Genomic DNA, 229,908 nt, shown 5'->3' with positions numbered 1-229,908 from the left:
GGCGCGCCGGCGCTGACCATCTGCGGCATGACCGACAAGAGCGTGCCGCTGGCCCGGGCGCTGGGACAGCCGGAGACGCTGCTGGTCGACACCGGCCATGCGGCGGGGCTGCGGATGATCGACCGCGGCAGCTTCTCGGATCCGCGGAGTCCGCGGCAGGCGGTGCTGGTCGAGTGCGGCGCGCACTGGGAGCCGGCAAGCGCCACGATGGCGACCGACGTGACGCTGCGCTTCCTGCGGCATCTGGGGATGATCGACGACGCGTGGATGGCGGCATCGCCGCGCCTGCCCACGCCGGCGCGGCAGCGGCTGGTGCGCGTCGGCGAGGGCGTGACCGCGGCATCGCCCGACTTCCGCTTCCTGCTGCCGACGCATCACCTGAAGCTCATTCCCGCGGCCGGCACACCGCTGGCCGAGGACGGCGCGCGGCGCTGGGTCACGCCGCACGACGACTGCGTGCTGATCATGCCGTCGCGGCGGGCCGGCGTGGCCGGGCAGACGATGGTGCGGCTGGGACGCTACGAGGACTGATCCCCGCCGTCACACGCGAGCGCCTGTCCTCAATCCCGGTCGAACTTGAACACCGCCATGCTGGCCATCAGGTTGGGCAGCACGCGGACCTGGCGGCCGTCCTGGACGCCGAAGCTGTCCAGCACCCGCAGGCCGCACTTGCGCGCCAGCACATGGAAGTCGGCGTAGGTGCCGACGCGGATGTTGGGCGTGTCGTACCACTGGTAGGGCAGCACGCGGGTCACCGGCATGCGGCCCGACAGCACCTGCAGCCGGTTGGGCCAGTGCGCGAAGTTGGGGAAGCTGACGATGCCGATGCGGCCCACCCGGGCGGTCTCGCGCAGCATCGCCTCGGTGTTGCGCAGGTTCTGCAGCGTCTCCAGCTGCAGCACGACGTCGAAGCTCTGGTCCTCGAAGATCGCCAGCCCTTCCTCCAGGTTGAGCTGGATCACGTTCACGCCGCGCTGCGCGCAGGCCAGCACGTTCGCGTCGTCCAACTCCACGCCGTAGCCGGTGCAGCCCTTGGTGGCCTGCAGGTGCGCCAGCAGCTCGCCGGTGCCGCAGCCCAGGTCCAGCACCCGCGACCCCGCCGGCACCAGCTCGGCAATCATGTCCATCACGGCCCGGTCGCTCATACCGCCACCCCCTGCAGGCGATGCGAGACCGCCGCCGTGCCACCGGGCACCGGCCGTTCATGCTCTCCGGCGATGCGGTCGAAATAGGCGCGCAGCACGCCGTGATAGCGCGGATCCTCGAGCAGGAAGGCGTCGTGGCCGTGCGGCGCGTCGATCTCGGCATAGGAGACGTCGCGCTTGTTGTCGAGCAGGGCCTTGACGATCTCGCGCGAGCGCGCCGGCGAGAAACGCCAGTCCGTCGTGAAGCTCACCACCAGGTACTTGCACAGCGCGCTGGCGAAGGTACGGCTCAGGTCGCCGCCGTGCTCGCGCGCCGGGTCGAAGTAGTCCAGCGCCCGCGTGATCAGCAGGTAGGTGTTGGCGTCGAAGTACTCGCTGAACTTGTCGCCCTGGTAGCGCAGGTAGCTCTCGATCTGGAACTCGATGTCCGAGGTCGAGTAGCCCAGCTCCGCGGCGCGCATCTGGCGGCCGAACTTCTCTTCCATCACGTCGTCGCTGAGGTAGGTGATGTGGCCAATCATCCGCGCCACCCGCAGGCCGCGACGCGGCACGACACCGTGTTCGTAGAAGAAGCCGTCGTGGAATTCGGGGTCGGTGATGATCGCGCGCCGCGCGACCTCGTTGAAGGCGATGTTCTGCGCCGACAGGTTGGGCGCCGTCGCCACCGCGATGCAGTGCCGCATGCGCTGCGGGTAACGCAGCGACCAGTCCAGCGCCTGCATGCCGCCCAGCGAGCCGCCCAGCACCGCCGCCAGCTGCTGGATGCCGAAGCGGTCCAGCACCCGGGCCTGGGCGTCCACCCAGTCCTGCACGGTGACGACGGGGAAGTCCTTGCCGTAGACGCGGTCGGTGGCCGGATTCAGGTGCATCGGTCCCGTGGAGCCGAAACACGAGCCCAGGTTGTTGATGCCGATGACGAAGAAGCGGTCGGTGTCCAGCGGCTTGCCCGGTCCGACCAGGTTGTCCCACCAGCCCTCGCTCTTCTCGATGCCGGCATGCGTGCCGGCCACGTGGTGGCTGGCGTTCAGCGCGTGGCAGACCAGCACCGCGTTGGACTTGTCCTCGTTCAGGCGGCCGTAGGTCTCGACCATCAATTCGTAGCCCGCGATGCGGGCGCCGCTGCGCAGGGTCAGCGGCTCGTCGAACAACAAGCGCTGCGGTGTGACGTCACCGACAGATCCCATGAAACACCCCAAAAAAGCAAAACCCGGCGCCGCGCTTGAAGCGGAACACCGGGTCTCGATCCGTGGATCGGGTGTCCCTCTTTAGCTGCATTTCTTGGGCGCCCGCAAGCCGGACAAATCGGCGCCATGGGGCGGGAGTATAGCCACGCCTCCGGAGCCCGCCGCCCCGGAGGCGCACCGCGCCGCGCTCAGGGCGCCGTGCAGAGGCAGTGCACGATCGCGCGCACCGGCGGCTTCGACCCGGCCGGCCCCGCCTGGGCCTGCTCGGCCAGCCAGGTCATGTCGACCTGGGCCTCACGCAGCGCGGCCGGCATCGCCGGAACGCCGCCCAGCGCGTGCATCACCATGCCGCGCAGCGAGGGCGCGGCCGCGTCGCCGACGCTGGTCAGCAGGCGGTCGAGCGTGCTGCGCTCGGGCTCCACGTAGCGCACCGTCGGGTCGTCGCCGAGCTTGGCGCGCTTGGCGGCGCTGGCGATCGCGTCCTGCAGCAGGCCGTTGCGGTCCACCAGGCCGCGCTCCAGCGCCTGCGCGCCCGTCCACACGCGGCCCTGGCCGACGGCGTCGATCTGGGGCTGCGTCTTCTTGCGGGCCTGGGCGGCCTTGCCGGTGAAGTCGGCATAGATGTGCTCGATCGACGACTGCACCACCTGCGCCAGGCGCGGATCCAGCGGACGCCGCGGGTCATACCCATTGGCCAGCCAGGTGGTCGTGTAGCCGCCGGTGTGGATGGACAGCTTGTCCATCAGCTTCTCGGCGGTCGGCAGCATGCCGAAGACGCCGATCGAGCCGGTGATCGTGGAGGGGTCCGCGATGACCTCGTCCGAGGACATGGAGATCCAGTAGCCGCCCGACGCGGCCACGCCGCCCATCGACACCACGACCGGCTTGCCGACGGCGCGCGTCAGCTCCAGCTCGCGGCGCACCAGTTCGGAGGCGAAGGCACTGCCGCCCGGCGAGTTCACACGCAGCACGATGGCCTTGACCTTGTCGTCCTCCCGCGCCTGACGGATCAGCTTGGACATCGAGTCGCCGCCGATGCGGCCCGGGCCGGCGTTGCCGTCCACGATCTCGCCTTCCGCCACGATCACGCCGACCTGGCCTTCCGGCTTGGGCAGCGTCGGCGACAGCTGGGCGACATAGGCGCCCAGGCCGATGCGGCGCAGCTGCTTCTCGTCCTTGGCGCCGCGCTTCTCCAGCAGCGCCTCGACCTGGTCCTGCGTCTTCAGGCCGTCGACCAGCTTCTCGGCCAGCACGAACTTGCCGGGATCGCCGCCGACCGCCTGCAGGCGCTGCGGCAGCTCGTCGATCGCGCGCTGGATCGCGCCCTTGGGCAGCTTGCGCGCGGCCTCGACGCTGGTCTGGTAGCGGGTCCAGAGCTCGTCGTACAGATAGCCCTCGGCTTCCAGCGTCGCCTTGGACGGCCCGTTCGCGAAGTAGGGCTCCACCGCATTCTTGTAGGTGCCCACCCGCATCACGTTGGGCGCGATGCCCAGGCGGTCCAGCGCGTCCTTGTAGTAGTTGCGGTAGCGCCCGTAGCCCTCGATCATCACGCCGCCCATCGGGTGGACGTAGACCTCGGTGGCCTGCGCGGCCAGGTAGTAGGCGCGCTGGTCGAAGGCCTGGCCGAAGGCGACGACCGGCTTCTTGCTGGCCTTGAAGCGGGTCAGCGCCGCTTCGATCTCATGCAGCGCGGCCGGCGTGGCCGAGCCCATCTGGTCGAGCTCCAGCAGCACCTGGACGATCTTGTCGTCCTTGGCCGCGGCGTCGATCGCGCGCAGGATGTCGCGCAGCCGCGTCTGGGCGCGGTCCTCGCCCTTGATCTGGGCAAGCGCCTGGTCGCGTGGCGAGCCCGAGAACTGCTCGACGACATCGCCGCGGATGTCCAGCACCAGGGTCGTCTTCTCCTGCAGCGGCTTGCCGCCGCGCGTGGCGGCCCAGACCAGGCCGATCACGATCAGCCAGAACAGCAGCGTGAACACCACGCGCCGCGTGCCGTCCAGGAACCACCACAGCCGGCCGAACAAGCGCCCGATCGGCGCCAACGCTCGCTTCACACCCATCCAATCCTCCCGGGATCTGTCAAAGGAATGCGCCGGCCGGGGTCGGGATCGGACCCGGGCCGGATCGGGCGATTGTGGGCCCAGTCAGGCGAATCGGCGGGAAGTCAGCGGCGCCCTCGCCCGTAGGGGGGAGAGCGTGGAAACGACGACGCCCGGCTGGGCCGGGCGTTCGTGGGGTCGCGGGATGGGTGGCGGACCGGCGGGCCCGCGGGGCTCAGGCGTTGGCCGGCGGCACCGTGTCCTGGAAGCTCTGGCGCGTCATCAGCTTGTCGAAGTGGCGGGCCAGGTTGGGATAGGCCGCGCGCCAGTCGATCTGCGGGAAGCGGAAATCCAGGTAGCCGAGCGCGCAGCCCAGCGAGACGTCGGCCAGCGTGAAGTGGTTGCCGGAGCACCAGGTCTTCTCGCCCAGGCCATGCGCCATCGCCTGCAGCGAGGCATGGACCTTGTTCATCTGGCGCGTCACCCAGGCCTCGCTGCGCTCGCCCGGGGCGCGACCGGACCAGGTGTGTTCCAGGCGCGCGGCGACGCAGGCGTCGATCAGACCATCGGCCAGCGCTTCCCAGGTCCGCACCTCGCAGCGCTCGCGGCCGCGGTCGGGGATCAGGCGGCCGACCGGCGACAGGGTGTCGACGTACTCGACGATGACGCGCGAGTCGAACACGGCGCCGGTGATCGAATCCTGCCCCTCCATGACCAGGCACGGCACCTTGCCGAGCGGGTTCACCTTGAGGATGTTGTCGCTGCCCCAGACGTCTTCCAGCTCGAACTGGTAGTCGAGCTTCTTTTCCGCCATGACGACGCGGACCTTGCGGACGTAGGGGCTGGTGAGGGATCCGATGAGCTTCATGGTGTCGCGGGATTCTAGCCAGTCGCTTCCCCGCGCTGACTCCCGCAAGCGACAGGTCGGTTGCCCTCATTTGGGTGTATTGCCGTCCCCTGCGCCGGTGACGCACACTCTCGCCCGCCCGCCGCTGAGCGGGCCGCGGCCGACACGGCCGACGATCGCGCTGCGAACCATCGCCGCGCGGACAACAACGGAGGGCCCCCCAATCCGGGGTCATCGAGAAGAGGGAAACATGCAACAGCACGAAGAAGCCGCGGCGACCGGCGGCCTGACCGGATGGCCGCTGTCGGAGTTCCGCAAGCGCAAGCTCGACATCCAGTTCACCGGATCGGGCAGCGAGTATTTCCGGATCTGGATCGTCAACCTGCTGCTGACGATCGTCACCGCCAGCCTGTACTGGCCCTTCGCCAAGGCGCGGCGCATCCGCTACTTCTACGCCAACACGCTGATCGACGGCCACGCGCTGTCCTTCCACGGCGACCCCTGGAAGATGTTCCGCGGCCACCTGCTGCTGCTGGTGCTGATGGGGACCTACTCGGCGGCGGGCCACTTCTCGCCGATGGCCGGCTTGATCGCCTTCGGCGTGATGGCCGCGATCTGGCCGGCGCTGTGGCGCGCGGGCATGCAGTTCCGGCTCGGCAACACCGGCTGGCGCGGCCTGCGCTTCGGCTTCGCCGGCACGCTCAAGGGCGCCTACGGCCCGGCGCTGCCGATCTGGATCTGCTCCGCCGTGATCCTGCTGGTGCAGGTGGTCGGTGGCCCGGCGGGGCTGCCGGTGGACGGCAAGCCGCGCTTCGGCATGGTCGAGAAGGTGGTCCTGCTGGTCGCCGGCGCCATCCTGCTGCTGACGCCCTGGGTGATCGCCGCGGCCAAGCGCTACCAGCACAACGGCTACCGGATCGCCGCCCAGCACGGCGAGCTGCGACTGGGCGCCGGCCCGGTCTACTGGCTGAGCCTGAAGACCCTGGGCGTCACGCTGCTCATCACCATCCTCATGCTGGTGCTGGCGGGCGCCGGCTTCGCGATCGGCATGTTCGTCCTGCACTCGCCGAAAGCCGCCAGCGCCGCGGCGGTCGTGGGCGCGATGGTCGGCTACCTGCTGTACTTCGCGCTGCTCGGACCGTTCTTCACCGCCCGCTTCCAGAACCTGGTCTGGAACGGCACCACCACCGAGGACCTGTCCTTCACCAGCCAGTTGAAGGTCGGCGCGCTGACCTGGCTGACGCTGAAGAACTGGGTGCTGACGCTGGTCACCCTGGGCCTGTACCGGCCCTTCGCCGTCGTGCACACCACGCGCCTGCGGCTGGAGGCCGTCAGCGTGACGATGGACGGCGACCCCGAGACCTGGGTGGCCGGCCAGGGCAGCGCCCCGCAGGACGCCGCGGGCGAACTCGCCGGCGACTTCTTCGGCATCGACATGGGCCTGTGATGACGGGCCAGGCCTCGGGCGCGCCGACGCTGCTGGCGGACTACTTCGACGGCCGCAGCGCCCGCGCGCGGCCGGTGCGCCTGTGGCTGGAGCATGAGCAGCTCATCATCCACGACCAGGACCTGGACGGCGTCGAGCGGCGCTACCCGATCCGGCAGGTGCAGTGGCCGGAACGCACGCGCCACGGCCAGCGCCAGGCCCAGCTGCCCGACGGCGGCGTGCTGAGCACGCGGGACGCCGTCGGCTGGGACGACTGGGCCGCGGCCGCGACGCAGGGCCGCGGGCTCGGTGGCGGGCTGGCGGTGCGCTGGTTCTCCAGCTGGCGGCATTCGGTCGTCGCGCTCGGCGTGGTCGTCGCCGTCGGCGCGGTGGTCTGGCAGTGGGGCGTGCCGGCGGCCGCCGACACCATCGCGTGGCACCTGCCGGCCTCGGTCGGCGAGTCGATCGGCGACGAGTCGATGGACCAGCTCGACGGCTACCTCCTCAAGCCCAGCCGGCTGGACGCGCAGGCGCAGCAGCAATGGCGCGCGCGCTTCGCGGCGATGGTCGCGAGCCAGCCCGGCGAGTCGACGCCCTACGAGCTGCACTTCCGCGATGCCGGCGACACGATCGGTCCCAACGCGTTCGCGCTGCCGGGCGGGCACATCGTCGTCACCGACGCCCTGCTGAAGCTGCTGGGCGACCAGCCCGACGCGGTGCTCGGCGTGCTGGCCCACGAACTGGGCCATGTGCGCGAGCAGCATGGCCTGCGGCTGACGATGCGCGCCAGCCTGACCGGCGCGCTGCTGGGTTTCGCGATCGGCGACTTCTCCAGCCTGCTGGCGGCGGCGCCGGCGGCGCTGACGCATGCCAGCTATTCGCGCGACTTCGAGCGCGAGGCCGATGCGCAGGCCAAGCGCCTGCTGATCGACAGCGGCCGCTCGCCGCGCGCGATGCTGCTGCTGTTCGAGCGCATCGGAGCGTGGCGCGCGGCCAGGACCGCGCAGGCCAAGGCCGAGCGCGCCTCCGAGCCGAAGACGCTGGGCCGCGAGGTCGGCGAGCAGGCCAAGGCGGGCGCCGGCGAATTGCTGCGCATCGCCTTCAACACCCATCCGGCCGACGAGGAACGGATGAAGTTTTTCGAGCGCTAACCGGCCGGGCCCACCGCCCTGCCCGGCACGCGGGCTTCCGTCGCGCGGCGCGAGCGGCTCCTACACTCGCCGCTCCCCATTCCCGTGGAGTTCGACATGAGCGTCTCCAGTCCGGCGTCGGACGCCGGCTACGTCCTGTACGGCACCCAGGGCTCCGGCTCGTCGATCGTGGAGATCGGCCTGCGCTGGTGCGGACAGGCCTACCGCACGGTACACGCCTCGTCGTGGGAGGACGCCTCGGCGCAGGAGGCGCTGCGCGCGCTCAATCCGCTGATGCAGATTCCGACGCTGCGCACGCCCGAGGGCGAGGTGCTGACGGAAAGCGGCGCGATCCTGATGCACCTGGGCCTGCGCTTCCCGGCGGCCGGGCTGCTCGGCGACGACGAACGCCAGCGTGACCGCGTGCTGCGCGGCCTGGTCTACATCGCGGCCAACTGCTACAGCTGCATCAGCGTCATCGACTACCCGGGCCGCTACACCACCCGCAGCGACAAGGCCGATCACGACGCCATCGTCGCCGGCACGAAGGCCCGGCTGCATCACCACTGGGCGCTGTTCGCGGACATGTTCCCCGGCGATCCGTGGCTCAGCGGCGCCCGGCCGGGCGCGCTCGACGTGATGGCGGTGATCGTGTCGAAGTGGTCGGGGTCACGGAAGTTCCTCGAGGAACAGCGTCCGGCCTTCTTCGCGCTGCTGCAGCGCATCGAGGCCCTGCCCCACGTCGCCGAAGTCTGCGCGAAGCACTGGCCGCCAAAGCCGGTGTGAAGCGGCCTGAAGCGATCTGAAGCGGCCCGAGGCGACCCGAGCCTTCGCGGCCGCCCGTTCAGGCCGCCTGGTAGCGCGGGAGCAGCCGCACGTGGGTGTAGCGGGCCGGGCGCTCGATCGGCTCGCGCTGCGCGCCGATCGGGGCGAAGCCGCAGCGGCTCCAGAAGGACGCGGACTCGGGGCTCTCGCAATTCACATGCAGGCGGCTGAAGTGGCCTTGCGCGCTGGCCAGCACCGCGTTGACCAGCCGCCGCGCCAGGCCGTGGCCTCGCCAGGCCGGGTGCACGTAGAAGCGCCGCATGCGGCCGGTGCCGGGACGTCCCGGCGCGGGCTCGACATTCAGGCCGCCGACCGCGATCGCCTGGCCGTTGGCATCGAACCAGGCCCACAGCGATTCGCCGGGTTGCTCGTAGCGATTGGCGCCGCTGCGCCATTCGTCCATCAGCCGGCCCAGCATCTGCCAGCCCTCGCCCTGGCTGGCCGCGAGCAGCGGCGCCCACGCGAGGGGATCGATCTGATGCACACGGATCAGGCGCGGTGCGACGCCATCGGAAGCCAGCGAAACCATGGGACGAAGCGGTAACCAGACGTCAACCGAGCGGGAAAGGCCGGATTAAGCAGCAAGCCCACGCCCCTCACATCAGGGACAACCCGCCTGGCGTCGGACCTGCCCAACGCCAGGGGCAATGCCGTGATCGATGTCCCGATCACCGCTGCGATCGAGCCGCAATGGACGCGGCAGTGGCGCCCCAGTCGACGCCGCCGACGGGTCCGCGCGCGGCTCCTGCCGCGCGGCGGACCCTCGATCAACGCGGCGGTTCCGGCTTGGGCGCGCTGTCCGGGTGCTCGATCCAGGCTTTCAGCCCCGCAGCGCGCGCATGCTGGGGCGAGAGCTCGATGAATGCGCGGTACGCCACCTGCGCCCCCGCCTCGTCGCCCGCGCGCAGCAGTGCATCGCCGAGGTTCAGGTGGGCCAGCGCGCGGCTGCCGTCCATCTCGATGGCCTTGCGGTACCAGCGCGCGGCCTCGGCCGGCTTGTCGCGCTTGTAGTAGATGAAGCCCAGGTTGTTGGCGGCCAGCGCGAACTTGGGCTGCAGCTTGAGCGCCTCGGTGAAGGCGGCCTCGGCCTCGTCGTAGCGGCGCTCCTTGTAGAGCTGCAGGCCGCGGTCGTTGGCGCGCTGCGCCGCGACGCGCGCGCTGATCGGCGCGGGGGCGGCGCTGGTCGCGATCGCCGTGTCCGTGCCGTCCAGGCCCTTGAGCGTGACCTGCACCGCGGTCGCGCTCGCCGCGGCCGCTCCCGGCGCGGCGCCCGCGGGCGCGGTGGCCTGGGCGACCGGCTGCAGCTGCGCATTGCGGGCGTCATCGGCCTGCTTGGCCATCGCGCTGGCCTTGGCGTCGAGCTGGTTGCTGTCGCCGCTCAGCGCCTGCTCCTGCGCGGACGCCAGCTCGAAGATGAACTCGCCGCCCTCGCTGCCGGGCAGGCTGCCGAAGGCTGGCGTCTGGTGCGCGATCGCCGACACCGCCGGCGCGACGTAGGCCGCCAGCTCGGTCGCGGTGATCAGGCCGTCGCCATTGAGGTCAGCCTTGCCCGACAGCGCCTGCAGCAGCGTCCAGGTGAACACCGAATGACCACCGGGGCCGTCGTCGGCCACCTGCTGGTCGGCGCCGCCGGCCGTCATCATCTGGCGGCCCAGCCGGCGCGCGTTGTCGCGCACGAAGTTGGCGCTGCTGCCCGCCGCACCGCCGCGCGTCAGGCCCAGGCCCGAGTAGCAGGCATCGATGACGAAGAACGCATGCTTGGCGGGCAGCGCCTCGCTGAGCTCCTGCAGCTGCGGCATCGCGATGGCGTCGGTCTGCAGGTCGTCGGTGCCGGCGTCGACCGGGATGATGTAGCCGACGTCGCGCCCGCTGGGCAGCTTGCGCGTGCTGCCATGGCCGGCGAAGAAGACGAACACGCGGTCATCGCGCTTGAGCCGGCCATCGCCGCCCTTGCGCGCCATCGCGTTGAGCGCGCGCAGGATGTTGGCGCGTGTGGCGTCGCCGTCGGTCAGCGTGGTGATGTTCTCGGGCCGGAAGCCGAATTGCGTGCGCAGCGTTTCCTGGATGGCCTGGGCATCGCGCACCGCATGCTGCAGGCGCGGCCAGCTCTTGTACTGGTCGATGCCGATCACCAGCGCGACGCTGTCGCGGTAGAGGTTGGCGCCCGCCAGGTCCGGCGCGGCCTCCGCGGCGGGCGCGTCGACGGCGACGATCCGGCCGTCCTTCCAGGCCGCGAACTTGTAGCCCTCGGCCTTGAGCTGGTCCAGCACCAGCGGCAGCGCCTCGACGGTGCGGGCGTGGATGTCGTGGAAGAGCACGATGCCGCGCTGCTGCTTGCCGAGCTCGCCCAGCACGCGCGCGGCGATCGATTTCGGGATCGGATCGGACCAGTCCAGCGAGTCGACGTTCCACATCATCGAGCGCAGCTTGAGCGCCTCGATGGCGCCGAGCGCCGCGTCGTTGCGCGCGCCGTAGGGGAAGCGGAACAGCGCCTGGCCGTCGCGGCCGGCGGCGTCGAGCAGCGCCTCGGTCGAGCTCGCTTCCTGGCGGACCTTGTCGAGCTCGAACTTGGACATCACGCCGTGGCTGAAGCTGTGGTTCGCGATCGGGTGGCCGGCGGCGAGCACGCGCTTGGCGACCTCGCTGCCCGGCCCCGGCTTGACCTTGCCGCTGGCGTCGACGCTGCCCAGGTTGCGACCCAGCTCGAAGAACACGGCTGGCGCCTGGTAGCGCTTGAGGATCTCCAGGATCTCGTCGGTGTAGCGCGGATGCGGGCCGTCGTCGAAGGTCAGCAGCACCGTCTTGGGCGGCAGCTGGCGGCCGAAGAACTCGCGCTCCTCCTTGCCGGGGCCGCGCGTGGCGGCCGACGCCGCGGTCGCCGCCGTGGCCGCGGTCCCTGCCGGCGTCTCGGCGACGACGCTCGGGCGCGCCTGCAGGTCGGGCAGGATGGTCGCGTAGTCCTTCAGGATGCGCTCGCGTGCGTAGAGCGCCTTGAGCTTGGCGACGTAATCGGTCCACTTCTCGCGCTTGGGCACGATGCCGCGCTGCGCGAAGCGGCCGAAGGTGTCGCGCAGTTCCTGCTCGTAGGCGTCCTCGATCTCGGCCAGCACGCCCAGGTCCTCGCTGGCGCGCTTGGCCAGCTTCAGGCCGGCGATGCTCTGCGAGGTCGAGAACTGCTGCGAGAGCTGCGTCAGGAACTCCTTGAACGCGAGCCGGTCGGCGTCGAACCACGACGGCTCCTGCTCGATCCGGTCCAGCAGCTGCGACAGCGCGGCCAGGCCGGCGGGATCGGTGCTGCGGGCCGCCGTCTCGCCGAGCGCGCGGATGCTCTCCTGCATGTCGTGGAACAGCATCAGGCCGACAGCGCGCACCGCCTCGCGTTCGGCGGGCTTGAGCGCGGCCTCGCCGTCCATCAGCACGATCATCTGGCGATGACGCGCGAGCAGCTCGTCGCTCTGGCGCAGCAGCGTGGCGCTGACCGCCGGATTGGCGGACGCCGCCTCCAGCGGGGCCAGCGGCTTGGGCGCGTCGCCGGTCGGCTTGCAGCCGCTCGTCAGGGTCATCGTGGCGGCGCACGCCGCGGTCGTGAGGGCGCTCATCCAGACGGCGCCCTTGCGTTGACTTCTCTCTTGCATGCCTTCCCTCGAAGCTTCACGCGAGGCGGGTCGTGCCGCCTCGTCGGCGCCGCGCTGGCGCCTGCCGGAGGCCGCGCCTCGGGGGGCGGGGCGGGTCCGGAGCGGGGGCTATTGTGACCCCCTCTGTAGAATCCGCGGGTTTGTCCCACCCCCTGAACGGCCGGTCCGGCCGGCGCGCGCCATGAATCTCTCCGCCCTCACCGCCCTGTCGCCCCTGGATGGCCGCTATGCGTCGCGCATGGCCGCGCTGCGCCCGCTGCTGTCGGAGTTCGGCCTGATGCACCGCCGCGTGCAGGTCGAGATCGAATGGTTCATCGCGCTGTCGGATGCGGGCCTGGCCGAGTTCAAGCCGCTGCCGGCCGCGACGCGCGAGTTCCTGCGCGCGCTGGTGACCCACTTCTCGGAGCGCGACGCGCAGGCGATCAAGGACATCGAGAAGACCACGAACCACGACGTCAAGGCGGTCGAGTACTGGATCAAGCAGCAGTTCGCCGGCAAGCCGGAGCTGGAGGGCGCCGGGGAGTTCGTGCACTTCGCCTGCACCAGCGAGGACATCAACAACACCAGCCACGGCCTGATGCTCAAGGCCGCGCGCGAGCAGGTGATCCTGCCGGCGCTGGACCGCGTGATCGCCAAGATGACCGAGATGGCGCAGGCGCATGCCGCGGCGCCGATGCTCAGCCGCACGCACGGCCAGACGGCCAGCCCGACGACGGTGGGCAAGGAGATCGCCAACGTGGTGGCGCGCCTGCGCCGCGCCCGCGCGGTGATCGCCGAGGTCAAGCTGCTGGCCAAGATGAATGGCGCGGTGGGCAACTACAACGCGCACCTGTCGGCCTATCCGGAGAAGGACTGGGAGTCGTTCAGCCGCTCGGTCATCGAGCAGCAGCTGGGCCTGAGCTTCAACCCGTACACCATCCAGATCGAGCCGCACGACTACATGGCCGAGCTGTTCGACGCCGTGACGCGCGCCAACACCATCCTGGTGGACTGGTCGCGCGACGTGTGGGGCTACGTGTCGCTGGGCTACTTCAAGCAGAAGACCAAGGCGGGCGAGATCGGCTCGTCGACGATGCCGCACAAGGTCAACCCGATCGACTTCGAGAATGCCGAGGGCAACTTCGGCCTGGCCAACGCGGTGCTGACGCACCTGAGCCAGAAGCTGCCGATCTCGCGCTGGCAGCGCGACCTGACGGACTCGACGGTGCTGCGCAACATGGGCGTGGCGCTGGGTTACGCGCTGCTGGGCTATGACTCGCTGAGCAAGGGCCTGGACAAGCTGGAGCTCAACCAGGCGGCACTGGACGCGGACCTCGATGCGTCGTGGGAAGTGCTGGCGGAGCCGATCCAGACGGTGATGCGCCGCTACGCGCTGCCCAACCCGTATGAGCGGCTGAAGGAACTGACGCGCGGCAAGTCGATCACTCGCGAATCGATCCAGCAGTTCATCCAGGGCCTGGAACTGCCCGAGGCCGAGAAGCAGCGCCTGCTGGCGATGACGCCGGGCAACTACATCGGCACGGCCGAGGCGCTGGCGAAGCGGATCTGAAGACCCCTTGGCGCCTGAGCGGCGTCGCCCATCGGCAGCCCGCATGAAAAAGAGGGCAGCGCATCACTGCACTGCCCTCGCGCCTTCCGGGAATCAGGGGGTTTCGGGTGTCGCTCAGGAGCAGCCCGGAAGGCGCCGGTGCCGGGGGGAATCGGCACCGGTCAACCGTGTCGGTCGATCAGAACTGGTAGGCCAGGCCCATGCTCAGTCGATCGTCCTTCTTGTTGAAGCCGTTGGCCTGCGGCATGTCGTTGTAGCGGGTCGCCTCGGCGCGCAGCGAGACGTTCTTCGTCAGCGCGTAGTCGACGCCCACGCCCAGCTTCAGGCCCGTCTTGTCCTTGTCGCCCAGGCCGTTGTTGAAGTCGCGCTGGGCGTAGGCCAGGCCCACCTTGCCGTAGACGCCGAAACCGGCACCCAGCGGCGCGCGGGCGATGCCGTCGAGCGCGTAGACCTTGTTCTTCGCGGTCACGCCGTCGAAGCTGACCTTGCCCAGGTCGGTGTAGGAGATCTCGGCCGCGAAGTTCTCGTTGAACTTGTAGCCGCCGAAGATGCTGTAGCTGTCCGAGGTGCGCTTCTGCGAGTTGCCATCCACGCGCTGCGTCGTCTTGCCGACGTCACCACCGATGTAGTACGGGGTCACCGGGTCGGCGTGCGCCACGCCAACGCCCAGGGTCAGCGCCGCGGCGGCGACCGCCAGCAGGCCGGCCTTCTTGCCGTTGATCGAGGTGCGGGCGTTGTTGTTGTTGCGGTTCATTCGAAACTCCTTCAGAGCTGTTGATCGATGTCGTCCGGGGGTGCCTTGGACAACCGCCAGGCTCGTTCGACATGGAGCTCATTCTGGGAATTCGACCCGCCGGTGTCTGTGGACCGAGTTGGGCGCTTGTGTGACCGTCGATGACAGCGGCGCGCGCGGCGCAACACGAAGCTTCACAGGGCGGCTTGCGCACGCGGCGCGAGGTCTTCAGCCTTGCGCCGACCAGTGCAGCAGCAGCCGCGCGCCGCCCAGGCGCGGCGCCTCGCCCAGGCGCGCGTGACCGCCGTGCGCATGCGCGACGTGCCGCACGATCGCCAGCCCCAGGCCGAAGCCGCGCGTGCCGCGACCCTTGCGCTCGAGCCGCTTGAAGGGCTCGAACGCCGCCTCGCGCAGCGACGGCGGCACGCCCTCGCCGTCGTCATCGATCGCGAGCCAGAGTTGCCCCGCCTCCACCCAGGCCGACAGCAGGATGCGGGCCTTCGCGTAACGCGCCGCGTTGCGCAGGCCGTTGCGCACCGCATAGGGCAGCAGGCGCTCGTCGAAGGGCAGCGCGGCGGGCAGGCGCAGGTCGGTGTCGAGCGCCTTGCCGTCGAGCAGCGGCGCCAGGGACGCGGCCTCCCGCACCAGCATGTCGCCCAGGTCGCCCTGCACCACGTTCGGTTGCAGTGCGCCCATGTCCAGCCGCGCCAGCGTCAGGCTCGCGTCGATCAACTCGTCGAGCTCGTCGATGTCGCGCTCGCAGGCCATCACCGCCTGCTCGCGCCGATCGCGGTCGTCCTCGTCGACCAGCGCGTCGACCGCGAAGCGCAGCCGCGCCAGCGGCGTGCGCAGCTCATGCGAGACCGCACCGGTCAGCTCGCGCTGCGTCGCCATCGCGGCCGCCAGCCGCTCCAGCATCGCGCGCGTCGCGGCGGCCACCGGCGCGAACAGCCGGCTCTTGAGCGGCGGCAACTCGGTGTCCAGGCGTCCCGCGCTCAGCCGTTCCGCCGCGCGCTGCAGGCCGCGCAGGTCGCGCCACAGCGGCCGCAGCTGCCACCACGCGATCAGCGCGACCGCCAGCGCGATCACCACCGCCACGCCCAGCTGCGCCGCGAGCTCCTTCGGCAGCTCGCCCGCGCGCTTGGAGTCCAGCGGCCCGAGCAGCAGCAGCTGGTCGGGTTCGCCGGGCAAGGCGGCGTAGATGCGGCGGTTGAAGCCGGTGACCAGCACCTCGCCGCGGCCCAGCCGGCGGCGCTGCTCGGCGCTGAGCGGCGTGAGGTCCGTGCGCACGAGCCGGACCGGATAGTCGAACTGCGCATCGAGCTCGCGCACGCGCTCGCGCCGCGCCGGCGGATCGAGCGGGGCGAGGTCGCGCACCAGCAGGTCGACCGTGCCGCGCATGAAGTTGCGCACGTAGTCGTTGGTGACCTCGGACGCGCCGATCAGCACCAGGCCTTCGACAAGCAGGATCAGCGCCAGCACCGCCAGCCCCAGTCCCAGCGCCATCCGCAGCAGCGAGGCGCGCAGCGTCATCGCGGCCATCAGTCGATCGCGAAGAGGTAGCCCTGCCCGCGCACCGTCTTGATCCGCACCGGCGCCTGCGCGTCGTCGCCGATCTTCTTGCGCAGCCGCGAGATGCGCGCGTCGATCGCGCGATCCAGGCCGTCGAACTCCAGGCCGCGCAGGCCCTGCATGATGTCGTCGCGGCTGACCACCTGGCCGGCGCGCTGCGCCAGGAAGTTCAGCAGCTCGTATTCGGCGGTGGTGAGCGCCACCGGCTCGCCATGCAGGCGCAGCTCGCGCGACTGCGGCAGCAACGTCAGCGGCCCGAAGTGCAGCGCCTCGCCGACCGGATGCGCGGCGGGCAGCGCGTCCCGGCGCAGCAGCGCCTTGAGGCGGGCCAGCAGCACGCGTGGCGCCACCGGCTTGGCGATGTAGTCGTCCGCGCCGCCTTCCAGGCCGAGCACCTGGTCGATGTCGTCGTCGCGGGCGGTCAGCATGACGATGCGGCCGGCGAAATCGCGCCGGGTGTCGCGCAGCACGTCGAAACCGTCCTTGCCCGGCAGGTGCCCGTCCAGCAGCACGAGCTCGAAGGGCTCCTGGCGCATCAGCGCTTCGCCGGCCAGGCCGTCGCCGCAGACGGTGACGGCGTAGTTGGCCTTGTGCAGCGCATCGGCGACCAGTTGCGCCAGGCGCTCGTCGTCCTCGATCAGCAGGATGCGCGCGGCGCTCTGAGCAGAAATGTCCATGGCCGCGAGCATAGGCGAGGCCCCCTGCCGTCGACTTCAGCCACGCTTAAGCGCGCGCGCCACCGCGCATACGCGCGCGCAGCGATCGCCGACCGGCCGTCAGCGGTCGACGGGCACGTCCAGGCGCCAGCCGGCGGGCGTGCGCACGGCCCGCAGCGTGGGATCGTCCGCCAGCGGCGCCCAGCGCTGCGCCAGGTGATCCAGCGCCTGCGGCGAGAGGTCGGTGCGGCTGGCCATCACGCGGTCGACGGCCTCCGGCGTCAGGCAGGCGGTCAGCGCCGCGCGCGCCGGTCCGGTCAGCGCCGCGCGCCAGCGCAGGCGCAGCGCGGCGATCTCCTCGGCGTCGCTGCGCTCGACCGGGTCGTGCCAGGTGTAGACGCGCGAGAGCCCCTCATGCGCCTCGGTCTGCTGCTCGCCTTCGTCGGTCATGCCGATGGCCACCAGCACGCGGCCCGAGGGATGGTTCTCCGGCGCCGTGGTGCCCATCAGGTGCCGCATGCCCAGCACCTGGCGGCAGTAGTCGAAGGTCGCCGACGCCGCCTCGCGCGCGTAGCCGTGGCCCCAGAAACGCGCCGGGAAACCGTAGCCGATGTCCGGATGCGGCAGCCCCTCGCGCTGGATCACGCCGGCCAGGCCGAGCAGTTCCCCGTCCTCGAGCCGCTCGACGGCCCAGAAGCCGAAGCCCAGCAGCCAGTAGCGCGCCTCCAGGCGCTCGCGGATCCAGGCGGCGGCCTGCTCGTCGGTGCGCACCTGCGCGTCGTAGATGTGCTCGATCCACGCCGGCTCGTTGAGCAGCCCGCGGACGAAGGCCGCATCCGATTGGCGAAACCACCGCAGCCGCAGCCGCGCCGTCCTCAAGACTTCCATCCGCGCCTCCCAGCGCCCGTGAGCGTCGTCCGGCACCGGCGGGTCCGATCGGGGCCCGCCAGGCAAAAGCGGGACAATACCGCACCCCGCCGGCCCCGGTCAGCGCCGACACGCCCGGCCCCCCGAACGACTTTCTCCCGGACACCTCATGAAATTCATGCAGAAGCTGCAGGCCGCCGAGCGCCTGAACGACTCCCTGCTGTGCGTCGGCCTGGATCCCGATCCCGCCAAGTTCCCCGCCCACTGGAAGGGCGACGCCGGCAGGATCTACGACTTCTGCGCCGCCATCGTCGACGCGACCAAGGACCTGGTCAGCGCGTTCAAGCCGCAGATCGCCTACTTCGCCGCGCACCGCGCCGAGGACCAGCTCGAGCAGCTGATGGCCCACATCAAGCGCAACGCGCCGCACGTGCCGGTGATCCTGGACGCCAAGCGCGGCGACATCGGCGCCACCGCCGAGCAGTACGCCCGCGAGGCCTTCGAGCGCTACCAGGCCGACGCGGTGACGCTGTCCCCGTTCATGGGCCGCGACTCGGTGGAGCCCTACCTGCGTTATCCCGACAAGGGCGCCTTCCTGCTGTGCCGCACCTCCAACCCCGGCGGCGACGATTGGCAAATGCAGCGCCTGGCCGACGTGCCGGGCCAGCCGCGGCTGTTCGAGCACCTGGCCGCGATCGCGCAGGGCGACTGGAACACGAACGGCCAGCTCGGCCTGGTGGTCGGCGCGACCTATCCGAAGGAGATCGAGCGCGTGCGCGAACTCGCGCCGACGCTGCCGCTGCTGATCCCCGGCGTGGGCGCCCAGGGCGGCGATGCCGCGGCCACCGTCGCCGCCGGCTGGCGCCGGGACGCCGGCACGGTGATCGTGAATTCCTCCCGGGCGGTGCTCTACGCGTCCGCTGGCGAGGACTTCGCCGCCGCCGCCCGCCGTGTGGCGCTGGCGACACGCGACAGCCTGCGCCCCGCCACCACCGCCTGACCGGGGCCTCACGGCGCTCGCCAACTAATTGGCAGAAACCCCGGGCGCGAGCCGGCAGGCACGCGTTTCGGGATTTCTCGACGCTTCAGATCGGCCCCCGCTCGCCGAGACTCCGTTACCGGACGTTGCACTCCGAGGCCGCCGCGCGCCGAACCGGCTGACGCGGCCCTCGTCCCCCGTCGCCGCGAGAGCGACCGCGCAAGGTCCCCGGACACAACGAGTTGGGCAAGGTCGAGTGAGCAAGGATTCCCAGGACGATCTGAGCAGTCTGGTGGGGCAGGAGCTGTCGCGCGGCGACCGCCTGCCCGCGACGCTGCAATGGCGCGCCGCGCGGCTGTTCATGGCCGCGTGCGTGCTGCTGTCCGGGTTGGCGGGCCTGCTGCTGCTGGCCAGCGCCGGCGCGGCCGAGCCGCTGCGCGGCCTCGTGCCGCCGTCGCTCGCGCTGGTGACCACCTTCGCCGCGCTGGCCATGCTCTGGAAGCTGCCCGCCGACCGCGGTCCGGCCGCCACCCTCCTGCTGATGGGCCTGGCGATGGCGACGGCGCTGTCGCTCGCCGTCTCGCGCCAGCTCGGGCTGAACGCCGCCAGCCTCGGGATCATGGGGCTGATGGTCGCGCTGGGCACCAGCATGATCGGCCTGGGCGCGGGGCTGTCGCTGTTCGGCCTGGGCCTGGCGGCGCTGGGCGGACTGGCATCGGCGGAGCTCGGCGGCTGGATCCACGTCGGCACCGCGCCGGTCGGCCTGACTGCGAGGCTGATCACGCAGCTGCTGCTGCTCAGCGCCGGCCTGGTCGTCGGCCTGGGCACCGCCAAGCTGATCCGGCGCGCGATGCAGGAGGTCAACGAGCGCCACTCGCGCTTCCGCCACCTGCTCAACATGGCGGCGGACTGGTACTGGGAGATGGATCGCCAGTTCCGCTTCACCCACCTGGCCGAGCACCACGCCGGCGCGTCCGGCCTGTCCATCGCCGAGCGGCTGGGCCGCGCACCCTGGGAGATCGAGCACCTGGGCCTGTCCGACGAGGAGCTCGACGCGCACCGTGCCGACCTCGAATCGCACCGCCCCTTCCGCGGCCTGGTGATGCGCCGCACGGCCGAGGACGGCACGCTGCGCTACGTCTCGATCAGCGGCGAGCCGCGCTTCGACGCCAAGGGCAACTTCCGCGGCTACTGGGGCGTGGGCCGCGACGTCACCGACGAGGTCCAGACCGAGCAGGCCATGGTGGCCACCGAGACCCGCTACCGCGAGCTGTTCCGCCGCTCGCCCTCGCCGCTGGTGCTGCACCGCTGGGGCCGGGTGATGGACGCCAATCCGGCGGCGATGGCGATGTTCGGCTACACCCAGCGCTCGTCGATGATCGGCCAGGACCTGTTCTCGCATTACGAGCCCGGCGACGAGGAACGCGCCCGCCAGCGCGCCGCCAAGATCGAGGCGCTGCCGGTGGGGGCGATGCTGCCGATGACGGAATTCCGGCTGCGCACGCTGTCGCGCCGACGCCGCCTGGTGCAGGCCACCAGCGTGCGCGTGGACGCGGCCACCGGTCCGGCGACGCTGTCCTTCTTCATCGACCAGACCGAGACCTCGCGCGCGCAGGAGGCGCTGCGGCGCTCGGAGGCGCTGCTGTCGCACCTGTTCGCGACCAGCCCGGACGTCGTCACCCTGACCGAGACCGTCAGCGGCCGCTACGTGATGGTCAACAAGACCTACGAGTCGATGAGCGGCTACAGCGCCGACGAGGTGCTGGGCCGCACCGCCGAGGAAGTCGGCATCTGGCAGGACATGGAGGACCGCGAGCGGCTGATCGAGGCGCTGCGCCAGCAGGGCCGCGTCAGCGACATGTCGGCCACCTTCGTGAACCGGCGCGGCCAGGCGATCCCGATGCTGCTGTCGGCGGCGCCGTTCGTGCTGGACGGCGTGTCCTACCTGGTGGTCAACGGGCGTGACGTCAGCGACACCGAGCGCACCCGGCTGGTCCACGCGGCGATCCTGGAGAACGCCTCGATCGGCATCGCGTTGACGCGCGACCAGCGTTTCGTCCAAGCCAACCGCCTGGTGGAGGAGATGTTCGGCTGGCCCGCCGGCGGGCTGATCGGCCAGCCGGGCAGCGTGGTGTGGCCGGGCATGGACGACTATGACGCGGTCGGCCGCGAACTTGGTCCGCGCCTGGCCGCGGGCGAGCAGGTCGAGGCCGAGCGCCTGATGCGGCGCCGCGACGGCAGCCGCTTCCTGTGCCGGATCCTGGCCCGCGCGGTGGACCCCAACCACCCCAGCCGCGGCGGCACGATCTGGATCATGGAGGACGTCACCGAGCGCCGGCGCGTCGAGGCGGCGCTCGCGCAGGCCAAGGACGAGGCGCAGGCGGCCAACCGCGCCAAGAGCGCCTTCCTGGCCAACATCAGCCACGAGATCCGCACGCCGCTCAACGGCCTGGTGGGGCTGGCGCGGCTGCTGCAGCAGCCGGACCTGGCCGGCGACACCCGCAGCCACTACCTGGACCAGATGGTGGACAGCGCGGAAAGCCTGTCGGGCTTGATGTCGGACATCCTGGACCTGTCCAAGATCGAGGCCGGCCGGCTGACGCTGGAGACGGTGCCCTTCGCGCTGCGCGACATGCTCGCCACCATGCGCATGGGCTACCTGACGCTGGCGCAGGCGCGCGGGCTGGGTTTCAGCATCGACGTGGAGGACGCGGTGCCCGGCTGGGTGATCGGCGATCCGGTGCGCACGCGCCAGATCCTGAGCAACTACCTGAGCAACGCGCTGAAGTTCACCGAGCAGGGCAGCGTCGCCGTGCGGGTGCGCCGGCTGGACGAGCGGCGGCTGCGCATCGAGGTCAGCGACACCGGCCCCGGCATCGCCGAGGCGATGCACGAGCGGCTGTTCCAGCCCTTCACCCAGGCCGACGAATCGACCACGCGCCGCTACGGCGGCACGGGGCTGGGGCTGTCGATCTGCCGGGAGCTGGCCACGCTGATGGGCGGCCAGGTCGGCGTGGAGAGCCAGCCGGGTGCCGGCGCGACCTTCTGGGCCGAGTTGCCGCTGCCCGCCGCGCCCGCGCCGATGAGCGCCCAGCGCCGCGCGCCGGCGGACGATGCGGAGCTCGCGGGGCGCCGCATCCTGATGGTCGAGGACAACCCGGTGAACATGATGATCGCCGTGGCGATGCTGGAGCAGTGGGGCGCGGAGGTCTCGCAGGCCAGCGACGGCAGCCAGGCGGTGGAAGCGGTGACGGCGGCGGCCAGCATGGGCAAGCCCTTCGACGCGGTGCTGATGGACGTGCAGATGCCGGTCATGAGCGGCCACGAGGCCACGCGCCAGCTGCGCCAGCGCTACGACCCCACGCAGCTGCCCATCGTCGCGCTGACCGCCGCGGCACTGGTGCAGGAGCGCGACGAGGCCCTCGGCGCCGGGATGAACGAGTTCCTCACCAAGCCCATCGACGCGCAGCGGCTGCGGCAGGTGCTGGTGAGGCTGACGGCGGGGTGATGGCGGCGACGTGGTTTTCTCGCATTTCAAGTGCGCGAAAACCACGATATCCGCTCCGGAATCGCCTAAATCTTGAGACAGAACGGCCAGTCTGGTAATTTTCGCGCACTTGAAGTGCGAGAAAATCACATGAGCCTCTACCTCGTCGGCGAGAACCTGGACGCCAACCGCGGCTACCGCAGAGCGGAAACAGGCGAACTGATCCAGCTGATGCGCGGCATCTACGTGGACGCCGGCGATGACGCGGACGACCTCGTCCTGCGGCATGCGGTGCGCATCGCGCGCTATCTCTACCCCCGCGCCTTTCTCTCGGCCGCGAGCGCCGTGCTGCTCGCGCCGACCCGTGATGGTCGCCTCTACATCTCGGGGCAGCGCAGTCAACGCACACGGCTGCGCGGCCTGGAGATCGTCCAGAACCGCGCCCCGGCGCGCCCATCCACGATCGACGCCGTGGTCGCCGATGGATGGGGCGAGCTGCCGATCCCGGTGTCCTCCCTGCGCCAGCGCTTCCTCGAGGCGTTTCGCCTGCGCAGCGAGCACGCCCAGTCGATGGACCTGGCGATGCGCGAGGCCCTGGCCGCGCGACTCGTGCAGGAGTACGGCGACGCGCAACGCGCTGCCGATGCGCTGTGGACGCTGGCGCGCGACAACGAGTGGTACCGCGAGGGCGAAGGCGCCGAACGCTTCCTGAAGCAGCAGTCGGACGGCCCGATGCGCAACGAGGCCGCGTTCGACCTGACCGTCGCCTGGCATGGCCTTGCGCTGGGAGACCTGGCCCATGACGGCACCGAATGGCGCTGGAACGCCAGCAGCGCCGGCCCGGTCCTGCCGCCGCTGATCCGCCAGACCACGCCGGGACGGCTGCCGCCGTTCATCGTGTCGCTGCTGCCGGAAGGCTGGCTGGAGTCCGTCCTGCACGACGCGAGCGACCGTGACGTCCTGCGGCGCGGCAAGCGCTACATGTCCAACATCACGATTTCGGAGCGACGCGCGGAACTGGCCGCCTTGCCGCAGGACACGCTGACGACGCGACTGGCCGACTTCACGCGGGACGGCATGTTCAGCGGCCACTACGCCGGGCCACGGCGCGACGCGATGGACGCCGACTTCGCCCACCGCCTGGCGCAGCTCTTCGCGAACCAGCAGACGCCGCGGCTGTCAGGCGTGCAGGTCAAGGCCCCCATGCACCTGGCGGCTGACGGCACGCTGCTGATCGCCACGCATCTGCCCTTCACCCACATCCTCAAGCCGGCAGGTGCCGCCGGCTTCGAAGGACTTCCGGTGGCGGAATGGATCGGGCTGACGCTGGCCCGCGGCGTGGGCTTCGAGGTCCCTGATCACGCGCTTGTCGCGATGCCCGACGACCTGCCGGCGGCGCTGATCGTGGAGCGCTTCGACATCCGCCTTCAGCTGGACGACACCCGTCTCCTGGCGATGGAGGACCTGTGCTCGGTGCTCGCGCTCGACCCCAGGGACAAGTACACCGGCACGATGGAGCGCGTGGCCCGTGCGGTGCGCGCGCTGTCGACGTCGCCCGACGAGGACGTCATGACGTTGCTGCGCCGGGCGCTCTTCGCCTGGCTGATCGGCGACGGCGACATGCACCTCAAGAACATGGCGATGCTCAAGACCGCCCAGGAAGGCGCTGCCACGTTCCGGCACGTGCGGCTCGCGCCGGTCTACGACACCTTGACGACCCGCGTGTTCCCGGGGCTCCAGCATGACGCCATGGCGCTGAAGGTGAACGGCAAGGCCCAGCGCCTGCGCCGCGCCGATTTCCTGGCCCTGGCGGCGATCGCCGACCTGCGGGCGGGCGACGCGAAAGTCGCCATCGATGAGATGCTGGCGTCGATGACGGCGGCGCTGGACCAGTTCGCTTTGCCCCCGTCCCTCCAGGCTGATGCGGCGGCTCTCGCGCTGAGCGAGCGGGTGCTCCAGGTGGCGCGGGAGCGGGTGCGGGATTTCGATTGATCGGCTCCCCATCCGTCCACCGTCCACCGTCCACCGTCCACCGTTCATCCGTTCACCAGGAACGCGGCCGCGACGCAGTGGCGCGGCGGCGCGCAGCGGACCTCCTCATCTGGCGCTCAGGCTGGCCCCCTTCCAATCCGCCGCCTGCCATCGCTGGAACGCGCCCAGCATCGCGACATCGCCGGCCTGGCGCTTCGTCTCCAGCGTGTCGAGGTCGACCTGCTCGTAGCTGCGCTTGTAGCGGCCTTCGGCACGCGATTCGCGCGCGACCAGCAGCTCCTTGCCGCCCGGCACCCAGCCGGCGAATTCCGCGTAGCCCAGGCCCGGCTGCGCCGCCACCGGCGGCAGCGCCGTCATCCGCCAGCCCTGCGCCGTGCGGCGCAGCAGCCAGAGCTCGCGCCAGCCATCGGCCGGCACCGACGCGATCGCGATCGCATTGCCCTCGCGGTTGATCCGCGCCGAGGCCGTCATCACCAGCCCCCACGCGCAGTGGCGCAGCAGCGGCGGACTGCCCTCCTTGGCGCCGTTCATGGCGAGCGTCAGGCAGCTTTCGCCCGGCTGGCCCGGCAGCACCGTCAACGTGAAGCCGCCCAGCGTCTGCGTCGACGGCCCCGCGGGCAGCGCCGCCCAGCGCATCGCGTTGCCGCGCATCGCCGCGTCGTTGTAGTCGCGCTGGTCGTCGTCCGACAGCTCGGCCGGCACGATGCGCGCGAACGCCTCGAGCGCTCGCCGCGACGCGGCCGACGATGCATCCACCTGCAGGCTCGCGACCGGCACGCCTTCGCCTGCGCCCGCGCCAGCACCAGCACGCCGTGCGCGGATGAAGGCCAGGCTGCTCCACACGCCCGACTGGCGCATCAGCACGCGATTGCGCCAGTGCGTCGCGAGCGCCGGATCGCGCAGCTCGACCTTGTCCAGCACGTCCGCGCGCCACTGGTCCATCTGCTCCCGCTTCGGCGGCGTCGCGGCCGGATCCAGGCAGTCGACACGCGTCAGCGCGAGCGCCGCGCGCGCCTTCTGCTCGGGCGTTGACGCCGGCATCGCCAGCACGCGCCGGAACGCCTCGCCGTCGTAGCAGAGCTGCATCGCCCCGGCCTCGCGCTCCAGCGAGCGGAAGCGCAGGCCGTAGCGCGCGGCCACGTCGAGCTGCGCGGCCACCTGCGTCTCCGCCGCCGTCGTCGAGCCATCCGCCTTGGGCTGCACACGCGAAGCGCGATCCGCCAGCCGCTCGGCCAGCGTGCCCATCGCGTCGAGCGCCTCGGCACCGTCCGCGCCGTTGATCTCTTCCGCACTCGCCGCCTGCACGTAGGCGGCGGCCAGGCCCAGCCCGAGCGACTCCGCGCCCGGCTGCTGACGCACGACGCGCAGCGCGGCCAGCAGCGCCTCCGGCTGCGCGGCCGGGCCGGCCAGCGGCAGCAGCGCGGCCTTGCGCACGAAGCCGCCGCGCTCGCGTCGGTAGTCGTAGACCTGGAAATGATCCGGCCGCTCGCCGCGGATCTCCAACGCCTCGCCGCGCCACAGCTGCGCTTGAGCCGGCGAGCCGTCCTTCGCCGCGGCGCGCAGCGCGACGTTGTCCTGCACCACCAGCGCCGTGCGCACCGGTGCGACGCCGTCAGCGGCGCCGGTGCGCTTGATCGGCGGCTTCGGCGCGACCTCGTCCGTCGCCGCGTCGGCGGCGTGGACGCACAGCAGTTGCACGGCGACAGCGGCGATGGCGGCGGCCATCACGAGCTTCATGCGGCCCATGGCATTCCCCTTCCCGACGGCATCGGCCGCCGGGGTGTTCAAGGTCGTCAAGGTGTTCCTGGCGTTCATCGCGTTCATGGCATTCATGGCCTTCACTGGGCACCCTGTTCCTGGGCGGGCTCCTGCTTCGTCCCCAGCAGCGTCTTGCCGATGAAGCCGCCATCGGCCGGCGGCGGCGCGATGATCACCTGCACCTTGTCGGACAGCTTGTCGGCCATGGCCTTCTGGATCAGCAGCGGATGGCGGCTCAGCAGCGCGCCCTCTGCGGCCATCTGGTCGACGGCGACTTTCCCGATGCGCGTCTGGCGATACGCCTCGGCATCGGCGAGCTTCTCGCGCGCCTTAGCCTCGCCGTCGGCCTCGATGCCACGCGCCTGCGCGTTGCCCTCGGCCATGCGGACCCGCGCGACGCGCTCCGCCTCCGCTTCCAGCTGGCGCTGCTCGACCTGGCGCTGCTTGAAGGGCAGCACATGCTTCATCGCCTCCTCCTGGCCCTTGGCGGCGATGACCTGCTCGCGCGCCGAGGCCTCGGCGGCCGTCTCGCGGCGCACCTTCTCGGCCGCAGCCTCGAGCTCGGTCTGCTTGACCTGCTTCTCCTTGAGCGCCAGCGTGTAGCGCATCTTCTCGCTCGCCAGGCCCTCGGCCAGCAGGTTCTCCAGCCCTTCGCGGTACTCGTGGGGCAGGTCGACGTTGCCGATCTCCAGGCCGCGCAGCACGATGCCGTCCAGCGCCAGCTTGCGGCGCAGCTCGCCTTCGAGCGCCGCCTGGATGGGGCCGCGCTGCGTCGAGAAGATCTCGCGCACGGTGTGCGTGGCGATCTGGCGATAGACGATGCCCTGCAGTGCCGGGGCGATCACGTCGCCCTCGATGTCGTCGGGCAGCGAGGCGGCCAGCTGCGGCAGGCGGCTCGGGTCGACGGTCCAGCGCACCGTCAGGTCCAGGCCCAGCGACAGGCCTTCGAGCGACTGCAGCGGCGCCTCGCCATCGGCGCGGGCGAAGCGGGTCGGGTGGTAGCTGCGGTCGCGCACCGGAAGGTCGCGGACCTCATGCAGGCCGGGCAGCTTCAGCACCGAGCCCGAGCGCGCCTCGGTGACGCCGCCCGTCAGCGTGTTGGTGCGCAGCGTGACGGCGCCGCGCGGCACCTCGTGCACCGGCGGGTGCGTCACCAGCAAGGCCACCGCGCCGGCCACGGCCGTCAGGCCAGCCAGCCAGGGCAGCGCGCGCACCAGGCCCGCGCCGGCGCGCCGGCCGAAGCCGTCGGCGCCGGCGCTCGTGCGCTCGAGGCCGGCGCCTTCGTCGCCGAGGTCGGTGCCAAGGCCGGCATCGGCGCGGCGGGAGAAGCCGGGCAGTCGAGCCTTCAGCCGGGCAGCGGCGTTGCGGATCGATTGCAGGCGGTCGTTCATGAGGTCCTCCGGGGTGCCCGCTCACGGGCTGTTGGGATGTCGCTCATGGTCCGGAGACGGCGCGGAAGCCTCAATGCGGGCGGGTGGCGCCTCCCTTCACGGTCCGGAAGAAACCTTCACGGGGCGGCGGCGCGCGGGCGGCCGGGGCTGTCCATAATCCGGCGCCATGGTCATCCCCAGGAACAAGGTCGCCGTCATCGAGGACGACCGCCCCACCAGCGAGCAACTGGCCGGCTGGATCCGCGCCGCGCGACCCGAGCTGCAGGTCGATCAATGGTTCGACCGCGACGCCGCCGAGGCCGCCCTGGCCCGCGAGCGCTACGAGATGGTCGTGCTCGACATCGAGCTCGGCCGCGAGCGCAATGCCGGCATCGCGCTGATCAACGAGATCAACAAGCTGGGCGCCGGCACGCCGGTGCTGGTGGTGTCGGCGATGCCGGCGGCGATCTACCGCGGGATCATGAAGGCGCTCGACGCCTGGGACTACCTGCAGAAGACCAGCTTCGACGAGGCCGAGTTCATCGACACCTTCCTCGACATCCTGCGCGCCGCGAGGGCCCGCGCGAGCGCCGAGCCGGCCGCGGCCGCGCCGCATGCGCTGCAGCTGGACCCGCTCTGGCAGCGCAGCCCGCTGTGGAAGGGACAGCGCATCAACCTGCCGCTGACCGCGCAGCGCATCCTCGCGACGCTGCATCAGCGCGCGCCGGAGGTGGTGTCGTACGAGGAGCTCTATGACGTGGTGAAGAGCGGCCGCACCCGCGACAACGTGCGCAAGCATGTGTCCACGCTGCGCGAGGCGCTGAAGGAAGTCGATCCCGACTTCGACGCGATCGAGAACGTGCCGATGCGGGGATTCAGGTGGCACGGTCCGCGATGAAGGCGTCCGCATGAAGCTCGGACCGGTCGAGCTGCCGGCGCTGGCCGTGCCGCGCCTGGGGCTGGCGGCGTTCCGGCGTCGCGCGGTGGTGCACCTGGCCTTCCTGCTGCTGGCGCTGGCGACGGTGGGCCTCGTGCTGACGGTGCTGATCGACCAGAAACAGCGCGCCTACCAGCGCTACGCGCAGGGCTTCCGGCAGTCGCTGGCGGAGATCGTGCTGCAGCTGCGCCATCCGAGCGGCCAGCTCGCGCTGCTCAATCCGACGATGAGCGCCGGCGGCCGCGACGGCCAGGCGCCGGTGCTGCTGCCGTTCTCGGCGATCGACTTCGACGACCAGAACAAGGCCCAGCGCGCCGTGGAGATGGCCGGCTGCGGCCTGCGCTGGCCCGACGGCGCGAGCCTGTGCGCCGCCGTCGGCGCGAACGCCTATGCGGGCGGCTTTCTTTATCTCGTCGGCAGCTTGGAGAGCGGCCCGCTGACGGGGCGCCAGCATGGCGCGCTCGACCTGGCCGGCGTCCATCGCGCCCGCGTCACGCTGACGCTGCGCGGCGAGACGCAGACCTGGATCGCGCCGTTCGAAGGCGCAGCCGCGGCCGACGGCACCCAGCGCGGGCGGCTGACCGGCTTCATCGGCGCCGGGCCGCAGTTGCCCGGCAAGGCCCGGCCGGTGCGCGAGTTCCGCGGCTGGCTCTGGCGCGAGGGCCCCTGCGCCCAAGGCAGCAGCGGTCCGGACTGCGTGCGGCGGACCTTCTATTCGATCCGGCTGCCGGTGGAGGCTTTCCAGGCGGCGCTGTTCGATGGCGACGGCCATCGCGCGCGGCCGGTGTGGCCGCCGGCGGACCTCGACCAGGCGCGCGTGCGGGTGGAACTGCTCGGTCCCGCCGAGCCGGCGAGGTCGGCCCCGGGCGCGTCGACGGCCGCGGCGGCGGCTGACCCGCCCGCGAGCGACGCTGCGCATGGCGACGGCCCGGTGCTCTTCGACAGCGCACGGCCGGGCGCGTCGCTGGCGCAGTCGCTGGACCGCATCGGCGCCTCGCTGCAGCCCGGCGAGACGCTGCGCATCGAGCGCCAGGGCCGGCAGCCGCAGACCATCGCCGAGCGGCGCGGGCCGGACCTGTCCGAGCGCGCGCTGCCGTGGCTGATCCACGTGATGCGCCGGCTGCCGGTGCGGGGCGAGGTGCTGGGCGTGGGCGCCGGCACCGATGCCGCCGAGGTGCGCTGGCTGACCGCCTCCGACGAGGTCGCCACACCGAGCGGCCGCTACCGGCTCGAGCTGCGCGGCGACCTGCGCAGCCTGGACCGCCAGCTCGCGCTCGAGGCTCGGCCGCTGGCCTGGCTGGCCGCGGCGATGCTGGCCGCGGTCGCGCTGGCCTGGCTGATGGTGGAGCTGGGCCTGATCCGCGGCATCGCCGTGCTGACCAAGCGCGCGGCGGCGGTGTCCTACAACATGCAGGACGCACGCGCGGACCAGCGCATCGGCGAGCTGGACGTGGCTGACCTGCGCGGTCGCGATGAGCTCGGCATCCTGGCCGGCAGCCTGGCCGACGCGCTCAGCCGCGTGAAGGACGGCCTGCGTCGCGAGCAGCTGCGCGCCGAGCGCGAGCGCGAGATGTGGCATGCGGTGGGCCACGAGATCATGTCGCCGCTGCAATCGCTGATGGTGCTGCACGGCGCGCCGGACGATGCCAGCCATCGCTACGTGCAGCGGATGCAGCAGGCGGTGAAGGTGCTCTACGGCAGCGCGCCGCCGAGCGAGGCGCTGGCCTCGGCCGACCTGCATCCGCAGGCGCTCGACCTGGTCGCCTTCTGCCGGGAGATCGCCGCCAACGCGCATTACGCCGGCATCGACGGCGTCAGCTTCTCGACGGCGCTGCCCGAGCCGCTGCCAGTGCGGGCCGAGGCCTATGCGCTGGAGGACGCCGTCACCCACGTGCTGCGCAACGCGGACCGCTACCGGCCCGAGGGCACGCCCATTGCCCTCACGCTGGAGGCCGGCGAGCCCGGCGTGGTGCTGCTGCGCATCCACAACCAGGGGCCGCCGATCGACGCGGCGATGCTGGAGACGATCTTCGAATACGGCGTCTCCGACACCGCGCCGCAAGCCGCCGGGGAACGTCGCGGGCAGGGTCTGTTCGTCGCCAGGACCTATCTGGCGAAGATGGATGGCAGCATCCGGGCATTCAATGTGCCGGAAGGCGTGGTGTTCGAGATGAGCCTGCGCCGCGCCGCGGCCTGAGGCTTGAAACCCGCCGGAGCGGCCCGACGTGGCCTCGCGTTGCGCGCCCTTCCGGCCCGACCCAGCAGGAGTTCCCCATGCCGATGAATGCCCATTACGCGCTGACCGAGCCGATCCGCGACGCCGTCGACACGCTGTCCAAGGAGCATCCGCTGCTGGTGGAGTTCGGCGCCTCGTGGTGCCCGATCTGCGAGGCCGCGCAGCCCTTGCTGGTGGAGGCCTTCGGCGGCGGCCACGAGCGCATCCAGCACATCAAGGTCGAGGACGGGAAGGGGCAGCCGCTCGGGCGTTCCTTCAAGGTCAAGCTGTGGCCGACGCTGATCTTCATGCGCGACGGCCAGGAGGTGGAGCGGCTGGTCAGGCCCACGAACGCCGCGGACATTCGGGCCGCGCTGGAACGCATCGACGGCCCCTGACGGACAATCGCGCCCCATGACCCAAGCCCATGTGCTGATCCCCAAGGACGGATCGCCCGACCTGCTGTTCGTGCTGCTGCACGGTGCCGGCGCCGACGCCGAGCAGATGCGCCCGCTGGCCGAGGCGCTGCATCGCCAGTACCCGCGTGCGGCCCTGGTGCTGCCCGAGGGCTTCGAGCCGTTCGACGCCATCCCGGGCGGCGGGGCGGGGTTCCAGTGGTATTCCGAGCAGGGCGATGACGCGGCCAAGGCGGCGCGCCTGACGGCGGCGGTGCCCGAGCTGATCGCGCTGGTGCGCCGCTGGGCGGCGAAGCTGGAAATGAGCTGGGAGCGCGTGGCGCTGGGCGGGTTCTCGCAGGGCGCCATCCTGGCGCTGGAGGCGCTGCAGCAGGAGGAGCAACTGGCGGGGCGCGTGCTGGCCTTCGGCGGCGCGTATGCCTACTGGCCGCAGCATGCGCCAAAGGATGTGTCGATCCACCTGCTGCATGGCAAGGACGATGCGGAGCTGCCGTATCCCGCGTTGCTGAACGCGGCGCGCGAGCTGATGGCGCTGGGCGCCGACATCACCGCCGACGTGCTGCCCAAGGTGGGCCATGAGCTGCATCCGGAGCTCATCGAGCGCGCGATGGAGCAGCTGCGGACCTTCATCCCCGCGCGGCTGTGGCGCGAGGCCGTGCTCGCGGCCGCCGAGCAGGACAAGAGCGAGTCGAGGCATTGAACGCCTGAGCGCTTCTTTCTCCCTCTCCCGCTTGCGGGAGAGGGCAGGGGTGAGGGCTGCGGTCGCCGCAGTGCGGCCAACCTCAATCGAGCGTGACTTCAGTCCTCACCGTGCCGGCCCGATCGGCCCACGCGACCAGGCTCAACCGCGTGCCCTGCGGCGCTCTGACCACCCATTCACCGTAGGCACGATCGCCGGTGATGTCCCGCTCCGGCAGGAACGCCAGCTGCGTCTGCTTCGGCGCATGCCCCTCCAGCTGCGGCCCTTCCATCCGCGGCTTGCCGCTGATGAGCCCCACTTCGGGATCCACCGGCAGGAAGATCTCGAACATCACCCCGCGGGTCTGCTTGCGCGCCAGCGCCTGCTTGGTCACGTAGGCCGGCAGCCAGCCGCTGTTGCCCACCGCCATCCGCAGCCGCCACGTATCCGGCCCGAGCGCGCGGACCTCCGTCCTCAGCAGCTCCAGCTTCGGCAGGCTGAGCGCGATCTGGTTCATCCACGCCGGGAACCGCGCCGCCTCGCGCTCGCGCAGGTGCGGCGGCGGGTTGCGCCAGAAGTTCATCTTGTCCCAGCCGCCGATCTCCACCGGCCCCAGCTGCGGATGCATGAACGCGGTCCACTCGACATGCGCCTGCCCGCCGCAGTGCTCGTCGCTCCACTTCAGCAGCTTGAGGTCGTCCTCGACCGGATGGTCGCGGAACCAGTCGATCCACTTGTAGCCGGTGATGCCCGCCTCCTTGTTGGGCGACCACAGCTCCACCACCCAGAACAGCGCCCCCAGGTGCTCGTACACCCAGTCCTGCGTGCCGGTGATGACCTCCTTGGGGTGGTACTTGAACTCGTGCCAGATGCTCACCGCCGGATAACCGGTGTGCTGCTCGCCCAGCCTGGAGAAGCGCTGGTAGGCCCACAGGTCCTCGGGCGCCATCTCCTCGTCGCTGCGAGTGCCGCAGGGCCGCAGGATCACGCCGCTGTGCGTGTGGAAGCTGATGGCCGCGCCGATGTTGGGATGGCCGACCATGAAGTCGACCATCGCGCGCACCTCGGGCTCGCTGGTCGGGTAAGGGCCGGCACCGACCTGCTCGAACTCCTGGCGCCAGCCGGCGGGGAAGTTCCGGTTCAGGTCCAGGCCCTCGCTGTCGCGGTTGACCTTGATGGTCAGGCCGTCGTGGTTGATGACCAGGCCCTCGGGCATCAGGCGGTAGTACTCGCCGCCGAATTCGCCGGGCTGGCGCGCGACCATCAGGCGCGGGTCGTCGGGATGCTTCTTGTAGCCGCCGTGCGGGTCGGGGACCCGCATCGTGAGGATGCGGCCGTCGCCATCGATGTCCTCGACGCTCAGGCCCTCGACGGCCTCTTCGTCGAACGGATACGGGCGCGTGGACGAGCGGATGTGGCGCGGCCGGTCGGCCAGCGCCAGCTCGGCGCCATCGGGGTTCAGGCGCGGGACCATGTAGATCGTGCGCGTGTCCAGCAGGTGGGTGACCTGCGCGTCGGTGCCGTACTTGCTCAGCAGGTCGTGCAGGTAGTACAGGCAGGTGGTGCAGGCGGTCAGCTCGGCGGCGTGGATGTTGCCGTCGAGCCAGAAGGCGGGCTTCTCGACGTCGATGCCGGTGGCGGTGTTGGTCAGGATGAGGACCCAGATCTCCCGCCCCTCGAAGCTCTTGCCGATCGACCGCACCGACACCAGGTTGGGACAGGCCTCCGCGTAGCTGAACAGCAGCCGGGTGAGCGCCTCGTAGCGGGGGAACTCGTCGAAGCGCGGGCTCGGCAGCGTGGCGGTCGACGCGGGCGCGGCGGCGGGCGGGAGAGCGGTCATGGGCGTCCCAGGGGCGGTGGCGGTGCGGCCGATTTTGCATGCCCAGGCCCCTGCGACCGAGAGGCCTCTCCAGCCCGCGACAGCGCGTTTACCCTGAGAACGGTTAAATTGCGGCCCTTGGGCGCGCAGGTCGACGACGACGGGCGCGCACCGCACGACATGAACGACGAGGCCGTCCGAGAGGGCGCCGAGGTGACTGCTGGAGAGATGGCTGTGAATCACTGCGAGAAGATCCCGTTGGGCACGCAAGGGGCGACCGAGTGGGAGGTGGTGCATCTGCCGTCGTCGCTGGGCGATTTCCAGGCGCGGGCCTTCCGCAGCCCGGTCACCGGCTCGGAGCACCTGGTGCTGTCGGTCGGTCCGCTGCAGGAGCGCGGTGGCCTGCTGCGCGTGCACAGCGAATGCCTGACCGGCGACGTGTTCCAGTCGCTGCGCTGCGACTGCGGCCCGCAACTGCAAGGCGCGCTGGACCTGCTGAAGGACGAGGGCGGCATCGTCATCTACATGCGAGGCCATGAGGGCCGCGGCATCGGCCTGGTCGAGAAGCTGCGCGCCTACGCGCTGCAGGAGGCGGGCGTCGACACCATCGACGCCAACCTGCGCCTGGGCCATGCCGAGGACGAGCGCGACTACGCCGACGCCATCGACATCCTGTGCCTGCTGGGCGTGAAGAGCGTCCGGCTGATTACCAACAACCCGCAGAAGCGCGACGCGCTGGTGGCCGGCGGCGTCGAGGTCGAGGCGCTGGTGCCGCTGCGCATCGCGGCCAATCCGCACAACGAGCGCTACCTCGAGACCAAGCGCAAGCGGATGGGCCACTACCTGGAGTGATCCCGGCGTGAGTCCGCTGCACGCCGCGCCGGCCGCCGGCTTCGACGCGCCGTTCGAGCTGATGGGCGCGTGCCACGAGCGCATGGCGCGGACGCTGGCGCTGCTGGCGCGCCTGGGCACCCACGTCGCGGCGCACGGCTGCGACGGTCAGGCGCGGGACGCGGCCGGCGACGTGCTGCGCTACTTCACCCTGGCAGCGCCGCTGCACCACGAAGACGAGGAACGGCATGTGCTGCCGCGGCTGCGCGAACGCGGCCAGGGCGCGCTCGCCGACCGGCTGGGCGCCGAGCATCGCGAGATGGAAGCGCAGTGGGCCGCGATCGCGCCCACGCTCGAGGCGATCCGCGATGGCCGCCTGCGCGACGACGAGCTGCCCGGCGCGCGCGAGCGCTGGGACCGCTTCGCGACGCTGTACCGCGGGCACATCGAGGTCGAGGACCACGCGGCCTATCCGGCAGCGCTCGAAGCGCTGACCGGGCCGGAGCTTCAGGCCATGGGCGCTGAGATGGCGGGCCGACGGAAGACGCCGTGGCCCGTTACGCCCAGGGACGAGGCGGCGCCTCCATCCAGGTGACGGTTCACGCCGCGGCGCGTAGGCCGCGGGCCCCGGATCCGGCCGTCGTCGGGTTCCTGATCCAGGTGGCGCAGATCCTCGGCGCAATGACGGCGCCAAGGATCTGCGAGGTCAGAAGCGAAAGTCAGAAGCGGCGCTGCGGCCGACTACGCCGCCATGCGGCGGCACTCGTCCGCGCAACGCTTGCAAGCGACCGCGCAATCCTGGCAATGGGGATGCTCGTGCCGGGCGCACTCCTCGCCGCAGGCATCGCACACGGCGGCGCACAGCTGGCAGAGCTGGCGGTCGAACTGACTGCCTCGCGCCATGTAGCTCGCCGCGAGTCGGCAGATGGCGGCGCAGTCCATGTCGAGGGCAATGCACTTCGCCATCATCTTGACGTCCTGCTCTCGCAGGCAGGCGGTGGCGCAGTGGTCGCAGGCATCGGCACAGGCGTTGCAAGCCTCGACGCAGGCTTGGTTGACTTGATGGGACATGTCGGTCTCCGGTAGGCCGGCCGCTTCAAGGCCGGCAAAAAGGGATGGAGGCCGCTTCGCGGGCGAAGCGGCCGCTTGCGGAGACGCTCAGGCTTTGGGCGGTGGGTCGGGCGGCGGCCGTACATGGGACGCCATCCCGAACGGCGGCTTGCGCGCCCACTCGAAGGTGAGCTTGAGCAGCACCGCCGACGCGGCGCCGGAGGGCGCGGTCGGGACGGCAGTGAGCTGGCAGGGGCCGTGAAAGAGGCCGTGCGTGCCGGTGTCGGCAGCCGGCGCGTCGGCCACGGGGTGGTCGGGGGAATCGCCGTGCGCATGGCTCTCGCCGTGATCTGCCGACACCGCGCACAGCATCTGGCAGATCACCGATGCCGTCGCCACCGGCACCATCGTGCCGAGCATGAACGCCACCAGCAGGCGCCGCAGCAGCGGCGACCGCAGTCGCATCAACAGCGCAGCCACTTGGACCTCGCCATCGCGCTCGACCTTGATACCAGCAACATGCCTGCTCCCGGGAAGAGCCCTGCTGCGGGCAAGTGCCGTTCCCCGCCCGACAACGACGCGGTGCCTTCGGCGCGCCCCGCCCGCCCCTCGCCAGCGTGGCGACGACCCGCGTGGCGAACCTCCGTGATGCGGCAAAAACGTCTGCTTCGGCCGCGTCGGCGCCACCAGGGGACAGCCCCAGCCGCTTGACCTTCCCACTGGGGCAAGGTCCAGACTCCTCGAGTCGCGGGCCCCTTGGCCCGACGCCGACACCCCTCGACGTTCGCCAACCCCGTGGCCATGCCGGTCACCCAAGGAGTCCCCATGAAAACGCTGCACGCCTGTGCCTTCGCCGTGCTGTCCCTCGCCTCGGTCGCCGTTATCGCCCATGGCGACGAGGACCCCGCCAAGCCTCGCCGCCATGACGACGGAAAGGTCGAGGCGACCGCCTTCGGCCAAGAGGGCCGACCGGGGCAGGTGGTTCGAACCATCCAGGTCAACATGGCCGACAACATGCGGTTCACGCCGTCCGACGTGACGGTCAGGAAGGGAGAGACGATCCGGTTCGTCGTCCACAACAGCGGCCAGGTGCTGCACGAGATGGTGCTGGGCACCACGGACTCCATCGCCCAGCACGCCGCGCTGATGAAGCGGTTTCCCAAGATGGAACATGACGACGCCAACATGGCGCATGTCAAACCGAGCCAGACCGGGGACATCGTCTGGCAGTTCACCCAGCCCGGCGAGTTCCAGTTCGCGTGCCTGCAGCCGGGGCATTTCGAGGCCGGCATGGTCGGCAAGGTGATCGTGAAGTGATGGCCGCTCACGACCGCTTGTCACGCGCCCGCTGGCTGCCCGCCTTGCCGATCGCCTTCCACTTGCCTCGCAGCGCGATGCGCTCCAGCGCCGTCATCTCGCCGCGCTGCGCGTCGCGCATCAGCTTCTTGTAGTTGTCGAGCCGGTCGGGGTCGACCTGCGCCGCCACGGCGCACCCGGGCTCACCCTCATGGTGGCAATCCCGGAAGCGGCAATGCTGCGCGAGCGACTGGATGTCGTCGAAGGACGACGCCAGCGTGCGCGCGTCCGCATCGGGCCGGAAGGTGCGCAGCCCGGGCGTGTCGATGATGCAGGCGCCTAGCGCAGTGCGATGCAGCGAACGGGCCGTCGTCGTGTGCCGTCCGCGGCCGTCGCCCTTGCGCACGCCGCCCGTGTCCTGGGCGGCGCCAGCCAGCGTGTTGATCAAGGTCGACTTGCCGACGCCCGAGGAACCGAGCACCACGAGCGTCTGTCCGGCCTGCATCCAGGGATCGAGCTCGGCACAGGTCGCCGGCGAAAGGCCGTTGACCGGCAGCACCGGCACGGTCGGGGGCAGGCGGCTGCGCATCTCCGCGATGCGGTCCGGCGCGTCGGGCGCGAGGTCGCGCTTGGTCAGCACGACGACCGGCGTGACCTCGCAGGCCGTCACCATGGCGATGTAGCGTTCCATCCGGCGCGCGTTGAAGTCGGCGTCCAGTCCCATCACGAGCAGCGCCGTGTCGACGTTGCTCGCCAGCGGCTGGCGACGCCCGTCATTCGCGCGCCGCGCGATCTGCGTGACGGGGTCGACGCGATCGGTGATCCAGGCCTGGCCGTGGATGTCCACCTGCATGCCGACCCAGTCGCCGATCGTCAGCGCTTGCGCGCTGGCTTGCAGCTGTTGCACCAGCCGGGGCAGCGCGCGCGCGAGCCGCTCGCCGCGGTCGTCGTGCAGCGTGAAGCAGTCGCGTTGGGATTCGATCACTCGCGCCAGGCGCGAATTCGGTTCATGGGCGCCGAGCTGCGCGGCGCGGGAGGCGATCAAGGGGGTGAGACCGAGCGCTTGCAGCGTCTCGAAGTCGATGTCGATCATGGGAGTCCATTGAATTTGGCTTCGTTCGCGCAGGCGCGAACCCGACCACGCGCGATGGCGCATGGCGTGAGCTGAGTGGGAAGCCGGCCGCGACTGGCGCGACGATCAATGGACCCGCGTTGAGCGCGGAGTCAGGAGCGCTGGGCGCTCAGGCAGCCGGACACGAGAAGGTCGACACGATCTGCTTGTTCCATGGTCTTCTCCTGTCGGGGTGGGTGGATGAAGGCCGCAAGTCTGCAGCGGACGGGGAGCGACGTCAATTTCGGCAAGATGTCGAATTCGGATGCGCCGGTTCGTCGTCCCTGCATCACCCCTCTCAAGGACTGCCCATGAAATACCTCGGCCTCGCCTACTACACCCCCGAAGCCTTCGCCGCGATGGCGCCCGAAGACGTCAAGGCCCTGGTCAGCCAGTGCCCGGCGCTGGACGAGAAGATGCGCGCCACCGGCAAGGTGCTGGTCTCCGCCTCGCTGGGCGACCTGGAAGGATGGAAGACGCTGCGCCCGCGCGGCGGCAGGACGCAGGTCACCGACGGACCCTATGTCGAGACGAAGGAAATGGTCGGCGGCCTGTTCATCATCGAGGCGGACAGCCAGGAGGAAGCGCTGCGCATCGCGTCCATGCACCCGGCCGCCACGCTGGGCGAGGAAGGCGGATGGGCGGTCGAGCTGATTCCGATGGACTTCTATCTGGGCCGCTGAGGACGGGGCGGAATCACGGATACGCCGCGGGTCGCCGCGTCGCGGCATTGCCTTGGCGCGCGAGCGGGTCGCGAGTCCGATACATTGCCGTCGACGCCGCCTCCGCGCGGCCACCCCTGCCGCGACCCCATGCCCCTGCGCCACCACACCGTCCCCGTCACCCCGTTCCTCCAGAACGCCTCCCTCGTCTGGTGCGACCTCACCCATGAGGCCGCCGTCATCGATCCGGGCGGCGAGGTGCCTCGGCTGCTCGCCGAGGTCGAGCGGCTCGGCCTGACGCTGAAGGCCATCTGGCTGACCCACGCCCACATCGACCACGCCGGCGGCACCGGCGAGCTCGCCCGCCTGCGCGGCCTGCCCATCATCGGCCCGCACCAGGGCGACCAGTTCTGGATCACCGCGCTGCCGCAGCAGTCCGCGATGTTCGGCTTCCCGCCGGCGGAGATGTTCACGCCGACCCGCTGGCTCGAGGACGGCGACACCGTCCAGATCGGCCAGGAAACGCTGACCGTGCGGCACTGCCCCGGCCACACGCCCGGCCACGTCGTGTTCCACTCGGCGTCCGCGCGGCGCTGCTTCGTCGGCGACGTGCTCTTCGCCGGCAGCATCGGCCGCACCGACTTCCCCGGCGGCGACCACGACACGCTGATCCGCTCCATCACCGAGCGCCTCTGGCCGATGGGCGACGACACCGTCTTCATCCCCGGTCACGGTCCCGAAAGCAGCTTCGGCGAGGAACGACGCACCAACCCGTTCGTCGGCGGCCGCTGGGGCTGAGCGGCGCCGCGCAGGCAACCCCGCGCCCGCGCTCACAGCGGCGACAGGCCGGTGTCCAGGAAGCGCGATTCCGGAAAGCCGCGCAGCGCCAGCGCCGCCAGTTCGACGAGTTCCTCGAAGCTGCGTTCCTTCTGCAGCACCGCCACGCCGCCCATGCGGTCAGCCGCGTCGGTCAGCTCTTCGCCGATGTAGCCGGTGGTGATGATCACCGGCACCCACGGCAGCGTCGCGCGCACGGCCGCGGCCAGTTCCAGCCCGTTCATGCCCGGCATGTTGAAGTCGGTGATCAGCAGCTGCATCGGCGTTCGCCCCTGCTCGATGTCCTTCAGGCAGTCGTCGGGCGACGCGTAGGTCCGGATGTCGTAGCCCGCCTTCTTGAGCAGCGCCTCCACCATCAGCAGCACGATCGGGTCGTCGTCCACGTAGACGACATGCTCGCCCTCGCCCGGATCGGCCACGCGGCTGAGCGCCGCCGTATCGAGCGGCGCCGCCTCGTCGCCGACCACCGGCAGGTAGACGCAGAACTGCGTGCCCCGCCCCGGCGCCGATTGCACATCGATGGCCCCGCCGTGCGCATGCACGATGCCATGCACGATGTGCAGGCCCAGGCCGGTGCCCTGCCCCCGCGGCTTGGTGGTGAAGAACGGCTCGAACAGCCGCTTCGTGACGTCCTCGCTCATGCCGTGGCCGTCGTCGCGCACGCTCAGCGCCGCATAACGCGTCGGCGCCACGCGGCCGATCGCGAAGGCGCGCGGCGCGTCGAAGTGCACCGCGCGCAGTCCCACATGCAGATGCCCGTGGCCGCCCGGCATCGCCTGCCACGCGTTGGTGCACAGGTTCAGCACCACCTGCTGCACCTCCGCCGGATCCACCGTCGCCACGCAGTCGTCGCCATGCAGGTCCACCGTCAGCCGCACCGTGGCCGGCAGGGTCGAGCGCAGCAGGCCGATGCTGTCCTCCACCAGCGGGCGCAGGCGATGCTTGGCCAGTTCCTGGCCGCTGCCCCGGGCGTAGGCGAGGATGCGCTGCACGATGTCCCGCGCGCGGTCGCCGGCGCGCTTGATCTGCTGCATGTGGCCGCGCAGCGGCGAGTTGGCCGGCAGCTCGTCCAGCATCATGCCCGCATGGCCGAGGATCGCCGCCAGGATGTTGTTGAAGTCATGCGCCACGCCACCCGCCAGCGTGCCCAGCGACTCCATGCGCTGGATGCGCACCAGCTTCTCCTCCAGGTCCACCCGCGTCAGCTCGTCGGCCTTGCGCATCGTGATGTCGATGAACAGCACCACCAGCCCGAGCTCGCAGGGAAACGCGCGGCACTCGAACCACTTGCTCAGGCGCGCATTGAATTCCTCGTAGAGATGGGCCGTGCGCGACTGCATCGCGGCACGCGCCTCGACATCGAAGCGCGCGCCCATGACGCCGGGCAGCGACTGCCAGTAGTTGCGGCCGATCAGGGCTTCCCGCTGCCGGCCGGTGGCGCGCTCGAAGGCGACGTTGACGAACTCGATGGTCCAGTCGTGCCGCAGCAGGATCACCGCGTCGGTGACGTAGTCGAGCGCCGCGCCGACATGCGCGGCGCCATCTTCAGGTGCGGCGGATGCACCCGATCCGTGCGACGGCTCTTGACGCGGCATGAACGCCCCCCGGTGGACGAGGCGCCAGTGTGGACCTCATTCGCCGGCCCGGCAATCACCGTGCCGCCCCCTGATTCGGGAGAGGGCCGATGGCATCGGGCTTTGCGCGCGCCGCGACGGCGCGCCGAGGGTCAGGATTTCGCCGGTGCGGGCGGCTGGAAGCGCTGCTCGGGCTTGGGCGCGCGGGCATACAGCCCCTGCACGCGCGGCAGTGTGCGCTCGATGTCGCGGATGCGGGTCGGGCCGGCCGGGTGCGTGGAGAGGAACTGGGGCGGCGCGCCCTTGCTCGCCTGTCCCATCTTCTGCCACAGCGTCACGCCGGCCTGGGGGTTGTAACCGGCGCGCGCGGCCAGCTCCATGCCGACCAGGTCGGCCTCGCTCTCGTCCTCACGACTGAAGGTCAGCGACAGCAGCTGGCCGCCGATGTTGGCGATGCCGCGGCCCATGTTGCCCAGGCCCAGCAGCGCCGCGCCGATCTCGATCGCACCGTTGGTGGCCATGTTCTTGCCCATGCGCTCGCGGGCATGCTCGCGCAGCGCGTGCGCCATCTCGTGGCCCATGATCATCGCGACCTCGTCGTCGCTGAGCTGCAGCTGCTGCAGGATGCCGAAGTAGAAGGCGATCTTTCCGCCCGGCATGCAGAACGCGTTGAGCTCGCGGCTGCCGATGAGGTTGACCTCCCAGCGCCACTGCTGCGCGCGCGGGTTCCAGGTCGCGGCGAACGGGATGATGCGCTGCGCGATCGCGCGCAGGCGCAGCACCTGCGGATGATTGGCCGGCGCGAGCGCCTTCTGCGCCTGCGCCTGCCGCATCATCTGCGCGTACTGCTGCTGCGCGGCGGCCTCGACCTGCTCGGCCGAGACCAGCTTGGTGAAGCGGCTCTGCTTGCCGACGTCCACGCCCTCCTGCGCCCAGGCCGGCGTCAGCGCCGACACGCCGCCGGCGGCGAGCAGTCCGGTGAACAGGCGGCGGGCGGGGTGCGCGGGCGCGCGGTCCACGCCGCAGCGGCGGCAATCGCAATGGCCGAATCCGGCGGGAGCATCCGGCAGCTGCGGGTCGGCATCGGGGAGGAAGTCAGCGTCAACCATGGCGGCATTCTAGGGAGGCGACAATGCCCCTCATCATGTCCCAGCCGCCCTTGATCACGCCGTCCCCGGCCTGTGCCACCTCGCCGCTCGACCCGCAGCAGTTCCGCGCCGCGCTGGGCATGTTCGCCACCGGCGTCACGATCGTGACCGCGCGGGCGGAGGACGGGACGCTGGTGGGCCTGACGGCCAACTCCTTCAACTCGGTCTCGCTGTCGCCGCCATTGGTGCTGTGGAGCCTAGCCCGCCGCGCGGGCTCGATGCCGGTCTTCAGCCGCGGCTCGCATTACGCGATCAACATCCTGGCCGCGGACCAGAAGGCGCTCGCGCAGCGCTTCGCCACGCGCGACATCGACCGCTTCGCCGGCGTGGCCTTCCGCGAGGGCTGCGGCGGCGCGCCGGTGCTCGAGGGTTGCGCCGCGGTCTTCGAATGCGCCAACCGCAGCCAGTACGAGGAAGGCGACCACGTCATCTTCGTCGGCGAGGTCGAGGCCTGCAGCCGCGCCGACCTGGCGCAGCCGCTGATCTTCCACGGCGGCCGCTACTACACCGAGCTGCCGATCTGAGGCCTGGGCCTCACTCGCCCGCGTGACGGCCGACCGGCCAGAAGGGCGCCATCCGTTGCAGCGCGCGCCAGCGCCAGGCGCCCAGCGCGACGGTCACCAGGACCGACGCGGCCACCTGCCACAAGGCCGGGATGTGCCAGCGATGGGTCGCCGCGATGCTGAGGCCCACCAGCGCGACCATCAGCATCGTCAGCACCGCCGCCCGCGCGCCCTTGGGAAGGCCCTGGCGTGACCAGTCGCGCCAGACCAGCAGGGTGCCGGGCAGCGCCACCGCGGCGAAGTTCAAGCCCAGCAGCGGGCTGCCCCAGCCGTCGTCATGCCCGGGCGCCAGCGCCTGCAGCGCCATCATCATCGCCACGCCGGTGCCCCACAGCACCAGGTGATGCCGCAACAGCCGCAGCCCGACCACGCGGTTCATCTCGATGCCACGCGGCATGCCGGGCACCAGCGACAGCAGCGCCTGCTCGCGGCGCGTCTGGTGCAGCGTCGCGTCCAGCCCGAAGAGCGGACCGATCATCGCGCTCATCAGGCCGATCGACAGGCCCGGCAGGGCCGCCCGGATCACCCGCCCGGCGCGGTCCGGCAGGAAGACCAGCAGCACCACTTCGGCGATCAGGAAGACGACGAAAAGCAGCAGCGTCGTCGAGGCCGTGGCCGACCAGTGCAGCCCGCGCAAGGCGACGAATTCGGCGCGCGCGGTCACGCTCGCCGTGGTCGGCCGCGCCGTGCGCAGCAGGTGTTCCCGCCACAGCGGATGCGCCCATTGGAAGCAACGGCCGAGCCAGGCCAGCGGTCCGCGCGACCAGACCGTGGTCGCCGGCACCGCGCTGCCCTGCATCGTCATCAGGTGCTGGACGCGCTGGCGCTGAGCCCAGGATTGGGCATGCGCGGCGCCGCCGGCCTGGAACAGATGCCACAGGCCCGCGCCCAGCAACAGCAGCACCGCGCCGGTCTGGGTGAAGGGCTGGCGCGCATGCCACTCGCGCGCGATGTCCATCACCTGCAGCGCCAACGGCAGCTCGCGCAGCGGCGGCAACGCGATCCACGGCAATACCCAGATCACCAGCCACATCACCGGCCAGCGCAGGCAGATGGCGAAGGACAGCATCAACGCCGCGGCGCCCATCGTGAACGCCAGCCCATGGTCGAAGACCAGGCCCAGCAGTCCGCCGCAGGCCGCGGCCACGCCGAGGAACACGCCCAGCGCCGACTCGCGCAGCCGCCGCAACTGACCCGGCATCAGGTGCGCCGACAGCGGATCGTTCAAGCCCAGCAGTGCATTCGCCGCCGCCCACCAGGCCAGGTGCAGCGCGATGGCCAACGTCACGCAGAAGGTCCCGGCGACGGCCAGCGGCTGTTTGCTCATCGTCGCCAGCGCGGTCGCACCCAGCACCGGCAGGAGCAGCCACCAGACGCGCCCGACCTTGCGCCCCATCGCCCGCAGCACCGCGGCATGGCCGCCCAGGCCGGGCAGCGGCAGCGCGGCGCTCATTGCGTCAGCTCCAGGAACAGGTCCTCGAGGTTGAGCGCCTCGCAGCGCAGCACGGCATCGGGCGCGGGGGCGTTCCCCTCGGCGAATCGCACCAGCCAGCGCGGCTGCTCGCCCAGGTCGCGCCGGCTCAGCACTTGGCCGCCATGGGCGTCGACCGCCGCCTGCAGCCGTCCCACCGGACCGGCCAGCAGCCGGACCTCGTCGGCCAGTACGTCCTGCGGCGCCTGCAGCGCGATGCGACCGCGGCTGAGGAAGGCGATGTTGAAGGCCACGCGCTCGAGGTCGGAGAGGATGTGCGTCGAGAACAGCACCGTGGTGCCGCGGTCGAGCACCTGGTCGACCAGCTCGCGCAGGAAGTCGCGCCGACCGACGGGATCGAGGCTCGCGACGGGCTCGTCCAGCACCAGCAGGTCGGGCTCATGCGCGAGCGCGCGGATGATGGACAGCCGCTGCTGCTGCCCCTGCGACAGCTGGCCCACGCGCCGGTCGCGCGGGATGTCCCAGCGCGACATCAGGCCGTCCACCTTCGCGTCGTTCCAGCGCGGATAGAAGCTGCGGAAATAGCGCAGCAGGTCCCCGGCCTGGAAGTCCTCGAACAGCGCGGCCTGCTGCGGCACGTAGCCCAGCCGGGCGCGCAGCGCGTCGTCGGGCAGCAGCGCGGGCTGGCCGAACAGCCGCACCTCGCCGGCCTGCGGCTCGCGAAGCCCGAGCAGCGTCTCCAGCAGCGTGGTCTTGCCCGCGCCGTTGCGGCCCAGCAGGCCCACGACCTGACCCGGCGCGAGCGCCCAGTCCAGCCCGGCGATCACGCCCGGCTGCCCCTTGAAGTCGACCCGCAGGCCGCTCGCGCGCACCGGCGGCGCGCCGAGCGCGTCATCCGCCAGGGCCTGCGCCGAGGCACGGTCGCCCACCGCCAGCGCGTGGGTCATCGCCGATTCCATCGCTTGAGTCATCGCGTCTCTCCCTTGTCTTCCAGCAGCGTCTTGAACAGCGCCAGCACCTGCTCGGGCGGCAGCTCGAGCTGCCGCGCCTCGGCGGCGGCCTGGGCGAGCACCGGCCGCAGCAGCTCGACGCGACCCCGCGTCTTCATCGCCTTCTGGTGCTGCGCCGCCACCACCATCGGCAGCCCGCGGCGACGCTCCACCAGCCCCTCCGCCTCCATCAGCCCGAAGGCCTTGGAGACCGTCATCGGATTCACCGCCAGCGCCTGCGCCAGCTCGCGCACCGACGGGATCTCCTGCCCGGCCACGAGCTGGCCGCTGGCGACGCGGCGGCGCAGTTGCTCCACCAACTGGCGGTAGATCGGCTCGGAAGAGCCGGGGTTGATGCTGAAGAGCAGGTCGGTGTCCATCGGCGGATCGTTGGCGACGTCGACCGGTGTCGTCGACGTGTATCGCTACAGTAATACAGCAGGGAGCGGGACGTCAACCCCGCGCTTGCGGCGCCTGCGGGGCGCTCACTCGATGGCGGCGGGCTCGTCCTCGGTGTGCCGGTCCGGCTCCGAGGCGCGGAGGATTTCGCTCAGGACGGACGTGGCGTAGTTGCCAGCGGGCAGCGAGAAGGTGAGCACCAGTTGATCGGCTTGCGGCCATTCCCACGACATCTCCGCGGGGCTCGCCACCAGGGCGCGGCGCTCCTGGTCCAGGCCAGCGTGCTCCATGCCGTCGCACAGGGTGGCGTGACGCTCGGCCACGCCGTTCTCCAGGGCCTGCGCCTGGTCGGTGGTGCTGACGCGACCCCGTCCCCAGAGCGGCCCGGTGGGCCGGCCCGCTTCGTCCATCACGTCGCCGGGCAGGGTCTGGCCCCAGAGCCCCTGCTGGATGCGCAGCGCCAGCACTTCATTGAAGACGAAGGAGCGCACCGCCGACAGGTAGATGCCCTTCTTCTTCGGGTTGCGCACGCGGATCTCGCGCGCCAGCATGGCGCGGCCCTGCTCGACGTTGCCGCCGTCATGGCCGAAGCGCTGGGCGCCGAAGTAGTTGGGCACGCCCTGGGACGCCACGGCCTGGAGGTTGGCCTCGATGGCGTCGCGGTCGCCGCTCACTTCCCGCAGCACGATGCGGAACCGGTTGCCCCGCAGATCCCCGGGGCGCAGCTTCTTCACGTGACGGCTCTGGTTCAGCACCTTGAACTCCGGATGTTGAAGCAGCGTCAGGTCGGGCGTCTCGCCCTTGGGTAGATAGATGCTGAACCACTGGCGCGTGACGGCGTAGCGGTCCTTGAGGCCGGCATAACCGACGTCCCTGTCCTGCACGCCGGCGGCCGCGGCCAGTTGCTGGGCGACGAAGGCGGTGTTGGCGCCGTTCTTCTCGATGTCCAGCCAGAGGTGTTCGCCCTCACCGGAGGGCAGCTGCAGCGGCAGTTCGGTCACGATGAAGTCCTCGTTGAGGCGTTTCAGCGTGGCGCTGGCACCGGTGGCCGGATAGGCGTTGGGCCAGGGCGGCAAGGTCGTGTATTGAGGGTCGGTCATGAGCGGTCTGGCGGCACCCGGCGTGAAGGAGGAAAGGCGGTCGAGCCGGCCCGGGGCCGTCGAGGCGGCGATTGTCCCTCGCTGTCCGGATGCCTCGGCGGCCGTCGACGGAAGCGACGGCCATCGCAGCCGCGCGCGGAGAAGCCGCCACTGGCAATCGACCCGGGCGCGCGGCTTGCTGAGGCCGGCTGCGCATCCTCCGCGTTCAATGTCCGTTCTCCATGCCGCGTCGTCGTCCTCCCTCGCAACGCACCCTCGAACGTCAGCTGCGCAGCTTTGGTTTGCGCACGTGGCGGCCCGGCCAGCGCGAGGTCATCGACCGCGTGCTGCGCGGCCTGAACACGCTGGCGGTGATGCCCACCGGCGCAGGCAAGTCGCTGTGCTATCAACTGCCGGCGGCCCTGCTGCCCGGGCGCACGGTGGTCGTGTCGCCGCTGATCGCCTTGATGAAGGACCAGTGCGAACGACTGGCCGCGTTGGGCATCGCTTGCGCGCAGGTCCACAGCGGCCTGCCGGCCGCGGCGCTGTCGGAGCAGGAGACCGCCGCGCTGGACGGCACCGCGCAGGTGGTGCTGCTCACGCCCGAGCGTCTGGAGGACAGCGACTGGGTCGCGCGCCTGGCCGAGCGGCCCACCGACCTGCTGGTCGTCGACGAGGCCCATTGCATTTCCGAATGGGGACACGACTTCCGCCCCGCCTTCCTGCGTCTGGGCGCCGCGCGCAAGGCGCTGGGCGCGCCGACAGTGCTGGCGCTGACCGCGACGGCCACCGGGGAGGTGATCGATGACATCGCCCGTCAGCTCGACATCCCGGCCGCCGGATGCCTGATCGGCGGCAGCTATCGCGCCAACCTGCATTACCGGGTGGAGCCCCTGGCCAACGACGCGGACAAGCTGCGGCGCCTGATCGAGATCGTCGCGCAGTCACCCGAGAGCGATGCGATCGACACCGCGGATGCTGCGCCGAATCCCGAGGCCCATGCCGATCCGGATGCCGGCCCCTCCACCATCGTCTACACCGCGACGGTGAAGTCAGCGCAGGCAGTCCACGAGGCGCTGCTCGCCGCGGGCGTGGCCTCGACGCTCTATCACGGCCGCCTGCGCGCGGCGGCGAGGCACGAGGCGCAGGATCGCTTCATGCGCGGGGAAGTCCGCGTGATGGTCGCGACCAATGCATTCGGCCTGGGCATCGACAAGCCGGACATCCGCCGCATCGTCCATTACCAGTTGCCGGCGGGGCTGGACGTCTATTACCAGGAGTCCGGCCGGGCGGGCCGCGACGGCGAACGCGCGGACTGCACGCTGCTGTTCGTGTCGGGTGACCGGTCGGTGCAGCAGTTCTTCCTGAATGGCCGCTACCCGGTGCCGGCGGATGCGCAGGCCTTGATCGAGGCGCTGCGCGAGACGCCGCCCGACGAAGCGGGATGGACGCTGGAGGCGCTGCATCGCCGTCTCCGGCGGCCGCTCACCAAGCTGCGCGCGCTGGCGGCGCTGCTGGCGGAGGAGGGTTGGCTGTCGACCTCGGACGACAGCCTGCGGCTGGTCGATCCACCGCCGGGCGACGCCCAGGCCCTGCGCGCCTTGATGGGCCGTTATGAAGCGAAAGGCGAGCAGGACCGGCGGCGCCTGGAGCAGATGGTGTCGTATGCGCAGTCGGGGCGCTGCCGGTGGCGGGACATCCTGGAGGCGCTGGACGAGGCGGCGGTCTTCGATCGCTGCCACGGCTGCGACAGCTGCGAGCGGATGGATGCGCATGAGCGCGAGATGACGACCACCTCCGCCTGACAGCGCACCCGCCGTCGCAACCGCCCAAGTTCTTCTCAGCGCCCGTCCAGGTAGGGCGCCTTCCACGCGTCGAACTGCGCTTGCCACTGCGCACGTGCGCGCTCGACCACCGGATCGGGATCGGTGAGCGGGTCCAGCTGAGCGACCTCGCTCAGCCACTCGCGGTAGTCCTCGATCGCGTCGCTCGCGTACTCGTCCCCGTCCTCTTCGTCCTCGTCGATGAAGAAATACGCGCTCTCGTGGTCGACATACGGCTCGACGTCCAGGCCGCTGAGTTGCAGCAACTCGCGCACGTTGCGCGCGATCACCCACTCGCCGCCTTCGTCGCCGAACACGACCACCGGCCACGCTGCCGGCTCGCTGCCGTCATCCGGGTTCCACAGCGCGTAGAACGAGCCCGAGCCGTTGGCCACGCCGATGGCCACCAGCCGCTCCAGGAACGCGGCCTCCTTGGACCAGCCGGCCTCCAGGCCGCGCTTCTCATGGTCGGTGAGCCACAGGCTCTGCGTGTACTGCGTCTTGACGACGTTCTGGAAGCCGCCGAGGCGGATGAGGTCCTCGGGCACCGGACGGCCCTGGAAAAGCGCGATGAACTGATGCAGGTCGAGCATGACGGCCCTTCAACATGGAGTCAGCGGGCGACGATAGCGAATCGCCGAGGGCCGTCGGCATGACCTAGGTCGTGGTGCTGCCTGCCACCGGCATCAACCTCGCTCGACGGACGGCTCGCCAAACCACCGCCGAACAGCCTGCTCCAACTCCGCGTCATCGCCGCCGCTGCCAACCCACGCGACGACGCCGTCGGGTCGTACGAGCAATGCGCGCATGCCGAGGTCCTCCTTCACGCCGCTGGCGACATAGGCGATGCGGTCCGTCCAGCCCCGTGACCACTCGCGCAGCGGTGCCGCGGCGTCCATGTCCAACAGCAACCCCTGGCCCGTTTGCAGATGCGTCGCCAGCTTGGTCCCGTCATCCAGCGCCAAGTCCGGCGCGCTTCGGCCGACCAACGGGTGGGCGTCGCCGAGGTCGTGGCGCAGCGTCGCGCCCCAGACGCGTTCGGCGAAATACGTCGCCCCGTCGCGGGTCTCGATGAGGTCGCGCATGATCGCGGCCAGCGCCCGCGTCGCCGGGCTCGGCCGCATCAGCGCCACTTGCGCGCGCGACCAGTCCAGCACCTGCGCGCCGACGGGATGGCGCTCGGCGGTGTAGCTGTCGAGCAGGCCTTCGGGGGCGTCGCCGCGGATCGTCGCCGCCAGCTTCCATCCCAGGTTCATGGCGTCGCCGATCCCAAGGTTGAGTCCCTGCCCGCCCAGCGGCGAATGAATGTGGGCGGCATCGCCGGCCAGCAGGATGCGACCGCGGCGATAGGACGTGACCTGGCGGGCCCGGTCGGTCCAGGTCGTGGCGAGGTGGAGCGCCTTGACGCGGACCCCCGTGCCGCTGACGCGGCGAAGCACCGTCTGCACATGCTCAGCGGTGATCGGCGCGGTGCCGTGGAAATGACCGCCATCGAAGTCGACCATCGCGATGACGCCGGGCGGCTGGTAGGTGTACATGCCGGTTGCCGTGTAGTGACGGCCCGGAGCGAGCGCCGCGCCATCGGCCAGTTCCACGTCCACGGAGTAGCCGGTGAACTCCGGCTCGGTGCCGGCGAACTCGAAGCCAGCGGCCTTGCGCACCCGGCTGCGACCGCCGTCGCAGCCCACCAGCCATCGCGCGTGCATCGCCTGGCCGCCAGCCCGCACGCAGACGCTGTCGTCCGACTGCGTCAGGTCCTCCACGCGCACCCCGCGATGGATCTCCACGCCCAGCGCCGTAGCGCGCGCCGCAAGCGCCGATTCGATACGGGCCATGGTGCTGGGCTGGCTCTCGCTGAACGGGCCTGGTAGGCGCCAGGGCCAGCGCGCGGTGTCGATCCTGTCGTGGAAGAACTGGATCCCCGCGAAGTGGCCACCAGGTCGTCGAGGTTGCTGCGCCCATGGTGGCGGCGGCACGGTATCGCCGCTGCCCGCGGTCCCGACGACGGCGTCGAGCAATCCGCGGCGGTGCAGCGCCTCGAGCGTGGGGATGGACAGGCCGCGGACGCCGAAAGGCGGCTGCTTGAGCGGTGAATCGTGGCTGGTGGCCTGCTCGAGCACCAGCACCGAGCAACGGGCGAGCCGGAGCTCGCAGGCCAGCATCAGGCCGACAGGGCCTGCGCCCGCAATGATGACGTCGTGTGGGGGGATCGCGCGCATGGACGTTTCCTCTCTCGATGACCGTTCGGCCGGAGCGATTCTTCGTCTTGAGAACCCCACCGACGAACCCGGCGATGCAGGACTGCATCGGACGTTCGTCGTGGGGACCCATGCGCGGGCAGAGTCAGAGCTTCCGTGAGGAAGGACCTGGGCTTACCAGACCAGATCTGCCTTTTTCGACGGGCGCAGTGTAGCGCCCCTCCCCGCATTCAACGCATTCAGGGCATCACCGTCCACCCGGACGGCGACCAGCGCAGCAGCACGTCCGTCAGCGGATTGGCGGACTTGCCCATGATCTCGCGCACCTGCGCGCGCAGCGCGTCGATCGTCGCGGCATCGTCGTCGCCGACGTAGAGCACCGTGTCATTGGACGGCGCGGCGACGATCAGTTTGCCCTTCTGCGCGTCGGCCAGCGGCTTCCAGTCGTCGATGAAGACCAGGCGGCTGGGTTGCGGCACCGGACCGTCGAGCTTGCCCACCTCGCCGGCCGCCGCGGGCTTGGCGGTCTGCAGTACCTGCGGCATCGCGTCGTAGGTGTTCTTGCGCGCGGTCTCGCGCACCTGGTCCACCGACAGGTTCAAGGTCTTGTAGTCCTTCTCGCTGATCAGCCGCGAGGCGCGCAGCGTGTCGAAGACCGGCACCGTCACCAGCGGACCGACGAAGGGCCGCGGACGGAAGGTGGTCGCGTCGCCGCCGACCTCGCGCTGCGCCTGCTGCACCGACGCGGCCGTGCGCACCGCCAGCCGCAGCGTCTCGCGCGTGGCGGGGATGGTCGCCGCGCGGAAGGCCTGCGTCCGCGTCTTCACGAAGGCGTTGACGTCGTCGGCGCAATGGCTGCGGTTGCCCTGGCACGCCGCGTAGAGCTTGTCGAGCGGCGTGCGCTCGCTGGCGATGCCCAGCGTCAGCGGCTCGCGGACGACCACGGTCGCATCGCCCAGCTGCAGGCGCAGTTGGCTCGCGACGTATTCGGTGAAGCCGGGCGCATCCGGCGGCACGACCGTCGATTGGGCCTGGGCGCCCATGGCCGCAACACCGAGCCATGCCAGCGCCGCGCAGGCGGCACGCAGGGCAGCGGCGCGCCGGCCAGGGGCGCGGGAAGGACGAAGACGCATGACGGGCATGAGGACCTCCGTGTTTTCATGGGGAGGCCCGGGCTGGGCAAGAGACGCTCCCGCGCCCCTGCCCGCCGGTCGGTCAGGCGCCCTGCACGCGGTACTGGTCCGCCTTCGCGAGGCCCTCCATCGCCGGATCGCTGACCGACGGCGCGCCGGTCTCGATGTGGCCGGCGAAACGGCGCAGGAAGTCGGGCTGGCCGCCGACTCGCACCGACACGTCGTACCAATGCGCGGCAACGGCGACGCCCAGGCGCAGCTCGCTGCGACTGCGCGCCGGCACGTTGACGCTGCGCGGCGCGCCCGTCTGGTACTTGTTGTGGGCGACGCTGAAGGTCGCCGCCACCGGACCGGTGTTGACCAGCGTCAGCACCAGTTCGCCGGTGGCCGGCGCGGCCTGGGCGATCACCTCCGGATTGGGCTGGCCGGCCGCCGCCGCGCGACGCGCGTTGCCGGCGATGTGGCGATGGAAACCGTTCGGGCCGAGGATCCACAGGTCGTAGGCGCCTGTCGTCTGCGGCACGAAGCTGCCGGTGAGCTGCTTGCCCGCCTCGACGGTGTAGCGGCGCGGGATCTCGTTCAGGCGTGTGCGGTCGTAGACGTGGAAGACCGCCGCGGCGGTGCCGGTGTTCTGGAAGGTGACCGCGATCGTCGTCGCATTGGGGCCGGCGCCGGTGCTCAGCGCCGCGGTCGCCTGCAGGTCATAGGGCAGTGGCCGCGCGGGGCGCACGCCGGCGTTCTGCGACGGCAGCTGCAGCGCGCCGGGCACCGGCGGTGTCGTCGTGCCGGGCAGCGCTCGGGCCCGGTTGGCGAGCGCCACGGTGCCGGGCAGCTTCGAGAAGAACTCGCTGTCCTCCGGATCGGCGAAGTTGAAGCACGAGGTCAGGTCGCCCGCGACCGCGCGACGCCACGCGCCGATGTTGGTCTCCTTGACGCCGAAGCGCGCCTCGATGAAGCGCAGCACCGAGGTGTGGTCGGACACCTGCGAATTGACCCAGCCGCCCTTGCTCCACGGCGACACGATGTAGAGCGGCACGCGCGGGCCCATGCCATAGGGACGGTGCAGGTAGGTCGGCGAGGCGCCGTTGAGGATCTCGCAGTACTCGCCGGTGGTGTCCACCGTCGATCCGCCAGCGAGCACCGCCTGCGCCGGGTTGGCGTTCCAGCTCACATAGGACGGCGCGGCCGGCGGCGGCACGTGATCGAAGAAGCCGTCGTTCTCGTCGAAGTTGATGAACAGGACGGTCCTGGCCCACACGTCCGGATTGGCGGTGAGCGCGTCCAGCACCTTGGCGGTGTAGTCCGCGCCCTGCGCCGGGCTGGACGGGCCGGGATGCTCGGAGCCCTCGGCGGTGGCCACGATCCAAGACACCTGCGGCAGGCGGTTGTTGAGCACGTCCTCGCGCAGCAGGTCCAGGTCGCGGGTGGAAATGCCGCGGTCCTTCAGCACCTGTGAGTAGCCCGGGCGGTTGTACCAGCCGTCGCGGAACACCTTGAAGCCGGCCAGCGAGTTGTCGGTGAAGTTGTCCGCCATGTTCTGGTAGACCTGCCAGCTGATGCCGGCCGACTGCAGGCGCTCGGGGTAGGTGGTCCAGGTGTAGTCGTCCAGCGGGTTCGGGTTGAACCAGTCGTGGCTGTTGTCGGTGGACGGGCCGTTGCCCAGGCGCAGCGGGTCGTTGGTGCCGGTCCAGAGGAACAGCCGGTTGGTGTTGGTGCCGGTCTGCGTCGAGCAGTGGTAGGCATCGCAGAGCGTGAACGCGTTGGCGAGGGCGAACTGGAACGGCAGGTCCTGCGCCGTGAAGTGGCCCATCGAGTGGTTCTGCTTGGCCTTGGGCCAGTTGTTCATGCGGCCGTGGTCCCAGGCGGCCTGCGCGTCGGTCCACGAGTGCGGCGTGCCGCTGACGCGCATGAAGGCGAAGTTCTGCGCGGTGTTCAGGTGGAAGGGCGCGATCGCGCGGGGCGCGGCGTTGTTGGCGGTGGGCTGGACCCAGATCGAGCGGCCCTTGACGTTGGCCGAGTCGGCCACTGGCGCGGGGAAGGGATCGCCGAAGCCGCGCACGCCGTTGAGCGTGCCGAAGTAGTGGTCGAAGGAGCGGTTCTCCTGCGTCAGGATGACGATGTGCTCGACGTCCCGGATCGTGCCGGTGCGCACGGCCGCCGGAATGGACAACGCGCGGGCGATGGCCGGCGGGAAGCTGGTCATCGCGGCGGTGGCGCCGGCGGCCGTGGCGACCGCGCGGAGGAACTGGCGGCGGGGGGCTTGCTGCTGCGCCATGGCGGGCTCCTCAGGCGGCGGATTGGGACGCCTGGCGGCGGCGGATCACCAGCGCGGCGACGGCCAGGCCGCCCAGCGCGAGCGCGCCGGAGGCCGGCTCGGGGACGGCGGCGGCGAAGCTCAGGTCGTCCATGACGAAGAAGGCGGGGTCGTTGCTGCGGAACACCAGGCGGTCGACGAGGCCGGTGTAGCCGCTGGCCAGGAAGGCGGGCGTCTCGCCCAGATTCAGCGTCGACGTCGAGGCGACCAGCAGGCCGCCGCGGTACAGGTCGATCGCGATGTTGACGCCGTCGAAGCCGGCGAACCAGGCGCCCTGGAAGGTGCTGGGGGTCAGGAAGCCGATGGCGCTGGTGGCGCTGCTGCCGTCGAAGCCGAGCGTGGCGCGGCGGTCGCCCGAATGCGGCGTGTACGGGGCTTGCTCACCGGCGTACTGGAACCAGGAGCTGGCGGACCAGTCGAGGCCGGCGTAGTTGGCGGGGACGATGCCGTCGGTGGCGAGGTCGTCGAAGGTGACGACGGTGGCGGACGCGAACGAGGCGGCCAGGGCCAGCGTCAGCGGCAGGCAGACGCGGGCGAGGCGGCGGGCAAGGGGCTTGCGCATGGGGACTCCAGGGAGGTCGGCGGATGGGGATTGCCACCGCGGCGCGGCACGCGCGGGCCCGACTGGAGGGTCAGGCCTTGACGGCGCAGGGGCGGTGGAACGCGGCGGATGTTCAGAGGCCGAGGTGACAGACCGGTGAACGGTCGATGTCATCGACAGGCTTGGCACCCACCCCGGGCGGCGCTGTCGCCCGAAGCGGGGGCGCGTCCCCGAACCGACGCGCGGCTGTCATGTAACCCTGGGTGTTGCGCGTCTGCGAGCAAGGGTGTCGACGGTGACGCGATGCATCGCCGGGTCACCTGTCGCGGGCCTGACGGACACCCCCATGATCAGGATGCGCAGGGGGACCCGCCTCCCTCGATCAGTTCCCCCATCGATCCCGCAACTTGGAGGAGAGACACGCGGCCGGCGGCTGCCGACACTGCAGGCCTTCGGGTCATGGGACCCGCACGAAGGAGCCGCTCATGAGCGCCATGACCCGATTGCTTCCAGCCACGCCCTCGAGCGCCTGCCAGACGGCCCCTGCCGCCGCGGACTCGTTCGAGCACCTGATCCACGCGCTTCGCCATCCGCAGGCCCTGTTCGACGACATGGCCGATCCCCAGCTCTTCACGCGATGCGAGATGGCCGATTGGGATGCGACCACTGCGGCCATGAGGCAGATCCTCGATCGCTACGGCGTCACGCCGGCACAGGTCCTGGCGAAGCTGCGCCTGGCCGCGGAGTTCATGCGGCACCACGAGATTCCGCTCGAAGGGTCGCCGTGGTTATGCACCCACCACGATGAATGCGACATCTGGGCACGATTCGACATTCATACGGCGCTGATCGGGCCAGACATCGCGGTCTGGCAAGACCGCTTCGATGATGTAGTCGCGAATCGCGACCTCCGCGTCGAGTGCTTCCAGATCTGGCTGCTTTCGCGCGGCCCGCATTGACGTCAATCGCCGCGTGAGGCCTCCATGTCTGTCAGCAGCCGCAATCTCTTTACCCTGGCACGCAGCTTATCCACCAGCACGGACGAAGCGACCTTGCGAGCGGCCATCAGCCGCGCCTACTACGCGGCCTATCACCGGTGCCTGGACTGGGAGCGGCAGTTGCCGCGGCGCGGCAGCGATACCGGGGTGCATGGCGTTCACGCCTGCCTCATCAGCCGCCTGGAGAGCCCACATCGGCATTGCAGTCCCTTGCAGGCCCAGCGCTCGAAGGCGATCGGCAAGCAGCTTCGCGAGCAAAGGGACCGACGCACGTTCGCGGACTACAGCATTCACGGCCACCTCCCGCGCCAGTTCGTAAGTGCTCAACTGACTTCGACCGCCGATCTCCTCAAGCAATGTGACCAGTCCAACGGGTTGCCAAGGAGCGGCAAAAGCAGGACACGATGACACGCCTTCGCCGATGCCATGACGGCCCGCTACGGCGCTGCCACTCCATTGGCCACCGCTGCGCCGCTATGCCCGGCTCCGTGCGAACGCCTGGTACCAAGCCACCGCATCGGCATTCGCCATCGCATCGCGCTTCATGACCTGTTCCGCCGCCGCGCCGAGCAGCAGCTTCTTGATCGGCAACTCCATCTTCTTGCCCGACAGCGTCCGCGGAATCGCGGTCACCTGGTGGATCTCGTCCGGCACATGCCGCGCCGACAGCGCCTTCTTGATCGACGCCCGCAGCCGCTGCTCCAGGTCCGCCTCCAGCGCCACCCCGTCCCGCAACTGCACGAACAGCAGCAGGCAGCTCGGCCGTCCGAGGTACTCCAGGTCCACCACCAGGCTGTCCAGCACCTCCGGGTGCGCCTCCACGGCGCGGTACAGCTCGGCCGTCCCCATGCGGATGCCATGCCGGTTGATCGTCGCGTCCGAGCGGCCGTAGATGATCCCGCCCCCCGACGGCGTGATCCGCAGCCAGTCGCCATGCCGCCAGATCCCCTCGCCGTTCGGGCCGCGGTACATGTCGAAGTAGCTCGACAGGTAGCGCTCGTTGTCCTGGTCGCCCCAGAAGTACAAGGGCATCGACGGCATCGGCCGCGTGCAGACCAGCTCGCCGACCTCGTCGATCAGCGCGCGGCCCTGGCCCTGCGCGTCGGCCTCCGAGAACGCATGCACCGCCGCGCCCAGGCTCCGCACCTGCATCTGGCCGCGCACCAGCGGCTCGGTGATCAGACCGGTCAGGAAGGCGCCGGCGAAGTCGGTGCCGCCGCTGATGATGCAGATCCAGATCGGCTGCCCGTCCGGCTTGGGGCAGTGCGCCCAGATCCAGTCGTAGCTTTCGTCCGCCAGCGGACTGCCGGTGCTGCCGACCGCGCGCAGGCGGCTCAGGTCGCCATGGCGCAGGGGCTCGACGCCCGCCTTCAGGCAGCTCGCGTAGAACGCCGCCCCCGCACCGAAGAAGGTCGCGCCCGACAAGGCCACGAAGCGCCACAGCGTGCTCCAGTCCGGCGCGTCCTTCGGGCCGGCGGGACTGCCGTCGAACAGGCAGATCGTCGTGCCGCCCATCAGCGCGCCGACCTGGCAGTTCCACATGATCCAGCCCGTCGAGCTGTACCAGTGGAAGCGGTCGCCGGTCTCCACCGTCGCGCCGACGTTGTTGTGGATGGACCCCTTGAGCATCTCCAGCAGTACGCCGCCGTGCCCGTGCACGATGGGCTTGGGCAAGCCGGTCGTGCCGCTGGAGTAGACGATCCACAACGGATGGTCGAAGGGCACCGGCTCTGGCGCGCGCGACACCGGATGGGCGACCAGGTCGTCCCAGCGATGCGCACGCCGCGCCGGGCCGCCCGAGCCGGCCTCCCGAGCCAGCGGCGCGGGATCCGCCCGCGGGTCGAGGTTGGCCAGCAGCACGACATCGCCCACCGTGGGCAGCTCGTCGAGCAGCTGCGCCAGCATGCCCATGCGGTCGATCTCCTGGCCGGCGTAGCGCACGCCGTCGGCGGCAATCAGCACGCGGGGCTCGATCTGACGGAAACGGTCCAGCACCGCCACCGGTCCCATGTCCGGCGAGCACACCGACCAGACCGCGCCCAGGCTGGCCACCGCGAGGAAGGCCACCGCCGTCGCCGGCACGTTGGGCAGGTAGGCGACGACTCGATCGCCGCGGCGCACGCCGAGTTCGTGCAGCGCGGCCGCCAGCGCGCCGACCTGGCGCTGGAGCGCGGGCCAGCTCAGTTCGCCGAGCTCGCCCCGGGCCAGCATCGCCTCGTCGGCATGCACGATGGCCGGGTGGCCGGCGGCGTCGGCCGCGTCGACGTGGCGCAGCGCCTGCGCCGCGACATTCAGCGTGGCGCCGCGGAACCACACCGCGCCCGGCATGCGCTCCTCGCAGAGCGCCGCTTCGAACGGCGTGCAAGAGCGCAGGTCGAAGTGGTCCCAGATGCTGCGCCAGAACGCGTCCAGCTCCGTCACCGACCAGGCCCACAGCGAGGCGTAGTCATCGAAGACCAGGCCGCACTGCTCGCGCAGGAAGCGGCGGTAGTGGTCGATCTGCGGCGTCGGGACCATGGGAGTCTCCTTGTCGAGGTCGAGAAGGTAGCCCAGATCCGGTGGGGAGCGCGTCACGCGTGTGACCGGGAGTGAGAGTCAGCGCGGGGGCAGCTTCGCCGTGTCGATGTCGACGTAGGGCCAGAAGATCTGGTTGAAGTACGGGCGGCGGAAGCCGATCAGCCAGGGCTGGGCCAGGTCGTTGACGATCCGGTGCACGCGGAACTTCTGCGGCATGTAGGCGGTCAGCAGCTTCTGCGCATCGCGCAGCAGCGCGGCGCGCTCGGGGCCATCGGGCAGGACCATCATGCGGCGATAGATCTCGTCATAGCGCGCCAGCTTGAAGCGGCCCAGGTTCTGCCCGCCCGAGGCCGGCCCGTACATCAGCTCCAGCCCGAGCTGCGCATCCGGCGTCGAGCTGTTGAAACCCAGCTGCCAGATCATCAGCTGCCCGGCGCGCGCCGACTTCAGGTTCTCCGGCCACTGCGCGGTCCGGATGCGGATCTGCACGCCCAGCTTGTCCATGTCGCGCTTCCACAGCTCGTCGTAGGGCTTGGAGCGCGAGTCCGGCGAGGACGCGATCTCCAGCACCAGTGGGCGGCCGTCGGGCTGGTCGCGCCAGCCGTCGCCATCCTTGTCGACATAACCGTAGGTGTCGAGCAGCGCCTTGGCGCGCGCCAGGTCGAAGTCGCCGTTCTCGCTCTTGTAGTCGGGGTCGTAACCCCAGGTCATCGGCGCCACGACCGACTGCGCCGGCACCGCCTGGTGGCGGCGCGTGCGCGTGATCTCGGTGGCGATGTCCGTCGCCAGGCCGATCGCGCGCCGCAGCGCGACCTTGTCCGGCGTGTAGCCGCCGACCGTCGGGTCTTCCATGTTGAAGTAGTACATCGTGCGGTCGCTGGCCAGCACGCTGTAGAGCTGGATGCCCTGCTTCTGCAGGTTGGGCGCGATCCTGCCGTGCGGCGCGGCCACCTCCGCGTACTCCTCGGGCAGCAGGTAGAGCAGGTCGAACTCGCGGTTCAGGAAGGACAGCCAGCGCGGCTGGCCCTCCTCGATGATGCTGATCTCGACCGCATCGATCATCGGCAGCTTGCGGCCCTTGAAGCGCGCCAGCAGCGCCTGGCCCTCGGCATCGCCGGGATTGGGCTGGGCGTCGTAGAACACGTCGCGGTAGCCGGGGTTGCGCACCAGGCGGATCAGCGAACTGCGCCGCCAGCGGTCCAGCATGAAGGGCCCGGTGCCCACCGGATGCTCCATCGTCTTGCCGGCATAGGCCTCGATGACCTCGCGCGCGACCGCGCCGTAGGTGTCGCCGCCGGCCAGGTTGTAGAGGAAGCGCGGACGCGGCTCGGCGAGTCGGAACTGCAGCGTGTAGCGGTCCAGCGCGCGCACGCCCTCGACCGGCCGGTCGTAATCGAAGGGGCGCTTGCTCTTCAGCGCCTCGACCCGCAACTCCTCCAGCCCGAGGATCCCTTCCTGCTTGAAGGTCGAGTACAGCGGCGCCTTGGTCGCCGGATCGTAGAAGCGCTTGAGGCTGTAGACGTAGTCCTCGGCGGTCAGCTCGCGGCGCCGGCCCTTGAAGGCCGGGTCGTCGGCGAAGTAGATGCCGGGCCGCAGCCGGATCGTCCAGGTGCGGAAATCGTCGGACACCTCCGGCATCGCCGCGGCCGTGTTGGGCTTGAGCTTGAATGGCCGCGCCAGATAGTCGTAGTTGTAGAGCGACTCGAAGATGTGGGCGGTGACGATGCGCGAGTACAGGTCGCTCAGCTGCGCCGGATCGAAGCCGGTTTCGGCCACCAGGAAGGCGTAGCGCAGCACTTTCTCCGGCTGTGCCGTGGGCGCCTGGACCGAGGGCGTGCCGCCTGCCGGCGGCGGGGACGCCGCGGCGCCGGCGCCCGTCGCGACGGCCAGCGAGGCCGCCATCAGCACCAGCGTCCAGGCCCCGCGGCGCATGGCGCCGGTGATCCGATCGAGGAAGACGCCGTGCGGGACGGCATTCGGAGCGGGGCGGCGTGCGCGCATGGACGTCGGGACCTCGGAGGCTAGTGCTTGAACTTCGCGGCGGCGTCGGGATCGATGTCCACGTACTCCCACCAGTTCTGCCAGAACTGCGGCCGGCGGTAGCCGATCAGCTGCGGCTGGGCGATGTCGGTGATGAAGCGGTGGCCGCGGTACTTGTAGGGCATGTAGGCGGTGGCGTAGCGCTTGGTCTCGTCGAAGATCTTGAGCCGCTCCGGCCCGTCGGGCAGGTGCGAGGCCTCGTCGTAGAGCTTGTCGACGGCCGGCAGCCGGAAGCGCGCGTAGTTCTGCGCGCCGATCTGGCCGCTGTACATGCGCGCCAGCGAGTCCTGCCCATCGGGCTTGGCCGCCGAGGTCGCCAGCGACCAGATCTGATAGCGGCCGGCCCGCAGCGCCTTGAGGTTCTCGGGCCACTTGGCCGGCTTGAACGCGATGCGCAGCCCCACCGCGTTGAGGTTCTTCTGGACGATCTCGTCGATCTGGCGCTGGAACTGTTCGGGCGTGGTCAGGCTTTCCAGCACCAGCGGCGTGCCGTCGGGCCGGTCGCGCCAGCCGTCGCCGTCCTTGTCGACATAGCCGTACAGGTCCAGCAGCGCCTTGGCGCGCGCCGGGTCGAAGCTGCTCATGTCGCTCTTGAACGCCGGGTCGTAGCCGGTCGTGCCCGGCATGTAGAGCGACTGGGCCGGGATCGCCTGGCCGCGGCGCACCAGGCGCAGTTCGCGCTCGACATCGATGGCCAGCGCGATCGCCCGGCGCAGCGCGATCTTGTCCGGCGTGTAGCCGCCCACCAGCGGGTCCTCCATGTTGAACACGGTGAACAGCACGTCCGAGGCCACGGTCCGGTAGGCATGCTTGCCCTGCTTGGCGAGGTTGGGCGCCAGCTTGCCGTTGGGCATCGCCTGGTTGATGAAGTCCTCCGGCGTGCGCTCGATGAAGTCGTACTCGCCATTGAGGAAGGACAGCCAGCGCGGCTGGTTCTCCTCGATGACGCCGATCTCGACGCGATCGATCATCGGCAGGCGGCGGCCCTTGAAGCGCGCCTTGAGCGCCTGGCCCTCGGCATCGTCCGGCGCCGGATCGACCTCCTGGTCGTAGAAGCGCTCGCGGTAATGCGGGTTGCGCTCCAGCACCATCAACGAGCTGCGCCGCCACTGCTTGAGCACGAAGGGCCCGGTGCCCACCGGATGCGCCATCGAGTCGCCCGGATAGGCCTCGATCACCTCGCGCGCGACCGCGCCGTACAGGTCGCCCTGCGCGAAGACCTCCATCAGCCGCGGCCGCGTCTCCTTCGTCCGGAACTGCAGCGTGTAGCGGTCCAGCGCGCGCAGGCCCTCGATGGGCTTGTCGTAGTCGAAGGGCTTGCCGGACTTGCGCACCTGCGCGTGGTATTCGTTGAGGCCAACCAGCTCAAGCTCCTCCACCTCGCTCCACGACGGCGAAGCCACGGCCGGGTCGGCGAAGCGCTTGAAGGTGTAGACGTAGTCCTCGGCCGTCAGCTCCCGCCGCCTGCCCTTGAAGGCGGGATCGTCCGAGAAATAGATGCCCGGCCGCAGTTTGACCGTCCACAGCTTGTAGTCGTCGGCGCTCTCCGGCAGCGCCGCCGCGGTCAGCGGTTTCATCTTCGCGGGACGCGCCAGCTGGTCGTAGGTGTAGAGCCCCTCGAACATGTGGGGCGTGACCATGCGCGAATAGAGGTCGCTGACCTTGGCCGGATCGAAGCCGGTCTCGGCGACGCGGAACGCGTAGCGCAGCACCTTGGGGGTCGAGGCCGAGGCCGGGGACGCCGCGGATGCCGGGGACGTCGCGGGCGCGCTCGCGCCGTCCGCCGCCTGCGCGGCGCTCAGGCCGGCCAGCGCCAGCAGGGACGCGAGGACGGCCCCGCGCAGGTTCGAGGACAGGCGGCGGGCGCGGATCGTCGTCATGGCGGGGCGGTCGTCGAAGCGCTCAGGGCTTCTTGTTCACATGGGCCTTGGCCAGCGCGTCGGTGTCGATGTCGACGAAGGTGTAGAAGTCGCGCTGGTAGAGGTTCTTGTCGTAGCCCAGCACCCAGGGCTGGGTGATGTCGGTGTAGATGCGGTGCACCTCGACCTTGTAGGGCATGTAGGCCGTCAGCAGCCGCTGCGCATCCTGCATCACCGCGACGCGCTCGGGACCATCCGCCATCGAATGCTGCTTACGGTACAGCGCGTTGAACTCGGGCAGGTCGAAGCGGGCCTTGTTCGACTGCCCCTTGCTGCCGCCGTAGGCCAGGCCCAGGAAGTTCTCGCCGTCGGGGATGTCGGCGCTCCAGCCCATGCCCCACATCTGCAGCTTGCCGGCGTTGGCGGCCTTCAGGTTCTCCGGCCACTTGGCGATCTTGAACTTGATGCGCACCTTCAGCGCATCCATGTCCTTCTGCCAGAGCTCGACGAGCTGGCGGTTGCGGCCATCGGGCTGGGTCGCGTACTCGAGCACCAGCGGGCTGCCGTCGGGCAGGTCGCGCCAGCCGTCGCCGTCCTTGTCGACGTAGCCATACAGGTCCAGCAGCGCCTTGGCGCGGGCCGGGTCGTACTGGCTCATCTCGGTCTTGAAGGCCTTGTCGTAGCCGGTCACGCCCGGCGAGATGATGCCCTGCGCCGGGATCGCCTGGCCCTTGCGGGGCAGCCGCACCTGGCGCTCGACGTCCACGCCCAGCGCGATCGCGCGGCGCAGCGCGATCTTCTCCGGCGTGTAGCCGCCGACGATCGGGTCCTCCATGTTGAAGTAGGACGCCGAGATGTCCGCGCGTTCGTAGCGGATTGCCCGCATGCCGTCCTTGGCGAGGTTGGGCGCGAGCTTGTTCTGCGGGATCGCCACCGGCGCGAAGTCCTCCGGCAGCTCGTCCATGAAGTCGAATTCCTTGCGCAGGAAGGCGAGCCAGCGCGGCTGGGATTCCTCGATCACCGAGATCTCGACCCGGTCCACCATCGGCAGCTTGCGGCCCTGCAGCTTCTTGACCGCCTCGACCAGCGCGGCCGGGCGGTCCGGGCCGACCTCCTCGTGATAGCGCACGTCGCGGAAGTTGGGGTTCTTCTCCAGCACCATGCGCGAGGAGCGGCGCCACTCGGCCAGGCGCCAGGCGCCGGTGCCCACGGGGTGTTCCATGATGCGGTCGCCGTAGGCCTCGACGACCTCGCGCGCGACGATGCCCACCATCGGATCGGCGAAGTGGTACAGGAAGCGCGGATCGCTGTTGGCGACGCGGATCTCGACCGTGTAGCGGTCCAGCGCGCGCACGCCGTCGACGGGGCGCGCGTAGTCGAACGGCGTCTTGTTCTTCAGCGCCTCGGCGCGCACCTCGGACAGGCCCAGGATCTTCGCGCCCTCCAGGCGGTAGAGGTGGCCGCTCTTGTTGCGCGGGTCGTAGTGGCGCTTGACGGTGTAGACCAGGTCCTCGGCCACCAGTTCGCGCTTGTGGCCCTTGAACGCCGGATCGTCGGCGAAGTAGATGCCGGGCTTGATCTTGAAGACGAAGCGCTTGTGGTCGTCGAAGACCTCGGGCAGCCCGTCGGTGATGTTGGGCTCGAGCCGGTAGGGCCGCCCCAGGAAGCTGTAGCGCAGCGGCGCGTCGAAGATCGCCGAGGTCACGTTGCGCGAGTACAGGTCGGTGACCTGCACCGGATCGAAACCGGTCTCCGCCACGCGGATCGCGTAGCGCAGCACCTTGGGCGCGGGGGTAGCGGCCTCGTCGGCGGCGCGGGCGGTCGACGGGATCACCGTGAACATCGCCAAGGCCGCGAGGGATGCCGAAAGTAAGAGCGCCTGGGATTGTGTCCCGGCCATGCCGCGTCGCATCTGGAAGCCGTCCTTGAATTCGAAAGCGCGCCAGTCTAGTGGGCGATGTCCGCGCCCGCCATGCCAACAACCCCGAGAGCGGGACCCGCCCCGTCGCCAGGGCGCACTGCGGATGGATGCGCCTGCTTCCACGAGCGTGCTTCATCAGTTTTCTTCGATGGATTCAGGGCAAATGCCGGTGCGGCGGTGAGAGGCGCTCACGTAGACTCGCGCGTGATTTTTCGACCCGCAGGCCCCGGCCGTCACAAGCGTCCGGGGTTTGTCTTTATCGGTCGCCGGACGCTCGCGCGATCCCGGCGGCGCTTGCTTGGAGTCCCGCGGTCATGGCGGCATATCTCATCAGGCGCCTGTGGCAAATGATCCCCACGCTGTTGGGCGTCGTGCTGCTGGTGTTCTTCCTCTTCAAATGGTTTGGCGGCGATCCCGCCGAGGTGCTGGGCGGCCTGAACGCCAGCCAGGACCAGATCGAAGCCATCCGCGAGCAGCTCGGCCTGAACAAGCCGGTGTGGGAACAGCTGCTGATCTTCCTGCAGCAGATCGTGACCTTCGACTGGGGCAAGAGCTGGGCGACCAACGAGTCGGTGGCCAACCTCTTCGCCACGCGCATGCCGGCCACGCTGACGGTGATGCTGCCCATCCTGGTGCTGGAGGTGATCCTGGCGATCCCCTTCGCGCTGGCCGTGGCCTACATGCGGGGCAGCCTGACCGACCGCGCGGTGATGATCCTGACGACGGTGGCGGTGTCGATCTCGCTGCTGGTCTACGTGATCGTGGCGCAGTACGTCTTCGCCTTCCGGCTGGGCTGGTTCCCGGTGCAGGGCTGGAGCGACTCGCTGTGGACCAACCTGACGACCTACGCGCCGCTGCCGGTGTTCGTCGCGGTGGCGGTGGCGCTGTCGCCGTACACGCGGCTGTACCGCACCTTCTTCCTCGACGAGATCGGCCACGAGTACGTCCGCACCGCGCGTGCCAAGGGCCTGACCGAGAAGACCATCCTGCTCAAGCATGTGCTGCGCAACGCGATGATCCCGATCATGACCAACATCTCGGTGGCGCTGCCCGGCGTGTTCGTCGGCTCCTTCCTGCTGGAGGTCTTCTTCTCGATCCCGGGCCTGGGCCGCGAGATCCTGCTGGCGGTCAACCGCAACGACTATCCGGTGATCCAGGCCTTCGCGATCTATATCGCGGCGCTGACGATGGTGGTGAACCTCGTCACCGACCTCCTCTACAAGCTGGTTGACCCCCGGGTGGTCCTCAAATGAGCGCAGTGCTGTCCAACCAGGCCGCGGTCGCGGCGCCGAAGCGCTCGCAGGGCGTGTGGGCCGCTTCGTGGCGACGTCTGAAGTCCGACAAGGTCGGCGTGTTCTCGATGGTGGTGGTGGCGCTGTCGCTGCTGCTGGTGCTGGCCGCCGGCCTGGGCCTGGTGGCCCGCGACTGGCAGAAGGAGACCGGCGTGCCCAACGCGCCGCCGACCTTCATGGGCCCCGCGCCCGCCGAGGCGGCCGGCGCGATCGCCCAGCCCAAGGGGCCGAACGTCGACCTCAGCGACATCGACCCGCTCGCGCCCAAGTACGCCGAGTGGACCGAACGGGCCAAGCAGTACAAGACCGACGAGGCGCCGCGCGCGCAGACGCTGGCCTTCGGCGCCGACCGGCTGGGCCGCGACGTGCTGGCCAAGGCGATCAAGGGCGCGGAGATCTCCATCATGGTGGGCGTGCTGGCCGCGCTGGTGGCCACCCTCATCGGCACGGTGCTGGGCGCGCTGTCGGGCTTCTACGGCGGCAAGGTCGGCGACTTCCTGGAGTGGGTCTACAACGTCTTCACGGCGATGCCCAACATCCTGCTGATCTTCGCGTTCGCCGTCGTCTTCGGCCGCGGCGTGCTGCCGGTGGTGATGATCCTGGGCTTGGCGGGCTGGACCGGCATCTACCGCCTGGTGCGCGCCGAGTTCATGAAGCATTCGGTGCGCGAGTACGTGCGCAGCGCCGAGGCCATCGGCGCGAGCAAGGCCTCGCGCATGTTCAAGCACATCCTGCCCAACGTGTCGCACGTGGCGCTGGTGCAGCTGTCGCTGCACGTCGTGGGCTTCATCAAGAGCGAGGTCATCCTGTCCTACCTGGGCCTTGGCGTGAGCGTGGACCAGGTGTCCTGGGGCACGATGCTGGCGGAAGCCCAGAGCGAGCTGATCCTGGGCTACTGGTGGCAGCTGGCCGCGGTGACCGGTTTCATGGCGGTGTTCGTCACCGCGTTCGCCCTCTTCACGGATGCGCTGCGCGACGCGCTCGATCCCAAACTGCGCGGTCTGGAGTAACGCCATGCTGTTGAGCATTCAAGACCTGAAGGTCGCCTTCCGCATGGGCAGGACCGGCGGCGTGATGCAGCGCCAGCTGGCCGTCAAGGGCGTGAGCTTCGACATCCCCGAGAACCGCACCGTCGCGCTGGTGGGCGAGTCCGGCTCCGGCAAGAGCGTGACGGCGATGTCCATCCTCAACCTGCTGCCCGACAACGCCGAGCGCAGCGGCGCGATCCTGTTCCAGGGGCGCGACCTGCTCAAGACCTCGCTGCGGGAGCTGCAGTCGGTGCGCGGGCGCGAGATCGCCTGCGTGTTCCAGGACCCGATGAGCTCGCTGAACCCGGTGTTCCCGGTCGCGGACCAGATCATGGAGCCGCTGATCAAGCACCTGGGCATGAGCCGGCGCCAGGCGCTGGTGCGCGCCGAGGAGCTGCTCAACGAGGTCGGCATCCCCGACCCGAAGCGGCGGCTCAAGAGCTACCCGCACGAGATGTCCGGCGGCCAGCAGCAGCGCGTGATGATCGCGGTGGCGCTGGCCTGCAATCCCAAGCTGCTGATCGCCGACGAGCCCACCACCGCGCTGGATGTGACCATCCAGCGCCAGGTGATGGAGCTGATGGCCAGGCTCAAGGACACGCACAAGATGAGCATGCTGTTCATCTCGCACGACCTGGGCGTGGTGGGCGAGATCGCCGACCAGGTCGTGGTCATGCGCCATGGCGAGGTCCGCGAGCAGGCCCCGGTGGCCGACATCTTCCACCACCCGCAGGACGCCTACACGAAGGCGCTGCTGGCCTGCCGGCCCTCGCTGACGGAGAACCCGGCGCGGCTGATGGTCATCGACGACCACATCGCCGGGCGCGCGGCGCAGAGCGCGGGCAAGGCCAAGGATCCGGCCGCGCCGGTGATCCTGGAGGTCAAGGGACTGCGCAAGAGCTTCTTCTTCAAGTCAGGCCTGTTCGGCAAGACCGAGTTCAAGGCCGTCAAGGGCGTGGACTTCCAGCTGCGCAAGGGCCACACGCTGGGCGTGGTGGGCGAGTCGGGCTCCGGCAAGACCACGATGGGCCTGACCCTGCTGCGCCTGCACGAGCCCACCGGCGGCGAGGTGCTCTTCGAGGGCCGGGACCTGCTGAAGATGACGGGTCCGGACTGGCAGAAGATGCGCCGCCGGATCCAGGTGGTGTTCCAGAACCCGTATGCGTCGCTGAACCCACGCTTCACCATCTCGCAGACGCTGCTGGAGCCGATGGAGATCCATGGCATCGGCGCCAGCCACGAGGAGCGCCTGGCCACCGCCAGCGCGCTGCTGCGCAAGGTCGGCCTGGACGAGAGCGCGCTGCACAAGTACCCGCACGAGTTTTCCGGCGGCCAGCGCCAGCGCATCGCGATCGCGCGCTGCCTGACGCTCAAGCCCGAGGTGCTGGTGCTGGACGAGGCGGTGTCGGCGCTGGACGTCTCGGTCCAGGCGCAGGTGCTGAACCTGCTCAAGGACCTGCAGGACGAGTTCGGCCTGAGCTACATCTTCATCAGCCACGACCTGGCGGTGGTGAAGTTCATCTCCGACGAGGTGCTGGTGATGCAGCACGGCGACGTGGTCGAGCAGAACGACGCCCGCGCGCTGCTCCTGGCGCCCCAGCAGGAATACACGAAGCGCCTGCTCGGCGCCGTGCCGCGCGGCTATCAGGGCGCGGAGCCCGCCGCCAGCGTGGCCTGAGCCCATCCGACGCCGACCGGACGGGGAACGCCGCCCCGCCCCCTGCACCATCCCTGCACCAAAAGGGAACTTTGCACAATCGCGAAGTCCAGGTCCCTCGCTCGCGCGGGGGACCTCCTGCTCCGTCGCGAAGCGGTGGCTAGAATGGCCAGCAAGTTTTGTGCCGTCAGGATTCCCCCATGTCGCTTCGTCGCCCCTTGCTGTTGTCGAGCGCGCTCGCGCTGGCCCTCGCCGCGCCCTGGGCGCAGGCCTCCAAGGACGACCGCACGAAGCCGCTGAACCTGGTTTTCGACCGCGAAGGCGCGATCGACAAGGTCCGGCAGCGGTCCGAGTTCAACGGCAACGTGATCATGACCAAGGGCTCCATGGAGCTGCGCGCCGAGCGCATGGACGTCCAGGAGACCAGCGACGGCTACTACCAGGCCTACGCCAACGGCACCTCCGCCAAGCAGGTCCACTTCCGTCAGGACCGTGACACCCCGGGCGAGCGCATCGAGGGCCGCGCCGACCAGATCGAATACGACACCCGCACCGAGACCATCCGCCTGGTCGGCAACGCCGAGGCGCGGGTGATGCAGGGCGACCAGCTCAAGCAGGCGCTGTCCGGCGCCACGCTGAACTACGACAACCGCACCGAGCGCCTGGTCGTCGAGACCGGCGCCGCCTCGCCGCATCCCAGCGGCCGCGGTCGCGTCGTGCTGATGCCGCGCAATGCCGCGAGCGAACCGCCGCCGGCCAGCAGCGCCCCGCTGCCGCTGCGTCCCAGCATCAACCTGACGCCCCGCCAGTCGCCCCAGCAATGACCCAAGCCCGCACGAACACCTCCCGGAGCCGCCTGCAGGCCTGGGGGCTGCAGAAGTCTTACGGCGTCAGGAAGGTGGTCAAGGACGTCCACCTCGACCTGCACAGCGGCGAGGTCATCGGTCTGCTGGGCCCCAACGGCGCCGGCAAGACGACCAGCTTCTACATGATCGTCGGCCTGGTCCGCGCCGATGCCGGCGAGATCCAGATCGACGGCCGCCCGGTGCAGACCCTGCCCATCCACCAGCGCTCGCGCATGGGGCTGAGCTACCTGCCGCAGGAAGCCTCGATCTTCCGCAAGCTCAATGTCGAGGAGAACATCCGCGCGGTGCTCGAGCTGCAGCTCGACGACAAGGGCAAGGCCTGGTCGTCCGCGCGCATCGACGCGGAGCTGGACAAGCTGCTCAACGAGCTCTCGATCGAGAAGCTGCGCGACACGCCCGCGCCGGCGCTGTCCGGCGGCGAGCGCCGGCGCGTCGAGATCGCCCGCGCGCTGGCCACGCAGCCGCGTTTCATCCTGCTGGACGAGCCCTTCGCCGGCGTGGACCCGATCGCCGTGCTGGAGATCCAGCGGATCATCCGCTTCCTCAAGCAGCGCGGCATCGGCGTGCTGATCACCGACCACAACGTGCGCGAGACGCTGGGCATCTGCGATCGCGCCTACATCATCAGCGAGGGGGCGGTGCTCGCCGAAGGCACGCCCCAGCACATCGTCGAGCACCAGGACGTGCGCAGGGTCTACCTCGGCGAACACTTCAAGATGTAGGGCCGGAGCCGGACATGAGGCCGACGCTACAGGTTCGCCTGTCCCAGCATCTCGCGCTGACGCCTCAGCTGCAGCAGTCCATCCGTCTGCTGCAGCTGTCGACGCTGGAGCTCCACCAGGAGGTGGAGCAGATGCTCGCCAGCAATCCGCTGCTGGAGACCGACGAGGAATTCGACGCCCCGCTGCCCACCGCCACGCAGGAGCGTCTGACCGAGCGCGAGGAACGCGAGGAGCGCGTCGCGCAGACCGAGTCCGAGGCGCCGTCCGGCGACGCGCCCGCGGGGGAGGAGATGCGCGCCGAGGAATTCGGCACCACCGAGCGCGACGACTGGGAGAACGGCACCGAGGGCGACGACTTCGACGGCATCCGCGAGACGCCGGGCAGCGCGGCCTCGTCCTCGGGCGACGACGACGAGCGGCCAGAGACGGAGGCGCCGTCGGAATCGCTGCAGGACGTGCTGCGGGCGCAGATCCCCGGCATGAACCTGAGCGCGGTGGACCGCGCGGCGTTGCTGGCGCTGATCGAATCGCTGAACGAGGACGGCTACCTCGAGGATCCGCTCGAGGAGCTGGTCGCCGCGATCCTGGGCGAGGAGGCCGACGCGGAGCAGCGCGAGGAGCTGCTGGACCGCTTCAAGGTGGCGCTCAAGTGGCTGCAGTCGATGGAGCCGTCCGGCGTCGGCGCGCGCGATCTGTCCGAATGCCTGGAGCTGCAGCTGCGCACGCTGCCGCGCTCGCCGGAGCAGGCGCTGGCGGTCGTCGTCTGCCGCCGCCATCTGGACCTGCTGGCCAAGCGCGACTGGCGCCGGCTGATGTCGCTGACCGGCGCCGACGAGGAACTGCTGCGCGACGCGCAATCGCTGATCGCCGGCCTGGAGCCCAAGCCCGGCCGCCGCTACGCGCAGAGCGACAACCGGCCGGTCATCCCGGACGTGATCGTGCAGAAGGCCGGTCGCAACTTCCGCGTCTCGATCAACCCGGACGTGCTGCCCAAGCTGCGCATCAACGAGCTGTACGCGCAGGCGCTGCGCGCCACGCGCGGCGGCGTCAGCAATTCGCCGCTGGGCGGGCAGCTGCAGGAGGCGCGCTGGTTCATCAAGAACATCCAGCAGCGCTTCGACACCATCCAGCGCGTCAGCGAGGCGATCGTCGAACGCCAGCGCGGCTTCTTCACCCATGGCGAGCTGGCGATGAAGCCACTGGTGCTGCGGGAGATCGCCGATGAACTCGGGCTGCATGAGTCGACCATCTCGCGCGTCACGACGGCCAAGTACATGGCCACGCCCTGGGGCACCTTCGAGCTGAAGTACTTCTTCGGCTCCAGCCTGTCGACCGAGGCGGGCGGGAATGCCTCGAGCACGGCGGTGCGGGCGCTGATCAAGCAGTTCATCGCCGCCGAGGATGCCACCAGCCCGCTGTCGGACAGCCAGCTCTCGACGATGCTCGGCGAGCAGGGCATCACCGTGGCGCGCCGCACCGTCGCCAAGTACCGCGAGGCGCTCAAGCTCGCGCCAGCCAACCTGCGCAAGTCGCGCTGAGCGCCGGCCCCGATCGCCTGTCGGTGGGACAATCCGCCGCTTGATCCCCGGGCGCCGCGGCGCCCGCTTCCTCACGCCGCCCCACGATGTCCGATACCGCCTACCACCTGTTCCTGCCCTGCGCCGCCGGCGTCGAAGACTGGCTGGAGGCGGAGGTCCGCGACATCCTCGGCCCGGACGAATGCCTGGACGGGCCCAAGGCTTTCCGCGGCGGCGTGGGCCTGTACGGCACGCTGGCCGCGGTGATGCGGCTGAACCTGCACAGCCGGCTCGCGCAGCGGGTGCTGATCGAAGTGGCCCGCGAGGAATACCGCCACGAGGACGACATCTACGCGATCGCGCGCACCGTCGACTGGACGCGCTGGATCACCCCGCGCCAGACGCTGCGGGTGGACACGACGGCGCAGCGCTCGCCGCTGCACAGCCTGAACTTCGCGACGCTGCGGGTGAAGGACGCCGTCTGCGACGTGCTGCGCGAGGCCAGCGGCGAGCGCCCCAGCGTCGACACGCGCTGGCCGGACCTGCCGCTGCAGCTGCACCTCACGGAATACCTGGCGACGGTCTACGTCGACAGCTCCGGCGAATCGCTGTTCAAGCGCGGCTGGCGCGAGGACAAGGGCGATGCGCCGCTGAAGGAGACGCTGGCCGCGGCGATGCTGGCCGCGGCGGGCTGGAAGGGCACGCGCGAGGCGGGCGGCGCGCTGAGCGATCCGTGCTGCGGCTCGGGCACCATCCCGGTCGAGGCGGCGACCATCGCCTGCAACATCGCGCCGGGCATCCAGCGCCGCTTCGCCTTCGAGAAGCTCGCGCCGTTCCAGCCGCTGCTGCCGGCCTGGCGCGCGATGAAGGACCAGGCGCGCGCCGCGGAGCATCCGCCCGAGGTCCCGATCTTCGCCAGCGACGTGTCGTTCCGGATGGTCGACTTCGCGCGCCGCAATGCCGAGCGCGCGGGCGTGGCGCAGTACATCCAGTTCAACGGCGGCGATGCGCTGGAGCGTCCCGCGCCGAAGCTGCCGGCGGACATGCCCGGCACGCTGATGCTGAACCCGCCGTATGGCGAGCGGATCGAGGTCCGCGGCAAGGCCGGTGCGCACCGGATGGACGGTGGCGCGCTGTCCGAGGAACGCGACGCTGGGGACGACTTCTTCCCGCGCCTGTCCGCGCACTGGAAGCGCGCCTACACGCAGCACGAGGCGGGATGGACGGCCTGGCTGCTGTGTCCGGAGATGAAGCTGCCGAGCAAGATGCGGCTGAAGGAGTCGCGCCGCATCCCGATGTGGAACGGCCCGATCGAATGCCGGCTGTTCAAGTTCGACCTGGTGGCCGGCTCGGCGCGCCGGCAGAACGCCGAGACCACTGACTCCGACGAATAACTTCGCCGGCTGGGGGCCTCCTTGTTGGGGATGCGGTCACCCCCTACGATGCGATTTCTTTCCGAGGAAATGACCGAGATGATTCACGCCGAACTTGGACCCGACCTGGAGGCCATCGTGCTGGATCTGATCGAGAGCGGAAAGTATTCGTCGCGCACGCAGGTGCTGCGCGACAGCGAGGAGTTGAAGGACTGGCGGGAGGCGCAGGCCCTGGCGTTCACCGAACTGCTCGACAGTCGCCTGGCGACACCTTCCTCCGAGTACATCCCGGCGGAAGAGGCGTTCGACAGCCTCTTTCGCGAGCTCGGCATCACGGACGACGGCAACGAATGAAGGTCAGCCTCCACCCGGAGGCGCGGGCAGACTTGCGGTCGATACACCAGTACATCGCGGCGGCGAATCGGCGACGCGCGGACTCATTCCTCAAGGAACTGCGCGAGAAGATTGCCAGCCTTGGCCGCATGGCTGACTCGTATCCGCTGGTGCACGGCTACGAAGGCCGCGGCTTTCGCCGACGCACTCACGGGAATTACCGAATCTTCTATCGCATCCTCGATGTTGGTGTCATCGAGGTGACGCACGTAATGCACATGTCGCGTGACCACACACCGTTGCTGAACACCTGGCGTGGAAACAAGGAGCAAGGATGAATCAGCGGTCCACGACCAGCCTGCCTGAGACGCCGGTCACGCCGGCGCAGTGGCGCGACTTCGACGCGAGCATTGAGCGGGGGCTGCGGGAGATCAGCGAAGGCGGAGGCATCCCTGCGCAGGAAGCGTTCGAAACGCTCTATCGCAAGTTCCGGGACCTCCGCCCCATCAAGCCTCGCTGAGGGATAGCCAACCCAACACCGCCAGCGGCGCCGTATCCGCCCGCAGGATCCGAGGACCCAGTTTCGCGGCGCTGAAGCCTCGCGCGCGGGCCGATTGCTCCTCGGCCTCGCTGAGGCCGCCTTCGGGGCCGCTGAGGACCACGATGCGTCCCGCATCGCCCGCCTCCGGCGCCAGTGCCGACAAGGGCTGCGCCGCCACCGGGCTCAGCAGCCAGCGCTGTTCATCGGCATCGTCGGGCAGGTCCGCCAGCCACTGCGCCAGCGTCTTCACCGGCGCCACCTGCAGCGGCTTCGACCGCCCGCATTGCTCGGCCGCCGCGATCGCGACGCCCTGCCAGTGCGCCCGCTTCTTCTCCGCCCGATCGCCCTGCAGCCGCAGCACCGAGCGCTCGCTCATCAGCGGCTGGATCGCCACCGCGCCCAGCTCGCAGGCCTTCTCGACGATGCCGTCCATGCGGTCGTTGGCCGGCATCACGACCGCCAGCGTCACCGCGCGCTTCATTTCGCGATCGACCGGCTGCCGGGACTTGAGCGCCACACGGACCTCGCTGCGGCCCATGGCCGTCACCGCGGCGGTCCACTCGTCCCCGCTGCCGTCGAACAAGGTGACCTCATCGCCGGGCTGCAGCCGCAGCACCTGCACATGGCGCGCCGCGCCGGGCGGCAGCGCCAGTTCAGCCTCGAGCGCAAGCGCGCCCAGCGGCTGCTCGACAAACAACCTCGCCGCCAAGCCTCACCCCTTGAGCTTCTGCACCCAGGCGGCGAAGGCGGTCATGACCTTGCGCAGGAAGGCTTCCGTCTCCGGCTTGGCCAGGCTGCCATCGTCCTTGAACATCTCGTTCGCGCCGCCGAGGTAGACCTCCGGCGAGGGCAGCAGCGGCGCGTTCAGGCAGGCCAGCACCTGACGCAGGTGGTGATGGGCGCCGAAGCCGCCCAGCGCGCCCGGCGACAGCGTGATCACCGCCGACGGCTTGCCGTCGAAGGCGTTGTGGCCGTAGGGCCGCGAGCCCACGTCCAGCGCATTCTTCAGCGCGCCCGGGATCGAGCGGTTGTATTCGGGGCTGACGAACAGCACGGCGTCCGCCGCCTTGATGGCATTGCGGAATTCGACCCAGGACGCCGGCGGCTCGGCCGCCTCGTCCTCGTTGTAGAAGGGCAGCTGGCCAATCTCGACGATCTCCAGCTTCAGCTCGGCCGGGGCCAGCTGCGCCAGCGCGAGGGCCAGCTTGCGGTTGAACGAAGCCTTGCGCAGGCTGCCGACGAGTACCGCGACGCGATAGGGCGAGGACATGGATGAGCTCCCAACAAAGGAAGGACCGCCCCAGGGCGGTCCGGTTCAGTTGAAGCCCAGTGTCGCACGCAGTTCGTGGGCCGCGGCGTCGCCCTTGGTGGCGCGCACGCGGTCGATGATGTCCAGCGCCAGCGTCTGCAGCTGGTTCATGTCGCTGCACTGCTCGACCTCGAGCGCCAGCTTGTAACCCTTGAGCAGCCCCTGCTGCTTGGCGAAGGTGCTCAGCGCGGTGTAGAGCTGCGCGTAGTCGAGCGACGAGGTCGGCACGCCGGCCAGACGCGAGGGCGCCGGCCGCGACGGCGAGGCGCCGCTCATGCGCGAGGACGGCCCCGCGCCCATCGGCGTCGCGATCGACGCCGGCCCCATGGGCCGCGACAGCGGCGCGCCGGCGGTCGCCTTCACCAACTGGTGCTGGATCAGCAGTTCCAGGTCTGCCGGCGCGGCGCCCTGCACCATCGCCACCCAGTCGGCACCGGTCTTGCTGGCGTCGATCACCAGCAGCAGATTGCGGGCCACGCGCGCCTGCACCAGCGCGCGCGACTTGATTTCCGCTCTCCCGGCCTCGGTCTTTTCGTAACGTTCTTCGAGCACGGCCTTGTCTCCTCCACAGGAGGGCGAACTTTAGGCGGACACGGGCGGGTTTCGCCCGCGAGCATTCCCGAAAACTGCTACCGACTGCTACTTTTTGTCGCGCAATTCACGGCGCAACACCTTGCCCACTGGCGTCTTGGGCAGCTCGGTGCGGAATTCGATGATCCGCGGCCGCTTGTAGCCGGTCAGGTTGGCCTCGCAGAAGGCCTTCACGTCGGCTTCGGTCAGCGCCGGGTTGCGGCGCACGATCACGACCTTCACCGCCTCGCCCGCCTTCTCGTCGGGCACGCCCACGGCCGCGCATTCCAGCACGCCCGGCATCTGCGTCAGCACATCCTCGATCTCGTTGGGATAGACGTTGAAACCGCTGACCAGGATCATGTCCTTCTTGCGGTCGACGATGCGGAAGAAGCCGCGCTCGTCCACGGTGCCGATGTCGCCGGTGCGGAAGTAGCCGTCGGCGGTCATGACCTTGGCGGTCTCGTCCGGCCGCTGCCAGTAGCCGGCCATCACCTGCGGACCGCGGATCGCGATCTCGCCGGTGCCGCCGGGCGGCACCTCGTCGCCGTCATCGTCCAGCAGCGTCACCTCGGTGCCGGACAGCGGCAGGCCGATCGAGCCGGTGTAGGCGGTGCTGTCGGTCGGGTTGCAGCAGGCGACCGGCGAGGTCTCCGACAAGCCGTAGCCCTCGACGATCGGGCAGCCGGTCTTCTCCAGCCACAGTCGCGCGGTGGCCTGCTGCACGGCCATGCCGCCGCCGACCGAGATCACCAGCCCGCTCCAGTCCACCGTGTTGAACTGCGCATGGTTGGCCATCGCCATGAAGAGCGTGTTGACCGCCGGCAGGCTGTGGATCTTGTGGTGGCTCAGTTCCTTGAACACGGCCGGCAGGTCCCGCGGATTGGGGATCAGCACATTGCAGCCGCCCACCCGCATCGACAGCATCAGGTTGGTCGTGAATCCGAAGATGTGATACAGCGGCAGCGCGCAGACGCTCATCAGCTGCTCGTCGGCGGGTTTCTTCTTCAGCGCCGGCTGGTACCAGGCCTCGCACTGCAGCGTGTTGGCCACCAGATTGCGATGCAGCAGCACCGCGCCCTTGGACACGCCGGTCGTGCCGCCGGTGTACTGCAGCACCGCGATGTCATTGGGGCCCACCGTCGGGCGCTTGTAGGTCTGGCCGCGGCCCTTGGCGACGGCGTCGTTGAAGCGCACCGCCGACGGCAGCTCGAAGGCCGGCACCAGCTTCTTGACCTTGCGCACCACGTAGTTGACGACCATGCCCTTGGCGAAGCCCAGCATGTCGCCCATCGCCGCCAGCACGATGTGCTTGGTGGGCACGCTCGCGAGCACCTGCTGCAGCGTGGCGGCGAAGTTCTCGATGATGACGATGGCCTTGGCGCCGGCGTCCTTGAGCTGGTGCTCCAGCTCGCGCGGCGTGTAGAGCGGATTGACGTTGACGACGACGAAGCCGGCCCGCAGCACGGCCGCGACGGCGACCGGGTACTGCGGCACGTTGGGCATCATGATCGCGACGCGGTCGCCCTTCTCCAGGCCCAGGCCCTGCAGGTACGCGGCCAGCGCGCGCGAGGCCTCGTCGATCTGCGCGAAGCTGATCGAGCGCCCCAGCATCTTGTAGGCGGCGCGCTCGGGAAACTGCTTGAACGCGGCCTCCATCAGCTCCACCAGCGAGGGATAGACATCCGCATCGATCTCGGCGGGCACCCCGGCCGGATAGTGCTTCAGCCAGTTCTTCTCCATTGTTCTGTCTCCAAGGTACGGCGCGGATTCTCGCTGATCGTCATGCGCCCCCCATCAGGGGATTCGATAGAGCGCACAAAGTGGAGAGATGACTCCAGAACGCACCGGGAACGACCGCGATCGGTGTCGATCGCGCGTTGACGTTCAGTCATCGGCGTGCAGCGGCAGGCGCAGCAGCAGCTCGGTGCCGCCCTCGACGGCGGCATCCTCGGGCGGGCGCCAGTCGATGGCGGCGCGGATCCGCTCGGCACGCCGGCGCATGCCGCGCAGGCCATTGCCCTGGCGCAGGCCGACGGCCATGCCGCGGCCGTTGTCGACGATCGACAGCAGGACCTGTCCGCGGGCCGCGTCCACGCGCGTCGAGAACCGGACCCGCGTGGCCCCGGCGTGGTGAATGATGTTGCTCAGCGCCTCCTGCACGATCCGAATCAGCTCGCGGCCGCCGGTGCCGCGCAAGGTGGGCAGCAGCGGCACGTCGGTCAGCTGCCAGTCGAGCTCCAGGCCCGCGTCCTGCAGGCGCGGCGCCATCCGGTGCCGCAGGTTGGCCAGCAGCAGCGTCAGGTCGCCGTCGGTGACGGCCAGCGCATCGACGGTCAGGCGCATCTCGCGGATGCATTCGTCGAGCTGGCCCACCAGCGCCTGCGACGGCACGCCACGCTCCGCGCACAGGCGCGCGGTCACGAGCTGCGAGCCCAGGCCATCGTGCATCTCCTGCAGCAGGCGCTCACGCTCCTGCGCCGCGGAACGCTGCCGCTCGCTGTCCTGCAGGTCTTCCCAGCGGTCCTGCAGCTCGCGGGTGCGCGCGTCCAGCGCCTGCTCCAGCCGCACCCGCGCCATCGCCTGGTCGCGCAGCGAGCCGACGAAGCGCCGCTGCAGCGCCACGCCGGCCATTGCGATCAGCACCGCATGGCCGACGACGTTGATGTCCACGACGCTCATCTGGCGCGACATGACCAGCGCGAAGGCGCTCACGTAGAGCCACACCCAGCCCGACAGCGCGACGGCGCAGGCGGCGGCGAGGTGGGCACGACGGCCGGACGCCAGCGCGGCGCGCGCGGCGAGCGCCGCCGCGGCCACCAGCACGACGAGGCGGCTGCCCAGTGCCCACCAGGGCCAGGGATGGTGGAAGTCGGTCCAGCTCCAGCCGAGCATCGCCGCCGCGGCGTCGATCACCAGCCCGAGGCCCAGGTAGGCGGCGGCCATCCGCTCCGCCCAGCCCGCGGCCAGGCCGGACAGCCGCGCCACCAGGAACAGCAGCAGCGCTTTGGACAGCACGTCGGCGACATCGAGCGCCACGCGCCACCACGGCGCAGGGAACAGCGCGCCGTTGAGCAGGTAGGGCGAGAGCAGCAGCGCGGTGCAGAGGCAGAAGACGCCGGTGACGCCGTAGAGCCATTCCTGCCGCAGTGCCAGCCACACCATCAGCATGAAGGTGCCGATGACCAGGCCCGCGAGGGCGGTCGTCACGCGCGCCACCTGCCAGAAGCGCCTCCCCTCCTGAAGCGCGCGGATCTGGGACGCCGGCCCCAGCAGCGGTGCCGACAGCCCCGCGCCCTCGAAGCCCGGCCGCGCCAGGCGCAGGCTCAGCCGATGCTCACCGGCGGGCAGCAGCGCCGGCGGGATGCTGACCTGCAGGCGCCGGCCGGCCAGCAGCAGGCCACGCTGGGCGAGATCGTCCTCATCCTCGGACACGTAGCCGACACCCGGCCCGGAGGTGGCGATCAACTGGCCGTCGAGGTAGATCGAGGCCGCGGGCCGGTGCTGGATCACGAGCCAGTACGGCACCTGCGCCGCCCGATCGAGGTGGAAATCGAGCGCGAACCAGAGCGGGCCCGGCGCATCCGTGTCGTGGATCTGGACCGGCAGCGCCACGACGTGGCCTGGCGCGAGGGAGGTCATCGGCGTCGTCGGCGCCGTCGCGGGCATCGGTGTCGGCGTGGCCGTCGCCTCGAGCGGGCGGGACACGATGGCCGACGCGGCGGGGGCCGGCACCTGTGGATCGAGCAAGGCGCCGGGGATCTGCGCGGGGTCCAGGGCGTCGCCGGGCAGCAGGCGCGCCTCGGCCAGCCGCAGCACCTGGGGCGGCATCGCCGTCCCGTACTGCTGCGAGAACAGGTGGACGGCGCCCAGCAGCAGCAGCGGCAGCACCACCAGCAGCGCGAGCCGGCGGATCGAGATCGCCGACGTCGCCGGCCGCGCCTCCATCGCGCGAGTCCATACCGCCAAGTGGCCCCCCACGGCATCGCCAAAAGGAACGCCGGCCCGAGATGGAACCGGCGCGGCCGATGCTAGGTCAAGCGGCGGGGCGGGACAACCTTGGACCTAGGGGCGGCGTCGTCCCGTCCGTTTCAGATCACGGCGGTCTGGGCGTAGAGCTCGAAGTCGAAGCGGGTCATGGCACTCTGGTTCGTCGCCTGGTCAACCTGCCAGAGGAACACGGAGACCTTGCCCACCTCGCCCGCCGGCAACCCCAAGTCCGCCGTCGTGATCGTGTCGCCACTCCCTCCCTGGTAGTAGTCCTTGCCGTTGACGACGGTCTTCAGCCACCACTTCGCGTTCGGCTCCAGGTTGGTCACGCGCAGGGTCCCGTCGGAAGTGATCTTGTCGACATTCGACCACCCGGTGTCGTTGACCAATCGCAGCGTCGGCGCGGCCGGCCTGACGTTGTCCAGCGTGAACGAGCGCTCGTTGATCGTCACATTGCCGGCCTGGTCCTGCTGGCGGACGTACAGCGTGTGAAAGCCGTCGATCAACCCCTGCGTGCGGACGACGGCGCCGTATTCCGCGTCGGTGCGCCAGGACTGGCCGTCCCAGCTGTAGGCCCAGCCGGCATCGGCGGCCACGGTGATGGGCCCGTGCGTCATGTGCGGCTGGGTGGTGAACGGGCCATCGATCGCGGGATCGACGTGGAGCCGGATCGCCGCGTCGGTCGGCGCGGTCAGGTCCACGTTCACGGTGATGCGGCTCGCCTCGCTCGTGTTGCCCGCCAGGTCGACCTGGCGCAGCCAGACCTGTTGCTCGCCTTCCTTGCCGACCTCGGCGCCGCGCAGCCCGCCGCCAGTGCCGGCCCGCCAGGTCGTGCCGTCGAGGCTGTACTGCCAGTGCGCGTCGCGGTCCAACTTGCCGACGTGGATGTCGCCGTCCCGTCCCAGCCAGCCGTTCGCTGGCGCGGTGGGCGTCAACGCCGCCGGCGCCAGCGTGTCGAGCTCGAACGACAGCCGGCTCGAGACGCTGCGATGGCCCTGCGCATCGAACTGCTCGACGATCAGGTCCTTGCGGCCGTCCGCGCCGAAGGCGGCGGCCGCGATGCGATCGCCGCTGCCCGCGACCCAGGACTCGCCGCCGTCGAGGCTGTAGCGCCACCGGCCGCTGCCCAGCAGGGCGTCGACCTGGACGTCCGCGCGCGAGGTGATGCCGTCGCGGTCCGACACGCCGGTGTCCATCACCAGGCGCGGGCGCGGCGCGGGGACGTCGGGGGTCGGCTCAGGGTCGGTGCCACCGGGTTGTTCCGGTTTCGGTTGCTCGGGCTTGGGCTCTTCGGGCTTCGGTTGCTCAGGCTTTGGCTCTTCGGGCTTCGGCTGCTCCGGCTTGGGCTCCTCCGGCTTGGGCTCCTCCGGCTTCGGTCGCTCGGGCTGGGGCTCTTCCGGTTTTGGCTGTTCGGGCTTGGGTTGCTCAGGCTTGGGTTGCTCGGGCTTCGGGGACTCCGATTCGGGCTTCTCCGGCTTCGGCCCTTCGGGTTTCGGCTGCTCGGGCCCAGGGGCTTCGGGCTTCGGCTGCTCCGGTCCGGGCTGCTCCTGCTCGGGGCGTTCCGGCTTGGGCGTCTCGGGCTTCGGTCGCTCCACCTCGGCCACGGGCGGCTTGCTGCTCGAGCCGCCCGCGGCGGCCACCGCGACGCTGGCCGCGCCGCCCACGCCGAGCAGGCCGAGTCCCGAGGCCAGCAGCGCGCTGGAGCGATCGGCGCGCGACGCGTCGGCGCCATCGGCATCCGCCTTCACGGGCGCGCCGGCGTCCGAAGCCGGCGGCTCCGTGGGCTCTGCCGGCGTGGCGGGTGGCGGCGGCGCGCCATCGCGCGCGGGCGCATCCGGGTCAGCGGGCGGCGCTGCGTCGAGGTCGTCCTCGTCGCGACGACGGCGCGATGGCGCATCGCCCCCTGGCGCCGGCGACATCACGGCACGGACACGGGACAACGGATCGGAGGGAGTGGTCATGGCAAACAGACGGCGATGGAAAGCCTCGCAGTCTGTTCAAGCGCACTCGGATGCGCATCGACCTTCAGCGGTGGTGCGCTTGGACGCCTTCCCCTTCAGTCGGTAGGTGTCCTACTGAAACTAGCCGGGGAGGACGGCCACGCGCCGATCGCGCGGATCGCACCACACCGCCTCACACCCCTCGGTCACTCCACCGCCTTGACCATGTCCTCGACCACCTTCTTCGCGTCACCGAAGACCATCATGGTCTTGTCCATGTAGAAGAGTTCGTTGTCCAGGCCCGCATACCCGGCCGCCATCGACCGCTTGTTGACGATGACGGTGCGCGCCTTGTAGGCCTCCAGGATCGGCATGCCGTAGATCGCGCTGCCCTTCTGCAGCGCGGCCGGGTTCACCACATCGTTCGCGCCGAGGATGATGGCCACGTCGGTCTGGCCGAACTCGGCGTTGATGTCCTCCATCTCATGGACCTGGTCGTAGGGCACCTCGGCCTCGGCGAGCAGCACGTTCATGTGGCCGGGCATGCGACCCGCCACCGGATGGATCGCATAGCGGACGGTGACGCCCTTCTCGATCAGCTTCTGCGCGAGCTCCTTGACCGCATGCTGCGCGCGCGCGACCGCCAGGCCGTAGCCGGGGACGATGATCACGCTCTCCGCGTTGCCGAGGATGAAGGCCGCATCGTCGGCGCTGCCGCTCTTCACATTGCGCTGCTGCGCGGCCCCGGCGGCGGCGGTGCCCTCGGCGCCGAAGCCGCCCAGGATCACGTTGAAGAACGAGCGGTTCATCGCCTTGCACATGATGTAGCTCAGGATCGCGCCCGAGCTGCCCACCAGCGAGCCCGCGATGATCAGCATGCTGTTGTTGAGCGAGAAGCCGATGCCCGCCGCGGCCCAGCCGGAGTAGCTGTTGAGCATCGACACGACGACCGGCATGTCGGCGCCGCCGATCGGGATGATCAGCAGCACGCCCAGCACGAAGCCCAGCGCCGCGACCAGCAGGAAGTCCATCGCGCTCTGCGAATGCCAGAAGCCGAAGATGAAGAACACCGCCGCCAGACCCAGGACCAGGTTGAGCCAGTGCTGCCCGGGAAAGGTGACCGGCGCGCCCTGGAACAGACGGAACTTGTACTTGCCGCTGAGCTTGCCGAAGGCGATGACCGAGCCGGAGAAGGTCACCGCGCCGATGAAGCAGCCCAGGGCCAGCTCGATGCGGTTGCCGCCGGGGATGGGTGCGTAGCGGGGCGCGATGCCGAAGGCATGCGGCTCGACGACCGCGGCCACCGCGATGCACACCGCCGCCAGGCCGATCATGCTGTGCATGAAGGCCACCAGCTCCGGCATCTTGGTCATCTCGACGCGCTGCGCCATGACGGTGCCGATGCCGCCGCCGACCACCAGGCCGCCCAGGACATAGGCCAGCCCCAGCGTCTGTCCGCCGGCCAGCTTCAGGATCAGCGCGCCCGTGGTGAGCACGGCGATGGTCATGCCGACCATGCCGAAGACGTTGCCGCGGATGGAGGTCGTCGGGTGGGAGAGGCCCTTGAGCGCCTGGATGAAGCAGACGCTCGCGATCAGGTAAAGCAGGGTGACGAGATTCATCGACATCGGTCAGCCCTTCGCGTTGCCGTGGCCATCGGCGGGAGTCTTGCGCTCCTTCTTCTTGAACATCTCCAGCATCCGCCGCGTGACGAGGAAGCCGCCGAAGACGTTGACCGCCGCGAGCGCGACGGCGAAGGTGCCCATGAACTTGCCCAGCGAGGTCTCGGTGAGCGCGGCGGCGAGCATCGCGCCGACGATGACGATGGCCGAGATCGCGTTGGTCACGGCCATCAGCGGCGTGTGCAGCGCCGGCGTCACGGTCCAGACGACGTGGTAGCCGACGTAGATCGCCAGCACGAAGATCGTCAGGTTGATGAGGGTGGGAGAAACGGCATCCATCCGGGACTCTCCTTGCGGGCGCGCGGCCCGGTCGTCATGCGGCCTCGCGGCCTCCAGCAGGGTGGCCGCTCAGGCCTGGCGCAGCACCTGGCCCTCGTGCGCGACGAGGCAGGCGGTCACGATGTCGTCGTCGGCCGGCAGCGCGAAGCCGCCTTCCTTCGTCAGCACCAGCTTCAGGAAATCCAGCACGTTGCGCGCGTAGAGCGCGGACGCGTCCGCCGCCACCAGCGACGGCAGGTTGGTCTCGCCCACCAGCGTCACGCCGTGCTTGCGCACCGTCCGGCCCGGCTCGGTGAGCGGGCAGTTGCCGCCCGCCGGCGCCGCGATGTCGACGATGACGGAGCCCGGCTTCATCGCGCGGACCATCTCCTCGGTGACCAGCACCGGCGCCGGCCGCCCCGGGATCAGCGCGGTGGTGACGACGACATCGGCCTGGGCGACGCGCTTGGCGACCTCGACCTGCTGGCGCTGCAGCCAACTGGGGGGCATCGGGCGGGCGTAGCCGCCGACGCCCTCGGCGGCCTGGCGCTCCTCGTCGGTCTCGTAGGGCACGTCGATGAATTTGGCGCCGAGGGACTCGACCTGCTCCTTCACCGCGGGGCGCACGTCGGAGGCCTCGATGACCGCGCCCAGCCGCTTGGCGGTGGCGATCGCCTGCAGGCCGGCGACCCCGACGCCCAGCACGACGACCCGCGCGGCCTTGATCGTGCCGGCGGCGGTCATCAGCATCGGGAACAGGCGCTGGTAATGGAAGGCGGCCAGCATCACCGCCTTGTAGCCGGCCAGGTTGGCCTGGCTGGAGAGCACGTCCATGCTCTGCGCGCGGGTGGTGCGGGGCGCGGCCTCGAGCGCGAAGGCGGTGAGCCGCGCCTCGGCCAGGCGCTGCAGGCCGTCGCGGTCGAAGGGATTGAGCATGCCGGCGAGCACCGCGCCGGGCTTGAAGAGCGCCATCTCGCCGGGCTCCGGCGCACGGACCTTCAGGACGAGGTCGCAGGCGAAGGCCGCCTCGCGCCCGACCAGTTCCGCGCCGGCGGCGGCGTAGGCCTCGTCGGTCACGCTGGCGTTCAGGCCGGCACCATGCTGAACGCGCAGCGTGTGGCCCTGCGCGACCAGCTTCTTGACGGTTTCCGGCGTCGCGGCGACGCGCGCTTCCCCCGCCGCGGTTTCCTGCGGCACACCGATCAGCATCTGGAATCCCTCCATCCTGAATCAGGGTCCGGGCGAGCTTAACCGGGGGACCGCCTCGGGCGGGACGCGCCCGCGACTGGGGTTTTCACCAACCAAACCCATGAGCAATGTGAGGCAAAGCTGTTTCGAATGGTGAACTAGAGTCGTCGAAGGGAGTCAAAGCGGCGTTAAATGACGACCGAAAGGAGTCAGACCATGACAAAGAAAATTCTCCTCAGCAGTGCGTTGGCCTTGGTGGCCCTGATGCCGATGGCATCCCGGGCCGCCGATGTGGGGGTCTCGGTGAGCATTGGCGAACCGGGCTTTTATGGACAGATCGACATCGGCAATGTGCGCCCGCAGGTGGTGTACGAGCGGCCGGTGCTGGTGACCCGGGTGCCGGCGCCCGCGCCGGCGGTCTATCTCCGCGTGCCGCCGGGCCATGAGAAGAACTGGGCCAAGCACTGCGCGCGCTACAACGCGTGCGGCCGGCCGGTGTATTTCGTCCGGGACAACTGGTACCGCGAGGTGTACGCCCCGCAATACCGCCGGGAACACACCGAATATCGCTGGCGCGACGATGGCCGCCGCGATTACCGCGATGACGATCGCGGTCCCGGCAAGGGTCACGGCCGCGGACACGGTCACGACAAGGACCGCGACGATGACCGCGGCCACGGACACGGCCGGGGCAACTGAGCCTCTCGCTGAAGAATGAAGAAAACCCCGGCAAGCCGGGGTTTTGCTTTTGGGCGATGTCGGACGGGTGCGCCGACGGGTTCAGGGGACACGCCTTCGCCGGCGTGGTCGCTGTTCGCCGCCGCTGTCACCAGGCCCCCTCACAATGCGGCCCCGTTCCCACATCGAGGTGGCGCTCCCCCGGCATCCCCTGCCGCCGGACCAGCCGCTCCCCAGGAAGGACCATGACCGAACGATTCAAGCCCAGCGTCACCGTCGCCGCCGTGATCGAGCAGGACGGCCGCTACCTGCTGGTCGAGGAGCTCACCCGCGACGGCCTGCTGCTCAACAATCCCGCCGGCCATCTGGAGCAGGCCGAGTCCGCGATCGACGCGGTCAAGCGCGAAGTCCTCGAGGAAACCGCCCGGCCGTTCACGCCGGACGCCTTCCTCGGCGTCTACATGTCGCGTTTCCTGCGCCCGGACCGCGGCGACGACGTGACCTACGTGCGACTGGCCTTCACCGGCCGGGTCGGCGACCAGATCCCCGGCCGCCCCTTCGACGAGCCGATCCAGCGCACCCTCTGGCTGACGCTGGACGAGATCCGCGCCAGCCGCGACCGCCATCGCAGCCCGCTGATCCTGCAGTGCATCGAGGACCACGCCGCCGGCCGCCGGCTGCCGCTGGAGGCCGTCGCGGCCCACCCGTCGCTGTACGCGCCGCGCGCCTGGCCGCATTGAGCGGCCGAGGCGCGATCGCGCTCAGAGCGTCATCGCGGCGCTGATCGCCTGGTCGATGTGGCGCGGCTCGCGCCGGCGGGCCTCGAGCTCATTGATCGCGCAGCGCGACAGCGTCACCAGCGACTCGCGCTGGCGCTCGCGCAGGCGCCGCGGCAGGCGGTCCATCACGCACAGGCTGCCGACGACCTCGCCGGTGGACAGCGACAGCGGCACCGACGCATAGAAGCGCACATACGGCGCGCCCTGCACCAGCGGGTGGTCGAGGAAGCGGCTGTCGTGCCAGGTGTCCGGCACCTCCTGCAGTCCGCCGTGATGCATCACGTGCGAGCACAGGCCACGTGCGCGCGGCATCGTCCGCAGCGGCAGGCCGGAGGTGCCGATCAGCCGCAGCTGCTCGCCATCCACCAGGCCGACCGCGGCCATCGCGCCGCCGCTGATGTCGCAAGCCAGGTCGGCCAGTTCGTCGAAGGCGGAGTGGCCGCGCGGCGGCAGGTCCAGCCCGTCGACGGCCGCCTGCCGCGCCGGCTCGTCCGCCCGCAGCGGCGGCAGCCAGCCCTGCAGCAGCGCCAGCACCTCCTCGGCCTGCGTGCCCTTGTCGAAGAAGCCGGAAATGCCGTGCTCGGCGCAGGCGCGCCGCATGTCCTCGTAATAGCTGTTGCTCAGCACGATCGCCCGCGCGCCGATGCCCAGCTGCCGGATCGCCCTCAGCACCCGCAGCCCGCTGCCGGGTTGCAGCGCCAGGTCCATCACCACCACGTCGGGCTGGGTCCGGGTGATCGTCTCGATCGCGGAGGCCTCGCAAGCCGCCTCGCCCACCACCTGGATCCGGCGTTCTCGCGCCAGCAGCGCCTGCAGTTGCGCCCGGATGGTGATGGACCCTTCGACGATGACGACGTTCATGATCGGTCTCCCTGTTTCATTCAGTTTCTTCGGACGCCGCGCGCCGGAGGAGTCGGCGACCACCGGCCCCGCTGTGCGTCGAATCGCGCAGCGCGTGTCAGCCATTCCTGACACGCCTCCCCCCGGGCGCCGTGGGTCGTGAACGGCGTCACGAAATCGGGGTGGAGGCGGTGGGTGAAGGGGCGCTGAGGCGCGTCGGGCGGCGGCCGGCCCCGCGCCGGACAGGTCTTGCGGACCTTTGGGACAATCGCGCCCCATGAATCCCAAGAAGCAACGCATCGTCGTCGGGCTGTCCGGCGGCGTTGATTCCGCCGTGTCCGCCTGGCTGCTCAAGCAGGCGGGCCATGAGGTCGTCGGCATCTTCATGAAGAACTGGGAAGACGACGACGACAGCGAGTACTGCTCCTCCAACATCGACTTCGTCGACGCGGCGGCGGTGGCCGACGTGATCGGCATCGAGATCGAGCATGTGAACTTCGCCGCCGAGTACAAGGACCGCGTCTTCGCCGAGTTCCTGCGCGAGTACGAGGCCGGCCGCACGCCCAACCCGGACGTGCTGTGCAACGCCGAGATCAAGTTCAAGGCCTTCCTAGACCACGCGATGCGGCTGGGCGCCGAGAAGATCGCCACCGGCCATTACGCCCGGGTGCGCGAGCAGGACGGCCAGGTGCAGCTGCTCAAGGGCCTGGATCCGCTCAAGGACCAGAGCTACTTCCTGCACCGGCTCAACCAGGCGCAGCTGCGCAAGACGATGTTCCCGGTCGGCGAGCTGCCCAAGACCGAGGTGCGCCGGCTGGCCGAGGAGATCGGGCTGCCCAATGCGAAGAAGAAGGACTCGACCGGCATCTGCTTCATCGGCGAGCGGCCCTTCCGCGAGTTCCTCAACCGCTACCTCTCCCACAAGCCCGGCCCGATCAAGGACGAGCGCGGCCGCAAGCTGGGCGAGCACGTCGGCTTGTCCTTCTACACGCTGGGCCAGCGCCAGGGGCTGGGCATCGGCGGCGTGAAGGAGAAGGGCGCGCCGCGCGGCGGCGGCGAGCACGAGCCCTGGTTCGTCGCCCGCAAGGACCTGGCGAGCAACACGCTGGTGGTCGTCCAGGGCCACGACCACCCGCTGCTGCAGAGCCGCGGTCTGGTGGCGCAGGACCTGAGCTGGACCGGCCAGGCGCCGGCCTTCGGCGGCTTCGGCGCCAAGACCCGCTACCGGCAGGCCGACGCGCCCTGCGCGCTGACCCCCGGCGAGGGCAGCATCCGCCTGGACTTCCCGCAGCCGCAATGGGCGGTCACGCCCGGCCAGAGCGCGGTGCTCTACGACGGCGACGTCTGCCTGGGCGGCGGCGTCATCGCGGAAGCGATCGCGTAGTCCGAAGGCCGCGTCCGCTGGCGGGCCGTCCCGCGTGCCCAGCCGACCGGGGCCGGCGCGGCGGCGGTCCGCTGCCCGTCGCACGCCCGCCGGCAGCTCATCCAGCGATTCGGGGCACTCGTCGCATGGCCGGAACCGCCGCGGCCGGTGTCCCATGACAATGCGCACCTTCCCTGCCGGACGTCGCCTGTGGCACGCTGGCGTGTTGCCGCCTCGCCTGGATGGACCCCTTGGATCGTCTGCTCGCCCGCATCGCCCAGCCCGCCTTCGTGCTGCGCATTGCCGCCCTGGCGATCTGTCTGCTGGAGCTGGGCTCGGCGGTCTGGGGCCTGATGGGCAACGCGACCGAGCCCTACGACGGCGTCCTGGCCAGCCTCTACCGCCGCACCGGCGGCGACACCCACGACGCGCCCTTCGTGCTCACCTGCCTGGCGCTGGTGATGCTGTTCGCGTGGCACTTCTGGCGGCTGGCGCGCCAGCAACACCTGGACCTGCCGCCGGCCGACGCGCTCGCCCGCGTGCTGCTGCTGGACGTGCTGGCGCTGCTGGTCACGCCGGGTCTGCCCTTCCTCGTGACCGTGCTGGCGGCGCTGCTGCTGAACGTGCGGCGCGCCTTCAATTTCGCGCTCGCGCAGGTCGTGATCAGCGTGGCGCTGTACTGGCTGCTGCCCAGCGAGGCCCAGCGGCTCGAGCAGCTCCAGCCCGACCTGCCCTGGTGGCTGAACAGCCTGGGGCTGTCGATGTCGATGGTGGCGCTGCACGGCATGGCCTTCGGGCTGGGCCGGCTGGCCGCGGCGGAGGCCGAGCGCAGACGCTGGTTCCAGGCCATGCTGGCCGAGAAGGAATCGGGCGAGCGGCTGCAGATCGAGCAGCTGCGTTATGCCGAGCGCCTGCACATGGCGCGCGAGCTGCACGACGTGATGGGGCATCACCTGACCGCGCTCAACCTGCACCTGCAGCTGAGCGAGGCGCTGCTGCGCCGCCACGACGAGCCCGGCGCCGCGCAGGCGGTCGAGAAGGCCAAGCTGGGCGCGGCGGGGCTGCTGGCGGAGGTCCGCGCGGCGGTATCGCGCGAACGGGAGAGCCAGCGCATCAACCTCGAGGCCGCGCTGCGCACGCTGGCCGACGGCATCGCCAGCACGCAGATCGAGCTGGCGCTGGACCCGGTCGCGCAGGACCTGACGCCGCGCTGCGCGCACGCGCTGCTGCGCTGCGTGCAGGAGGCGGTGACCAACGCGGTGCGCCATGCCGGCGCGACGCGGGTGCGCGTCAGCCTGGAGGCGGTGGACGAATCCGGTCCGCAGGTCCGGGTGCGGGTTGACGACAATGGCCGCGGCACGCGCAAGCTGCGCGAGGGCAACGGCCTCAAGGGCATGCAGGAACGCATGGCCGAACTGGGCGGGACGATGCAGGTGCTGCGGCATCACCCCGGATTCCTGATCGAACTGAACTGCCCGCGGCGCGCCTGAACCGGGATTGCGCCATCCAGCAAGGAGACGACATGAGCGACAACACGATCAAGCTGCTGCTGGTGGAAGACCAGCAACTGGTGCGCGAGGGGCTGAAGGGCCTGCTGGCGCTGCACGACGACATCCGCCTGGTGGGCGAGGCGTCGGACGGCGCGGAGGCGCTGGAGTTGCTGGCGCGCGAGCAGCCGGACGTGATCCTGTCGGACATGCGGATGCCGCGGCTGGACGGGATCGGGCTGATCCGGGCGCTGGCGGCGCGGGCGCTGAAGATCCCGGTGGTGCTGCTGACCACCTTCGACGACACGGCGGCTTTCGACGAGGCGGTGCGCGCGGGGGCGCGCGGGTTCCTGCTGAAGGCGATCAGCCCGGACACGCTGGTGCAGGCGCTGCGCGACGTGGTGGGTGGCTCGACGGCGCTGCGTCCGCTGCTGACCGAGCGCATGGAGCGCGCGCCGGTGGAGCGCGCCTTCGCGGCGACGGCGGAGCCCGAGCCGCTCAGCCCCAAGGAGCTGCAGGTGCTGCGCCTGGTGGCCAGCGGCCGCAGCAACACCGAGATCGCCGCGCTGCTGGGCAACAGCGAAGGCGTCATCAAGAACCACTGCTCCGCGGTGTTCGCGAAGATGGGCGTCCGCGACCGCACGCAGGCCGTGCTGCGCGCGATCGATCTGGGCTGGATCTGAGCACCGCCTCTCCCGCTCCCCACCCCCTCTCTCACCTTCTTACTCCCTCTCCCACGACGTGGGAGAGGGTAGGGGTGAGGGTCTTCGCAGGTTCCCACCCTCACCCCTCCCTCTCCCGCCCCGCGGGAGAGGGTGAAAGAAGGGAGAGAAGGGAGAGGCTGAAAGCCTTAGATCCAGAGGTCGTAGTCTTGGAGCGCGCGGATGCGCCGCTCGACCGACAGGAATCGGGCGGCGCCGACTTCGCCGATGGCCCGGACCACGCGCGGGTGGTACTTCTTGTAGAGCTTCTGCTCAGCGTCGACGTACCCCAGATAGCCCTTGGAGAAGTACTTCGACTGCGCATTGGTCGGCTTCTCGCCGATCTGCACGAATTCCACCGACATGCGGGTGAACTGGCGGTTCAGCGTGGCCAGTTCGCGCTCATACGCCTCGTAGACGGGCACGAACTTCTTGGTCTGCGCCTCGTCGAGCTGCAGCGCCTTGAGGACGACGCCCTTGCGGTCGGCCCGCACGGCGTCGCGCAGCGATTGCGCCTGGGTGGCATCGGGCACCGGCGCCGGATCGGCGAAGGCGGGGAGCGCGGCGGCCAAGGACAGGCACAGCGCGGACAGCGCGGCAAACTTCTTCATCACTCTTCCCTCGTGAAAACGTCGGAACTTCGACGTCGCGCGGATTCTAGGAAGCCGGGTATGCCCTGACCCTCGGGGACTTCACGGGGAGACGACCGCGCGCTGCTGCCGCCAGCGCGCCCGCCAGCCGGCGCGTGGCGCATCGGCCAGTTGCAGCACCAGCTCGGTGCCGGCGCCCGGCGCGCTGCGCACCGACAGGCACGCCGCCATGAGGCGCGCCCGCTCGCGCATGCCGCACATGCCGTAGCGCCCGTCGCGCGGCTGCCGGGCCTCCCAGTCCGGCGGCAGGCCGATGCCGTTGTCGCGCACCGTCAGCGTCAGCCCGTCGGCGCGGTACTCCAGCTCCAGGCTCACCTCGCTCGCCCGCGCATGGCGGTCGGCATTGGTCAGGGCCTCGCGCGCGATCAGCAGCATTTCATCCTCGATCGAGGCCGCCAGCGCCCGCGGCGTGCCGGTCACCCGGATCCGGAACCGGCCCGGCGGCCGGACCAGGTCCTGGCCGGCGCGCGCCAGCCGCTCGGCCAACCGACGGTCCGAGCCCCGGCCCTCGCCGCCGTTTGCGTCGTCGTCGCCCTCGTCGTCATCACCCCAGCCGCCGCGCTCGGCGGCGTCTTCGTCGTCGATGCGCTGACGCAGCTGGCCGACGCGATCGCGCCCTTCGGCCAGCAGCCCCTCGGCCCGCGTCAGGTCGCGCTCCATCTTGTGCCGCAGCGCCTGGTCGGTCACGCGTCGCACGCTCGCATCCAGCCCCAGCAGCAGCCCCTGGAAGCCCTGCAGCAGCGTGTCGTGCAGGTCTCGCGCGATGCGCTCCCGCTCGCGATGGCGCACCTCCAGCCGCATCCGCAGCCGCGCCTGCAGCGCCCGCACCCGCAGGCGATACCCGCCCCAGATGGCCCCCACCAGCGCCAACGCCAGTCCCCAGCGGAAGGCGGCGTACTCGTGCAGCGCCGGCGCGATGCGGAAAGCCAGCACCGACGGCCGGCGGCTCCACAGCCCGTCGGGATTGGAGGCCAGCACCTCGAAGCGGTAGTCGCCCGGACCGAGGTTGGCGTAGGTCGCCTCGCGCTGCGTGCCGGCATCGCGCCAGTCCGCGTCGACGCCCACCAGCCGGAAGCGGTAGCGCACCTGCTCCGCCTTGCTCAGCACGCGGGCGGCGTAGCGCAGCGTCAGCGCATTGGTGCCCTGCGGCAGCTGCTGGCCCTGCGCGGCCGGATAGCTCTGCCCGCCGGCCATCAGCGCCTGCACATCGACGCCGACCTCGCGCGAGTTGCGCGGCGTGCGCGCCGGGTCCAGCCAGACCACCCCAAGGTTGGTCACGAACCACAACCGGCCGCGGGCGTCGCGCACCGCGGTCGGCGTCGCCGAGGCCTGACGGGCGATGCCGGGCAGGCCGTCCGCCGCGTCCAGCAGCTGGTAGCTCAGCGGACTGGCCGAGGCCTCGAACAGCGCGGGCACTTCCGCCGCGGCCAGGCGCACCAGGCCGCGGCCGCCGTTGAGCCAGAGGTCACCGTCGAAGGACTCGACGATGCCCGACACCCGGCCGAAGGCCGGATCGCGCTCGATGGGGATGGTGGTGAAACGGCCGTCCCGGCCCAGCGCGACGCCGTTCTCGCCGGCGACGACCAGGCCGTGGCGGGTGTTGCGCACCGTCAGGATCCGGCCGGTGCGCAGGCCCTGCTCCGGTCCGAAGCGCAGGCGCCGGCCCAGGTCGTCGATGGCGGTGAGCACGCCGTCGTGGCCGAACCACACGGCCCCGTCCGCGTCCACCGCCAGCGAGCCCGGCGGCTGGCCATCGAGCTCGCCTTCCCTGACGCGGGCGATGCCGGCGCGCGTGGCGTGGAACACGCCGACCTCGTGCAGCGACAGCCACAGCCCGCCGGTCGGATCGGCGGCCATGCCGCTGGCGGCGGCCCGCGTCCCGGCGGGCAGCGGCTGGGCCCAGCGCTCCCAGCGCCCGCCCGGCGGCGAGCGCCACAGCGTCTCGTTGTCCCACAGCCAGAGCGAGCCGTCGGTCGCCCGCACCGCCTGCGTGGCCGGCCGGCGCGAGCTCGGCCGCGGATCGATGCCGGTCTCGCGCACCGGACCGCCGGGCGGATCGACCCGCCAGCTCGCCGAGGAACTCGACAGCAGCACGCCGCTGCCGTCCGGCTGCACGTTGAAGCCGGTCGAGGCGGCATCCTCCAGCCGCGTGACGCTCCGGATGCGGTGCTGGCGCAGGCTGCTGACGCCGACGTTGGTGCCGACCCAGATCTCGCCGTCGTCGCTTTCCACCAGCGGCACGGTGATGGACGAGCCCAGGCCGTCGGCGACGGTGAACCACTGCCCGCGCGACCAGTCCAGCTGCTCGCCCGCCATCAGGCGGGCCGCGTCCGCGGCCTCGGTGCGGAACACGCCGCGGCCGTTGACGGTCACCCACAGCCCGCCGTCGCTGGCGAACAGCATCTGCTTGACCAGCGTCGCCGGCCGGCCGTCGCGCTCGGACACCACGCTGGGGGAGAAGGGCGCCGCGGCCAGGTCGTCCATCCTCACCGGCGCGGGCGCCGGCGCGGTGTCCGGCAGTTGCGCCCACGAGCGCCAGGATCCCGGCACGCCCAGCGGCCGCACGCCGCCGCGGCCGTCGGCGATCCAGAGCCGGTCCTGGCCGTCCTGCGTCATCACCGCGCTGCGGCCCAGCGGCACGCCGGTGTCCTCGAAGCGCTCGGCATTGGCGGCCAGCCGGTACAGGCGCTCGCCGGAGCTGACCCACAAGGTGCCCTGGCGGTCGCGGAACAGGTACTCGGCGCCGGCCGCGGGATAACCCTGCGCCTCGCCCACGCGTTGCCAGCGCTGCCCGTCGAAACGCGCCAGGCCCTTGCCCGCCGCGGCCCAGAGCGCCCCGCCGGCGCGCACCAGGCGCAGCACGCGGCCGCCGGGCAGCCCCTGCGCCGCGCCGTAGCGGGTCACACCGTCGTCGCGCAGGCGCAGCACGCCGCCTTCGAACAGGCCGATCCACAGCGTGCGGTCTTCGTCGACCAGCAAGGCGTTGATGTTGAACGCCGGCAGCGGCTGGTCGCCGGGCCGGTAACGCTCGAAGCGCAGGCCGTCGAAGCGGTACAGCCCCATGCCGGTGCCGAGCCACAGCACGCCCTCGCGCCCGCCGCCCAGCGTCCAGACATCCGCCGGCGCGCCGTCGCGGACGTTCCAGGAACGGTGGGAGAAATCGGGCAGGCCCTCGGCGGCGGCCCCCGCCGCAGGGTGGGCGGTCGCGGCCGCAAGCGCGACCACCAGCATCCATCCGATCCACCACCTCGCCACTTGACCTCCCTCTGTCCGGCGCCATGCCGGCCGGCGACTGTGCCGACCCGGGCCCCTGGCGGTCAAGCGCGCGTCGTCCCGGTCATGCGGCCGGCAGCGGCTGGAGCCGGTAGAGCCCTTGCGCGGCGCCGCGCGACGGGCGCGCCGGCAGCGGCACCGGATCGTCGGCCACGGGCTCGTCGTCCAGCAGCCCGCGGCGCAGCGCCTCGGTGGCGGCCTGGGTGCGGCTGCGCGCGCCCAGCTTCTGCAGCAGCGTCTTCACATGCGTCTTGACGGTGCCCGCCGCGACGCCCAGCCGCAGGCCGATCGACTTGTTGTCCAGGCCCAGGCAGAGCATGCGCAGCACGTCGCGCTCGCGCGGCGTGAGCTCGTCCCCGAGCCAGCCCTCGGCCACGGCACCAGCGGCCGTGCGGCAGAGATAACGCCGTCCGGCCGCGACGGCGCGGGCGGCGTCGCGCAATTCCTCGAGCGCGCAGGCCGCATGCACATAGCCGAGCACGCCCGCCGCCATCGCGTGACGGACGCGGCCGCCGTGCGTGACCGGACTCACCACCAGCCACTGCGGCGCAGGCACGCCGCCCGAGGCCGTGCCGGCGCCGCCGCGGCGCGGCGCGCCGGCCAGCGACTGCAGCGCGCCCTCGTGATCCGCGATCACCAACCGCACCGACGTGCTCCGGCTGCCCGGCCCCGCCGCGCCCAGCGACGGGAAGCCGGACGGCAGCCCGTCGTCGCCGGTGTCGTGCGCGCGGAAGAAGGGCGACAGCGCGGCGGCGATGCCGGCGCGCAGCAGCGGATTGCGATGCACGACGATCGCGTCGAGGACGGCGGGGGGACGCTCGATCAGGGACATGGACAGCTCCCGGGGGGCGGTGAAGGGCGGTGGCGCGGGGGCGCCGGAGGACTGCGCCGATCATCGGAAGCCATGCTGCACCGCGATAGCCCCGGTCGAGTCGATGCCCGCTACCCGAAAGGGTAGTGGCCCCCTGGAAGAGGGACGCCCCGAAGGGGGTCGCCCTATGATCGCCGCCATGCTGCCCGCGCCCGAACCCATCCGCGTCCTGACGGTCGACGACCACCCGCTGATGCGCGAGGGCATCGCCGCGGTGCTGGGCGAGCAGCCCGACATGGCGCCGGTGGGCGAGGCGGCCGACGGCTGGCAGGGCCTGCAGGCCTTCGAGCGGCTGCGCCCCGACGTCACGCTGATGGACATCCAGATGCCGGGCATGGACGGCCTGGAGGCGCTGTCGCGGCTGCGCACGCTGAGCCCTGGTGCGCGGGTCATCGTGCTGACCACCTTCAAGGCCGATGCCCAGGCCTGGCAGGCGCTCAAGCTGGGCGCCTCGGGCTACCTGCTCAAGACGCAGCTGCGCACCGAGCTGCTGGACGCGATCCGCGCGGTGCATCGCGGCCACCGCTGGATCCCCAACGAGGTCGCCCAGGAGATCGCCGCGCACGCCGGCCAGGAGCAGCTCTCGGGGCGCGAGATCGACGTGCTCGAGCACATCGCGCAGGGCCTGAGCAACCGCGAGATCGGCGGCCTGCTCTCGCTGTCCGAGGACACGATCAAGGCGCGCGTGAAGATGATCCTGGCCAAGCTCGACGCCCGCGACCGCACCCACGCCGTCGTGCTGGCGCTCAAGCGCGGCCTGCTGCGCCTCTGAGCTCCCCCGAGCGTCCCCGCTCATTCCCTCTCCCCCGCGGGGGAGAGGGCGAGGGTGAGGGGTCGCCCGCCACCTGCCTCTGACGGGAGAGCGCTGGCTGCGCCATCGGCGGCTGTCGCGCCGGACATCGGTTTCCTAGGATGCCTTCATCCCTCGGAGACCCTCGATGACGATTCCTTCGACCCCCTCGGACCTCACCCGCCGCGACCTGCTCGCGCTGGGCGGCCAGCTCGCGCTCGCCGCGGCGCTGCCGCTGGCGCTGGCCGACGGCGCCGAGGCCGCGGCCTCTTCCTCCCCCTCCACCCCCTCCCAACACCCCCTACCAGGAGCCCCCATGAGCTACGTCACCACCAAGGACGGCACCCAGATCTTTTACAAGGACTGGGGCAGCGGCAAGCCCGTCGTCTTCTCCCACGGCTGGCCGCTGAGCAGCGACGCCTGGGAAGACCAGATGCTCTTCCTCGGCCAGAACGGCTTCCGCGTGATCGCCCATGACCGCCGCGGCCACGGCCGCTCCAGCCAGAGCTGGAACGGCAACGACATGGACACCTACGCCGACGACCTGGCCGCGGTGCTCGACAAGCTCGACATCAAGGACGCGATGCTGGTCGGCCACTCCACCGGCGGTGGCGAGGTCACCCGCTACGTCGGCCGCCACGGCGTCAAGCGCGTGTCCAAGGTCGTGCTGGTCGGCGCCGTGCCGCCGACGATGATGAAGTCCGCCGCCTACCCGAACGGCCTGCCCAAAGACGTCTTCGACGGCATCCGCGCCGGCGTGCAGAAGGACCGCTCGCAGTTCTACAAGGACCTGACGACGCCCTTCTTCGGCGCCAACCGCCCGAACGCGCAGGTCTCGCAAGGCATGCGCGACAGCTTCTGGCTGCAGGGCATGCAAGGCTCGCTGAAGTCGCAGTTCGACTGCATCAAGCAGTTCTCCGAGACCGACTTCACCGAGGACCTGAAGAAGATCACCGTGCCGACGCTGATCATCCACGGCGACGACGACCAGATCGTGCCGATCGGCAACTCCGCCGAGCTGTCGGTGAAGCTGGCCCCCAAGGCGACGCTCAAGGTCTACAAGGGCGGCAGCCATGGCCTGGCCGCCACCAGCAAGGACCAGCTGAACGCCGACCTGCTGGCCTTCGCGAAGTCCTGATCCCGCCGGTCGCGGCCCGCCGCGCCCACGCGGGCGGGCCGCGACGCCGTCCGCTTCAACGATTCCCTCGAGGGTCCGCGCCGTCCTTCACCGCCGCGCGGACCGTCGTTTCCTCGTCCCTCCAGGAGACCCTCATGAGCAAGCTCGCCAAGGCCGTTCCCGGCGCCAAGTTGCTGAACCCCACCGACCACACGCTGGTCATGATCGACTTCCAATCGCAGATGGCCTTCGCCACGCACTCGATCGATGCCAACAACCTGCGCACCCACGCTTCGCTGGTGGCGCAGGCGGCCGCCGGCTTCGGCGTGTCCACCATCCTGACCACGGTCGCCGAGAAGAGCTTCTCCGGCCCGATGTTCGACGAGGTCACCGCGCCCTTCCCCGGCAAGAAGATGCTGGACCGCACCTCGATGAACACCTGGGAGGACGTGGCGGTGATCGAGGAGATCAACCGCATCGGCAAGGACCGCATCGTGCTGGCCGGCCTGTGGACCAGCGTCTGCATCGTCGGTCCGGCGCTGTCGGCGATCGACCAGGGCTTCGAGGTCTACGTCATCACCGACGCCTGCGGCGACGTCTCGCTGGAAGCGCACAACCGCGCCGTCGAGCGCATGGTGCAGGCCGGCGCGCAGCCGATCACCTCGCTGCAGTACCTGCTGGAGCTGCAGCGCGACTGGGCTCGTGGCGAAACCTACGACATGACCACCGGCATCGCGAAGAAGGTCGGCGGCGCCTACGGCATCGGCATCAACTACGCCAAGACGATGTTCAACGCCCACGAGGGCTGAGCTTCGACGGCAGCGCAAAGGCGGTCCTCATGAATGCATATGTGTTGTCGGCCGCCGTGGGCCTGCTCGTCGGCGTGATCTACGGCCTGCTCAACGTGAGGTCGCCGGCGCCGCCGGTGATCGCGCTGGTGGGCCTGCTGGGCATCCTCGCCGGCGAGCAGATCCCGCCGCTGGTGCGCCAGTGGCTGCAGCGCGATCCGGCGCAGGTCAGCTGGGTCGACCAGAAATTGCGCCCGCACATGTTCGGGCACATGCCCGGATGCGAGAAGACGAAGACCGCGGCGGCCCCCGGCGCGGCGCCCGAGGCGACCACCGCCCGGCGCGCGAGCACGGCCCCGGCGGCGAACGCGGAGTCCCACGATGCCTGACACCTCCTTCTCCCGCACCGCGGGCATGACGCCCGACCTGGTGCTGTTCAACGGCCGCTTCACGACGCTGGACCGCACGCGGCCGAGCGCCGAGGCGGTGGCCATCCAGGACGGACGTTTCCTCAGCGTCGGCGGCAACCAGGAGATCCTGGCGCTGGCCGGCGCGACGACGCGCCGCATCGACCTGAAAGGCCGCGGCGTGCTGCCGGGCCTGATCGACAACCACCTGCACATCATCCGCGGCGGCCTGAACTTCAACATGGAGTTGCGCTGGGACGGCGTGCGCAGCCTCGCCGACGCGATGGCGATGCTGAAGGCGCAGGTCGACATCACGCCCGCGCCGCAATGGGTGCGGGTGGTGGGTGGCTTCACCGAGCACCAATTCCATGAGAAGCGGCTGCCGACCATCGACGAGCTCAATGCCGTCGCGCCGGACACGCCGGTCTTCATCCTGCACCTCTACGACCGCGCGCTGCTGAACGGCGCGGCGCTGCGCGCCGTCGGCTACACCCGCGAGACGCCCGAGCCGCCCGGCGGCCAGATCCTGCGCGACAGCGCCGGCAATCCCACCGGCCTGCTGCTGGCCAAGCCCAACGCGTCCATCCTGTACGCGACGCTGGCCAAGGGGCCGAAGCTCCCGCCGGAGTACCAGCTCAACAGCACGCGCCACTTCATGCGCGAGCTCAACCGGCTGGGCGTCACCGGCGCGATCGACGCGGGCGGTGGCTTCCAGAACTATCCCGAGGACTACCAGGTCATCCAGCAGCTGTCCGACGCCGGCCAGCTGACGATCCGCCTGGCCTACAACCTGTTCACCCAGAAGGCGGGACAGGAGAAGGAAGACTTCCTCAACTGGGCGAAGTCGGTCCCCTACAAGCAGGGCAACGACTACTTCCGCCACAACGGCGCCGGCGAGATGCTGGTGTTCTCCGCCGCGGACTTCGAGGACTTCCGCCAGCCGCGGCCCGACATGGCGCCGCAGATGGAAGGCGAGCTCGAGGAGGTGGTGCGCATCCTGGTGCAGAACCGCTGGCCGTGGCGCATGCATGCGACCTACGACGAGACGATCTCGCGTGCGCTGGACGTGTTCGAGAAGGTCCATCGCGACACGCCGATCGACGGGCTGAACTGGTTCTTCGATCACGCGGAGACGATCTCGACGCGCTCGATGGACCGGATCGCCGCGCTGGGCGGTGGCGTGGCGGTGCAGCACCGCATGGCCTATCAGGGCGAGTACTTCGTCGAGCGCTACGGCGCACGAGCCGCCGAGGCGACGCCGCCGGTGGCCGAGATGCTGCGCCGGGGCATGAAGGTCTCGGCCGGCACCGACGCGACGCGGGTGGCCTCGTACAACCCGTGGGTGTCGCTGTCCTGGCTGGTCACCGGCCGCACCGTCGGCGGCCTGCAGATCACGCCGCAGCGCAACTGCCTGGACCGCGAGGCGGCGCTGCGCATGTGGACGGAGAACGTCACCTGGTTCTCGAACGAGCAGGGCAACAAGGGGCAGATCGCGGCGGGCCAGCTGGCCGACCTGGTCGTGCCGGACCGCGACTTCTTCGGCTGCGCCGAATCGGACATCGCCGACACCAGCGCGCTGCTGACGATGGTCGGCGGCAAGGTGGTGTGGGGCGCCGGCGATTTCGCGTCGCTGGATGAATCGGCCCCGCCGCCGGCGATGCCGGACTGGTCGCCGGTGCGGCGCTACGGCGGCTACGGCGCCTGGGGCGCGGAAGGCAAGCCGCTGCAGGCGGCGATGCGGCGCACCGCGTGCTGCGACACCGCCTGCGGCGTCCATGGTCATGCGCATGCGAATGCCTGGGCGTCGGAGGTGCCCGCCTCCGACCTGAAGAGCTTCTGGGGCGCGCTGGGATGCGCGTGCTGGGCGGTCTGAGGATGGACTTGAAGACACGAGCCGCCCCGATGCGGCGCGCCGAAGCCGGGCGCAACCGGCGGCACCTGGAGGCCCCACGATGAGCGAGTACCGATCCACCCGTCTGTTCTCCCCCGCCGCACCGCGCTGGGTGGAGGCGGTGCTGCAGTGGCCCACCTTCGGGGTGATGCTGCGCCTGTGCCTGGCGTCGGCCTACCTGATCGGTGGGATCGACAAGGCGATGGACTTTCCCGGCGCGGTGGCGGAGCAGGCGCATTTCGGCCTGCAGCCCGCGGTGCTGTGGGCGGTGCTGGCGATCGTGGTGGAACTGATCGGCGCGTTGCTGCTGATCCTGAACCGCTGGGTCTGGCTGGCGGCCGGCGCGCTGGGCGTGCTGACGCTGGTGGCGATGCTGGTGGCCAACGACTTCTGGCACCTGAGCGGCCAGGCGCGCTTCATGGCCAAGAACGCCTTCTTCGAGCACCTGGGCCTGATCGCCGGGCTGGCCTGCGCGGCGCGGATCGCGGTGCTGGAAAGGAAGGTGCTGGCATGACGGGCGTGAAGCGCTTGCTGGTGGCCAGCCTGACGCTGGGTTTCATCGGCGGCTATGTGGACACGGTGGGCTTCGTGGCGCTGTTCGGGCTGTTCACGGCGCACGTGACGGGGAACTTCGTGCTGATCGGCGCGGAGCTGAGCCGCGCCAGCGGCGGCAGCGTGCTGCTGAAGCTGCTGGTGTTCCCGACCTTCGTGGTGTCGGTGGCGCTGGCGCGGATGGTGGCCCTGCGCTGCGAGCGGACGAAGACGGTGGCAAGCCGGCCCTTGCTGGTGATGCAGGCGGCGCTGCTGGTGGTGGCGCTGATCTGCAGCGTGCCGGCGGGTGCGGCGCTGGCGCCCGACGCGCCGTGGGCGATGGCCACGGGCCTGTTCATCACCGCGGCGATGGGCGTGCAGAACGCGGCCGGCCGCCTGGCCTGGCCGGCGCTGACGCCGACGACGGTGATGACGGGCAACGTGACGCAGGTGGTGATCGACGGCGTGGACCTGCTGCGGGGCGCGGCCGGTCCCGATGTGCGGGAGCGGCTGGGTCGCTTCATCTGGCCGGTGGCGGCCTTCGCGGTGGGCGCGTTGACGGGCGCATTCGCGTATGTGGCGTGGAAGTTCTGGGCGCTGCTGCTGCCGCTGGTGATGCTGGCCGGGCTGGTGGTGATGGATGTGAAGGCGGATAAGAAGGGCTGAGCCGGCCGGCGGCCTGTCGTCTGTGCCGCGTGCGCCACGGGCATGCGCCCAGGCCGCCGCTCAGTCTTCGGCGTAACGCGTCCGCAAGAAGTCGACGAAGGCCCGCAAGGGCGCGGGCACGTGGCGCCGGCCGGGGTAGTACAGGAACGGCCCGGTGAACGGGCGCCACCATGTCTGCAGCAATGGCTCCAGCGCGCCGCTGGCCAGATGGGGCTGGAGCCAGTCCTCGAACAGGTGGATGACCCCGCTGCCGGCCAGCGCCGCATCGATGGCGAGGTCCACGCCGCCGCCGGCCCGCACGACCAGCGGTCCGGCCGGATCGACCGTCACGACCTCCGACTTGCGCTGGAACTCCCAGGGCGGCATGGCACCGCTGGCGAAGCGCACCCGCAGGCAGGCGTGCTGCAGCAGGTCGCGGGGATGCAGCGGCCGGCCGCTGCGCGCGAGATAGCCCGGCGCGGCGGCCGTCGCCATGCGTTGGTGACGCGGGCCGATGGGCAGGGCGATCATGTCCTGCTCCAGGCGTTCCTCGTAGCGGATGCCGGCGTCGCAGCCCGCCGCCACGACGTCCACGAAGCCTTCGTCGACGATCACTTCCAGTCGGATGTCCGGATAGGCGGCGAGGAAAGGCGGCACCAGGGCCGGCAGCACCAGGCGCGCCGCGTTGACGGGAACGTTCAGCCGCAGCGTGCCCGCCGGACGGTCACGGAATCCGTTGATCTCGTCGAGCGCCGCTTCCACCTCGCCCAACGCAGGCCCCAGCCGATGAAGCAGTCGCGCGCCGGCTTCGGTGGGCACGACGCTGCGCGTGCTGCGGTGGAGCAGCCGAACCCCCAGGCGGGCTTCCAGCCTGCGCAAGGCCTCGCTGAGGCTGGACGCGCTGACGCCCTCGCCGCGCGCCGCCTGCCGGAAGCCTCCGGCGCGCGCCACCGCCACGAAAACCGCCAGATCGGCCATGTGATCCGCCATCGCACCCGCCACTGTTCTGATTTCCGCACGACCCGTGCGGATTGGAGCCACTTATCGTACGCCGCGGCGCTGCCTAGAGTGAGCCACCTTCGAAAGGACATGCTCATGAACTCACTCGACAAGGCCGGCACCTTCCGCATCGGCAACCGCAACGTGAAGCGCCTCGGGTACGGCGCGATGCAGCTCGCCGGACCCGGCGTCTTCGGCCCTCCCAAGGACCGGGCCGCCGCCGTGGCGGTGCTGCGGGCGGCCGTGGAGCGCGGTGTCGACCACATCGACACCGCTGACTTCTATGGCCCGCACATCACCAACCAGATCATTCGCGAGGCGCTGCACCCCTATCGCCAGGATCTGCTCATCGCCACCAAGGTGGGCGCCAAGCGGGGGGCCGATGGGTCGTGGCTGCCTGCCCTGTCCGCCGACGAGCTGACGAGGGCGGTGCACGACAACCTGCGCCACCTCGGTCTGGAGTCGCTGGAGCTGGTCAACCTGCGCAGCATGCTGGACGTCCACGGGCCTGCCGAGGGCTCGCTGGAGGAGCCGCTCACCGCTTTGGCCGAACTGCAACGGCAGGGCCTGATCCAGCACATCGGGCTGAGCAACGTGACCGCGCGGCAGGTCGAGGATGCGCGTCGCCTCTGCGCCATCGTCTGCGTGCAGAACCATTACAACCTCGTCCATCGGAACGACGACGCGCTGGTGCGGCAATTGGCCGGGGACGGCATTGCCTATGTCCCGTTCTTTCCGCTCGGTGGCTTCACGCCCTTGCAGTCGAGCGCCTTGTCGGAGGTCGCCAGCCAACTCGGCGCCACGCCGATGCAGGTGGCACTGGCCTGGCTGCTGCAGCGCTCGCCCAACCTGGTGCTGATTCCGGGCACCTCATCGGTCCAGCATCTGCGGGAGAACCTCGTGGCCGCTGAACTGCGGTTGCCCGAGGAAGCGGTGGGGCGTCTGGACCTGATGGACAAGGTCACTCCGCACGCGTGACTGGACAACCGCGCCATCGGCAATGGCGTGGCGTTCAGGACCGCGCGTCGCGGCTGGTGACGCTGCGCGCCGGGAGAATGCGGGCGCACCAGCATTCATGACAGGCCCGGAGCAGAGTCGATGCGCAAGCTCAGAAGTGGAATGATGAAGATCGCCAGCGCCGCCGCCATGGCGATCGCTGCCGCCGTCCCGGTCTCGGCCAAGACCTACGTCTATGTCTCCGCGGCGCAGGACGGCGTCATCGACGCGTTCGAGATGGACGCCGCCGGCGCGCTCACGCCGCTGGGCAAGACGGCGGCCGGCAAGCTCGTGATGCCGATGGCGGTGGATCCCGCCAAGCGGCATCTGTACGCGGTCGTGCGCTCCGAGCCATTCCGCGTGCTGACCTACGACATCGATGCCGCGAGCGGCGCCTTGCGCCAGAAGGCCGACGCGCCACTTCCGGACAGCATGGCCTACGCGTCCACCGACCGGACCGGACGCTTCCTGTTCACGGCCTCCTATGACGGAAGCCGGATCGCGATCAGCGCGATCAAGGACGGCCTGGTCGAGCAGGGCGCCATCCAGGTCCTGCCCACCGGAGAGAAGGCGCACAGCATCCGGATCGACTCCGGCAATCGCTTCCTGTACGTCACCAACCTCGGCAGCGATCAGATCCTGCAGTTCGGATTCGACGCCGCCAGCGGCAAGCTGACGCCGCTCGATCCGCCGCTCGTCAAGACCAAGCCGGGCAACGGCCCGCGGCACATCGAGTTCTCCCCCGACGGTCGATTCCTCTACGTGATCAGCGAGCTGAGCGGCAACGTCATCCAGTTCGGGAGGGATCGCGATCGGGGGACGCTCACCGAGCTCTCGAGCACGCTCACGGTGCCGGCGAGCGACGAGCAGCGACGCATCTGGTCCTCCGACATCGCCATCACGCCGGACGGCCGGTTCATGTACACGTCCGAACGGACGAGCAGCACGATCTCGTTGCTGACGCTTGCCGCGGCGTCCGGCAAACCGAGCCTGGTGGACGCCTATCCGACGGAAACGCAGCCGCGTGGCATCCGCTTCGATCCGACCGGGAAGTTCCTGCTCGTGGCCGGAGAGAGATCGGAGCGGCTGTCGGTGTACCGCATCGATCCGGACAAGGGCGCGCTCCGGCTGATCGGCCGGCAACCGGTGGGACGGGCCGCGAACTGGATCGAGATCGTGGACCTGCCCTGAGGGGCGGCCATTTCGGCTGAAGGTGGGCGTCCGGCTCGAAAAGGAAAAAAAGCCCGCGGCGTGAACGCCAACGGGCTTCCTTCATCTTGATCATCCGACCCCGGCATAGCCGGGATCGCTATCGATCAGAACGGAATATCGTCATCCATGTCATCGAAGCCGGTCGCCGGCTTCGGCGCGGGGGCCGGGGCGCGAGGCGCCGCGGCGCGCGGGGCCGGCGCGCGCGGTGCGTCGAAGTCGCCGCTGTCGCGGCCGCTTCCGCCACTGCCGCGCTCCGACGAGCGCTCACGGCTGTAGCCACCACCACCGCCGCCGCCCATGTCGTCGCCGCCGCCTTCACGGCCGCCCAGCAGCTGCATCTGCTCGGCGATGATTTCCGTCGTGTAGTTGTCCTTGCCTTCCTTGTCCTGCCACTTGCGGGTCTTCAGGCGACCCTCGACATAGACCGGACGGCCCTTCTTCAGGTACTCGCCCGCGATCTCGGCCAGGCGGTCGTAGAACACCACGCGGTGCCATTCGGTCTCCTCCTGGCGCTCACCGCCTTCACGGCTCTTCCAGTTGCGCGTCGTCGCGATGCTGACGTTGCACACCGCGCTGCCGCTGGGCGTGTAGCGGAGTTCGGGATCACGGCCCAGGTTGCCGAGGATGATGACTTTGTTGACCGAGGCCATGAGGGTTGCCTTCGCTTGCGTGTCGTTGAATGTTCGGAATGGGAAACTCGGCGCCGCCCATCGCCCGGGACATCGGGTCGGAAACAGCGGCGCAGGGGGCGGATTATGCCGCCCGCCCATTCCGCCGACGATCCCCGGGAAACGCCGATCCGCTGCCCGCTTCGCGTCAGCCGATCACCTGATTCAGGGCCGCCGTTGCCGCCGCGCCCGCCCGGACCGGCCGTCAGCCCATGCGGCGCCGGCTCTGCTTGTGCGCGTACATCGCCGCGTCGGCCTGCTGCATCAGCTCCTCCAGCGTCAGCGGTCGGTCGGCGGCCATCGCGGCGTCGCCGACGCTGAAATCCAGCGCATAGCCCCGCTGCGCCCTCAGGTTGAGCGCCCCGACCTGCGTGCGCACCCGCTCCAGCGCGGGCGACATCTGCTCGGTCGCCGTGCCGCTGAGCAGCACCACGAACTCGTCGCCGCCGGTGCGCGCGATCACGTCCGAGGCCCGCAGGCAGAAACGCAGGATGTCCGCAAAGGACTTCAGCGCCCAGTCGCCCTCCGCATGGCCATAGCGGTCGTTGACATGCTTGAAGTGGTCGAGGTCGAAGTACAGCATCGTCGCCGGCCACTGCTTGCGCCGGCACAGCGCCAGCACATGCCCGGCCTGCGATTCGAAGCCGCGACGGTTCGCCAGCCCGGTCAGTTCGTCCACCATCGCCATGTACATCGCCGCGAACTGCTGCTCGACCATGAAGGCCAGGTCGCGCAGCGTCGCCTGGTCGTCGGCGTCGAAGCCGCGCGGCACCCGGTCGATCAGGCACAGCGTGCCGAGCCGGTGACCGCTGGGCGCCCGCACCGGGCAGCCGGCGTAGAAGCGGATGTGCGGCGCCCCGGTCACCAGCGGGTTGTCGACGAAGCGCGGATCGGCATGGGGGTCGGGGATCAGCAGGATGTCGTCCGACAGGATGGCGTGGCCGCAGAAGCTGACGTCGCGCGGGGTCTCCGGCACGTCCAGGCCCTGCGCCGACTTGAACCACTGCCGGTCCGCGTCGACCAGGCTGACCAGCGCGATCGGCACCTCGAACAGGCGCCGCGCCATGCGCGTCAGGCGGTCGAAGCGTTCCTCGGGATCGGTGTCCAGCACCTGCAGCACGCGCAGCGTGGCCAGCCGGGCATTCTCGTCGTCAGGCAACGGCGCAGCGATCATGAGCAGGTCTGTGCGGTGCGGAGGAGCAAGGCGCTCGGAAAGCGCCGTCCACGACGGATCGGGACCGGGTGAACGGCGGACCCGTCGATGTGCAGGACAATCGAGGGCTCCATGAGTTCGTCCAAGCATCATCCCGTCCCGCTAGCCATCCTGCAAGAGGTGTTCGGTTACAGCGCCTTTCGCGGCCAGCAGGCGGCGATCGTCGACCACGTGACCGCCGGCGGCGACGCGCTGGTGCTGATGCCCACCGGCGGCGGCAAGTCGCTCTGTTACCAGATCCCCGCCATCGCCCGGCAGCGCGCCGGCCATGGCGTCACCGTGGTCGTCAGTCCGCTGATCGCCCTGATGCATGACCAGGTCGGCGCGCTCGAGGAAGCGGGCGTCGAGGCCGCCTTCCTGAACTCCACGCAGACGCTCGAGGAAACCCAGCGCATCGAGCGCGAGATGCTCGCCGGGCGCCTGACGCTGCTGTACGCGGCACCGGAGCGGGTCAACACGCCGCGCTTCATCGCGCAGATGCAGTCGCTGTACGAGCGCGGCCTGCTCGCGCTGTTCGCGATCGACGAGGCGCACTGCGTGAGCCAGTGGGGCCACGACTTCCGCAGCGAATACCTGTCGCTGAGCCTGCTCCACGAGCGCTTCCCCGACATCCCGCGCATCGCGCTGACCGCGACCGCCGACGACATCACCCGCGCCGACATCATCGAGCGGCTGCAGCTCGACAGCGCGCGGATCTTCGTCGCCTCGTTCGACCGGCCCAACATCCGCTACCTGATCGTCGAGAAGGACAGCCCGCGCGAGCAGCTGCTGCGCTTCATCCAGGACGAGCACGAGGACGAGGCGGGCGTCGTTTATTGCCAGAGCCGCAAGAAGGTCGACGAGACGGCGGAGTGGCTGCGCGCCAAGGGCATCAACGCGCTGCCGTACCACGCCGGCATGGAACAGGAGCAGCGCAAGCGCCATCAGGACCGCTTCCTGCGCGAGGACGGCATCGTGATGGTCGCCACCATCGCCTTCGGCATGGGCATCGACAAACCCGACGTGCGTTTCGTCGCCCACCTGGACCTGCCCAAGAACATCGAGGGCTACTACCAGGAGACCGGTCGCGCCGGCCGCGACGGCGAACCGGCCCAGGCCTGGATGGCCTACGGCCTGGCGGACGTGGTGCAGCAGCGCCGCATGATCGACGAGAGCCCGTCGTCCGACGAATTCAAGCAGGTGCAGCGCGGCAAGCTCGACGCGCTGCTCGCGCTGGCCGAGGCCATCGACTGCCGCCGCGTGCGGCTGCTGGCCTACTTCGGCGAGGACAGCCAGCCCTGCGGCAACTGCGACAACTGCCTGAATCCGCCCGCGACCTGGGACGCGACCGAGGCGGCGCGCATGGCGCTGTCGTGCATCTACCGCTTCCACCAGGTCACCGGCTTCAGCTTCGGTTCCGGCCACCTGATCGACGTGCTGCGCGGCAAGGAGACCGACAAGGTCGCCCAGTACCGGCATCACGAACTGTCGACCTGGGGCGTCGGCGCCGCGCTCAGCGAGCAGCAGTGGCGCGCGGTGATCCGCCAGCTGATCGCGCTGGGCTATGCGGTGACCGAGGGCGAATACAACACGCTGTCGCTGGGCGGCGATGCCAAGGCCGTGCTGCGTGGCGAGGTGCGCATGCTGCTGCGCCAGCCCGCGGTGCCGACGCGCAAGAGCAAGTCGAGCCGCGGCGGGTCGTCGTCCAGCCGGCGCTCGGAGGCCGAGGCCGACCTGGACGCCGCGGCGCAGGCGCGCTTCGATGCGCTCAAGGCCTGGCGCGCCGAGGTGGCGCGCGAGCACGGCCTGCCGGCCTACGTGATCTTCCAGAACGTCACCCTGGCCGAACTGGCGCGGGCGCAGCCGCGCTCGCTCGACGAGATGTCCGGCATCAGCGGCATAGGCGCGAAGAAGCTCGAGGCCTATGGCGAGGCGCTGCTGCGGGTCCTGGCCGAGGACTGAGCCGCTTGGGCCCTCGATCGCGTCACGCGATCGTCACCAGGAAAACTCACCGACAAAAAGAAGAACGCCCGGCAACTGCCGGGCGTTCTCGTGGGCGATCGCTACAGCTGGACCGTCGCGGTCGCCGCCTTGACAGCGCAACCGCCGGAGCTCAGCAGAGCTGGGTCGTGCAGCCGGCCGGCGCGGCCGAAGCCAGCTGCTGGCCGTCGGCCGCGGTGTCGCGGCGGCCGGTGATGTAGACGGTGGGCAGTTGCTCGCGCTTGGCGGTGATGACCACCGGATCCAGCGTGATGACGGCCGCGCGTTGCTCGCGCTGGTCCTGCACGTGCAGCAGGCTGACGGCGATCGCCAGCGCGGCGCCGATGCCGAAGGCAAAGGCCTTGAAGCTGGTGCGGGCGGTCTTGAAAGAGGGGGTGCTCATGTCGATCTCCTTGATGGGGTTGCGTGTGTCAGTGAAGTCAGTGTCGTCATCGCGCCCCCGTTCCGCGAGCCGCAAGCGACGAATGCGCGCGGCGACGGAGTGAACTGCGCGGAACCGCGACGAATGGATGAGCCCGGACCGTCGATCGCCGGGATGCCCCATTCCATCGATGTTCCCGACGATCGAGCCGAAAAAAAAGAAGCCCGCTGGTCAGGCGGGCTTCGAAATGCCGGGGGAAGCGTGGCGTCTATCGGAGCGCAGGCCGCGGGGTCATCCGCGCGGCTTGCTGGCCTGGTCGGCCTGAGGTCCCGGCATGGTCTGCTCGGCCCAGTGCAGGGGCAGGGGATGGGACGGACGCGCGGCCTCGTTCGTGTCCGCCAGCCACAAGGCGATGACGGCGGCGCTGGCCACGGCGGCCAGGGCGGTGAGGAAAGTCTTGGCGGCGTCGTTCATGGTGGTCCCCTGCGGTGCGATCCCTGTCCTGGCATTTCAACGAGGATGCACTGTGCGCCGACACCGGCGGCAAGACCACGACGACGCGACGAATTGCCGCTATCGCGCGCCGAAATGCCGGTCGGCCGGGCGAATGGGTCCTGGGGGGCGATCCTGGCGGGGCTTCAGCCGCGCGCGGCCCGCGCCGCCCCAGCCTGGGGCGGCCAGACGGCCAGGCGCGCCGCCAGCGCGGCGGCCGGCTGCGGCCGGCAATAGAAATAGCCCTGCTGCTGCCAGCAGCCCAGCGCCAGCAGCGCGTCGCGCTGCGCCTCGGTCTCGACGCCCTCCGCCACCACGTCGATGCCCAGCGCCTCGGCCATGCCCATCATGGCGCGCACCAGCGCCCGGTCGTCGGCGCTGCTGGGCAGGTCCCGGACGAAGGCCCGGTCGATCTTCAGCCGGGCCGGGCGCAGCAGCTTCAGGTAGGCGAGCGAGGAATACCCGGTCCCGAAGTCGTCCACCGACAGGCTCAGCCCCAGCTCGGACAGGCGCGCCAGGGTCTGGAGCACCGTGTCGGTGTCGGTCAGCAGCGAGCTTTCGGTCAGCTCGATCGCCAGTTCGCCGGGCGCGACCGCGTGGCGGCCCATTGCCTCGGCGATCCGCTCGGCCAGCCGGGGCTCGCGGAACTGCAGGGCCGACAGGTTGATCGAGATCGGCCCCGGATGCCGCCCCGAGGCCTTCCAGCGCGCCAACTGCGCGCAGGCCTGCTCGATGGTGCTCCAGCCCAGGTCCAGGATCTGCCCGGTCTCCTCGGCCAGCTCGATGAACTGACCTGGCATCACCAGCCCTCGCTGCGGATGCTGCCAGCGCATCAGCGCCTCCAGCCCCGACCAGGCGCCGGTGCGGGCATCCACGACGGCCTGGTAATGGAGCAGCAGTTCGTCGCGTTCCAGCGCCAGCTTCAATTCGCGCTCGAGCTCCATCCGCTGCACCGCCGCCGCGTCCATGTCCTGCTGGAAGAAGCTGTAGCGCGAGCGCCCCAGCTGCTTGGCGCGGTACATCGCCAGGTCGGCATGGCGGACCAGGGTGTCGAAGTCGTCGCCATCGCGCGGGAACAGCGCGATGCCGACGCTGGCCGACACGCTGGCCACGCCGCCCTCGAGCTGCAGCGGCGCGTTCAGCGCCTCGATCAGGCGCTGCGCCGCGGAGGCGACGTGCTCGCTGGAATCGCGCATCAGCAGCAGGAACTCGTCGCCGCTGACGCGGCAGGCCAGGTCGGACTCCCGCACCGCCTGGCGCAACCGCTCGCTGGCCTGCAGCAGCATGCGGTCGCCGGCGGCATGCCCTAGCGAATCGTTGATCGCCTTGAACCGGTCCAGGTCGACGAACAGCAGCGCCAGGTGGCTCTGCTCGCGCCGAGCGACCGCCGCCTCGTGCAGGAACACTTCCCGGAACAGCGTCCGGTTGGGCAGGCCGGTGAGGTGGTCGTACATCGCGAGCTGATGCAGCTGCGCGTTCTTGCTCTCCATGTCCGCCAGCAGGCCGGCGATCTGCTGCCCCATCTGGTCCAGGTGCACGCCCAGCTGGCCCAGCTCGTCCTTGCGGTTCCAGCGCAGCCGCGGCACCGGCTGGCGCTCGGCGATCGCGTTGGCCAGGCGCTTGAGCCGGTCGATCGGGCGGACCATCCGCAGATAGAAGACCATCAGCACGATGCCCACGCCCACCGCCACCTGCGCGGCCACGATCAGCGCCGTCTGCCGGCGCCCCTCCTCGAGCATGCGTTCCTGCGCGGCATCGTCGAACTGCACCCGCAGGCTGCCCAGCACCTGGCCCTCGCGCTGGATGGTCGCGGCGAGCGTGACCGTCGGCCAGCCGGGGCTGCACTTGGCGCGCACGATGTCGCGGGTGTCGACGCGCTCCTCGTTGAGCTCCACCGCGCAGACGTTGACGTCAGACAGCAGCTGGTCGAGCGCCCGCTGCACCGCCGGGCTGTCCACCGTCCACAGCGGCTCGACCAGGCCATTGGCGGCCAGCGTCAGCACGGCCGCGCGCTGGCCCTCCAGCACCGGCTCGAGGCTGCGGCGGATGAACGCATCGCTGTAGGCGAGCAGCGCCAGGGCCGGCGCCGCGATCCCGACCACCACCGCGAGCAGGATCACACTGCGCAGCGACAGCGACGGCGCTTTGAACTTCATCGAGGGGGGAAGGGGCAGGAGGGGATGCGGCGATTCTGCACCCCCATGTGGCCAGAGAGCCCCCGCAAAGGCGGGGTCGCGGGGAAGGATTTCGGCATTCCTCCCGCTGCCATGCGGTGTCAGCAGGGATCGGCGCGGGAACGGGGCTGGCCCTATCATGGCGAGTTCGCCTCCAGCTGTGTCCGGCCCCATGTCCACGAAAGTTCCGCCCGCCGTCCCCGCCCCGTCCGAGCCCACGGCCGCGCCGCAGCCGGGCCCGGGCGGCCGGTATCTGGGCCAGGTGCTGGGGCGGATGGGGGACGAGCCGCCGATGATCCGCGTCCGCGGCGCCCGCACCCACAACCTCAAGAACATCGACGTCGACCTGCCGCGCAACCAGCTGGTCGTCATCACCGGGCTGTCGGGCTCGGGCAAGTCCTCGCTCGCCTTCGACACGCTGTACGCCGAGGGCCAGCGCCGCTACGTCGAGAGCCTGTCGGCCTACGCGCGCCAGTTCCTGCAGCTGATGGACAAGCCCGAGGTCGACGTGATCGAGGGCCTGTCGCCGGCGATCTCGATCGAGCAGAAGGCCACCAGCCACAACCCGCGCTCGACGGTGGGCACGGTCACCGAGATCCACGACTACCTGCGCCTGCTCTACGCGCGCGCCGGCACGCCCTTCTGCCCCGACCACCACCTGCCGCTGGAGGCCTCGAGCGTCGGCCAGATGGTCGACGCGGTGCTGGCCATGCCGGACGACTCGCGCCTGATGGTGCTGGCGCCGGTCGTGCGCGACCGCAAGGGCGAGTTCATCGAGCTCTTCCAGGACCTGCAGGCGCAGGGGTATGTGCGCTTCCGCGTCGACGGCCAGACCGTCGAGGTGCCGGACCTGCCGGCGCTGAAGAAGGCGGAGAAGCACGACATCGATGTCGTCGTCGACCGCATCAAGCTGCGCCACGACAGCGCCGACCAGCTGCGCCAGCGTCTGGCGGAAAGCTTCGAGGCGGCGCTGCGCCTGGCCGACGGCCGCGCGCTGGTGCTCGACATGGACCGCGGCACCGAGTCGATCTACTCCAGCAAGTTCGCGTGCCCGATCTGCAGCTATTCGCTGCCGGAACTCGAGCCCCGGCTGTTCTCGTTCAATTCACCGGTGGGCGCCTGCCCCTCCTGCGAGGGCCTGGGCCTGGTGACCGTCTTCGATCCGGAACGCGTCGTCGCCTTCCCGACGCTGAGCCTGGCCAGCGGCGCGGTCAAGGGCTGGGACCGGCGCAACGCCTACACCTTCTCGATGCTGGAATCGGTCGCGAAGCATTACGGCTTCGACATCGAACAGCCCTTCGAGGAACTGCCCGAGCTGGCGCGCCAGGTCCTGCTGCAGGGCTCCGGCGAGGACGAGATCACCTTCACCTACCAGGCCGAAGGCGCCAACGGCCGCAAGCGCAGCGTCAGGCGCTCCCACCCGTTCGAGGGCATCCTCCCCACCCTGCAGCGGCGCTTCCGCGAGACCGATTCCGCCGCGGTGCGCGAGGAACTCGCGCGCTACCAGAGCGCCAAGCCCTGCCCCCATTGCGAGGGCTCGCGCCTGAGACGCGAGGCGCGCCACGTGCTGCTGCAGCCGGCCGACGCCGCCGAGGGCGAGCGCGGCAAGCCGATCTACGAGGTCGAGCACGCGACGCTGCGCGAGGCGCTGGCCTATTTCGAATCGCTCAAGCTCAAGGGCGCGAAGGCGGAGATCGCCGACAAGGTGATCCGGGAGATCGCCTCGCGGCTGCACTTCCTCAACGACGTGGGGCTGAACTACCTGAGCCTGGACCGCAGCGCCGACACGCTGTCCGGCGGCGAGGCGCAGCGCATCCGGCTGGCGTCGCAGATCGGCTCCGGGCTGACCGGCGTGATGTACGTGCTGGACGAGCCCAGCATCGGCCTGCACCAGCGCGACAACGACCGGCTGATCGCGACGCTGCGGCGCTTGCGCGACCTGGGCAACTCGGTGCTGGTGGTCGAGCATGACGAGGACGCGATCCGCGCCGCGGACCATGTGCTGGACCTGGGCCCGGGCGCCGGCGTGCATGGCGGCCGGATCATGGCGCAGGGCACGCCGGAGGAAGTGGCAGCCAACCTGAATTCCTCGACCGGCCGCTATCTGAGCGGCGTGGAGCGCATCGAGGTGCCCAAGCAGCGTCACGCGCTCAGCGACAGCGCCGATCCGCGCACGCTGAAGATCGTCAACGCGCGCGGCAACAACCTCAAGGGCGTGACCGCCGAATTCCCGGTCGGCCTGCTGACCTGCGTGACCGGCGTGTCCGGCTCGGGCAAGAGCACGCTGGTCAACGACACGCTGTATGCCGCCGTCTCGCGCAAGCTCTACCAGAGCCATGCCGAACCGGCCGAGCATGACGAGATCGAAGGCATGGACGCCTTCGACAAGGTGATCAACGTCGACCAGTCGCCGATCGGCCGCACGCCGCGCTCCAACCCGGCGACCTACACCGGCCTGTTCACCCCGATCCGCGAGCTCTTCGCCGAGATGCCGACCGCGCGCGAGCGCGGCTACGGCGCGGGCCGCTTCAGCTTCAACGTGGCCGGCGGCCGCTGCGAGTCCTGCCAGGGCGACGGCGTGCTGAAGGTGGAGATGCACTTCCTGCCCGACGTCTACGTCCCCTGCGACACCTGCGGCGGCAAGCGCTACAACCGCGAGACGCTGGAGGTGCTCTACAAGGGCAAGAACATCTCCGAGGTGCTGGGGCTGACGGTGGAAGACGCGCTCGCCTTCTTCAGCGCGGTGCCGACGCTGGCGCGCAAGCTGCAGACGCTGATGGACGTGGGCCTGGGCTACGTGAAGCTCGGCCAGAGCGCGACGACGCTGTCAGGCGGCGAGGCGCAGCGCGTCAAGCTGGCGCTGGAGCTCTCCAAGCGCGACACCGGGCGGACGCTGTACATCCTCGACGAGCCGACCACCGGCCTGCACTTCGCCGACATCGCGCTGCTGCTCAAGGTCGTGCACCAGCTGCGCGACGCGGGCAACACGATCGTGATCATCGAGCACAACCTCGACGTCATCAAAACCGCGGACTGGCTGATCGACATGGGTCCGGAGGGCGGCTCCGGTGGCGGGCGGCTGCTGGTCGCGGGCACGCCCGAGGACGTCGCCGCCTGCGAGGCGAGCCACACCGGCCGCTATCTCAAGCCGCTGCTCGCGCGAGGCTGAAGCGCGCGGCTCAGGGGCGCAGTTGCGGGGGCGCGGCTGAGGCGCGCGCCAGTTCAGGCGGCGCGGCGCTTCGCCGCGATGACCAGGGCGCCGAGTCCCAGCGCGAAGAGCAGCCAGGTCTGCGGTTCCGGCACTCCCGGCACGACGGGCAGGTTGCCACCGCCGCCGCTGTTGCCCGTCGGCAGCTGCGGCAACGTGATGACGCCCGGTCCGCCGACGCCGGTGGGCGGCGGCGCCACGGGCGCCCCGCCGCCGCTGCCGCCCGGCGTGGGCGCGATCAGGCTGGTGTCCGAGGTGGCCGTGGGTGGCAGCGCGGCGGTGCGCGCGAAACTGCCCGGATCGCCGGCACCGCCGTCGGCGGCCGCACCGGCCGCCGGGGGCTCGAACATCAGCGGTTCGTCCTCGGCCTTGGCGGTCGGGCCACCGGCCGCGGCCGGCTTCAGCGGTCCGCGCGCGATGCGGCTGACATTGCGGCACACGGTCGGGACGAGGATGCATTGGCCGTCCTCGCAATAGACCAGGCCGCGCTCCAGCGTCTGCGCGGTCCACTTCGTCCGCGTGACCGTGCGGCAGACCGAGCCGGCGCCGAAATGCATGTCGCGGATCTCGCTGCCGTACTCGTAGCGGCCGACGATGCTGTCGCGGTGGATGTCGACGATCTCGTCGTACTGGCGCGCGGCCATGCGCGCCTTGAGCTTGGCGCGGGTCGCCGCCGGGATGTCCTTGTAACGGTCCACGGCCGCGACGAGGTCGCCCATGAAGGGATTGACGCCCGGCTTGTCCCAGGAACAGTTGGGCAGCGTCACGGTAGACGCGGCCAACGCGAATGCGGCCACCAACGACATGACAGTTCTCTTTTTCGGCGGCCGCCTCCGCGAGACATCTCGTCGGGGTCAAGCCTTGCCGTTTGTGGCTCCTGTTTCCATCCGTCGCTTTGCATCACCGGATGTGACAGGAGTTGCGGCGAGTGTAGGGAGCGAAGGCCCGTCGCATCGGGCCGTCCCCCTCAGCCGGGGGTATGGCCACGCGTGGTTTTTGTCACGGTGCTCCCGCAGATCGCACGGGCGGTGAAGAAGCGGTGACGGCATGGACAAGACGGGCCGTCCAGCCAATCGCTGGTATCGTGCGTTGTCCCCTGCCTGTCCTCGCCATGTCCTCCCCCACCGCCGCCCGCCACGTCCTCTACGTCGAGGACGACCGCATCAACATCGTGCTGATGGAGGAGGTGTTCCGCCTGATGCCCGGCTGGACGCTGGACGTGGCCGAGACCGGCGCCCAGGCGATGGAGATGCTGCCGCGCGTCATGCCCTCGCTGGTGCTGATGGACATGAACCTGCCGGACATGAATGGCCTGGAACTGATGGCGCTGGTGCGCGCGGACGCGCGCCTGGCTCAGTTGCGCTGCATCGCGCTGTCGGCGGACGTGATGGACGACCAGCGCCAGCGCGCTCGCGCCGCGGGCTTCCAGGATTACTGGCTCAAGCCGATCGACGTGCGCCAGCTGCGCGCCGCGCTCGAGCGGCTCTGAGGCGATCGCGCCGCGCCTGCCCACGGACCGGCGCGGACGCAAAAAAGCCCGCGCGAGGCGGGCCTTGTCCTGAACGCGGAAGAGGCCTTGCGGCCTCGGCGCTCAATCCTTCAGGTGGCTGTTGATCAGGCGGGTCATCTCGAACATGTCGGCCTTGGCCTTGCCGAAGATTTCCTTCAGCTTGGCGTCGGCGTTGATGACGCGCTTCTGCGCAGCGTCCTGCAGGTTGTGCTTCTTGATGTATTCCCAGACCTTCTTCACCACGTCGGTGCGCGGCAGCGGCTTGTCGCCGACGATCGCGGCCAGCGCGGGGCTGGGGGTCAGGGCCTTCATGAAGGCGGCGTTGGGGGTGCGCTTCTTGGCGGGAGCGGCAGCCTTCTTCGCGGGAGCTGCCTTCTTCGCGGGCGCGGCCTTCTTCGCAGGTGCCGCCTTCTTCGCGGGCGCGGCGGCCTTCTTCGCCGGTGCCGCCTTCTTGGCCGGTGCCGCCTTCTTGGCGGGCGCGGCCTTCTTCGCAGTTGCCATTTCGATTCTCTCCATCAAGGGTTGTTGATGTGCCGGGCCCTGGTGAAGGTCTGACGCCTTCGGTACTCGTTGGCACCCTGCGCGGGCAATGGTACTGCGCACCTCCTGCATTGAGAAGGCTCTGGCAGGGGGAAAACGGCCTCGAAGTCAACGCCGTCCCCCGTGTTTGTCGCGGGCGCGCATCAATCTCCGCATGTCCGACACGCGCGATGCCTGCGCGCCTACGGGGTTCCCCGTGGTGCGCGGACCGCTCAGTACACGTCGCGCCGGTAGCGCCCTTCGCGGATGAGCGCGTCGACATCGGCCTCGCCGAGCGTCTCGCGCAGCACCGCGTCGACGGCGCCGGCCATGCCTTGCAGGCTGCCGCAGACGTAGATCGCCGCGCCGTCCGCGATCCATTCGCGCAGACGCGGCGCCTCGCGAGCGAGCAGGTGCTGCACATGGACGCGTTCCGCCTGGTCGCGCGAGAAGGCCCAGTCCACGCGGGCCAGCACGCCGTCGCGCTGCCAGGCCTCGATCTCGTCGCGGTAATGCGCGTCGTGCGCCGATTGCCGTTCACCAAAGAGCAACCAAGCCCTCACGGCGCCGTTCCCCGTGTTCATGCGGGCTTGCGCGCGGACCTTCAAGTGCGCCCGCAACCCCGCCAGCCCGGTGCCGTTGCCGACGAGGATCAGCGGCCGGTCGGCGTTGGCGCCGATGCGGAAGCTCGCATGCGGTCGCAGGCGCAGCGCGACGCCCCCACCGACGGCCAGGCGCTCCGTCAACCATCCCGACGCCAGGCCCGGCGAGCCGTCCTCGCGCGCGGTGCGGCGCACCATCAGCTCGACGCGGCCGTCCGCGGGCAGCGAGGCGATCGTGTACTCGCGCGGTCGCCGCGCGTCGTCATCGATCGCATCGGCCGCGCCGGCCGCACGGGCCGCTTCCCCGGCCACGCTCACTTGCACGAGATCGCCGGCCTCCCAGGCGGGCAGCGGCGATCCGCCCGCGGGCACCAGCTCGAGGTGGAACACCGGTCCGCCCTGGCTCCCTGGATTCAGATGGCGGCGCGCCGCCAGCCGCCAGTCGGTGAACACCGGCGCCTCCCACTCGGCCAGGTCGGCGGTGCCGGCCAGGTGGCTCAAGCGCTGCCGCCACTGCGACAGCGCGTGTTCATCGGTGCGGTCGGCCTCGATGCGATCGAACATCGACCGCGCGCCGCGCTCGCGCAACCAGGCGTCGAGCGCGCGGCCGAAGCCGCAGAAGTGGGTGTAGGTCGCATCGCCCAGCGCCAGCACGCCCACCTGCAGCGACGACAGGTCCAGGCCGGTGGCCGCGTCCGAGGCCTGCGCCGCCATCAGGTCGCGCGCGAACGGTGCCGCGCTGTCGGGGGCGTCGCCCTCGCCGTAGGTGCTGGCGATGAAGAGCGCATGCCGCGCGCCGCGCAGCGCCTCGCGGTCCACCTCGCCGAGCGCGGCGACGCGCACCGGCATGCCGGCCAGGTGCAGCGCCCTGGCGGTCTGCCAGGCGATCTCCTCGGCCTGGCCGGTCTGGCTCGCATGCAGCACCAGCACCGGCGGGCCGGCGTCGGCGGCCGGCAGCAGCGCGGCCGATTCCGCGGCCGCCTGGCGTTGCCGGCGGCGATGCCGCCACCACACCGCGGCGCACATCAGCAGGTAGAGCACGAGCAGCAGCAGCGCCGCCGCGGGACGGGACAGGATCGCAGTCATCAGAGCATCAGCGCGCGCATCGCCGCGGAGAAGCGCTCCTCGAAACCACCGCCTTCGGCCGGCGGGCGGCGCCGCACGAGCCGCGCGGCCAGGCCGAGCCGGTCGGCCAGCGCGAGGCCCTCGTCGGGCCCGAGCACCATCAGCGCGGTCGACCAGCCATCGGCCGCCATCGCGCTGTCATGCACCACGGTGACCGACGCCAGACCGTGCTCGACCGGCCGCCGCGTGCGGGGGTCGATGGTGTGGGAGCGCCACTGGCCGGCGGTATCGACGAAGCACTTGCGGTAGTCGCCGGAGGTCGCGACCGACAGGCCGTGGAGTGCGATGCGCAGCGGCGCCAGGCCGCAGTCGGCGGCGGGCGGCTCGAGGTCCACCCACCAGGGTTGCCCGTCGGGCTTCAAGCCGGCGCCCCGCAGCTCCCCGCCGATCTCGACGAGGTGATCGCGCAGGCCGAGCGTGCCCAGCAGCTCCGACACACGGTCGACGGCGAACCCCTTGGCGATCGCCGACAGATCCAGCGCAACCCCGCCGGCCTGCGTCAGCGTGCGACGCGCGCCGTCCCACGGCAGCGCGTCCCAGCCGCAGTGGACGCGGGCGCAGTCCTGCGGCGACGGGGCGCGGAAGGCGGGGTCGTCGTGGCGCGGCGCGAGCGCCGTCTCGCCCGACGGACCGAAGCCCCACAGCGCCACCAGCGCGCCAGCGCTGGGGTCGTAAGCGCCGCCGCTCGCGGCGGCGATCTTCAGCGCCGCATCGAGCACCGTCGCGAAGTCGTCCGGCAAGGGACACACCGTGCCGGCGGGCGCGCGGTTGAAGCGGCTCAGTTCGGACGCGGCGTCCCAGCCGCTCATCTGCGCGATGACCTCATCGCAGGCGCGCACGATGGCTGCCTCGATCGCGGTGAGCCGCAGCCCGTCCGGCCCGATGAAGCGCACCGACCACGTCGTGCCCATCGTCTCGCCGTCCAGCGCGTGCGGCACCTGCCCCAGCGCCGGCGGCTCGCCGTCGATGCGCAGCGGGACCAGCACGCGCGGCTCGGGCGCGAGGCCCGGCGTCCGCGCGTGAGTCGTCCCGCTCGTCGGGCTCACTTGGGCAGCACCTCGAAGGTGGCGCTGACGCCGGCGCGCTGCACCGGCGCCTGGCGCGTGCCGGCCGGCGCATTGGGGCCGCGCGCCGGGCCGGTGCTCGCGCCGAGGAAGTAGCGGCCCGGCTCGGTCCACTCGACGGTGAACTCGCCCTGGGCGTCGGTCTTGAGCTCGACCTCGCCGAACTTGTAGCGGTAGCGGTTGCCTTCACGCACCAGCTTCAGCTGCACGTCGGCGGCCGGCTTGCCGTCCAGCAGGAGACGGAAGCGCGTCTTGTCGCCATGGCTCAGGTCGGTGACCGGGCCCAGCGGCAGCAGCTCCAGGCCGTCGCCCTCGGGCTTGAAGTCGACCTTGCCGGCCTCCTCCCTGCTGACGAAGGTCTGCTGGCGGTTGGTCATCACCGTCAGCGCGGTGATCTCGGCGTCGGCCGGCACGTCCTTGGCGAAGCTCGCCGGCGTGCCGCGGAAGCGCTTGGTCTCGCCGCCCTGCTTGTAGCTGCCCATCATGGACTGGCTGACGTTGCTGATGCGCCAGGTGCCGTCCTGCGTCAGCTTCACGTCGAAGCTCTCGCGGTGGCGGGCGGTGCTGCGGTTCTCGGCCTCGACGGTCTTGCCGTCCGGCGCGGTGATGCGCAGCGTGTCGAGCTTGAGCGCCCGCTCGAAGTTGAAGAGGTCTTCCGAGACTGCCGCGTCGAAGGAGGCCACCGGCTCCTTGCCGTCGAAGGCGGACTTGTTGGGCAGCAGCCAGGTCATGTGGGCGTGCGCGGCCAGCGGCAACAGCGCGGCGACGGCCAGGGCGACGGGGGCGAGGCGGGAAGCGATCGAAGTCTTCGTCATGGTGGAGTGCTCCGTGTCGTGTCGGGGGACGGGATGCCGCTCAGGGCTTGACGTTCAGTTCCAGCGCGCCGAGCTCGTGCTCGCCCTGCGCCTTGACGGTGGCCGCGGCCTTGACGGGCCAGGTCAGCGGCAGGCGCTGTACCTCGCGGCCGCCGGCCTCGCGGCTGGACTCCACGACGATGTCGTACTTGCCCGGGGGCAGCGCGGCCAGCGCCGGATGCGTGTCCAGCGAGATCGCATGCTCGCCGGGCGCGCGCGTGGCGGCGCTTACGCCGTCAGCGGGCACCGTCAGGTTGCGGCCGCCCTGGCGCCACCACTGGCGCATGTCCTTGAGCCACTTGGTGCCGGCGTTGTTCTGCTTCTTGATGTCGTACCAGACCGCCAACTGCGCGACGGCCGGGCCGGACTCGCCGGCCTTCTCGACCCAGACGGCGATGTAGGGGCGGTGGTACTCGGCCACGTTCAGGCGCGGCAGCTCGAGCTTGAGCTGGACGGTGGCGGCCCAGGCGGACGAGCCCGTGGCCAGGGTGCCCAGGGCACCGATCGTGAGGAGGGTACGACTTGCGGAGCGATTCATGGTCGATGTCTCGGTGGAAGGTCGGGAGGATCCTGGCGGCGGCTCGGAACGGGAAGGTCGGCGGAAAGAAGGACGGGACCGGCGCCGCGGCGGGCGCCGATCGTGGTCGTGTCGGGGATCAGGTCAGCTCAGGTCAGTGGATCAGCAGCAGCGCCAGCAGCGCGGGAATGACGAGGCCCAGGCCGACCAGCGGCCAGGTGCTGGGCCGGCTGACCGCATGGAACTTCAGGATCAGCAGGCCGGTGACGGAGAACAGCAGGCAGGCGACGGCGAAGAGGTCGATGAACCAGCTCCAGGCCACGCCGGCATGGCGGCCCTTGTGCAGGTCGTTGAAGTAGGAGATCCAGCCGCGGTCGGTGTCCTCGTACTCGACCTCGCCGCTGTCCCGCGCGATGCGGACCCAGGCGTCGCCGCCGGGGCGCGGCATCGCGAGGTAGACCTCGTCGCGGTTCCATTCGGCCTCGCGGGCATCGATGGGCCGGCCGAGTTCCTTCGCCAGCCAGGCGCGCACGGGCGCGGGTACGGCGGCCTTGCGGTCGGCCTCGCTGGCCTCGTCGACCGAGCGCGGCTTGAGCGTCGCGGCGAGCTCGGCGGGCAGCTGCGCCGTCTTGCCGACGATCGCGGGCTTGGACTCGATGTCGGCGGCGTGGTTCAGCGTGATGCCGGTGACGGCGAACAGGATCATGCCGATCAGGCAGATCGCCGAGCTGATCCAGTGCCACTGGTGCAGCTGCTTGAGCCAGGCCGCGCGCGCGGCGGGGCCCTTGCCGGGCTTGGCGGCGGAAGAGGGGGAAGTGTCGGCCGGCGTCATCGGAACGGTCTCGCGCGCTCAGGTCTCGGCCCAGAGCCGCAGCAGGTTGTGATAGTGGCCGGTGAGGGCGGTCGTCTCGGCGTCGTCGCCGAGCCGGGCGCGCAGCTTCTGGACGGTCTGGTCGAGCTCGAACAGCATCGCCCGCTGCCAGTCCTGGCGGACCAGGCTCTGCGTCCAGAAGAAGGAGCACACGCGCGCGCCGCGCGTCACCGGCGTGACGCGATGCAGGCTGGTGCTGGCATAGACGATCAGGTCGCCCGCGGGCAGCTTGACCTCGTGGGTGCCATAGGTGTCGACGACCTCCAGCTCGCCGCCCTCGTACTCGTCGGGCTCGCTGAGGAAGAGCGTCGAGGACACGTCGCTGCGCAGCGGCTGGTCGGTGCCCTGCTGGCGCATGATCGCGCCGTCGATGTGGAAGCCGTACTGCTCGCCGCCCTCGTAGCGGTTGAACAGCGGCGCCAGGGTGCGCAGCGGCAGCGCGGCCGAGATGAACAGCGGATGCCGCGCCAGCACCTGGCGGATGTGGGCGCCGATCTCGCGCGCGGCCGGATGGTCCACCGGCAGCTGGCGGTTCTGCTTGACCTTCGCGCCCTGCTCGCCCACGGTCGCGCGGCCGTCGGTCCAGTCGGCGGCGTCCAGGAGCTTGCGCATCTCGCGCACGTCCTGCTTGCTGAGCACTTCGGGGATGTGAAGCAACATGTCCGGATCGATTCGGTTCGGGGGCGGGACGGACGAACGGCCCGCCCCCGCCAGAACGGGAACGGGCCGCGCGTACGCTACCTCAATCGGCTCAGAAGCCGATGTTGGCCATCAACGTCACCGCACGCGGAGCGCCCAGCACCAGACGGCTGCCGCCGTTGTTCAGCGAGGACATGTATTCCTTGTCGAACAGGTTGGTGACGTTCAGCTGCAGGCTGAGGTTCTTGTTGACGCGGTAGGCGCCCATCACGTCCACGACGGTGAAGGCCGGCAGCGCCGCCAGGCCGTTGGCCGGCGCGGCATTGACGGTGACGATGCGCTTCTGCTCGGCCGTGTGGCGCACGCCGCCACCGATGGTGAAGTCGTTCCACTGGTACGAGTTCCACAGCGTGGCCGACCACTTCGGCGTCCAGCGCACGCCATCGGTGGTGGTCTGCACGCCGGTGGTCGAGTTGAAGCTGCGCAGGCTCAGCGCCTTGGCGTCCATGGTCTGGAAGCCGGCGGTGATCTGCCAGAAGTTGGTGATCTGGCCGACGGCCGCCAGCTCGATGCCCTGGACGCGGGTCTTGCCGCTCTGCGTGGCGACGTTGGTCACCGCGTCGACGCTGACCTGGCCGTCGTTCTCGCTGCGGTACAGCGCGGCCGTCAGGTTCAGGCGCTTGTGCAGCAGGTCCCACTTCGTGCCGACCTCGTAGTTCTTGGTCTCCTGCGCGTCGGCGGCGGTGGCGTTCTGGCCCGAGGCGGCCAGCGTCGAATTGGCGCCCCCCGGCGGCGTCAGCGAGTTGGCGGCGGCGGCGTAGACCGTGCCGTTCTCGGACAGCTTGTACAGCGCGGCGACGTTCCAGCTGGTCACCCACTTGCCGGTGTCCAGCGCGCCGGTGGCGGCGCTGCTGTACTTGACCTTGTAGTGCTCGGTGCGCAGGCCGGCGGTGAGCTTCAGCGCGTCGGTGACCGAGATCGTGTCCAGCGCGTAGATCGCGGTGGTGGTCGTGCTGCCCGAGGTGTCGGCCGCGGCATTGCGCACCGACCCGCCCAGGTCGACGTTGGGGTTCGGGTTGTACAGGTTGGCGACGTTGGTGCCGGCCGGGACCACGGCGGTGTAGCCGCGGTTGTCCTGGCTCTCGTACATCAGCTCGATGCCGGTGGACAGGTCATGCTTGAGACCACCGGTGGCCAGCGTGGTGTTGAGGCTGGTCTGGTTGGCCAGGATCTCGTTGGTCTGGTTGACGCGCTGACGCGAGCGGCTGATCGTCCAGGTGCTGCGGTCGGCCGGGTCGACCGCGACGATCGAGTTGATGCCGGTGACCAGGCGGTCCATGTAGGTGCGGCCGTAGCGCGAGACGTTACGCACCGTCATCTGGTTGCCGATGTCCATCTCGAGCTTGGCGGTGACCATGTCGGCCTTGACGTCCTCGTAGTCGTGGACGCTGCCGTAGAAATTCTTGCGGTCGACCTTGGGCGCGGCCATCAGCGCGGCGGCCTGGGCCGGCGTCACCGTCGCGGACGACACCGCCGTGTAGCCGGGCCAGCCGATGGTCGGCACGCCGCCGTCCGGGCGGTTGTTCTGGCGCAGGTGCTGCGAGTACAGGAAGAAGCGGGTCGGCGTGTTCAGGCCGAACGCGATCGAGGGCGCGATGCCGTAGTTCTTGCGCTTGACCTCGTCGCGGCCGGGGACGCCGTAGTCCTGCCACACCGCGTTCAGGCGCACGGCGCTGTTGTCGAAGATCTTCTGGTTGACGTCGACCGAGGCGCGCTTGCGGCTGGCGTCGCCGATCGTCACCGAGCCGTCGATGAAGTCGTCGATCTGCGGCAGCTTGGTGATCAGGTTGATGTAGCCGGCGCTGGCGGCGCGGCCGGTGTCGGCACCGGCCGGGCCCTTCACCACTTCGATCTGCTCGACGTTGAACACGTCGCGGGTCACCGCGCCCAGGTCACGGATGCCGTCGACGAAGGTCGAGGTGCTGGCGCTGAAACCGCGCATCTGGAAGGTGTCGCCGGCGGAGGTGTTGCCGTTCTCGCCCAGCTGCATCGTGATGCCGGGGGTGTTCTGCAGCGCTTCGATCAGCGAGACGGCGCCCTGCTCGCGCAGCACTTCCTTCTTGATCACCGAGATCGTCTTGGGCGTCTCCAGCAGCGGCTGGGTCAGCTTGGAGGAGGCGCTCTTGTCGGCCTTGTAGGCGGACTGGGCGGTGCCTTCGATCTTCACCTGGGGCAGGTAGGGCGCGGCGGAGGAGGACGCGGCGGTCGAGCCGGCGTCGGCGGGGGCAGTGGCTTCGGCGGCGTGGGCCAGCGGGAGGGTCAGGGAGGCGGCCAGTGCGGCCAGCGGGGCCACCGCGTGCTTGCGGCTCTTGATGTAGCGGGACATGGGGATCGAGCTCCGGGGGGAGAAGTTCTTATGGAAATCGGCTCGGCTGGCTGCGCGCTGGCGGCGTCGTCCCGACGCTTCACGGCGCACGGTGGCGGGCCCCTCCCTGATCGCGACTGGCTGGCGGTGGCGGGTGATTGAGGCCGGTTCTGGACTCAAAGGCCGCAAATGCTAAGCATTCTCATTTGTACATGTCAAAGATTTGCTGGTGAATAGCGCTTCCGCGTGGCGAACGCGCGACGCCTGGGCCTGCTCGGAATCTGCTCGGAAATGCAAAAACCCGCGGGACGCTGGCGCGTCACGCGGGTCGGAGGGGGATGGCGGGGCGGGGAAGCGCCCTGCCCGTCAGCGGGCCGTCAGTTCAGCGCGTCCGGCGACTCGTTCGAGCGATGCTCGGGCAGCTTGGGCGCGGTGCGCAGGCTCCAGATCATCGTGATCGCGAGGATCGCCACCACCACGCCCAGCGACAGCAGCACCGGGATCTTGATGACGTCGATCAGCATCATCTTGGCGCCGATGAACACCAGCACGACGGCCAGGCCATAGCTCAGGAGGTGGAACTTGGACGCCATCGCCGCAAGCAGGAAGTACATCGCGCGCAAGCCGAGGATCGCGAAGATGTTGGAGCTCAGCACGATGAAGGGATCGCTGGTGATCGCGAAGATCGCCGGGATCGAGTCCACCGCGAAGATCACATCGGTCATGCCCACCAGCGCGATCACCAGCAGCATCGGCGTGGCGATGCGCTTGCCGTTCTCGACGGTGAAGAAGCGTTCGCCGTCGAAGTTCTTGCTGACCGGCAGCACACGACGCAGCAGCTTCAGCGCGGGGTTGTCCTCGAGGTCCGGTTCCTTGCCGGCCGCCCACCACATCTTGATGCCGGTGATCAGCAGGAAGGCGCCGAAGAGATAGAGGATCCAGTGGAATTGCGCGATCAGCCAGCCGCCGACCAGGATCATCACCGTGCGCAGCACGATGGCGCCGATGATGCCCATCATCAGCACCCGCTTCTGGTAGGCCGACGGCACCGCGAAGTAGGTGAAGATCATCAGGAAGACAAAGATGTTGTCGACCGCCAGCGATTTCTCGATGAGATAGCCGGTGATGAACTCCAGCGCCTTGGTGTTGGCGAGCGCCGTGTCGCCGGTGCCGTCCTTGACGGCCCACCACAGCAGGCCCATGAAGGCGACGCTCAACGCCACCCACACCAGCGACCAGTTGATCGCTTCCTTGACGCCCACCTCGTGCGCGCCCTGCTTGCGCAGGACAACGAAGTCGAGGAACAGCGACACCACGACGATGCCGACGAAAACCACCCACAACCAGGTGGGCACGATCGTGCTCATGAAGACTCCTTGCAAGAACGGGGCGGACTGTACCGATCCCCAAGACACTCGCGGCGATCGAGCGACCGCCGTCCGGCCAAAAGGTCTTGCAAGACTGACGCCACGCCGCGTCGGTGACGGCGGTCCGGTGTCAGGTGCAGAGCCCGGCTGCCAACAAGGCAACGTACTGACGGGCGTCTGCCGCGGCCTGGGCCGCGTGGCTACTCCCCTTTCGGAAGGTTCGGATTATCTTGTGTTGTTGGCGATTTCAAGTTCGTATTTTTCTGATGATGCCTGCCGGTATGCTGAGCGGCATGAAAACGCTGACCCGTTGGCTGCTTCTGGCGGCCGCGCTGCTGCTGGTGGCGCATCTCTACCCTGGCGTCCAGGTGAAGGGCTTCGGCACGGCGCTGATCGCGGCCTTCGTGCTGGGCTTGTTCAACACGATCCTGCGACCGGTGCTGGTGCTGCTGACGCTGCCAGTCACGCTGTTGACGCTGGGCCTGTTCCTCTTCGTCATCAACGCGCTGCTCTTCTGGGCCACGGCCACCGTGCTGGACGGCTTCACCGTCGCGGGATTCGGCGCGGCGCTGATCGGCTCGCTGATCTACTCGCTGTGCGGCATGGCCATCGACGTGCTGATCGAACGGCTGTTCCCCGACAGCGAATGAGCCCCCCTCGCTGGCCAGGGCACCTCCCGCCATGAAAAAGGCCGCTCTCATCGAGCGGCCTTCGTTCTGGCGCCTGCGAGGCGCATTCACGGTTCGGCGCCAGGCGGCACCCCGCGGGGATACATCTCCATCAGCATCTGGCGGCGCTCATAACGAAGATCGCGCAGCCGGGAGTCGATCACCGACGCTTCGAACTGGTCGGCCGAGCGAGCGCGGCCCTGGCGTTCCGCCGACGCGAGGCGGTCGATCGCGCCGGTGATGTCGCCGAGTGCCGCGCGGTTCTCGCCCTGAGCCCGCAGCGAGCGCAGCGGTTGGCCGAGCTGCTGCCACAAGGTGCCGCTTTCCTGCCAGGCCAGCGCGTCCTGCGCATGCAGCGCCAGGTGGGTCTGCAGCGCCTCGGCGGCTTCCCGCTTCACTTCCGGCCGCGGGTCCGCCTGCGCCAGATCCGCGCGGATCATCAGCATCGGGCGCGAGCGCTCGTTCTTGAGCGGCTCCAGCGCCGCGAAACCAGCGTCCGGCCTGCCGCGGGCGACCTCCAGTTCAGCATGCGCGTAGACGAGCAGCCGCTTCGCGCCCGGGTCGGCGCCGAGCAGGCCCGCCAGCGCGTCGGCCGTCTTCAGCGTGGCCTCGGCGCGGGAGAAGTCCCTCAGCTTGATCGACGCCAGCGCGCTGGTGTAGCGCGCGGCGAGCTGATCGATGTTCTTCTCGCCGGCTCTCGAGCCAGCGTCTAGGCCCTGGAGCACGCGCCAGGGATCGGTGCGCTGGTCCATCAGCACACGGGCGCGCGCGGCCATCAAGACATGCTCCGAGGTGCCGACCAGCTTGGTCTGCGCGGCCGTGCCCAGTCGCGCGCGCGCCTCGCCGATGCGCTCGCTGGTCAGCGGGTGACTGCGCAGGTAGGGATAAGCCCCCGAATCCATCAGGTGATAAGCCTGCTCCATGCGCTCGAACATGCTGGCCATGCCGGCGGGCTGGTAGCCCGCCTGCGTCATGACCTGGAAGCCCACCCGGTCCGCCTCGCGCTCCATGTCGCGCGAGAAGTTCAGTTGCGCTTGCGCCGCTGCCGCCTGGCTGGTGACGATCGCGGCCTGGGCGCCGTCGACGCTGCGGCTCTTCGCGGCGGCGAGGATGCCCAGCAAGAGCCCCACCGTCGCGAGCGCACTGGTCCGGGCATCGCCGACGATGCTCCGCGCGATGTGCCGCTGCGTGACGTGCGACAACTCGTGCCCCAGCACCGAGGCCAATTCGTCACGCGCCCCCGTCATGGCGATCAGCCCGAGGTGTACGCCCACGTAGCCGCCGGGCAGCGCGAACGCGTTCACCGAGCGGTCGCGCACCAGGAAGAGTTCCCAGGCGAAACGGTCGCTGGTGTCGTCGCTGATGTTGCCGAGCCGGCGCGCCGCGTTCACCAGCGGCTGCCAGGTGTTCTGCGCGTACTCGAGCAGCAGCGGATCGTCGATGTAGTCGGGGTCCGGCCGGATCTGCCGCATGACCTGGTCGCCGAGCTTCTTCTCGGCGCCGATGCTGACGTCCGCGGACACCGAGTCGCCCAGGGCGGGCAGGTTCACCTGCGCAGCGGCGCCCTGGCCGAGCAGCATCGCGCTGAGCAGCACCGCCAGGCAACGACGGCTGAAGGGAATGGGGTTCGGTCGCTTCAAGGGATCTCCAGGGCGGGAACTATGATGACGCCTCTTCGGTTTCGCGATTGTTGCCGCGCCCATGAGCTCGCCTCTGACCCATTTTGACGCCGACGGACAAGCCCACATGGTGGACGTCTCCGGCAAGGATGTCACGCACCGCGTGGCGCGCGCGGCGGGGCGCATCCGGATGAAGCCGGCGACGCTGGCTCTGATCCGCGATGGGAACGCAAAGAAGGGCGATGTGATCGGCGTCGCGCGCATTGCCGCGATCCAGGCCGCGAAGCGGACGTCGGATCTGATTCCGCTGTGCCATCCGCTGCCGATCACGCGGGTGGCTGTCGAGTTCGAACTCGATGAGGCGGCGAACGCGGTGGTCTGCACCGCGCAGGTCGAGACGCTGGGGCGCACCGGCGTCGAGATGGAGGCGCTGACCGCCGTGCAGGTGGGACTGCTGACCGTCTACGACATGTGCAAAGCCGCTGATCGGGGCATGGTCATGGAGCAGATCCGCGTGCTGGAGAAGCACGGCGGGAAGTCGGGCGACTGGACCGCCGAGGTCTGACTCCCCAGCCCCTATCCGCTTGGCTCGCCCGATCAGCGTAGTTCGCGGAAGCTGTACTCGCGCTTCGGCGCTTCGCATTGGAAGGGCTTGGCTGCGGCGCCCAGTTGCGCGACCTCGTCGCATTCGTTGAGCCACTCCTCGCTGGCGACGTTGCGGAACTCGCGCAGGCGCTGGACCAGGTAGCGCGCCTTGTCGGTCTCGCCGACCGCGTTGAGCGATTTCGCCCAGGCCATCAGCAGGCGCGTGTCGATCAGGTGATGCCCGGTCTGCCGGGCTGCGGCGAGAGCCACGGCTCCCGGCGGTTGCACCGTGGCTTCGGCGTAATCGGCTTGGAGCGCGAACAGCGGCGAACGCTGGCCAGCGGCGATGCGGTCGTCGAGCGAAGCCGCACCGGCCGGCGGCGCGTAGATGTGCACGATGCGCAGGTAGTCGATCACGACCAGCGGCACGGCGGCCGCAACCACAAGCCCGAGCGCCGCCAGCCATGGTCGGCGCTGACCGGTCGCCGGCGTCGACTCGGCGACATCCCCCCCCGCCAGACAGAGCCCATAGGCGAATGCAGCCGGAAGGAGGAAATAGGCATACCAGAGGGGGTACTCGAACTGGCTGTGGAGGCCGATCATCGCGACCAGCATGGCCGCGCAACGCGTGGCCGCGCTTCCGCGCACGGCGCGGGCGAAGCCCTTCCACAGACCCAAGGCGAGCAGGGCTAGCGTGAGCAGGCCCAGGGGCAGCCCCATCTCGACGAGCAATTGCAGTTCGAGGTTGTGGGTGTGATCGAAGAACGCGACCGGGCGGTCCGGGAACGGCGTCATCGTCCAAGCGAAGTTGAAGTCTCCCCAACCGGAGCCGGTCAGCGGGTAGCGCTGCAACAGGCCGATCGCGTTTTTCATGATCGCGATGCGCGACGGAGAACCCGCGCCTTCCTCAGACACGCGGGACTGGGCGCCGAAGGCGTGATGGCTCAGGGCGGTGTAAGCCTCGAGCAGCCCCCAGCCGATGGCGAACATGATCAGCGTCGATCCCAGCGCGATGCGCACGCGCGGGGCGAGTCGGGCATCGACCGCGCCCCAGAGGGCGAGCATCGCCACGCCGATCATGCCGGTGCGGGAGGCGCTGAGCAGCACGCAGAAGACGAAGAGAAAGAGCAGCACGTGCAGTGCGACGGTGCCTCTCAGCGCTCCGCCCAGACGGCGAGCGAGCCAGCCGCCTTGCGCCAGCCACACGGACGCGACGCAGGCCCACATCAGCAGGCTCGCAAGGTGATTGGGCTGGCGCATGTTGCCGACCGCGCGACCCACGAGCCCTGAGCGTGCGATGACGTTGCCGTCGGCCAGCGACGGGAAGAACATCTGGATGAGGCTGACGACGACGCTCAGCACACCGGCGCCGACGAGGGCGACGCAGAAGAGCGTCAGCACTTGGTCTCTCTGGTTGGCCACCACGGCGCGACCGGTTTGCACGGCGAGCAACGCGCCGAGCAGCATCGCAATGCTGGTCAACGACATGGACCAGGGGAGTCCATGGGTGAACGGCGCCGCCAAGGCGACGGCGGTCATCAGCAGCAGGGAGAGGGACACGCCGTCGTTGCGCCAGCCTGCGCGCAGGGAGCGTCCCCACGCCAGACCGGCGACCAGCAGCCCGAGACCTGCAAAGGCCATCAGCTGGTTGTAAAGCGTGGCCGACGGCGTCTGGTTGAAGGCGATCAGCGGGGCGAGCGTGACGCCAACGAGCAGGCCCAGGAGGATAAGCGGCCGGCGGGGCGGTACGACCGACTGCCCCGGATCAAAGGTGGACATATCGGCGGTACGAGTCGTCGCGGCGGGCGTCATGGGCAATTTGCGTCTTGCGGACTGACTACTTTACTGTCCTGGCGCATCAACGCCGCCGACGCCTCACTCATCAGCGGGTAGCGGCGGAAGCCGGAGCCGTCGGTATCGAAGGTGACGCGCTGAAGCGTTGCAGCACCGCCAGATTCTGTTGTTGTGAGGCCAGCGGGTCACGAACATTGGCTCGTGGCGTGCTGTACTCGAGTCGCACATTGTCGTCGGTGCTAACCCACACGGCGGGCGCTACGCCTGAACTGGCCACAAAGCGATCCACCCCATCGGGTGCGAGCAACCGGTCTCCGATCAGCGCTCGGAGTGGCCGGCCAAGGATTGTCCGAACCTCCTCAAGCTCCGCAAAGGACTCCAGCGTCTGCACCGCTTGCAGTCGAGGCATCGCGCGAGCGGGATCGTTGGTGGCGACCAAGACGCCCTGCCCACCCAACACATACAGGCTCACGAAGTGGAACGAGCTGCGCAGGCTGGCCACGACGGTTAGGATGTCCTCAGGCGTCAACCGGTGCAATTGCACCCACTGCTGTAGCACACCGTCCTCCGTCATCCTGCGCTTTGCCAGTTCATAGAACTCATGGTTGTAGAGCGAGGCGGCGCCCGCGAACCAGATAGAAGTCAGCTCGATGCTGACTACATCGTATTGATCTCGCGACAGCAACAGTAGATTGCGGCCGTCGGTCACACTGAGGTGCACGCCTGGCTGCGACGAGACCTGACGGTTGATCGCCGGAAAATGCTGGTCAGCGAGCCGCACGATATCGGCGCTGAGTTCCGCAATATCCACTCGCTTGAAACCCGCCTCGTGAAAAACGCGGCTGGTTGCCCCGGTTCCGTAGCCGATCACAAGCGCCCGCTCCCGACGCTCCTGATGCATTAGCGGCGCCATCGCGAAGCCGATCTGTGCCTGCATCTCTCCGGTGAGCCAGTCATTGCCTTGGAATTTTCCGTTGGTCAGCAGCGTCTTCAGAGGCCGGCCTTGAAGGTCGCCTTGCGCCACTGCGGTTAGGCCACCGTCAATGCTTTCTGCGTGGTCCACCACACGCCCCCAGTCCTGCGCCGCGAAATACACATTGGCACCTGAACTGAGAGTGCGGTAATCCAGCGTGGCGTCGCGGTGTTGCCAAAGGAGCCCGAGTGTTGCGACGGCGAATAGAGCGACCCAGCGTCGCGATCGTCCAGCAATGGAGGTTGTGAGCAGGATGAGTCCGAGCGCTATCGCGCAGAAAGCGATCAACAGAGCCGCATCCAAGCCGCCCCAGCGCGGCAACACAACGAATCCAAACAGCAGCACACCGACGATATTGCCCAGGGTATTGATTGCCGCCGCGGCACCGAGTCGCTTGACAGTAGCGCCAGAGGTCGCGATTTCCATCGCGAAAACGTAGGCCGCGCCGATGCACAGGGTCGGTGGCACCATGATCAGCATGCATACCATGCCGCGGATCGCTTCGCGGCTGCCGAAGCTTCGTACCGCCCCGTACTGTTGAAAACTGGCGAAATAGTCTGGGATAGCGTTCCATCCGCCAGCAGTGAGAACAATCGACGCGGCAAGGCACAGCAGGGCTGCGGCCAGGCCGGCCACAGGGGACAGTCGTCCGAGGAGTCGGCGCGCGCCTTCGCCCCCGAGCGATAGGCCCATGAGGAACGCGGCCAGCATCAACCCAAATGCATAGACGCTGTTGCCCGCCACGATCGACAGCAGGTGCACGTAGGTGACCTCCAGGCCAAGCGACAGCATGCCACCGATGCCCAGCGCCGCCATGGCCAACGTCACCTGCCGGCTGCCGAACGGCGTCTGGCTGGAGCCGGCCAGAGCGGCCGGCACGGCAGCACGGTCTGCGGCCGGCTGCTTGAGCAATTCAAGCGCGCCGAGCGCCACCATGAGGTTGAGCAAAGCGGCGATAAGCACAGTGCGCTGGATACCCACCGCCGGAATCACGAAGTAGGCCGTCAGGAGTGCGCCGAGCGCCGCGCCAATGGTGTTGCAGAAGTAGAGCCAAGCCACCCGATTGCCCAGCGAGCCGGCGGTGGCACCGAGCGCCTGAGCGAGCAACGGCAGCGTCATACCCATCAGTACCGTCGGCACGGAGAGTACTGCAGCGCCGAGCGCGATCCGCAGCACCAGCAGCTGTGGCGCGTCGGGTGGCACGCCCGCAGCCAAGGCCACGTATGCGGCCTGCGCGAGATCGAACAAGAAGGGCGATAGCACGCAGTAGCCTGCGATCGCAAGTTCGACGATGGCGTAATCGCGCAGCGGTCGATGCGAGCGTGTCGCTAGTACGCCGCCAATCAGTGCGCCGATCGACATGCCGCCGAGGAATGTCGCCAACACCGTGAAGGTCGCAGTGGCCGTGCTGCCGAAAACCAGAGCCAGCTTTTTCGCGAAGACGACCTGATACACCAATGCCGCAGCACCGGAAGTTACGAACATCAGACCGAAGCGATGCAGCCATCGACGCTGCACTTCAAGCTCCGCGGTGGCTTGGGGGCTTGGCGCTGGTTCGATGGGGGTGATCGCGTGCGCCTCGAATTGGCGTCGCCACGAGATCTGCAAGACCACGACCGCGATCGTGACGAGTAGCATACCGAAGGCGATCCATTGATGCTCCTGCAAGAAGGGCATCGCAAAGCGCATGCACAGCACCCAGACCAGCCACTGGCCAAAGCCGGCGATAACGACCCGCCGCTTGGCTGCCGACGTCCACGGAACTCCAGTCGTGACCATTGCCATTGCGCCAAGCACGAATGGGATGGCCACTATCAAGTCAATCAGATAGTGCTCGCCCAGGGCGATTGTTGCCGAGGCAACGCCCAAGGTCGCCAAGGCGCCAACAAGGCGCGGCAGCCAATGCCGCACGGTCTGCCATAACACGATGCACGCCGCCAAGGCCCAGCCGAAGTGCATCGACGGCATGCCGTTACGGGGGTAAGGGGCAAGTACAAGGACCTGCTGAAGAGTAACGGGCTTGGCGATTGCAGTCGCGAAACCCACGTCACCAAAGACGTAGCGCGGGCCTGTGATGGGAAACAGGTGATAAGCGACGCAGGCGGACATCGTCATCAACAGCCATATCAGCGTCACGCTCGGCACATGGGCCCGCTTGCCTGCGAGTTGCAAAGCCACCGCGCCAAGTAGGAACGCAGGCGTATAGGTGTAGAGAAACTCATGTAGTTCAAGCAACCCAGGAGATCCGCGGACAGCCTGCACAACCGACGCCGCGAAGCCAAAGTTCAGCAATTGATCCATGGCCAGCGCGTGGGTGTCCATGACCTCGGGATGAGCCGCCGCGGTCAATTGAAGCGCGGCGTTCGCAAGAACAATATTGAGCAACAGAAGAACCAAGACGCCGCGCATTCGGTAACCGATCAAGTCGGCAGGAATGGAACGACCAGCGAGCACAGCACGATGAATAACCAGCGCGATACATGGCACGCCGTATGCCAACAAGATGTGTTCGGGGTTGGAGGGGCGAAACACATCGGGTAGCAGCAAGGCAAGCAAAGCGTAGACCGCTGAGCCACCCATGAGCGACACGGCCATTGCGGTACGGCTAGGCAATGTTCCCCAAAACAGGATCACGAACAACACCGCAACGCTATCCACGACATTGAAGCGCTGAATGGCCGTGCCGAAGAACAAACTCGGAATGATTGAGGCTCCAGGCCAACTGCAGAGGCCAAGGCTGGCCGCTAACGCAAGAATCAGCAATGCAACCAACGCTGCCTTGATGGCTAGCTTGGTGTCTCGTACGCATGCGTCACTTGTGGACGTCGCAGGGTGAAGAGTCAGCGACGACGGCACTGCAGGCAAATATTCAGTCATGTAGGGAATGCGTGGTCCGCAGATGTGTGTCAGGCAATGAAGCGGAGCTTCAGAATGACTCGACGGGCGCAAATCCGACCGGATCGCCCGTGGTCTTGTCGATCAGCACGGACCAATCCAGACGACGCGCAATCACGGGAATCACCAGCAGCTGATCTGCGGGGCGGCCTGTGCGAGCAATGGCCGCGTCCACCTCCACGCGATTCGCCAACGACGTCAGGAGTGGCTCGAGTGGCTTGCCCACCTTTAGGGTTTCGCGGCGGGCGTCGGGCCCCCAAGTCCGCCAGAACAACGGTCGTGCGCCGAGGTCCGCCCCCGCCATGGCCATGAAGATGGCATCACCTTGTTCTTGCGCCGATGGCTCGGCCGTTGCCACCAACCATGGTCCGTTCAGTGGTAAAGACCTAAAGCCTTCCTGCGCACGCGGCAATTCCTCCGACACGACCTGAACCGCCGTGGTGACACGGAAACGCGACCCCTCCAGCGCCAGCGCGATCGGGCGTGCGACATAAACCGTATGCAAGCCATAGAAGAGCGCAGCAATTTGCAGGGCGACAATGACAATCAGGTCCCGCTTGAGCACCCGCATCGGCTTGCGGGGGTCGAAGATCGCAAGAGTAATCAGCGGGCCCATGACGATATCAACGCCCATCACAAGAAAAAGTAGGTGTTCGCCGCCCGAGATCACCCGATATGGCCAGGGATACCAAACCAGCAATACCAACGCTGCGACAGCCGTCGCTACCGCGATGCAACTGACCAGGTGGATGGCACTAGCACGGACACGAGTTCGCCATGCGAAGCGCGCGTCAGGGGGCGGTGTCAGCGGAAGCATGAATAAACCCGTGGGTGGGGAGAACGGCAGGTGTGGCCACTCGGTGTCGGCAGCCTTCCGTGAAATTGGAGTATTCGGGGCGGCGGTATGGTAACGCGGCAGTCCGAGGCAAAACTTCGGTTGAATACCTCCAAACGACGAAAGGAGCCCGTAGGCTCCTTCTTCATGGCGCTCCAGGCGCCTTTCAGTTCACAAGGCTAGATTACTTGCAGCTGGCCGGCAGATACTGCTTGGCAACCGTGCCGCCGGAGCAAGTCCAAACCACGACTTCGGTGTTGGCAGGCAGCGAGCTCTTGATGACCACGGTCTGGCCCGACAGCTTGGGTTCGACACTGCTGCCGGTAACCGTGATGTTGGTGCCATCGAAGGCCGTCGAGGCGACGACGCTGCCCGACGGAGCGGTCGGCATGGCGATGTCAGCGGTAGCGGGCATCGTGCCCTTGACCGTGACCCATTCCTGAATGTTGGCCTTCGGTTGAGCGGTGAACGCGTACATTTCCGACGCCTTGGCGCGGATGATGTAGTCACGATACGCCGGCAGAGCCACGGCGGCCAGGATGCCGATGATCGCCACGACGATCATCAGCTCGATCAGGGTGAAACCTTGTTGAACGCGCTTCATAAACACTCCAAAGAGAGATTAGGGGTAGAGACGACCTCCATGAACGCAGGGGCCGTGCCAGCCGCATTCCTTCTCCGTTCCGTGACCCACTTCACAGCCTGTCGGCGGCGACCTGACTTCAAGTGACCATTTTTGTCAGCCGCCCTGCCACGATTTGTCAGTCGCCGAGGTGCTGCCAAAGTTTGTCGGCCAAGGTACGCGACCACCCGAAACGAAGCCGCCCACAGCGAAGATCGGTGCGGGCGGCAAGTGTGGCGGCAGCGAACGTTAGGCCAGTGCGAACTCCTGGAAGTTCTCCAGGGCAGACAAGCGATGCGTCGTACGAAGCGCCATGACTGCCTCCATCACCGCCTCCCGTTCACCGGGTTTGATGTGGGTGATGTGTACATCAATCGAACCGTCTAGCTTCGCCAGTTCATCCCGCAATGTTGTCGGGCATAGGTGCTTGCTGATGCCGGCGAGCCCGCATTCGTCGTCGCCAAACGCGCATTCGATGACCAGATGCGCGACCTTGATCTCCGACAGCCGCTGCCAGAGCGCCGGATTCGGGCCGGTGTCTCCGGTGAAGACCCAGTGACCAAGCGCTCCGCCATCCACGGCAAAACCCACCGCGGGAACCGTATGCGCAGCGCTCAGCACCTCGATGCGGCGACCATCGCCGAGATCCAACCGATCGCCCACGGCGAACTCATGGAAGGTCAACGCGGGCCGATCCGTTGACGGCAAACGGGTGAAGTCCGGCCAGATGACGCCGTTGAATACGTGGGCCCGGAGGGCTTCCAGCGTTTCTCGAAGCGCATGGACCTTCACCGGCGGGCGGCCTGCCTGGGCGCGTCGGCGTTGGACGGTGTCAGCCAGCAGGCCGATCGCCAGGACGTGGTCGAGATGCGAATGCGTGACCAGGATATGGTCGACCTTGGCCATCGCCTCCACAGTGAGCTCGGCCACGCCGCTGCCGGCGTCGATGAGCACATCGTCGTCCAGCAGGAAGGAGGTGGTCCTGTAGCCGGCCGCCAGGGCGCCGGCGCAACCGAGCACGCGAATCTTCATGCCGGGGACTGTAGAGGCAGCCTTGCGCGGCGCTAAGCGCCGAATCCGCGAATCGGGGACTTATTGCCGTCGCTTACGCGACGCCGCCGGTGTGCCGTGAAAACCTGCACGCGTGTCAGTCATCGACCGACAGTGCTGAATCATCTGGATACAGGATTGGCGGCGATCCAACGCCTGATTTGGCCGAAACGCACGTGAAAAAGGGGCTCGCGAGCCCCTTTGACCGGATCTGCGGAGCGAAGCGTCAGACCTGCACGAATTGCATCTGCGTGCCGGCCAACTCGATCACGTCACCGTTTTTCAGCGGGACCGACTCGGCGGTCAGAGGCGCGCCGTTGACCACCGGTCTGGCGCCGCCCTCGACGTGTGCGAAGACATAACCGCTGGGCCGCTTGGTGATCGACGCCACCTGCACGCCGGGCTTGCCGACCGTCGTGACCACCTTGGTCAGCGTGACCTCACGGCCGGCTGCCGGCCCGTTGAGCACCTTGATGGCGGCGGGCGCGGTCGACACCGGCGCCGGGCCCAGGCCACCGAACGAGGACGGCAATCCAAAACCGCTGCTCGGGGCCGTGCCCGGGCGCAGGATCATCGTCTTCTCGTAGTCGGCGTTGTCCTCGACCAGATACTTGATCTTGTACTTCCCGACTTCGATCACGTCGCTGTGCGAGAGCAGCTGCTTCTTGATCGCCTTGCCGTTGATGTACGTGCCGTTGGTCGAGTTCAGATCCTCGATGAAGACATCCGCGCCAACCATCTGCAGCACGGCGTGCTCGCCGCTGACCGCCAGGTTGTCGATGACGATGTCGTTGTACGGCCGACGGCCGAGCGTGGTCTTGTCCTTGGTGACCTGCACTTCCTTGATCACCACGCCGTCGAGCGACACCACCAGCTTGCCCATGCTTGACCTCGAGTCCTGTCTTATTTGTAGCGGGCCGCCTCAACGGCGCCCATTGTTACGACTGAATGGCCACCACGCCCATGGCTTGGTGCGACTTTCCGCGCGAACCAGAACGATCGCAATATTATCCTTGCCGCCCATGTCATTGGCCGCGTCGACCAACGCCTGCGCCGCCTCAGGCAGGTCTTCGTGGCTTTGCAACACCTGTGCCACGCTGGCGTCATCGACCATGTCGGACAGTCCATCGCTGCACAGCAGGATCTGGTCGCCCGGCAGCAGCTCATGCTGATGGACTTCCAGCATCACCGTGTCCTCGACGCCTACAGCCCGCGTCACCAGATTCTTGTTGCTGCTGAAGACGGCTTCCTCGGGTGTCAGTAGACCTGCATCGATCTGTTCCTGCAGCAACGAATGGTCACGCGTCAACTGAACGAGTTGCCCTTCCCGCAAGCGGTAGGCGCGCGAGTCGCCGACGTGTCCAAGCAGCAGGCTCTGTTCTCTGAAGACTGCCAGGACCAACGTCGTGCCCATGCCGGCATAACGCGGATTCGTGTTGGCGGCGTTGAAGATCGCCCGGTTGGCGTTGTCGACGCAGATGTCCATCGCACGCCGCACATCGATGTCGGTCGCATGCTGCCCGCTCTCAGCCAGCCAGCGCCCCAGTTCCGACTTGATGAAGGTCGTCAGCATCTGGCTGGCGACTTCCCCGGCGTTGTAGCCCCCCATGCCGTCGGCGAGGACCGCCAGCCCGACGCCCGGCTCCAGGGCGACCGAGTCTTCATTGTTGTCGCGCACGCGTCCGGTGTCGGTGGCGCTGAAGAACTCCAGGGTCATGTCTTGCTGGCGGGATCGGCTGGGGGAAGGGGATTGTGCACTGCGCCCTGGGACTGTAGCCGCAAAGTTCGCTCGAATGCCTGTCCCGCTGGCGGGGGGGGTGTGGCGCCTGTGCTATTGGCCAATTCGACCGGAATCTGGCTCAACACCGCCTCCAGATCCTGAGCCATCAGGTCACCGCGCTGGTAGCGCAGCTCGGGGCGTTTCTCCAGCGCGAGAGCGACGATCAGCGCCAGCGATTCCGGGAGCTCCGGACGCAGGCGACGGATGTCCGGCGCCGGCTGGTTGGTGATCTGATGCATCAGCGTGGCCATCGACTCGGACTGGTGGGGCAGATGGCCGGTGAGCAGCTGGAACAGCATCGCACCCAGCGAATACAAGTCGCTGCGCCCGTCCACCTGCAGGCCGGCCAGCTGTTCCGGCGACATGTAGGACGGCGTACCCAGCACCAGGCCGGTCCGCGTGCGGCTGCCGTCGGCGACGCGCGCGATGCCGAAGTCCATGATCTTCACGCTGCCGGACTCGCGCTCCAGCATCACGTTCGCCGGCTTGATGTCGCGGTGCACGACGCCGTGTCCATGGGCGTAAGACAGGGCCCGCGCCAGCCGGGCGCCGAGCAGCAGCACCTCCCGCAGGGGCAGCAGCTGCCCCGCTCGCGTGTGGTGGCTGAGATCCTGCCCGACGACGTACTCCATGGCGATCCAGGTGTCGCCGGCGCATTCGCCGGCGTCCAGGACGCGAAGGATGTCGGGGTGATCCAGGTGTCGCGCCGCGCTGGCTTCCCGCATGAAGCGGTCGCGGACGTCGATCAGGTCCTCGGGCGCGAATTCGCGTTGCAAGGCCAGCCGCTTGATCGCGACCGTTCCGCCGCTGCGCCGGTCGATCGCACGGTTGACCACCGCCATCGCCCCGCGACCGAGTTCCTCGCCGATCTCGTAGTCGTCGAGCGCCACGCCGGCCGCGCGCGGCATCGGCTGTGTCGTGGGCAGGGTGTCAGGCGCGCCATGCCCGTCCTCGTCGGACGCGCCCCGGCCCAGCAATCGCTTCAGGAAGCCGGAGGCGCTCATGGCATGGCGGGCCTTTCGTCAGGCTTCGGCCGGCTTGCGCGCAGCCAGCAGCTTGCCGACGATCAACACGAACAGTGCGCCACCCACGCCCAGCGCGTAATAGACCTGTGGCAGCACTTCCGTGGTCCCGGGCTTGTCGCCCGGCTGCATCGGCACCCAGCTGTTCAGCGCCGGATCGGTGACCAGCATCGTGCCGGCGATCCAGCCCAGCAACATTGCGCCCAGCGTGATCACGATCGGGAACTTGTCCATCAGCTTGATCACCAGCTGGCTGCCCCAGACGATGATGGGGATCGAGACCAGCAGGCCGAAGATCACCAGCGGCATCTGGTGATGGGAGCCCGCGCCTTCCGCGGCACCGGCGATCGCGATGACGTTGTCCAGGCTCATCACGAAGTCCGCGATGATGACGGTCTTCACCGCGCCCCAGAGCTTGTCGCTCGCTTCCATCTTCGAGTGGTCATCCTCGGCTTCCGGCATCAGCAGCTTGATGCCGATCCACAGCAGCAGCGCACCGCCGACCAGCTTCAGGAACGGCAGCTTGAGCAGCGTGAGCGCGAAAAAGATCAGCACGACGCGCAGCACGATCGCGCCGGCGGTGCCCCACATGATGCCCTTCGTGCGAAGGTTGGGCGGCAGCTTGCGGCAGGCAAGCGCGATGACGACGGCGTTGTCGCCACCCAGCAGGATGTCGATCAGGATGATCTGGCCGACGGCGAGCCAGAACTCGGGGCTGGTGAACATGTCCATGGAGGGGAACCCGCGCCGGGCCTCGCGCAACGAGGGCCCAGTCTAAAGCGTTGGAGGGATGAACGAGAGAAGGGGCCCACTGGGCCCCTTCCTTGGTTCAGGGGGTACGCGAGGATTGTCCCCGCCCTACCCCTGGGATCGCAGTGCGTGAAATTACGCACCAACGATCTTCCTCATCAGGTTTTTCCTGCTGCTTACAGCAGGCCCTTCAGCAGCTTGCCCATTTCAGACGGGTTGCGGGTCACGGTGAAGCCGCACTCTTCCATGATGGCCAGCTTGGCATCGGCCGTGTCGGCGCCGCCCGAGATCAGCGCGCCGGCGTGGCCCATGCGCTTTCCGGGAGGGGCGGTGACGCCGGCGATGAAGCCGACGACCGGCTTCTTCATGTTGGCCTTGCACCAGCGCGCGGCTTCCGCCTCGTCCGGGCCGCCGATCTCGCCGATCATGATCACGGCGTCGGTGTCGGGATCGTCGTTGAAGGCCTTCATCACGTCGATGTGCTTCAGACCGTTGATCGGGTCGCCACCGATGCCGACGGCCGAGGACTGGCCCAGGCCGATCTCGGTCAGCTGCGCGACCGCTTCATAGGTCAGCGTGCCGGAGCGCGAGACCACGCCGATGCGGCCCTTGCGGTGGATGTGGCCGGGCATGATGCCGATCTTGATCTCGTCGGGCGTGATCAGGCCGGGGCAGTTCGGGCCCAGCAGCAGCGTCTTCTTGCCGCCGGCCAGTTCCTTGGCCTTCATCTTGTTGCGCACTTCCAGCATGTCGCGGACGGGGATGCCTTCCGTGATGCAGATCGCCAGGTCCAGGTCAGCCTCGACGGCTTCCCAGATCGCGGCGGCGGCGCCCGCGGGCGGCACGTAGATCACCGACACGGTCGCGCCGGTCTGGGCGGCGGCTTCCTTCACGGTGCCGTAGATGGGGATGTCCGAGAACTTCTCGCCCGCCTTCTTCGGGTTCACGCCGGCGACGAACGCGTTCTTGCCGTTGGCGTAGGCCTGGCAGCCCAGGGTGTGGAACTGACCGGTCTTGCCCGTGATGCCCTGGGTGATGACCTTGGTGTCCTTGTTGATGTAGATGCTCATGTCGTATTCCTTGGCTGGGTCTGCGGCTTACTTGACGGCGGCGACGATCTTGGTCGCGGCTTCGGCCATGGTGTCGGCGGCGATGATGGGCAGGCCGGACTCGGCCAGCATCTTCTTGCCCAGCTCCTCGTTGGTGCCCTTCATGCGGACGACCAGCGGCACATTCAGGTTGACGGCCTTGCAGGCGGTGATCACGCCTTCGGCGATGGTGTCGCACTTCATGATGCCGCCGAAGATGTTGACGAGGATGCCCTTCACCTCGGGGTTCTTCAGCATGATCTTGAAGGCCTCGGTGACCTTTTCGGCGGTGGCGCCGCCGCCGACGTCCAGGAAGTTGGCCGGCTCGCCGCCGAACAGCTTGATGGTGTCCATCGTGGCCATGGCCAGGCCGGCGCCGTTCACCAGGCAACCGATGTTGCCGTCCAGCGAGATGTAGGCCAGGTCGAACTTGGAGGCTTCGATCTCAGCCGGATCCTCTTCGTCCAGATCGCGGTAGGCGACGATTTCCGGATGACGGAACAGCGCGTTGGCGTCGAAGTTGAACTTGGCGTCCAGCGCGATCAGGTTGCCCTTGGAGTCGCAGTTCAGCGGGTTGATTTCCACCAGCGACGCGTCGGTGTCCATGTAGCACTTGTAGAGCTTGGCGAACAGGTCGACGGCCTGGTCCACCGAAGCGCCGGTCAGGCCGATGGCCGCGGCGATCTTCTTCGACTGCCCCGCGGTGATGCCGGTCAGCGGGTCGATGTACTCGGTGATGATCTTCTCGGGGGTCGAGTGGGCGACTTCCTCGATGTCCATGCCACCCTCGCTCGACGCGATGAAGGCCACCTTCTGGGTGCCGCGGTCGGTCACCAGCGAGACATACAGCTCATTCTTGATGTCCGCGCCTTCCTCGATGTACAGGCGGCGGACCTTCTGGCCGGCCGGGCCGGTCTGGTGCGTGACCAGCTGCATGCCCAGGATCTGCTCGGACAGCGCCTTCACGTCGTCCAGGCTCTTGCCCAGCTTGACGCCGCCGCCCTTGCCGCGACCGCCGGCGTGGATCTGCGCCTTGACCACCCAGACCGGGCCGCCCAGCTTCTGCGCGGCTTCGACCGCTTCTTGCACCGTGAACGCGGGAATGCCGCGCGGCACCGGCACGCCGAACTGGCGCAGGATTTCCTTGCCCTGGTACTCGTGAATCTTCATAGGGAGGTCTCGCTTGATGGATGAATCAGGAAGAGGCCGCCGATGCCGCGGACGCTCCGCGATGCCGGCGTTGAGATGGGGTTTGCAGCGCCGGATTCAGCCGGGCCTCCGCGACAAGGATCCCGTCGTCGCGGCCATAGGACCTCGCGTCGACGGTTCGGCGACGTTGCGGCGGATGGCGCTCGGGGGAGGCGGTGAAAGACATAAACCGATGCAAACACGCAAAAACACGCCCGCGGACGAACGCCGGCGGGCTGGTTTGCGAAGCCGAAAATGTAGCATGCTGCGTTGCATCAAGCCCTTGGCGCGGTTGTGCCGCGCACTGGCGTGGGCTTGTCAGCGGCTCGAAAGGTGCTCGTGACGCACGAAGTTTCAGGCGGTTTCTGCGTCTGTCACCGCTTCATGCGTCAGGGCCGGCGGCAACGCGGCGCACCGCCTTGCGGGCGAGTTCGGATCCAAAGCCTCGCCCCGTCAGGAAGCGCAGCCGTTTGGCCTCCGCCGACGCGTCCACCGGCGCTCCCTCGCCGAACTTGCGACGCAGCAACTCACAAGCGCGGTCCAGCTCTCCGGCCGCCAGCGCCGATCGCTGCTCCGCGTCGAGCGCCAACCCATGCTGGGCGAGCTCCTGCTCGATGCGGCGCTGTCCGAAGCGCTGGGAGCGCGCGTGGATGCGCGACTCGACGAATCGCGATTCGTCGAGATAGCCGTTCGCCTTGAGCCAGTCGAGGACCGCGTCCACTTCCTGGGTCAGCGTGACCGCCTGGGCTTCGGAGCCGTCTGGATCCTCGGCCTCGGAACGCCCGGCCCCCGGCCCTGGGCTCGAAGAGGGATTGCCCTCGCCGGCGGCGGCCTCGATCAGCGCAGCTTGTCGATCACGAGCAATGCGCAGCAGCTTGCGGCGCAGCTCCATCGCGCTGTGCTCGCGCTGCGCGAGCAGGGCCACGGCTCTGGCCTTGAGCGACAGCGGCTGCGAGGCCGAACCCCGCCGGTTTCCGGACGGAGTCATGCCGTCGCCCGGTGCTTACTCGGCGTCGCCAGGCGCGGCGCCCAGCAGGGGGATACCCAGCGATTCGCGGATCTTGTTCTCGATCTCGACCGCCAGGTCGGGGTTCTCGCGCAGGAACTCGCGCGCGTTGTCCTTGCCCTGACCGATCTTCTCGCCGCTGTAGGCGTACCAGGCCCCCGACTTGTCGACGATCTTCGCGGTCACGCCCATGTCGATGATCTCGCCCTCGCGGCTGATGCCCTCGCCGTAGAGGATGTCGAACTCCGCCGTCTTGAACGGGGGCGCCACCTTGTTCTTCACGACCTTGACCTTGGTCTCGGAGCCGATGACTTCCTCGCCCTTCTTGATCGAGCCGATGCGACGGATGTCCAGGCGCACCGAGGCGTAGAACTTCAGCGCATTGCCGCCGGTGGTCGTTTCGGGCGAACCGAACATCACGCCGATCTTCATCCGGATCTGGTTGATGAAGATGACGGTGCAGTTGGTCTTCTTGATGGTGGCGGTCAGCTTGCGCAGCGCCTGGCTCATCAGGCGGGCCTGCAGGCCAGGCAGCGCGTCGCCCATCTCGCCTTCAAGCTCGGCCTTCGGCGTCAGCGCGGCGACCGAGTCCACGATGATCAGGTCCACCGAACCCGAACGCACCAGCGAGTCCACGATCTCCAGCGCCTGTTCGCCGGTGTCGGGCTGGCTGATCAGCAGCTCCTGCAGGTTGACGCCCAGCTTCTGCGCGTACTGGACATCCAGGGCATGCTCGGCGTCGATGAAGGCGCACACGCCGTCCAGCTTCTGCATCTGGGCGATGACCTGCAGCGTCAGCGTGGTCTTGCCGGACGATTCCGGACCGTAGATCTCGATCACGCGGCCGCGGGGCAGGCCACCGACGCCCAGCGCGATGTCCAGGCCCAGCGAGCCGGTGGAGACGACCTGGATGTCCTCGATCTTCTCGCCTTCGGCCAGCCGCATGATCGAGCCCTTGCCGAACTGCTTTTCGATCTGGGCGAGGGCGGCCTGCAGGGCCTTGGCTTTTTCGGTGTTGGCGTTCTTCACGGGGGCGTCCATGCAATCTTCTCCTGTTGGCTGCGGCGGATTATGGCGCAATCTGTATATCTGTACAGTACTTTGTCGACCCGTGCCGCCCGTCGGTGCGGCTGCGGCGCTGTCGATGGCGGGATGTTAGGCCGCAGGTGGCTCACAGGATGAGCCAGCCGCACAACTCCCCCCGTTTTCGCCAAAGAGGGGGAAGTGCCGCCTCCCAAGCTGTCGCCCACCTGACTGGTGCCCCGCTCATCCGCCTGAGGACGGCTCGGAAACGCCTAGGGAAGCGCCCCGGACCGCTCCCTAGAATGTCTCCATAACCAGAGGGGACGACACATGCGCATCTTGATCGCCGAAGACGACCAGGTCCTGGCCGATGGCCTGCTGCGCTCGTTGCGAGCCTCGGGTTGCGCCGTCGACCAGGTCGGCAGCGGCAGCGAGGCCGACGCCGCGCTGGCCTCGCATGAGTTCGACCTGCTGATCCTCGACCTGGGATTACCGAAGCTGCATGGGCTGGAAGTGCTGCGTCGGCTGCGGGCGCGCGGATCGTCCGTGCCGGTGCTGATCCTGACCGCGGCGGACAGCATCGAGGAACGCGTCAAGGGCCTGGACCTTGGCGCCGACGACTACATGGCCAAGCCCTTCTCGCTGCAGGAACTCGAGGCGCGTGTGCGCGCGTTGACGCGCCGCGGCCTGGGCACCGCCTCCAGCGTGATCCGCCATGGCCCGTTGACGTTCGACGCCACCGGCCGCGTCGCTTACATCAACGATCAGATGGTGGAACTGTCGGCGCGGGAGCTGTCGCTGCTCGAGGTGCTGCTGCAGCGCGCGGGACGGCTGGTCAGCAAGGACCAGTTGGTCGAGCGCCTGTGCGAGTGGGGCGAAGAGGTCAGCAACAACGCGATCGAGGTCTACATCCATCGGCTGCGCAAGAAGATCGAGCAGGGGCCGATCCGCATCGCGACGGTGCGCGGGCTTGGCTACTGCCTTGAAAAGATTCCGGGCTGAGGTGCGGGGCGTCCCGGAGCCCCTGGGCGCACGCTTGATCGAGGACGCGCGGCATGGCGGGTGAATCGTCCGGCCATCGCTCGCTGTTCGGCGAGATCCTGGACTGGATGCTCGCCCCGCTGCTGGTCATCTGGCCGATCAGCGTCGCGCTGACGTGGCTGGTGGCGCAGGGCATCGCGAACAAGCCCTACGACCGCGAGCTCGACGAGATGGCGCGCACGCTGGGCCTGCAGGTCGCAACGGAGCCGGGGCCCGGCGACGCCTCCACGCGACGTGGGCGGTCGCGCTACGCGCTGGCCCCAGAGGCCGCGGCGCTGCTCCGGGCGGACGAGTCCGACACGGTCTACTACCAGGTGCTGGGCCTGCGCGGCGAATTGCTGAGCGGCGACGCCCAGTTGCCGGTGCCCGAAGTCGAACCGCCCATCGTGCCGTGGGAGGTCAACCGCCGTTTCGACGAGGTCAACAACGAGGCGGTACGGGTGTCCTACCTGTGGGTGGTGCCGGAGGGGATGGCCGGTGGCGACAAGATGATGCTGGTCCAGGTCGCGGAGACGCTGGGCAAGCGCTCGCGGCTGACCAACGAGATCATCAAGGGCGTGATCCTGCCGCAGTTCGTGATCCTGCCGCTGGCGGTGCTGCTGGTGTGGCTGGCGCTGGCGCGCGGCATCGCGCCGCTCAACGACCTGCAGCGCCGCATCCGCTCGCGGGACAGTTCCGACCTGAGCCCCATCGACGAGCAGCGCATCCCCGACGAGGTGGCCCCGCTGGTGCAGGCGATCAACGACCTGCTCGAGCGGCTCGATCAATCGATCCGCGCGCAGAAGCACTTCCTGGCCGACGCCGCGCATCAGCTCAAGACGCCGCTGGCGGGGCTGCGGACGCAGGCCGAGCTCGCCCAGCGCGAGATCGACGAGGGTCGCAGCTCGCCGTCGGAGCTGCGGCGTTCGCTCAAGCAGATCGCGGTCTCCAGTCAGCGTGCGGCGCACATGGTGAACCAGCTGCTGGCCATGGCCCGCGCCGAGGACCAGGAGCACGCCGCGCGCCGCAGCGAGGTGAACCTGGCGGTGCTGGCGATCGAGACGGTGCGCGATTTCGTGCCGCGCGCGATGGAGAAGCGGCTGGACCTCGGTTATGAGGGGCCGGAGGCCAGCCAGGCGGGCCTGCGCATCCACGGCCATCCCCTGCTGATCCGCGAGCTGATCCGCAATCTGGTGGACAACGCCTTGCTGTACACCCCCAGTGGAGGGACGGTGACCGTGCGGGTGGTCGAGGATCCGTTCGGCCAGGTCTGCGTGCTGCAGGTGGAGGACTCGGGGCCGGGCATCGCGGAGGCGGAGCGCGAGCAGGTCTTCCAGCCGTTCTACCGCGCGCTGGGCACCAATGTCGACGGCTCGGGGCTGGGCCTGGCGATCGTGCGCGAGATCGTCCAGCAGCACGACGCGGAGATCGCGGTCGACGACACGCGGGCACGCCGTCAGGCGGAGGCGGAAGGTGTGGGCCCTGGCGCGCGGTTCACGGTGCGCTTCGCCGCCCATCCGCTTGCCCAGGGCGAACGTTGAACCCGGCGGCGACGCATCCTCCACCCATCCGTCATTCGGTGCCCTGAACCTGGAGCCGGCGAGCGATCCAGCCTCAGTTCGAGCTAGCGACAACCCTTCCGGGCTTTCGAAGAATCACCGCCTCCTTCCTACTGAAGCGCAGGTGACTCCGATGGCATACCGACTTCCGGCGGCAACGACGATGCAGATGACGAGCGACGATTTCCTGGCCTGGGACTCTGGCGATGGCAGCCGATATGAATTGATCGACGGCCAGCCGGTCGTCATGGAAAGCGCGAGCGAGGGCCATCAGATCGTGGCCTGCAATCTCTATGTCGCGATGCGCCAGCATCTCCACGGCGCGCCCTGCCGGGCCATCCTGTCGCAGGAGGTGCGGTGCGACGACGGCAACTGCCTGGTCCCCGACGTGATGGTGTATTGCGACAAGGACAAGCGCCCGCGCGGCATGGAGGCCTGCCCGCTGATCGTCGAGGTGCTTTCCCGGAGTTCCGCCCGTGACGACAGGACCCGGAAGTTCGCGCGCTACCGCCGGCTGGCCGCGCTGCGCGAGTACCTGGTCGTCGACTGGGAGCAGCGCGCGACGGAAGTCCACCGCCTGGCCATCGACGGCTCCTGGCAGGTGACCCGCTACGCCGGCGGCGAGGTGGTGTACCTGGCCTCGATCGATCTCGCCCTGCCGGGCGACGTCATCTTCGCCGACCTGGAAGCGGCCGCCTGATGGCCGCCGGTCGACTCAGCGCTGCGTGCCGCCGCGACTCTTGGCGATCGACATCAGCATCCCCAGCGACAGCCCCAGCGTCACCATCGCCGTGCCGCCGTACGAGATGAACGGCAGCGGTACGCCGACCACGGGCAGGATGCCGGTCACCATGCCCATGTTCACGAAGACGTAGGTGAAGAAGCTCAGCGTGATCGCCCCGGCGAGCAAGCGGGAGAACAAAGTCGGCGCCTCGTGCGCGATGGCCAGGCCCCGCAGGATCAACGCGGTGAAGCCGAGCAGCAGCCCCAGCGCCCCGATCAAGCCGAATTCCTCGCCATAGGCGGCGAAGATGAAGTCGGTGGTCCGCTCTGGGATGAACTCGAGGTGCGTCTGCGTTCCCTTCATGAAGCCCTTGCCGGTCACGCCGCCCGAACCGATCGCGATCTCGCCCTGGATGATGTGGAAGCCCTTGCCCAGCGGATCCTTGGTCGGGTCCAGCAGCGTGCAGACCCGGTCCTTCTGGTAATCCTTCAGCACCACCCACTTCACGTCGGGCTGGCAGATCTGGTCCTCGCTGAAGACCAGCGCGGTGATGCCCGCGCCGGCCAGCACCAGCGCCGGAATGATCAGCTTCCACGACAGCCCGGCGAAGAAGATCACGTACAGGCCCGCACCCAGCACCAGCAGCGAGGTGCCCAGGTCCGGCTGCTTCGCGATCAGGCCGACCGGCACCACCAGCAGCACGAAGGCGGCGACGAAATCGGGCAGGCGCAGCTGGCCCTCGCGCTTCTGGAACCACCAGGCGAGCATCAGCGGCACCGCGATCTTCAGCATCTCGGAGGGCTGGATCACGACGCCGACGTTCAGCCAGCGCGTCGCGCCCTTCTTGCTGATGCCGAACAGCGCAACCGCCACCAGCAGCGTGACACCAACGGCGTAGAGCGGCAGCGCGAGCTGCATCAAGCGCTGCGGCGGTACCTGCGCGGTCACGAACAGCACGCCCATCGCCAGCACCATGTTTCGCGCGTGATCGACGAAACGCGTGCCATGGTCGTAGCCGGCCGAGTACATGCACATCAGCCCCAGCCCCATCAGCCAGCCCATGGCCAGCAGCAACGGAATGTCGAAACCCTGGAACAGCGGTTTCACGCGCTGCAGCAGGCTGGGTTTGCTGAAGAGGGCGCTCATCGTGAGGCTCCCGGGTTGGGGCGCGGCGCGACCGGCGCGAGGCGGCGTTCCGCCGCGGAGCCCGGTATCGCGGCGGGCACGGCCGACGCCGGAGCGGCGGGTCTGGGTGTCGGTCCGGCTGGACCCGAGGCCGCCACCGGCGCGGACGCTGCGGAGGCCAAAGCGTCCGGCGCGCTGGCCGCGGCGCCCGGCAGCGGGATGTCCTCGACGCGGCGCGGCGTGCCGATCGGCGCGCCCACCTGGCCGACCCGCACCTTGGCGATGTCCTCTTCGCTCGGGTACGTGCCGGTCAACACGTAATCGAAGACGCGTCGCGCGATCGGCGCTGCGGACTCGGAGCCGAAGCCGGCGTTCTCCACGATCAGCGCCAGCGCGATCGTCGGTGCCTGGTACGGCGCGAAGGAGATGTACAGCGAGTGGTCGCGCTTGCGCTCGTCCGCCTTGATGCTGCTGTAGGTCTGTCCGGCGCGCAGGCCCACCGCCTGCGCCGTGCCGGTCTTGCCGGCGCTCTGGTACTGCGCGCCGGCGAACACCATCCGCGAGGTGCCTTCCATCGTCACGTCGTGCATCGCGTTGCGGATCACGTCGACGTCGGCCTTGCGCAGCGCGAGCGGCGACAGCGCGTCGCTCGCGGTGCGCCGCTGCACGTGCTTGACCACGTCCTCGATCTCCCGCACCAGCCGCGGCCGGTAGCGTTCGCCGCCGCTGGCAAGCGTCGACATCGCGGTGGCCAGCTGCAGCATCGTGAAGTTGTTGTAGCCCTGGCCGATGCCCAGTGAGATCGTCTCGCCGGCGTACCACTTCTGCTGCTCGGGCCGCTTATAGGCGCGGCGCTTCCACTCGGTGCTGGGCAGGATGCCGGTGACCTCGCCCAGCAGGTCGATCTCGGTCTTGCGGCCGAAGCCGAAGGGCTCCAGCTGGTCGTGGATCATGTCCACGCCCATCTCGTTGGCCAGCGAGTAGAAGTAGACGTTGGACGAGGTCACGATCGCCAGCCGCATGTCCTTCGGGCCGGCGCGGTCGCCAGTCGCGCTGCCGAAGGTCCGCCCACCGAAGCTGTAGGTCAGGTTGTCCTGGACCACCACGTTGGCCGCGCGCTTGCCGGTGTTGAGCGCCGCCATCGCCATGTAGGGCTTGAAGGTCGACCCCGGCGGATAGGTGCCGCGCAGCGCCCGGTTCAGCAGCGGCTTGTCGATGTCCTCGTTGAGGTCCTTCCAGCTGTCGGCGTCGATGCCGTCGACGAACAGATTGGGATCGAAGGTCGGCTTGGACACGAAGGCCAGCACCTCGCCGTTGCGCGGGTCCATCGCCACCAGCGCGCCGCGCCGGTCGCCATAAAGGCGCTCGACCAGCGCCTGCAGCTTGATGTCGATCGACAGGTGCAGCGTGTTGCCCGGCGTCGGCGGGCGGTTGCGCAGCCGGCGCACGGCGCGGCCGCCGGCGCTGGTCTCCATCTCCTCGAAGCCGGTCTGGCCGTGCAGCTCGCGCTCATAGGCCTGCTCCAGGCCCAGCTTGCCGATGTATTCGGTGCCGCGGTAGTTGGCGATGTCCTCTTCGGACCAGTCCTCCATCGCCTTCTTCTCGGCCTGGTTGATGCGGCCGATGTAGCCCAGCAGGTGCGCGCCGACATCGCCCAGCGGATAGTTGCGGAACAGCCGCGCCTTGATGTCCACGCCGGGGAAGCGGAAGCGCTGCGCGGCGAAGCGCGCGACCTCGGTGTCGGTCAGCTTGGTGCGGATGGGCAGCGACTCGAAGTTCTTGCTCTCCTCCATCAGCCGCTTGAAGCGGCGACGGTCGCGCGGCTGGATGTCGATGACGGCGGTCAGCGCGTCGATCGTGGCCTCCAGGTCCGGCACCTTGGACGGCGTGATCTCCAGCGTGTAGGCGGAATAGTTGCTCGCCAGCACGACGCCGTTGCGGTCGACGATCAGGCCGCGGTTCGGCACGATCGGCAGCACGGTGACGCGGTTGGTCTCGGCGCGCTCGAGCAGCGAGTCGTGCTGCGTGATCTGCAGGTAGACGAGGCGGGCGACCAGCAGGCCGAAGCAGAACAGCACGAACACCGCCGCGGCGACCAGCCGCAGCCGGAATCGGCTCAGCTCCGCCTGGAGGTTCTTGATGACCGTCATCGCGGGCCCGTCCTCGGCGCGCTCAGAGCGGACGGTGCGCGTCGGGATCCGGCGCGCGGCGCTGGGGCGCGAGCAGCAGCGCCGCGGCGATCGGCCACAGTGCCGCCTGCAGCACCGGCGCCAGCACCAGGCTCCAGCCGGGCCACATGCCGCCGACGACCAGTCGCACGATCACCGCGATCGCGGTGGCCAGCACGAACAGCGGCAGCACGTGGAGCGCCTGCGCGCCGAGCGTGAACCAGAGCAGCCGGCGATGCAGCGCGACCGCGCCGAAGGCCAGCAGGCTGTAGGCCAGCGCATGCTGGCCGAGCAGTGCGCCATGGTGGACGTCGATCATCAGGCCGAAGACGAAGGCCCAGCCCACGCCGACACGCCGGGGCTGGTGGACATTCCAGAACACCAGCACGATCGCCAGCACGTCCGGCATCCAGGGCTGGCGGCCGACGGGCACCATGTCGATCAGCAGGCCGACGACCAGGCTGAAGGCGATGAACAGGGGGTTGGCGGGCAGCAGCAGCTGGCTCGCGCCACGCGGCATGATCATCGGTGGCCTCCCTTGGGCGCGGACGCGGCGCGACGCGGCCTGGCGCCGGATTCGGCGGCGGCGGCGCTCGCGGCGCTGGCCGCTTCCTGCGCGGCTTCGATGCGGGCGTCCTCCTGGCCCTGCAGCGGCTCCAGCACCAGCACGTGCCGGGCGCTGTCCGGCTGCGCGACCGGCGCCAGGCCGACGCGGGCGAAGCTGGTGTCGCCGCGGCGCTCCACCTCGGCGACCTTCGCCACCGGCAGGCCCGGCGGGTAGAGACCGTCCAGGCCGGAGGTCGCAAGCGCGTCGCCGGGCTTGATGTCGGCGTTGGCGGCGATGAAGCGCAGCTCCATCACGCCGCGTTCGCCGCCGTAGGCGACGCCGCGCTGCTGGGTGCGCGTGTTGAGGACGGGGATGGTGGCTTCGCGGTCGGTCAGCAGCGTGACCTCGGCCGACAGCGGATAGACCCGCGTCACCTGGCCGAGCACGCCCGCGTCGTTGACCACCGGCGCGCCCAGGCGCACGCCACGGTGGCTGCCGCGGTCGATGACGATGCGGCGCGAGAAGGGATCCGGCGCCTCGTAGAGGACTTCAGCGGCGAGGCCTTTCACCGGCAGCGCCTCGCGCAGGTCGAGCAGCGCGCGAAGATGCGTGTTCTCGGCCTGCAGCTGCGCCGCGCGGCTCAGGATCACCGCCTGCGAGGCCAGTTGCTGGCGTGCCTGGTTCTCGGCCTCGGTGGCCTTTTCCATGCCGCGGGCGTAGTCGCCGGCCTGTTCCCAGGCGTCGACGGGCGCGAGCAGAGCGCGCTGCAGCGGATGCAGCGCGAGCGCGAGGCCGGCCCTTGCGGGTGCGGTCAACTGGAAGCGGGAGTCCGCCACCATGAGGAACACTGCCAGCGCGGCGCAGAAGGCCAGCTTCGTCAGCGCGGACGGGCCTTCACGGAACAGCGGTGGCGGATTGCGATCCAAGGTGCCGAGAGGCATGAAGATCTCAGCAAAGGAGATTCAACGCAAGGCGGCCCGAAGGCCGCATCGATTTACTCGTTCGTGAAGATCGAACCGAGGCGTTCCATGCGCTCCAGGGCCATGCCACAGCCGCGCACGACGCAGGTCAGCGGGTCCTCGGCCACGAGCACCGGCAGGCCGGTTTCCTCGGCCAGCAGCCGGTCCAGGTCGCGCAGCAGCGCGCCGCCGCCGGTCAGCATCATGCCGCGCTCGGCGATGTCGGCGCCCAGTTCCGGCGGGGTCTGCTCCAGCGCGTTCTTCACCGCCGAAACGATCTGGTTGAGCGGATCGGTCAGCGCTTCCAGGATCTCGTTGCTCGAGATCGTGAAGCTGCGCGGCACGCCTTCGCTCAGGTTGCGGCCCTTCACCTCCATCTCCTTGACCTCGGAGCCCGGGAAGGCCGAGCCGATGTTCTTCTTGATCGCTTCCGCGGTCGGCTCGCCGATCAACATGCCGTAGTTGCGGCGGATGTAGTTGATGATGGCCTCGTCGAACTTGTCGCCGCCGACGCGGACCGAGCCCTTGTAGACCATGCCGCCCAGCGAGATCACGCCCACTTCGGTCGTGCCGCCGCCGATGTCGATGACCATCGAACCCGACGCTTCCGACACCGGCAGGCCGGCGCCGATCGCGGCGGCCATCGGTTCCTCGATCAGGTAGACCTCCGAGGCGCCGGCGCCCAGCGCGGCGTCGCGGATCGCGCGCTTCTCGACCTGCGTGGAGCCGCAGGGGACGCAGATGATGATCCGGGGCGAGGGACGCAGCAGCTTGGTGTCGTGCACCATCTTGATGAACTGCTTGATCATCTGCTCGGTGACCACGAAGTCGGCGATCACGCCGTCCTTCATCGGGCGGATCGCCTCGATGTTGCCGGGCACCTTGCCCAGCATGGCCTTGGCTTCGTGGCCGACGGCCTGGATCGTCTTCTTGCCATTGGGACCGCCTTCATGACGGATGGCGACGACGGAGGGTTCGTCCAGCACGACGCCTTTTCCGCGGACATAGATCAGCGTGTTGGCGGTGCCCAGGTCGATGGCGAGGTCGGTGGAGAAGTAGCGGCGCAGGGAGGCGAGCATGTGTGTGGGCAAGGCCAGGACAGGACGCTTCGGCACCTGGAGCCGCCAGTCCATGTCGAACCACACGCAATCGGCGGCATTCGACGGCATCAGGCGGCGTTCGTCTGCGTTCTGTCCGGGCGGCTGCGATTCGGGGCGGTTCTTGTCGGGTAACCGCGCGGACCGGCGGCGTCCGCGCGAGCGAAATTCCTTGCCATAAGCAACGAGGCTGCAGAAGCAGCCCCGGCGCCATGGAGATAAGCGGGGATAATAACTGATCACCCCTTGGTTTGGCCCGTCTGCAAGGCTTCCGTCAGCGTTCGGCGAATGTTTCGCGCGCCCGGCGGACCGCTGGTCCGGACCGGCCCTCGAGCACATTCCCATGGCACTCACCCACGACGATGTCAGCCGGATCGCCAAACTGGCGCGGCTGGAACTTTCCGGCGACGAACAGGCCGCGCTGCTGCCGCAGCTCAATGGCTTCTTCTCGATCGTCGAGCAGATGAGCGCGGTCGACACCAGCGGCGTCGACCCCCTCTACACGCCGCTGTCGGCGGTCCAGGAAGTGGCCCTGCGGCTGCGCGAGGACCGCGTCACCGAAACCGACCAGCGCGCGCTCAACCAGCGCAGCGCTCCCGCCGTCGAGGACGGCCTGTTCCTGGTCCCGAAAGTCATCGAATGACCGCCCCCCTGCATCAACTCGGCGTCGCCGAGCTCGGCCGCGCCTTGCGCGCCAAGACGGTCTCCAGCACCGAACTGACGCAACATCTGCTTGCGCGTGTTGCCGCGGCGAAGGATCTCGGCGCCTTCCTGCACGTGGACCCGGATTACGCCCTCGCCCGCGCCAAGGACGCCGACGCGCGGCTGGCCGCCGGCGAGGCCGGCGCGCTGATCGGCGTGCCGCTGGCGCACAAGGACATCTTCGTCACCCGCGACATGCCGACCACGGCCGGCTCCAGGATGCTCGAGGGCTATCTGAGCCCCTTCGACGCCACGGTCGTCGACCGGCTGAACGCCGCGGGCACCGTGTCGCTGGGCAAGCTGAACTGCGACGAGTTCGCGATGGGCTCGGCCACCGAGAACAGCGCCTACTTCAAGGCGCTGAACCCCTGGGACCGCACGCGCGTGCCGGGCGGCTCGTCGGGCGGCTCGGCGGTCGCGGTGGCGGCGGCCCTGGTGCCGGCCACGACCGGCACCGACACCGGCGGCTCGATCCGCCAGCCGGCCAGCTTCTCCGGCATCACCGGCATCAAGCCGACCTACGGCGTGTGCTCGCGCTACGGGATGATCGCCTTCGCGTCCAGCCTGGACCAGGCCGGCGTGATGGCGCGCTCCGCCGAGGACTGCGCGCTGCTGCTCTCGGCGATGAGCGGCTTCGACGAGCGCGACGCCACCAGCGTCCAGCAGCCGCCGCAGGACTTCCATGCGCGCATGCTGGCCGCGCGCGAGGGCGCGAGCGCCGCGCAGCCGCTCAAGGGCCTGCGCATCGGCCTGCCGAAGGAGTTCTTCCCGGCCGCCCTCTCGTCCGACGTGAACGGCGCCGTGCGCGCCGGCCTGGCGGAGCTGGAGAAGCTGGGCGCGACGCTGGTCGACGTCTCGCTGCCGCGCACCGAACTGGCCATCCCGGTCTACTACATCATTGCCCCGGCCGAGGCGAGCTCCAACCTCTCGCGCTTCGACGGCGTGAAGTTCGGGCACCGCGCCAAGGACTACGGCAACCTGATCGACATGTACGAGAAGACCCGCGCCGAGGGCTTCGGCGCCGAGGTCAAGCGCCGGATCATGATCGGCAGCTACGTGCTCTCGCATGGCTACTACGACGCCTACTACCTGCAGGCGCAGAAGCTGCGCCGCATGATCGCGGACGACTTCCAGCAGGCCTTCCAGCACTGCGACCTGATCGCCGGGCCGGTGGCGCCGACGGTGGCCTGGAAGCAGGGCGAAGGCGCGGACGATCCGGTCAAGGTCTACCTGGCCGACATCTTCACGCTGCCGGGCTCGCTGGCCGGCCTGCCCGGCATGAGCGTGCCGGTGGGGCTGGGCGAGGGCGGCATGCCCGTGGGCCTGCAGCTGCTGGGCAACTACTTCCAGGAAGGCACGCTGCTGCACGCCGCCCATGCGCTGCAGCAGGCCACCGACTGGCACCGCCAGACCCCGGCGGGCGTGTAAGGACAACGAGCAAGCGATGAGCAAGAACAGCCAACTGGTGCGGGGCTACGAGGTCGTGATCGGCCTGGAGAACCACGTCCAACTCTCGACCGTCTCGAAGATCTTCAGCGGTTCGTCGACCGCATTCGGCGCGGCGCCCAACACGCAGGCCAGCGCGGTGGACCTGGCGCTGCCGGGCACGCTGCCGGTGCTGAACCGCGGCGCCGTCGAGCGCGCGATCCGCTTCGGCCTGGCGGTCGGCGCGAAGGTGGCGCCGCTGTCCATCTTCGCCCGCAAGAACTACTTCTATCCCGACCTGCCCAAGGGCTACCAGATCAGCCAGTACGAGATCCCCGTCGTGCAGGGCGGCCAGATCGAGTTCTTCGTCGGCGACGAGAAGAAGGTCGTGAAGCTGACGCGCGCCCACCTCGAGGAGGACGCCGGCAAGAGCCTGCACGAGGACTATCACGGCCAGTCGGGCATCGACCTGAACCGCGCCGGCACACCGCTGCTGGAGATCGTGTCCGAGCCCGAGATGCGCTCCGGCGCCGAAGCCGTCGAGTACGCCAAGACGCTGCACGCGCTGGTGATGTGGCTGGGCATCTGCGACGGCAACATGCAGGAAGGCTCGTTCCGCTGCGACGTCAACGTCTCGGTGCGCAAGCCCGGCGAGCCCTTCGGCACGCGGCGCGAGATCAAGAACCTGAACAGCTTCCGCTATCTCGTCGACGCGGTGAACTACGAGGTCAACTGGCAGATCGACCAGATCGAGGACGGCCTGGAGATCCAGCAGGCGACGGTGCTCTACAACCCGGACACCGGCGAGACCCGCGCGATGCGGACCAAGGAGGATGCGGCCGATTACCGCTACTTCCCGGACCCGGACCTGCCGCCGCTGATGATCGGCGCCGACTGGGTCGAGCGCGTGCGCGGCGAGATGCCAGAGCTGCCGTCGGTGATGGCGGCGCGCTTCCAGGAGGTCGACGGCCTGCCGGCCTACGACGCGACGATGATGACGCAGAGCCTGGCGACGGCCCGCTTCTACGAGGCCGCGCGCGAGGCCTGCGGCGCGCCGAAGCTGGTCGCCAACTGGGTGATGGGCGAGATCTCGCGGCGCCTCAACACCGAGGAGCGCGCCATCGACGACGCCCCGGTGACGCCGGCGCTGCTGGCCGCGCTGATCAAGCGCATCCAGGACGGCACGATCTCCAACAACGCGGCGAAGCAGGTCTTCGAGGCGCTGTGGACCGGCGAAGGCCAGGACGTCGACGCGCTGATCGAAGCCAAGGGCCTCAAGCAGATGAGCGACACCGGCGAGCTCGAGCGCATCCTGGACGAGGTGCTGGCGGCCAACGCCAAGTCGGTCGAGGAGTTCCGCGCCGGCAAGGAGAAGGCGTTCAACGCGCTGGTCGGCCAGGCGATGAAGGCGACCAAGGGCAAGGCCAATCCGGCCGCCGTGAACGAGCTGCTGAAGAAGAAGCTCGGCGCCTGATCAGGCCGCTGAAAAGCAGAACGCCGGTGGATCGCTCCACCGGCGTTCTTTTTTTGGAGTCGACGCTGTCAGCGCCCGCTGGCGGACGGTGCCTGCGGCGCCGCTTTTTCCAGCGAGCCCGGCGCGGCGCCGGCCCACAGCCGCTTCAGGCGGGACAGTTCATCGTCATAGAACTTGTTCACGCGTCCGATCTCGGCCTTCTGGTTCTCGATCGATTCGCGCTGCGCGGCCGCCGCGGCTTCGTTGGCCTCGAGCTGATGCTGCAGCTTGAACGGCACCCGCTTGCCCTTGTAGAACTCGGCCTCGTCCAGCAGCGGCTTGCGCTCGATGGCGAGTGCCTGCAGGCGTTTCTCGGACTGCCGCATCGCCTCGCGGACGTCGTCGAGCGCGGCCTCGCGTGCCTTCTGGTGCGCGGCCTGGTCGGCGTAGCGCTGCAGCAGGTTGCGGTCGCGCCGGACCGCGTCCTGCTGCGCGGAGCGCTGCACTTCCTCGGCGCGTCGGCGCTGCTCGGCGGAGGCCTGCTCCTCGGGCGACATCGCCGGCGGCACCATCCGCCGCACCGAGCCGTCGGAATTCAGCAGGCGCTGTTCGCGCGTCTGGCACTCGGGGATCGGCCGATCGGAGGTCAGCCGGCGGCCATCGGGCGTCGTGCAGGTGTAGATGGTCGGCGACGACGGCGCCTTGGTCTGCGCCAGGGCCGGACCCGCGAGGCTGCCGCCCAGCATCAGGGCGCCAACGAGCGCCGCGGGCGCGGCCGGTCGGGACAGCAGGCGGCGTGAGATGGAAGGACGCATCAGACTCCGTAGCGATCGCGGTAGGCATGGACCGCCGCCGCGTGCGCGGAGACGGCGGTACTGCTGGTCGTCTGCAGATACTGGAGCAGGTCGGACAGCCCTGCGATCGCGACCACCGGCAGCTTCAGCTGGTCGCGCACGTACTGTACCGCCGACCATGGCAGGTCCTGCCCGTTCTCGGCGGCCTTCTCCTGGCGGTCCAGCGCGATCGTCACGCCGCAGGGCGTGGCGCCCGCGGCCTGGATCGTCGCGATGGATTCGCGCACCGAGGTGCCGGCCGAGATCACGTCATCGATGATCAGCACCCGGCCCTGCACCTTGGCGCCGACCAGCGTGCCGCCCTCGCCATGGTCCTTGGCTTCCTTGCGGTTGTAGGCGAAGGGCTTGTTGTGGCCCAGGCGCGCCAGCTCGATGGCGACGGCCGCGGCCAGCGTGATGCCCTTGTAGGCGGGGCCGAAGATCATGTCGAAGGCCAGGCCCGAGTCCAGCAGCCGCTGCGCGTAGAACTGGGCCAGGCGGCCGACCTTCAGGCCGTCGTCGAACAGGCCGGCGTTGAAGAAATACGGGCTGAGGCGGCCCGCCTTGGTCTTGAACTCGCCGAAGCGCAGCACGCCGGTGTCCACGGCGAAGGCGACGAATTCCTGGGCCAGGGCGTCCTGGGGAGCGGCGGTGGTCATGGCGGGCGCGACGTCGAGACGTGACAGTGAAAGTGGGGCGGAATTGTAGGACCGGGGTTTGGCGCGGCCCGGGCGCTTCACAGGACACGCTGTCGCTGGAATCCAGGCATACCAAGCAAAAAGAAGGCCCGCTCCGTCGCCGGAGCGGGCCTGCTTCTTGCAGGGCGCGCGGCCGAAGCCGCAGCACATCAGCGGTGTCGTTCAGCCGATCAGAAGATCGCCTTGAACTGCACGCCGTAGGTCCGCGGGTCGTTGATGAAGCCCGTCAGGTTGTTGAAGTCGATCACGCCGGTCACGCGGACCTGATTCGTGATGTTGCGGACGAAGGACGCCACCTCGTACTTGCCGTTGTTCCAGACGTAGCCGACGCGCAGGCCGCCTTCGGTCAGCGACTTGCCGGTGAACTCCTTGGCTTCGTACAGCAGGAAGTTGACCTTCGAGCGATAGGCCCAGTCGGTATAGATGTAGAACTCGTTGCCCGCTGCGGTCGGGATGGAGTAACGGGCGGTCAGGTTGGCCACCCACTTCGGCGCGTTCGGAAGCACGTTGCCGTCGATGCTGTAGTTGGTCGTCGAACCAGCCGCCAGTGGGTCCACCATCGTGCAGCCGCCGCCGCAGGCCGGCAGCGTCAGGCTCGGGTCCTTGATCTTGGTGTTGTTCAGGCTGCCGCCGACGGTGATCAGCAGTTGGTCGATCGGCAGGACTTCCAGGTTGAGCTCGACACCATTGCCTTCGGCCTTCTTCGCGTTGAGCAGGCGGTTGGCATTGCTCTGGCCGCCGACGGCGGTCAGTTGCAGGTCCTTGACCGTGTAGGTGAAGGCGCTGGCCGACAGGCGGGCGCGGCGATCCCAGAAGTCCGACTTCACGCCCACCTCGTAGGAGGTGATGTTCTCCGGCGTCGCCTGCGACTGGCCGGCGAAACGTGACGCACCTTGCACCGACGACGCGCGGAAGCCGGTGGCCACGCGGGCGTACAGGTTGGTCTCCTTGGTCAGCGCGTAGGTGCCCGAGACGTCCCAGTTCCACTTCTTGTCGGCGGTGTTGGCCGACACGCCGGTGCTGGTGTTCAGGTCGGTGTAGCTGCTGGTGACGTTGACGTCCTTCTTGTCATGCGTGTAGCGCAGGCCGCCACGCAGCGAGAAGTCCTGCGTGACCGCGTAGTTCACCGAGCCGAACGCCGCCCACGCGGTGTTCTTCTGGTACGTGTCGACGTAGCCGGCGGCCAGGCCGGTCGAGGTCGTGTAGTCGGTGCTGCGCGCGGTGTAGCGCTCGTCGAAGAAGTACAGGCCGCCTTGCCAGCGCAGCGGGCCGGCCGCGGCGGACTCGACGCGGAACTCCTGCGTGATCTGACGGTGGCCGCTCATCGAGCTGGACGACTCGGCCGGGAAGCTGGCCTGGCCTTCCTGCGTGAACGGCTTGGTGCCGCCATAGAGGTAGCCGCCGTCCACGTCGCCGCGGCTGAACGGGCGCACCGACTCGTAGCCGGTGATCGAGTACAGGTTGATCTGGCCCAGGCCCCAGCGCAGGCGCGCGCTGCCGCCGGTGGCGTGCAGGGTCTGCTCGTTGACGCCGTCGGTGTAGGACTTCTCGGGATCGAAGCCGTCGACCAGGTCGTTGGTGCCGGGCTTGATGATCGACGCGCGGAACACGCGCGCGCTGCCCTTCAGGTCGCGGCCGTGGAAGTTGAACAGCGCGCTGAAGTCCTTGTGCGGCTGGTACAGCGCCTGCACGCGCAGGGCGCGGTCGTCATAGCCTTCCATCTCGCCGGTCTTGCCGGTCGGGACCTGGTTCTTGACCCAGTCGTCGCGGTGCTGGATCTGCGCCGAGATGCGGGCGGCCCAGTCGCCGGTCAGCGGCACGTTGGCGGCGCCTTCCAGGCTCATCGTGCCGTAGTTGCCGTAGGAGACGTTCAGGTAGCCTTCCTGGCGCTGCGAGGGCTTCACCGAATCGAACTTGACCACGCCGGCCGGCGTGTTGCGGCCGTAGAGCGTGCCCTGCGGACCGGCCACCACTTCGACGCCGGCCAGGTCGAAGGCGGGGAAGCCCTTGAGGATCGGGTTCTCCTGGACCACGTCGTCATAGACCAGCGAGACCGGCTGCGACGCGTTCAGGCGGAAGTCGGTGTTGCCGTAGCCGCGGATGTAGAAGCGCGGGAAGGCGCGGCCGAACGAGGATTCGATGTTCAGGCTGGGCACGCGGCCCGACAGGAAACGGATGTCCTGGCCGCCGGAGTTCAGCACGTCCAGCTTCTCGCCGGAGATCTTGCTGACCGCGTTCGGCACTTCCTTGATGTTCTCGACCCGGCGCTCGGCGGTGATGGTCACCGTCTCCAGCTGGCCCTTCTCCTTGGCCGGCGCGTCGGTGGCGTCCTGGGCCAGCGCGGGCCAGGCGAGCAGGGCCAGCGACACGGCCGCGGCGGCCTCGCGCAGGGCCGGGACGGCAGCGCGCTGGGTGGCGAATCGATTCATGGATGGAACTCCGGGGGAAGGATGGGGGAAACCGGGGGGAGGCCGGCGGTGTCCCGAGGGGTGCTCCGGGTTCACAGCTGGCAAAAATGTGGGTGCGGGGTAGCGCGGTGGACGCGAATCTAGCAAGTTCGTCATAAACACGTCACCCCACGCACCTCGGTGGTGCGTTTTCTGTTGTCCAAACACTGCACCCGCTCGCGTGTCGCCCGAATGGGCGTGGACGGCGCACGCCCACCGCGCCATGTGGTGCAGCTCCCGGGCCTCGCGAACGCGTGGGGCGGCTGCTGTCATCTTTGGCAGGCGGCTTTGCGATACTGCCGCCCTCTTCCAGGGGCCCCCTCCATGCGCTTCATCACCCTCAACCTCAATGGCATCCGCTCCGCCGCCACCAAGGGCGTGTTCGACTGGCTGCCGCCGCAGCAGGCCGACGTGGTCGGCGTCCAGGAACTGAAGGCGCAGGCCGACGTCGTCGAGTCGCAGTTCGCCGGCTACGACACCCTCAGCGGCCACTTCCATTACGCCCAGAAGAAGGGCTACTCCGGGGTGGGGCTCTACACGAAGGAGACGCCCAGCGATGTCATCGTCGGCTTCGGCAGCTCGGAGTTCGACCTGGAAGGCCGCTGGGTCGAGAAGCGCTTCGACAAGCCCGGCCGCAAGCTGAGCCTGATCAGCTGCTATTTCCCGAGCGGCTCCAGCGGCGAGGAACGCCAGGCCGCGAAGTTCCGCTTCCTCGCGGAGATGTACCCCTACCTGATGGCGCTGCGCGCCGAGCGCGAGTTCATCCTGGTGGCCGACGTCAACATCGCCCACAAGGAGATCGACCTCAAGAACTGGAAGGGCAACCAGAAGAACAGCGGCTTCCTGCCCGAGGAACGGGCCTGGATGACCAAGCTGCTGGAGCAGGACGTGGGCCTGGTCGACGTGTTCCGCACGCTCAACGACAAGCCCGACCAGTACACGTGGTGGAGCAACCGCGGCCAGGCCTGGGCGAAGAACGTGGGCTGGCGCCTGGACTACCACCTCGCCACGCCCGGCATGGCGCACCTGGCCACCCGCGAGGCCATCTACCTCGACCAGCGCTTCAGCGACCACGCGCCGCTGACGATCGATTACGACTTCAAGATCTGAAGCTCACCGATCCGGGTGTCAATCCACTTTGGCGCCCGAGGCCTTCACGACCTTGGCCCACTTGGCGGTCTCGCTCGCGATGAGCGCGGCGAACTCCGCACTGGTGCCACCGCCCGGCACGGCGCCCTGCGACGCCAGGCGCTCCCGGATCGCCGGCGTCGCCAGCGCCTTCGCGGCCTCGCGCTGCACCCGCGCGACCTGATCCGCCGGCTGCGCCGCCGGCGCCAGCAACCCGAACCAGGACGAGGCCTCGAAGGCCTTGAGCTCCGGCACGCCGCTCTCCGCGATCGTGGGCAGCTCGGGCAGCGCCTCGCTGCGGCGCGCGCTCGTGACCGCGAGCGCCTTGAGCTTGCCCGACCGGATGTGCGGCAACGCCGAAGGCAGGTTGTCGAACATCAGGTCCATGTTCCCGCCCATCAGGTCCAGCAGCGCCGGTCCCGAGCCGCGATACGGGAAATGGATCATGTAGGTGGCCGTCAGGCTCTTGAACAGCTCACCCGCCAGGTGGATCGACGTGCCGTTGCCGCTCGAGCACATGTTGAGCTTGCCCGGCTGAGCCCTGGCCACGCGCACCAGGTCGGCGACGCTCTGGATGCCGTACTTCTGCGCGTTGGCCGGATTCAGCACCAGCACATTGGGCACCGCGGCGACCAGCGTGACCGGCGCGAAGTCCTTGACCGGGTCGAAGGGCATCTTGGGATAGAGCGAGGCATTGATCGCATGCGTGCCCACGGTGCCCATCAGCAGCGTGTGCCCGTCGGTCGCATGCGCCACCTCGGCCGAGCCGGTGTTGCCGCCCGCGCCGGGTTTGTTCTCGACGATCACCGGCTGGCCCAGGGCCTTCTGCAGCTCGGGCGCCATCGCGCGGGCCAGCAGGTCGGTGGTGCCGGCCGGCGGGAAGGGCACGACGATGCGCAGCGGCCGCACAGGCCAGCCCTGCTGGGCGCGGGCCAGGCCCGGCAGACAGGCCGCGGAGGACAGCGCGAGCAACGCGCGACGGTTCAGGCTCATGGAACGTCTCCTCGTGGTGATCTCGATGCGGGTCGTCGGCGGCGATGCGATCGTGATGCGGCGGGGATGTCCGTCCCGCCCGGCTAGTCCGCCGACTCCACCGACGCCGCCGACTCCGGCAACCCGGGCGGCTCCGGACCGAGGAGGGTCTGCAGCTGCACCCGCTCGGAGCTGCAGGCGGCATCGAAGTCGGCCTCGATCTGGATCAGCGCCTGCGCGTCGCCGGCCTCGACGGTCACGATGCCGCGCGCGCGGTTGCGGCCCTGCGACTTGGCCGTGTAGAGCGCCATGTCCGCCCAGTTGACGGCCTGTTCCCAATGCAGGGCGAGCTGGGCCGGCGGCAGCGGGAAATGCGCGAAGCCGATCGAACAGGTCACCCGCAGCGCGCCGGCTGCGGTCTGCACCGGCTGCTCGCCGACGATGAAGAGGATGCGCTCGGCCAGCAGCTGCAGCTGGTCCGGCGCCACGTTGCGGGCGAAGACCAGGAACTCCTCGCCGCCCCAGCGCACCACCAGGTCCTCCGCCCGCACCGCCTGCGCGATGCGCCGCGAGACCTCGACGATCACCGCGTCGCCGGCCGCGTGGCCGTGGCGGTCGTTGACATGCTTGAAGTGATCGATGTCGATCATCAGCAGCGCGCCGGTGAACACGTCCTTGGCATGGCGGTCCATGACCGCGAGGAAGTGGCGCCGGTTGGCCAGGTCCGTCAGCGGGTCGCGCTCGCTCTGGGCGCGCAGCAGGCTCTGGTTGGCCTTGAGCCTGCGGTTGGCCTCGCGCACGCGCGCCAGCATCACGCCCATCAGGATCAGCGACAGCCCCAGCAGCGCCGCCAGCCCGACGCCGACGTACTGCGCCAGCCGCCGGTTGCCGAGCTCGCGGTCCTTGAGCGTCTGCTCGCGGCGCAGCAGCTCCAGGTCGCGCTGCCTGGCCTCGCTGTCGTACTTGAGCCGCAGCTGCTGCAGCGCGGAGTCGCGGTTGCGCCGGGCCGTCTCCGCGCTCAGCGCGCGCTCCTCGTGATAGAGCCGCAGCGCCTCCTTCCACTGCCCGACCTTGGCGTAGGCCTCGCCGAGCTCGCGCAGCTGCAGCGCGCGGCGCACCGGATCGAAGTCGCCCTGCGCCAGCTCGAGCACCCGAGCGACCTCGCGCCGCGCCGGCTCGAACTGGCGCTGCAGCACCAGCGCGACCGACAGGTTGTGGCGCAGCGTGCGCTCGACCGTCTGGTCGTTGTAGGACTGCACCACCGGCAGCGCCAGCCGCGCCAGCTGCACCGCCTTGGCGGCCTGGTCGGTGTGGATGTAGGCGTCGAGCAGGTTGTTCTGCAGCAGCGCGACGTCGCGCCGTCCGCCCGACTGCTGGGCCAGCCGCAGCGCATCCTCGAGCGCCGCCAGCTGCTGGTTGCGATCGCCGCGTCGCGACGCGACCATGGACTCGACCATCTTCGCCCGGCTCATCGCGGACGCATCGCCCTGCGCCATCTGCCAGGCCTGCGTCATCCACTGCTGCGCCGCCGCGGTCTCGTCGCGGACCTGGCTGTTCACCGCGAGCGAGCCCATCATCGCGCCGGTCGCGGTGTGGTCCTGCAGCGCCTGGGCCAGCGCCAGCGCGCGGCGCAGCGAGGTGTCGGCGAAGGCGTACTCGCCCCGCGCGCCCTGCGCGCGCGCGATCAGCCGCAGGGCCTGCAGCGCGACGCGCGCGTCGCAGTTGGGCGGCACCGCCTGCGCCGCCTGCGACGGGCAGGGCGGCGACAGGGCCTCGAGCGCCTGCCGCGCCATGTCGCCCGAGCGGCCGGTCTGGCCCTGTCGGTCCTGCAGCTCGGCCAGCAGCATGCGCGCCAGCGGCTGGCCGCCGGGCCGCTGCTCCAGGTCCGCCGCGATGCGGCGCACCGTCTCCGGATGCCCGGCGTAGACGGCGTTGCGGCCGAGCGCGTAGTCGAGGTGCAGGCGTTGACCGGCGTGCGCCGGGTCCGCCGCCAGCGCGCGCAGCTGCTGCGCGGCCTTCTCCGGCTCGTTGTAGCCGTAGCGGTCCAGTTGCACGAGCTGCGCGTCCAGCGCACGGTCGGGGATCGCCGCCCACGCGGCCGCGCCGCTCAGCAGCATGGCCAGCAGCGTGGCCTTCACGACGGCGGCGAGCGGCCGGATCATGCGCGCCCCTCCTGCACCGGGCCGAGCAGGCTGACCAGCTGCACCTGGCCCTGGTGCCAGGCGGCCTCGATGCGGCCGGCCAGGGCCAGCAGCTGGTCGCGGTCGCGGGCCTGCATCGCCGCCACGCCGTAGGCCTTGTTGCGGCCATGCGCCTTGGCCATGTACATCACGGTGTCGACCAGGTCGATCGCCCGCTCCCATTCGAGCGTCAGGTCCTGCGGCGCCATCGGGAAGCTGGCGAAGCCGATCGACGCGCTGATCGGGATGCGTAGCGGCCCGTGGTCGACCGGCTGCCCGCCGATCTGGTCGAGCAGGCGCTGGCCGAGCTGGCGCGCATCCTCGGTGGCCTCGGAGTTCACCAGGATCAGGAACTCCTCGCCGCCCCAGCGCACGACCAGGTCCTGCTCGCGCAGCACGCTGCTCAGGCGCCGCGCGACCTCGACCAGCACGGTGTCGCCGGCCGCATGGCCCCACTGGTCGTTGATGCGCTTGAAGTGGTCGATGTCGATCAGGAACAGGCTACCGCGCAGGCCGCCTTCGCGCGTGCGCTGCGCGATGGCCTGCTGGAAATGGCGCCGGTTCGCGAGGCCGGTCAGCGGGTCGCGCTCGCTCTGCACGCGCAGCGATTCGTTGGTCTGCGCGAGCGCGGCGTTGGTACGCCGGATGCGCCGGTAGGCCAGCGCCAGCAAGGCGCCCGAGAGCAGCACGCAGCCACCGACCTCCGCCCAGAGCTTGAGCTGCAGGTCGCGGGTGCGGATCTGCTCGGCCTTGAGGCTGTTGTCCTGGTTGAGCAGCCGGATCTCGCGCTGGCGCTGCTGGTCCTCGAAGCGCGCCTGCGCCTCGAGCACCGCCTTGCGGGTCTCGTCGCGCAGCACCGCGTCGAACTCCTTGCGCGCGCGGTGGTAGGCGTCGACCGCGCCGGGCAGGTCGTCGACCTTCTCCAGGTAGCCGCCCAGCTCCAGCCAGGCCTCGGCGGTGTAGCTGCCGGCCTCGCGCTGCGCGTCCATCGTGATGGCCTGCAGCACGTCGCGCTTGCCCTCGTCCAGCCGCTTCAGCCCGATCTTGGCGATGCCCATGTTGTGGCGCGCCAGGATCTCGGTCGAGATCTCGCCGCCCTCATGCGCCAGCGCCAGGCTCTGCGTCGACAGCTCCAGCGCCCGGGCGTAGTTGCCGCTGCGCAGTTCGTAGTCGGCCAGGTTGCCCAGCGCGAGCGCCTGCAGGCCGGGCGCCTGCGCCTCGCGGGCGTACTGCAGCGCCTGCTCGCGGGCCTGCTGGCTCAGCCGCGGGTCCTCGTCCTGCGAGTGGACGATGCCCAGGATGGTGTAGACCGAGTACATCAGCACCGGATCCGGGTCCTGCTGCGCCGTCTCGAGCGCCTCGCGCGCGGCACGCAGGGCATGGTCGAACTGCTGACTGCGGAAATAGTTGAAGGCGAGCGTGGCGTCGTTGGTGGCGGCCCGCCAGCGCGAGCCCATCGCGCGCGCCTGCTCCAGCGCCTTCAGGCCGCTTTCGACCGCAGCGTCGACCTCGCCGTAGTCCCCCTGCATGTAGGCGCGCAGCTCGGTCGCGCGCCACAGCATCCGGCGGTCGGCCTGGGCCGCGTCCATGTCGGCGAGGCCGCCCAGCAGGCGCACGCCGGCGCCCAGTTCGCCATTGGCCTTGAGCCATTGCGCCCGCGCCAGCATCAGGGCCAGTGGAATCTGCGCGCGCACCGGCGAGCTCTCCGGCCAGGCCTTCAGCGCTTCCACCGCGGCCTCGTGGCCGCTGCGGTCCCGCAGCTGGGCGAGCAGCGCGGCGCGCTGGCTCAGGGCTTCCAGCCGCTCGGCGCTGCCCGGCGCGGCACGGGATTCGATCGCCTGCAGCTCGCGCAGGTGCTCGCGCGGGTGCGCCGAGGCGATGCGTTCCTGCTGCTCGAGCTCGGCCTGCAGCGCCCGGTCCTGGACGCCGGTGGCGGAGGCCGCCGCGTCGCGGCTGTCGGCGCCGCCCTGCGGCCCGCAGCCGCTCAGCAGCGGCATCGCCAGGCTCAAGGCGAGCGCCAGGAGCGCGGCGGCCCATTCTGGCGCGCGCGCGCGCGTGCGTGCGCCGGCCCGGCCAGTGGCCGTCCTCGCTTGCTCCGTTGCTCGCAACACCCCAAGCATGCTCATCGTGCTGATGTCGAGTGGTAGGTCTCGTGACTTGAGCGCCGATCCCCGGGTTCCCGTGAAGCCTGCACGAGTCGGCGCCCGCGCACGCGGCGTGGGGTCAGTCCGTGCGGCCTCGCCGCAGCAGCGCATGCAGCAGGATCGCGCCGAAGGTGGCAGTTCCGATGCCACCCAGGGTAAACCCACCCATTTTCAAGGTGAAGTCGCCGGTGCCGATCACCAGCGTGATGGCCGCCACCATCAGGTTGCGCGGGTCGCGGAAATCGACCTGATGGTCGACCCAGATCCGGGCGCCAGCGATCGCGATCAGGCCGAACACGACGATGCTGACGCCGCCCATCACCGCGAGCGGGATGGCCTGGATCAGCGCGCCGAACTTCGGCGAGAAACCCAGCACCAGCGCCATCAGCGCGGCGAAGACGAAGACGGCGGTCGAGTAGATACGGGTGGCGGCCATGACGCCGATGTTCTCGGCGTAGGTGGTGACGCCGGTACCGCCGACCGCACCGCTGGCGATGGTCGCCAGGCCGTCACCGACAAAGGCGCGGCCCAGGAAGGGCGACATGTCGCGCCCGGTCATCGCGCCCACGGCCTTCAGGTGGCCCAGGTTCTCGGCCACCAGGATCAGCGCCACCGGCGCGATCATCAGCATCGCCGCGCCGTCGAAGACCGGCGCATGGAAGCTGGGCAGCCCGAACCACGGCGCGGCCGCGACCTTGCTGAGATCGATGGGCGTGCCCAGGCCGAAGCCGTTGGTCAGCAGCGCGTAGATCAGGCTGGCCTGGACCAGGCCGGCCAGGATCAGCAGCCGCTGCAGCATGCCGCGCGCATGCACCGCCACCAGCGCGACGCTGAGGAAGGTCGCGGCCTGCATCCAGGCGTCGAAGGGCGTCGGCGCCATGTTCTTGATCGGGACCGCCGCCAGGTTCAGGCCGATCACCGCCACCACCGCGCCGGTCACCACCGGCGGCATCAGTCGCTCGACCCAGCCGCTGCCGGTGGCCGAGACCAGCAGGCCGATCGCCGTGTACAGCACGCCGCAGGCGACGATGCCGCCCAGCGCCAGCGGCAGGTTGGGATTGGGGCCGCTGCCGGCATACCCGGTCGCGGCGATGACGACGCCGATGAACGCGAAGCTCGAGCCCAGGTAGCTCGGCACCCGGCCGTCGGTCAGGAAGAAGAACAGCAGCGTGCCCACGCCGCTCATCAGCACGGCGACGTTGGGATCGAAACCCATCAGCAGCGGCGCCAGCACGGTGGCACCGAACATGGCGATCACATGTTGCAGGCCGAGCGCCGCGGTCTGCGGCCAGGACAGGCGTTCATCGGGGGCAATCGCCTTCTCGGGGCCGACGGTCACGGGCCGCCAGCGCATCAACCACGCCATGGACTTTCCTCAACGGGACAAGCCAGGGAGTGTAAGGAGGCCCCATCACATCGCCACTCCGGGCATATCCCGTGACCAGGCGGCCCGGCGGAGGCTTGACGGGATGGCGCATGCGATGCACGCGCCGCCGCTCAGAACAGCACCATGTCGCGGTTGTGGCGCGGCAGCATGCGCAGCAGCCGGCGCCACGACACCCAGGCGCGCCACAGCGCGCCGCCGGTCAGCAGGCTCAGGATCAGCAGGATGGTCATGGCAGGGCTCCTTGGGCTCAGGGAAGAGGGAAACGAATCAGTTCGCACGAGCGTGCGAAATTGAGGCAGGGATTGGGGACGGGCGGTGGCATGGCGTGTGGGTCAGCGGGAGGCTTCTGAGGCCGAGGCGGCCGGCGCCGTCAGCATCGGCGCCATCAGGCGCCGATAGCTGGTCCAGGCCCGCTCGACCGCATCCGGCGTGCGCAGGAAGCGCACTTCGCGGACCAGCGCGGTGAAGAGGCCGTCCAGCTCGAAGATCAGTTGATCGAGATCCGCGTCCTCGCGCAGCTGTCCCGCGTCCTGCGCCTGGACCAGCGTGCGGCGCAGCGTCGAGCGCCAGCGCCGGACACCGTCGAGCAGCCGCTCGCGCATGGCGTCGTCGCGGTCGTCGTATTCGAAGGCGCCCGCCACGTACAGGCAGTTGCCGTGCGGCCCGCCCACGCGCCCCAACCAGGCGCGCACCATCGCGTCCATGCGGGGCAGGCCGCGCGGCTCGCGCAGCGCCGGCAGGATGACCTCCTGCTGGAAGGTCTTCTCGAAAGCGTCCAGCACCGCGGCCTGCAGCGCCTCCCGCGAGCCGATGCGCGAGAAGACGCCGCTCTTGGACAGGTTCAGGCGCTTGGCGACCTCGCCGATCGAGAGACTGTCCAGGCCGTCGAGGCGGGCCATCTCCAGCGCGACATCGACGATGGCGCTCTGCGTCAGTTCGCTGCGGGCGGTCTTGGCTTCCATGGCGCGCAAGTTAGCACGGTCGTGCGAAACCCGCCGCAGGCCCCGAATGCCACGGATGACGGCCGGGTTATTCGTCGCTGGAGTCGGCTTGTGGCGCCGCGTCGTCCATCGCCTGCCCGGTGTCCTCGGCAGCGCCGGCCGGAGGGCGTCCGCGACGCGCCGCCGGGGAAGGCGCCGGCTTGATGCCGCGGCGCTTGAGCGCCTCCCGCAGCAACAACTCGATCTGGGCATTGGACGAGCGCAGCTCGATCGCGGCCAGCCGCTCGATCTCCTCCCACAGCGCGGGATCGAGGCGCAGCGGGAATTGCTTCTTCGCGGGACTGGCCATCTGCGCCCGCCGCTCAGTTGTAGAGCGTCCCCGCGTTCACGATGGGCTGCGTGTCCTTGTCGGAGCACAGCACCACCAGCAGGTTGGAGACCATCGCCGCCTTGCGTTCGTCGTCGAGCTGGACGATCTCCCGCTCGCTCAGGCCCTTGAGCGCCTCCTCGACCATGCTGACCGCGCCGTGCACGATCTTCTTGCGGGCGCTGATGATGGCCTCGGCCTGCTGCCGGCGCAGCATCACCTGGGCGATCTCGGGGGCGTAGGCCAGGTGGGTGAGCATCGCCGTCTCGACGCTGACACCCGCTGGCTGCAGGCGCGCCTGCAGCTCCGCGATCATCGCGGCCATCACCTCGTCGGCGCCGGCGCGCAGGGTGATCTCGCGGCTGTCGAGGTCATCGCCCTCGTCGTAGGCGAATTGCGAGGCGACATGCCGGATCGCCGCCTCCGCCTGGATGCTGACGTACTGCTCGAAGTCGTCGACCTCGAACACGGCGCGGGCCGTGTCCTCGACCCGCCAGACCACGGCGGCGCTGATCTCGACCGGGTTGCCGCGCTTGTCGTTGACCTTCAGCGTCGGCGCGTCGAGGTTGCGGGCGCGCAGCGACAGGCGGCGCTTCATCATGAACAGCGGGATCGTCCAGCGCAGGCCGGGCGTGCGGTCGGTGCCGACGTAGCGGCCGAAGAGCGTCAGCACGCGGGCCTCGTTGGGCTGCTGGATGTACAGGCCGGTCAGCAAGATGACGCCGGTCATCACCAAGGCCAGCTGCGGCAGGCCGACCGCGCCATGGCCGAGCGCCGCGAAGCGCCAGATCGCGAAGGCCAGCAGGCCCAGGCCGATGAGCAGCGCGGCATAACCGTTGGCCGTGCCGGCGCGCCGCTCCAGCGGCGTCGGCGCCGCGCCGGGCGAGGGCTTGTTCTTCGGGACTGCGGTCGTGCTCATCACCAGCTCCTCCAAAAAGGTGATATCACTTTAAGCGCAACCGCCCTCGGCGCGCAAGGGCCGACGCGGAGCCACCCCCAAGAGAGGGGCCGGGCGAGAGTCCCGCAGAAAGCAGAAAGCGCCCCCATGAGGGGCGCTTTCGAGGGAGCGCTTTGGAGGGAGCGCAGAGCGTCCGCGCTGGCGCGGCGCCCGTGGGCGCTCAGCCCTTGCGGGCCAGCGGCAGCAGGAAGTTGGCCACGGCGATGCAGCGCTGGCCCAGTTCTTCCTCGCTGACGCGCAGGCCGAAACCGGCCATCGCCGGCGAGGTCAGGAAGCGCCCGCCGATCGCGACGGTGGGCACGCCGTCGATGTTGTACTGGTCCTGCAGCTTCGTCGCCTGCTGCACGCGGGTCTGCACGGTGAAGGAGTTGTAGGTCTCCTTGAACTTGGCCGGGTCCACGCCCAGCGGCGCCAGGAACTTGGCCATCGCGTCCACGTCGGTCAGGCTCTGGCCGCCGCGATGGATGGCGTTGAAGATGGCCGGGCGCACCTGCGCCTCCTTGCCCATCGCCTCCAGCGTCACGAACATCTGCTGGTGGATCTTCACGTTCGCGCGGAAGGCCACGTGGACCTTGCGGTAGACGACGTCGGCGGGCAGCTGCTTGGCCCAGGCCTCGATCGTCGGTTCGAAGACGTAGCAGTGCGGGCAGCCGTACCAGAAGAACTCGATCACCTCGATCTTGCCGGGCGTCGAGCCGGGCACCGGCTTGGCCAGGCGCTGGTACTGGCGGCCTTCGATCGGGCCGCCCTGCGCCTGGGCGGGCGCGCCGCTCAGCAGCAGGCCACCGCCCGCGGCGGTCGACAGGGCCGTGAGGGTGTTGAATTCGCGACGCTTCATCTTCGATTCCTTGGTAGTTCCGCGGCGACCGGCAGCGCGGCGGCCGGCCATCCTAGAAAGTCAAACTTAGGGTGGCATTAACCACCGCTCGGTGGCTCAGCGCTGGATCGCGACGAGGTTGGCCTCGACGCCGGCCCCTTCGAGCTTCTTCTGCTGCGCTTCGGCCTCGTCGCGGGTGTCGAACGGTCCCAGGCGCACGCGGAAGACGGTGCGGCCCGCCTGTTCGCGTTCCATCACCTTGGCCGAGAACCCCTGGATGGCCAGCTTGGCGCGCTGCTGCTCGGCGTCCTCCATGCGGGTGTAGGCGCCGGCCTGGACGAAGAAGCTGCCGCGCGACCCGTCGGCGCGGGCGCCGTCGGCAGTGCGCGTCTCGGCGGGCCGCTGCTCGGGCCTGGCGGCCGGCGTGGGCGTCGTCTGGGCCTGCGGCTGCGCGGCGGGCGCGCGCTCGGCGGAACGGCCCTCGACGGCCGGCGCGGCCGTCGGACCGGCGGTGACCTGCGGCGTCTGCGCGGGCGGCGGCACGACCGCCGGCGTCACCACGCCCGAGGCGGCCTTCGCGCCGGCGCGGCCGGCCAGCGGCGCATTCGGATCCCAGTTGCGGTTGCGTTCGGCTTCCTGGGCGTCCTGCTCCGCGGTGCGTTGCGGCAGCTTGTTGACGAACGGCACCGGCGCCTTCGTCACGTACAGGGCCACGCCCAGCGCGATCCCAAGCCCCAGCAGCAGGCCCACGATCAGGCCCATGGCGAATCCGCCACGCTGCTTTTCTTTGCTCATTGCTGCTCCTGCGAGTCACGTTCCATCGCGTCCGGGGCCGACACCCCCAGCACCGCCAGCGCGTTGCGCATCACCTGCCGCGTCGCGGCCAGCAGCGCCAGGCGCGCGCGCGTCAGGGCCGGGTCGTCGCCCAGCACGCGTTCGGCGCCATAGTAGCTGTGCAGCGCGCCCGCCAGGTCGCGCAGGTAGAACGCCACGTCGTGCGGGGCCAGGTCTTGCGCGGCGGAGGCCAGCATGCGCGGGTAGTCCGCCAGCTTGAGCATCAGCGCGTACTCGGTCGGCGCGGTCAGCAGCGAGAGGTCGGCGCCGGCGACCGAGGCTGCGTCGTGGCCCTGCTCCGCGCCCTTGCGCAGCACCGAGCAGATCCGCGCATGCGCGTACTGCACGTAGAACACCGGGTTCTCGTCATTGGCCTTGAGCGCGAGGTCGACGTCGAAGACGAATTCGGTGTCGGCCTTGCGGCTGATCAGGAAGAAGCGCACCGCGTCGCGGCTGGTCCATTCGATCAGGTCGCGCAGCGTGACGTAGCTGCCGGCGCGCTTGGAGATCTTGACCTCCTCGCCGCCCTTCATGACCGTGACCATCTTGTGCAGCACGTAGTCCGGGAAGCCCTCGGGGATGCCCACGCCGGTGGCCTGCAGGCCGCCGCGCACCCGGGCGATCGTGCCGTGGTGGTCGGTGCCCTGGATGTTGATGCACTTCGAGAAGCCACGCTTGAACTTGTTCACGTGGTAGGCGACGTCCGGCACGAAGTAGGTGTAGGTGCCATCGGACTTGCGCATCACGCGGTCCTTGTCGTCGCCGTACTCGGTGGAGCGCAGCCACAGCGCGCCGCCCTCCTCATAGGTCTTGCCGTTGGCGATCATGCGCGCGACCGCGTCCTCGACCTGGCCGCCGGTGTACAGCGAGGACTCGAGGAAGTAGTTGTCGAAGCGCAGGCCGAAGGCCTGCAGGTCCAGGTCCTGCTCGTGGCGCAGGAACGCGACGGCGAACTGGCGGATCGAATCGAGGTCCTCCGGGTCGCCCGACGCGGTGAACTCGCGATCGTCGGCCTTCACCGTCTCCTTGCGCAAGAAGGCGTCGGCGATGTCCTGGATGTAGTCGCCGTTGTAGAAGTTCTTGCTCTCGGGATTCCCGGGATCGGTCGGCCAGACCGGATCGCCTGGCTTGACCCCCTGGGCGCGCAGCTGCGTGCTGCGCGCGAGGGTGCCGATCTGCACGCCCGCGTCGTTGTAATAGAACTCGCGGCTGACGTTCCAGCCCTGGGTCGCGAACAGCTGGCACAGCGAATCGCCCAGCGCCGCCTGGCGGGCATGGCCGACGTGCAGCGGCCCGGTCGGGTTGGCGGACACGAACTCGACCAGCGCCGAGGTGTCGCGCCGGGGCTGGTGTCCGAAACGCTCGGCCGCGGCGAAGACCTCGCTCACCACGGCCTGCTTGGCCACGGGCTTGAGGCGGATGTTGATGAAGCCGGGGCCGGCGATCTCCAGCGCGTCGACCCAGCGCTCGAAGGCCGGTTGCGCCTGCAGCTGGGCGATCAGCGTCGTCGCCAGTTCGCGCGGGTTCTTCTTCAGCGCCTTGGACAGCTGCATCGCGGCCGTGCAGGCGAAATCGCCATGGGAGGCTTGCTTGGGGGTCTCGAATGCGGCCACCGGCGCGGCGGCGACGAGGCCGGCGTCGACAGCCTCCTGGCTCAGGCCCTGGAGCACGGTGCCGAGGGCGGCGAGCAATTCCTGCTTGGCTTGGATCATGGCGCCGCATTTTAGGGGACCTCCCCCGTAAGAGGCCGTACGCCCCCTTGCCGGCGCCCTCCTCGTGGGGCAGGATGCCCCTCCGATGAGCGCCCCCGTCGATCCACGCCCCGCCAGCTTCACCGATTCGACGCTCGGCGGTCTGGCCGACCTGCCGGAGCAGATCGGCAAGTACCGCGTGCTGCGCCGACTGGGCGAGGGCGCGACCAGCGACGTCTTCCTGGCGATGGACGACTTCAAGGGCCAGGAAGTCGCGATCAAACGCATGCGCGCCTGGTCCGGCGGCGGCCCGGCGGAAGAGGACACGCTCAGCATCCGCTTCTTCGCCGCCGAGGCCGCGCTGGCGGGCCGACTCCAGCATCCGAACGTGGTGCAGATCCTGGACGCGGTGCAGGACGGCGACCTGCCCTACCTCGTCATGGAGTACGTCCATGGTGTGACGCTCAAGCACTTCTGCCGCAACGACCGGCTGCTGCCGCTGGACCAGATCGTCGAGCTCGGCTTCAAGTGCGCGATGGCGCTGTCCTACGTGTTCCGCCAGGGCGTGGTCCACCGCGACATCAAGCCTGCCAACCTGCTGGCGGTGCTCGACAGCCAGGGCCAGGTGACCGACGTCAAGGTCAGCGACTTCGGCAGCGCGCTCAACCTCAATGCCGACATGACGCAGGTGCACCGGGTCGGCTCGCTGGCCTACATGCCGCCGGAGCAGATCGAGGGCGGCGACGTGGGCGCGCAGGCGGACATCTATTCGCTGGGCGCGGTGCTGTACCACATGGTCTGCGGCCGCCCGCCCTTCGACGCGCCCAACCAGATGGCGCTGATGCATCAGATCTACCACCAGGCGCCGCAGCCGCTGCTGGGCCAGCGCGGGGGCGTGACGCCGGAGCTGGACGCGGTCATCCAGAAGGCGCTGGCCAAGCATCCGCACGAGCGCCATGCCGACTGGGAGGCCTTCGGCCAGGCGCTGTCGGAGCTGGTGGCCCGGCAGCTGGTGCCGCTGGCGCGACTCAACGAGGTCAAGGACTCGGAGCGCTTCAACCTCCTGCGCGACCTGGAGTTCTTCGCCGGCTTTGGCGACGTCGAGCTGTGGGAAGTGGTGCGACGCGCGCGCTGGCGGCGTTATCCGCTGGACCACCTGCTGTTCAAGAAGGGCCAGGAGGGCAACACCTTCCACATCATCACGCAGGGTGAGGTGGAGGTCTGGCGCGACGGCGCGCTGGTCGCGACGCTGGGCACCGGCACCTCGGTGGGCGAGATGGCCTACCTCGCGCCGAATCCCGACCTGCGGCGCCACAGCACCGACATCCGGGTGACCCAACTTTGTACAACCGTGTCCTTCACGCCGGATTCGCTGGGACAGCTCAGCCCCGAGTGCCAGCACCGGTTCGACCGCGCATTCATCCAGGTCCTGGTCAGGCGACTCCATCTTGCGCATGAGGCGCTGGCGTCTCCGCGCCGGATCATGTGAGTCAGGCGCCCACCAGTTCTTCCAGGCCGGGCTCGCATCCGCGTCAACCGACCCGAGTCAGCGCGGCTCTTGACCGGCATCAACCGCTATTGAGGGCCGCTCGCCGGTGTGCTCCACTGCCCCCAGGTCCTTCCCCAACCCCCTGTAGCCCCATAGGAGAGAGTGATGAAACGCCTGACCCCGACCTCGCTGTTCGCCGGCGCGCTGCTGGCGCTGGCCGCCCTGGGCGCGCACGCCGCGGACGATGCCAAGAAAGCGCCGTCCGAGAAGCAGCTCAAGCAACAGCAGCTGATGAAGTCCTGCAACGCCGACGCCAAGGACAAGACCGGCGACGAACGCAAGGCCTTCATGAGCAGCTGCCTCAAGGGCGAAACCGCGCCGGCCAAGACCGCCCAGCAAACCAAGATGACGACCTGCAACGCCGAGGCCAAGGGCAAGACCGGCGAAGAGCGCAAGGCCTTCATGAAAGACTGCCTCTCGGCCAAGTGACACGCGACGCCGCATCGGGCGCTCCGCGTTGTTGCAAATCCTCGCCATAGCGCCGCTATGGCTGCGGTTTGCGCCTAGCGGAGCACCCGATGCAGCGTCGCGTCACTCGGCCGATTTCGCAGTTCACTCGGCCGATCTCAGCGGTTCTATCGGCCCCGTTGCGGTGCGTTCACTTGGTCAGCACGCCGCGCGCGAGCATCACCGCCGCGATCGGGATCAGCATCAGCAAGTGGGCCTGGATCATGACCAGGCGTCGCGTCGCACGCACCTCGGTGTCGCTCGGCAGACCACCACCGCCGTCCAAGGCCTTGAGCCAGCGGCGGTAGGTCAAGGTCGGCTTGATGGAGATCAGGCCGATCACCACGAACAGCCCGAACTTGAGGTGCAGCAGTGGCTGGCCCCAGTACCAGCCCAGCCCCTTCATGCCCCACCACGTCCGCGCAAAGCCCGTCAGCAGCACCGCAACCGCGGTCATGCCGTAGATCATGTCCAGCCGCGACAGTCGACGCACCACCGCCGCGTTCATCCATTCGGTACGGCACAGCGCCGCCTGGCTCGACAGGAATACGACCAGGCTGAGGATCGCCAGGATGTGCAGACCGGCGAGCAGGGCTTCGAGCGTCATGAGGTCTCCCAGGTGGCGGCACGCGTCCAGTACTCGGCGCTGCCGTAGTGTTCCTTCAGGAAGTCTATCCAGAGCCTCACCCGCAGCGGCAGGTGCTTGCGCTGGGGCAGCACGGCGAAGATGCCGTTCGGCGGCGCCGCGAAATCGTCCAGCACGCTGACCAGTTCACCGGCGCGCAAGGCCGCGGCCACCTCCCAGGTGCTGCGCCACGCCAGCCCGAGGCCTTGCCGGCACCAGTCGTGCAACACCTGGCCGTCGCTGCAATCGAGCCGACCGCTCGGCCGCAGATGCTGCACCTGCCCGTCCACCCGGAAGGCCCAGCCGCGCGTCTGGCTGGCGTCGGAACTCAAGGTCAGGCACTCGTGCCGCATCAACTCGGACGGATGCCGCGGCGTGCCGGCACGCCGCAGGTAGGACGGCGCAGCCACGCACAGCCGTCGGTTGTCAGCCAGCCGCGTGCTGATCAGGCTGGAATCGCTGAGATCCCCCACCCGCACCGCGCAGTCGAAACCCTCGTTGACGATGTCGACCACCCGGTCGCTGAGGTTCAGCGAGACGCTGACCTCCGGATGCCGCGCGAGGAAGGCCGGGACCAGCGGCGCGACGTGACGACGGCCGAAACCCGCCGGCGCGGTGATGCGCAGATGACCGCTGGCCTTCACGCCGCCCGCGCTGACGCTGGCTTCAGCGCTGGCGAACTCGACCAGCAGGCGCTGGCAGTCCTCCAGGAAGGCGATGCCTTCATGCGTCAGCGTCAGCTTGCGGGTCGTGCGCAGCAGCAGCTTCACGCCCAGCCGCGCCTCCAGCGCGTCGAGGCGGCGGCCCATCACCGCGGGTGCCACGCCTTCGGCCTGCGCCGCGGCCGTCAGGCTGCCCTTGGTCGCGACCAGCACGAAGGACTCGATCTGTTTGAGGCGGTCCATGGCCGGCGATTGTTGGGCCGTTGCACCGCGCCAGGCAATGAATGCTGACCCGATGCGTTGTTATTTGTGCAAAAAAGTCAGGGATCTCCGACCGGCGTCGACATGAATCGGTGCCGTGCCGCAGCCTACAGTCGGTGCGTTCCGATGGGGGACGACCGCGCGCCGGCCCGTGTCTTGCCCCCGCCTTCCGGTCGCCATTCCTTCGCATCTTGGGAGCCGCCATGAGCGCACGCAGCCAACACCACCGCCTCCAGGTCGACACCGCCCTGGCCCGTTTCATCGAGACCGAGGCGCTGCCCGGCACCGGCATCGAGCCCGCCGCGTTCTGGCAGGGCTTCGATGCACTGGCCCATGACCTGGCGCCGAAGAACGCCGCCCTGTTGGCGGAGCGCGACCGGCTGCAGGCCGAACTGGACGGTTGGCATCGCGCCCACCCTGGTCCGATCCGCGACATGGCGGCGTATCAGGCCTTCCTCCAGCAGATCGGCTACCTGGCGCCGCTGCCCGCCGATCCGAAGGCGACGACCGCCGATGTGGACGCGGAACTGGCGATCCAGGCCGGCCCGCAGCTGGTGGTCCCCATCCTGAACGCGCGTTACGCGCTGAACGCGGCCAACGCGCGCTGGGGCTCGCTGTACGACGCGCTCTATGGAACCGACGTCATTCCCGAAACCGACGGCGCCGAACGCGCCGGCGGCTACAACCCGGCCCGCGGCGCCAAGGTCATTGCCTTGGCGCGCCAGGTGCTGGACCAGGCCGCGCCGCTCGCGGGCGCCTCGCATGCCGACGCCACCGGCTATCGCGTCCATGGCGGCGCGCTCGCCGTCGCGCTGAAGGACGGTCGCGACGTCGGCCTGGCGGACGCGTCGCAGTTCGTCGGCTACCTGGGCGACGCCGCGTCGCCGACGGCCATCCTGCTGCGCCATCACGGCCTGCACATCGAAGTGCAGATTGATCGCGCCTCGCCGATCGGCAAGACCGACGCGGCCGGCGTGTCCGACCTGCTGATGGAGTCGGCGCTGTCGACCATCCTCGACCTGGAGGACTCGATCGCGGCCGTCGATGCCGAGGACAAGCTGCTCGCCTACCGCAACTGGCTGGGCATCCTGCGGGGCTCGCTGACCGAGGAAGTCAGCAAGGGCGGCCGCAGTTTCGTGCGCCGCCTCAACCCGGACCGCGTCTACAAGGCGGCGGACGCTGGCCAGGACGTCGTGCTGCCGGGACGTTCGCTGCTGTTCGTGCGCAATGTCGGCCACCTGATGACCAATCCGGCCATCCTGCTGGACGGCAGGCGCGAGATCCCGGAAGGGATCATGGACGCCGTCATCACGACGCTGATCGCGTTGCATGACTTGAAGCAGCTATCGGGCTCGGGCCTGCGCAACTCGCGCCGCGGCTCGATCTACATCGTCAAGCCCAAGATGCACGGACCGGCCGAGGTCGGCTTCGCCAACGAGCTGTTCGGCCGCGTCGAGCAGTTGCTGGGCCTGCCGGCATCGACGGTGAAGCTGGGCATCATGGACGAGGAGCGCCGCACCAGCGTCAACCTCGCCGCCTGCATCGCCGCGGCGCCCAGCCGTGTCGCCTTCATCAACACCGGCTTCCTCGACCGCACCGGCGACGAGATGCACACCGCGATGCTGGCCGGCCCGATGCTGCGCAAGGGCGACATGAAGACCAGCGCCTGGATCCAGGCCTACGAGCGCAACAACGTGCTGGTGGGCCTGAGCGCCGGCTTGCGCGGCCGCGCGCAGATCGGCAAGGGCATGTGGGCGATGCCCGACCTGATGGCCGCGATGCTCGAGCAGAAGATCGCGCACCCGAAGGCCGGCGCCAACACCGCCTGGGTGCCGAGCCCGACCGCCGCCACGCTGCACGCGCTGCATTACCACCAGGTCAGCGTGGCGCAGGTGCAGCAGCAGATCGAGGCGGAAGCCGCTGGCGTCGATCGCGCCGAACTGCTGCAGCGCCTGCTCACCATCCCGGTGACGGACGCGCCGAACTGGTCCGAGGCCGAGAAGCAGCAGGAGCTGGACAACAACATCCAGGGCATCCTGGGCTACGTGGTGCGCTGGATCGACCAGGGCGTCGGCTGCTCCAAGGTGCCGGACATCAACGGTGTCGGTTTGATGGAGGACCGCGCCACGCTGCGCATCTCCAGCCAGCACGTGGCGAACTGGCTTTATCACGGCGTCGTCACGGAACAACAAGTTCGGGCGACATTCGAACGGATGGCGGCCGTGGTGGATGCGCAAAACGCCGCAGACCCGCTCTACGAGGCAATGGCAGGCCGTCCGCAAAGCATGGCGTACCAGGCGGCACTGGATCTGGTGTTCCAGGGACGGGAACAGCCCAGCGGGTACACGGAACCGCTGCTGCATGCGTGGCGGCAGCGGCGTAAGGCGACGAGCGCTCAATAAGGTCGGGACAACGCCAGCGCAACGACGACCATCTGCTTCAAACCGCCGCCATCGTGCGGCGTAAGGGAAATCTTTCGGAGCGGCCCTCGGGCCGCTTCGTCGTTTCCGCGCGTGTCACTTTTGCCGTTTTCAATCGTTCGTCGACCCGCGCCTGGGATGACTTCCGGCAGCACCGGGCGTTAGTTGTTCGCAAATCGTCCGGCAATGGCGGAAATCCCGTAGGGAACAGCCCCGGGATCGTCGGCAACACCTGTTCCTTAAAGTTTCTTCACTTTCGCGCAGCATCCCGTCACATGGCGACCGCCTGGGCCGGGAGGCTGCTTGTCATTTTTGCCATTTCACGGAACAGGCATGTCCCACTCCCTTCGCCAAGTCAGCCTGGCCGCAGCGATCCTCGCGGCCTCGATGGGTGCGCACGCACAGAACGCGCAACCGCAGCAGCTGGAACGCATCGAAATCACCGGCTCCGCCATCAAGCGCTCGATCGCCGACGAGGGCGCGCTGCCCATCTCGGTCATCAAGGCCGAGGAACTGCGCCAGTCGGGCGTGACCAGCGTCGAGCAGATCATCGACCTGCTGGCATCCAGCCAGTCCAGCAACACCGGCTCCAACTCGATCGGTTCCAGTACCGGCGGCGCGGCCTATGCCAACCTGCGCGGCCTGGGCACCAACAAGACCCTGGTCCTGCTGAACGGCCGCCGGATGACGGCATTCGCCTTCGGCGCCACGGCGGTCGACCTGAACTCGATCCCCTTCGCCGTCATCGACCGCGTCGAGGTGCTGCGCGACGGCGCCTCCGCCGTGTACGGCACGGACGCCATCGGCGGCGTCATCAACTTCATCACCAAGACCAACTACCGCGGTGGCCAGATCGTGCTGGAAGCCACCCGTCCGCAGGACGATGGCGGCAAGAAGGAAGGCGGATCGGTGACGATCGGCTTCGGCGACCTGGACAAGGACCGCATCAACTTCTGGGCCTCGTACGACCAGCGCCGTCAGCAGCGCGTGCGCGCGCTGGACCGCGAGTTCGCGCGCACCGGCATCATCCCGTCGCGCGGCGTGTCGGGCAGCTCGGGCACCACCTTCCCGGGCAACTTCACCCAAGGCAGCACCTTCAGCGGCAACCCGACCGCCCCGACCTGCCAACCGCCGCTGTCGCTGGTCAGCCCGACCAACGCGGCGAACTGCATCTTCGACTTCAGCTCGACGATCGACATCATTCCCGACACCAAGCAGGACACGCTCGCGGGCCGCTTCACCTTCAAGCTGTCGGACGACCACCAGTTCTCGCTGGAAGGCACCCAGACGGTCAACGACAACATCTCGCGCATCGCGCCGGATCCGGTGACCGGCATCACGATGCAGCCGAGCAACCCGTTCTTCCCGAGCACCTATCCCGGCATCAACCTGACGCAGCCGATCAGCGTCGGCTGGCGCATGGTGCCGGCCGGTTCGCGGACCAACGGCGCCCATGCCGAAGCGCAGCGGGTCGTGGCCGACCTGTCGGGCGTGATCGCGGGTTGGGACTACAAGGTCGGCGCCCTGTACTCGCGCAGTACCGCCAATGACGCGGCCGTGGACGGCTACGTGAACGCGCCCTTCGTGCGCGCCCAGGTCGCCGCCGGCAACCTGAACCCGTTCGGCGAGGCCACCCCGGCCCAGCTGGCGGTCATCCAGCAGGCCAAGCGCGCCGGCGTCTTCGCCAACGCGCTGGGCACGACCAAGAGCGTCGATGCCCGCGTCAGCAAGGAGATCTTCGACCTGCCGGGTGGCCGCGCGGCGATCGCGGTCGCCGGTGAATTCCGCAAGGAGTTCTACAAGAACGACACCAACGACGCCGTCGTGCTGGCGATCCCGTCGGCCGGCCGTTCGCCCAACCACGTCGGCGGCGAGCGCGAAGTCAAGGCGATCGGCGTCGAGCTGCTGCTGCCGGTGCACAAGATGGTCGAGGTCCAGCTGGCGCTGCGCACCGACGACTACTCCGACGCCGGCCGCACGACCAACCCGAAGATCGGCCTGCGCTTCCAGCCCATGAAGGAGCTGGCCTTCCGCGGCTCGTACAACACCGGCTTCCGCGCCCCGGCGCTGGACGACCTGTACGCCCCCAAGTCGGTCACCTTCACCTCCGGCGCCAAGAACGACCCGGTGCTCTGCGATGCCAACGGCAACCCGATCGTCGCCCTGGGCGGCATCGGCAGCCGCGACTGCCGCCAGCAGCCGCAGGTGCAGAACGGCGGTGACGCCAACCTGCGTCCGGAGAAGTCCAAGACCTTCACGCTGGGCGCGGTGTTCGAGCCGACCAAGGCGCTGACCGTCGCGGTCGACTACTGGAACATCAAGCTGCGCGACCAGATCGACGTGCTGCCGGTGGACACGCTGCTGGCCAACTCGACCCGCTACGCCGACCGCATCGTCAGATGCAACCAGCTGCCGGTGTCCGAGCAGGCCAACCTGCAGCGCTGCTCCGGCCTGTGGGTGAACGGCCCGGCGATCGCCTACCTGATCACGCACAACGAGAACATCGGCCGCATCAAGACCGACGGCCTGGACCTGAGCGCCGCCTACAGCCAGGGCCTGGGTGGCTGGGGCAACCTGTCGCTGGCGTACGAAGCCACCTACGTTCACAAGTACGAGTACCAGACCAGCCCGGAAGACAAGTTCAAGAGCCGTCTGGCCTACTACAACGACAACAGCGTGGTCTTCCGCTGGAAGCACAACATCTCGGCCGCCTGGGCGATGAACAACTGGGGCGCGCGCCTGGCGGTGCGTCACCAGTCCGGCTATCGCGACCAGAACGATGCGACCACCGTCGTGGGCGGCCCGTCGTTCTACGGCAATGTCGACTCGTACACCCTGGTCGACCTGTCGGGCACCTACAAGTTCAACAAGGCCACGTCGCTGACGCTGGGCGTGAAGAACCTGTTCGACACCGACCCGCCGTTCTCCAACCAGTCGACGCGTTCGCAGCGCGGCTTCGATCCGCGCTACACGGATCCGCTGGGCCGCGCGTTCTTCCTGCGCGCTGCTTACGGGTTCTGATCGCGTTGTCGTGAAACCCCGGCCGCCTGTCGCGGCCGGACGACAGCCTGTTGCCGGGTCGCAACGGGCTGGGCGCATAACGCCTCCGGGTTTGTCCCCCTCGCGACATCACCCGCGTTCCCCGCCACTGGCCGGAAGTCACCCGTGACGCCGGTCACGGCGGGGTTTTTCGCTGGAGGGTGCTCCTCGCGTCCAACAGCCCGCCGCCGGCTCAATTGGTAGGAACCCCCGCCGATCGGCGAAGCCGTTCATTGACACTCTTTTCACACGGCAGTCACGCATTTCAAATGCCCGAGCGCCGTCCGGTAACGTTTTGCGCGCCGCCACAAGCGCCGCCGCTCAACACTTTAGGAGTGTCTTTTGAAGAACAAACTGAACGCGGTGAGCCTGGCAGTCGCCGCCACCCTCGCCGCCGCGTCGTCGGCCGCCCTGGCCCAGGCGCAGGAACAAGCCCAACTGGAACGCGTCGTCGTGACCGGCTCGGCGATCAAGCGCATCGCCGCCGAGGGCTCGCTGCCCGTGCAGACCGTCACTCGCGCCGAGATCGAGCGCAGTGGCGTGACCTCGGTCGTGGAACTGATGCAGAACCTGTCGTCCGTGCAGGGCGGTATCACCGAAGGTGACACCGTCGGCGGCGGCGGCGGCGGCCAGGCCACCGTGTCGATCCACAACCTGGGCGGCGATCGCACCCTGGTGCTGCTGAACGGCCGCCGCCTGATCGGCGAAGCCGGCGGCGCGGTGGACCTGAACATGATCCCGCTGTCGATCATCGAGCGCGTGGACGTGCTGACCGACGGCGCGTCCGCGCTCTACGGCTCGGACGCCGTGGCGGGCGTGGTGAACTTCATCACCCGCAACAACTCGACGCGCAAGAACATCAGCGCCAACGTCTCGGTCCCGCAGCACAAGGGCGGCAAGGAGCGCAGCGCGTCGATCTCCGGTGGCTTCGGCGACCTGGACAGCGACGGCTTCAACATCATGGCCGCCTTGTCGGTGGACAAGCGCGACGCCCTGACGGCCGACCAACGCGAATTCACCAAGACCGGCGTCATCAACTTCAGCCACAACGGCAACCAGTACCAGTTCTTCAACGGCTCGCCCTCGTCCATTCCGGGCAACGTGAACGTGCCGGTGATCGAGGACGGCGAACTGAGCTCGGAACTGCGCAACGTCTACCTGGCGCAGAACGGCAAGTGTGCCGAGCGCACCGTGCAGGTGGGCCAGTCCTGCTATTTCGACTACGCCGGCACCGTCCAGGCCTTCCCGGACCGCAAGCGCACCAACCTGTTCGGCTCCGCCTCGGTGAAGCTGGGCAACCACACGCTGCGTGCCGACCTGCTGCTGGGCAAGACCAAGACCAGCGGCAAGATCGCCGCCGTGCCGGGCTCAGTCGCCGTGGATCCGAACGGCCCGTTCGCCAACGAACTGGCGGCGGTCGGCTACACCCCCGCCTACCTGCAATCGATCGGCCTGGACCCGAACCGCATCGCGTCGGTGTCCTATCGCGCCTACGACCTGGGCAACCGCACCAGCACCTTCGATCGCGACAACAAGGCGCTGTGGCTGCAGCTTGACGGCCAGCTCGCCGGCTGGGACTACACCGCCACCGCGGGCTACCAACGCGCCGTGGTCGAGGAAAGCAACTCCGGCTATCCGCTGGCCAAGGCCTTCGGCGCCCTGCTGCGCAGCGGCCTGTACAACCCGTTCGTGCTGCCGGGCCAGCAGTCGCAGGCGGCGCGTGACGCGGCCTCGCAGATCATGATCTCGGGCATCTACGACACCGAGACGAGCACCCTGTTCAACGCCGACGTCCGTGCCCAGCGCGAGATCTTCTCGACTTCCGCTGGCGGCGCCTACCTGGCGCTGGGCGCCTCCTTCCAGAAGGACAAGGTCACAGACGATCCGGGCGCCGTGGCGCGCGGCGAAGGCGGCGTCAATGGCGACGACCAGCGCTTCGGCGACAGCACCGTCGTCATCCCGTACAGCGCCAAGCGCGACTCGATGGGCGCCTTCGCCGAAGTGATCGTCCCGGTCGTGAAGAACCTGGAAGTCACCGCCGGCGTGCGCTACGACAACTACCGTCACGTCGACAGCGCGACCAACGGCAAGCTGTCGTTCAAGTACACGCCGATGCCGCAACTGCTGGTCCGCGGTTCCATCGGCACCGGCTTCCGCGCGCCGACGCTGCGCCAGCTGTACCGCCCGCTGCAGGAATTCGGCGTGACCGCCGAGCCCTACACCTGCAATGCCGGCATGGCCGCCATGGCCGCCAGCCTGGGTGCGACCTGCCAGGCCGGCGACAAGCAGTACAACGTGTTCACCGGCGGCGTGAAGACGGTGAAGCCGGAAGAGTCGAAGCAGGCCACGCTGGGCTTCCGCGTCGAGCCGACGAGCACCTTCTCGTTCGGCGCCGACTGGTGGTGGGTCGGCATCGACAAGACCTTCGGCTCGGTGGACGAGAACGAGGCCTTCAGCGATCCGCAGAAGTACTCCAACCTGTGGCTGGTCTACACCGATCCGGTCACCGGCGAGAAGTTCCTGGCCTACAACGCCAGCACGACCAACCTGGGCAAGTCGTTCAGCAGCGGTATCGACTTCGACGTGACCGGCCGCGTCAACACGCCGATCGGTCGCCTGACGTCGAATGTCCGCGCCACCTACATGCTGAACGACAAGCAGCAGCTGCTGGCCGGCGGCGAGTACTTCTCGACCATCGCGGACAACCATCCGTCGATCGGCGACGTGACCTTCCGCTGGAAGGGCCAGTGGACCAACACGCTGCAGACCGGCAACTGGGCGCATGCGGCCAACATCAACTTCCAGTCGGGCTACAAGGATTTCCCCACCGAGGTGGAGAACCTGGCGAACGGCGAGACGGAAGTGGTGCGCCTGAAGGTCAAGCCGTACGTGACGCTGGACTGGCAGACCGCCTATACCTGGAACAAGCAGCTGACGCTGTCCCTGGGCATCAAGAACGTGTTCGACAAGGAACCCCCGCTGTCGCTGCGCGTCAAGGGCGGCCACATGCTGGGCTTCGATTACCGCTACTACAGCCCGATCGGACGCACCTTCCAGGCGCGCGCCAGCTACGACTTCTGATCCGGCTTGCGATTCGCCGCACCCGCGGCGAATTCCGCACCGCATACAAGGACCCCATCCGGGGTCCTTTTTTATTGCCCTGCCACCAGCGTGAGCGTCTTGGCAATCGGAATCCGCCCGACCGGTGCGTGAAGTAATGTTTCCATCGCTTCACCGATATTTCCAAGTCATTGAATCATATCGGCTTTTTCATATTCCACTCGCGTGCGATTCAAACCGCGCGTTGCCAATCCCCTACGTGCCTTCGCATTATCTTCACGGTATACAAACGGGTTATCAACGTTTGGTGCGAAATCCGATGGTTTTGAATCTATTTCCATATCCGACATTTCTGTGAGAGTAATGGTCATGTAAATGCGAAAACTGTGGCGCAGGCACGACCGAAATGTCACCAAACAGTAAGGAAAAACCCGCAAAAAATGCAGGTTCGACAGCTAGCCGTCAGATCCAGTGCGATCTACGAACACGGACCTATGACCTCTGGGGATTCCTCAGCACACTTTTGCACAGGCCTCGCGATGCGGGGCCGTTTCAATTCCGGCTCGCCGCACCCACAAGGAGGGCGGGCACTCTCCCCCTAGAGGTGCATATGTACAAGCTGAACGCGGTGAGCCTGGCAGTCGCCGCCACCATTGCGGCCGCGTCCTTCCCGGCGCTGGCCCAGGACCAACAAGAGCAGAGCCAGCTCGAACGAGTCGTCGTCACGGGGTCCGCGATCAAGCGGCTCGACGCCGAATCGTCGGTGCCGGTGACGACCTTCAAGATGAGCGACATCCGTCAGCAGGGCCTGACGACGGTGGAGCAGATCCTGAGCACCCTCACGGCCAGCCAGAGCAGCCTGGGCACCAGCCAGGCCGTCGGCTCGTCGACCGGCGGCGCCTCCTTCGCCGACCTGCGCGGCATCGGCGCGAACAAGACGCTGGTGCTGCTGAACGGGCGTCGCATCGCCAACAACGCGTTCGACGGCTCGGCCCCCGACCTGAACATGATCCCGCTGGCGGCCATCGAGCGCATCGAGGTGCTGCGCGACGGCGCCTCCTCGCTTTACGGCACTGACGCGATCGGCGGTGTCATCAACTTCATCACCCGTTCCGACTACCAGGGCGGCACCGTGACGCTGGGCTACGACTCGCCGCAGCACGCCGGCGGCAAGACCCGCAACGCCAACGCCGGCTTCGGCTACGGCGACCTGGACAAGCAGGGCTTCAACCTGTTCGGCTTCGTCGACCTGCAGAAGCAGGACCCGATCGGCGGCACGCAGCGCGACTACAACACGCGCTTCGTCGGCGGCAAGTCCGGCTCCACCCTGCCGGCCAACTACTACCAGGACGGCAGCACGGTCTACAACCCGGCCGCCCCGACCTGCGCCAGCGGCATCTTCCTCGTGCCGAACGCGGACCAGACGTCCTGCACGATGTCGACCTCGCGCTTCGTGGACTACGTGCCCGAAAGCCAGCGCGCCTCGGCGATGCTGAAGGGCACCGTCAAGCTGAGCAACGACCACACCTTCGGCGCCGAGTACTTCATCACCCGCTCCGAGGTGAAGACGCGCATCGCGCCGGTGCCGTATGGCTTCCTGGTGCAGAACCGCCTGCGTCCGGACGGTTCGCCGAACCCGTTCTATCCGAACAACCCCGCGCTGAGCTCGACCTACGACGGCGACAACTACGCCGGCCAGACGATGACCGACGGCGGCGCGACCATCCAGCCGGGCTACATCACGCTGAAGTGGCGTGACGCCCCGAACGGCCCGCGCGGCGACAAGAACACCAACACGCAGCAGCGCCTGGTGCTGTCGCTGGACGGCACGCTGGCGGGCTGGGATTACTCCGCCGGCCTGAGCTACAACCAGAACAAGGTCACCGAGGACCTGATCAGCGGCTACACGGACGGCAACAAGATCACCGAAGGCATCCTGACCGGCATCATCAACCCGTTCGGCGACCAGGACGCGGCCGGCACGGCCTACCTCCAAAGCGCCAACGCGCTGGGCCGCCTGATGATCGGCAAGGGCCGCACCACCAACCTGGACGCCCACGCCAGCCGCGAGCTGGGCGACTGGCTGGGTGCCGGCCGCGCCGCCGCCCTGGCGCTGGGCGCGGAGTTCCGCCAGGAGAAGTTCACGCAGGACGCGCAGGACGCCTATGCGCAGACCGTGGTCGCGTCGACCGGCATCGACCCCAACATCTACAGCTCCGGCAAGCGCGACGTCTACGCCGTCTACGGCGAACTGAACGTGCCGCTGCTCAAGACGCTGGATGTCACCGCCGCGGTCCGCTACGACAAGTACAACGACTTCGGCAGCACGACCAATCCGAAGGTCAGCTTCCGCTTCCAGCCATCCAAGGAAGTGCTGATCCGCGGTTCGTACTCGACCGGCTTCCGCGCGCCCTCGCTGTATGAGCTGCACGCCGCGCCGACCTACACGAACTCGAGCACGGTCAACGACCCGGTGCTGTGCGCCAACGGCGGCACCACGATCAACCTGTGCGACGCCCAGTTCATGGTCCGCAACGGCGGCAACGACCAGCTCAAGCCCGAGAAGAGCAAGAGCGCGTCGCTGGGCTTCCAGTTCGCCCCGCTCAACGACCTGAGCTTCGGCGTCGACTTCTGGTGGCTGCGCGTGAAGAACCTGATCGGCGTGATCGGCGATGCGTCGCTGTTCGACCCCGCCAACCTGGACAAGTTCGGTCAGTTCTATCACCGCAACTCGCAAGGCCAGCTGTCGGTCGACGGTTCGCAGTGCCCGGGCACCGACTGCGGCTACGTGGACGTGCGCCAGCTCAACCTGGGTGGCAACAACACCAACGGCTTCGACCTGAACGCCAACTACCGCCTGCGCCTGGCCGGCGCCGGCAACGTCATGCTGGGCCTGAACAGCACCTACGTGACCAAGTACGAGTACCAGGACCTGCAGGACGGCCCGTGGAACCAGAACGTCGGCGTCTACTCCGGCGTCGGCCCCGTGTTCCGCTGGCAGCACACGCTGTCGGCCGTGTGGTCCTACGACAAGTTCACCGTCGGCCTGACCGGTCACTACAAGTCCGGCTACATCGACGTGACGCCGACCAACCACGTCGGCAGCTACACGACGGCGGACCTGTACGCCTCCTGGCGTCCGATCAAGACCGCCTCGCTGACGCTGGGCGTGCGCAACATCGCGGACCGCGATCCCCCGCTGAGCTTCCAGACCCAGGTCTTCCAGGCTGGCTACGACCCGCGCTACACCGATCCGACCGGCCGCACCTTCTACGTCCGCGGTTCCTACGACTTCTGATCGCCGGGAAATCCGACACAATCCGAGGGCCCCATCCGGGGCCCTTTTTCTTTGTCCGGATCCGTTTTCCGCCGCCTCCGTCCACGTATGTCCGACACCTCTTCCACGCCGCCGTCGCGGTGCCAGGTCCTCATCATCGGCGCCGGCCCCGCCGGCAGCGCCGCGGCGCGCTGGCTGGCCCGGGCGGGCGTGGACGTGGTGTTCGCCGACCAGCAGCCGCTGGGCCGCGACAAGGTCTGCGGCGACGGCCTGATCCCCGACGCGCACCAGGCGCTCGAGCGCCTGGGCCTGCTGGACCGGGTGATGGCCAAGGCGCAGCGCTCGGCGCACGTGGGCTGCGTCGGACCGCGCGGCGGCCGCATCGACGTCCCCGGCCACCTCGCCGTGCTGCCGCGCCGGCAGCTCGACGAGCTCCTCAACCTCGGCGCGCAGGAGGCCGGCGCGCGCTTCCTGGCGCCGGCGCGCTTCGAGGCGGCGCTCGAGGACGCCCAGGGCCGGGTGCGCGGCGCCCGCTTCTCGATCGAGGGCCAGCCGCACGAGATCGCCGCCGACTGGGTCATCCTGGCCACCGGCGCCGTGCCCAAGGCGCTGACGGCCGCTGGCATGTGCGAACGCCACACGCCCAGCGGCGTCGCGCTGCGCGGTTATGTCCGCGCGCCATCGATGGTCGGCGAGATCAAGGCGCTCGAGGTCGTCTGGTGCAAGCCGGTGCAGCCGGGCTACGGCTGGATCTTCCCGGCGCCCGACGGCAGCTTCAACATCGGCGTGGGCGTCACCGACAGCCATCAGGACCTGGCCGGCAAGGGCCAGAAGAAGGACGTCAACCTGCGCGCCATCTTCGACGCCTTCGTCGCGCATTACCCGCCCGCCAAGCGCCTGATGGCCGAGGGCGAGCTGATCGGCGAACTCAAGGGCGCACCGCTGCGCTGCACGCTCAAGGGCGCGCGCTGGACCCGTCCCGGCCTGCTGGTGACCGGCGAGGCGGCGGGCTCGACCTACTCCTTCACCGGCGAAGGCATCGGCAAGGCGATGGAGACCGGCCTGCTCGCCGCCGAGGCGATCCTGGCCCACGGCACCGGTGTCGACGGCTTCGACGCCAAGGTCCGCACCCAGTACGAGCAGGGCCTGCGCGCGCTGCAGCCCAAGTACGACCTCTACGAGCGCGGCAACCGCGTCAACCGCTTCCCGTGGCTGGCCGACCTGCTGATCTGGCGCGCGAAGAAGAGCCCGCGCCTGCTGCAGCGCATGAGCGGCGTGCTCAACGAGACCAGCAACCCCGGCAACCTGGTGAGCCTGAAGGGGATCACGCGGCTGTTCCTCGAATGAGCGCCGCGACCTGAGCCTGGAGAGACCGCGATGTGCCAGCTGATGGGCATGAACGCCCGCCGACCGACCGACGTCATGTTCAGCTTCGCCGGACTCGCGACGCGGGCCCATGAGCACAAGGACGGCTTCGGCATCGCCTTCTTCGAGGGCCGCGGCCTGCGGCACTTCGTCGACCACCACAGCGCGCGGGTCTCGCCGCTGGCCGAGCTGGTCAAGACCTACCCGATCCGCAGCGACGTCGTCATCGCCCACATCCGCAAGGCCACGCAGGGCGTGGTCTCGCTGGAGAACACCCACCCCTTCGTGCGCGAGCTCTGGGGCCGCTACTGGGTGTTCGCGCACAACGGCGACCTGAAGGGCTTCGCGCCCCGGCTGCACGCAGCCTTCAAGCCGGTCGGACAGACCGACAGCGAGCAGGCCTTCTGCTGGCTGATGCAGGAGCTGGCCAAGGCCCACGCCAACATGCCGGCCATCGAGGAACTGAACCACACGCTGCGCGAGCTGCTGCCCCAGCTCAACCGCCACGGCACCTTCAACATGCTGCTGTCCAACGGCCAGGCGCTGTGGGCGCACGGCTCGACCAAGCTGCATTACCTGCTGCGCCAGCCGCCCTTCGGCCACGTGACGCTGCAGGACGAGGACCTGAGCGTCGACCTGTCCGCCAAGACCACCGAGGACGACCGCATCGCCATCGTCGCCACCGAACCGCTGACGCGCGGCGAAGCCTGGGTGCCGATCGAGCCGGGCACGCTGAAGGTGTTCCTGGGCGGCGAACCGCTCTGCTGAGCCCAGGCTGCGGGCCAGTCGTCCCCGCCAACCGCCATTCGCCGCATCCGGCGGCCCGCCCCGCACCCCTGGCCTAGACTCGCCCCATGACCTCGCCCAGCGCTCCCGCCGAAGCCGCCGCCGCCGTGCCGGCCAAGCCCGCCGCCGAAGCCGGCGCCGGGGTCCGCTTCGACTGGGCCTACTGGCTGTTCCCCGGCCCGCGCCGCCGCTTCTCCGAGGCCGAGATCGCGCGCTCCGGCCTGAAGGGCTGGTCCAGCGGCATCGACTGCTACGTGATGAGCAACGTGCTGGTGCTGGGACTGGTCTTCTACACGATGCTGCCGCGCCACCTGGCGCACGTGATCCTGATCGGCGGGCTGGCGATGGCGTCGCTGGGCCTGGGCGTCGGACGCTGGCTGTGGCGCCAGCCGACGCGCACCCGCTTCAACGGCGCCACGCTGGCGCTCAGCATCCTGATGGTGCTGATCACGCTGGTGATGGTGAGGCTGGGGTACCGCGACGAGGCGCGCGACCTGCTGCCCTTCGCCGCCGGCGGCATGACGCTGACGGTCTCGTCCTGGTGGTTCCTGACGCTGTACCGCACGCAGCAGCTGGGCGCGCGGCTGGCCGAGCTCGACGCCCAGGACGAACGCATCGCGATGGCGCAGCGGCTGGCGACAGCGCAGATCCAGCCGCATTTCCTCTTCAACACGCTGGCCTCGCTGCAGCACTGGGTCGACACCCGCGACGACCGCGCCGGCCCGATGCTGCGCTCGCTGACGCGCTACCTGCGCGCGACGCTGCCGATGTTCGAGCAGGACCGGCTGCCGCTCGAGCAGGAACTGCAGATCGTGCGCAGCTACCTGGACATCATGCAGGCGCGGCTGGGGCAGCGGCTGAGCTGGTCGCTGGACGCGGACGCCGGTTCGGCCGCCGTGATCGCCGGCGCCAGCCTGCCGCCGGGCACGCTGCTGACGCTGGCGGAGAACGCGATCACGCACGGCATCGAGCCCAGCCTGAGAGGCGGCCACATCGCCGTGCGGGTGAAGGCGGCGGACGGCCGGCTGCGGCTGGAGGTGCAGGACGGCGGCCAGGGCCTGACGCCGGGCGCTTGCGACGGCCTGGGGCTGGCCAACACGCGCGAGCGGCTGCAGGCGCAGTTCGGCGCCGAGGCCCGGCTCGGCCTGGAGCCCGCGCCGGACCAGGCGCCCGGCTGCCTGGCCTGGGTCGAACTGCCGACCGCCTGAGCGCAGCGCGCGACACGTCGCCCCGGCCTCGCCGCGGGACATGGACACATCGAGGGGAGAGCAACGCATGACGAAGATCCGCACGCTGATCGCGGACGACGAGGAAGGCCCGCGCGAGCAGCTGCGCGCCGCGCTGGCACGACTGGCGCCGGAGCTGGAGATCGTGGCCGCCAGCGTCAACGGCTGCGACGCCTGGGACGACTGCCTGGAACATGAGCCGCGCCTGTGCTTCCTCGACATCCGGATGCCCGGCATGTCGGGCCTGGAGGTGGCGCAGCGCCTGGCGCAGCTGGCGGAGCCGCCGCGCGTCGTCTTCGTCACCGCCTATGGCGACCACGCGCTGTCGGCCTTCGAGGCCGGCGCGGTCGACTACGTGCTCAAGCCGGTGGAGGACGCCCGCCTGGAGCACTGCCTGCAGCGCCTGCGCCAGCGTCAGGCCCAGGGCGCCGCCGGGACGGACGGCGCGGACGGCGCGTCGGAAGCCGGGGCCCCGCTGCCGGCGATGCCGGCCGGGACGCTCGAGCTGCTGCGCCAGCTGCTGCCGGCCCAGCGCCCCGCGATGCGCCCCATCCAGGCCAGCCAGGGCCGCGAGATCCAGTTGATCGCGCCCGACGACATCCTCTTCTTCCAGAGCGACAGCCGCTACACCCGGGTGGTCCACCGCGACGGCGAAGCCTGGATCCGCACCGCGCTCAAGGAACTGCTGAGCGACCTCGATCCCTCGGTGTTCTGGCAGGTGCACCGCTCGGTGCTGGTCAACAGCCGCTTCATCGCCAGCGCGACGCGCGTCGACGAGAACACGATGCAGCTGTCGCTGAAGGGCTGCGCGGAGAAGCTGCCGGTCTCGCGGCAGTTCCAGGGGCTGTTCAAGGGCCAGTGACGCCGGCCCGTGCGGGGCGGGGCGCCGTCGAGGTACAACGCAGGCTTCTTCCACGAGGCCCACGGCCTGACGGAGCCCACCCGCATGCGCAACGGCATCACGTCCTCGCGCGACCGGCGCGAGCGCGGTCGCGATCCCCGAAACGGCACCGCGCGCGCCGCCCTGCTGCTGGCGATCGCGGCCTTGGGCGCGCCCCCGGCGCAGGCGCGCGTGACGCGCATCGTCATCGACGAGGTGACGCCGCTGATCGGCGAGCAGCGCGGCTATGAACGGCTGCGCGGTCGCGCCTTCGGCGAGCTCGACCCGGCCGACCCGCGCAACGCGGTGATCACCGACCTGCGCCTGGGCGCGGACCCGGACGGCAAGGTGCGCTACGAGACGAACTGGGTGCTGACCCGCCCGGTCGGCCGCAAGGCCGCGAGCGGCTTCCTGTGGCACGACGTGCCCAACCGCGGCGGCGAGGTCCGGCTGCAGGCCGGCGAACTGGCCGCCGGCGACATCGGCCTGCGCAGCGGCTGGCAGGCCGACAACGCCGGCAGCACCGGCGTGCCGCGCTGGCGCCCGGAGGCGGCGCGCCACCATTACGTCCGCGTGCCCATCGCCCGCATCGACGGCGCGCCGGTGACCGGCACGGTGATGGCGCGCATCGTCAACCGGCGCGGCGCCGACTCGCAGCCGCTGCTGGTGCAGGGCAACCCGGTGCCCTACCTGCCGGTCTCGCTCGACACCTCGCGCGCCACCTTGACGATCCACACGCAGGAGACCGTCGACGGCCGCATCACCACGGCGGGCACCATCGATCCGAAGGACTGGGCCTTCGCCCGCTGCGACGCCGAGCACCCATTCCCCGGCCAGCCGGTTGACATCGATCCCACGCGCGCGCCGGACAACCTGCCGGTCCACGTCTGCCTGCGCGACGGCTTCCAGGCCGATCGCGTCTACCAGCTGACCTACACGGCGGGCAACGCCTACGTGCTGGGCGTCGGCATGGCGGCGTTCCGCGACGTCGGCGCCTTCTTCCGCCATGAGAAGGCGGACGACGCCGGGACGCCCAATCCGATCGCCGGCCAGGTGCGTGGCAGCGCGATCCGCGGCGTTTCGCAATCGGGGAACATGGTGCGGCAGTTCCTCTTCATGGGCCTGAACCAGGACGAGGCCGGCCGGCAGGTCCATGACGGCGCCTGGGCCATCATCGCGGGCCGCCGCGTCGCGGCGAACGCCCGGTGGGCGCAGCCCGACGGCGTGCTCGAGCTCTACCAGATGGGCAGCGAGGGCCCCCAATGGTGGGTCGACTGGCCGGACCGCGTCCGCGAGCTTCCCGCCAAGGGGCTGCTCACGCGTTGCACCGCCAGCAAGACCTGCCCGAAGGTGTTCGAGCATTTCGGCGCGGCCGAGGTCTATGCGCTGAAGCTCTCGCTCGAATGGGTGGGGTCGTCGGCCGATGTCGACATCCCGCTGGCGCCGGACGTGCGCCGCTACTACGTCGCCGGCAGCCCGCACGGCGGCGGGGTGGGCGGCTTCCGGCACGCCGGCGGGGCGACGCCGTTCAGCTGTCCGGGCAACCAGTTCGGGCAGGCGACGCTGGCGCCGAACCCGGTGCCGCATCGCGAGCTGCGCAACCTGCTGAGCGCGGCGATGCGCGACTGGGTGCTCAAGGGAGCGCCGCCGCCGCCGAGCCGCTATCCGACGCTGGCGCGCGGCGAGCTGGTCGATCCGACGCGCGAGGCCATGGGCTTTCCGCCCGGCGTGCCCGGCATTCCGGACAACGTCTTCAGGCCCGGGAACTTCGTGTTCCCGGTCTTCGATTACGACTGGGGGCCGGGCTTCGATCGTGTCGAAGCCGCGGGCGTGCCGGATCGCATCCCGCCGACGATCCGCCGCGTGCTGCCGGCCAAGGTGCCGCGGGTCGACGCCGACGGCAACGAGCTCGGCGGCGTGCCGACCGTGCTGACGATGGCGCCGCTGGGCACCTACCTGGGCTGGAACATCACGGCCAACGGCATCCACGCCGGCCAGGTGTGCAACTACGCCGGCGGCTACGTGCCATTCGCGCGCACCCGCGCCGAGCGCGAGGCCAACGGCGATCCGCGCCTGTCGCTGGAGGAGCGCTACCGCGATCACGCCGGTTATGTCGCGGCTGTGCGGAAGGCCGCGGACCGCGCGGTGGCGCAAGGCTTCCTGCTGGAGGCCGACCGTGAGCGGTTGTTGAAGGAGGCAGCGTCCAGCGACGTGCTCCGGTGAGGCCGCTCACCAAGCCATCGAGGCCCCTCTCCCGCAGCGCGGGAGCGCGCGAGAGGGGGGTGGGGGCGAGGGGTCCCCGCGGTCAGACCCCTCAGCGAGCCGCGGTCTGCGCGGGCGCCTCGCCGTCGATGCCGCCCGCCAGCGCCTTGTAGACGCCCACCAGCGAGGTCGCGGCTGCCGTCTGCGACTGCGCCAGTTGGTTGCGCGCGTTCAGCAGCTCCCGCTCGGCGTCAAGCACCGCCAGGAAATCGCTGATGCCGACCTTGAAGCGCTCCCGCGCGATGTTGGCGGCGCGCTCCGCCGAGACGGCCGCGTCGAACAGCGCCTGCGCCTGCTGCTGGCTGCGGTTGTAGGTCACCAGCGCGCCCTCGGTCTCCTCCAGCGCGGCGAGCACGGTGCGCTCGTAGCTGGCGAAGGCCGCTTCGTTGCGCGCATCCGCCGCCGCGATCTGCGCGCGGATGCGGCCGAAGTCGAGCAGGTTCCACACCAGCTGGGCGCCCAGGTTGTACGCATAGGCCGGCCCGTCGTTGAGGTCACCGATGCGCGAGGCGTTCTGCCCGATCGTGCCGCCCAGCGTGACGCGCGGGAACATCGCCGAACGCGCCACGCCCACGCGCGCCGCCGCGGCCGCCGCCTGCGCCTCGGCCGCGCGCACGTCGGGGCGGCGGCGCAGCAGGTCCTCGGGCGTGCCGATGCGGTCCAGCGCGATCGTCTTCAGGCCCGGCAACGGCTTGACGTCCGACAGTTCCACGTCCAGCGCCGTCGGCGGCTGGCCGGTCAGCACCGCCAGGCGATAGCGCGTGCGCGCCAGCGCCATCTCCAGCGCCGGGATCGTCGCGGCCGTGCTCTGGACCAGCGCGCGGGCGCGCTCGGTGTCGAAGCCGGTGCCCCGGCCCGCCTCCTGGCGGCCAGCCACCAGCTTCAGCGCGCCCTGCTGCGTGTCCAGCGACTGCTGGGCCACGCGCAGCTGCTCCTGCAGGCCGCGCAGCTCGAAGTAGTTGCGCGCCACTTCCGCCGCGACGCTGACCTGCGCCGACCGCAGGCCCGCCTCGCCGGCCAGCAGGTCGGCCGCGGCCGCCCGGCGTTCGTCGGACAGGCGACCGAACAGGTCGGCTTCCCAGCGCACGTCGAAGCCGACCGAGAACGCGTTGTTGGTCTGCGGGTTGCCTTGATAGTCCGGCGCCCGCACCCGCGCCGCGCCGGCGTTCAGGTCCACCGTCGGGAACAGCTGCGCGTCGGCGAAGCGCGACAGCGCACGGGCCTCGCGCAGGTTGGCCGAGGCCACGCGCAGGTCGGTGTTGGCCTGCAGCGCGCGCTGCACCAGGGCGTCCAGCCCGGCGTCATTGAAGCCCTGCCAGAAGCGGCCCACCGGCGCCTGCGCCAGCGTGCCGGCATCGCCCTGCGGCGCGTTGGCGAAGCCGGACGCCAGCGGCACCTCGGACTTCTTCGGCGCCGGCGCCGTCGAGCACCCGGTCAGCGCGACCGTGGCGGCCGCCGCGGCGGCCATCAGAGAGACTCGGAAGAACATCATGCGTGCCCCTTCGGCGAAGTGCCCTTGGGCGGGTCGGCGTCGTCGACGCCCGGGTGGAACGGGTGCGCGGCGGCATCGATCTGGTGACGCAGCTCCACCGCATGGGCGCGCTGCTTCTCGGTGCCCTTGCGCAGCAGCGCGTAGAACACCGGCGTCAGGAAGATGCCGAACAGCGTCACGCCCACCATGCCGGAGAACACCGCGATGCCCATCGCGCGGCGCATCTCGCTGCCCGCGCCGGTGCCCAGGATCAGCGGGATCACGCCGGCGCAGAACGCGATCGAGGTCATCAGGATCGGGCGCAGACGCATGCGGCAGGCATGGATCACGGCGTCGACCATGGACTCGCCGCGTTCCTCGAGCTCCTTCGCGAACTCCACGATCAGGATCGCGTTCTTGCAGGCCAGGCCCACCAGCACAACCAGCGCCACCTGCGTGAAGATGTTGAGGTCCCCCGCCTGCATGAAGGGCGGGAAGTGCGACAGCCAGACCCCGAACAGCGCCGACAGGATGCACATCGGCACGATCAGGATGATGGCCAGCGGCAGCGTCCAGCTTTCGTACTGCGCCGCCAGCACCAGCACCACCAGCAGCACCGAGATCGCCAGCACCGCCGCCATCGTCGGGATGGAGAAGCTGCCGGCCTTGATGTCGCGGGTGAGCCGGTCCTGGTAGGTCAGCTCGGTCCACTCGTAGGTCATGCCGCGCGGCAGGTTCTTCAGGCGCTGTTCCATCTCCGCCTCGGCCTGGCCGCTGGAGAAGCCCGGCTTCGCGGCGCCGTTGATGTCGGCGCTCGGGAAGCCGTTGTAGCGCGTCACGCGCGTCGGGCCGAAGGTCGGATCGACGTTCATCAGCGCGCCCAGCGGCACCATCTCGTTGCGCTCGTTGCGCGTCTTCAGATCGGTGATCGCGCTGGCGTTGGCGCGGAAGGGCGCGTCCGCCTGCACGATGACCTGGTAGGTCTTGCCGAAGCGGCTGAAGTCGTTGACGTACAGCGAGCCCAGGTTGATCTGCAGCGTGTCGTAGATGTCCTGCAGCCTCACGCCCATCTGCTTGGCCTTGGTCCGGTCGACGTGGGCGAACAGCTGCGGGACGTTGATGTCGTAGGTCGAGAAGGGCGTGCCGATGCCGCTCTTCTGGTCGCCGTAGATCGGCCCCAGCGTGCCCCAGACGGCGCCGTAGAGCGCCTGTTCGCCCAGGCCGTTGCGGTCCTGCACCTGCACCTTGAAACCGCCCGCGTTGCCCAGGCCGTCCACCGCCGGCGGCGGCACGACGAACATGCGCGCGCCCTGGATCTGCTGGATCGCGCCGTTGACCTTGCCCAGGATCGCGTCCTTGGACAGGTCGGCCGAGGTGCGCTTGTCGAAGTCGTCCAGGCCGAAGAACACGATGCCTTCGTTGGGCGCGGCCGAGAAGCCCGCGATCGACAGGCCCGGGAAGGCGATCGAGTCACGGATGCCCGGCACCTTCAGCGCGATGTCGCTCATGCGGCGGATCACCTCGTCGGTGCGGTCCAGCGTGGCGCCGGCCGGCAGCTGCGCGATGCCGATCAGGTACTGCTTGTCCGGCGCCGGCACGAAGCCTGACGGGATGCGCGTGAACAGCAGCGCCGTCAGGCCCAGCAGCACGGCGTAGACGATCAGCGCGGCCGACTTGCGGCGCAGGATGCCGGTGACGCCGCGGCTGTAGCCCTCGCTGCGGCGCTGGAAGAAGCAGTTGAACCAGTGGAAGAACCGGCCGAACAGCTTGTCCATCACCTTCATGATGGGGTCCTTGGGCGCGTCGTGCGGACGCAGCAGCAAGGCCGCCATCGCGGGCGACAGGGTCAGCGAGTTGAACGCCGAGATCACCGTCGAGATCGCGATCGTGACCGCGAACTGGCGATAGAACTGGCCCGACAGGCCCGGGACGAAGGTCAGCGGGATGAACACCGCGCACAGCACCAGCGCGATCGCGATGATGGGCCCGGAGACCTCCTGCATCGCCTTGATCGTGGCCGCGTGCGGCGTGAGGCCGTCCTCGAGGTTGCGCTCCACGTTCTCGACCACCACGATCGCGTCGTCGACCACGATGCCGATGGCCAGCACCAGGCCGAACAGCGTCAGCGTGTTGATCGAGTAGCCCAGCAGCAGCAGCACCGCGAAGGTGCCCACGATGGACACCGGCACGGCCAGCAGCGGGATGATGGACGCGCGCCAGGTCTGCAGGAAGATGATCACCACCAGCACGACCAGCAGCACCGCCTCGATCAGGGTGTGGATCACCTTCTCGATGGAGGTGGCGACGAAGCGCGTCGGGTCGTAGACGATGTCGTAGCTGACGCCGGCCGGGAAGTTGGCCTTGAGCCGCTCCATCGTCGCGCGCACGTCCTTCGAGATGTTCAGCGCGTTGGACTGCGGGGCCTGGAAGATGCCGATGCCGACCGCTTCCTTGTTGTTCAGCAGGCTGCGCAGCGCGTAGGTGCCGGGGCCCATCTCGACGCGGCCCACGTCGCGCACCCGCACCAGGCCGCCGGTGGCGGTGTCGGTGCGGATGATGACGTCGGCGAACTCTTCCTCGGTGACCAGGCGCCCCTGCGTGTTGATCTGCAGCTGGAAGTCGGTGCCCTTGGGCGCGGGCGGCGCGCCGACCACACCGGCGGCGACCTGCGTGTTCTGCTCACGGATCGCGTTGGTGACGTCGGTGGCGGTGAGGCCACGGCCGGCGAGCTTGGCCGGATCCAGCCAGATGCGCATCGCGTAGTCGCCCGAGCCGAACACCTGCACCGAGCCCATGCCCTGCACGCGCAGCAGCTCGTCGCGGACCTGCAGCTGCGCGTAGTTGCGCAGGTACAGCGCGTCGCGCGAGTTGTCCGGGCTGACCATGTGCACCACCATGGTCAGGTTGGGGCTGGACTTCTCGGTCGTCACGCCGATCTGCCGGACGATGTCGGGCAGGCGCGGCAGCGCGCGGTTGATGCGGTTCTGCACCGCCGTCTCCGCGGCTTCCGGATTGGTGCCGATCTTGAAGGTCACCGTCAGCGTCATGCCGCCGTCGGCGGTGGCCTGGCTGTCGAAGTACAGGACGTTTTCCAGGCCGTTGATCTGTTCCTCGAGCGGCGTGGCGACCGTCTCGGAGATCACGCGTGGGTTGGCGCCGGGGAACTGGGCGCGCACGACGACCTGCGGCGGCGCGACCTCGGGGTACTCGGAGATGGGCAGCCGGAAGATCGCCAGCAGGCCCACCAGGAAGATGAAGATCGAGAGGACCGACGCGAAGCGCGGCCGCTCGATGAAGAAGCGGGAGATATCCATGAATGACCTCGCGCCGGGTTACTTCGACGCGGCCGGGGCGGCGGGAGCGGCGCCTTGCGGCGGGGCGACCGCGCGGCCCTTGTCGTCGAGCTTGGCCTGCTGCGGCGTGACCGGAGCGCCGGGCATCGCATGCTGGAGGCCGTCGATGATCACCAGCTCGCCGGGCTTGATGCCCTGCACCGCGCGGTAGCCGTCGAACTGGGCGCCGACGACCACCGGCCGGGGCGCCACGATGTTGTTGGCGCCGACCACCATCACGACCTTGTTGGCCTGGTCGGTGCCGATGGCGCGGTCGGGGATCAGCGTCGCGGTGTAGCTGCCGGTGCCTTCGAGCTTGACGCGGGCGAACAGGCCGGGCGTGAAGGCGCCGTCCTTGTTGTCGAAGACGGCGCGGCCGCGGATGGTGGCGGTGGCCGGGTTCAGGCGGTTGTCGACGAAGTCCATGCGGCCTTCATGCGGGTAGCCCTGCTCGTTGGCCAGGCCGAGGTGGACCTTGCTGGCCTGCTCGCGCTTGGCGCCACCGGCGCGGGCGGCGGCGGCGTACTTCAGGAAGGTCGCCTCGCTGGCGTCGAAGTAGGCGTAGACCTTGTCGCTGGAGACGACGGTCGTGAGCACGGGCTCACCCACGTTGACCAGGTTGCCGGGCGTGACGTTGGCGCGCGAGCTGCGGCCGGTGACCGGGGCGCGGACCTGGGTGAACTCCAGGTTCAGGCGGGCCTGGGTCACCGCGGCTTCGGCGGCGCGGATGTTGGCGTCGTTGTTGCGGACGGCGGCCTTGAGCTGGTCGATCTCCTGCTGGCTGACGCCCTGGATCGAGACCAGCTTCTCGGCGCGGCCGAGGTCCGACTTGGACAGCTCGGCGGCGGTGCGCGCGGCGGCGAGCTGGGCCTCGGCGCGGGCGACCTCGGCCTGGAAGGGGCGGGGGTCGATGGTGAAGAGCGGTTCGCCCTTCTTGACCACCTGGCCCTCGCGGAAGTGCACCTTGTCGAGCGTGCCGGCGACGCGGGCGCGGATCTCCACGGTGTCGGGCGCTTCCAGGCGCGCGGTGAATTCATCGAAGTCCTGGACTTCGCGCGCGATCGCCGGGGCGACCGTCACGGGCGGGGGGCCGCCATGCTGTTGTTGTTGATCCTGTTGTTGTCCGCAGGCGGTCAGCAGCAGCGCCACGAAGGCGCCAGCGACGACATTGCGATGGAAAGACGGTCCGACCATGCATCACTCCCGAAAACGCCCGCGGCATCTGTTGCACCGCAGCGTGCGGCGGAATGTAAGCGGTCGGTGAATGACCGCAAAGTGCCGAGGGCAATACCTGTCCCTGAAGCTCAGGCCTTGTCAGGACGTCATTGACTGCCTGGGCAAGGTTGTGCGCAAGTCTCGTCGGGACGGATGCCGGAAAACGTCAGGAGGATTAGGCAAGGACGCCGGACTCCCTCTGAAAAGGGCCAGTCGAGACGCCCGACGGAGGAGCTCGCCTGCTGGGATTGAAGCGCTGCGTGTTCGAAGCGGGTGCGAGCAGTCGCCGTCGTGGCGCGGGGAAACTGAACCGGAACGGTGCGTCGCGGACGCCTTCGCCAGCATGACGTCCCTGTACGAAGGCATGGGCGCGAGGACGCCAAGAGATAGGTCGAACAGTCGGCAGCAGCCGCTGACCGAAGAGCGCGGAGTTCAGGACAGTCGCTTGGGCGGTCGCTTGGCCTCGTGAATCGCTGCTTGAAGCCGCCGACGGAGCGCGTCGTTGGTGAGATCCAGACGCCCTCGGCGAGGGTGAAGCGGCAACTTGCCAGGCGCCGGTGCAAACCATTCATCGTCGAAGGGCAGCGCATGCCGATTTACGAGGTCGAACTTGGTCGGCTTCACGAGACCTGTCTTCGCACTTGGCTCAACCACGAATTCGCCAGGAAACAGCATGTTCGTGCGGCGAGAGGTCGCGTACGCCACCACGACCACGCTGCCCTTCGGCTCTTCAACGGCCTCTTCGACCTGAAGAACAAGGGCCGGCCGCTCCTTGGGTCCCGGTACGCCGACGTGTTCGGGAAACCGGCACTGAACGATGTCGCCGGACTTGGGCCGCGGCGTCCAATACATGCGGCCTCACAGCAGGGTGTCCAGCACCTTGCCGCGGCGACGGGGCTCCGCCTTGGCGATCGCTTCGTGATGCTTCTTCGTGAGCGGCATGAACTTCTCCAATTCCTCTTCGTTGAACACCTCGTCCCTCAAGCGCGCGAGCGCAAACAGGACGGTCTGGGTTTCGTTGAAACCGAGCTTCTTGGCCATGGCACGCAAGGCGTCTCTCGACACCGTCGTGAGCGTGTCTTCCTTGAAGTTCAGCTTCAGCGCTTGTTGACTCGTGGCGGATGGCATGAGAGCTCCGTAGGGTATGGGGGTGCGGGATGCATAAACAATAGCCAATCCTTATGCATCGCTCAAGCGGAGCGCCTTCCCTCGCGGGCAAGAAAAAACCCGGGCAGCGCCCGGGTTCTTCGAGGGGGCGAACCCATCCGGGTTCGCGAAGGTCGCGCTCAATGCACCCCGTGCATCAGCTTCTTCATCCACGGGCTCAGCAGCATCAGCAGCACGCCGGCGGCGGCCGGGATGATGGTGAAGATCAGGAAGAAGGTGGACATCGAATAGGTCGACGAGATCGCATCGATGTAGGAGCCCGTCGCGCCTGCGATCTTGTTGGCGATCGCCGCGTTGACGAACCAGACCCCGAACATCAGGCCCAGCAGCCGCGCCGGCGCCAGCTTGGAGATGTAGGACAGTCCCACCGGCGACAGGCATAGCTCGCCCATCGTGTGCAGCAGGTAGGCCAGCGTCAGGAAGATCATGCTGACCTGCGCCGTCTTCGCGCCCGCCGGAATGCCCGACGCGCCATACGACAGCGCCGCGAAGCCCAGGCCCAGCAGCACCAAGCCGACGCCGAACTTCACCGGACCGCTCGGGTTCCAGTGACGCTCCCACATCTTGCTGAACATCGGCGCCAGGATCACCAGGAAGAAGGAGTTCAGCACCCCGAACCAGGTGGCCGGAATCTCCGATTGCTCCATCTGGAACTCACGCCCCAGCATCCACAGCGACAGCCCCCAGATCAGCGCCAGCGCCACCACCAGCAGGCCGTTGGACAGCGCGTACTTGCCCTCGGTGCTGCGGGAAAGCTTGACCAGCAGCCAGCTCAGGATCGCCACCGGGATCAGCGTCATCAGCGAATTGACGATCTTGAACACCAGCCCGCTGGTGCCCACCAGCGCGCGGTCGGTGTAGTCCGCCGCGAAGATCGTCATCGACCCGCCGGCCTGCTCGAAGGCGAACCAGAAGAAGATCGTGAAGAACGAGAACACGCCGATCGCGATCAGGCGGTCGCGCACGATGTGCGCCGGCGTGTCGTCCAGCGGCTCGCTCGCGTCCACCATCGGCGCGTCCTTGCTCGGCGCGCCGCCGATGTCGCCGAAGATGCCCTGGCCGAACCAGAACTGCAGCGCGCCCAGGATCATGAAGATCGCCGCCAAGCCGAAGCCGTAGTGCCAGCCGATCTTCTCGCCGATGTAGCCGCACAGCGAGATGCCGAAGAACGCGCCCGCGTTCACGCCCATGTAGAACAGCGTGTAGCCGCCGTCGCGCTGGCCCTCGTTGTCCTTCGAATACAGCTGACCCACGATCGCCGAGATGTTCGGCTTGAACAGGCCCGTGCCCAGGATCACCAGCCCCAGGCCGACGTAGAAGGTCGCCTTGGTGTCGAAGAACAGCGCGATGTGGCCGGCCGCGATGATGAAGCCGCCCAGCACCACCGAGCGCCGCGTGCCCAGCATCCGGTCCGCGATGTAGCCGCCGATGATGGGCGTCAGGTAGACCAGCATCGTGTACCAGCCGTAGAGGCTGGTCGCTTCCTCGCGGGTCCAGCCCCAGCCGCCCTTGGTCGTGGCCGAGATCAGGTACAGCACGAGCAGCGCCCGCATGCCGTAGTAGGAGAACCGTTCCCACATCTCGGTGAAGAACAGGACGAACAGGCTGTTGGGCTGGCCGAGGATGGTCTGCCGCGCTCCGGGAGTTTGAATTGTGTTCAAACGACGCTCCGTGATGGATCGCTGAGGGATCGATGACCCGGCGCTCCGGGTCACGGGAAACCGCGTTCCAGGGATCAGAACGCGTTTGCCGCTGGTCCAGGCCCCGGACCGGTCGATCCCTTGGGGCCCGCCAGCGGCAGGCGCGCCATTGTCAGCGAAAGGTCAGCGTCAACCGCCGCCTCGGGATTAGGGCTCACCCTAGGTCGCGCGGACCTTCCCCAGCGCCCTCGCACGGCGTCCATGGCCGGTTCACGCCGCGTCGACGGCTCAGGGGCGCTCCTCGCGCAGCAGACGCAGGCCGTTGAGCACCACCAGCAGGCTCGCGCCCGCGTCGGCCAGCACCGCCAGCCACAACGAGCCGATGCCCGCCAGCGTGAGCGCCGCCACGATCGCCTTCAAGCCCAGCGCCACGACGATGTTCTGCTTGAGCACGGTCGCCACCCGCTCGGACAGGCCGATCAGCTCCGGCAGCTTGCGCAAATCGTCCTGCATCAGCGCGATGTCGGCCGTCTCCAGCGCGGTCGCGCTGCCGGCGGCGCCCATGGCGATGGCGATGTCCGCACGCGCGAGCGCCGGCGCGTCGTTGACGCCGTCGCCGATCATCGCGACCGGCCCCTGTTCATCGGCCATCCGCGCGATCGCGTCGAGCTTGTCCTGCGGCAGCAGCGGCGCGCGCACCGCGTCCTCCGGCAGGCCGAGCCGGCCCGCCATCGCCACCGCGCTGGCGCGCTGGTCACCGCTGAGCATCGTCAGCGCCAGGCCGCGAGCGCGCAGCGTGCGCAGCACCTCGGCGGCCTCGGGCCGTGGCGTGTCCGACAGCGCCAGCAGCGCCAGCGTCTGCGGGCCGCGCATCAGCCAGACCAGCGTGTGGCCCTGCCCCTGCAGCGAACGGGCCGCCGATCGCGCTTCGTCGTCGACGGCGCCGCGCTGCTCGGCCAGCCGCTCGTTGCCGAGCGCGAAGTCCTGACCCTCCAGCTGCGCGGTCAGGCCCAGGCCGGGCAGGTTGCTCAGATGCTCGACCGGCTCCAGCGCCGTGCCCAGCCGCTGCGCATGGGCCGCGACAATGGCCTGCGCCAGCGGATGCGCGCTGCCGGCGTCCAGCCGCGCGGCCAGATGCAGCGCCTGGTCGACGCTCACCGACGGGTACAGCGGCTGCACCGCCGCCAGCTGCGGCCGGCCTTCGGTCAGCGTGCCGGTCTTGTCGAAGGCCAGGGTCTTCAACTGCCGGGCGCGCTCGAGGTACAGCCCGCCCTTGATCAGGATCCCGCGCCGGGCGGCCGCGGCCAGGCCGCTGACCACGGTGACCGGCGTCGAGATCACCAGCGCGCAGGGGCAGGCGATCACCAGCAGCACCAGGCCCTTGTAGATCCAGTCGCCCCAGGCGCCCAGTCCCAGCAGCGGCGGCAGCACCGCCAGCGCGACCGCCACCAGCACCACCGCCGGGGTGTAGACACGGGCGAAGCGGTCGATGAAGGCCTGCGTCGGCGCGCGCTGCGACTGCGCCTGCTGCACGGCCGCGGCCATGCGGTCGAGCAGCGTGTGGCCCTTGTCCGCCGTCACCGCCATCTCCAGCAGGCCGTCGCCGTTGATGCTGCCGGCCAGCAGCGTGTCGCCGGGGGCCTTGTCGACGGGCATGGCCTCGCCGGTCAGCGCGGCCTCGTTCAGGCTGGAGCGGCCGCTGAGCAGCCGGCCGTCCAGCGGCACCCGCTCGCCCGGCGGCACGCGCACCCGCGCGCCGATCGCCACCTGCGCCGCCGGGACGGTGGTCCAGCGTCCGTCCTCGCCCTGGACCTGCGCGGTCTCCGGCGCCAGTTGCGTCAGCGCGCGGATCGCATCGCGGGCGCGGGCCAGGCTGAGGCTCTCCATCATCTCGGACAGGCCGAACAGCCACACCACCATCGCCGCCTCCGGCCACTGGCCGAGCACGATGGCGCCGATCACCGCCAGGCTCATCAGCAGGTGGATGTTGAGCGTCACGCTCTTGAGCGCGATCCAGCCCTTGCGCAGCGTCGGCAGGCCGCCGAGCAGCATGGTCGCCACCGCCAGCGCGATCACCAGCGGACCGGATTCATCGAAGCCGGCGAAGGCCAGCGCCTCCGCCGCGATCGCGGCCACGCCCGCCAGCGCCATGCGCCAGCGCAGGCCGGTCGAGATCGCCGGCGGCGGCGCGGGCGGCGCGGCGGCGGTGTCGACGGCCTCGGCGCTCATTCCGGCGGCCGAGATCGCGGCGCGCAGCGGGGCGTCGTCGGGCAGGCGGTGATGGACGTCGAGCAGGCGATTGATCAGGTCGAACTCCAGGGCGACCACGCCGTCCTTGCCCTGCAGCTGCTTGCGCAGCAGGCCCTCCTCGGTCGGGCAATCCATGCCGGCGATGAAGTAGCGCTGCCGCGTCGTCCCGGCCAGGGCCTCGGCCGAGACCCGCGGCGCGGGCTCGACGGCCACGTCGCCGTGGTGATGGTCGTGGTCATGGCTGTGTCCGTGACCGTGGGTGTGTCCGTGGTCATGCGCGTGAGCATGTCCGTCACCGCGTCCTTGATCGTGGCCCTGACGGGTCTGGCGCGCGGGCGCTGGCGCCGCCGGGTGACCGCAGCAGCCGCCGCAGGACGCCGGCGCGGGCTCGGGCGCGGCGGGACGGTGATCGTGTTCCTGATGTGCCATGGGGGTGGATTGGATAGTCTGTAGCCGCTCCAAGGTCAAGCGGCTATCCTGCCCGGCATGCGAATCGGCGAACTGAGCAAGTCCACCGGCGTGGACATCGAAACCATCCGCTTCTACGAGAAGAGCGGCCTGCTGCCGCCGCCCGCGCGCAGCGAGAACGGCTATCGCGACTACGCCCACGCCCATCTGGAGCGGCTCGCCTTCATCAGGCACTGCCGCGCGCTGGACATGTCGCTGGCGGACGTCGCGCTGCTGCTCGACAGCCTGGGCAGCCGCGACCCCGAGGCCCTGGTGCAGGTGGATGCGTTGGTCGCCTCGCAGCTCGGCAAGGTCCGCGCCCGGCTCAAGAGCATGCAGGCGCTGGAGGCCCAGCTGGTCGCGCTGCAGAAGCGCTGCGACGCCGACCACGACCACCACGCCTGCGGCATCCTCGAGGAACTCGTGTCCGCCGCGCATGGCGAGGCCTGCGCCTGCCACCCGGACCTCAAGGCGCCAGCGGCAGCGCGGCCCGCGTCAGCCGGTCCCGCAGGCGCGGCACCGCGAAATCGATGAAGGCGCGCAGCTTCAGGGGCAGGCGGCCCTGCGGCGCATAGACCAGGTGTACCGGCCGCGGCGCGGCTTCGAAGTCCTCGAGCACCAGCCGCAGCCGCCCCGCGCGGACGTCATCGTTCACTTGGTAGGACAGCGCCCGCACCAGCCCGGCGCCCGCGCGGCCGGCGTCCAGTGCGGCATCGATGGTGTTGACGCTCAGCCGAGATCGGAAGGCGCCGGTGCGCGCCACCCCGTCCTGGCGGAACGGCCAGGCGCCGCCGGTGGACACGCTCTCGAACGAAATCACGCGATGCCGCGCCAGCTCGTCCGGCGTGGCCGGCGCGCCGTGCGTGGCGAGGTAGTCCGGCGCCGCGCAGACCACATGCCGGACCTCGCCCACCCGCGTCGCGATCAGGCCGCTGTCGGGCAGGGCGCCGATGCGCAGCGCGACATCGATCTGGTCGTCCAGGAAATGGGTGATGCGGTCGGTGAGCTTCAGGTCCACCGCGACGTCCGGATAGGCCTCCAGGAAGCCGGTCACCGTCGGCAGCAGGTGCAGGCGACCGAACATCACCGGCGCGGTGACGATCAGGTCGCCTCGGGGCTCGGTGTATTCGCCGGCGGCGGCGCGCTCGGCCTCGTCAAGCTGCTCCAGGATGGCCTTGGCTGCTTCCACATAGGCCCGGCCCGCGTCCGTCAACTCCAGCCCCTTGGCCGAGCGGATCAGCAGCGCCGCGCGCAGGTGCTTCTCGAGGTCGGCCACCTTGCGGCTGAGGGTCGCCAGCGGCAGCCCGAGGCGCCGGCTCGCCTTCGACAGGCTGCCGGCTTCCACCGCGGCGATCAGCATCGCCATTGCATCGAATCGATCCATCGGGTCCAGCGTGCGACAGCCCTCCCGGATTTCGAGAGGCTTTCTCCCGATCCTAACGACTTCCCGTGAAATCCGGGAAGCAAGAGACTGGCGCCATGCCTTCCGACGCGGGTCGCCGACCCCGGGAACGGCGCCAGGAACCGTCATGAGCCCCGCCCACTCCCCCGTCCCCGCTCACGTCCCCGCACAAGCCTCCAACCCGGCCGCCGGAGCCTTCGCTGCCTCGGCCGCCGCGGTCTTCCACCGCCACGCGACCGTGCTGGGCCGCCAGGTCTTCTATCGCGAGGCCGGCGACCCCGCCGCCCCGACGCTGCTCCTGCTGCACGGCCTGCCGACCAGCAGCCGCATGTTCAATCCGCTGATCCCGCTGCTGGCGGACCGCTTCCACGTGATCGCGCCCGACTACATCGGCTTCGGCCATTCGGACGCGCCCTCGCCCGAGGACTTCGACTACAGCTTCGACCAGCTGGCGGCGCATGTCGCCGGCCTGGTGGACCTGCTGGGATTGAAGGCCTACACGCTCTACATGCAGGACTACGGCGGCCCGATCGGCTTCCGCCTGTTCCAGCAGCGCCCGGAGCAGGTGACCGGCTTCATCATTCAGAACGCCAACGCCTACCTGGATGGCGTCGGCGACGAGGCCAAGTCGGTGCTGCAGCCGCTGTGGGCCGGCCGCACGCCGGCGACCGAAGCGCCGGCGCGCCACCTCATCAGCCTGGAAGGGACGAAGTGGCACTGGCTGGTCGGCGCGCAGGACCCGGCGCGCATCGACCCGGACCACTGGCTCATCGACCAGGCGCTGCTGGACCGGCCCGGCATGCAGGAGGCCCACCTCGACCTGCTGGAGAACTACCGGACCAACGTGGCGCTCTACCCCGAGTGGCAGGCCGCCTTCCGCCGGCATCGCCCGAAGACGCTGATCGTCTGGGGCCAGCACGATCCGATCTTCGTCCCGGCCGGCGCGCGGGCTTACCTGAAGGACCTGCCGGACGCGAAGCTGGTCTGGCTGGAAGGCGGGCACTTCGTGCTGGACGAGCATGGGCCACGGGTGGCGGCCGAGATCCGCGCGACCTTCGGCTGAGCCTCAGCGCGGCATCGACCGCGCGAACTCCTCCAGCCGGCGGCGGAGCTCGTCCCGCAGCTGCCGCAGGGCCGGCGACAGCTGCGCGCGGCCCGGCACGACGAGATGCAGCGGCGACGGGTCGCCGCGCCAGTGCGGATGGACGTGGACGAGCTGCCCGCTGGCGAGTTCCTGGGCCACGTCCGGCCACGACTTGTAGGCGATGCCCAGCCCGGTGAGCGCCCAGCGCTTGACCACCTCGCCGTCGTCGGCGACGCGCCGGCCGGCCAGCGGCAGGTTCACCGGCTCGCCGGCGATCGACACTGGCCAATGCGTGGGCACTTCGCCCGCGCGCAGGTAGCGCAGCGCCTCGTGGCGCGCCATGTCCTCGGGCGAGGCCGGCAGGCCGTGCAGCGCCAGGTAGTGCGGCGCGGCGACGAGCACGCGGCGGCAATCTGGCAGCAGCGGCAGCGCGACCTGCGCGTTGCCGGCCGGTGGCCCGTAGCGCACGGCGGCGTCGACCGGCCGGCGCAGCAGGTCGGTCAGCGGGTCGCCGATCTGCAGGCGCAGCGTCAGCGCCGGATGGCGCTCCTGGAACTGCTCCAGCCACGGCAGCAGCACATGGCGGCCCAGGTCCGACGGCACGGCCAGGTGCAGCACGCCGCTGAGCGCCTCGCGTCCGGCGAGCGCCTCGTCCCGCCCGTCGGTCAGGGCGCGCAGCGCCGCCCGCGCATGCGGCAGGTAGCGCTGGCCCTCACCCGACAACCGCAGGCTGCGCGTGCTGCGCACGAACAGCGGAAAACCGAGCTGCTCCTCCATCCGCTTGAGCGCCGCGCTGGCCGCGGCCGGCGACCAGTCCAGCGCCTTGGCCGCCGCCGTGAGGTTGCCGAGATCGGCGATGCGCACCAGCAGTTCGAGGTCGGTGATCCGGGTCATCGTTCGATTTTCTTTGAAAAAGCTTCGACCGCCACCCGGCTCAACCGCGCGGCCATCGCTTCCAGACTGACGACCATCAAACAACCTGGAACGACGATGACGGCTTCCCTTCTCCCTTCGACCGATCTCTTCACCCCGTTGACCCTCGGCCCGCTGACGCTGCCCAGCCGCGTCGTGATGGCGCCGATGACCCGGGCCCGCAGCTCGCAGCCCGGCAATGTGCCCAATGCGCTGATGGCCGCGTACTACGCGCAGCGCGCCAGCGCCGCGCTCATCGTCAGCGAGGCCACGCAGGTCTCGCCCCAGGGCCAGGGCTACAGCTTCACGCCGGGCATCCACAGCGAGGCGCAGGTCGAGGGCTGGCGCCTGGTGACCCGCGCCGTGCACCGCGCCGGTGGCCGCATGGTGCTGCAGCTCTGGCATGTGGGCCGGATGTCGCATCCGGTCTTCCACGACGGCGGCCTGCCGGTGGCGCCGTCCGCGCTGTCGCCCGAGGCCCAGGTCTGGGTCGCCGACGAGCACGGCGTCGGCCGCATGGTCGATTGCCCGGTGCCGCAGGCGCTGACGACCGAAGGCATCCGCGCCATCGTCGACGACTTCCGCCGCGCCGCCGCCAACGCGATGCGCGCCGGCTTCGACGGCGTGGAGGTCCACGCCGCCAACGGCTACCTGATCGACCAGTTCCTGCGCACCACCTCCAACCATCGCGACGACGCCTACGGCGGACCGCGCGCGCATCGCCTGCGCTTCCTGCTGGAGGTCGTCGACGCGGTGGCCGCCGAGGTGGCGCCCGAGCGCATCGGCGTGCGGGTCGCGCCCTACATCACCGCCCGCAACATGGCCTGCCCGGACATCATCCCGACCATCCTCGAGGCCGCCGCCGAGCTGTCGCGCCGCGGCGTGGGCTACCTGCACCTGGCCGAGGCGGACTGGAACGACGCGCCGCAGGTGCCTGAGGACTTCCGCCGGGCGCTGCGCCGGGCCTTCGCCGGCCGGATCATCGTCGCGGGCCGCTACGACGCCCCGCGCGCCGAGGCGCTGCTGGCATCGGGGCTGGTGGACCTGGTCGCGTTCGGGCGGCCGTTCATCGCCAATCCGGACCTGCCGGCCCGGCTCGCGGGCCGCCTGCCGCTGGCGAGCTTCGACGCGCAGGCGCTGTTCGGCGGCAACGCGGCCGGCTACAGCGACTACCCCGCGATCACCGCAACCTGACCCCCCGTCCTCCCCATTCGTGACGGAGTCGGCGCTTCCCTCGCCCGGCAGGGGGAGGGGCGGCCCCCGGGCTTCAGCCCGGCGAGGGATGGACGATGTAGAGTCCGGGCCGCCCGCGTTACAACTTTCAGACATGTCGAGCGCGGCCGGTCCTCCCTCCGCTCACCGCGCCCCTTCATGCGTGTCTGTTCACTGTCATCGGTCAAGAACCGCATCGTCCTCGGCCAGCCGCTCGCCTTCAGCGTGCGCGACGCCGACCGGACCTTGCTGCTGGCGCGCGGGCAGGTCATCGCCGACGAGGCCCAGCTCCGTGCGCTGATGGGCCGCGGCGCGCTGGTGGAGGTCCACGAGCTGACCGAGGCGATGCGCCAGCCGCAGCCGACGCGCTCGCCCGCCTACCTGCGCGACCGCCTGCCCGAGGAATGGGACCGCGGCATGCAGGACGTGCGCAATGCGCTGTCCGCCACGCCCGACCGCATGGCCGAAGCGCTCGACGGCGCGACGACGCTGCTGCTCTCGCTGATCGACAGCTCGCCCGAGGTGGCGCTCGCCCAGGTGGTGCGCCAGCCCGGCACGGGCACCGGGCATTACGGCGTGACGCACTCCCTGCACGCCGCGACCGCCTGCCAGGCGGCGGCGCGCTACCTCGGCTGGGGGCCGGAGGACCAGCGCCGGGCCTTCCAGGCCGCGCTGACGATGAACCTGGGCATGCTGGACCTGCAGGCGCGGCTGTCCAGCCAGGTGTCGCCGCTGACCTCGATGCAGCGCGACGCCATCCATGAGCACCCGATCCGCAGCGTCGAGATGCTGAGCGCCGCCGGCATCGACGACCACGACTGGCTGGAAGCGGTGCTGCAGCACCACGAGACGCCGGACGGCCGCGGCTACCCGCACGGCATCGGCGACATCGGCGAGCTGGCCGAGATGCTGCGCTACGCCGACGTCTACACCGCGCGGCTGAGCAGCCGCGCCAACCGGCCGGCGATGAGCGCGGCGCAGGCCGGCCGCGAGCTCCACCAGATGGCGGCGCAGAGTCCGCTGGCGGCGGCGCTGATCAAGGCCTTCGGCATCTTCCCGCCCGGCAGCCTGGTGCGACTGGCCAGCGGCGAGGTCGGCCTGGTCGTGCGCAATGGCGAGAAGGCGCATCGCCCGATGGTGAGCGTCTTGACCAACGCCAATGGCGAGCCCCGCCACACCCCGGTGCTGCGCGACAGCAGCCGCGACGACCACGCGGTGGTCGCGCTGCTGCCGGCCCACGCCGCGCCGATCCGCCTGTCCGACGAGCGCATCGCGACGCTGATCGCCGGCGCCTGAGGCATCGCCGGTCGGGCACCGGCTCACTCTTGCTTTCCGCCCACCCCGATGGGTGGCACCTGTCGGGGGCCGCCTTCCTATGGGTGGACGCCTTGGCGCGCCCGCCCGCGCAGACTGCGACCCGTTCGATCAAACGGGGGATGCATGTGAGGCGCGAGCTGGAACTGAAGTCGGGAACGTGGCGGGCGGTGGTCGCGCCGGCCCGGGGCGGCCGCCTGCGCTGGCTGGGCCAGGCGCGGCCGGGCGGCCACGAGCCGTGGCTGCGGCCGCTGATCACCGAGCGCGGCGCGCTGGTGGGCGGCGCGGCGGCCCGGCTGGAGGCGCCGACCGCGGTGGCCGAGGGCATGGACGCCCTGGTCCCGGACCCGATGACCTTCGACCAGCCCTGGCAGGTGACCCAGCAGTTGCCAGACCAGGTGACGCTGATGCTGCATCCCGGCCGCTCGGCGCCCGGCACCTGGGGCTTCCAGGCGAGCCAGACACTGCGGCTGGACGAGCATCGGCTGGAGTGGTCGCTGTCGGTGCGCAACCTGAGCCGCATGCCGCTGCCGGCGCGCTTCGGCTGGCTGATGCACTTCCCCGAGGATTTCGCCGACGCCGCCTGGCTGGACGACACCATGGACCTGGTGCGCCGCATCGAGCGCGGCCGCGTCGAGCTGCGCGAGCCCTGGTGCGGCGTCGCCTCGCTGAGCGGCGCGGGCGGTCGCCTCGTGCTGGCGCGCGCGGCCGCGCCGCTGGACACGCTGCGCTTCGAGCGCCATCCGACGCGCAACTCGGTCCAGCTGGGGCTGTGGACGGCGGATGCGCCGCGGCTGGCGCCGCTGCCGCGCGGCGAGGAACTGACGCTGCGCCTGAGCCTGGACCTGCTGCTGCCGCGCCTGCCGCCGCTGCCCACGGGACCATCCGCGGGGCCGCTGATCCTCTGAGCGCGGGCGGCGGCGGGCGGCCCGGCCCCTATACTGCCGCGCGCCGCGCTGCTGCCGCGGCGCCCCCGTTCATGCCGCCGTTGCCGTCCCTCGCCGCCTTGCGGCCCTACCTGCGCGACGCCTTGCGCGACGACCTCGTCGCCGCCGTGGTGGTCAGCGTGCTCCTGATTCCCCAGAGCCTGGCCTACGCGATGCTCGCGGGTCTGCCGCCGCAGGTCGGCCTCTACGCCAGCCTGCTGCCGCCGCTGTTCTACGCGGCGCTGGGCTCCAGTCCCTTCCTGAACATCGGCCCGGTCGCGGTGCTGGCGCTGATGATCATGCAGACGCTGCAGCTGGCGCCGGCGGGCGTCAGCCCCAGTGAGGCCGCGCTGGTGCTGGCCGCCGAGGTCGGGCTGTTCCTCGGTGCCGCGGCGCTGCTGCGCCTGCATGCGCTGGCCGCGCTGCTGTCGGTGCCGGTGCTGCACGGCTTCGAGTCCGGCGCCACCATCGCCATCGCTGCCAGCCAGCTGCCGGTGCTGATCGGCTCGGCCGCCAGCGGCGGCACGCTGCCGGAGCTCTGGCGCTCGCTGAGCGCCCACGGCTTCGACGGGCGCGGCGTCGCGGCGCTGTTCGGCGTCGTCTCGCTGCTGACGCTGGTGGCGGTGCGGCGCCTGCCCAAGGGCTTCGTCTCGCGCATCGCGCCGCTGGCGGTGCTGCTGGCCGGCATCGGCATCGCCTGGGCCTGGGACCCGCAAGGTCTGCCGCGCGTCGGCGAGCTGCCGCCGCTGGCGCTGGTCTTCACGCCGCCGCGGCTCGATCCCGAGCTCTGGACCGCGATGCTGCCCGGCGCGGCGCTGATCGGGCTGCTGGGGTATGTCTCGAGCCTGGCGGTCGCGGAATCGCTGGCGCGCCGGGTCGGGCAGCGCGTCGATGCGCGGCGCGAGCTGATGGGACTGGCCGCGGCCAACCTGGCGGCGGCGGTGTCCGGCGGCATGCCGGCGGCGGCGAGCTTCTCGCGCAGCGTGCTGATGAGCGACGCGGGCAGCCGCACCCGCATGACCGGCGTCTTCGTCGCCGCGCTGATGGGCGTGGTGCTGCTGACGCTCTCCCCGCTGCTGGCCTGGGTGCCCAAGCCGGTGCTGGCGGCCAGCATCATGGTGGCGGTCCTGTCGGGGCTGAAGTTCGGCCCCTATGCCGACGCCTGGCGCTACGCGCGCGCCGAGGCGCTGCTGATGGTGGCGGTCACGCTGCTGGTGATCTTCGTCGGCATCACCGCCGCGCTGGGCCTGGGCGTGGCCGGCGCGATCGCGCTGCTGCTGCAGCGCAGCGCGCGGCCGCATGTGGCCCTGATCGGCCGCATCGCCGGCACCGAGCATTACCGCAACGTCGAGCGCCACCAGGTCGTGCTCGACCCCGAGGTGCTGGGCCTGCGCATCGACGAGAGCCTGCTGTTCCTGAACGGCCGCAGCCTCGCCGACGTCGTCCAGGCCCACCTGGACACGCACCCGACGACGAAGCGGGTGCTGCTGCAGATGTCGCCGGTCAACGCCATCGACTTCAGCGGCCTGAGCGCGCTCAAGGAGCTGCACGAGACGCTGGAGCGCCAGGGCCGCCGTCTCGACCTCAGCGAGGTCAAGGGGCCGGTGCTGGACCGGCTCAAGGTCAGTGGCTGGGAGTCCTGGTTCCGCGGCCGGCTGTACCTGTCCCACCACCTGGGCATGCAGGACCGGGAAGGGCGCTGATCGCTCCCGCCTTCCGGCGTCAATGCACGTCGTTCAGGTGCCCATGCCTGCGCGGGTCCGGCATCAGGAAGCAGACGAGGAAGACGAACAGGCACATCACCGAGACGTAGACGTAGAACGCGCTCTCGACATTCGCCGCCTTGAGGCTGAGCGCGACGTACTCCGCCGAGCCGCCGAAGATCGCGTTGCCGATCGCATAGGAGAGCCCGACGCCCAGCGCGCGGATCTCGGGCGGGAACATCTCCGCCTTGATGAGGCCCCCGATGGAGGTGTACAGCGAGACGATGGCCATCGCCACGACGATCAGCCCGAAGGCCGCATAGGGGCTGTGCACGCCCTTGAGCGCCGACAGCAGCGGCCAGGTGCCCAGCGCCCCGAGCAGGCCGAACCACAGCATCGAGGTGCGCCGCCCGATGCGGTCCGACAGGGCACCGAACAGCGGCTGCATGCACATGTAGACGAACAGCGCCGCGGTCATCACGGTGCTGGCCACCTTCTTGTCCATGCCCACGCTCAGCACCAGATATTTCTGCATGTAGGTGGTGTAGGTGTAGAAGGCCAGCGACCCGCCCGCGGTGAAGCCCAGCACGATCAGGAAGGGCTTCATGTGCTTGCTGAACAGCTCGCGCATCGATCCGGCTTCCTTGCGCTCGAGCTGCTCGGCCTTGGCGGTCTCGGCCAGCGAGCGGCGCAGGTAGAAGGCGATCACCGCGGTCGCGGCGCCCGCCACGAACGGGATGCGCCAGCCCCAGGCATGCATCTGGGCGTCGGTCAGGGTCTGCTCCAGGATCGCCACCACCAGCACCGCCAGCAGCTGGCCGCCGATCAGCGTCACGTACTGGAAGGACGCGTAGAAGCCGCGCTGTCCGCGCAGCGCCACCTCGCTCATGTAGGTGGCGCTGGTGCCGTACTCGCCACCCACCGACAGCCCCTGGAACAGCCGCGCCAGCAGCAGCAGGGTGGGCGCCATCACGCCGATGGTCTCGTAGGTCGGCATGAAGGCGATGGCCAGCGAGCCGCCGCACATCATGAGGACCGAGATCATCATGGCCGTCTTGCGGCCCTGCTTGTCGGCGATGCGGCCGAACAACCAGCCGCCGATCGGCCGCATCAGGAAACCGGCCGCGAAGACGCCCGCGGTGTTGAGCAGCTGGACCGTCGGGTCGCCCTTCGGGAAGAAGGCGTGCGCGAAATAGATCGAGGTGAAGGCGTAGACGTAGAAGTCGAACCACTCGACCAGGTTGCCGGAGGAGGCGCCGACGATCGCCAGGATGCGATCGCGTTTCTCGTGCGGCGTGTAGTGCCCGGGCTGGCCGGACGCCGGCGGCATCGCGCCGCCGGTCAGGGGAGGAGTCTTGGCAGTCATGCCGGCAGACTACTCCCGCGATGGAAATCCCTCACGTCCGGTTCGGATGAACCGAACGCCACGCGCACCGCGGTCGGGCTAGTGCTGCGGGCGCCATGCGCCATCACGCCCCTTCCGGGGGACGCCGCGCGCACTGCGCGCGGGAATATCGGCCGCCGCCGGCGCGAATGCCGATTGTTCCGATCTTTTCAACGGAGTGTTGCAAGCCGATGGATTTAAGGGTCAACCCTTATCGCTCATAGTTCAGCCCATCGACACATCGAAACCGCTCCAGGAAATCTCCACCAGGCGACGACTGAAACCTCCGGGCAACCGGCGGAATTCAAGAGAAACCCAGTGGCATCCCAAGCGCAATCGTCGGGTCGAATCCTCCACCCGTGCCCCTTCGCTGATCGCCCTGGGACCGAAACCGAAAGGAAAGATCATGAGCACCAAGAACATCCTCGCTTCCGTCCTGTTCGCTTCCGCCGCCCTGGTGGCCGGCAGTGCGATGGCCAACGACAACCCCCACACCCAGCCGGTCAACACCCCCAGCGCCGTGAGCCGCGCCGAAGTGCTGGCCGACCTGGAGATCTACCGCGAATCGGGCCTGGCCGCCGTCGAGCAGTCGGAGACCTACGGCTACGACAACGCCCGCCGCGATGCCGCCAAGGCGCGCTACGCCGAACTGCGCAGCTCGCCGTACTACGCGACCCTGGTGAAGAAGTTCGGCGGCAGCGCCCCGGCCACCGCCGTCGCCGGCCGCTGAGCGACTCGTTTCCTGTCCCCTCCTGAGAGAACTCGAACAATAGATTCCTGAGAGCGATTTTTGGGTCAAGGGCTTCGGCCCTGGTCGGCGGCGGTTCTCCGCACTCCACCCTCCTGTCCGTCGCCGACCGCCTATACCCCCTCGGATGAGCCACTGCTCGCCGAGGGGGTTTTCTTTTGCTTAAGTCGGCTTTAAGTCGAATTCAGGGTGATGCGCGAATCGATACTCGTGTCGGCCGAGGAGATATTCAATCGATATTCGCCCCGGCGCGCTGAAACGGGGCACCAGAACGCGGCGCAAAAGGCCGATTCGGATCGGAACGCGCACGACCGTGCGGATTCCCCGAGAATCGCCCGTCGGCCCGTCAGCAGTCCCCCATCTTCCGGGCCGCCAGAGCGAGGGTGTCGATGGACCGGATCGTGCAAATGCGGGCGTTCGCCCGGGTGGTGGAAACCGGCAGCTTCACCAAGGCGGCCGACTCGATGGACCTGCCCAAGGCCAGCTTGACGCGCCTGGTGCAGGCGCTGGAAGCGCGGCTGCGGGTGCAGTTGCTGACGCGCACCACCCGCAAGGTGAGCGTCACGCAGGACGGCGCCGCCTATTACGAGCGCACCATGGCCCTGCTCAGCGAGCTGGAGGCCATCGACCAGGGGATGCTCCACGACCAGAGCAAGCCCCGCGGCCGCCTGCGCGTGGACGTGACGACGCTGACCGGCTCGCGGGTGCTGATCCCGGCGCTGGCGGACTTCCATGACCGCTACCCGGACATCCAGATCGCGCTGGGCGTGAGCGACCGCGCGATCGACCTGCTCGTCGACAACGTCGATTTCGTGCTGCGCGTGGGCGCGGTGCAGGATGCCGGGCTGGTGGCGCGGCGGGTCGGGCAGATCCAGTTCTGCACCTGCGCCGCGCCGGCCTACCTCCAGAAGCACGGCACGCCGTTGGCACCGCAGGACCTGGACCGGGAGCCGCACCAGGCGGTGGGCTACTTCTCGTCGCGCACCGGGCGGGTGTTCCCCTTCGTCTTCCATCGCGGCGACGAGCGCGTCGAGATCGAGGGCCGCCGGCGGCTCGACGTCAACGACAGCAACGCCTATGTCGCGGCCGGCCTGGCCGGCCTGGGCGTCGTGCAGCTGGCCCGGTACGCGGTGCAGGACCAGCTCGACAGCGGCGAGCTGGTGCCGCTGTTCCCCGAATGGCATCACAACGCGGTGCCGGTCTACCTGGTCTATTCGCCCAACCGCTATGTCTCGGCGCGCATGCGCGTCTTCATCGAGTGGGTGGCGGAGACGCTGGCGAAGAAGGGCCTTGGGCCCGATTGAGGCGAGCTCAGACGGTCCCGGCGGGCACGCCGCCGGAGCGGCCCACCAGCCACGTGACGACCAGCGCCAGCAGCAGCACCCACACCACCACGATCGCGGCGGCCACCTTGAGGTTGCGCGGCAGCCGGCCGCGCTGCGCGGCGGCGCGCTGGCGCGCCCGGGCGATCACCGCCGGCGGCATCAGGCGCAGCACCAGCCAGAAGCCCAGCGGCACCAGGATCAGGTCGTCAAGCAGGCCCAGCACCGGGATGAAGTCCGGGATCAGGTCGATCGGGCTGAGCGCGTAGGCCGCGACCGCGATCGCGACGAGGCGCGCCAGCCAGGGCGCCTCGGGATCGCGGGCCGCGTAGAAGACGGTGAGCAGCTCGCCCTTGAGCAGGGCCGCCCAGCGCTTGAGGGATCCGCGTTTCATCCGCGCATCATGCCCTCATCGCGCGAGCGGGGCTCAGTCCGCCCAGATGACTTTCCGGCGCTGGCCGATCCAGTTTTCCAGGCGCGGGCCGTAGACCTCGTCGACCCGGTTGCGGCGCACCTTGAAGGTCGGCGTGATCAGGCCGTTGTCGACCGTCCACGGCGTGGCCGTCACGATCAGGCACTCGAGCTGCTCGTGCGGGTCCAGGCGCGCATTGACCTTCTCCAGGTGGGCGGCCAGTTCCTGCTCCAGCGCGCCGCGGTCGCGCGCGGCGGCCTCGGGCGACAGCATCGCGATGCCCACCGGCTGCGCGAAATTGGCGCCGGTCACCGCGCAGGCCTCGATCGCGGGATGCGTCGACAGCCGATCCTCGATCGGCGCCGGCGACACGTACTTGCCCTTGCTGGTCTTGAAGAGATCCTTCACCCGGCCGGTGATGCGCACGCAGCCCGCGAGCGCGCCCTTGTCGGAGATCTCCGCCTTGTCGCCGGTGTGCAGCCAGCCGTCGGCGGTGAGCGTCTCGGCCGTCAGCTCGGGCTGCTTGTAGTAACCCAGCATCAGCGCCTGGCTCTTCATCTGCAGCTCGCCGGTGATCGGATCCAGGCGCACCTGCACGCCGTCGTAGGCGGGGCCAACGCTGCCGATCTGGTCCTGGCCTGGCACGGTGATGTGGGACAGCGCCAGGTTCTCGGTCATGCCGTAGCCCTCGTTGATCGGCAGGCCCAGCGCGCGGTACCACTTCAGCAGCGCGACCGGCATCGGCGCGGCACCGCCGGCGGCAAACTTGCATTCGTCCAGGCCCAACGCCTTGAGGATCTTCCTGCGCACCAGCTTGCCGATGATCGGCAGCTTGAGCAGCCGCTCGAGCTTGGGCTGCGGCACCTTGGCCTGCACGCCCTGCTGGAATTTGGTCCACAGCCGCGGGACCGAGAAGAAGACCGTCGGCCGGGCGCGCTGCAGGTCGGCGGCGAAGGTGTCCAGGCTCTCGGCGAAGTACACCGTCATGCCGGTGTGCAGCCAGCCGTGCTCGACCAGCGCCCGCTCGACCACATGCGCCAGCGGCAGGTAGGACAGCATGCGGTCGGACTCGGTCAGCGGGATGCGCTTCAGGCCCGAGCCGATCGCCCAGGCGAAGTTGCCGAACGAGTGCATCACGCCCTTGGGCGCGCCGGTCGTGCCGGAGGTGTAGATGATGGTGGCCAGCTCATCGGCGCCGCGGGTCGGCTTGCCCTTGAGCGGCGGCGTCTCGGCGCAGATCGCGTCCCAGTGGTCGTAGGCGTCCTGCGCGTCCTCCGGCGAGACCGGATAGGAGATGCACGGCAGCCCCAGCGGCACGCCGGGCCGCATGCCTTCCCAGCCGTCGAGCTTGCCGACGAAGAGCAGCTTGGACTCGCTGTGGCTGAGGATCTGGTGGATGGTGTCCGCGGCCAGCGTCGGGTACAGCGGCACGCTGACGTAGCCCGCCATCCAGATGGCGAGGTCGCTCATCAGCCACCAGGCGCAGTTCTTGGACAGGATGGCGACGCGCGCGCCCGGTTCCCAGCCCTGCTCCAGGCCCAGCGTCTTCAGGTGGGCGGCCATGCGGCGGGCCTGGTCCGCGACGTCCTTCCAGCTGAAGTCCTTCACCACGCCGCCGCCCATCGGCTGGCGCAGCGTGACCCGGTTCGGCGTGTCGAGCTCCCAGGCGTACAGGCGTTGCAGCGCGAGGGAATCAGCCGGCAGGCGGGTCGTGGACATCGGGGGTCTCCTTGTTGTGATGGTGCTGAAACCGGACGGAATCAGCGCCGGAGACTACGCCGGCCCGCGCGAGGCAACGAGCGGGTTTCTTCGATGACCGTGATCGACTTGGCACCCTAAACCAGGGTTTCCTTTGGACACGGGGGGAGACGCTCAGCCCTTGGCGGCCGCCGCCTCGAGCTCCGCCGCGACCAGCGCCTCGAGCGCCGGCAGCAGCAGCTCGTCGCCCACTTCTCTGGACACCGGTGCGCCATCGAGCGCCGCGGCGCCTTCGCGCTTGAGCTTGGCGACCCACTGGCCGGCTTCCTTGCCCTGCGGCAGGCCGGTGCTCTGCAGCAACAGCGTGCCGTCGGCGGCGAGCAGCTTGAAGTAGAAGAGCCCGTCGGACTCGCGGTACTGCTTGAACGCGGGGACGGTCGACTTGGCCTTGACCGCCTGCGCGACCGGCGCGGCCAGCGGCTGGAAACGGCGCAGGCCGACGGCCTCGCGGGCGCGGGCCAGCAGCGGCGCGGCGATGGCGCGGGCCTTGGCGGCGCCTTCCATCAGGATGGCCTCGATCTTCTCGGGGTTGGCCATCAGCGCGTCGTAGCGCTCGCGCATCGGGCCGATCTCGGCGTCGACCAGCGCGAACAGCTGGTCCTTGGCCTCGCCCCAGGACAGGCCGCCGTGCAGCGCCGCGCGGAATGCCTGGCGCTGCGCCGGCGTGGCGAACGCGTCGTAGATCTGGACCAGGTGCGAGCCTTCGGTCTCCTTGGGCTCGCCGGGCAGCCGCGAGTCGGTCACGATCTTGGAGATCGCCTCGCGCAGCGCCTTCGCGCCGCCTTCGAACAGCGGGATCACGTTGTCGTAGCTCTTGGACATCTTGCGGCCGTCCAGGCCCGGCAGCAGCTCCATCTCCTCGTCGATGCTGGCCTCGGGCAGCACGAACAGCTCGGCCTTGAAGGTGTGGTTGAAGCGCTGCGCGACGTCGCGCGCCATCTCGATGTGCTGCGCCTGGTCCTTGCCGACCGGCACGCGATGGGCGTTGAACATCAGGATGTCCGCGGCCATCAGGATCGGATAGCTGTACAAACCCATCGTGATGCCGGCGTCCGGGTCCTCGCCCGCGGCGACGTTGGCATCCACCGAGGCCTTGTAGGCATGGGCGCGGTTCATCTGGCCCTTGGAGGTGACGCAGGTCAGCAGCCAGGTCAGTTCGGGGATCTCGGGGATGTCGCTCTGGCGGTAGAACACCACCCGGCTCGTGTCCAGGCCGGCGGCCAGCCAGGTGGCGGCGATCTGCAGGCGCGAGGCCTCGATGCGGGCCGGCTCGTCGCACTTGATCAGCGCGTGGTAGTCGGCCATGAAGAAGAAGCTCTCGACGCCGGGCTCGCGGCTGGCCGCGATGGCGCGGCGCACCGCGCCGACATAGTTGCCGAGGTGCAGGGTGCCGGTGGTCGTGATGCCGGTCAGGACACGCAGGGTCATGGGAGCTCGTCGCCGTCGTTTCGCAAAACGGCGATTGTCCCGCAAAGGCGGACCGGCGCGGGCCCCCTCCAATGGCGATGCGTTGGGGGAGGCGCCGGGGAATGCGTGGGGGGACCCCTTGAGGGGGACGCAGGGGAGGCGCGTCAGCCCAGCGTCGCCATCGGCTCGCCCAGGCGCACCGCGCTGCCGGGCTGCCAATGCGCGTTGAACTGCATCGGCAGGTGCTTCGGGAACAGCATCACGACGGTCGAGCCGAGCAGGAAGCGGCCCATCTCGGCGCCACGCTCGTAGCTGAAATGCTCGTTCTCGTAATGCCAGGTACGGGGACGGCCCGGTCTTGGCGGATTGACGACGCCATGCCAGACCGTGGCCATCGAGCCGACGATGGTCGCGCCGACCAGCACCAGCACCCAGGGGCCGAACTCGCCTTCGAAGAGGCAGACCACGCGCTCGTTGCGCGCGAACAGGCCCGGCACGCCGCGCGCGGTGACCGGGTTCACCGAGAACAGGTCGCCCGGCACATGCACCATGCGCACCAGGCGGCCGCCGCAGGGCATGTGGATGCGGTGGTAGTCGCGCGGGCTGAGGTAGATCGTCGCGAAGTGGCCGTCGCGGAACTGCGCGGCCAGGTGCTGGTCGCCGCCCAGCAGCGCCGCCGTCGAATACTGGTGGCCCTTGGCCTGGAAGAGCTGGTCCGCGCGGATCGGGCCGAACTGGCTGATGGCGCCATCGACCGGGCAGATCAGCGGCGCATCCGCCAGCGGGCGGGCGCCGGGCTTGAGCGCGCGGGTGAAGAACTCATTGAAGGTCGCGTACGCCGCGGGATCGGACTCGGCCGCCTCGGCCATGTTCACGCCGTAGCGGTCGATGAAGCGCCGGATCGTCCAGGTCGTGAAGCCGCCCAGTTCCGCGCTCGCCAAGCGCCCGGCCAGGCGCGTCATGGCCAGCTTGGGCATCAGGTATTGAGGCAGGACGGCAAGGCGATCGGACACAGCGGTGGGCCCCCGGAAGGGCGGGAAAAAGGGTGGCGGATTCTAGGCGGGCAAGGAACGGTCCCGCACCCGGGTTGGTCCCGGGCGGCGCGCGTCCCCCGGTACCATCGCGGTTTCCCTCTTCTGCACCCCTCTACCCCCCGATGGCCGCCCCCGAGCACCAGCACAGCTCGTTCTACAAGTTCGTCCGCCTGGACGACACGACCGCGCTCGCCCAGCGCCTGCGCGAGCTCAACCAGACCCTCGGGAACACCATCGGCGGCAACCTGCTGCTGGCGCCCGAAGGCATCACCGGCGCACTCGGTGGCCCCGTGCCGGCGCTCGACGCCTACGAGGCCGCCTTGCGCGCCGAGCCACCCTTCGCCGACCTGCACTTCAAACGCAGCTTCTGCACCACGCGGCCGTTCACGCTGCTCAAGGTGCATGAAAAGCCGGAACTCGTGGCCTTCGGACTGGACGGCGTCACCGGCCTGGCCGACCCGCGCGACACCCACGTCTCGCCCAGCGAATGGCGCGAACTGATCCGGCGCGACGACGTTGTCGTGCTCGACAACCGCAACCACTTCGAATTCACGCTCGGCCACTTCGAAGGCGCCGTCGACCCCGGCGTGCGGCACTTTCGCGACTTCCCCGCCTACGTGGAAGCGCACGCCGAAACCTGGCGTCGCGAGGGGAAGACCGTCGCGATGTACTGCACCGGTGGGATCCGCTGCGAAAAAATGTCCGGCTGGATGGCCGAGCGCGGCTTGACGGTGCGGCAGCTCGATGGGGGCATCCTCAACTACTTCGAACAGATGCCCGATGCCGAGGTGGATTGGCGCGGAGAGTGCTTCGTCTTCGACAAGCGCATCGCGATCGACACCCAGCGGAGGGAGACCGATACGACGGCGGAAGAGGTCTATGGGGATGATCCGGCCGAGGCTTGGCGGTTGGCGCGGGCGAGGCGCTTGGATCCTTCGAAAGGCTGATCGACTCCGTTGGGCCAGGCGCGGGCACTCCACGACGCGGGGGGCATCACGTCCGTGAACCCCCCGCATCGTTCCGGCCCCACAAGCACTCGCTGACGACGGGCCTTGGCGAAGCGGCCGGGGTGGTCGCCGGCGAGGTCTTTCGTGAGCGCGGGACGGGCGCTCGCTGACGTAGGGCCTTGGCAGAGCGGCCGGGGCGGTCAGCCGGTGAGGTCTTCCGTCAGGCGCAGGCGGCGGGGGTTGCGGATGTCGATGACCGCGGTGTGGGCAGCCTTGTCGTGCAGGCCCTGGCGATTGGCGTCCCACAGGATCTGCAGGAAGCCCATGCCGCCCGTGGTGGCGCCGGCCGCGTAGCCACCGTAGCGGCGCACGCAGAGCATCGGCTTGAGCGGCTTGCCAGTGAGCTCGACGATGCGCAGGCCCATCAGCTTCTTGCCCGGCGTCTGGCCCGGCCAGATCAGCGGGAAAGCAACGAAATACGCGAAGGCCCAGGCCAGGTTCAGGCCCACCAGCTCCCACCAGTGCCGCAGCTTCTCGATCGGCGAGCGCTTGGCCTCGTCCTTGAGCTTGCGGACCTCCTCCTGCAAGGCCTTGATGCGCACCCGGTCGGCCTTGCGCTGCAACTCCCGGTCGTGCTCGAGCCGCGCCAGATCCAGTTCGCCCGCGCTCGCGGCCGAGGCCGCCGCGGCGACCGCTGCCTTCACCAGGTCCTTCGTCTCGGCACCGGCCTCGTCCGACTCGTCGTCCGAGCGGTCGTTCCGGTCGGGGGAAGCGGCGGCGACGGCCTCGCGGCGCGCCTGCTTCGTCGGCTCGTCGATGTGCTCCATCGTGCTCGAGTACAGCCCGAACGCGACCAGGCACAGCGCCGGCGCCCAGCCGAGCCAGCCGCTGTCCGCCCGCAACTCGCCGCGCGAGGCACGCTGGTGCTTGTGCCAGCGCCACGCGATCCAGCAGAAGCCCGCCAGCAGCGGCGTGTTGCCGAAGTTGGAAAGCACCGTCACCAGGATCACGTCGACCGCCATCGCCTTGGCGCGCTGCCACGGCGAGGCCAGCGGCAGGCCCAGCAGCGCGGGCGCGACGTTGAGGTCCTCCGGCGTGATCCAGTCGCGCGGGTCCTGCGGCGCCTCGCCGGTCGCAGCGCTCGGGGCGGTCGGGGCAGCGCGAGCGGGAACCGCGGCGGAGGCGACGGTTGCAGAGGCGACGGTTGCAGAGGCAACGGCTGCGGCCGCGGTGGTGGCAGAGGCGGCAGCGGCTGCGGTGGTGGGGAGGGGAACGGGCGCCGGGCTGTCGGGCAGCGCCGGGGCGGCAGCCGACGGGGACGGATCGACGGGCGTGGTCATGGGCCGGCATTGTCGCGAGCGGGACCCGGCCCGCAGGCCCATGACTTCCCCTAGCGGCGACGCAGCGAGCGGGCGGAAGTTTTCCTCCGGCGCCGGAAGGGACGCGCGCTGGCGGGCGGTCCGGCCGCGTTGCAAGATGTCGCCCCATGTCCCGACCGGGCGCCGGGCCATCGAACGACCCCCGATAATTCGCGCTCGCCCACCGATTCCCACCGCGCGCTCCGCGCCAGGCCATGTCCAATCTCATCGTCCACGGCGGCTCGCCCCTGAAGGGCCGCATCGTTCCCTCGGCCAACAAGAACGCCGTCCTGCCCATCCTGTGCGCGACGCTGCTGACCCGCGAACCGGTGCGGCTGCACGGCGTGCCGGAGATCACCGACGTCAAGAAGATCCTCGAGGTCTTCCGCAATCTCGGTAGCCATGTCGCCGTGGACTTCAAGAGCGGCGTGCTGGACCTGCATCACCGGGACACCCACTTCGACGCGGCCAAGGACCACCTGCCCGAGGAGATGCGCTCGTCGATCATGCTGGTGCCGGGCCTGATGGCGCGCTTCGGCGCCGCGCGCATCGAGGACGACGTCAAGGGCTGCACGCTGGGCGCGCGCGAGATCGATCCGCACGTGGAGGTCTTCGAGCGCTTCGGCGCCAGCGTCGACCGCGCCGCCGACGGCCTGCTGCTGCAGGTCCCCGGCCAGCTCAAGGCCAACGACCACTGGACCGACTACGCGTCCGTGACCACGACCGAGAACTTCGTGCTCTGCGCCGCGCTGGCGCACGGCACCTCGACGCTGATGAACGCGGCCAGCGAGCCGCACGTGCAGGAGTTCTGCCAGTTCATGCAGATGCTGGGCGCCAGGCTCGAGGGCCTGGGCACCTCGCGCCTGACCATCCACGGCGTGAAGGAACTGGGCGGCGGCGAGTTCACCTTCGCCGAGGACTTCCACGAGATCGTGACCTTCCTCGCCCTGGGCGCCATCACCGGCGGCGACGTGAGGGTCAAGAACTCGCATCCGGAACAGTTCCCGCTGATCGACCGCACCTTCGCCAAGTTCGGCGTCCAGATCGTCCACGAGGACGGCTGGTCGCACGCGGTGGTGGACGGCAAGCTCAAGGTCAAGGAGCCCTTCACCCGCAACATCCTGCAGAAGGTGGAGGCGGCGCCCTGGCCCTACCTGCCGGTGGACCTGCTGCCCATCTTCGTCGCGCTGGGTGTCAAGGCCGAGGGCAGCGTGATGTTCTGGAACAAGGTCTACGACGGCGCGATGGGCTGGACCACCGAGCTGTCCAAGTTCGGCGCCCATGCCTTCCTGTCGGACCCGCACCGGATGGTGACCTTCGGCGGCAAGACGCTGAGCCCGGCCGAGGTCGAGAGCCCCTACATCATCCGCGTCGCGATCGCGCTGCTGATGGTGGCGGCCAGCATCCCCGGCAAGTCGGTCATCCGCAATGCGACGCCAGTCCGTCGCGCGCATCCGCAGTTCGCCGAGAACATCACCCGCCTCGGCGCCAAGGTGGAATGGGTCGACGGCGATTGATCGCCGCCTGGGCGATCCTCACGGCGGCCTGCGCAGCCGCGCAGCCGACGCCGCCGGCCGCAACGACGGGCGCGACACCGGGGACGACAGCGGCCGCCCCCTCCGCGCCGCCCGTGCTGCGCTGGCTGGTGCAGGACATGCCGCCGCACTTCGCCTACCGCGACAAGCGGCCGCCGCAGCGCGTCGAGGAGCTCGGCGACGGCGAGGTCGACGGCTTCCTGCGGCTGCTCATCGAGCGCATGCCGCAGTACCGCCACGAGTTCATCGAGCTGAGCCTGCCGCGTTTCGAGGCCCAGGTGCGCCAGGGCGAGACGATCTGTTCCGTGCTGCACGTGCGCACGCCCGAGCGGCTGCAGTGGCTGTACTTCACCACGCTCCATCCGCCGATGCTCTCGCGCCAGATCCACGTGGTGGTGCGCCGCGAGGACCTGGCGAAGTTCGCGTCGAACGGCCAGCCCCTGCAACTCGCCGACCTGCTGCGCCGCACCGACCTCACCGGCCTGCTGCCGCGCGACCGCAGCTTCGGACCGCGCATCGACCGCCTGCTCGCGGAGCATCCCGAGCGGGCGCCGCGCTCGGTCGTCGCCGGCCGCGGCGCCCATCTGCTGCCAATGCTGCGCGCCCGGCGGATGGACTACACGCTCGAGTACCCGGTGGCCGTCGACGACTTCAGCGCCAGCCACGCCGGACCCCCGGAGCTGGTCAAGCTGCCGCTGGTCGAGGGCCGCAGCACGCTGGTGGCCACCGCCGGCTGCAGCCGCACGCCGGACGGCCGGCGCGCGATCGAGGCCATGGACCAGGCGGTGCGCCAGCTCGCCGCCGATCCGCAGCGCGAGGCCTGGATCAGGGCCTGGCGCAAGGGCACCCCGATCGACGCCGACGACCTGCAGCGACTGAACCGCTTCCTCGACGAACGCGCGCGCGGACCCGCACAGATCGAGTGATCGCCTGATCGAACGACCGCCCTCCTCAGATCCCCTCCCGCCCACCGACCTCGCTCACCGGTCCCGCTCACCGCCGCCCGCGCTCACCGCCACTCCCTCGACGCTCTTCGACGACTCGCCATGGCCCGCCCTCCCAAGCTCGACCTGCCACTGCGAGACGGTGTTGCCGCGAGCGCGCTGGCCTGCCCGCCGGGGTCATGGCCGCTGGTGCTGGACTTCCTGGCCGAGCGGTTGCCGCTGGTCGCACGCGACGACTGGGCGATGCGCATGAAGCTCGGCGACGTGCTGGACGACGCCGGCACGCCGCTCTCGCCGGACGCACCTTACCGGGCGCAGCGGCGCCTCTACTACTGGCGCTGGCTCGCGGCGGAGCCGGAGGTCCCGGGCCAGGCGCGCGTGCTGCATCTGGACGAGCACCTGCTGGTGGCGGACAAGCCGCACTTCCTGCCGGTGACGCCCAAGGGCCGCTACGTGCAGCAGACCTTGCTGACGCGGCTACGCCGGGAGACGGGCTTGGCGGACCTGAGTCCGATCCACCGGCTTGACCGCGAGACCGCGGGGCTGACCTTGTTCTCGGTCCGGCCCGCGACGCGTGACGCCTACCAGCGCCTTTTCCGTGATCGCGATGTGGAGAAGGTCTACGAGGCGATTGCCCCGTGGCGCGACGAGGTCGCCGCGCGG

189 protein-coding genes (2 of these 189 cut by a window edge) are annotated in these 229,908 nt (G+C 69.6%); 80 read left to right on the top strand and 109 right to left on the bottom strand.

Annotated elements, in window-relative coordinates:
* On the top strand, positions 1-531 hold the 3' portion of the coding sequence (locus FHT38_RS24070; protein ID WP_183493454.1) for a succinylglutamate desuccinylase/aspartoacylase family protein. Its footprint begins 456 nt before the window's first position; only the last 531 of its 987 coding nucleotides appear in the window; its start codon lies off the left edge, out of view; its stop codon occupies positions 529-531.
* A 29-nt stretch (positions 532-560) separates the two neighbouring features.
* Here the strand turns inward: FHT38_RS24070 and metW are convergent, their stop codons facing one another.
* The 4 genes from metW to FHT38_RS24050 all read right to left on the bottom strand — a co-directional run bounded on the left by metW (position 561) and on the right by FHT38_RS24050 (position 5,236).
* On the bottom strand, positions 561-1,145 hold the full coding sequence (metW, locus tag FHT38_RS24065; RefSeq protein WP_091730690.1) for a methionine biosynthesis protein MetW: 585 nt from the start codon (positions 1,143-1,145) through the stop codon (positions 561-563).
* Positions 1,142-2,329: a homoserine O-acetyltransferase gene (locus tag FHT38_RS24060; RefSeq protein ID WP_183493453.1), complete on the bottom strand. Its 1,188-nt coding sequence runs from the start codon at positions 2,327-2,329 to the stop codon at positions 1,142-1,144. The genes metW and FHT38_RS24060 overlap by 4 nt, the downstream gene beginning before the upstream one ends.
* A gap of 188 nt (positions 2,330-2,517) precedes the next feature.
* Entirely contained in the window at positions 2,518-4,389 is a 1,872-nt protein-coding gene (gene sppA, locus FHT38_RS24055; RefSeq protein WP_183493452.1) for a signal peptide peptidase SppA, read from the bottom strand.
* 214 nt (positions 4,390-4,603) lie between these two features.
* A complete protein-coding gene (locus tag FHT38_RS24050) occupies positions 4,604-5,236 on the bottom strand; it encodes a glutathione S-transferase family protein (protein WP_091730676.1) in 633 nt (210 codons plus the stop codon).
* 229 nt (positions 5,237-5,465) lie between these two features.
* On the opposite strand from FHT38_RS24050, the gene FHT38_RS24045 reads away from it, so the two are divergent.
* From FHT38_RS24045 to FHT38_RS24035, 3 genes are all read left to right on the top strand, one after another.
* Positions 5,466-6,662: a YjgN family protein gene (locus tag FHT38_RS24045; RefSeq protein ID WP_183493451.1), complete on the top strand. Its 1,197-nt coding sequence runs from the start codon at positions 5,466-5,468 to the stop codon at positions 6,660-6,662.
* Positions 6,662-7,792, top strand: coding sequence for a M48 family metallopeptidase (locus FHT38_RS24040; RefSeq protein WP_183493450.1), 1,131 nt, complete (start codon positions 6,662-6,664; stop codon positions 7,790-7,792). The genes FHT38_RS24045 and FHT38_RS24040 overlap by 1 nt, the downstream gene beginning before the upstream one ends.
* Positions 7,793-7,888: 96 nt before the next feature.
* Positions 7,889-8,557, top strand: coding sequence for a glutathione S-transferase family protein (locus tag FHT38_RS24035; RefSeq protein WP_183493449.1), 669 nt, complete (start codon positions 7,889-7,891; stop codon positions 8,555-8,557).
* 58 nt (positions 8,558-8,615) lie between these two features.
* Here FHT38_RS24035 and FHT38_RS24030 read toward each other — a convergent pair whose 3' ends face one another.
* Both FHT38_RS24030 and FHT38_RS24025 read right to left on the bottom strand, forming a co-directional pair.
* On the bottom strand, positions 8,616-9,125 hold the full coding sequence (locus FHT38_RS24030; protein ID WP_183493448.1) for a GNAT family N-acetyltransferase: 510 nt from the start codon (positions 9,123-9,125) through the stop codon (positions 8,616-8,618).
* A 238-nt stretch (positions 9,126-9,363) separates the two neighbouring features.
* On the bottom strand, positions 9,364-12,195 hold the full coding sequence (locus FHT38_RS24025; RefSeq protein WP_255488905.1) for a polysaccharide deacetylase family protein: 2,832 nt from the start codon (positions 12,193-12,195) through the stop codon (positions 9,364-9,366).
* Positions 12,196-12,412: 217 nt separating this feature from the next.
* On the opposite strand from FHT38_RS24025, the gene purB reads away from it, so the two are divergent.
* The gene (gene purB / locus FHT38_RS24020; protein ID WP_183493446.1) at positions 12,413-13,780 is read left to right on the top strand and encodes an adenylosuccinate lyase; all 1,368 of its coding nucleotides are present in this window, start codon (positions 12,413-12,415) and stop codon (positions 13,778-13,780) included.
* A gap of 178 nt (positions 13,781-13,958) precedes the next feature.
* Here purB and FHT38_RS24015 read toward each other — a convergent pair whose 3' ends face one another.
* The 4 genes from FHT38_RS24015 to FHT38_RS24000 form a co-directional block, all read right to left on the bottom strand.
* A complete protein-coding gene (locus FHT38_RS24015) occupies positions 13,959-14,534 on the bottom strand; it encodes an outer membrane beta-barrel protein (protein ID WP_091730649.1) in 576 nt (191 codons plus the stop codon).
* Positions 14,535-14,741: 207 nt separating this feature from the next.
* Entirely contained in the window at positions 14,742-16,055 is a 1,314-nt protein-coding gene (locus tag FHT38_RS24010) for an ATP-binding protein (RefSeq protein ID WP_183493445.1), read from the bottom strand.
* Positions 16,055-16,762, bottom strand: coding sequence for a winged helix-turn-helix domain-containing protein (locus tag FHT38_RS24005; protein ID WP_091731895.1), 708 nt, complete (start codon positions 16,760-16,762; stop codon positions 16,055-16,057). The genes FHT38_RS24010 and FHT38_RS24005 overlap by 1 nt, the downstream gene beginning before the upstream one ends.
* A 99-nt stretch (positions 16,763-16,861) precedes the next feature.
* Positions 16,862-17,629: a GNAT family N-acetyltransferase gene (locus FHT38_RS24000; RefSeq protein WP_183493444.1), complete on the bottom strand. Its 768-nt coding sequence runs from the start codon at positions 17,627-17,629 to the stop codon at positions 16,862-16,864.
* A 148-nt stretch (positions 17,630-17,777) separates the two neighbouring features.
* Here FHT38_RS24000 and pyrF point away from each other — a divergent pair, with 148 nt between their 5' ends.
* The 3 genes from pyrF (at position 17,778) to FHT38_RS23985 (ending at position 24,066) form a co-directional block, all read left to right on the top strand.
* Positions 17,778-18,608 carry an orotidine-5'-phosphate decarboxylase gene (gene pyrF, locus FHT38_RS23995; protein WP_091730638.1) on the top strand — a complete coding sequence of 277 codons (831 nt, stop codon included), beginning with the start codon at positions 17,778-17,780 and terminating at the stop codon, positions 18,606-18,608.
* 235 nt (positions 18,609-18,843) lie between these two features.
* Positions 18,844-22,095 (top strand): PAS domain S-box protein, encoded by a 3,252-nt coding sequence (locus FHT38_RS23990; protein WP_183493443.1) that lies wholly within the window; start codon positions 18,844-18,846, stop codon positions 22,093-22,095.
* A 129-nt stretch (positions 22,096-22,224) separates the two neighbouring features.
* A complete protein-coding gene (locus tag FHT38_RS23985) occupies positions 22,225-24,066 on the top strand; it encodes a type II toxin-antitoxin system HipA family toxin (RefSeq protein WP_183493442.1) in 1,842 nt (613 codons plus the stop codon).
* A 105-nt stretch (positions 24,067-24,171) separates the two neighbouring features.
* Here FHT38_RS23985 and FHT38_RS23980 read toward each other — a convergent pair whose 3' ends face one another.
* Positions 24,172-25,899: a hypothetical protein gene (locus tag FHT38_RS23980; RefSeq protein ID WP_255488904.1), complete on the bottom strand. Its 1,728-nt coding sequence runs from the start codon at positions 25,897-25,899 to the stop codon at positions 24,172-24,174.
* Positions 25,900-25,904: 5 nt separating this feature from the next.
* Positions 25,905-27,215 carry an SPFH domain-containing protein gene (locus FHT38_RS23975; RefSeq protein WP_255488903.1) on the bottom strand — a complete coding sequence of 437 codons (1,311 nt, stop codon included), beginning with the start codon at positions 27,213-27,215 and terminating at the stop codon, positions 25,905-25,907.
* A gap of 166 nt (positions 27,216-27,381) precedes the next feature.
* On the opposite strand from FHT38_RS23975, the gene FHT38_RS23970 reads away from it, so the two are divergent.
* The 4 genes from FHT38_RS23970 (at position 27,382) to ypfH (ending at position 31,462) form a co-directional block, all read left to right on the top strand.
* Positions 27,382-28,092: a response regulator gene (locus FHT38_RS23970; protein ID WP_183483928.1), complete on the top strand. Its 711-nt coding sequence runs from the start codon at positions 27,382-27,384 to the stop codon at positions 28,090-28,092.
* Positions 28,093-28,102: 10 nt separating this feature from the next.
* Positions 28,103-30,328: a HAMP domain-containing sensor histidine kinase gene (locus tag FHT38_RS23965; RefSeq protein ID WP_183493441.1), complete on the top strand. Its 2,226-nt coding sequence runs from the start codon at positions 28,103-28,105 to the stop codon at positions 30,326-30,328.
* Between the two features lie 77 nt (positions 30,329-30,405).
* Positions 30,406-30,744 carry a thioredoxin family protein gene (locus tag FHT38_RS23960; RefSeq protein WP_147239926.1) on the top strand — a complete coding sequence of 113 codons (339 nt, stop codon included), beginning with the start codon at positions 30,406-30,408 and terminating at the stop codon, positions 30,742-30,744.
* 16 nt (positions 30,745-30,760) lie between these two features.
* Positions 30,761-31,462, top strand: a complete 702-nt coding sequence (gene ypfH, locus FHT38_RS23955) for an esterase (RefSeq protein ID WP_183493440.1) — start codon at positions 30,761-30,763, stop codon at positions 31,460-31,462.
* 82 nt (positions 31,463-31,544) lie between these two features.
* Here ypfH and FHT38_RS23950 read toward each other — a convergent pair whose 3' ends face one another.
* Positions 31,545-33,281: a M14 family metallopeptidase gene (locus tag FHT38_RS23950; RefSeq protein ID WP_183493439.1), complete on the bottom strand. Its 1,737-nt coding sequence runs from the start codon at positions 33,279-33,281 to the stop codon at positions 31,545-31,547.
* Positions 33,282-33,488: 207 nt separating this feature from the next.
* Here FHT38_RS23950 and ribA point away from each other — a divergent pair, with 207 nt between their 5' ends.
* A complete protein-coding gene (ribA, locus tag FHT38_RS23945; protein ID WP_217648492.1) occupies positions 33,489-34,112 on the top strand; it encodes a GTP cyclohydrolase II in 624 nt (207 codons plus the stop codon).
* 7 nt (positions 34,113-34,119) lie between these two features.
* On the top strand, positions 34,120-34,686 hold the full coding sequence (locus FHT38_RS23940) for a hemerythrin domain-containing protein (RefSeq protein WP_310737423.1): 567 nt from the start codon (positions 34,120-34,122) through the stop codon (positions 34,684-34,686).
* 146 nt (positions 34,687-34,832) lie between these two features.
* On the opposite strand, the gene FHT38_RS23935 is transcribed toward FHT38_RS23940, so the two are convergent.
* Both FHT38_RS23935 and FHT38_RS23930 read right to left on the bottom strand, forming a co-directional pair.
* The gene (locus tag FHT38_RS23935) at positions 34,833-35,162 is read right to left on the bottom strand and encodes a four-helix bundle copper-binding protein (protein ID WP_091730603.1); all 330 of its coding nucleotides are present in this window, start codon (positions 35,160-35,162) and stop codon (positions 34,833-34,835) included.
* A gap of 87 nt (positions 35,163-35,249) precedes the next feature.
* Positions 35,250-35,621, bottom strand: coding sequence for a hypothetical protein (locus FHT38_RS23930; RefSeq protein WP_183493438.1), 372 nt, complete (start codon positions 35,619-35,621; stop codon positions 35,250-35,252).
* Positions 35,622-35,966: 345 nt separating this feature from the next.
* On the opposite strand from FHT38_RS23930, the gene FHT38_RS23925 reads away from it, so the two are divergent.
* Positions 35,967-36,458 carry a plastocyanin/azurin family copper-binding protein gene (locus FHT38_RS23925; RefSeq protein ID WP_091730593.1) on the top strand — a complete coding sequence of 164 codons (492 nt, stop codon included), beginning with the start codon at positions 35,967-35,969 and terminating at the stop codon, positions 36,456-36,458.
* Between the two features lie 7 nt (positions 36,459-36,465).
* On the opposite strand, the gene rsgA is transcribed toward FHT38_RS23925, so the two are convergent.
* A complete protein-coding gene (gene rsgA / locus FHT38_RS23920) occupies positions 36,466-37,530 on the bottom strand; it encodes a ribosome small subunit-dependent GTPase A (protein WP_183493437.1) in 1,065 nt (354 codons plus the stop codon).
* Between the two features lie 329 nt (positions 37,531-37,859).
* On the opposite strand from rsgA, the gene FHT38_RS23915 reads away from it, so the two are divergent.
* Together FHT38_RS23915 and FHT38_RS23910 are read left to right on the top strand one after the other, a co-directional pair.
* Positions 37,860-38,231 (top strand): YciI family protein, encoded by a 372-nt coding sequence (locus FHT38_RS23915; RefSeq protein ID WP_183483918.1) that lies wholly within the window; start codon positions 37,860-37,862, stop codon positions 38,229-38,231.
* Between the two features lie 129 nt (positions 38,232-38,360).
* Positions 38,361-39,008 carry an MBL fold metallo-hydrolase gene (locus FHT38_RS23910; protein ID WP_183493436.1) on the top strand — a complete coding sequence of 216 codons (648 nt, stop codon included), beginning with the start codon at positions 38,361-38,363 and terminating at the stop codon, positions 39,006-39,008.
* Positions 39,009-39,040: 32 nt separating this feature from the next.
* On the opposite strand, the gene FHT38_RS23905 is transcribed toward FHT38_RS23910, so the two are convergent.
* Positions 39,041-40,642 carry an ATP-binding protein gene (locus tag FHT38_RS23905; protein WP_091730575.1) on the bottom strand — a complete coding sequence of 534 codons (1,602 nt, stop codon included), beginning with the start codon at positions 40,640-40,642 and terminating at the stop codon, positions 39,041-39,043.
* Between the two features lie 131 nt (positions 40,643-40,773).
* The gene (locus FHT38_RS23900) at positions 40,774-41,730 is read right to left on the bottom strand and encodes a M48 family metallopeptidase (protein WP_183493435.1); all 957 of its coding nucleotides are present in this window, start codon (positions 41,728-41,730) and stop codon (positions 40,774-40,776) included.
* A gap of 35 nt (positions 41,731-41,765) precedes the next feature.
* Here FHT38_RS23900 and FHT38_RS23895 point away from each other — a divergent pair, with 35 nt between their 5' ends.
* Positions 41,766-42,293, top strand: a complete 528-nt coding sequence (locus FHT38_RS23895; RefSeq protein ID WP_183483914.1) for a flavin reductase family protein — start codon at positions 41,766-41,768, stop codon at positions 42,291-42,293.
* A gap of 10 nt (positions 42,294-42,303) precedes the next feature.
* Here the strand turns inward: FHT38_RS23895 and FHT38_RS23890 are convergent, their stop codons facing one another.
* From FHT38_RS23890 to truD, 4 genes are all read right to left on the bottom strand, one after another.
* Entirely contained in the window at positions 42,304-43,785 is a 1,482-nt protein-coding gene (locus FHT38_RS23890) for a hypothetical protein (protein ID WP_183493434.1), read from the bottom strand.
* Positions 43,782-44,735, bottom strand: a complete 954-nt coding sequence (locus tag FHT38_RS23885; RefSeq protein ID WP_255488902.1) for an ABC transporter ATP-binding protein — start codon at positions 44,733-44,735, stop codon at positions 43,782-43,784. The genes FHT38_RS23890 and FHT38_RS23885 overlap by 4 nt, the downstream gene beginning before the upstream one ends.
* A complete protein-coding gene (locus FHT38_RS23880) occupies positions 44,732-45,133 on the bottom strand; it encodes a GntR family transcriptional regulator (RefSeq protein ID WP_091730559.1) in 402 nt (133 codons plus the stop codon). The genes FHT38_RS23885 and FHT38_RS23880 overlap by 4 nt, the downstream gene beginning before the upstream one ends.
* 105 nt (positions 45,134-45,238) lie before the next feature.
* Positions 45,239-46,252 (bottom strand): tRNA pseudouridine(13) synthase TruD, encoded by a 1,014-nt coding sequence (gene truD / locus FHT38_RS23875; protein WP_183493433.1) that lies wholly within the window; start codon positions 46,250-46,252, stop codon positions 45,239-45,241.
* Between the two features lie 281 nt (positions 46,253-46,533).
* On the opposite strand from truD, the gene FHT38_RS23870 reads away from it, so the two are divergent.
* A complete protein-coding gene (locus FHT38_RS23870) occupies positions 46,534-48,036 on the top strand; it encodes an ATP-dependent DNA helicase RecQ (protein ID WP_183493432.1) in 1,503 nt (500 codons plus the stop codon).
* 35 nt (positions 48,037-48,071) lie between these two features.
* On the opposite strand, the gene FHT38_RS23865 is transcribed toward FHT38_RS23870, so the two are convergent.
* The 5 genes from FHT38_RS23865 to FHT38_RS23845 form a co-directional block, all read right to left on the bottom strand.
* Positions 48,072-48,647 (bottom strand): hypothetical protein, encoded by a 576-nt coding sequence (locus FHT38_RS23865; RefSeq protein ID WP_183493431.1) that lies wholly within the window; start codon positions 48,645-48,647, stop codon positions 48,072-48,074.
* A gap of 93 nt (positions 48,648-48,740) precedes the next feature.
* Positions 48,741-50,273, bottom strand: a complete 1,533-nt coding sequence (locus FHT38_RS23860; RefSeq protein WP_183493430.1) for an FAD-dependent monooxygenase — start codon at positions 50,271-50,273, stop codon at positions 48,741-48,743.
* A gap of 218 nt (positions 50,274-50,491) precedes the next feature.
* On the bottom strand, positions 50,492-51,295 hold the full coding sequence (locus FHT38_RS23855; protein WP_183493429.1) for a hypothetical protein: 804 nt from the start codon (positions 51,293-51,295) through the stop codon (positions 50,492-50,494).
* A 172-nt stretch (positions 51,296-51,467) separates the two neighbouring features.
* Entirely contained in the window at positions 51,468-53,660 is a 2,193-nt protein-coding gene (locus FHT38_RS23850) for a phosphocholine-specific phospholipase C (RefSeq protein WP_183493428.1), read from the bottom strand.
* Between the two features lie 10 nt (positions 53,661-53,670).
* Positions 53,671-54,261 (bottom strand): PEP-CTERM sorting domain-containing protein, encoded by a 591-nt coding sequence (locus tag FHT38_RS23845; protein WP_183493427.1) that lies wholly within the window; start codon positions 54,259-54,261, stop codon positions 53,671-53,673.
* A gap of 464 nt (positions 54,262-54,725) precedes the next feature.
* Here FHT38_RS23845 and FHT38_RS23840 point away from each other — a divergent pair, with 464 nt between their 5' ends.
* Both FHT38_RS23840 and FHT38_RS23835 read left to right on the top strand, forming a co-directional pair.
* Positions 54,726-55,199 (top strand): hypothetical protein, encoded by a 474-nt coding sequence (locus FHT38_RS23840; protein ID WP_183493426.1) that lies wholly within the window; start codon positions 54,726-54,728, stop codon positions 55,197-55,199.
* A gap of 24 nt (positions 55,200-55,223) precedes the next feature.
* Entirely contained in the window at positions 55,224-55,646 is a 423-nt protein-coding gene (locus tag FHT38_RS23835; RefSeq protein WP_183493425.1) for a hypothetical protein, read from the top strand.
* Positions 55,647-55,712: 66 nt separating this feature from the next.
* Here the strand turns inward: FHT38_RS23835 and FHT38_RS23830 are convergent, their stop codons facing one another.
* From FHT38_RS23830 to FHT38_RS23815, 4 genes are all read right to left on the bottom strand, one after another.
* Positions 55,713-57,755 carry an acetoacetate--CoA ligase gene (locus tag FHT38_RS23830; RefSeq protein ID WP_183493424.1) on the bottom strand — a complete coding sequence of 681 codons (2,043 nt, stop codon included), beginning with the start codon at positions 57,753-57,755 and terminating at the stop codon, positions 55,713-55,715.
* A 78-nt stretch (positions 57,756-57,833) separates the two neighbouring features.
* Complete coding sequence (locus tag FHT38_RS23825) at positions 57,834-59,756, bottom strand: ABC transporter substrate-binding protein (RefSeq protein ID WP_255488901.1); 1,923 nt, start codon at positions 59,754-59,756, stop codon at positions 57,834-57,836.
* Between the two features lie 20 nt (positions 59,757-59,776).
* Positions 59,777-61,675, bottom strand: coding sequence for an ABC transporter substrate-binding protein (locus tag FHT38_RS23820; protein WP_183493423.1), 1,899 nt, complete (start codon positions 61,673-61,675; stop codon positions 59,777-59,779).
* Positions 61,676-61,697: 22 nt separating this feature from the next.
* Complete coding sequence (locus FHT38_RS23815; protein WP_183493422.1) at positions 61,698-63,497, bottom strand: ABC transporter substrate-binding protein; 1,800 nt, start codon at positions 63,495-63,497, stop codon at positions 61,698-61,700.
* 392 nt (positions 63,498-63,889) lie between these two features.
* Between FHT38_RS23815 and FHT38_RS23810 the strand changes: the two genes are divergently transcribed.
* From FHT38_RS23810 to FHT38_RS23765, 10 genes are all read left to right on the top strand, one after another.
* On the top strand, positions 63,890-64,828 hold the full coding sequence (locus FHT38_RS23810; protein ID WP_091730516.1) for an ABC transporter permease: 939 nt from the start codon (positions 63,890-63,892) through the stop codon (positions 64,826-64,828).
* Positions 64,825-65,877 carry an ABC transporter permease gene (locus FHT38_RS23805; protein ID WP_175538422.1) on the top strand — a complete coding sequence of 351 codons (1,053 nt, stop codon included), beginning with the start codon at positions 64,825-64,827 and terminating at the stop codon, positions 65,875-65,877. Before FHT38_RS23810 ends, FHT38_RS23805 begins: the two co-directional genes overlap by 4 nt.
* Positions 65,878-65,881: 4 nt before the next feature.
* Positions 65,882-67,573 carry an ABC transporter ATP-binding protein gene (locus tag FHT38_RS23800; RefSeq protein WP_183493421.1) on the top strand — a complete coding sequence of 564 codons (1,692 nt, stop codon included), beginning with the start codon at positions 65,882-65,884 and terminating at the stop codon, positions 67,571-67,573.
* Between the two features lie 179 nt (positions 67,574-67,752).
* Positions 67,753-68,376, top strand: a complete 624-nt coding sequence (gene lptA / locus FHT38_RS23795) for a lipopolysaccharide transport periplasmic protein LptA (RefSeq protein ID WP_091730510.1) — start codon at positions 67,753-67,755, stop codon at positions 68,374-68,376.
* Complete coding sequence (gene lptB, locus FHT38_RS23790; protein ID WP_091730505.1) at positions 68,373-69,140, top strand: LPS export ABC transporter ATP-binding protein; 768 nt, start codon at positions 68,373-68,375, stop codon at positions 69,138-69,140. Before lptA ends, lptB begins: the two co-directional genes overlap by 4 nt.
* A gap of 14 nt (positions 69,141-69,154) precedes the next feature.
* A complete protein-coding gene (locus tag FHT38_RS23785) occupies positions 69,155-70,678 on the top strand; it encodes an RNA polymerase factor sigma-54 (RefSeq protein ID WP_183493420.1) in 1,524 nt (507 codons plus the stop codon).
* An 86-nt stretch (positions 70,679-70,764) separates the two neighbouring features.
* The gene (locus FHT38_RS23780) at positions 70,765-72,051 is read left to right on the top strand and encodes a class I SAM-dependent RNA methyltransferase (RefSeq protein WP_183493419.1); all 1,287 of its coding nucleotides are present in this window, start codon (positions 70,765-70,767) and stop codon (positions 72,049-72,051) included.
* Between the two features lie 78 nt (positions 72,052-72,129).
* Positions 72,130-72,384 carry a type II toxin-antitoxin system ParD family antitoxin gene (locus tag FHT38_RS23775; RefSeq protein WP_183495097.1) on the top strand — a complete coding sequence of 85 codons (255 nt, stop codon included), beginning with the start codon at positions 72,130-72,132 and terminating at the stop codon, positions 72,382-72,384.
* Positions 72,381-72,701 (top strand): type II toxin-antitoxin system RelE/ParE family toxin, encoded by a 321-nt coding sequence (locus tag FHT38_RS23770; RefSeq protein ID WP_183493417.1) that lies wholly within the window; start codon positions 72,381-72,383, stop codon positions 72,699-72,701. The genes FHT38_RS23775 and FHT38_RS23770 overlap by 4 nt, the downstream gene beginning before the upstream one ends.
* A complete protein-coding gene (locus tag FHT38_RS23765) occupies positions 72,698-72,883 on the top strand; it encodes a hypothetical protein (protein ID WP_183493416.1) in 186 nt (61 codons plus the stop codon). The genes FHT38_RS23770 and FHT38_RS23765 overlap by 4 nt, the downstream gene beginning before the upstream one ends.
* Here the strand turns inward: FHT38_RS23765 and FHT38_RS23760 are convergent.
* The 9 genes from FHT38_RS23760 to FHT38_RS23720 form a co-directional block, all read right to left on the bottom strand.
* A complete protein-coding gene (locus tag FHT38_RS23760) occupies positions 72,870-73,601 on the bottom strand; it encodes a 16S rRNA (uracil(1498)-N(3))-methyltransferase (RefSeq protein ID WP_255488900.1) in 732 nt (243 codons plus the stop codon). The genes FHT38_RS23765 and FHT38_RS23760 overlap by 14 nt on opposite strands.
* 15 nt (positions 73,602-73,616) lie before the next feature.
* On the bottom strand, positions 73,617-74,174 hold the full coding sequence (locus FHT38_RS23755; protein ID WP_091730489.1) for an NADPH-dependent FMN reductase: 558 nt from the start codon (positions 74,172-74,174) through the stop codon (positions 73,617-73,619).
* A gap of 45 nt (positions 74,175-74,219) precedes the next feature.
* Complete coding sequence (locus tag FHT38_RS23750) at positions 74,220-74,765, bottom strand: hypothetical protein (RefSeq protein WP_091730484.1); 546 nt, start codon at positions 74,763-74,765, stop codon at positions 74,220-74,222.
* 87 nt (positions 74,766-74,852) lie between these two features.
* Entirely contained in the window at positions 74,853-76,526 is a 1,674-nt protein-coding gene (locus FHT38_RS23745; RefSeq protein WP_183493414.1) for a long-chain-fatty-acid--CoA ligase, read from the bottom strand.
* A 144-nt stretch (positions 76,527-76,670) separates the two neighbouring features.
* A complete protein-coding gene (locus FHT38_RS23740) occupies positions 76,671-78,752 on the bottom strand; it encodes a sensor histidine kinase (protein ID WP_183495096.1) in 2,082 nt (693 codons plus the stop codon).
* A 122-nt stretch (positions 78,753-78,874) separates the two neighbouring features.
* Complete coding sequence (locus FHT38_RS23735) at positions 78,875-80,734, bottom strand: hypothetical protein (protein ID WP_183493412.1); 1,860 nt, start codon at positions 80,732-80,734, stop codon at positions 78,875-78,877.
* 185 nt (positions 80,735-80,919) lie between these two features.
* Positions 80,920-82,341, bottom strand: a complete 1,422-nt coding sequence (locus FHT38_RS23730) for an NAD(P)(+) transhydrogenase (Re/Si-specific) subunit beta (RefSeq protein ID WP_183493411.1) — start codon at positions 82,339-82,341, stop codon at positions 80,920-80,922.
* A 3-nt stretch (positions 82,342-82,344) separates the two neighbouring features.
* Entirely contained in the window at positions 82,345-82,674 is a 330-nt protein-coding gene (locus FHT38_RS23725; protein WP_091730467.1) for an NAD(P) transhydrogenase subunit alpha, read from the bottom strand.
* Between the two features lie 69 nt (positions 82,675-82,743).
* A complete protein-coding gene (locus FHT38_RS23720; protein WP_183493410.1) occupies positions 82,744-83,862 on the bottom strand; it encodes a Re/Si-specific NAD(P)(+) transhydrogenase subunit alpha in 1,119 nt (372 codons plus the stop codon).
* 195 nt (positions 83,863-84,057) lie between these two features.
* Between FHT38_RS23720 and FHT38_RS23715 the strand changes: the two genes are divergently transcribed.
* Both FHT38_RS23715 and FHT38_RS23710 read left to right on the top strand, forming a co-directional pair.
* Entirely contained in the window at positions 84,058-84,540 is a 483-nt protein-coding gene (locus FHT38_RS23715; RefSeq protein ID WP_091730459.1) for a hypothetical protein, read from the top strand.
* Between the two features lie 224 nt (positions 84,541-84,764).
* Positions 84,765-85,259: an NUDIX hydrolase gene (locus tag FHT38_RS23710; RefSeq protein ID WP_091730456.1), complete on the top strand. Its 495-nt coding sequence runs from the start codon at positions 84,765-84,767 to the stop codon at positions 85,257-85,259.
* A gap of 21 nt (positions 85,260-85,280) precedes the next feature.
* Here the strand turns inward: FHT38_RS23710 and FHT38_RS23705 are convergent, their stop codons facing one another.
* Positions 85,281-86,159, bottom strand: a complete 879-nt coding sequence (locus FHT38_RS23705) for a response regulator (RefSeq protein WP_175538420.1) — start codon at positions 86,157-86,159, stop codon at positions 85,281-85,283.
* Between the two features lie 256 nt (positions 86,160-86,415).
* Here FHT38_RS23705 and mnmA point away from each other — a divergent pair, with 256 nt between their 5' ends.
* The 3 genes from mnmA to FHT38_RS23690 all read left to right on the top strand — a co-directional run bounded on the left by mnmA (position 86,416) and on the right by FHT38_RS23690 (position 89,671).
* Entirely contained in the window at positions 86,416-87,522 is a 1,107-nt protein-coding gene (gene mnmA / locus FHT38_RS23700) for a tRNA 2-thiouridine(34) synthase MnmA (protein WP_183493409.1), read from the top strand.
* Positions 87,523-87,752: 230 nt separating this feature from the next.
* The gene (locus FHT38_RS23695; RefSeq protein ID WP_147242080.1) at positions 87,753-88,991 is read left to right on the top strand and encodes a histidine kinase; all 1,239 of its coding nucleotides are present in this window, start codon (positions 87,753-87,755) and stop codon (positions 88,989-88,991) included.
* Between the two features lie 32 nt (positions 88,992-89,023).
* Positions 89,024-89,671, top strand: a complete 648-nt coding sequence (locus FHT38_RS23690) for a response regulator transcription factor (RefSeq protein ID WP_091730445.1) — start codon at positions 89,024-89,026, stop codon at positions 89,669-89,671.
* Between the two features lie 167 nt (positions 89,672-89,838).
* On the opposite strand, the gene FHT38_RS23685 is transcribed toward FHT38_RS23690, so the two are convergent.
* From FHT38_RS23685 to FHT38_RS23675, 3 genes are all read right to left on the bottom strand, one after another.
* Complete coding sequence (locus FHT38_RS23685; protein ID WP_183493408.1) at positions 89,839-90,300, bottom strand: hypothetical protein; 462 nt, start codon at positions 90,298-90,300, stop codon at positions 89,839-89,841.
* Positions 90,301-90,381: 81 nt separating this feature from the next.
* Complete coding sequence (locus tag FHT38_RS23680; RefSeq protein WP_183493407.1) at positions 90,382-93,570, bottom strand: sensor histidine kinase; 3,189 nt, start codon at positions 93,568-93,570, stop codon at positions 90,382-90,384.
* A 106-nt stretch (positions 93,571-93,676) separates the two neighbouring features.
* Positions 93,677-94,444, bottom strand: a complete 768-nt coding sequence (locus FHT38_RS23675) for a response regulator transcription factor (protein WP_141225400.1) — start codon at positions 94,442-94,444, stop codon at positions 93,677-93,679.
* A 178-nt stretch (positions 94,445-94,622) separates the two neighbouring features.
* On the opposite strand from FHT38_RS23675, the gene FHT38_RS23670 reads away from it, so the two are divergent.
* From FHT38_RS23670 to FHT38_RS23640, 7 genes are all read left to right on the top strand, one after another.
* On the top strand, positions 94,623-95,255 hold the full coding sequence (locus FHT38_RS23670; protein WP_183493406.1) for a response regulator transcription factor: 633 nt from the start codon (positions 94,623-94,625) through the stop codon (positions 95,253-95,255).
* 166 nt (positions 95,256-95,421) lie between these two features.
* Positions 95,422-96,411, top strand: a complete 990-nt coding sequence (locus FHT38_RS23665; protein WP_147242708.1) for an alpha/beta fold hydrolase — start codon at positions 95,422-95,424, stop codon at positions 96,409-96,411.
* 134 nt (positions 96,412-96,545) lie between these two features.
* Positions 96,546-97,199 carry a hydrolase gene (locus FHT38_RS23660; RefSeq protein WP_091730426.1) on the top strand — a complete coding sequence of 218 codons (654 nt, stop codon included), beginning with the start codon at positions 96,546-96,548 and terminating at the stop codon, positions 97,197-97,199.
* Between the two features lie 29 nt (positions 97,200-97,228).
* On the top strand, positions 97,229-97,567 hold the full coding sequence (locus FHT38_RS23655; protein ID WP_091730422.1) for a XapX domain-containing protein: 339 nt from the start codon (positions 97,229-97,231) through the stop codon (positions 97,565-97,567).
* Positions 97,560-99,458, top strand: a complete 1,899-nt coding sequence (locus tag FHT38_RS23650; RefSeq protein WP_255488898.1) for an amidohydrolase — start codon at positions 97,560-97,562, stop codon at positions 99,456-99,458. The genes FHT38_RS23655 and FHT38_RS23650 overlap by 8 nt, the downstream gene beginning before the upstream one ends.
* Before the next feature lie 79 nt (positions 99,459-99,537).
* A complete protein-coding gene (locus FHT38_RS23645) occupies positions 99,538-99,990 on the top strand; it encodes a DoxX family protein (protein WP_183493405.1) in 453 nt (150 codons plus the stop codon).
* Positions 99,987-100,673, top strand: coding sequence for a YoaK family protein (locus FHT38_RS23640; protein WP_183493404.1), 687 nt, complete (start codon positions 99,987-99,989; stop codon positions 100,671-100,673). Before FHT38_RS23645 ends, FHT38_RS23640 begins: the two co-directional genes overlap by 4 nt.
* A 60-nt stretch (positions 100,674-100,733) precedes the next feature.
* Here FHT38_RS23640 and FHT38_RS23635 read toward each other — a convergent pair whose 3' ends face one another.
* The gene (locus tag FHT38_RS23635; RefSeq protein ID WP_404935741.1) at positions 100,734-101,630 is read right to left on the bottom strand and encodes a LysR family transcriptional regulator; all 897 of its coding nucleotides are present in this window, start codon (positions 101,628-101,630) and stop codon (positions 100,734-100,736) included.
* Positions 101,631-101,747: 117 nt separating this feature from the next.
* Between FHT38_RS23635 and FHT38_RS23630 the strand changes: the two genes are divergently transcribed.
* Together FHT38_RS23630 and FHT38_RS23625 are read left to right on the top strand one after the other, a co-directional pair.
* The gene (locus FHT38_RS23630; protein ID WP_183493402.1) at positions 101,748-102,629 is read left to right on the top strand and encodes an aldo/keto reductase family oxidoreductase; all 882 of its coding nucleotides are present in this window, start codon (positions 101,748-101,750) and stop codon (positions 102,627-102,629) included.
* A gap of 144 nt (positions 102,630-102,773) precedes the next feature.
* Entirely contained in the window at positions 102,774-103,838 is a 1,065-nt protein-coding gene (locus tag FHT38_RS23625) for a beta-propeller fold lactonase family protein (protein ID WP_221213884.1), read from the top strand.
* Between the two features lie 125 nt (positions 103,839-103,963).
* Here FHT38_RS23625 and FHT38_RS23620 read toward each other — a convergent pair whose 3' ends face one another.
* Together FHT38_RS23620 and FHT38_RS23615 are read right to left on the bottom strand one after the other, a co-directional pair.
* Positions 103,964-104,509 carry a single-stranded DNA-binding protein gene (locus FHT38_RS23620; protein WP_091730396.1) on the bottom strand — a complete coding sequence of 182 codons (546 nt, stop codon included), beginning with the start codon at positions 104,507-104,509 and terminating at the stop codon, positions 103,964-103,966.
* Positions 104,510-104,732: 223 nt separating this feature from the next.
* A complete protein-coding gene (locus FHT38_RS23615; RefSeq protein WP_310737422.1) occupies positions 104,733-105,686 on the bottom strand; it encodes a sensor domain-containing diguanylate cyclase in 954 nt (317 codons plus the stop codon).
* A 126-nt stretch (positions 105,687-105,812) separates the two neighbouring features.
* Between FHT38_RS23615 and recQ the strand changes: the two genes are divergently transcribed.
* The gene (recQ, locus tag FHT38_RS23610; protein WP_091730388.1) at positions 105,813-107,681 is read left to right on the top strand and encodes a DNA helicase RecQ; all 1,869 of its coding nucleotides are present in this window, start codon (positions 105,813-105,815) and stop codon (positions 107,679-107,681) included.
* A gap of 151 nt (positions 107,682-107,832) precedes the next feature.
* On the opposite strand, the gene FHT38_RS23605 is transcribed toward recQ, so the two are convergent.
* The 3 genes from FHT38_RS23605 to FHT38_RS23595 form a co-directional block, all read right to left on the bottom strand.
* Entirely contained in the window at positions 107,833-108,102 is a 270-nt protein-coding gene (locus tag FHT38_RS23605; protein ID WP_183493400.1) for a hypothetical protein, read from the bottom strand.
* 270 nt (positions 108,103-108,372) lie between these two features.
* A complete protein-coding gene (locus FHT38_RS23600; RefSeq protein WP_091730383.1) occupies positions 108,373-108,555 on the bottom strand; it encodes a hypothetical protein in 183 nt (60 codons plus the stop codon).
* A 164-nt stretch (positions 108,556-108,719) separates the two neighbouring features.
* A complete protein-coding gene (locus FHT38_RS23595) occupies positions 108,720-110,729 on the bottom strand; it encodes a bifunctional diguanylate cyclase/phosphodiesterase (protein WP_147241883.1) in 2,010 nt (669 codons plus the stop codon).
* 292 nt (positions 110,730-111,021) lie between these two features.
* Here FHT38_RS23595 and uvrA point away from each other — a divergent pair, with 292 nt between their 5' ends.
* Entirely contained in the window at positions 111,022-113,916 is a 2,895-nt protein-coding gene (uvrA, locus tag FHT38_RS23590; protein ID WP_183493648.1) for an excinuclease ABC subunit UvrA, read from the top strand.
* Positions 113,917-113,969: 53 nt separating this feature from the next.
* Here the strand turns inward: uvrA and FHT38_RS23585 are convergent, their stop codons facing one another.
* On the bottom strand, positions 113,970-114,761 hold the full coding sequence (locus FHT38_RS23585) for an MHFG family PEP-CTERM protein (protein ID WP_183493399.1): 792 nt from the start codon (positions 114,759-114,761) through the stop codon (positions 113,970-113,972).
* Positions 114,762-115,066: 305 nt separating this feature from the next.
* On the opposite strand from FHT38_RS23585, the gene FHT38_RS23580 reads away from it, so the two are divergent.
* On the top strand, positions 115,067-115,444 hold the full coding sequence (locus FHT38_RS23580; RefSeq protein ID WP_175538417.1) for a response regulator: 378 nt from the start codon (positions 115,067-115,069) through the stop codon (positions 115,442-115,444).
* Between the two features lie 102 nt (positions 115,445-115,546).
* Here FHT38_RS23580 and FHT38_RS23575 read toward each other — a convergent pair whose 3' ends face one another.
* From FHT38_RS23575 to FHT38_RS23535, 9 genes are all read right to left on the bottom strand, one after another.
* Positions 115,547-115,966: an SWIB/MDM2 domain-containing protein gene (locus tag FHT38_RS23575; RefSeq protein WP_091730363.1), complete on the bottom strand. Its 420-nt coding sequence runs from the start codon at positions 115,964-115,966 to the stop codon at positions 115,547-115,549.
* A gap of 251 nt (positions 115,967-116,217) precedes the next feature.
* A complete protein-coding gene (locus FHT38_RS23570) occupies positions 116,218-117,672 on the bottom strand; it encodes a sulfite reductase subunit alpha (protein WP_183493398.1) in 1,455 nt (484 codons plus the stop codon).
* Positions 117,672-118,697 carry an FAD:protein FMN transferase gene (locus FHT38_RS23565; RefSeq protein ID WP_310737421.1) on the bottom strand — a complete coding sequence of 342 codons (1,026 nt, stop codon included), beginning with the start codon at positions 118,695-118,697 and terminating at the stop codon, positions 117,672-117,674. The genes FHT38_RS23570 and FHT38_RS23565 overlap by 1 nt, the downstream gene beginning before the upstream one ends.
* Positions 118,698-118,753: 56 nt before the next feature.
* Positions 118,754-119,590, bottom strand: a complete 837-nt coding sequence (locus FHT38_RS23560) for a DUF4198 domain-containing protein (RefSeq protein ID WP_183493397.1) — start codon at positions 119,588-119,590, stop codon at positions 118,754-118,756.
* 40 nt (positions 119,591-119,630) lie between these two features.
* Positions 119,631-120,167 (bottom strand): DUF2271 domain-containing protein, encoded by a 537-nt coding sequence (locus FHT38_RS23555; protein WP_183493396.1) that lies wholly within the window; start codon positions 120,165-120,167, stop codon positions 119,631-119,633.
* Between the two features lie 133 nt (positions 120,168-120,300).
* A complete protein-coding gene (locus FHT38_RS23550; protein WP_091730346.1) occupies positions 120,301-120,978 on the bottom strand; it encodes a PepSY-associated TM helix domain-containing protein in 678 nt (225 codons plus the stop codon).
* 18 nt (positions 120,979-120,996) lie between these two features.
* On the bottom strand, positions 120,997-121,677 hold the full coding sequence (locus FHT38_RS23545; protein WP_183493395.1) for a Fe2+-dependent dioxygenase: 681 nt from the start codon (positions 121,675-121,677) through the stop codon (positions 120,997-120,999).
* Positions 121,678-121,768: 91 nt separating this feature from the next.
* Positions 121,769-124,042: a catecholate siderophore receptor Fiu gene (locus FHT38_RS23540; protein ID WP_091730337.1), complete on the bottom strand. Its 2,274-nt coding sequence runs from the start codon at positions 124,040-124,042 to the stop codon at positions 121,769-121,771.
* A gap of 356 nt (positions 124,043-124,398) precedes the next feature.
* Complete coding sequence (locus FHT38_RS23535; RefSeq protein ID WP_091730334.1) at positions 124,399-125,388, bottom strand: TerC family protein; 990 nt, start codon at positions 125,386-125,388, stop codon at positions 124,399-124,401.
* Between the two features lie 293 nt (positions 125,389-125,681).
* On the opposite strand from FHT38_RS23535, the gene FHT38_RS23530 reads away from it, so the two are divergent.
* Positions 125,682-126,038, top strand: a complete 357-nt coding sequence (locus FHT38_RS23530; protein WP_091731857.1) for a phage holin family protein — start codon at positions 125,682-125,684, stop codon at positions 126,036-126,038.
* A gap of 86 nt (positions 126,039-126,124) precedes the next feature.
* Here the strand turns inward: FHT38_RS23530 and FHT38_RS23525 are convergent, their stop codons facing one another.
* Complete coding sequence (locus FHT38_RS23525) at positions 126,125-127,696, bottom strand: M48 family metalloprotease (protein ID WP_183483833.1); 1,572 nt, start codon at positions 127,694-127,696, stop codon at positions 126,125-126,127.
* Positions 127,697-127,757: 61 nt separating this feature from the next.
* Here FHT38_RS23525 and moaC point away from each other — a divergent pair, with 61 nt between their 5' ends.
* Entirely contained in the window at positions 127,758-128,240 is a 483-nt protein-coding gene (gene moaC / locus FHT38_RS23520) for a cyclic pyranopterin monophosphate synthase MoaC (RefSeq protein WP_147240520.1), read from the top strand.
* 32 nt (positions 128,241-128,272) lie between these two features.
* On the opposite strand, the gene FHT38_RS23515 is transcribed toward moaC, so the two are convergent.
* From FHT38_RS23515 to recA, 13 genes are all read right to left on the bottom strand, one after another.
* Positions 128,273-130,072 carry a PglL family O-oligosaccharyltransferase gene (locus FHT38_RS23515; RefSeq protein WP_183493394.1) on the bottom strand — a complete coding sequence of 600 codons (1,800 nt, stop codon included), beginning with the start codon at positions 130,070-130,072 and terminating at the stop codon, positions 128,273-128,275.
* Positions 130,073-130,142: 70 nt separating this feature from the next.
* A complete protein-coding gene (locus tag FHT38_RS23510; RefSeq protein WP_183493393.1) occupies positions 130,143-133,904 on the bottom strand; it encodes a fused MFS/spermidine synthase in 3,762 nt (1,253 codons plus the stop codon).
* 49 nt (positions 133,905-133,953) lie between these two features.
* The gene (locus tag FHT38_RS23505) at positions 133,954-134,739 is read right to left on the bottom strand and encodes a pilus assembly protein (protein ID WP_183483825.1); all 786 of its coding nucleotides are present in this window, start codon (positions 134,737-134,739) and stop codon (positions 133,954-133,956) included.
* Positions 134,740-134,941: 202 nt separating this feature from the next.
* Positions 134,942-135,361: a pilin gene (locus FHT38_RS23500; protein WP_183483823.1), complete on the bottom strand. Its 420-nt coding sequence runs from the start codon at positions 135,359-135,361 to the stop codon at positions 134,942-134,944.
* Between the two features lie 267 nt (positions 135,362-135,628).
* Positions 135,629-136,411, bottom strand: a complete 783-nt coding sequence (locus tag FHT38_RS23495; protein ID WP_183493392.1) for an MBL fold metallo-hydrolase — start codon at positions 136,409-136,411, stop codon at positions 135,629-135,631.
* Between the two features lie 244 nt (positions 136,412-136,655).
* Entirely contained in the window at positions 136,656-137,312 is a 657-nt protein-coding gene (locus FHT38_RS23490; RefSeq protein ID WP_091730306.1) for an FHA domain-containing protein, read from the bottom strand.
* Positions 137,313-137,351: 39 nt separating this feature from the next.
* Positions 137,352-138,146 carry a Stp1/IreP family PP2C-type Ser/Thr phosphatase gene (locus tag FHT38_RS23485; RefSeq protein WP_091730304.1) on the bottom strand — a complete coding sequence of 265 codons (795 nt, stop codon included), beginning with the start codon at positions 138,144-138,146 and terminating at the stop codon, positions 137,352-137,354.
* Complete coding sequence (locus FHT38_RS23480; protein ID WP_091730299.1) at positions 138,143-139,213, bottom strand: serine/threonine-protein kinase; 1,071 nt, start codon at positions 139,211-139,213, stop codon at positions 138,143-138,145. Before FHT38_RS23480 ends, FHT38_RS23485 begins: the two co-directional genes overlap by 4 nt.
* 18 nt (positions 139,214-139,231) lie before the next feature.
* A complete protein-coding gene (locus FHT38_RS23475; RefSeq protein WP_091730296.1) occupies positions 139,232-139,963 on the bottom strand; it encodes a TerC family protein in 732 nt (243 codons plus the stop codon).
* Between the two features lie 194 nt (positions 139,964-140,157).
* Positions 140,158-141,051, bottom strand: a complete 894-nt coding sequence (gene sucD / locus FHT38_RS23470) for a succinate--CoA ligase subunit alpha (protein WP_091730292.1) — start codon at positions 141,049-141,051, stop codon at positions 140,158-140,160.
* A 27-nt stretch (positions 141,052-141,078) separates the two neighbouring features.
* Positions 141,079-142,239: an ADP-forming succinate--CoA ligase subunit beta gene (gene sucC / locus FHT38_RS23465; protein ID WP_183493391.1), complete on the bottom strand. Its 1,161-nt coding sequence runs from the start codon at positions 142,237-142,239 to the stop codon at positions 141,079-141,081.
* Between the two features lie 400 nt (positions 142,240-142,639).
* The gene (locus tag FHT38_RS23460; RefSeq protein WP_404935740.1) at positions 142,640-143,182 is read right to left on the bottom strand and encodes a regulatory protein RecX; all 543 of its coding nucleotides are present in this window, start codon (positions 143,180-143,182) and stop codon (positions 142,640-142,642) included.
* A gap of 78 nt (positions 143,183-143,260) precedes the next feature.
* Positions 143,261-144,304: a recombinase RecA gene (gene recA / locus FHT38_RS23455; protein ID WP_091730281.1), complete on the bottom strand. Its 1,044-nt coding sequence runs from the start codon at positions 144,302-144,304 to the stop codon at positions 143,261-143,263.
* Positions 144,305-144,616: 312 nt separating this feature from the next.
* On the opposite strand from recA, the gene FHT38_RS23450 reads away from it, so the two are divergent.
* The 3 genes from FHT38_RS23450 (at position 144,617) to FHT38_RS23440 (ending at position 147,565) form a co-directional block, all read left to right on the top strand.
* Complete coding sequence (locus FHT38_RS23450; RefSeq protein ID WP_091730277.1) at positions 144,617-145,288, top strand: response regulator transcription factor; 672 nt, start codon at positions 144,617-144,619, stop codon at positions 145,286-145,288.
* 53 nt (positions 145,289-145,341) lie between these two features.
* Positions 145,342-146,847, top strand: a complete 1,506-nt coding sequence (locus FHT38_RS23445; RefSeq protein WP_091730271.1) for a sensor histidine kinase — start codon at positions 145,342-145,344, stop codon at positions 146,845-146,847.
* Positions 146,848-146,998: 151 nt separating this feature from the next.
* On the top strand, positions 146,999-147,565 hold the full coding sequence (locus tag FHT38_RS23440; protein ID WP_183493389.1) for a Uma2 family endonuclease: 567 nt from the start codon (positions 146,999-147,001) through the stop codon (positions 147,563-147,565).
* A gap of 15 nt (positions 147,566-147,580) precedes the next feature.
* Here FHT38_RS23440 and rodA read toward each other — a convergent pair whose 3' ends face one another.
* The 5 genes from rodA to FHT38_RS23415 are packed head-to-tail and all read right to left on the bottom strand — an operon-like array spanning position 147,581 to position 153,467.
* Entirely contained in the window at positions 147,581-148,735 is a 1,155-nt protein-coding gene (gene rodA, locus FHT38_RS23435; protein ID WP_183493388.1) for a rod shape-determining protein RodA, read from the bottom strand.
* Positions 148,732-150,864 carry a penicillin-binding protein 2 gene (gene mrdA / locus FHT38_RS23430; RefSeq protein WP_183493387.1) on the bottom strand — a complete coding sequence of 711 codons (2,133 nt, stop codon included), beginning with the start codon at positions 150,862-150,864 and terminating at the stop codon, positions 148,732-148,734. Before mrdA ends, rodA begins: the two co-directional genes overlap by 4 nt.
* Positions 150,865-150,886: 22 nt before the next feature.
* Positions 150,887-151,408: a rod shape-determining protein MreD gene (gene mreD / locus FHT38_RS23425; protein WP_091730257.1), complete on the bottom strand. Its 522-nt coding sequence runs from the start codon at positions 151,406-151,408 to the stop codon at positions 150,887-150,889.
* Entirely contained in the window at positions 151,405-152,370 is a 966-nt protein-coding gene (mreC, locus tag FHT38_RS23420; RefSeq protein WP_183493386.1) for a rod shape-determining protein MreC, read from the bottom strand. The genes mreD and mreC overlap by 4 nt, the downstream gene beginning before the upstream one ends.
* A gap of 53 nt (positions 152,371-152,423) precedes the next feature.
* Positions 152,424-153,467, bottom strand: a complete 1,044-nt coding sequence (locus FHT38_RS23415; protein ID WP_091731851.1) for a rod shape-determining protein — start codon at positions 153,465-153,467, stop codon at positions 152,424-152,426.
* Positions 153,468-153,828: 361 nt separating this feature from the next.
* On the opposite strand from FHT38_RS23415, the gene gatC reads away from it, so the two are divergent.
* The 3 genes from gatC to gatB are packed head-to-tail and all read left to right on the top strand — an operon-like array spanning position 153,829 to position 157,086.
* The gene (gatC, locus tag FHT38_RS23410; protein WP_091730250.1) at positions 153,829-154,128 is read left to right on the top strand and encodes an Asp-tRNA(Asn)/Glu-tRNA(Gln) amidotransferase subunit GatC; all 300 of its coding nucleotides are present in this window, start codon (positions 153,829-153,831) and stop codon (positions 154,126-154,128) included.
* A complete protein-coding gene (gene gatA, locus FHT38_RS23405; RefSeq protein ID WP_183493385.1) occupies positions 154,125-155,615 on the top strand; it encodes an Asp-tRNA(Asn)/Glu-tRNA(Gln) amidotransferase subunit GatA in 1,491 nt (496 codons plus the stop codon). The genes gatC and gatA overlap by 4 nt, the downstream gene beginning before the upstream one ends.
* 16 nt (positions 155,616-155,631) lie before the next feature.
* Positions 155,632-157,086 (top strand): Asp-tRNA(Asn)/Glu-tRNA(Gln) amidotransferase subunit GatB, encoded by a 1,455-nt coding sequence (gene gatB, locus FHT38_RS23400; RefSeq protein WP_091730242.1) that lies wholly within the window; start codon positions 155,632-155,634, stop codon positions 157,084-157,086.
* A gap of 68 nt (positions 157,087-157,154) precedes the next feature.
* Here gatB and FHT38_RS23395 read toward each other — a convergent pair whose 3' ends face one another.
* The 3 genes from FHT38_RS23395 to FHT38_RS23385 all read right to left on the bottom strand — a co-directional run bounded on the left by FHT38_RS23395 (position 157,155) and on the right by FHT38_RS23385 (position 161,025).
* A complete protein-coding gene (locus FHT38_RS23395; protein WP_255488897.1) occupies positions 157,155-157,880 on the bottom strand; it encodes a hypothetical protein in 726 nt (241 codons plus the stop codon).
* Positions 157,880-158,557, bottom strand: a complete 678-nt coding sequence (gene pyrE, locus FHT38_RS23390) for an orotate phosphoribosyltransferase (RefSeq protein ID WP_183493384.1) — start codon at positions 158,555-158,557, stop codon at positions 157,880-157,882. The genes FHT38_RS23395 and pyrE overlap by 1 nt, the downstream gene beginning before the upstream one ends.
* 209 nt (positions 158,558-158,766) lie before the next feature.
* Positions 158,767-161,025: a TonB-dependent receptor gene (locus FHT38_RS23385; RefSeq protein WP_183493383.1), complete on the bottom strand. Its 2,259-nt coding sequence runs from the start codon at positions 161,023-161,025 to the stop codon at positions 158,767-158,769.
* 342 nt (positions 161,026-161,367) lie between these two features.
* Here FHT38_RS23385 and FHT38_RS23380 point away from each other — a divergent pair, with 342 nt between their 5' ends.
* Positions 161,368-162,153, top strand: a complete 786-nt coding sequence (locus FHT38_RS23380; RefSeq protein WP_183493382.1) for an exodeoxyribonuclease III — start codon at positions 161,368-161,370, stop codon at positions 162,151-162,153.
* An 18-nt stretch (positions 162,154-162,171) separates the two neighbouring features.
* On the opposite strand, the gene FHT38_RS23375 is transcribed toward FHT38_RS23380, so the two are convergent.
* The 10 genes from FHT38_RS23375 to argS all read right to left on the bottom strand — a co-directional run bounded on the left by FHT38_RS23375 (position 162,172) and on the right by argS (position 174,483).
* Positions 162,172-163,164 carry a tripartite tricarboxylate transporter substrate binding protein gene (locus FHT38_RS23375; RefSeq protein ID WP_183493381.1) on the bottom strand — a complete coding sequence of 331 codons (993 nt, stop codon included), beginning with the start codon at positions 163,162-163,164 and terminating at the stop codon, positions 162,172-162,174.
* Positions 163,165-163,247: 83 nt separating this feature from the next.
* Positions 163,248-165,305: a diguanylate cyclase gene (locus FHT38_RS23370; RefSeq protein WP_183493380.1), complete on the bottom strand. Its 2,058-nt coding sequence runs from the start codon at positions 165,303-165,305 to the stop codon at positions 163,248-163,250.
* Entirely contained in the window at positions 165,302-167,332 is a 2,031-nt protein-coding gene (locus tag FHT38_RS23365) for a GGDEF domain-containing protein (protein WP_183493379.1), read from the bottom strand. The genes FHT38_RS23370 and FHT38_RS23365 overlap by 4 nt, the downstream gene beginning before the upstream one ends.
* A gap of 214 nt (positions 167,333-167,546) precedes the next feature.
* Positions 167,547-168,833 carry a solute carrier family 23 protein gene (locus FHT38_RS23360; protein WP_183493378.1) on the bottom strand — a complete coding sequence of 429 codons (1,287 nt, stop codon included), beginning with the start codon at positions 168,831-168,833 and terminating at the stop codon, positions 167,547-167,549.
* 353 nt (positions 168,834-169,186) lie between these two features.
* Positions 169,187-169,816: a TetR/AcrR family transcriptional regulator gene (locus FHT38_RS23355; protein ID WP_183493377.1), complete on the bottom strand. Its 630-nt coding sequence runs from the start codon at positions 169,814-169,816 to the stop codon at positions 169,187-169,189.
* A 67-nt stretch (positions 169,817-169,883) separates the two neighbouring features.
* The gene (locus FHT38_RS23350) at positions 169,884-170,144 is read right to left on the bottom strand and encodes a toxin-antitoxin system HicB family antitoxin (protein WP_183493376.1); all 261 of its coding nucleotides are present in this window, start codon (positions 170,142-170,144) and stop codon (positions 169,884-169,886) included.
* 13 nt (positions 170,145-170,157) lie between these two features.
* Entirely contained in the window at positions 170,158-171,081 is a 924-nt protein-coding gene (locus FHT38_RS23345) for an SPFH domain-containing protein (protein ID WP_183493375.1), read from the bottom strand.
* Between the two features lie 199 nt (positions 171,082-171,280).
* Positions 171,281-171,958: a thiol:disulfide interchange protein DsbA/DsbL gene (locus tag FHT38_RS23340; RefSeq protein ID WP_183493374.1), complete on the bottom strand. Its 678-nt coding sequence runs from the start codon at positions 171,956-171,958 to the stop codon at positions 171,281-171,283.
* 96 nt (positions 171,959-172,054) lie between these two features.
* On the bottom strand, positions 172,055-172,732 hold the full coding sequence (locus FHT38_RS23335) for an SPOR domain-containing protein (protein ID WP_183483791.1): 678 nt from the start codon (positions 172,730-172,732) through the stop codon (positions 172,055-172,057).
* Complete coding sequence (gene argS / locus FHT38_RS23330) at positions 172,729-174,483, bottom strand: arginine--tRNA ligase (RefSeq protein WP_091730186.1); 1,755 nt, start codon at positions 174,481-174,483, stop codon at positions 172,729-172,731. Before argS ends, FHT38_RS23335 begins: the two co-directional genes overlap by 4 nt.
* An 85-nt stretch (positions 174,484-174,568) precedes the next feature.
* Here argS and FHT38_RS23325 point away from each other — a divergent pair, with 85 nt between their 5' ends.
* The gene (locus FHT38_RS23325) at positions 174,569-175,951 is read left to right on the top strand and encodes a serine/threonine-protein kinase (protein ID WP_091730183.1); all 1,383 of its coding nucleotides are present in this window, start codon (positions 174,569-174,571) and stop codon (positions 175,949-175,951) included.
* Between the two features lie 165 nt (positions 175,952-176,116).
* Entirely contained in the window at positions 176,117-176,440 is a 324-nt protein-coding gene (locus tag FHT38_RS23320; RefSeq protein WP_183493373.1) for a PsiF family protein, read from the top strand.
* A 169-nt stretch (positions 176,441-176,609) separates the two neighbouring features.
* Here FHT38_RS23320 and FHT38_RS23315 read toward each other — a convergent pair whose 3' ends face one another.
* A complete protein-coding gene (locus FHT38_RS23315) occupies positions 176,610-177,065 on the bottom strand; it encodes a DUF2214 family protein (RefSeq protein ID WP_183483785.1) in 456 nt (151 codons plus the stop codon).
* Complete coding sequence (locus FHT38_RS23310) at positions 177,062-177,988, bottom strand: LysR family transcriptional regulator (RefSeq protein WP_183493372.1); 927 nt, start codon at positions 177,986-177,988, stop codon at positions 177,062-177,064. Before FHT38_RS23310 ends, FHT38_RS23315 begins: the two co-directional genes overlap by 4 nt.
* 221 nt (positions 177,989-178,209) lie before the next feature.
* Here FHT38_RS23310 and FHT38_RS23305 point away from each other — a divergent pair, with 221 nt between their 5' ends.
* The 9 genes from FHT38_RS23305 to FHT38_RS23265 all read left to right on the top strand — a co-directional run bounded on the left by FHT38_RS23305 (position 178,210) and on the right by FHT38_RS23265 (position 196,282).
* The gene (locus FHT38_RS23305) at positions 178,210-180,408 is read left to right on the top strand and encodes a malate synthase G (protein WP_183493371.1); all 2,199 of its coding nucleotides are present in this window, start codon (positions 178,210-178,212) and stop codon (positions 180,406-180,408) included.
* 351 nt (positions 180,409-180,759) lie between these two features.
* Complete coding sequence (locus tag FHT38_RS23300) at positions 180,760-183,447, top strand: TonB-dependent receptor (RefSeq protein WP_183493370.1); 2,688 nt, start codon at positions 180,760-180,762, stop codon at positions 183,445-183,447.
* 360 nt (positions 183,448-183,807) lie between these two features.
* Complete coding sequence (locus tag FHT38_RS23295) at positions 183,808-186,546, top strand: TonB-dependent receptor domain-containing protein (RefSeq protein WP_183493369.1); 2,739 nt, start codon at positions 183,808-183,810, stop codon at positions 186,544-186,546.
* A 589-nt stretch (positions 186,547-187,135) separates the two neighbouring features.
* The gene (locus FHT38_RS23290; protein WP_183483778.1) at positions 187,136-189,823 is read left to right on the top strand and encodes a TonB-dependent receptor; all 2,688 of its coding nucleotides are present in this window, start codon (positions 187,136-187,138) and stop codon (positions 189,821-189,823) included.
* Between the two features lie 87 nt (positions 189,824-189,910).
* Positions 189,911-191,149, top strand: a complete 1,239-nt coding sequence (locus tag FHT38_RS23285) for a geranylgeranyl reductase family protein (protein WP_183483776.1) — start codon at positions 189,911-189,913, stop codon at positions 191,147-191,149.
* Between the two features lie 30 nt (positions 191,150-191,179).
* Complete coding sequence (locus FHT38_RS23280) at positions 191,180-191,935, top strand: class II glutamine amidotransferase (RefSeq protein ID WP_091730145.1); 756 nt, start codon at positions 191,180-191,182, stop codon at positions 191,933-191,935.
* 86 nt (positions 191,936-192,021) lie between these two features.
* Complete coding sequence (locus tag FHT38_RS23275) at positions 192,022-193,161, top strand: sensor histidine kinase (RefSeq protein ID WP_183493368.1); 1,140 nt, start codon at positions 192,022-192,024, stop codon at positions 193,159-193,161.
* A 67-nt stretch (positions 193,162-193,228) separates the two neighbouring features.
* Entirely contained in the window at positions 193,229-194,041 is an 813-nt protein-coding gene (locus tag FHT38_RS23270) for a LytTR family DNA-binding domain-containing protein (RefSeq protein ID WP_183493367.1), read from the top strand.
* A gap of 84 nt (positions 194,042-194,125) precedes the next feature.
* Positions 194,126-196,282, top strand: coding sequence for an alpha/beta hydrolase domain-containing protein (locus tag FHT38_RS23265; RefSeq protein ID WP_221213882.1), 2,157 nt, complete (start codon positions 194,126-194,128; stop codon positions 196,280-196,282).
* 91 nt (positions 196,283-196,373) lie between these two features.
* Here FHT38_RS23265 and FHT38_RS23260 read toward each other — a convergent pair whose 3' ends face one another.
* The 7 genes from FHT38_RS23260 to FHT38_RS23230 all read right to left on the bottom strand — a co-directional run bounded on the left by FHT38_RS23260 (position 196,374) and on the right by FHT38_RS23230 (position 207,609).
* Positions 196,374-197,813 (bottom strand): efflux transporter outer membrane subunit, encoded by a 1,440-nt coding sequence (locus tag FHT38_RS23260; RefSeq protein ID WP_183493366.1) that lies wholly within the window; start codon positions 197,811-197,813, stop codon positions 196,374-196,376.
* A complete protein-coding gene (locus tag FHT38_RS23255; protein WP_183493365.1) occupies positions 197,810-201,106 on the bottom strand; it encodes an efflux RND transporter permease subunit in 3,297 nt (1,098 codons plus the stop codon). Before FHT38_RS23255 ends, FHT38_RS23260 begins: the two co-directional genes overlap by 4 nt.
* An 18-nt stretch (positions 201,107-201,124) precedes the next feature.
* Entirely contained in the window at positions 201,125-202,318 is a 1,194-nt protein-coding gene (locus FHT38_RS23250; protein WP_183493364.1) for an efflux RND transporter periplasmic adaptor subunit, read from the bottom strand.
* Between the two features lie 453 nt (positions 202,319-202,771).
* A complete protein-coding gene (locus tag FHT38_RS23245) occupies positions 202,772-203,191 on the bottom strand; it encodes a type II toxin-antitoxin system PemK/MazF family toxin (RefSeq protein WP_183493363.1) in 420 nt (139 codons plus the stop codon).
* Between the two features lie 6 nt (positions 203,192-203,197).
* Positions 203,198-203,467: a hypothetical protein gene (locus FHT38_RS23240; protein ID WP_147242347.1), complete on the bottom strand. Its 270-nt coding sequence runs from the start codon at positions 203,465-203,467 to the stop codon at positions 203,198-203,200.
* 158 nt (positions 203,468-203,625) lie between these two features.
* Positions 203,626-205,167, bottom strand: coding sequence for a peptide MFS transporter (locus FHT38_RS23235; protein WP_091730114.1), 1,542 nt, complete (start codon positions 205,165-205,167; stop codon positions 203,626-203,628).
* A 267-nt stretch (positions 205,168-205,434) separates the two neighbouring features.
* On the bottom strand, positions 205,435-207,609 hold the full coding sequence (locus FHT38_RS23230) for a cation-translocating P-type ATPase (protein ID WP_310737420.1): 2,175 nt from the start codon (positions 207,607-207,609) through the stop codon (positions 205,435-205,437).
* Positions 207,610-207,882: 273 nt separating this feature from the next.
* Between FHT38_RS23230 and FHT38_RS23225 the strand changes: the two genes are divergently transcribed.
* A complete protein-coding gene (locus tag FHT38_RS23225) occupies positions 207,883-208,377 on the top strand; it encodes a Cd(II)/Pb(II)-responsive transcriptional regulator (protein ID WP_091730107.1) in 495 nt (164 codons plus the stop codon).
* On the opposite strand, the gene FHT38_RS23220 is transcribed toward FHT38_RS23225, so the two are convergent.
* A complete protein-coding gene (locus tag FHT38_RS23220) occupies positions 208,310-209,227 on the bottom strand; it encodes a LysR family transcriptional regulator (protein ID WP_183493361.1) in 918 nt (305 codons plus the stop codon). The two genes, FHT38_RS23225 and FHT38_RS23220, sit on opposite strands and share 68 nt — an antisense overlap.
* A gap of 145 nt (positions 209,228-209,372) precedes the next feature.
* Here FHT38_RS23220 and FHT38_RS23215 point away from each other — a divergent pair, with 145 nt between their 5' ends.
* Positions 209,373-210,308 (top strand): alpha/beta fold hydrolase, encoded by a 936-nt coding sequence (locus FHT38_RS23215; RefSeq protein WP_183493360.1) that lies wholly within the window; start codon positions 209,373-209,375, stop codon positions 210,306-210,308.
* Between the two features lie 3 nt (positions 210,309-210,311).
* Here the strand turns inward: FHT38_RS23215 and FHT38_RS23210 are convergent, their stop codons facing one another.
* A complete protein-coding gene (locus tag FHT38_RS23210; protein ID WP_183493359.1) occupies positions 210,312-211,223 on the bottom strand; it encodes a LysR family transcriptional regulator in 912 nt (303 codons plus the stop codon).
* Between the two features lie 96 nt (positions 211,224-211,319).
* On the opposite strand from FHT38_RS23210, the gene FHT38_RS23205 reads away from it, so the two are divergent.
* From FHT38_RS23205 to FHT38_RS23190, 4 genes are all read left to right on the top strand, one after another.
* Positions 211,320-212,435 (top strand): alkene reductase, encoded by a 1,116-nt coding sequence (locus FHT38_RS23205; RefSeq protein WP_183493358.1) that lies wholly within the window; start codon positions 211,320-211,322, stop codon positions 212,433-212,435.
* A gap of 177 nt (positions 212,436-212,612) precedes the next feature.
* The gene (locus tag FHT38_RS23200) at positions 212,613-213,749 is read left to right on the top strand and encodes an HD-GYP domain-containing protein (protein WP_091730086.1); all 1,137 of its coding nucleotides are present in this window, start codon (positions 212,613-212,615) and stop codon (positions 213,747-213,749) included.
* A gap of 140 nt (positions 213,750-213,889) precedes the next feature.
* Complete coding sequence (locus tag FHT38_RS23195; protein WP_183493357.1) at positions 213,890-214,675, top strand: hypothetical protein; 786 nt, start codon at positions 213,890-213,892, stop codon at positions 214,673-214,675.
* Between the two features lie 71 nt (positions 214,676-214,746).
* The gene (locus FHT38_RS23190) at positions 214,747-216,396 is read left to right on the top strand and encodes a SulP family inorganic anion transporter (protein WP_175538410.1); all 1,650 of its coding nucleotides are present in this window, start codon (positions 214,747-214,749) and stop codon (positions 216,394-216,396) included.
* Between the two features lie 19 nt (positions 216,397-216,415).
* Here FHT38_RS23190 and FHT38_RS23185 read toward each other — a convergent pair whose 3' ends face one another.
* Positions 216,416-217,762, bottom strand: a complete 1,347-nt coding sequence (locus tag FHT38_RS23185; protein ID WP_221213881.1) for an MFS family transporter — start codon at positions 217,760-217,762, stop codon at positions 216,416-216,418.
* Between the two features lie 424 nt (positions 217,763-218,186).
* Here FHT38_RS23185 and FHT38_RS23180 point away from each other — a divergent pair, with 424 nt between their 5' ends.
* On the top strand, positions 218,187-218,510 hold the full coding sequence (locus tag FHT38_RS23180) for a DUF4148 domain-containing protein (RefSeq protein ID WP_221211165.1): 324 nt from the start codon (positions 218,187-218,189) through the stop codon (positions 218,508-218,510).
* Between the two features lie 425 nt (positions 218,511-218,935).
* Entirely contained in the window at positions 218,936-219,832 is an 897-nt protein-coding gene (locus FHT38_RS23175) for a LysR family transcriptional regulator (protein WP_310737419.1), read from the top strand.
* A 7-nt stretch (positions 219,833-219,839) separates the two neighbouring features.
* On the opposite strand, the gene FHT38_RS23170 is transcribed toward FHT38_RS23175, so the two are convergent.
* The 4 genes from FHT38_RS23170 to asd all read right to left on the bottom strand — a co-directional run bounded on the left by FHT38_RS23170 (position 219,840) and on the right by asd (position 224,440).
* Entirely contained in the window at positions 219,840-220,244 is a 405-nt protein-coding gene (locus tag FHT38_RS23170) for a YkvA family protein (RefSeq protein ID WP_183493355.1), read from the bottom strand.
* Positions 220,245-220,277: 33 nt separating this feature from the next.
* Entirely contained in the window at positions 220,278-221,981 is a 1,704-nt protein-coding gene (locus FHT38_RS23165; protein ID WP_183493354.1) for an AMP-binding protein, read from the bottom strand.
* A gap of 153 nt (positions 221,982-222,134) precedes the next feature.
* Positions 222,135-223,448, bottom strand: coding sequence for a tryptophan--tRNA ligase (locus FHT38_RS23160; protein ID WP_183493353.1), 1,314 nt, complete (start codon positions 223,446-223,448; stop codon positions 222,135-222,137).
* Positions 223,449-223,591: 143 nt separating this feature from the next.
* Positions 223,592-224,440, bottom strand: a complete 849-nt coding sequence (gene asd / locus FHT38_RS23155; protein WP_091730050.1) for an archaetidylserine decarboxylase — start codon at positions 224,438-224,440, stop codon at positions 223,592-223,594.
* A 143-nt stretch (positions 224,441-224,583) separates the two neighbouring features.
* Between asd and FHT38_RS23150 the strand changes: the two genes are divergently transcribed.
* Positions 224,584-225,408 (top strand): rhodanese domain-containing protein, encoded by an 825-nt coding sequence (locus FHT38_RS23150; RefSeq protein ID WP_183493352.1) that lies wholly within the window; start codon positions 224,584-224,586, stop codon positions 225,406-225,408.
* Positions 225,409-225,608: 200 nt separating this feature from the next.
* Here FHT38_RS23150 and FHT38_RS23145 read toward each other — a convergent pair whose 3' ends face one another.
* Positions 225,609-226,748 (bottom strand): RDD family protein, encoded by a 1,140-nt coding sequence (locus FHT38_RS23145; RefSeq protein WP_183493351.1) that lies wholly within the window; start codon positions 226,746-226,748, stop codon positions 225,609-225,611.
* A 233-nt stretch (positions 226,749-226,981) separates the two neighbouring features.
* On the opposite strand from FHT38_RS23145, the gene FHT38_RS23140 reads away from it, so the two are divergent.
* The 3 genes from FHT38_RS23140 to FHT38_RS23130 form a co-directional block, all read left to right on the top strand.
* Complete coding sequence (locus FHT38_RS23140) at positions 226,982-228,283, top strand: UDP-N-acetylglucosamine 1-carboxyvinyltransferase (protein WP_091730040.1); 1,302 nt, start codon at positions 226,982-226,984, stop codon at positions 228,281-228,283.
* Positions 228,265-229,227: a TIGR02285 family protein gene (locus FHT38_RS23135; protein WP_183493350.1), complete on the top strand. Its 963-nt coding sequence runs from the start codon at positions 228,265-228,267 to the stop codon at positions 229,225-229,227. The genes FHT38_RS23140 and FHT38_RS23135 overlap by 19 nt, the downstream gene beginning before the upstream one ends.
* Before the next feature lie 120 nt (positions 229,228-229,347).
* Positions 229,348-229,908, top strand: the 5' portion of a protein-coding gene (locus tag FHT38_RS23130) for a pseudouridine synthase (protein ID WP_183493349.1). 372 nt of this gene lie beyond the right edge of the window; only the first 561 of its 933 coding nucleotides appear in the window; its start codon is at positions 229,348-229,350; the stop codon falls past the right edge of the window.

Origin of the sequence: Mitsuaria sp. BK041 (genome assembly GCF_014193085.1) — a bacterium.
GTDB lineage: Bacteria > Pseudomonadota > Gammaproteobacteria > Burkholderiales > Burkholderiaceae_C > Roseateles.
Note: the sequence above shows the minus strand (reverse complement) of the source record. Positions and strands in the feature narration are given on the sequence as shown.

Bases quoted from the DNA above. Each gene is read 5' to 3' on its own strand.
- metW (WP_091730690.1), bottom strand. From the start codon at position 1,145: ATGAGCGACCGGGCCGTGATGGACATGATTGCCGAGCTGGTGCCGGCG.
- FHT38_RS24060 (WP_183493453.1), bottom strand. From the start codon at position 2,329: ATGGGATCTGTCGGTGACGTCACACCGCAGCGCTTGTTGTTCGACGAG.
- sppA (WP_183493452.1), bottom strand. From the start codon at position 4,389: ATGGGTGTGAAGCGAGCGTTGGCGCCGATCGGGCGCTTGTTCGGCCGG.
- FHT38_RS24050 (WP_091730676.1), bottom strand. From the start codon at position 5,236: ATGAAGCTCATCGGATCCCTCACCAGCCCCTACGTCCGCAAGGTCCGC.
- FHT38_RS24045 (WP_183493451.1), top strand. From the start codon at position 5,466: ATGCAACAGCACGAAGAAGCCGCGGCGACCGGCGGCCTGACCGGATGG.
- FHT38_RS24040 (WP_183493450.1), top strand. From the start codon at position 6,662: ATGACGGGCCAGGCCTCGGGCGCGCCGACGCTGCTGGCGGACTACTTC.
- FHT38_RS24035 (WP_183493449.1), top strand. From the start codon at position 7,889: ATGAGCGTCTCCAGTCCGGCGTCGGACGCCGGCTACGTCCTGTACGGC.
- FHT38_RS24030 (WP_183493448.1), bottom strand. From the start codon at position 9,125: ATGGTTTCGCTGGCTTCCGATGGCGTCGCACCGCGCCTGATCCGTGTG.
- FHT38_RS24025 (WP_255488905.1), bottom strand. From the start codon at position 12,195: ATGAGCGCCCTCACGACCGCGGCGTGCGCCGCCACGATGACCCTGACG.
- purB (WP_183493446.1), top strand. From the start codon at position 12,413: ATGAATCTCTCCGCCCTCACCGCCCTGTCGCCCCTGGATGGCCGCTAT.
- FHT38_RS24015 (WP_091730649.1), bottom strand. From the start codon at position 14,534: ATGAACCGCAACAACAACAACGCCCGCACCTCGATCAACGGCAAGAAG.
- FHT38_RS24010 (WP_183493445.1), bottom strand. From the start codon at position 16,055: ATGGCCGCGATGACGCTGCGCGCCTCGCTGCTGCGGATGGCGCTGGGA.
- FHT38_RS24005 (WP_091731895.1), bottom strand. From the start codon at position 16,762: ATGGACATTTCTGCTCAGAGCGCCGCGCGCATCCTGCTGATCGAGGAC.
- FHT38_RS24000 (WP_183493444.1), bottom strand. From the start codon at position 17,629: ATGGAAGTCTTGAGGACGGCGCGGCTGCGGCTGCGGTGGTTTCGCCAA.
- pyrF (WP_091730638.1), top strand. From the start codon at position 17,778: ATGAAATTCATGCAGAAGCTGCAGGCCGCCGAGCGCCTGAACGACTCC.
- FHT38_RS23985 (WP_183493442.1), top strand. From the start codon at position 22,225: ATGAGCCTCTACCTCGTCGGCGAGAACCTGGACGCCAACCGCGGCTAC.
- FHT38_RS23980 (WP_255488904.1), bottom strand. From the start codon at position 25,899: ATGAATGCCATGAACGCGATGAACGCCAGGAACACCTTGACGACCTTG.
- FHT38_RS23975 (WP_255488903.1), bottom strand. From the start codon at position 27,215: ATGAACGACCGCCTGCAATCGATCCGCAACGCCGCTGCCCGGCTGAAG.
- FHT38_RS23970 (WP_183483928.1), top strand. From the start codon at position 27,382: ATGGTCATCCCCAGGAACAAGGTCGCCGTCATCGAGGACGACCGCCCC.
- FHT38_RS23965 (WP_183493441.1), top strand. From the start codon at position 28,103: ATGAAGCTCGGACCGGTCGAGCTGCCGGCGCTGGCCGTGCCGCGCCTG.
- FHT38_RS23960 (WP_147239926.1), top strand. From the start codon at position 30,406: ATGCCGATGAATGCCCATTACGCGCTGACCGAGCCGATCCGCGACGCC.
- ypfH (WP_183493440.1), top strand. From the start codon at position 30,761: ATGACCCAAGCCCATGTGCTGATCCCCAAGGACGGATCGCCCGACCTG.
- FHT38_RS23950 (WP_183493439.1), bottom strand. From the start codon at position 33,281: ATGACCGCTCTCCCGCCCGCCGCCGCGCCCGCGTCGACCGCCACGCTG.
- ribA (WP_217648492.1), top strand. From the start codon at position 33,489: ATGGCTGTGAATCACTGCGAGAAGATCCCGTTGGGCACGCAAGGGGCG.
- FHT38_RS23935 (WP_091730603.1), bottom strand. From the start codon at position 35,162: ATGTCCCATCAAGTCAACCAAGCCTGCGTCGAGGCTTGCAACGCCTGT.
- FHT38_RS23925 (WP_091730593.1), top strand. From the start codon at position 35,967: ATGAAAACGCTGCACGCCTGTGCCTTCGCCGTGCTGTCCCTCGCCTCG.
- rsgA (WP_183493437.1), bottom strand. From the start codon at position 37,530: ATGATCGACATCGACTTCGAGACGCTGCAAGCGCTCGGTCTCACCCCC.
- FHT38_RS23915 (WP_183483918.1), top strand. From the start codon at position 37,860: ATGAAATACCTCGGCCTCGCCTACTACACCCCCGAAGCCTTCGCCGCG.
- FHT38_RS23910 (WP_183493436.1), top strand. From the start codon at position 38,361: ATGCCCCTGCGCCACCACACCGTCCCCGTCACCCCGTTCCTCCAGAAC.
- FHT38_RS23905 (WP_091730575.1), bottom strand. From the start codon at position 40,642: ATGCCGCGTCAAGAGCCGTCGCACGGATCGGGTGCATCCGCCGCACCT.
- FHT38_RS23900 (WP_183493435.1), bottom strand. From the start codon at position 41,730: ATGGTTGACGCTGACTTCCTCCCCGATGCCGACCCGCAGCTGCCGGAT.
- FHT38_RS23895 (WP_183483914.1), top strand. From the start codon at position 41,766: ATGTCCCAGCCGCCCTTGATCACGCCGTCCCCGGCCTGTGCCACCTCG.
- FHT38_RS23890 (WP_183493434.1), bottom strand. From the start codon at position 43,785: ATGAGCGCCGCGCTGCCGCTGCCCGGCCTGGGCGGCCATGCCGCGGTG.
- FHT38_RS23885 (WP_255488902.1), bottom strand. From the start codon at position 44,735: ATGACTCAAGCGATGGAATCGGCGATGACCCACGCGCTGGCGGTGGGC.
- FHT38_RS23880 (WP_091730559.1), bottom strand. From the start codon at position 45,133: ATGGACACCGACCTGCTCTTCAGCATCAACCCCGGCTCTTCCGAGCCG.
- truD (WP_183493433.1), bottom strand. From the start codon at position 46,252: ATGACCGACCCTCAATACACGACCTTGCCGCCCTGGCCCAACGCCTAT.
- FHT38_RS23865 (WP_183493431.1), bottom strand. From the start codon at position 48,647: ATGCTCGACCTGCATCAGTTCATCGCGCTTTTCCAGGGCCGTCCGGTG.
- FHT38_RS23860 (WP_183493430.1), bottom strand. From the start codon at position 50,273: ATGCGCGCGATCCCCCCACACGACGTCATCATTGCGGGCGCAGGCCCT.
- FHT38_RS23855 (WP_183493429.1), bottom strand. From the start codon at position 51,295: ATGGGCGCCCAGGCCCAATCGACGGTCGTGCCGCCGGATGCGCCCGGC.
- FHT38_RS23850 (WP_183493428.1), bottom strand. From the start codon at position 53,660: ATGGCGCAGCAGCAAGCCCCCCGCCGCCAGTTCCTCCGCGCGGTCGCC.
- FHT38_RS23845 (WP_183493427.1), bottom strand. From the start codon at position 54,261: ATGCGCAAGCCCCTTGCCCGCCGCCTCGCCCGCGTCTGCCTGCCGCTG.
- FHT38_RS23840 (WP_183493426.1), top strand. From the start codon at position 54,726: ATGAGCGCCATGACCCGATTGCTTCCAGCCACGCCCTCGAGCGCCTGC.
- FHT38_RS23835 (WP_183493425.1), top strand. From the start codon at position 55,224: ATGTCTGTCAGCAGCCGCAATCTCTTTACCCTGGCACGCAGCTTATCC.
- FHT38_RS23830 (WP_183493424.1), bottom strand. From the start codon at position 57,755: ATGGTCCCGACGCCGCAGATCGACCACTACCGCCGCTTCCTGCGCGAG.
- FHT38_RS23825 (WP_255488901.1), bottom strand. From the start codon at position 59,756: ATGCGCGCACGCCGCCCCGCTCCGAATGCCGTCCCGCACGGCGTCTTC.
- FHT38_RS23820 (WP_183493423.1), bottom strand. From the start codon at position 61,675: ATGACGACGATCCGCGCCCGCCGCCTGTCCTCGAACCTGCGCGGGGCC.
- FHT38_RS23815 (WP_183493422.1), bottom strand. From the start codon at position 63,497: ATGTTCACGGTGATCCCGTCGACCGCCCGCGCCGCCGACGAGGCCGCT.
- FHT38_RS23810 (WP_091730516.1), top strand. From the start codon at position 63,890: ATGGCGGCATATCTCATCAGGCGCCTGTGGCAAATGATCCCCACGCTG.
- FHT38_RS23805 (WP_175538422.1), top strand. From the start codon at position 64,825: ATGAGCGCAGTGCTGTCCAACCAGGCCGCGGTCGCGGCGCCGAAGCGC.
- FHT38_RS23800 (WP_183493421.1), top strand. From the start codon at position 65,882: ATGCTGTTGAGCATTCAAGACCTGAAGGTCGCCTTCCGCATGGGCAGG.
- lptA (WP_091730510.1), top strand. From the start codon at position 67,753: ATGTCGCTTCGTCGCCCCTTGCTGTTGTCGAGCGCGCTCGCGCTGGCC.
- lptB (WP_091730505.1), top strand. From the start codon at position 68,373: ATGACCCAAGCCCGCACGAACACCTCCCGGAGCCGCCTGCAGGCCTGG.
- FHT38_RS23785 (WP_183493420.1), top strand. From the start codon at position 69,155: ATGAGGCCGACGCTACAGGTTCGCCTGTCCCAGCATCTCGCGCTGACG.
- FHT38_RS23780 (WP_183493419.1), top strand. From the start codon at position 70,765: ATGTCCGATACCGCCTACCACCTGTTCCTGCCCTGCGCCGCCGGCGTC.
- FHT38_RS23775 (WP_183495097.1), top strand. From the start codon at position 72,130: ATGATTCACGCCGAACTTGGACCCGACCTGGAGGCCATCGTGCTGGAT.
- FHT38_RS23770 (WP_183493417.1), top strand. From the start codon at position 72,381: ATGAAGGTCAGCCTCCACCCGGAGGCGCGGGCAGACTTGCGGTCGATA.
- FHT38_RS23765 (WP_183493416.1), top strand. From the start codon at position 72,698: ATGAATCAGCGGTCCACGACCAGCCTGCCTGAGACGCCGGTCACGCCG.
- FHT38_RS23755 (WP_091730489.1), bottom strand. From the start codon at position 74,174: ATGTCCTCGCCCTATCGCGTCGCGGTACTCGTCGGCAGCCTGCGCAAG.
- FHT38_RS23745 (WP_183493414.1), bottom strand. From the start codon at position 76,526: ATGGAGAAGAACTGGCTGAAGCACTATCCGGCCGGGGTGCCCGCCGAG.
- FHT38_RS23735 (WP_183493412.1), bottom strand. From the start codon at position 80,734: ATGACCACTCCCTCCGATCCGTTGTCCCGTGTCCGTGCCGTGATGTCG.
- FHT38_RS23730 (WP_183493411.1), bottom strand. From the start codon at position 82,341: ATGTCGATGAATCTCGTCACCCTGCTTTACCTGATCGCGAGCGTCTGC.
- FHT38_RS23725 (WP_091730467.1), bottom strand. From the start codon at position 82,674: ATGGATGCCGTTTCTCCCACCCTCATCAACCTGACGATCTTCGTGCTG.
- FHT38_RS23720 (WP_183493410.1), bottom strand. From the start codon at position 83,862: ATGCTGATCGGTGTGCCGCAGGAAACCGCGGCGGGGGAAGCGCGCGTC.
- FHT38_RS23715 (WP_091730459.1), top strand. From the start codon at position 84,058: ATGACAAAGAAAATTCTCCTCAGCAGTGCGTTGGCCTTGGTGGCCCTG.
- FHT38_RS23710 (WP_091730456.1), top strand. From the start codon at position 84,765: ATGACCGAACGATTCAAGCCCAGCGTCACCGTCGCCGCCGTGATCGAG.
- FHT38_RS23705 (WP_175538420.1), bottom strand. From the start codon at position 86,159: ATGAACGTCGTCATCGTCGAAGGGTCCATCACCATCCGGGCGCAACTG.
- mnmA (WP_183493409.1), top strand. From the start codon at position 86,416: ATGAATCCCAAGAAGCAACGCATCGTCGTCGGGCTGTCCGGCGGCGTT.
- FHT38_RS23690 (WP_091730445.1), top strand. From the start codon at position 89,024: ATGAGCGACAACACGATCAAGCTGCTGCTGGTGGAAGACCAGCAACTG.
- FHT38_RS23685 (WP_183493408.1), bottom strand. From the start codon at position 90,300: ATGAAGAAGTTTGCCGCGCTGTCCGCGCTGTGCCTGTCCTTGGCCGCC.
- FHT38_RS23680 (WP_183493407.1), bottom strand. From the start codon at position 93,570: ATGCTGGTGGTCGCGCTTGCGGCCGCGACCGCCCACCCTGCGGCGGGG.
- FHT38_RS23675 (WP_141225400.1), bottom strand. From the start codon at position 94,444: ATGTCCCTGATCGAGCGTCCCCCCGCCGTCCTCGACGCGATCGTCGTG.
- FHT38_RS23670 (WP_183493406.1), top strand. From the start codon at position 94,623: ATGCTGCCCGCGCCCGAACCCATCCGCGTCCTGACGGTCGACGACCAC.
- FHT38_RS23665 (WP_147242708.1), top strand. From the start codon at position 95,422: ATGACGATTCCTTCGACCCCCTCGGACCTCACCCGCCGCGACCTGCTC.
- FHT38_RS23660 (WP_091730426.1), top strand. From the start codon at position 96,546: ATGAGCAAGCTCGCCAAGGCCGTTCCCGGCGCCAAGTTGCTGAACCCC.
- FHT38_RS23655 (WP_091730422.1), top strand. From the start codon at position 97,229: ATGAATGCATATGTGTTGTCGGCCGCCGTGGGCCTGCTCGTCGGCGTG.
- FHT38_RS23650 (WP_255488898.1), top strand. From the start codon at position 97,560: ATGCCTGACACCTCCTTCTCCCGCACCGCGGGCATGACGCCCGACCTG.
- FHT38_RS23645 (WP_183493405.1), top strand. From the start codon at position 99,538: ATGAGCGAGTACCGATCCACCCGTCTGTTCTCCCCCGCCGCACCGCGC.
- FHT38_RS23640 (WP_183493404.1), top strand. From the start codon at position 99,987: ATGACGGGCGTGAAGCGCTTGCTGGTGGCCAGCCTGACGCTGGGTTTC.
- FHT38_RS23635 (WP_404935741.1), bottom strand. From the start codon at position 101,630: ATGGCCGATCTGGCGGTTTTCGTGGCGGTGGCGCGCGCCGGAGGCTTC.
- FHT38_RS23630 (WP_183493402.1), top strand. From the start codon at position 101,748: ATGAACTCACTCGACAAGGCCGGCACCTTCCGCATCGGCAACCGCAAC.
- FHT38_RS23625 (WP_221213884.1), top strand. From the start codon at position 102,774: ATGAAGATCGCCAGCGCCGCCGCCATGGCGATCGCTGCCGCCGTCCCG.
- FHT38_RS23620 (WP_091730396.1), bottom strand. From the start codon at position 104,509: ATGGCCTCGGTCAACAAAGTCATCATCCTCGGCAACCTGGGCCGTGAT.
- recQ (WP_091730388.1), top strand. From the start codon at position 105,813: ATGAGTTCGTCCAAGCATCATCCCGTCCCGCTAGCCATCCTGCAAGAG.
- FHT38_RS23605 (WP_183493400.1), bottom strand. From the start codon at position 108,102: ATGAGCACCCCCTCTTTCAAGACCGCCCGCACCAGCTTCAAGGCCTTT.
- FHT38_RS23600 (WP_091730383.1), bottom strand. From the start codon at position 108,555: ATGAACGACGCCGCCAAGACTTTCCTCACCGCCCTGGCCGCCGTGGCC.
- FHT38_RS23595 (WP_147241883.1), bottom strand. From the start codon at position 110,729: ATGAAGTTCAAAGCGCCGTCGCTGTCGCTGCGCAGTGTGATCCTGCTC.
- uvrA (WP_183493648.1), top strand. From the start codon at position 111,022: ATGGGGGACGAGCCGCCGATGATCCGCGTCCGCGGCGCCCGCACCCAC.
- FHT38_RS23585 (WP_183493399.1), bottom strand. From the start codon at position 114,761: ATGTCGTTGGTGGCCGCATTCGCGTTGGCCGCGTCTACCGTGACGCTG.
- FHT38_RS23580 (WP_175538417.1), top strand. From the start codon at position 115,067: ATGTCCTCCCCCACCGCCGCCCGCCACGTCCTCTACGTCGAGGACGAC.
- FHT38_RS23575 (WP_091730363.1), bottom strand. From the start codon at position 115,966: ATGGCAACTGCGAAGAAGGCCGCGCCCGCCAAGAAGGCGGCACCGGCC.
- FHT38_RS23570 (WP_183493398.1), bottom strand. From the start codon at position 117,672: ATGACTGCGATCCTGTCCCGTCCCGCGGCGGCGCTGCTGCTGCTCGTG.
- FHT38_RS23560 (WP_183493397.1), bottom strand. From the start codon at position 119,590: ATGACGAAGACTTCGATCGCTTCCCGCCTCGCCCCCGTCGCCCTGGCC.
- FHT38_RS23555 (WP_183493396.1), bottom strand. From the start codon at position 120,167: ATGAATCGCTCCGCAAGTCGTACCCTCCTCACGATCGGTGCCCTGGGC.
- FHT38_RS23550 (WP_091730346.1), bottom strand. From the start codon at position 120,978: ATGACGCCGGCCGACACTTCCCCCTCTTCCGCCGCCAAGCCCGGCAAG.
- FHT38_RS23545 (WP_183493395.1), bottom strand. From the start codon at position 121,677: ATGTTGCTTCACATCCCCGAAGTGCTCAGCAAGCAGGACGTGCGCGAG.
- FHT38_RS23540 (WP_091730337.1), bottom strand. From the start codon at position 124,042: ATGTCCCGCTACATCAAGAGCCGCAAGCACGCGGTGGCCCCGCTGGCC.
- FHT38_RS23535 (WP_091730334.1), bottom strand. From the start codon at position 125,388: ATGAGCACGATCGTGCCCACCTGGTTGTGGGTGGTTTTCGTCGGCATC.
- FHT38_RS23530 (WP_091731857.1), top strand. From the start codon at position 125,682: ATGAAAACGCTGACCCGTTGGCTGCTTCTGGCGGCCGCGCTGCTGCTG.
- moaC (WP_147240520.1), top strand. From the start codon at position 127,758: ATGAGCTCGCCTCTGACCCATTTTGACGCCGACGGACAAGCCCACATG.
- FHT38_RS23515 (WP_183493394.1), bottom strand. From the start codon at position 130,072: ATGACGCCCGCCGCGACGACTCGTACCGCCGATATGTCCACCTTTGAT.
- FHT38_RS23510 (WP_183493393.1), bottom strand. From the start codon at position 133,904: ATGACTGAATATTTGCCTGCAGTGCCGTCGTCGCTGACTCTTCACCCT.
- FHT38_RS23505 (WP_183483825.1), bottom strand. From the start codon at position 134,739: ATGCTTCCGCTGACACCGCCCCCTGACGCGCGCTTCGCATGGCGAACT.
- FHT38_RS23500 (WP_183483823.1), bottom strand. From the start codon at position 135,361: ATGAAGCGCGTTCAACAAGGTTTCACCCTGATCGAGCTGATGATCGTC.
- FHT38_RS23495 (WP_183493392.1), bottom strand. From the start codon at position 136,411: ATGAAGATTCGCGTGCTCGGTTGCGCCGGCGCCCTGGCGGCCGGCTAC.
- FHT38_RS23490 (WP_091730306.1), bottom strand. From the start codon at position 137,312: ATGGGCAAGCTGGTGGTGTCGCTCGACGGCGTGGTGATCAAGGAAGTG.
- FHT38_RS23485 (WP_091730304.1), bottom strand. From the start codon at position 138,146: ATGACCCTGGAGTTCTTCAGCGCCACCGACACCGGACGCGTGCGCGAC.
- FHT38_RS23480 (WP_091730299.1), bottom strand. From the start codon at position 139,213: ATGAGCGCCTCCGGCTTCCTGAAGCGATTGCTGGGCCGGGGCGCGTCC.
- FHT38_RS23475 (WP_091730296.1), bottom strand. From the start codon at position 139,963: ATGGACATGTTCACCAGCCCCGAGTTCTGGCTCGCCGTCGGCCAGATC.
- sucD (WP_091730292.1), bottom strand. From the start codon at position 141,051: ATGAGCATCTACATCAACAAGGACACCAAGGTCATCACCCAGGGCATC.
- sucC (WP_183493391.1), bottom strand. From the start codon at position 142,239: ATGAAGATTCACGAGTACCAGGGCAAGGAAATCCTGCGCCAGTTCGGC.
- recA (WP_091730281.1), bottom strand. From the start codon at position 144,304: ATGGACGCCCCCGTGAAGAACGCCAACACCGAAAAAGCCAAGGCCCTG.
- FHT38_RS23450 (WP_091730277.1), top strand. From the start codon at position 144,617: ATGCGCATCTTGATCGCCGAAGACGACCAGGTCCTGGCCGATGGCCTG.
- FHT38_RS23445 (WP_091730271.1), top strand. From the start codon at position 145,342: ATGGCGGGTGAATCGTCCGGCCATCGCTCGCTGTTCGGCGAGATCCTG.
- FHT38_RS23440 (WP_183493389.1), top strand. From the start codon at position 146,999: ATGGCATACCGACTTCCGGCGGCAACGACGATGCAGATGACGAGCGAC.
- rodA (WP_183493388.1), bottom strand. From the start codon at position 148,735: ATGAGCGCCCTCTTCAGCAAACCCAGCCTGCTGCAGCGCGTGAAACCG.
- mrdA (WP_183493387.1), bottom strand. From the start codon at position 150,864: ATGACGGTCATCAAGAACCTCCAGGCGGAGCTGAGCCGATTCCGGCTG.
- mreD (WP_091730257.1), bottom strand. From the start codon at position 151,408: ATGATCATGCCGCGTGGCGCGAGCCAGCTGCTGCTGCCCGCCAACCCC.
- mreC (WP_183493386.1), bottom strand. From the start codon at position 152,370: ATGCCTCTCGGCACCTTGGATCGCAATCCGCCACCGCTGTTCCGTGAA.
- FHT38_RS23415 (WP_091731851.1), bottom strand. From the start codon at position 153,467: ATGCTCGCCTCCCTGCGCCGCTACTTCTCCACCGACCTCGCCATCGAC.
- gatC (WP_091730250.1), top strand. From the start codon at position 153,829: ATGGCACTCACCCACGACGATGTCAGCCGGATCGCCAAACTGGCGCGG.
- gatA (WP_183493385.1), top strand. From the start codon at position 154,125: ATGACCGCCCCCCTGCATCAACTCGGCGTCGCCGAGCTCGGCCGCGCC.
- gatB (WP_091730242.1), top strand. From the start codon at position 155,632: ATGAGCAAGAACAGCCAACTGGTGCGGGGCTACGAGGTCGTGATCGGC.
- FHT38_RS23395 (WP_255488897.1), bottom strand. From the start codon at position 157,880: ATGCGTCCTTCCATCTCACGCCGCCTGCTGTCCCGACCGGCCGCGCCC.
- pyrE (WP_183493384.1), bottom strand. From the start codon at position 158,557: ATGACCACCGCCGCTCCCCAGGACGCCCTGGCCCAGGAATTCGTCGCC.
- FHT38_RS23385 (WP_183493383.1), bottom strand. From the start codon at position 161,025: ATGAATCGATTCGCCACCCAGCGCGCTGCCGTCCCGGCCCTGCGCGAG.
- FHT38_RS23380 (WP_183493382.1), top strand. From the start codon at position 161,368: ATGCGCTTCATCACCCTCAACCTCAATGGCATCCGCTCCGCCGCCACC.
- FHT38_RS23375 (WP_183493381.1), bottom strand. From the start codon at position 163,164: ATGAGCCTGAACCGTCGCGCGTTGCTCGCGCTGTCCTCCGCGGCCTGT.
- FHT38_RS23370 (WP_183493380.1), bottom strand. From the start codon at position 165,305: ATGATCCGGCCGCTCGCCGCCGTCGTGAAGGCCACGCTGCTGGCCATG.
- FHT38_RS23360 (WP_183493378.1), bottom strand. From the start codon at position 168,833: ATGGCGTGGTTGATGCGCTGGCGGCCCGTGACCGTCGGCCCCGAGAAG.
- FHT38_RS23355 (WP_183493377.1), bottom strand. From the start codon at position 169,816: ATGGAAGCCAAGACCGCCCGCAGCGAACTGACGCAGAGCGCCATCGTC.
- FHT38_RS23350 (WP_183493376.1), bottom strand. From the start codon at position 170,144: ATGGCCAGTCCCGCGAAGAAGCAATTCCCGCTGCGCCTCGATCCCGCG.
- FHT38_RS23345 (WP_183493375.1), bottom strand. From the start codon at position 171,081: ATGAGCACGACCGCAGTCCCGAAGAACAAGCCCTCGCCCGGCGCGGCG.
- FHT38_RS23340 (WP_183493374.1), bottom strand. From the start codon at position 171,958: ATGAAGCGTCGCGAATTCAACACCCTCACGGCCCTGTCGACCGCCGCG.
- FHT38_RS23335 (WP_183483791.1), bottom strand. From the start codon at position 172,732: ATGAGCAAAGAAAAGCAGCGTGGCGGATTCGCCATGGGCCTGATCGTG.
- argS (WP_091730186.1), bottom strand. From the start codon at position 174,483: ATGATCCAAGCCAAGCAGGAATTGCTCGCCGCCCTCGGCACCGTGCTC.
- FHT38_RS23325 (WP_091730183.1), top strand. From the start codon at position 174,569: ATGAGCGCCCCCGTCGATCCACGCCCCGCCAGCTTCACCGATTCGACG.
- FHT38_RS23320 (WP_183493373.1), top strand. From the start codon at position 176,117: ATGAAACGCCTGACCCCGACCTCGCTGTTCGCCGGCGCGCTGCTGGCG.
- FHT38_RS23315 (WP_183483785.1), bottom strand. From the start codon at position 177,065: ATGACGCTCGAAGCCCTGCTCGCCGGTCTGCACATCCTGGCGATCCTC.
- FHT38_RS23310 (WP_183493372.1), bottom strand. From the start codon at position 177,988: ATGGACCGCCTCAAACAGATCGAGTCCTTCGTGCTGGTCGCGACCAAG.
- FHT38_RS23305 (WP_183493371.1), top strand. From the start codon at position 178,210: ATGAGCGCACGCAGCCAACACCACCGCCTCCAGGTCGACACCGCCCTG.
- FHT38_RS23300 (WP_183493370.1), top strand. From the start codon at position 180,760: ATGTCCCACTCCCTTCGCCAAGTCAGCCTGGCCGCAGCGATCCTCGCG.
- FHT38_RS23290 (WP_183483778.1), top strand. From the start codon at position 187,136: ATGTACAAGCTGAACGCGGTGAGCCTGGCAGTCGCCGCCACCATTGCG.
- FHT38_RS23285 (WP_183483776.1), top strand. From the start codon at position 189,911: ATGTCCGACACCTCTTCCACGCCGCCGTCGCGGTGCCAGGTCCTCATC.
- FHT38_RS23280 (WP_091730145.1), top strand. From the start codon at position 191,180: ATGTGCCAGCTGATGGGCATGAACGCCCGCCGACCGACCGACGTCATG.
- FHT38_RS23275 (WP_183493368.1), top strand. From the start codon at position 192,022: ATGACCTCGCCCAGCGCTCCCGCCGAAGCCGCCGCCGCCGTGCCGGCC.
- FHT38_RS23270 (WP_183493367.1), top strand. From the start codon at position 193,229: ATGACGAAGATCCGCACGCTGATCGCGGACGACGAGGAAGGCCCGCGC.
- FHT38_RS23265 (WP_221213882.1), top strand. From the start codon at position 194,126: ATGCGCAACGGCATCACGTCCTCGCGCGACCGGCGCGAGCGCGGTCGC.
- FHT38_RS23260 (WP_183493366.1), bottom strand. From the start codon at position 197,813: ATGATGTTCTTCCGAGTCTCTCTGATGGCCGCCGCGGCGGCCGCCACG.
- FHT38_RS23255 (WP_183493365.1), bottom strand. From the start codon at position 201,106: ATGGATATCTCCCGCTTCTTCATCGAGCGGCCGCGCTTCGCGTCGGTC.
- FHT38_RS23250 (WP_183493364.1), bottom strand. From the start codon at position 202,318: ATGGTCGGACCGTCTTTCCATCGCAATGTCGTCGCTGGCGCCTTCGTG.
- FHT38_RS23245 (WP_183493363.1), bottom strand. From the start codon at position 203,191: ATGTATTGGACGCCGCGGCCCAAGTCCGGCGACATCGTTCAGTGCCGG.
- FHT38_RS23240 (WP_147242347.1), bottom strand. From the start codon at position 203,467: ATGCCATCCGCCACGAGTCAACAAGCGCTGAAGCTGAACTTCAAGGAA.
- FHT38_RS23225 (WP_091730107.1), top strand. From the start codon at position 207,883: ATGCGAATCGGCGAACTGAGCAAGTCCACCGGCGTGGACATCGAAACC.
- FHT38_RS23220 (WP_183493361.1), bottom strand. From the start codon at position 209,227: ATGGATCGATTCGATGCAATGGCGATGCTGATCGCCGCGGTGGAAGCC.
- FHT38_RS23215 (WP_183493360.1), top strand. From the start codon at position 209,373: ATGAGCCCCGCCCACTCCCCCGTCCCCGCTCACGTCCCCGCACAAGCC.
- FHT38_RS23210 (WP_183493359.1), bottom strand. From the start codon at position 211,223: ATGACCCGGATCACCGACCTCGAACTGCTGGTGCGCATCGCCGATCTC.
- FHT38_RS23205 (WP_183493358.1), top strand. From the start codon at position 211,320: ATGACGGCTTCCCTTCTCCCTTCGACCGATCTCTTCACCCCGTTGACC.
- FHT38_RS23200 (WP_091730086.1), top strand. From the start codon at position 212,613: ATGCGTGTCTGTTCACTGTCATCGGTCAAGAACCGCATCGTCCTCGGC.
- FHT38_RS23195 (WP_183493357.1), top strand. From the start codon at position 213,890: ATGCATGTGAGGCGCGAGCTGGAACTGAAGTCGGGAACGTGGCGGGCG.
- FHT38_RS23190 (WP_175538410.1), top strand. From the start codon at position 214,747: ATGCCGCCGTTGCCGTCCCTCGCCGCCTTGCGGCCCTACCTGCGCGAC.
- FHT38_RS23185 (WP_221213881.1), bottom strand. From the start codon at position 217,762: ATGACTGCCAAGACTCCTCCCCTGACCGGCGGCGCGATGCCGCCGGCG.
- FHT38_RS23180 (WP_221211165.1), top strand. From the start codon at position 218,187: ATGAGCACCAAGAACATCCTCGCTTCCGTCCTGTTCGCTTCCGCCGCC.
- FHT38_RS23175 (WP_310737419.1), top strand. From the start codon at position 218,936: ATGCGGGCGTTCGCCCGGGTGGTGGAAACCGGCAGCTTCACCAAGGCG.
- FHT38_RS23170 (WP_183493355.1), bottom strand. From the start codon at position 220,244: ATGAAACGCGGATCCCTCAAGCGCTGGGCGGCCCTGCTCAAGGGCGAG.
- FHT38_RS23165 (WP_183493354.1), bottom strand. From the start codon at position 221,981: ATGTCCACGACCCGCCTGCCGGCTGATTCCCTCGCGCTGCAACGCCTG.
- FHT38_RS23160 (WP_183493353.1), bottom strand. From the start codon at position 223,448: ATGACCCTGCGTGTCCTGACCGGCATCACGACCACCGGCACCCTGCAC.
- FHT38_RS23150 (WP_183493352.1), top strand. From the start codon at position 224,584: ATGGCCGCCCCCGAGCACCAGCACAGCTCGTTCTACAAGTTCGTCCGC.
- FHT38_RS23145 (WP_183493351.1), bottom strand. From the start codon at position 226,748: ATGACCACGCCCGTCGATCCGTCCCCGTCGGCTGCCGCCCCGGCGCTG.
- FHT38_RS23140 (WP_091730040.1), top strand. From the start codon at position 226,982: ATGTCCAATCTCATCGTCCACGGCGGCTCGCCCCTGAAGGGCCGCATC.
- FHT38_RS23135 (WP_183493350.1), top strand. From the start codon at position 228,265: ATGGGTCGACGGCGATTGATCGCCGCCTGGGCGATCCTCACGGCGGCC.